Source organism: Microbacterium sp. BK668 (assembly GCF_004362195.1).
GTDB lineage: Bacteria > Actinomycetota > Actinomycetes > Actinomycetales > Microbacteriaceae > Microbacterium.
In genome coordinates this window covers 453,960-684,645 of record NZ_SNWG01000001.1, presented here as the reverse complement: position 1 = coordinate 684,645, position 230,686 = coordinate 453,960, and the positions used below count along the sequence as shown (strand labels likewise).

General features: G+C 70.5%; 202 protein-coding genes, 3 tRNA genes and 3 pseudogenes (2 of these 208 only partly in view). 90 read left to right on the top strand and 118 right to left on the bottom strand.

What is annotated here, in order from left to right; translation table 11 throughout:
• The 12 genes from EV279_RS03020 to EV279_RS02965 all read right to left on the bottom strand — a co-directional run.
• Nucleotides 1–419, bottom strand: the 5' portion of a protein-coding gene (locus tag EV279_RS03020; protein WP_133544538.1) for a DNA-3-methyladenine glycosylase. The gene continues 241 nt to the left of window position 1, outside the view; only the first 419 of its 660 coding nucleotides appear in the window; it begins with the start codon at nt 417–419; its stop codon lies beyond the left edge, outside the window.
• An 11-nt stretch (nt 420–430) separates the two neighbouring features.
• Nucleotides 431–1,909 (bottom strand): hypothetical protein, encoded by a 1,479-nt coding sequence (locus EV279_RS03015; protein WP_243728411.1) that lies wholly within the window; start codon nt 1,907–1,909, stop codon nt 431–433.
• Entirely contained in the window at nt 1,899–2,681 is a 783-nt protein-coding gene (locus tag EV279_RS03010) for a TIGR03943 family protein (protein ID WP_347876847.1), read from the bottom strand. Before EV279_RS03010 ends, EV279_RS03015 begins: the two co-directional genes overlap by 11 nt.
• Nucleotides 2,674–3,621, bottom strand: a complete 948-nt coding sequence (locus tag EV279_RS03005; RefSeq protein WP_243728593.1) for a permease — start codon at nt 3,619–3,621, stop codon at nt 2,674–2,676. Before EV279_RS03005 ends, EV279_RS03010 begins: the two co-directional genes overlap by 8 nt.
• A 61-nt stretch (nt 3,622–3,682) precedes the next feature.
• Nucleotides 3,683–4,096, bottom strand: coding sequence for a transcriptional repressor (locus EV279_RS03000; RefSeq protein WP_133541447.1), 414 nt, complete (start codon nt 4,094–4,096; stop codon nt 3,683–3,685).
• 9 nt (nt 4,097–4,105) lie between these two features.
• Nucleotides 4,106–5,029 carry a metal ABC transporter permease gene (locus tag EV279_RS02995; RefSeq protein WP_133541446.1) on the bottom strand — a complete coding sequence of 308 codons (924 nt, stop codon included), beginning with the start codon at nt 5,027–5,029 and terminating at the stop codon, nt 4,106–4,108.
• A complete protein-coding gene (locus tag EV279_RS02990; RefSeq protein ID WP_133541445.1) occupies nt 5,026–5,871 on the bottom strand; it encodes a metal ABC transporter ATP-binding protein in 846 nt (281 codons plus the stop codon). Before EV279_RS02990 ends, EV279_RS02995 begins: the two co-directional genes overlap by 4 nt.
• Nucleotides 5,868–6,911 carry a zinc ABC transporter substrate-binding protein gene (locus tag EV279_RS02985; protein ID WP_133541444.1) on the bottom strand — a complete coding sequence of 348 codons (1,044 nt, stop codon included), beginning with the start codon at nt 6,909–6,911 and terminating at the stop codon, nt 5,868–5,870. Before EV279_RS02985 ends, EV279_RS02990 begins: the two co-directional genes overlap by 4 nt.
• Nucleotides 6,912–6,985: 74 nt before the next feature.
• Nucleotides 6,986–8,365: a dihydrolipoamide acetyltransferase family protein gene (locus EV279_RS02980; protein ID WP_133541443.1), complete on the bottom strand. Its 1,380-nt coding sequence runs from the start codon at nt 8,363–8,365 to the stop codon at nt 6,986–6,988.
• Nucleotides 8,366–8,413: 48 nt separating this feature from the next.
• Nucleotides 8,414–9,469: an alpha-ketoacid dehydrogenase subunit beta gene (locus tag EV279_RS02975; protein ID WP_243728410.1), complete on the bottom strand. Its 1,056-nt coding sequence runs from the start codon at nt 9,467–9,469 to the stop codon at nt 8,414–8,416.
• Nucleotides 9,466–10,626 (bottom strand): thiamine pyrophosphate-dependent dehydrogenase E1 component subunit alpha, encoded by a 1,161-nt coding sequence (locus EV279_RS02970; protein WP_133541442.1) that lies wholly within the window; start codon nt 10,624–10,626, stop codon nt 9,466–9,468. Before EV279_RS02970 ends, EV279_RS02975 begins: the two co-directional genes overlap by 4 nt.
• A gap of 4 nt (nt 10,627–10,630) precedes the next feature.
• Nucleotides 10,631–11,734: a histidinol-phosphate transaminase gene (locus EV279_RS02965; protein WP_133541441.1), complete on the bottom strand. Its 1,104-nt coding sequence runs from the start codon at nt 11,732–11,734 to the stop codon at nt 10,631–10,633.
• A gap of 123 nt (nt 11,735–11,857) precedes the next feature.
• Between EV279_RS02965 and EV279_RS02960 the strand changes: the two genes are divergently transcribed.
• Entirely contained in the window at nt 11,858–12,250 is a 393-nt protein-coding gene (locus EV279_RS02960; protein ID WP_133541440.1) for a phage holin family protein, read from the top strand.
• A 40-nt stretch (nt 12,251–12,290) separates the two neighbouring features.
• Here the strand turns inward: EV279_RS02960 and EV279_RS02955 are convergent, their stop codons facing one another.
• From EV279_RS02955 to EV279_RS02945, 3 genes are all read right to left on the bottom strand, one after another.
• Nucleotides 12,291–13,628 carry a hypothetical protein gene (locus tag EV279_RS02955; RefSeq protein WP_133541439.1) on the bottom strand — a complete coding sequence of 446 codons (1,338 nt, stop codon included), beginning with the start codon at nt 13,626–13,628 and terminating at the stop codon, nt 12,291–12,293.
• Nucleotides 13,625–13,879 (bottom strand): hypothetical protein, encoded by a 255-nt coding sequence (locus EV279_RS02950; RefSeq protein WP_133541438.1) that lies wholly within the window; start codon nt 13,877–13,879, stop codon nt 13,625–13,627. The genes EV279_RS02955 and EV279_RS02950 overlap by 4 nt, the downstream gene beginning before the upstream one ends.
• A gap of 94 nt (nt 13,880–13,973) precedes the next feature.
• Nucleotides 13,974–16,673 (bottom strand): ExeM/NucH family extracellular endonuclease, encoded by a 2,700-nt coding sequence (locus EV279_RS02945; RefSeq protein WP_243728409.1) that lies wholly within the window; start codon nt 16,671–16,673, stop codon nt 13,974–13,976.
• Nucleotides 16,674–16,838: 165 nt separating this feature from the next.
• Between EV279_RS02945 and EV279_RS02940 the strand changes: the two genes are divergently transcribed.
• A complete protein-coding gene (locus EV279_RS02940) occupies nt 16,839–17,345 on the top strand; it encodes a low molecular weight protein-tyrosine-phosphatase (RefSeq protein ID WP_133541437.1) in 507 nt (168 codons plus the stop codon).
• 39 nt (nt 17,346–17,384) lie between these two features.
• Entirely contained in the window at nt 17,385–18,812 is a 1,428-nt protein-coding gene (purB, locus tag EV279_RS02935; RefSeq protein WP_166644429.1) for an adenylosuccinate lyase, read from the top strand.
• Nucleotides 18,813–18,836: 24 nt separating this feature from the next.
• Here the strand turns inward: purB and EV279_RS02930 are convergent, their stop codons facing one another.
• From EV279_RS02930 to EV279_RS02905, 6 genes are all read right to left on the bottom strand, one after another.
• Complete coding sequence (locus tag EV279_RS02930) at nt 18,837–19,184, bottom strand: amino acid transporter (RefSeq protein WP_133541435.1); 348 nt, start codon at nt 19,182–19,184, stop codon at nt 18,837–18,839.
• A complete protein-coding gene (locus tag EV279_RS02925) occupies nt 19,181–19,867 on the bottom strand; it encodes an acyl-CoA synthetase (RefSeq protein WP_133541434.1) in 687 nt (228 codons plus the stop codon). The genes EV279_RS02930 and EV279_RS02925 overlap by 4 nt, the downstream gene beginning before the upstream one ends.
• Before the next feature lie 71 nt (nt 19,868–19,938).
• Nucleotides 19,939–21,111 carry a cystathionine gamma-synthase gene (locus EV279_RS02920; protein WP_133541433.1) on the bottom strand — a complete coding sequence of 391 codons (1,173 nt, stop codon included), beginning with the start codon at nt 21,109–21,111 and terminating at the stop codon, nt 19,939–19,941.
• On the bottom strand, nt 21,108–22,124 hold the full coding sequence (locus EV279_RS02915) for a pyridoxal-phosphate dependent enzyme (RefSeq protein ID WP_133541432.1): 1,017 nt from the start codon (nt 22,122–22,124) through the stop codon (nt 21,108–21,110). Before EV279_RS02915 ends, EV279_RS02920 begins: the two co-directional genes overlap by 4 nt.
• Nucleotides 22,125–22,349: 225 nt before the next feature.
• Complete coding sequence (locus tag EV279_RS02910; RefSeq protein WP_133541431.1) at nt 22,350–23,276, bottom strand: trypsin-like peptidase domain-containing protein; 927 nt, start codon at nt 23,274–23,276, stop codon at nt 22,350–22,352.
• 65 nt (nt 23,277–23,341) lie between these two features.
• Nucleotides 23,342–24,514, bottom strand: a complete 1,173-nt coding sequence (locus tag EV279_RS02905; RefSeq protein ID WP_133541430.1) for an epoxide hydrolase family protein — start codon at nt 24,512–24,514, stop codon at nt 23,342–23,344.
• Nucleotides 24,515–24,639: 125 nt separating this feature from the next.
• On the opposite strand from EV279_RS02905, the gene EV279_RS02900 reads away from it, so the two are divergent.
• Nucleotides 24,640–25,206 (top strand): NADPH-dependent FMN reductase, encoded by a 567-nt coding sequence (locus tag EV279_RS02900; RefSeq protein ID WP_133541429.1) that lies wholly within the window; start codon nt 24,640–24,642, stop codon nt 25,204–25,206.
• A gap of 3 nt (nt 25,207–25,209) precedes the next feature.
• On the opposite strand, the gene EV279_RS02895 is transcribed toward EV279_RS02900, so the two are convergent.
• The 3 genes from EV279_RS02895 to EV279_RS02885 all read right to left on the bottom strand — a co-directional run bounded on the left by EV279_RS02895 (nt 25,210) and on the right by EV279_RS02885 (nt 27,866).
• Nucleotides 25,210–26,007 (bottom strand): alpha/beta hydrolase family protein, encoded by a 798-nt coding sequence (locus tag EV279_RS02895; protein WP_243728408.1) that lies wholly within the window; start codon nt 26,005–26,007, stop codon nt 25,210–25,212.
• A gap of 97 nt (nt 26,008–26,104) precedes the next feature.
• Nucleotides 26,105–26,848, bottom strand: a complete 744-nt coding sequence (locus EV279_RS02890; protein WP_133541428.1) for an SUMF1/EgtB/PvdO family nonheme iron enzyme — start codon at nt 26,846–26,848, stop codon at nt 26,105–26,107.
• A gap of 4 nt (nt 26,849–26,852) precedes the next feature.
• Nucleotides 26,853–27,866 carry a TerC family protein gene (locus tag EV279_RS02885; protein WP_133541427.1) on the bottom strand — a complete coding sequence of 338 codons (1,014 nt, stop codon included), beginning with the start codon at nt 27,864–27,866 and terminating at the stop codon, nt 26,853–26,855.
• Nucleotides 27,867–28,172: 306 nt separating this feature from the next.
• Between EV279_RS02885 and EV279_RS02880 the strand changes: the two genes are divergently transcribed.
• The 5 genes from EV279_RS02880 (at nt 28,173) to EV279_RS02860 (ending at nt 31,727) form a co-directional block, all read left to right on the top strand.
• Nucleotides 28,173–29,342: a M14 family zinc carboxypeptidase gene (locus tag EV279_RS02880; RefSeq protein ID WP_133541426.1), complete on the top strand. Its 1,170-nt coding sequence runs from the start codon at nt 28,173–28,175 to the stop codon at nt 29,340–29,342.
• A 135-nt stretch (nt 29,343–29,477) separates the two neighbouring features.
• A complete protein-coding gene (locus EV279_RS02875) occupies nt 29,478–29,963 on the top strand; it encodes a DUF2975 domain-containing protein (RefSeq protein ID WP_133541425.1) in 486 nt (161 codons plus the stop codon).
• Nucleotides 29,964–30,224: a helix-turn-helix transcriptional regulator gene (locus tag EV279_RS02870; RefSeq protein ID WP_133541424.1), complete on the top strand. Its 261-nt coding sequence runs from the start codon at nt 29,964–29,966 to the stop codon at nt 30,222–30,224. It abuts the gene before it with no gap.
• Between the two features lie 84 nt (nt 30,225–30,308).
• On the top strand, nt 30,309–30,731 hold the full coding sequence (locus EV279_RS02865) for an NUDIX domain-containing protein (RefSeq protein ID WP_133541423.1): 423 nt from the start codon (nt 30,309–30,311) through the stop codon (nt 30,729–30,731).
• A 171-nt stretch (nt 30,732–30,902) separates the two neighbouring features.
• On the top strand, nt 30,903–31,727 hold the full coding sequence (locus EV279_RS02860; RefSeq protein WP_243728407.1) for a tryptophan-rich sensory protein: 825 nt from the start codon (nt 30,903–30,905) through the stop codon (nt 31,725–31,727).
• 9 nt (nt 31,728–31,736) lie between these two features.
• Here EV279_RS02860 and EV279_RS02855 read toward each other — a convergent pair whose 3' ends face one another.
• Entirely contained in the window at nt 31,737–32,402 is a 666-nt protein-coding gene (locus EV279_RS02855; protein WP_166644428.1) for a phenylalanine--tRNA ligase beta subunit-related protein, read from the bottom strand.
• Nucleotides 32,403–32,536: 134 nt separating this feature from the next.
• Here EV279_RS02855 and EV279_RS02850 point away from each other — a divergent pair, with 134 nt between their 5' ends.
• Nucleotides 32,537–32,890 (top strand): DUF3253 domain-containing protein, encoded by a 354-nt coding sequence (locus EV279_RS02850; RefSeq protein ID WP_133541422.1) that lies wholly within the window; start codon nt 32,537–32,539, stop codon nt 32,888–32,890.
• A 57-nt stretch (nt 32,891–32,947) separates the two neighbouring features.
• Here the strand turns inward: EV279_RS02850 and dnaB are convergent, their stop codons facing one another.
• Entirely contained in the window at nt 32,948–34,315 is a 1,368-nt protein-coding gene (gene dnaB, locus EV279_RS02845; RefSeq protein ID WP_133541421.1) for a replicative DNA helicase, read from the bottom strand.
• Between the two features lie 545 nt (nt 34,316–34,860).
• Between dnaB and EV279_RS02840 the strand changes: the two genes are divergently transcribed.
• On the top strand, nt 34,861–35,850 hold the full coding sequence (locus EV279_RS02840) for a hypothetical protein (RefSeq protein ID WP_133541420.1): 990 nt from the start codon (nt 34,861–34,863) through the stop codon (nt 35,848–35,850).
• Between the two features lie 95 nt (nt 35,851–35,945).
• The gene (locus tag EV279_RS02835) at nt 35,946–37,508 is read left to right on the top strand and encodes a chaplin family protein (RefSeq protein WP_133541419.1); all 1,563 of its coding nucleotides are present in this window, start codon (nt 35,946–35,948) and stop codon (nt 37,506–37,508) included.
• Nucleotides 37,509–37,723: 215 nt separating this feature from the next.
• On the opposite strand, the gene rplI is transcribed toward EV279_RS02835, so the two are convergent.
• From rplI to rpsF, 4 genes are read right to left on the bottom strand one after another with little or no spacing between them, the layout of a single operon-like run.
• Complete coding sequence (gene rplI, locus EV279_RS02830; protein ID WP_133541418.1) at nt 37,724–38,176, bottom strand: 50S ribosomal protein L9; 453 nt, start codon at nt 38,174–38,176, stop codon at nt 37,724–37,726.
• A gap of 11 nt (nt 38,177–38,187) precedes the next feature.
• A complete protein-coding gene (rpsR, locus tag EV279_RS02825) occupies nt 38,188–38,442 on the bottom strand; it encodes a 30S ribosomal protein S18 (RefSeq protein ID WP_133541417.1) in 255 nt (84 codons plus the stop codon).
• Nucleotides 38,443–38,469: 27 nt separating this feature from the next.
• Nucleotides 38,470–38,976 (bottom strand): single-stranded DNA-binding protein, encoded by a 507-nt coding sequence (locus EV279_RS02820; protein ID WP_133541416.1) that lies wholly within the window; start codon nt 38,974–38,976, stop codon nt 38,470–38,472.
• 5 nt (nt 38,977–38,981) lie between these two features.
• Entirely contained in the window at nt 38,982–39,365 is a 384-nt protein-coding gene (gene rpsF / locus EV279_RS02815) for a 30S ribosomal protein S6 (protein ID WP_133541415.1), read from the bottom strand.
• 188 nt (nt 39,366–39,553) lie between these two features.
• Here rpsF and EV279_RS02810 point away from each other — a divergent pair, with 188 nt between their 5' ends.
• From EV279_RS02810 to treS, 4 genes are all read left to right on the top strand, one after another.
• Nucleotides 39,554–40,264, top strand: coding sequence for a DUF998 domain-containing protein (locus tag EV279_RS02810; RefSeq protein WP_133541414.1), 711 nt, complete (start codon nt 39,554–39,556; stop codon nt 40,262–40,264).
• 298 nt (nt 40,265–40,562) lie between these two features.
• A complete protein-coding gene (locus tag EV279_RS16980; protein WP_243728406.1) occupies nt 40,563–40,991 on the top strand; it encodes a hypothetical protein in 429 nt (142 codons plus the stop codon).
• Complete coding sequence (locus tag EV279_RS16975; RefSeq protein ID WP_243728405.1) at nt 40,988–41,263, top strand: hypothetical protein; 276 nt, start codon at nt 40,988–40,990, stop codon at nt 41,261–41,263. Before EV279_RS16980 ends, EV279_RS16975 begins: the two co-directional genes overlap by 4 nt.
• Nucleotides 41,264–41,479: 216 nt before the next feature.
• Nucleotides 41,480–43,807, top strand: a complete 2,328-nt coding sequence (gene treS, locus EV279_RS02800) for a maltose alpha-D-glucosyltransferase (protein ID WP_133541413.1) — start codon at nt 41,480–41,482, stop codon at nt 43,805–43,807.
• A gap of 8 nt (nt 43,808–43,815) precedes the next feature.
• Here the strand turns inward: treS and EV279_RS02795 are convergent, their stop codons facing one another.
• The 8 genes from EV279_RS02795 to EV279_RS02760 all read right to left on the bottom strand — a co-directional run bounded on the left by EV279_RS02795 (nt 43,816) and on the right by EV279_RS02760 (nt 55,897).
• A complete protein-coding gene (locus tag EV279_RS02795) occupies nt 43,816–45,525 on the bottom strand; it encodes an ABC transporter ATP-binding protein (RefSeq protein WP_133541412.1) in 1,710 nt (569 codons plus the stop codon).
• A complete protein-coding gene (locus tag EV279_RS02790) occupies nt 45,522–46,532 on the bottom strand; it encodes an ABC transporter permease (RefSeq protein ID WP_133541411.1) in 1,011 nt (336 codons plus the stop codon). The genes EV279_RS02795 and EV279_RS02790 overlap by 4 nt, the downstream gene beginning before the upstream one ends.
• Entirely contained in the window at nt 46,532–47,608 is a 1,077-nt protein-coding gene (locus EV279_RS02785) for an ABC transporter permease (protein WP_133541410.1), read from the bottom strand. The genes EV279_RS02790 and EV279_RS02785 overlap by 1 nt, the downstream gene beginning before the upstream one ends.
• A gap of 99 nt (nt 47,609–47,707) precedes the next feature.
• Nucleotides 47,708–49,348: an ABC transporter substrate-binding protein gene (locus tag EV279_RS02780; RefSeq protein ID WP_133541409.1), complete on the bottom strand. Its 1,641-nt coding sequence runs from the start codon at nt 49,346–49,348 to the stop codon at nt 47,708–47,710.
• 312 nt (nt 49,349–49,660) lie between these two features.
• On the bottom strand, nt 49,661–51,211 hold the full coding sequence (locus tag EV279_RS02775; RefSeq protein WP_133541408.1) for an aldehyde dehydrogenase family protein: 1,551 nt from the start codon (nt 51,209–51,211) through the stop codon (nt 49,661–49,663).
• A 223-nt stretch (nt 51,212–51,434) separates the two neighbouring features.
• Nucleotides 51,435–52,766 (bottom strand): GAF domain-containing protein, encoded by a 1,332-nt coding sequence (locus tag EV279_RS02770; protein ID WP_133541407.1) that lies wholly within the window; start codon nt 52,764–52,766, stop codon nt 51,435–51,437.
• 69 nt (nt 52,767–52,835) lie between these two features.
• Nucleotides 52,836–54,263: a CCA tRNA nucleotidyltransferase gene (locus EV279_RS02765; RefSeq protein WP_133541406.1), complete on the bottom strand. Its 1,428-nt coding sequence runs from the start codon at nt 54,261–54,263 to the stop codon at nt 52,836–52,838.
• Nucleotides 54,264–54,364: 101 nt separating this feature from the next.
• A complete protein-coding gene (locus EV279_RS02760) occupies nt 54,365–55,897 on the bottom strand; it encodes a methyltransferase (RefSeq protein ID WP_133541405.1) in 1,533 nt (510 codons plus the stop codon).
• Nucleotides 55,898–56,067: 170 nt separating this feature from the next.
• On the opposite strand from EV279_RS02760, the gene EV279_RS02755 reads away from it, so the two are divergent.
• The 5 genes from EV279_RS02755 to EV279_RS02735 all read left to right on the top strand — a co-directional run bounded on the left by EV279_RS02755 (nt 56,068) and on the right by EV279_RS02735 (nt 62,162).
• Nucleotides 56,068–58,344, top strand: coding sequence for a DUF6049 family protein (locus tag EV279_RS02755; RefSeq protein WP_133541404.1), 2,277 nt, complete (start codon nt 56,068–56,070; stop codon nt 58,342–58,344).
• Nucleotides 58,341–59,939 carry a murein biosynthesis integral membrane protein MurJ gene (murJ, locus tag EV279_RS02750; RefSeq protein ID WP_133541403.1) on the top strand — a complete coding sequence of 533 codons (1,599 nt, stop codon included), beginning with the start codon at nt 58,341–58,343 and terminating at the stop codon, nt 59,937–59,939. The genes EV279_RS02755 and murJ overlap by 4 nt, the downstream gene beginning before the upstream one ends.
• 128 nt (nt 59,940–60,067) lie before the next feature.
• Nucleotides 60,068–61,072 carry a thioredoxin-disulfide reductase gene (gene trxB, locus EV279_RS02745; RefSeq protein ID WP_133541402.1) on the top strand — a complete coding sequence of 335 codons (1,005 nt, stop codon included), beginning with the start codon at nt 60,068–60,070 and terminating at the stop codon, nt 61,070–61,072.
• A gap of 87 nt (nt 61,073–61,159) precedes the next feature.
• Complete coding sequence (trxA, locus tag EV279_RS02740) at nt 61,160–61,483, top strand: thioredoxin (protein ID WP_133541401.1); 324 nt, start codon at nt 61,160–61,162, stop codon at nt 61,481–61,483.
• 247 nt (nt 61,484–61,730) lie between these two features.
• Entirely contained in the window at nt 61,731–62,162 is a 432-nt protein-coding gene (locus EV279_RS02735) for a YciI family protein (RefSeq protein WP_133541400.1), read from the top strand.
• A 29-nt stretch (nt 62,163–62,191) separates the two neighbouring features.
• Here EV279_RS02735 and EV279_RS02730 read toward each other — a convergent pair whose 3' ends face one another.
• Nucleotides 62,192–62,539: a tryptophan synthase subunit alpha gene (locus EV279_RS02730; RefSeq protein ID WP_133541399.1), complete on the bottom strand. Its 348-nt coding sequence runs from the start codon at nt 62,537–62,539 to the stop codon at nt 62,192–62,194.
• A gap of 53 nt (nt 62,540–62,592) precedes the next feature.
• Between EV279_RS02730 and EV279_RS02725 the strand changes: the two genes are divergently transcribed.
• Nucleotides 62,593–63,870, top strand: coding sequence for a sigma-70 family RNA polymerase sigma factor (locus EV279_RS02725; RefSeq protein ID WP_133541398.1), 1,278 nt, complete (start codon nt 62,593–62,595; stop codon nt 63,868–63,870).
• On the opposite strand, the gene EV279_RS02720 is transcribed toward EV279_RS02725, so the two are convergent.
• From EV279_RS02720 to rpmH, 8 genes are all read right to left on the bottom strand, one after another.
• A complete protein-coding gene (locus EV279_RS02720; protein ID WP_133541397.1) occupies nt 63,858–64,841 on the bottom strand; it encodes a ParB/RepB/Spo0J family partition protein in 984 nt (327 codons plus the stop codon). The genes EV279_RS02725 and EV279_RS02720 overlap by 13 nt on opposite strands.
• The gene (locus EV279_RS02715; protein ID WP_133541396.1) at nt 64,841–65,773 is read right to left on the bottom strand and encodes a ParA family protein; all 933 of its coding nucleotides are present in this window, start codon (nt 65,771–65,773) and stop codon (nt 64,841–64,843) included. The genes EV279_RS02720 and EV279_RS02715 overlap by 1 nt, the downstream gene beginning before the upstream one ends.
• Nucleotides 65,774–66,622: 849 nt before the next feature.
• Nucleotides 66,623–67,249, bottom strand: coding sequence for a 16S rRNA (guanine(527)-N(7))-methyltransferase RsmG (rsmG, locus tag EV279_RS02710; RefSeq protein ID WP_133541395.1), 627 nt, complete (start codon nt 67,247–67,249; stop codon nt 66,623–66,625).
• 19 nt (nt 67,250–67,268) lie between these two features.
• A complete protein-coding gene (locus EV279_RS02705; protein WP_133541394.1) occupies nt 67,269–67,781 on the bottom strand; it encodes a R3H domain-containing nucleic acid-binding protein in 513 nt (170 codons plus the stop codon).
• A 162-nt stretch (nt 67,782–67,943) separates the two neighbouring features.
• On the bottom strand, nt 67,944–69,065 hold the full coding sequence (gene yidC, locus EV279_RS02700; protein ID WP_243728591.1) for a membrane protein insertase YidC: 1,122 nt from the start codon (nt 69,063–69,065) through the stop codon (nt 67,944–67,946).
• A gap of 18 nt (nt 69,066–69,083) precedes the next feature.
• The gene (yidD, locus tag EV279_RS02695) at nt 69,084–69,434 is read right to left on the bottom strand and encodes a membrane protein insertion efficiency factor YidD (RefSeq protein WP_133541392.1); all 351 of its coding nucleotides are present in this window, start codon (nt 69,432–69,434) and stop codon (nt 69,084–69,086) included.
• Nucleotides 69,431–69,769 carry a ribonuclease P protein component gene (gene rnpA / locus EV279_RS02690; RefSeq protein ID WP_133541391.1) on the bottom strand — a complete coding sequence of 113 codons (339 nt, stop codon included), beginning with the start codon at nt 69,767–69,769 and terminating at the stop codon, nt 69,431–69,433. The genes yidD and rnpA overlap by 4 nt, the downstream gene beginning before the upstream one ends.
• Before the next feature lie 9 nt (nt 69,770–69,778).
• Nucleotides 69,779–69,916, bottom strand: coding sequence for a 50S ribosomal protein L34 (gene rpmH / locus EV279_RS02685; RefSeq protein WP_022879826.1), 138 nt, complete (start codon nt 69,914–69,916; stop codon nt 69,779–69,781).
• Between the two features lie 304 nt (nt 69,917–70,220).
• On the opposite strand from rpmH, the gene dnaA reads away from it, so the two are divergent.
• The 7 genes from dnaA to EV279_RS02650 all read left to right on the top strand — a co-directional run bounded on the left by dnaA (nt 70,221) and on the right by EV279_RS02650 (nt 80,226).
• On the top strand, nt 70,221–71,660 hold the full coding sequence (gene dnaA, locus EV279_RS02680) for a chromosomal replication initiator protein DnaA (protein ID WP_133541390.1): 1,440 nt from the start codon (nt 70,221–70,223) through the stop codon (nt 71,658–71,660).
• A 509-nt stretch (nt 71,661–72,169) separates the two neighbouring features.
• Complete coding sequence (dnaN, locus tag EV279_RS02675; protein WP_133541389.1) at nt 72,170–73,321, top strand: DNA polymerase III subunit beta; 1,152 nt, start codon at nt 72,170–72,172, stop codon at nt 73,319–73,321.
• A 48-nt stretch (nt 73,322–73,369) separates the two neighbouring features.
• Nucleotides 73,370–74,533, top strand: a complete 1,164-nt coding sequence (gene recF, locus EV279_RS02670; RefSeq protein WP_133541388.1) for a DNA replication/repair protein RecF — start codon at nt 73,370–73,372, stop codon at nt 74,531–74,533.
• Nucleotides 74,526–75,020 carry a DciA family protein gene (locus tag EV279_RS02665; RefSeq protein WP_133541387.1) on the top strand — a complete coding sequence of 165 codons (495 nt, stop codon included), beginning with the start codon at nt 74,526–74,528 and terminating at the stop codon, nt 75,018–75,020. The genes recF and EV279_RS02665 overlap by 8 nt, the downstream gene beginning before the upstream one ends.
• A gap of 122 nt (nt 75,021–75,142) precedes the next feature.
• On the top strand, nt 75,143–77,179 hold the full coding sequence (gyrB, locus tag EV279_RS02660) for a DNA topoisomerase (ATP-hydrolyzing) subunit B (RefSeq protein ID WP_133541386.1): 2,037 nt from the start codon (nt 75,143–75,145) through the stop codon (nt 77,177–77,179).
• 81 nt (nt 77,180–77,260) lie between these two features.
• Nucleotides 77,261–79,825, top strand: a complete 2,565-nt coding sequence (gyrA, locus tag EV279_RS02655) for a DNA gyrase subunit A (protein WP_133541385.1) — start codon at nt 77,261–77,263, stop codon at nt 79,823–79,825.
• Complete coding sequence (locus EV279_RS02650) at nt 79,822–80,226, top strand: DUF3566 domain-containing protein (RefSeq protein WP_133541384.1); 405 nt, start codon at nt 79,822–79,824, stop codon at nt 80,224–80,226. The genes gyrA and EV279_RS02650 overlap by 4 nt, the downstream gene beginning before the upstream one ends.
• 96 nt (nt 80,227–80,322) lie before the next feature.
• Here the strand turns inward: EV279_RS02650 and EV279_RS16970 are convergent.
• The 3 genes and pseudogenes from EV279_RS16970 to EV279_RS02640 form a co-directional block, all read right to left on the bottom strand.
• Nucleotides 80,323–80,520: pseudogene (locus tag EV279_RS16970) on the bottom strand (LacI family DNA-binding transcriptional regulator); the annotation flags it as partial.
• Between the two features lie 45 nt (nt 80,521–80,565).
• A pseudogene (locus EV279_RS17160) lies at nt 80,566–80,874 on the bottom strand (CGNR zinc finger domain-containing protein); the annotation flags it as partial.
• 255 nt (nt 80,875–81,129) lie between these two features.
• Complete coding sequence (locus EV279_RS02640; protein ID WP_133541383.1) at nt 81,130–81,843, bottom strand: VIT family protein; 714 nt, start codon at nt 81,841–81,843, stop codon at nt 81,130–81,132.
• A 117-nt stretch (nt 81,844–81,960) separates the two neighbouring features.
• Between EV279_RS02640 and EV279_RS02635 the strand changes: the two genes are divergently transcribed.
• The 3 genes from EV279_RS02635 (at nt 81,961) to EV279_RS02625 (ending at nt 82,727) form a co-directional block, all read left to right on the top strand.
• Nucleotides 81,961–82,037: transfer RNA gene (locus EV279_RS02635), tRNA-Ile, on the top strand.
• A 10-nt stretch (nt 82,038–82,047) separates the two neighbouring features.
• A tRNA-Ala gene (locus EV279_RS02630) sits at nt 82,048–82,123 on the top strand.
• 178 nt (nt 82,124–82,301) lie between these two features.
• Nucleotides 82,302–82,727: an NUDIX hydrolase gene (locus EV279_RS02625; RefSeq protein WP_133541382.1), complete on the top strand. Its 426-nt coding sequence runs from the start codon at nt 82,302–82,304 to the stop codon at nt 82,725–82,727.
• Between the two features lie 32 nt (nt 82,728–82,759).
• Here EV279_RS02625 and EV279_RS02620 read toward each other — a convergent pair whose 3' ends face one another.
• On the bottom strand, nt 82,760–83,233 hold the full coding sequence (locus tag EV279_RS02620; RefSeq protein ID WP_133541381.1) for a YbaK/EbsC family protein: 474 nt from the start codon (nt 83,231–83,233) through the stop codon (nt 82,760–82,762).
• Entirely contained in the window at nt 83,234–83,809 is a 576-nt protein-coding gene (locus EV279_RS02615) for a DNA helicase (RefSeq protein ID WP_133541380.1), read from the bottom strand.
• Nucleotides 83,810–83,906: 97 nt separating this feature from the next.
• Here EV279_RS02615 and EV279_RS02610 point away from each other — a divergent pair, with 97 nt between their 5' ends.
• Both EV279_RS02610 and EV279_RS02605 read left to right on the top strand, forming a co-directional pair.
• The gene (locus tag EV279_RS02610) at nt 83,907–84,464 is read left to right on the top strand and encodes a peptidylprolyl isomerase (RefSeq protein WP_133541379.1); all 558 of its coding nucleotides are present in this window, start codon (nt 83,907–83,909) and stop codon (nt 84,462–84,464) included.
• Nucleotides 84,465–84,495: 31 nt separating this feature from the next.
• Nucleotides 84,496–85,422 (top strand): rhomboid family intramembrane serine protease, encoded by a 927-nt coding sequence (locus EV279_RS02605; RefSeq protein WP_133541378.1) that lies wholly within the window; start codon nt 84,496–84,498, stop codon nt 85,420–85,422.
• A gap of 128 nt (nt 85,423–85,550) precedes the next feature.
• Here EV279_RS02605 and EV279_RS02600 read toward each other — a convergent pair whose 3' ends face one another.
• Nucleotides 85,551–85,787 (bottom strand): cell division protein CrgA, encoded by a 237-nt coding sequence (locus tag EV279_RS02600; RefSeq protein ID WP_133541377.1) that lies wholly within the window; start codon nt 85,785–85,787, stop codon nt 85,551–85,553.
• A 54-nt stretch (nt 85,788–85,841) separates the two neighbouring features.
• Here EV279_RS02600 and EV279_RS02595 point away from each other — a divergent pair, with 54 nt between their 5' ends.
• Genes EV279_RS02595 through EV279_RS02590 form a run of 3 tightly spaced genes read left to right on the top strand, consistent with a single transcriptional unit; the run spans nt 85,842 to nt 87,453 of the window.
• The gene (locus EV279_RS02595; RefSeq protein ID WP_133541376.1) at nt 85,842–86,663 is read left to right on the top strand and encodes a class E sortase; all 822 of its coding nucleotides are present in this window, start codon (nt 85,842–85,844) and stop codon (nt 86,661–86,663) included.
• Nucleotides 86,663–86,818, top strand: coding sequence for a hypothetical protein (locus EV279_RS16785; protein WP_166644427.1), 156 nt, complete (start codon nt 86,663–86,665; stop codon nt 86,816–86,818). The genes EV279_RS02595 and EV279_RS16785 overlap by 1 nt, the downstream gene beginning before the upstream one ends.
• Nucleotides 86,815–87,453: a gamma-glutamyl-gamma-aminobutyrate hydrolase family protein gene (locus EV279_RS02590; protein ID WP_133541375.1), complete on the top strand. Its 639-nt coding sequence runs from the start codon at nt 86,815–86,817 to the stop codon at nt 87,451–87,453. The genes EV279_RS16785 and EV279_RS02590 overlap by 4 nt, the downstream gene beginning before the upstream one ends.
• Before the next feature lie 86 nt (nt 87,454–87,539).
• On the opposite strand, the gene pknB is transcribed toward EV279_RS02590, so the two are convergent.
• The 7 genes from pknB to EV279_RS02555 form a co-directional block, all read right to left on the bottom strand.
• On the bottom strand, nt 87,540–89,246 hold the full coding sequence (gene pknB, locus EV279_RS02585) for a Stk1 family PASTA domain-containing Ser/Thr kinase (RefSeq protein ID WP_133541374.1): 1,707 nt from the start codon (nt 89,244–89,246) through the stop codon (nt 87,540–87,542).
• Nucleotides 89,247–89,305: 59 nt separating this feature from the next.
• The gene (locus EV279_RS02580) at nt 89,306–91,042 is read right to left on the bottom strand and encodes a serine/threonine-protein kinase (RefSeq protein WP_133541373.1); all 1,737 of its coding nucleotides are present in this window, start codon (nt 91,040–91,042) and stop codon (nt 89,306–89,308) included.
• Nucleotides 91,039–92,499 carry a penicillin-binding transpeptidase domain-containing protein gene (locus EV279_RS02575; protein ID WP_133541372.1) on the bottom strand — a complete coding sequence of 487 codons (1,461 nt, stop codon included), beginning with the start codon at nt 92,497–92,499 and terminating at the stop codon, nt 91,039–91,041. Before EV279_RS02575 ends, EV279_RS02580 begins: the two co-directional genes overlap by 4 nt.
• 64 nt (nt 92,500–92,563) lie before the next feature.
• Nucleotides 92,564–93,973 carry an FtsW/RodA/SpoVE family cell cycle protein gene (locus tag EV279_RS02570; protein ID WP_133541371.1) on the bottom strand — a complete coding sequence of 470 codons (1,410 nt, stop codon included), beginning with the start codon at nt 93,971–93,973 and terminating at the stop codon, nt 92,564–92,566.
• Entirely contained in the window at nt 93,970–95,217 is a 1,248-nt protein-coding gene (locus EV279_RS02565) for a PP2C family serine/threonine-protein phosphatase (RefSeq protein ID WP_133541370.1), read from the bottom strand. Before EV279_RS02565 ends, EV279_RS02570 begins: the two co-directional genes overlap by 4 nt.
• 18 nt (nt 95,218–95,235) lie before the next feature.
• Nucleotides 95,236–95,769, bottom strand: a complete 534-nt coding sequence (locus tag EV279_RS02560) for an FHA domain-containing protein (RefSeq protein ID WP_133541369.1) — start codon at nt 95,767–95,769, stop codon at nt 95,236–95,238.
• Nucleotides 95,766–96,512: a DUF3662 and FHA domain-containing protein gene (locus EV279_RS02555; RefSeq protein ID WP_133541368.1), complete on the bottom strand. Its 747-nt coding sequence runs from the start codon at nt 96,510–96,512 to the stop codon at nt 95,766–95,768. The genes EV279_RS02560 and EV279_RS02555 overlap by 4 nt, the downstream gene beginning before the upstream one ends.
• A gap of 312 nt (nt 96,513–96,824) precedes the next feature.
• Here EV279_RS02555 and EV279_RS02550 point away from each other — a divergent pair.
• A tRNA-Leu gene (locus EV279_RS02550) sits at nt 96,825–96,908 on the top strand.
• Nucleotides 96,909–97,136: 228 nt separating this feature from the next.
• On the opposite strand, the gene EV279_RS02545 is transcribed toward EV279_RS02550, so the two are convergent.
• Nucleotides 97,137–97,628, bottom strand: a complete 492-nt coding sequence (locus EV279_RS02545; protein ID WP_133541367.1) for a GNAT family N-acetyltransferase — start codon at nt 97,626–97,628, stop codon at nt 97,137–97,139.
• A gap of 9 nt (nt 97,629–97,637) precedes the next feature.
• A complete protein-coding gene (locus tag EV279_RS02540) occupies nt 97,638–98,309 on the bottom strand; it encodes a GntR family transcriptional regulator (RefSeq protein ID WP_133541366.1) in 672 nt (223 codons plus the stop codon).
• Nucleotides 98,310–98,594: 285 nt separating this feature from the next.
• Here EV279_RS02540 and EV279_RS02535 point away from each other — a divergent pair, with 285 nt between their 5' ends.
• Entirely contained in the window at nt 98,595–98,804 is a 210-nt protein-coding gene (locus EV279_RS02535) for a cold-shock protein (protein ID WP_133541365.1), read from the top strand.
• 162 nt (nt 98,805–98,966) lie between these two features.
• On the opposite strand, the gene EV279_RS02530 is transcribed toward EV279_RS02535, so the two are convergent.
• From EV279_RS02530 to EV279_RS02505, 6 genes are all read right to left on the bottom strand, one after another.
• Nucleotides 98,967–101,000 (bottom strand): DUF2156 domain-containing protein, encoded by a 2,034-nt coding sequence (locus EV279_RS02530; protein ID WP_133541364.1) that lies wholly within the window; start codon nt 100,998–101,000, stop codon nt 98,967–98,969.
• A complete protein-coding gene (locus tag EV279_RS02525) occupies nt 101,000–102,265 on the bottom strand; it encodes a hypothetical protein (RefSeq protein ID WP_133541363.1) in 1,266 nt (421 codons plus the stop codon). Before EV279_RS02525 ends, EV279_RS02530 begins: the two co-directional genes overlap by 1 nt.
• A complete protein-coding gene (locus EV279_RS02520; protein ID WP_133541362.1) occupies nt 102,258–102,941 on the bottom strand; it encodes an HAD hydrolase-like protein in 684 nt (227 codons plus the stop codon). Before EV279_RS02520 ends, EV279_RS02525 begins: the two co-directional genes overlap by 8 nt.
• A gap of 99 nt (nt 102,942–103,040) precedes the next feature.
• Complete coding sequence (locus tag EV279_RS02515; RefSeq protein ID WP_133541361.1) at nt 103,041–103,364, bottom strand: hypothetical protein; 324 nt, start codon at nt 103,362–103,364, stop codon at nt 103,041–103,043.
• Between the two features lie 57 nt (nt 103,365–103,421).
• Nucleotides 103,422–104,201, bottom strand: a complete 780-nt coding sequence (gene nucS, locus EV279_RS02510; RefSeq protein WP_133541360.1) for an endonuclease NucS — start codon at nt 104,199–104,201, stop codon at nt 103,422–103,424.
• 54 nt (nt 104,202–104,255) lie between these two features.
• Nucleotides 104,256–105,494 (bottom strand): MFS transporter, encoded by a 1,239-nt coding sequence (locus EV279_RS02505; protein WP_133541359.1) that lies wholly within the window; start codon nt 105,492–105,494, stop codon nt 104,256–104,258.
• A gap of 58 nt (nt 105,495–105,552) precedes the next feature.
• Between EV279_RS02505 and EV279_RS02500 the strand changes: the two genes are divergently transcribed.
• The 8 genes from EV279_RS02500 (at nt 105,553) to EV279_RS02465 (ending at nt 114,110) form a co-directional block, all read left to right on the top strand.
• Nucleotides 105,553–106,605, top strand: a complete 1,053-nt coding sequence (locus EV279_RS02500) for a LacI family DNA-binding transcriptional regulator (RefSeq protein ID WP_133541358.1) — start codon at nt 105,553–105,555, stop codon at nt 106,603–106,605.
• 98 nt (nt 106,606–106,703) lie between these two features.
• Nucleotides 106,704–109,658, top strand: coding sequence for a Na+/H+ antiporter subunit A (locus EV279_RS02495; protein ID WP_133541357.1), 2,955 nt, complete (start codon nt 106,704–106,706; stop codon nt 109,656–109,658).
• Nucleotides 109,655–110,197: a Na(+)/H(+) antiporter subunit C gene (locus tag EV279_RS02490; RefSeq protein WP_133541356.1), complete on the top strand. Its 543-nt coding sequence runs from the start codon at nt 109,655–109,657 to the stop codon at nt 110,195–110,197. Before EV279_RS02495 ends, EV279_RS02490 begins: the two co-directional genes overlap by 4 nt.
• Nucleotides 110,194–111,753 (top strand): Na+/H+ antiporter subunit D, encoded by a 1,560-nt coding sequence (locus EV279_RS02485; RefSeq protein WP_133541355.1) that lies wholly within the window; start codon nt 110,194–110,196, stop codon nt 111,751–111,753. Before EV279_RS02490 ends, EV279_RS02485 begins: the two co-directional genes overlap by 4 nt.
• Nucleotides 111,750–112,334, top strand: coding sequence for a Na+/H+ antiporter subunit E (locus tag EV279_RS02480; protein WP_133541354.1), 585 nt, complete (start codon nt 111,750–111,752; stop codon nt 112,332–112,334). Before EV279_RS02485 ends, EV279_RS02480 begins: the two co-directional genes overlap by 4 nt.
• On the top strand, nt 112,331–112,603 hold the full coding sequence (locus EV279_RS02475) for a monovalent cation/H+ antiporter complex subunit F (RefSeq protein WP_133541353.1): 273 nt from the start codon (nt 112,331–112,333) through the stop codon (nt 112,601–112,603). The genes EV279_RS02480 and EV279_RS02475 overlap by 4 nt, the downstream gene beginning before the upstream one ends.
• Nucleotides 112,600–112,956: a monovalent cation/H(+) antiporter subunit G gene (mnhG, locus tag EV279_RS02470; RefSeq protein WP_133541352.1), complete on the top strand. Its 357-nt coding sequence runs from the start codon at nt 112,600–112,602 to the stop codon at nt 112,954–112,956. Before EV279_RS02475 ends, mnhG begins: the two co-directional genes overlap by 4 nt.
• Before the next feature lie 197 nt (nt 112,957–113,153).
• Complete coding sequence (locus EV279_RS02465; protein ID WP_133541351.1) at nt 113,154–114,110, top strand: hypothetical protein; 957 nt, start codon at nt 113,154–113,156, stop codon at nt 114,108–114,110.
• A gap of 76 nt (nt 114,111–114,186) precedes the next feature.
• On the opposite strand, the gene EV279_RS02460 is transcribed toward EV279_RS02465, so the two are convergent.
• The 4 genes from EV279_RS02460 to EV279_RS02445 all read right to left on the bottom strand — a co-directional run bounded on the left by EV279_RS02460 (nt 114,187) and on the right by EV279_RS02445 (nt 120,152).
• The gene (locus EV279_RS02460; protein ID WP_133541350.1) at nt 114,187–116,808 is read right to left on the bottom strand and encodes a penicillin acylase family protein; all 2,622 of its coding nucleotides are present in this window, start codon (nt 116,806–116,808) and stop codon (nt 114,187–114,189) included.
• A 130-nt stretch (nt 116,809–116,938) separates the two neighbouring features.
• On the bottom strand, nt 116,939–118,384 hold the full coding sequence (gene argG / locus EV279_RS02455) for an argininosuccinate synthase (protein ID WP_133541349.1): 1,446 nt from the start codon (nt 118,382–118,384) through the stop codon (nt 116,939–116,941).
• Between the two features lie 95 nt (nt 118,385–118,479).
• On the bottom strand, nt 118,480–119,214 hold the full coding sequence (locus EV279_RS02450; protein ID WP_133541348.1) for a Pr6Pr family membrane protein: 735 nt from the start codon (nt 119,212–119,214) through the stop codon (nt 118,480–118,482).
• A gap of 191 nt (nt 119,215–119,405) precedes the next feature.
• A complete protein-coding gene (locus EV279_RS02445) occupies nt 119,406–120,152 on the bottom strand; it encodes a Pr6Pr family membrane protein (RefSeq protein ID WP_243728404.1) in 747 nt (248 codons plus the stop codon).
• Between the two features lie 131 nt (nt 120,153–120,283).
• Between EV279_RS02445 and EV279_RS02440 the strand changes: the two genes are divergently transcribed.
• The 6 genes from EV279_RS02440 to EV279_RS02415 all read left to right on the top strand — a co-directional run bounded on the left by EV279_RS02440 (nt 120,284) and on the right by EV279_RS02415 (nt 127,091).
• A complete protein-coding gene (locus tag EV279_RS02440) occupies nt 120,284–121,570 on the top strand; it encodes an adenylosuccinate synthase (protein WP_133541347.1) in 1,287 nt (428 codons plus the stop codon).
• 3 nt (nt 121,571–121,573) lie between these two features.
• Nucleotides 121,574–122,749, top strand: a complete 1,176-nt coding sequence (locus EV279_RS02435; RefSeq protein WP_133541346.1) for a beta-propeller fold lactonase family protein — start codon at nt 121,574–121,576, stop codon at nt 122,747–122,749.
• Between the two features lie 171 nt (nt 122,750–122,920).
• Nucleotides 122,921–123,406: a DUF6325 family protein gene (locus tag EV279_RS02430; RefSeq protein ID WP_208109453.1), complete on the top strand. Its 486-nt coding sequence runs from the start codon at nt 122,921–122,923 to the stop codon at nt 123,404–123,406.
• Nucleotides 123,403–123,771, top strand: a complete 369-nt coding sequence (locus tag EV279_RS02425) for an SHOCT domain-containing protein (protein ID WP_133541345.1) — start codon at nt 123,403–123,405, stop codon at nt 123,769–123,771. The genes EV279_RS02430 and EV279_RS02425 overlap by 4 nt, the downstream gene beginning before the upstream one ends.
• Before the next feature lie 142 nt (nt 123,772–123,913).
• Nucleotides 123,914–124,306, top strand: coding sequence for an SHOCT domain-containing protein (locus tag EV279_RS02420; RefSeq protein ID WP_133541344.1), 393 nt, complete (start codon nt 123,914–123,916; stop codon nt 124,304–124,306).
• A gap of 232 nt (nt 124,307–124,538) precedes the next feature.
• Nucleotides 124,539–127,091, top strand: a complete 2,553-nt coding sequence (locus tag EV279_RS02415; protein ID WP_133541343.1) for a LuxR C-terminal-related transcriptional regulator — start codon at nt 124,539–124,541, stop codon at nt 127,089–127,091.
• Nucleotides 127,092–127,112: 21 nt separating this feature from the next.
• Here EV279_RS02415 and EV279_RS02410 read toward each other — a convergent pair whose 3' ends face one another.
• On the bottom strand, nt 127,113–128,288 hold the full coding sequence (locus tag EV279_RS02410; protein ID WP_133541342.1) for an AI-2E family transporter: 1,176 nt from the start codon (nt 128,286–128,288) through the stop codon (nt 127,113–127,115).
• Nucleotides 128,289–128,346: 58 nt separating this feature from the next.
• Between EV279_RS02410 and EV279_RS02405 the strand changes: the two genes are divergently transcribed.
• From EV279_RS02405 to EV279_RS02395, 3 genes are read left to right on the top strand one after another with little or no spacing between them, the layout of a single operon-like run.
• Nucleotides 128,347–128,640 (top strand): chorismate mutase, encoded by a 294-nt coding sequence (locus EV279_RS02405; protein WP_133541341.1) that lies wholly within the window; start codon nt 128,347–128,349, stop codon nt 128,638–128,640.
• 51 nt (nt 128,641–128,691) lie between these two features.
• On the top strand, nt 128,692–129,579 hold the full coding sequence (locus EV279_RS02400) for a patatin-like phospholipase family protein (RefSeq protein WP_133541340.1): 888 nt from the start codon (nt 128,692–128,694) through the stop codon (nt 129,577–129,579).
• Nucleotides 129,576–130,664 carry a 1-acyl-sn-glycerol-3-phosphate acyltransferase gene (locus EV279_RS02395; protein ID WP_133541339.1) on the top strand — a complete coding sequence of 363 codons (1,089 nt, stop codon included), beginning with the start codon at nt 129,576–129,578 and terminating at the stop codon, nt 130,662–130,664. Before EV279_RS02400 ends, EV279_RS02395 begins: the two co-directional genes overlap by 4 nt.
• Nucleotides 130,665–130,709: 45 nt before the next feature.
• Here the strand turns inward: EV279_RS02395 and EV279_RS02390 are convergent, their stop codons facing one another.
• The 4 genes from EV279_RS02390 to purL form a co-directional block, all read right to left on the bottom strand.
• Nucleotides 130,710–131,738 carry a hypothetical protein gene (locus tag EV279_RS02390; protein ID WP_133541338.1) on the bottom strand — a complete coding sequence of 343 codons (1,029 nt, stop codon included), beginning with the start codon at nt 131,736–131,738 and terminating at the stop codon, nt 130,710–130,712.
• Between the two features lie 53 nt (nt 131,739–131,791).
• On the bottom strand, nt 131,792–132,862 hold the full coding sequence (locus tag EV279_RS02385; protein WP_133541337.1) for a hypothetical protein: 1,071 nt from the start codon (nt 132,860–132,862) through the stop codon (nt 131,792–131,794).
• Nucleotides 132,863–132,931: 69 nt separating this feature from the next.
• Entirely contained in the window at nt 132,932–133,066 is a 135-nt protein-coding gene (locus tag EV279_RS17115) for a hypothetical protein (RefSeq protein WP_279526914.1), read from the bottom strand.
• Between the two features lie 9 nt (nt 133,067–133,075).
• The gene (gene purL / locus EV279_RS02380; RefSeq protein ID WP_133541336.1) at nt 133,076–135,433 is read right to left on the bottom strand and encodes a phosphoribosylformylglycinamidine synthase subunit PurL; all 2,358 of its coding nucleotides are present in this window, start codon (nt 135,431–135,433) and stop codon (nt 133,076–133,078) included.
• Between the two features lie 127 nt (nt 135,434–135,560).
• Here purL and EV279_RS02375 point away from each other — a divergent pair, with 127 nt between their 5' ends.
• From EV279_RS02375 to EV279_RS02365, 3 genes are all read left to right on the top strand, one after another.
• Entirely contained in the window at nt 135,561–135,929 is a 369-nt protein-coding gene (locus EV279_RS02375) for a helix-turn-helix domain-containing protein (protein WP_133541335.1), read from the top strand.
• A 1-nt stretch (nt 135,930) separates the two neighbouring features.
• On the top strand, nt 135,931–136,914 hold the full coding sequence (locus EV279_RS02370) for an SRPBCC family protein (RefSeq protein WP_133541334.1): 984 nt from the start codon (nt 135,931–135,933) through the stop codon (nt 136,912–136,914).
• A 99-nt stretch (nt 136,915–137,013) separates the two neighbouring features.
• Nucleotides 137,014–137,910, top strand: coding sequence for a TerC family protein (locus tag EV279_RS02365; protein ID WP_133541333.1), 897 nt, complete (start codon nt 137,014–137,016; stop codon nt 137,908–137,910).
• A 240-nt stretch (nt 137,911–138,150) separates the two neighbouring features.
• Here EV279_RS02365 and EV279_RS02360 read toward each other — a convergent pair whose 3' ends face one another.
• From EV279_RS02360 to EV279_RS02320, 9 genes are all read right to left on the bottom strand, one after another.
• Nucleotides 138,151–138,813 (bottom strand): hypothetical protein, encoded by a 663-nt coding sequence (locus tag EV279_RS02360; protein ID WP_133541332.1) that lies wholly within the window; start codon nt 138,811–138,813, stop codon nt 138,151–138,153.
• A 510-nt stretch (nt 138,814–139,323) separates the two neighbouring features.
• Complete coding sequence (locus tag EV279_RS02355; protein ID WP_133541331.1) at nt 139,324–140,004, bottom strand: response regulator transcription factor; 681 nt, start codon at nt 140,002–140,004, stop codon at nt 139,324–139,326.
• Nucleotides 140,001–142,529 carry a DUF4118 domain-containing protein gene (locus tag EV279_RS02350; RefSeq protein ID WP_133541330.1) on the bottom strand — a complete coding sequence of 843 codons (2,529 nt, stop codon included), beginning with the start codon at nt 142,527–142,529 and terminating at the stop codon, nt 140,001–140,003. Before EV279_RS02350 ends, EV279_RS02355 begins: the two co-directional genes overlap by 4 nt.
• 201 nt (nt 142,530–142,730) lie before the next feature.
• Nucleotides 142,731–143,177: a Fe-S cluster assembly sulfur transfer protein SufU gene (gene sufU / locus EV279_RS02345; protein ID WP_133541329.1), complete on the bottom strand. Its 447-nt coding sequence runs from the start codon at nt 143,175–143,177 to the stop codon at nt 142,731–142,733.
• A complete protein-coding gene (locus tag EV279_RS02340) occupies nt 143,174–144,481 on the bottom strand; it encodes a SufS family cysteine desulfurase (RefSeq protein WP_133541328.1) in 1,308 nt (435 codons plus the stop codon). Before EV279_RS02340 ends, sufU begins: the two co-directional genes overlap by 4 nt.
• 93 nt (nt 144,482–144,574) lie before the next feature.
• Nucleotides 144,575–146,554: an APC family permease gene (locus EV279_RS02335; RefSeq protein ID WP_243728590.1), complete on the bottom strand. Its 1,980-nt coding sequence runs from the start codon at nt 146,552–146,554 to the stop codon at nt 144,575–144,577.
• Between the two features lie 191 nt (nt 146,555–146,745).
• On the bottom strand, nt 146,746–147,999 hold the full coding sequence (locus EV279_RS02330) for an amidohydrolase (RefSeq protein ID WP_133541326.1): 1,254 nt from the start codon (nt 147,997–147,999) through the stop codon (nt 146,746–146,748).
• Nucleotides 148,000–148,143: 144 nt separating this feature from the next.
• Nucleotides 148,144–149,157, bottom strand: coding sequence for a LacI family DNA-binding transcriptional regulator (locus tag EV279_RS02325; RefSeq protein ID WP_133541325.1), 1,014 nt, complete (start codon nt 149,155–149,157; stop codon nt 148,144–148,146).
• 109 nt (nt 149,158–149,266) lie between these two features.
• Entirely contained in the window at nt 149,267–150,946 is a 1,680-nt protein-coding gene (locus tag EV279_RS02320) for a glycoside hydrolase family 13 protein (RefSeq protein ID WP_133541324.1), read from the bottom strand.
• Nucleotides 150,947–151,029: 83 nt separating this feature from the next.
• Here EV279_RS02320 and EV279_RS02315 point away from each other — a divergent pair, with 83 nt between their 5' ends.
• Nucleotides 151,030–151,551: an adenine phosphoribosyltransferase gene (locus EV279_RS02315; protein WP_133541323.1), complete on the top strand. Its 522-nt coding sequence runs from the start codon at nt 151,030–151,032 to the stop codon at nt 151,549–151,551.
• Between the two features lie 181 nt (nt 151,552–151,732).
• Nucleotides 151,733–153,289: a nucleobase:cation symporter-2 family protein gene (locus tag EV279_RS02310; RefSeq protein WP_133541322.1), complete on the top strand. Its 1,557-nt coding sequence runs from the start codon at nt 151,733–151,735 to the stop codon at nt 153,287–153,289.
• 195 nt (nt 153,290–153,484) lie between these two features.
• Here the strand turns inward: EV279_RS02310 and pucL are convergent, their stop codons facing one another.
• Genes pucL through uraD form a run of 3 tightly spaced genes read right to left on the bottom strand, consistent with a single transcriptional unit; the run spans nt 153,485 to nt 155,279 of the window.
• On the bottom strand, nt 153,485–154,396 hold the full coding sequence (gene pucL / locus EV279_RS02305; RefSeq protein ID WP_208109452.1) for a factor-independent urate hydroxylase: 912 nt from the start codon (nt 154,394–154,396) through the stop codon (nt 153,485–153,487).
• Nucleotides 154,397–154,398: 2 nt separating this feature from the next.
• Nucleotides 154,399–154,761 carry a hydroxyisourate hydrolase gene (uraH, locus tag EV279_RS02300; RefSeq protein ID WP_133544519.1) on the bottom strand — a complete coding sequence of 121 codons (363 nt, stop codon included), beginning with the start codon at nt 154,759–154,761 and terminating at the stop codon, nt 154,399–154,401.
• Entirely contained in the window at nt 154,758–155,279 is a 522-nt protein-coding gene (gene uraD / locus EV279_RS02295; RefSeq protein ID WP_133541321.1) for a 2-oxo-4-hydroxy-4-carboxy-5-ureidoimidazoline decarboxylase, read from the bottom strand. The genes uraH and uraD overlap by 4 nt, the downstream gene beginning before the upstream one ends.
• Before the next feature lie 180 nt (nt 155,280–155,459).
• On the opposite strand from uraD, the gene allB reads away from it, so the two are divergent.
• From allB to EV279_RS02270, 5 genes are read left to right on the top strand one after another with little or no spacing between them, the layout of a single operon-like run.
• Nucleotides 155,460–156,824, top strand: coding sequence for an allantoinase AllB (allB, locus tag EV279_RS02290; protein ID WP_133541320.1), 1,365 nt, complete (start codon nt 155,460–155,462; stop codon nt 156,822–156,824).
• Nucleotides 156,821–157,912 carry an acetamidase/formamidase family protein gene (locus EV279_RS02285; RefSeq protein ID WP_133541319.1) on the top strand — a complete coding sequence of 364 codons (1,092 nt, stop codon included), beginning with the start codon at nt 156,821–156,823 and terminating at the stop codon, nt 157,910–157,912. Before allB ends, EV279_RS02285 begins: the two co-directional genes overlap by 4 nt.
• Nucleotides 157,905–159,512 carry an AtzH-like domain-containing protein gene (locus tag EV279_RS02280; RefSeq protein WP_243728403.1) on the top strand — a complete coding sequence of 536 codons (1,608 nt, stop codon included), beginning with the start codon at nt 157,905–157,907 and terminating at the stop codon, nt 159,510–159,512. Before EV279_RS02285 ends, EV279_RS02280 begins: the two co-directional genes overlap by 8 nt.
• Nucleotides 159,509–160,741, top strand: a complete 1,233-nt coding sequence (locus EV279_RS02275) for an alanine--glyoxylate aminotransferase family protein (RefSeq protein ID WP_133541318.1) — start codon at nt 159,509–159,511, stop codon at nt 160,739–160,741. Before EV279_RS02280 ends, EV279_RS02275 begins: the two co-directional genes overlap by 4 nt.
• Entirely contained in the window at nt 160,738–162,030 is a 1,293-nt protein-coding gene (locus EV279_RS02270) for an allantoate amidohydrolase (protein ID WP_243728402.1), read from the top strand. Before EV279_RS02275 ends, EV279_RS02270 begins: the two co-directional genes overlap by 4 nt.
• Before the next feature lie 18 nt (nt 162,031–162,048).
• Here EV279_RS02270 and EV279_RS02265 read toward each other — a convergent pair whose 3' ends face one another.
• The 8 genes from EV279_RS02265 to EV279_RS02230 all read right to left on the bottom strand — a co-directional run bounded on the left by EV279_RS02265 (nt 162,049) and on the right by EV279_RS02230 (nt 171,836).
• Nucleotides 162,049–162,948: an ABC transporter permease subunit gene (locus EV279_RS02265; RefSeq protein ID WP_133541317.1), complete on the bottom strand. Its 900-nt coding sequence runs from the start codon at nt 162,946–162,948 to the stop codon at nt 162,049–162,051.
• Nucleotides 162,945–163,751, bottom strand: coding sequence for an ABC transporter permease subunit (locus EV279_RS02260; protein WP_133541316.1), 807 nt, complete (start codon nt 163,749–163,751; stop codon nt 162,945–162,947). The genes EV279_RS02265 and EV279_RS02260 overlap by 4 nt, the downstream gene beginning before the upstream one ends.
• Before the next feature lie 2 nt (nt 163,752–163,753).
• Nucleotides 163,754–164,575 carry an ABC transporter ATP-binding protein gene (locus EV279_RS02255; protein WP_208109451.1) on the bottom strand — a complete coding sequence of 274 codons (822 nt, stop codon included), beginning with the start codon at nt 164,573–164,575 and terminating at the stop codon, nt 163,754–163,756.
• 5 nt (nt 164,576–164,580) lie between these two features.
• A complete protein-coding gene (locus EV279_RS02250) occupies nt 164,581–165,690 on the bottom strand; it encodes an ABC transporter substrate-binding protein (protein WP_133541315.1) in 1,110 nt (369 codons plus the stop codon).
• 129 nt (nt 165,691–165,819) lie between these two features.
• Nucleotides 165,820–168,573 carry a molybdopterin cofactor-binding domain-containing protein gene (locus tag EV279_RS02245; protein ID WP_133541314.1) on the bottom strand — a complete coding sequence of 918 codons (2,754 nt, stop codon included), beginning with the start codon at nt 168,571–168,573 and terminating at the stop codon, nt 165,820–165,822.
• On the bottom strand, nt 168,570–169,400 hold the full coding sequence (locus tag EV279_RS02240) for an FAD binding domain-containing protein (RefSeq protein ID WP_133541313.1): 831 nt from the start codon (nt 169,398–169,400) through the stop codon (nt 168,570–168,572). The genes EV279_RS02245 and EV279_RS02240 overlap by 4 nt, the downstream gene beginning before the upstream one ends.
• 10 nt (nt 169,401–169,410) lie before the next feature.
• Nucleotides 169,411–170,769, bottom strand: a complete 1,359-nt coding sequence (locus EV279_RS02235) for an 8-oxoguanine deaminase (protein WP_133541312.1) — start codon at nt 170,767–170,769, stop codon at nt 169,411–169,413.
• Nucleotides 170,766–171,836, bottom strand: coding sequence for an XdhC/CoxI family protein (locus EV279_RS02230; protein WP_133541311.1), 1,071 nt, complete (start codon nt 171,834–171,836; stop codon nt 170,766–170,768). Before EV279_RS02230 ends, EV279_RS02235 begins: the two co-directional genes overlap by 4 nt.
• 50 nt (nt 171,837–171,886) lie before the next feature.
• Here EV279_RS02230 and EV279_RS02225 point away from each other — a divergent pair, with 50 nt between their 5' ends.
• Complete coding sequence (locus EV279_RS02225; RefSeq protein WP_133541310.1) at nt 171,887–172,465, top strand: NTP transferase domain-containing protein; 579 nt, start codon at nt 171,887–171,889, stop codon at nt 172,463–172,465.
• 17 nt (nt 172,466–172,482) lie between these two features.
• Here the strand turns inward: EV279_RS02225 and EV279_RS02220 are convergent, their stop codons facing one another.
• Nucleotides 172,483–173,412, bottom strand: a complete 930-nt coding sequence (locus EV279_RS02220; RefSeq protein WP_243728401.1) for a 2-hydroxyacid dehydrogenase — start codon at nt 173,410–173,412, stop codon at nt 172,483–172,485.
• 140 nt (nt 173,413–173,552) lie between these two features.
• On the opposite strand from EV279_RS02220, the gene EV279_RS02215 reads away from it, so the two are divergent.
• Complete coding sequence (locus EV279_RS02215) at nt 173,553–173,957, top strand: DUF1761 domain-containing protein (protein WP_279526913.1); 405 nt, start codon at nt 173,553–173,555, stop codon at nt 173,955–173,957.
• Between the two features lie 221 nt (nt 173,958–174,178).
• On the opposite strand, the gene purQ is transcribed toward EV279_RS02215, so the two are convergent.
• Nucleotides 174,179–174,886 carry a phosphoribosylformylglycinamidine synthase subunit PurQ gene (gene purQ, locus EV279_RS02210; RefSeq protein ID WP_133541309.1) on the bottom strand — a complete coding sequence of 236 codons (708 nt, stop codon included), beginning with the start codon at nt 174,884–174,886 and terminating at the stop codon, nt 174,179–174,181.
• Nucleotides 174,883–175,131 (bottom strand): phosphoribosylformylglycinamidine synthase subunit PurS, encoded by a 249-nt coding sequence (gene purS / locus EV279_RS02205; RefSeq protein ID WP_133541308.1) that lies wholly within the window; start codon nt 175,129–175,131, stop codon nt 174,883–174,885. The genes purQ and purS overlap by 4 nt, the downstream gene beginning before the upstream one ends.
• Before the next feature lie 227 nt (nt 175,132–175,358).
• Between purS and EV279_RS02200 the strand changes: the two genes are divergently transcribed.
• The 5 genes and pseudogenes from EV279_RS02200 to EV279_RS02180 form a co-directional block, all read left to right on the top strand.
• Nucleotides 175,359–176,621, top strand: a complete 1,263-nt coding sequence (locus tag EV279_RS02200) for an ABC transporter substrate-binding protein (RefSeq protein WP_133541307.1) — start codon at nt 175,359–175,361, stop codon at nt 176,619–176,621.
• Nucleotides 176,622–176,712: 91 nt separating this feature from the next.
• Nucleotides 176,713–177,732, top strand: a complete 1,020-nt coding sequence (locus tag EV279_RS02195; protein WP_243728588.1) for a sugar ABC transporter permease — start codon at nt 176,713–176,715, stop codon at nt 177,730–177,732.
• Nucleotides 177,729–178,643, top strand: coding sequence for a carbohydrate ABC transporter permease (locus EV279_RS02190; RefSeq protein WP_133541306.1), 915 nt, complete (start codon nt 177,729–177,731; stop codon nt 178,641–178,643). Before EV279_RS02195 ends, EV279_RS02190 begins: the two co-directional genes overlap by 4 nt.
• A gap of 32 nt (nt 178,644–178,675) precedes the next feature.
• Nucleotides 178,676–180,145, top strand: a complete 1,470-nt coding sequence (locus tag EV279_RS02185) for a GH1 family beta-glucosidase (RefSeq protein WP_133544505.1) — start codon at nt 178,676–178,678, stop codon at nt 180,143–180,145.
• An 18-nt stretch (nt 180,146–180,163) separates the two neighbouring features.
• Nucleotides 180,164–181,180, top strand: a pseudogene (locus tag EV279_RS02180) (LacI family DNA-binding transcriptional regulator); the annotation flags it as partial.
• 32 nt (nt 181,181–181,212) lie between these two features.
• Here the strand turns inward: EV279_RS02180 and EV279_RS02175 are convergent.
• The 3 genes from EV279_RS02175 to EV279_RS02165 form a co-directional block, all read right to left on the bottom strand.
• Complete coding sequence (locus tag EV279_RS02175; protein ID WP_133541304.1) at nt 181,213–182,544, bottom strand: solute carrier family 23 protein; 1,332 nt, start codon at nt 182,542–182,544, stop codon at nt 181,213–181,215.
• Nucleotides 182,545–182,681: 137 nt separating this feature from the next.
• Nucleotides 182,682–183,689 (bottom strand): phosphoribosylaminoimidazolesuccinocarboxamide synthase, encoded by a 1,008-nt coding sequence (locus EV279_RS02170; RefSeq protein ID WP_133541303.1) that lies wholly within the window; start codon nt 183,687–183,689, stop codon nt 182,682–182,684.
• A 43-nt stretch (nt 183,690–183,732) separates the two neighbouring features.
• Nucleotides 183,733–184,071 carry a TfoX/Sxy family protein gene (locus tag EV279_RS02165; protein ID WP_133541302.1) on the bottom strand — a complete coding sequence of 113 codons (339 nt, stop codon included), beginning with the start codon at nt 184,069–184,071 and terminating at the stop codon, nt 183,733–183,735.
• A gap of 92 nt (nt 184,072–184,163) precedes the next feature.
• Here EV279_RS02165 and EV279_RS02160 point away from each other — a divergent pair, with 92 nt between their 5' ends.
• Nucleotides 184,164–184,784 (top strand): PadR family transcriptional regulator, encoded by a 621-nt coding sequence (locus EV279_RS02160; protein ID WP_133541301.1) that lies wholly within the window; start codon nt 184,164–184,166, stop codon nt 184,782–184,784.
• The gene (locus tag EV279_RS02155; protein ID WP_133541300.1) at nt 184,781–186,319 is read left to right on the top strand and encodes an MFS transporter; all 1,539 of its coding nucleotides are present in this window, start codon (nt 184,781–184,783) and stop codon (nt 186,317–186,319) included. The genes EV279_RS02160 and EV279_RS02155 overlap by 4 nt, the downstream gene beginning before the upstream one ends.
• Nucleotides 186,320–186,476: 157 nt before the next feature.
• On the opposite strand, the gene EV279_RS02150 is transcribed toward EV279_RS02155, so the two are convergent.
• Complete coding sequence (locus tag EV279_RS02150) at nt 186,477–187,283, bottom strand: siderophore-interacting protein (RefSeq protein WP_243728400.1); 807 nt, start codon at nt 187,281–187,283, stop codon at nt 186,477–186,479.
• A 166-nt stretch (nt 187,284–187,449) separates the two neighbouring features.
• Nucleotides 187,450–188,097, bottom strand: a complete 648-nt coding sequence (locus EV279_RS02145; RefSeq protein ID WP_166644426.1) for a GAP family protein — start codon at nt 188,095–188,097, stop codon at nt 187,450–187,452.
• A gap of 148 nt (nt 188,098–188,245) precedes the next feature.
• Here EV279_RS02145 and EV279_RS02140 point away from each other — a divergent pair, with 148 nt between their 5' ends.
• The 4 genes from EV279_RS02140 (at nt 188,246) to EV279_RS02125 (ending at nt 195,064) form a co-directional block, all read left to right on the top strand.
• Nucleotides 188,246–189,964 (top strand): solute carrier family 23 protein, encoded by a 1,719-nt coding sequence (locus tag EV279_RS02140; RefSeq protein ID WP_208109450.1) that lies wholly within the window; start codon nt 188,246–188,248, stop codon nt 189,962–189,964.
• A gap of 138 nt (nt 189,965–190,102) precedes the next feature.
• The gene (locus EV279_RS02135; protein ID WP_133541296.1) at nt 190,103–192,457 is read left to right on the top strand and encodes an arylsulfatase; all 2,355 of its coding nucleotides are present in this window, start codon (nt 190,103–190,105) and stop codon (nt 192,455–192,457) included.
• Nucleotides 192,454–194,121 carry a SulP family inorganic anion transporter gene (locus EV279_RS02130; RefSeq protein ID WP_243728399.1) on the top strand — a complete coding sequence of 556 codons (1,668 nt, stop codon included), beginning with the start codon at nt 192,454–192,456 and terminating at the stop codon, nt 194,119–194,121. Before EV279_RS02135 ends, EV279_RS02130 begins: the two co-directional genes overlap by 4 nt.
• A gap of 46 nt (nt 194,122–194,167) precedes the next feature.
• Nucleotides 194,168–195,064: a formylglycine-generating enzyme family protein gene (locus EV279_RS02125; protein WP_133544503.1), complete on the top strand. Its 897-nt coding sequence runs from the start codon at nt 194,168–194,170 to the stop codon at nt 195,062–195,064.
• A 233-nt stretch (nt 195,065–195,297) separates the two neighbouring features.
• Here the strand turns inward: EV279_RS02125 and purD are convergent, their stop codons facing one another.
• Nucleotides 195,298–196,599 carry a phosphoribosylamine--glycine ligase gene (purD, locus tag EV279_RS02120; protein WP_133541295.1) on the bottom strand — a complete coding sequence of 434 codons (1,302 nt, stop codon included), beginning with the start codon at nt 196,597–196,599 and terminating at the stop codon, nt 195,298–195,300.
• Between the two features lie 260 nt (nt 196,600–196,859).
• On the opposite strand from purD, the gene EV279_RS02115 reads away from it, so the two are divergent.
• The 3 genes from EV279_RS02115 to EV279_RS02105 all read left to right on the top strand — a co-directional run bounded on the left by EV279_RS02115 (nt 196,860) and on the right by EV279_RS02105 (nt 199,445).
• Nucleotides 196,860–197,648: a BTAD domain-containing putative transcriptional regulator gene (locus EV279_RS02115; RefSeq protein WP_133541294.1), complete on the top strand. Its 789-nt coding sequence runs from the start codon at nt 196,860–196,862 to the stop codon at nt 197,646–197,648.
• 118 nt (nt 197,649–197,766) lie between these two features.
• Nucleotides 197,767–199,158 carry a hypothetical protein gene (locus EV279_RS02110; protein ID WP_133541293.1) on the top strand — a complete coding sequence of 464 codons (1,392 nt, stop codon included), beginning with the start codon at nt 197,767–197,769 and terminating at the stop codon, nt 199,156–199,158.
• Entirely contained in the window at nt 199,155–199,445 is a 291-nt protein-coding gene (locus tag EV279_RS02105; protein WP_133541292.1) for a hypothetical protein, read from the top strand. Before EV279_RS02110 ends, EV279_RS02105 begins: the two co-directional genes overlap by 4 nt.
• A 43-nt stretch (nt 199,446–199,488) precedes the next feature.
• On the opposite strand, the gene EV279_RS02100 is transcribed toward EV279_RS02105, so the two are convergent.
• Nucleotides 199,489–200,172: a phosphatase PAP2 family protein gene (locus EV279_RS02100; protein ID WP_133541291.1), complete on the bottom strand. Its 684-nt coding sequence runs from the start codon at nt 200,170–200,172 to the stop codon at nt 199,489–199,491.
• 153 nt (nt 200,173–200,325) lie between these two features.
• On the opposite strand from EV279_RS02100, the gene EV279_RS02095 reads away from it, so the two are divergent.
• From EV279_RS02095 to EV279_RS02065, 7 genes are all read left to right on the top strand, one after another.
• Nucleotides 200,326–201,447 carry a glycosyltransferase gene (locus EV279_RS02095; RefSeq protein WP_347876860.1) on the top strand — a complete coding sequence of 374 codons (1,122 nt, stop codon included), beginning with the start codon at nt 200,326–200,328 and terminating at the stop codon, nt 201,445–201,447.
• Between the two features lie 246 nt (nt 201,448–201,693).
• Nucleotides 201,694–205,005: a PKD domain-containing protein gene (locus EV279_RS02090; RefSeq protein ID WP_166644424.1), complete on the top strand. Its 3,312-nt coding sequence runs from the start codon at nt 201,694–201,696 to the stop codon at nt 205,003–205,005.
• 83 nt (nt 205,006–205,088) lie between these two features.
• Nucleotides 205,089–205,541, top strand: coding sequence for a hypothetical protein (locus EV279_RS02085; RefSeq protein WP_133541288.1), 453 nt, complete (start codon nt 205,089–205,091; stop codon nt 205,539–205,541).
• Between the two features lie 101 nt (nt 205,542–205,642).
• Nucleotides 205,643–206,725 carry an acyl-CoA desaturase gene (locus EV279_RS02080; RefSeq protein WP_133541287.1) on the top strand — a complete coding sequence of 361 codons (1,083 nt, stop codon included), beginning with the start codon at nt 205,643–205,645 and terminating at the stop codon, nt 206,723–206,725.
• A 149-nt stretch (nt 206,726–206,874) separates the two neighbouring features.
• On the top strand, nt 206,875–208,239 hold the full coding sequence (locus EV279_RS02075) for an HNH endonuclease signature motif containing protein (RefSeq protein ID WP_243728398.1): 1,365 nt from the start codon (nt 206,875–206,877) through the stop codon (nt 208,237–208,239).
• Nucleotides 208,240–208,329: 90 nt separating this feature from the next.
• Nucleotides 208,330–209,316, top strand: coding sequence for an LLM class F420-dependent oxidoreductase (locus EV279_RS02070; protein WP_133541285.1), 987 nt, complete (start codon nt 208,330–208,332; stop codon nt 209,314–209,316).
• Nucleotides 209,317–209,472: 156 nt separating this feature from the next.
• Nucleotides 209,473–210,174 (top strand): BTAD domain-containing putative transcriptional regulator, encoded by a 702-nt coding sequence (locus EV279_RS02065; RefSeq protein WP_166644423.1) that lies wholly within the window; start codon nt 209,473–209,475, stop codon nt 210,172–210,174.
• Nucleotides 210,175–210,183: 9 nt separating this feature from the next.
• On the opposite strand, the gene EV279_RS02060 is transcribed toward EV279_RS02065, so the two are convergent.
• The 6 genes from EV279_RS02060 to EV279_RS02035 all read right to left on the bottom strand — a co-directional run bounded on the left by EV279_RS02060 (nt 210,184) and on the right by EV279_RS02035 (nt 218,375).
• A complete protein-coding gene (locus tag EV279_RS02060; RefSeq protein ID WP_133541283.1) occupies nt 210,184–211,560 on the bottom strand; it encodes a caspase family protein in 1,377 nt (458 codons plus the stop codon).
• Nucleotides 211,561–211,562: 2 nt separating this feature from the next.
• On the bottom strand, nt 211,563–212,612 hold the full coding sequence (locus EV279_RS02055) for a hypothetical protein (RefSeq protein WP_133541282.1): 1,050 nt from the start codon (nt 212,610–212,612) through the stop codon (nt 211,563–211,565).
• A gap of 405 nt (nt 212,613–213,017) precedes the next feature.
• Nucleotides 213,018–213,857, bottom strand: a complete 840-nt coding sequence (locus EV279_RS02050) for a Cof-type HAD-IIB family hydrolase (RefSeq protein ID WP_166644422.1) — start codon at nt 213,855–213,857, stop codon at nt 213,018–213,020.
• 78 nt (nt 213,858–213,935) lie between these two features.
• Nucleotides 213,936–215,354: a glycoside hydrolase family 1 protein gene (locus EV279_RS02045; protein ID WP_133541280.1), complete on the bottom strand. Its 1,419-nt coding sequence runs from the start codon at nt 215,352–215,354 to the stop codon at nt 213,936–213,938.
• Nucleotides 215,355–215,434: 80 nt separating this feature from the next.
• The gene (locus EV279_RS02040; protein WP_133541279.1) at nt 215,435–217,291 is read right to left on the bottom strand and encodes a beta-glucoside-specific PTS transporter subunit IIABC; all 1,857 of its coding nucleotides are present in this window, start codon (nt 217,289–217,291) and stop codon (nt 215,435–215,437) included.
• 184 nt (nt 217,292–217,475) lie between these two features.
• Nucleotides 217,476–218,375, bottom strand: coding sequence for a PRD domain-containing protein (locus tag EV279_RS02035; protein WP_133541278.1), 900 nt, complete (start codon nt 218,373–218,375; stop codon nt 217,476–217,478).
• Between the two features lie 94 nt (nt 218,376–218,469).
• Between EV279_RS02035 and EV279_RS02030 the strand changes: the two genes are divergently transcribed.
• Nucleotides 218,470–218,829 carry an MmcQ/YjbR family DNA-binding protein gene (locus EV279_RS02030; RefSeq protein WP_133541277.1) on the top strand — a complete coding sequence of 120 codons (360 nt, stop codon included), beginning with the start codon at nt 218,470–218,472 and terminating at the stop codon, nt 218,827–218,829.
• A 21-nt stretch (nt 218,830–218,850) separates the two neighbouring features.
• Here the strand turns inward: EV279_RS02030 and EV279_RS02025 are convergent, their stop codons facing one another.
• The 5 genes from EV279_RS02025 to EV279_RS02005 form a co-directional block, all read right to left on the bottom strand.
• The gene (locus EV279_RS02025; protein WP_133541276.1) at nt 218,851–219,423 is read right to left on the bottom strand and encodes a YdeI/OmpD-associated family protein; all 573 of its coding nucleotides are present in this window, start codon (nt 219,421–219,423) and stop codon (nt 218,851–218,853) included.
• A gap of 114 nt (nt 219,424–219,537) precedes the next feature.
• A complete protein-coding gene (locus EV279_RS02020) occupies nt 219,538–220,515 on the bottom strand; it encodes a hypothetical protein (RefSeq protein WP_133541275.1) in 978 nt (325 codons plus the stop codon).
• 135 nt (nt 220,516–220,650) lie between these two features.
• Nucleotides 220,651–225,066, bottom strand: a complete 4,416-nt coding sequence (locus EV279_RS02015) for a hypothetical protein (RefSeq protein WP_133541274.1) — start codon at nt 225,064–225,066, stop codon at nt 220,651–220,653.
• 33 nt (nt 225,067–225,099) lie between these two features.
• Nucleotides 225,100–228,576 (bottom strand): hypothetical protein, encoded by a 3,477-nt coding sequence (locus EV279_RS02010; RefSeq protein WP_133541273.1) that lies wholly within the window; start codon nt 228,574–228,576, stop codon nt 225,100–225,102.
• A 6-nt stretch (nt 228,577–228,582) separates the two neighbouring features.
• Nucleotides 228,583–230,686, bottom strand: the 3' portion of a protein-coding gene (locus EV279_RS02005; protein ID WP_133541272.1) for a DUF6519 domain-containing protein. 866 nt of this gene lie beyond the right edge of the window; only the last 2,104 of its 2,970 coding nucleotides appear in the window; its start codon lies off the right edge, out of view — the gene reads right to left on this strand; it ends in the stop codon at nt 228,583–228,585.

Below are 230,686 nucleotides of genomic sequence, written 5' to 3'. Positions count from 1 at the left end.
CCGAGCCGGCCGGGTCCGCGCGCTAGGTCGCGAGGCGTCCGCGCCGCAGGCCGGCGGTGGTGCGCGGCATCCATCCCCTTCACGACCTCACCGCCGCGGAGGAGGATTCCGCCCGCGATCCCCTCAGGGCCGCACACGACGTTGACGCACGAGTGGATGCCATGACTCAGGTAGACGTAGAGGTGGCCCGGCTCTCCCCACATGGTGGCGTTGCGGGCCGTCGGCCCCATGCGGGCGTGCGAGCCGGGATCGGCGACCACCCCCGTGCCGAGGCCGTGATAGGCCTCGACCTCCGTGAGCCGCACGGCGACCTCCTCGCCGCCGACCTCGGTGCGGAGGATGCCGCCGAGCAGCTTCGGCGCGACGTCGACGGGCAGCCCGACGAGGTCGTCCCGGCGCGCGGGACGATGCTCCGCGATGCCACCGGTGCTCACTGCGGCGGAACCCGGCACCACGACGAGTCGAACGCCGACAGTGCGACGACCTCGTCGCCGGTCGCGATCTCGGCGATGTGCGTCTCTACGCGCTCCGGCAGCGGGAGGAGGTATCGGTCGTAGGGGTTGTCGATGATGTCCGGCGCGACCGACGTCGCGACGTAGCGCCCGTTGGGGGAGACGCAGGTCCGGATCACGGCGTCCGTCACAGGCACTCGGGAGACGACCGAGCTCGCGCCGTCGTCGGCCACGAACGCCACGATCGACGCTCCCGGGATGCCGTTGTCGTCGAGCTCGGCGTACAGTCGCACGGTTCCTCCGCCCGGAACCGGCACGACGCTGCGCAGCTGCCCGTAATCCGAGTCGGGCGCGGGCAGCGGCTCCTCCGTGCCGTCGGCCAGGTCGACCGCGAGAAGGCCGTCGGCCCGGTCGACGATCGCCGTCGAGCCGGCGACGCCGTCGAGCGTCACGGCGGTGCCCAGGGTCGCGGCATCGGATCCCGTCCGATCCGTGAGCCACAGCGCGCCGTCGAAGCCGACGAACAGCAGGCGATCCGTCTCGGGCACGAAGCGCCACCGGACGACCCGGTTGTCGGCGCCCTCGACCTCGACCGGCTGTGGCTCGGCGTCGGGGTCCTTGAGCGAGGCCGTGAAGAGCATGCTCTCGCGTCCGCCGTCGGCGCTGATGGTCGCGTCCGTGAAGGTGTAGCCGATGAGCTCCCCGCGGTCGGCGCTCTGGAGGTTGGTGACGGCGCCCTTGCCCGGAAGCGGGAGGACCCGCTGGTCGTCGCCGTCGAGGTCGGTAACGAGAAGCTGCGTGGTCCCGTCCATCGGATCCGTCCCCTCGCCGTCGCGTACCGAGACGACGAGGTGCGACGACGTGGCGCGGTAGTCCTCGATGTGCGCGTGCCGGAACACGGGGATGGCCTCGTCGCCGGACAGATCCGTGCGGAAGATCGTGTCCTCCTCATCGCCGCGCTGCAGGAGGTAGAACGACTCCTTGCCCGTGCGGAAGGTCTGCGTGATCGTCGTCTCGGGTCCGCCGCCGAGGCCGCGCACGCCGGAGATCTCCACGGTGTACTTCGTCTCGTCCCACAGCGGATGGGCGAAGCGGATGCCGACGCTGCGGCCGGAGGTGTCCACCGCGAAGGGCGTCGCGGGGGTGATCACGACCTGTTCGGGCTGGACCTCGGCCAGCGCCTGCGTGGTCGTGACGATGAGGCGGGAGCCCGAGGACGCCACGGCGGCGGCGGGATCGACCTGGGCCTCGGTCACACGCGGACCCTGCGCCGTGCTCGCGGCGGCACCCGCGAGGCCCGCGACGAGCAGCACGCCGACGACCCCCGCGAAGGCGAAGCCGAAGGCGCGACCACGGCGCTTGCGGGCGCGGGCGCGGCGCGTCGGCGCGGGGCGCGTCGGGGCAGGGCGCGTCGGCGCAGGGCGCGTCGGCGCAGGGCGATCCGCCTCAGTACTCATACGGGTCCCCCGGCTCGTCGATGAGCTCCACCGAGTCGGCGACGATCGCGAGACTCCCGTCGGTGCTCGAGCGGACGGTTCCGGTGACCGTGACCCACTGGCCCGTCGTCGGGGACTGCCGGCCGGTGCCCGCCGCGTCGACCGGGATGCTCGCCGGCTGCGCGTCGATGACGCAGTGCGTGATGATCAGGCGGGTGAGATCGAACCCGTCGTCGCCGGGAGTGACGAAGCCGGTGAGCGTGACGGGATCGCCGTCGTAGGCGTCGGGGTTCGTGGCGGTCGCGAACACCGTCGACCACTCGCCGATCCCGAACTCGGCGGTGTCTCCCGTCGTGGCGAGGGCCACGGCATCCGCTCCCGCGAACAGCGGGGGGGCGTCGATGTCGCGCGACATCGCCAGCTCGGCGGACAGCGATGCGGGCGGGGCGACGAGGGCGACGAGGACGAAGACGGATGCCGCGACCCCGCCGACCGCGGTGGCCACGACGGCGAACGGGTTGCGGCGATGATGCTCGTGGCCCTCGTGCGCGTGCTCGTCGTCCTCCGCGCCGAGCGGCAGGGCGAAGGTGAGGGCGGCGCCGACCAGCACGACGACGGCCATCGTGACGGCGAACCAGGTCGAGTCGGGGTTGAGGTACAGGCCGAGACGCCCCGTCGCCGCGAGCGTCAGCGTCATGACGGCGAGGGCCGAGGCGAGTCCGACTCCGAGCCAGCGGTTGACCAGCGCGCGGCGCCGGTGGGCGCGCGCCGCGGCGGCGGAATGCTCAGACAAGGAGGTTCACCGCCGTCCCGATCGCGAAGGCCGAGAGCACGACCACGACCACGAGCCCCACCAGGACGCGAGTGGTGAAGGTCGTGCGCAGGAGCGCGAGCATCTTGACGTCGACGAGCGGTCCGACGAGGAGGAACGCGACGATCGACCCGGGCGTGAAGGTCGAGGCGAACGACAGCGCGAAGAACGAGTCGACGTTCGAGCAGATCGACACGACCATCGCGAGGAGGATCATCGCGATGATCGACAGGGCGGGGTCGGATCCGATGGCCAGGAGCGCATCGCGCGGGATGAGCACCTGCACCGCGCCGGCGAGCATGGAGCCGATCACGAGCGCGGGGAGCACGGCGCGCAGCTCGATGATGAACTGGGCGAGGCTCCGCCGGCCCTTGCCGCCCGGCTCGTGCACCACGAGCTCGCAGGTGTCGCGGAAGCGCTGCGTCAGGAGGCTGTCGGGATCGGGGTGGCGGCTGTAGAGCCAGCCGATGAGGTTCGCGATCGCGTAGCCGCCGAGGATGCGGGCGACGAGGATGCCGTCGTCGAAGCCGAACGCCTGATGCGTCGTGATGATGACGATCGGGTTGACGATAGGCGCAGCGATGAGGAACGTCAGCGTCTCGGGCACCGAGAAGCCGCGCATCAGGAGACCGCGGGCGAAGGGCACGTTGCCGCATTCGCAGACCGGCACGATCATCCCGAGGAGGGACAGCACGGCGCGTCGAGCCCATGCCGTCCGAGGCATCCACCGCTCGATGACCCCCGGCGGCACCCACACCTGCACGGCGATCGACAGCACGACTCCGAGCACGACGAAGGGGAGGGACTCGATGAGGACGCTGAGGGCGAGCGTCAGGCCGTCCTGCGCACGCGTGGGGAGCGCGACGGGATAGAGCGCGGGCGCCAGGGCGTCGATCGCGAAGAGGAGGCCGAGAAAGCCCACGCCGATGGCCAGCCAGACGATCGTGCGCCCCGCAGCGGAGGGTGCGGCGACCGCCGGCGGCTCAGTCCGCGTCACGCTCGCCTGCGCGGGCGGCCGTGCATGCCGCGCAGAGTCCGAAGATGTCGACGACGTGCTCGGCATCGGTGAAGCCGTTGGCCGCCGCGGTGGCTCGGGCCCACTGCTCGACGTCGGATGCCTCGATCTCGACGGCGATGCCGCACGAGCGGCAGATGAGGTGGTGGTGGTGACCGCGGGTCGCGCACGCCCGGTAGAGGCTCTCACCCTCAGGGCTCTGCAGCGAATCGGCGTCGCCCTGGGCCGCGAGACCCGCCAGCGCCCGGTAGACCGTCGCGAGGCCGATGCCCGTGTTCTCGCCGCGCAGCGTCGCGTGCAGGCTCTGCGCGCTCACGAAGCCGCGCGCGTCCACGAGAGCCTCGCGGACGCGCTCGCGTTGCCACGTGTTGCGCTGAACCATGCCCGGATTCTACCCGCGGGGCATGGGAGCACCCTGGGCGCGGGTCCCCGCGACGACGGCGGCCGGGGCATCCTCTCGCGTGCGTTCCACCCGTCCGCGCCGCGATCCGATGATGCGGCACACGACGTAGATGACGAACGAGATGGTCGTGATGTAGGGACTCACGGGAAGGGTCCCGGCGACGGCGAGGAGGATGCCGGTGACGGCCGAGAAGAAGCCGAAGAGCGCCGAGAGCAGGGGGACCGAGAGCGGGTCGGATGCCACCCGCATGGCCGCAGCCGCGGGCGTGACCAGCAGCGCCATGACGAGGAGGGCGCCGATGATGTGGACGCTGACGGCCACCATGAGCCCGAGCAGCAGCATGAATCCGAGTGACACGGCGGTCGTCGGCACGCCGCGCGCGGCAGCCGACTGCGGGTCGAGCGAATCGAAGCGCAGCGGCCGCCAGATGGCGAGCAGGGCCAGGAGCACGGCGGCGCTGATGACGATGAGCCAGCCGAGCTGACCGGTCTGCACCGACACGATCTGCCCCGTCAGCAGGCTGAAGCGATTCGCGGAGCGGCCGTTGTACAGCGACAGGAACAGGATGCCGAGGCCCAGCCCGAAGGGCATCAGGACGCCGATGATCGAGTTGCGGTCGCGCGCCCGCGCGCCGAGGACCCCGATGAGCGCCGCGGCGATCAGCGACCCGACGATCGAGCCGGTCACGACGTCGATCCCGAGGAGGAGGGCCGCTGCGGCGCCGGCGAACGACAGCTCGGAGATCCCGTGCACGGCGAAGGCCATGTCGCGCTGGATCACGAAGACGCCGACGAGCCCGCCGACGAGCCCCAGGACGGCTCCCGCGACGATCGAGTTCGCGACGAGGCCGAGGATCTCGCCGTAGTCGGCGAGCCCCCCGAACATCGCGTCCCACACGTCCCGCCAGCTCATGCGTGGGCCCCCGCTCCGGGTTCGTCGTGGAGATCGTGGTGATGGTGGTGGTGCGACTCCTCGGCGTCGGGCGCTCCGACGACGACGAGCCGGCCGCCGGCCCGCAGGACGTAGACGGGTGCGCCGTAGAGCGCCGAGAGCGTGTCGGAGTTGAGCACCTCGTCGGGGGTGCCGAGGGTGAAGCGACCGCCCGCGAGGTAGAGGATGCGGTCTACCGAGCCGAGCACGGGGTTGATGTCGTGGGTCACCAGCAGCACGCCGGCGTTCGCGGTGCGCCGGTGCCGGTCGATGAGCCCGATCACGGCCTGCTGGTTGGCGAGGTCGAGGCTCGTGAGCGGCTCGTCGCACAGGAGGAGCCGAGGGTCGTCGGCGAGGGCTTGCCCGATGCGCAGGCGCTGCTGCTCGCCGCCGGACAGTTCGCCGACCGGCCGATCCGCGAAGCCCCTAGCCCCCACCGCGTCGATGAGGGCGTCGACGCGAGCCCGGTCGCCCTTGCGCCGGAGCGGGAAGCCGAACCGGTGCCCGTCGACCCCGAGCGTGACCAGGTCCCGCCCGCGCAGCGGCGTGTCGCGCGCGAGCGGCCGCTGCTGCGGGACGTAGCCGATGCGCCGGCTGCCTCGGGCGTGCACGGCGTCCCCGAGAACGGTGATCGTCCCCTCGCTGAGCTCCTCGAGTCCGAGGATGGCGCGCAGAAGCGTCGTCTTGCCGGAGCCGCTCGGCCCCAGCACGGCGATGAGCTCGCCGGGAAGGACCTCGAGGTCGAGACCTGCCCACAGCTCGCGCCCGTCGCGGCGAAGTGCCGCACCCCGGATCGCGAGCGCGGGGGACGAGGCATCCGTCATGCGCCGACGGCCTTTCCCAGAGCGTCGATGTTCCGCTGCATCCACTCGACGTACGTCAGGGAGTCGGGGACCACCTCGGAGAACTCCAGCACGGGGATGCCGGCCTGATCGGCTTCGTCGATGACGGCGTCGGTCTCTGCGCCGCCGGTCTGGGAGTTCACGATGACGGCGCGCACATCGCCCGAGCGGATGAGGCCGAGGCCTTCCAGAAGCGTCGCGGGCGGGACGTCCTGGCCCTCCTCGACAGCCTCGCTGAACGCCTCCGGCGCGACGTTCTCGAGGCCCGCAGCCCCGGTCAGGTAGAGCGGCACGGGTTCGGTCACGAAGATCGGCGTGCCGCCGTGCGCCGCGTCGAGGGCCGCGAGCTCCGCCTCGAGCTCCTCGATCGACGCGGCGAAGTCGGCGGCGTTCGCCTCGAATGCCGCGGCGTCGCCGGGGCGGAGCGCACTGAGCTCCTCTGCGATGGCCGCCGCGAGGTGGCTCATCGCATCCAGGTCGTACCAGACGTGCTCGTTGAACCCCTCGACATGGTCGTGCCCGTGGTCGTCGCCGGCGTGCGCGCCATCCTCGTCGGGGTGCTCCTCGCCGCCGTGGTCGTCGGTCGGCTCGCCCGTCGCGCTGGCGTCGGCGGGCTCGCCCGTGGCGTCTTCATCGTGGTGGCCGCCGTTTCCCGGCCAGTCGTGGGAGTACTCGGCGGCCGTCAGCACCGGCGCGTCGATGCCCGTCGCCTCGAGGAGTCCGTCGATGAACGCGTCGTAGCCGCCGCCGTTCTCGATCACGAGGTCGGCGCGGGAGACCGTCAGCTGATCCCGCGCGCTCGCCTCGTAGGAGTGCGGATCCTGCGCCGCCGAGTCGATGATCGCCGTCACGTCGACGGCATCCGCACCCACCGCCTGCGCGATCTGGCCGTACACATTGGTCGACGCGACGACCTGCACGCGCCCGTCATCGCCGGCGGAGGTGCCCGTCGTCGCGCATCCTGCCAGGACGAGAACGGAAGCCGCGGCGAGCGCGGCGAGGGTCGTCGATCTGCGGGGCATGCAGCCATCGTACGGCTATTGATAATCGTTCTCAAACCGACCGCCGCGGCGGCGAGGCGAGCCCCGGCGCGGCGTCAGTCGAGCAGGAGCGCGGGCTCTTCGAGCACCGACGCGATGTCGGCGATGAAGCGCGACACGCCGTCGCCGTCGACGACGCGGTGGTCGAACGAGCCGGACACCGTCGTCACCCAGCGAGGGCGCACCTCGCCGTCGACGACCCACGGCTTCTGCCGGATCGCTCCGAGCGCGACGATCCCGACCTCACCGGGATTGATGATGGGGGTGCCGGCGTCGACCCCGAAGACGCCGATGTTCGTGATCGTGATCGTGCCGCCCTGCTGGTCGGCGGGCGTCGTCCTGCCCTCGCGGGCCGTGAGCGTGAGCTTCTCGAGCGCGCGGGCGAGCTCCCGGGTGTTGAGATCCTGGGCGTCCTTGATGTTCGGCACGAGGAGTCCCCTCGGCGTCGCGGCCGCGATGCCGAGGTTGACGTAGTGCCGGACGCGGATCTGCGCGCCTTCGTCGGTGTCGATCCACGCGGCGTTGACCATCGGCGTGCGCCGCACGGCCCAGATGACGGCGCGCGCCATGATGAGCAGCGGAGACACCTTGACGTCTGCGAAGTCCGGCGACGCCTTGAGCCGCTTGACGAGCTCCATCGTGCGCGAGGCATCGACATCCACCCACACCGAGACGTGCGGGGCCGTGTAGGCGCTCGAGGTCATCGCGTTCGCCGTGGCCTTGCGGACTCCGCGGACGGGGATCGACTCCTCGCGATCACCGGCGGGCTCGGCCGGTCGCGAAGGCGCTGCCGCAGGCACCGTGGCCGGCGCCGCGACGGCGATCGTCTCCTCACGCACCTCCGGCCACGCCGGCGTCTCGATGTTGCGGAAGACGCTCGCCTGCGACGCGTGCCTCACGACGTCGTCGCGCGTGACCTCGCCTGCCGGGCCGCTCGGCGTGACGGCCGACAGGTCGACGCCGAGGTCGCGGGCGAGCTTGCGGATGGGCGGCTTCGCGACGACTCCGACGGATGCCTCGACCCGCTCGCGCGGCGTCACGGCGGGCTTCCGGCGGCGGGACTGGACAGAGCCGCCGGTGCCGTAACCGACGAGCACGGCGCCGCCGGCCTCCGGTTCGACCGGCGCGCCGTGCTCGCTCTGACCCATGACGCTCGGCCCCGCGGGGGCCGCGGCATCCGTCCCCTGCGCGCGGGCAGCCGGCGCGATGGTGATGATCGGCGCGCCCACCGCGACCGTCTCGCCCTCGGCGGCGAGCAGGTCGCCGACCGTGCCCTCGAAGGGGGAGGGCAGCTCGACCAGCGACTTGGCCGTCTCGATCTCCACGATGACGTCGTCGACGGCGACGGGGTCGCCGGGGGCGACGCGCCACTGCACGATCTCGGCCTCGGTGAGGCCCTCGCCGACATCGGGGAGGAGGAAGGTCTGCGTGCTCATCCGGGGATCCTTTCAGCCGGACCGTGTTCGTTCTCGAGTCGGCTCCGGTCAGTAGGCGAGGGCGCGGTCGACGGCCTCGAGGATGCGGTCGGCGTCGGGGAGGTACTTGCCCTCGAGCTTGGCGGGAGGGAAAGGGGTGTCGAAGCCCGACACGCGCAGCACGGGGGCCTCCAGCGCGTAGAACGCGCGCTCCATGACCGTCGCGGAGATCTCGGAGCCGAGACTGGTGAATCCGGGCGCCTCCTGGGCGTAGACCATGCGGCCCGTCCGGCGGACGGAGTCGAGGATCGGGCCGTAGTCGACGGGTGAGAGCGAGCGCAGATCGACGACCTCGCAGCTCGTGCCCTCGGACTCGGCGAGAGCCGCGGCCTGGAGAAGCGTCGTGACCATGGCGCCGTGGCCGACGAGCGTCACGTCGGTGCCGCGGCGGACGATGCGCGAGGCATGCAGCGGGAGGGCGCGGGCCGTCGTGTCGACCTCGCCCTTCGGCCAGTAGCGGCTCTTCGGCTCGAGGAAGATGACCGGATCGGGCGAGGCGATCGCATCCTGGATCATCCAGTACGCGTCGTTCGGCGTCGATGGGCTCACGACGCGCAGGCCCGGAGTGTGCGTGAAGTACGCCTCGGGGCTTTCCTGGTGGTGCTCGACGGCGCCGATGTGACCGCCATAGGGGATGCGGATGACGACGGGCATCTGCAGCGCGCCCTCGTGGCGATAGGTGATCTTCGCCAGCTGCGACGTGATCTGGTCGAACGCCGGGAAGACGAAGCCGTCGAACTGGATCTCGCACACGGGCCGGAAGCCCGCCATCGCGAGCCCGATCGCGGTGCCGACGATGCCGGACTCGGCGAGCGGCGTGTCGATCACTCGGCGCGGGCCGAACTCCGCCTGCAGGCCCTCCGTCACACGGAAGACGCCGCCGAGCGGGCCGATGTCCTCGCCCAGAAGGAGCACGCGGTCGCTCTCGGCGAGAGCGCGGCGCAGCCCCGCGTTGAGGGCGCGGCTGAAGGGGAGGTTCTCGACGCCCGAGGGCGCGGGCGTCGTCCCCGCGCCGGTCACCGCGCCGCCGGTCACCGGACCCGTCGAAGTGTCGGTGGTGGTCATGAATCCTCCCCGAAGGATGCTTCGTACTCGGCGAACCACTGACGCTGCTGATCGACGAGGGGATGCGCCTCGGAGTAGACGTTGTCGAACATCGTGTCGACCGGGATCGTCCCGAGCTGCGTCGTGCGGATGCGTGCGTCATCCGCGACCGCCTCGGCCTCTGCCTCGACGTCGGCGAAGAAGGCGTCGGAGGCGCCGCGGCCGCGGAGGAAGGCGTGCATGCGCTCGATGGGATCGCGCCGTGCCCACGACCGCTCCTCCTCGGAGGTCCGGTACTTCGTCGGGTCGTCGCTGGTCGTGTGGGCGCCCATGCGGTAGGTCAGCGCCTCGATCGCCCGAGGCCCCTGTCCGGCGCGCGCCTCGTCGAGCGCGACCTTCGTGACGGCCCAGCTCGCGATGACGTCGTTCCCGTCGACCGGGATGCTCGGCATCCCGTAGCCTGCGCCGCGCTTGTGCAGCGGCGAGCGCGACTGCGTCGCGACGGGCACCGAGATCGCCCACTGGTTGTTCTGCAGGAAGAAGACCTCGGGGGTCTGGAAGCTCGCGGCGAAGACCATCGCCTCGTGCACGTCGCCCTGGCTGGACGCGCCGTCGCCGTAGTACACGATGACGGCTTCGTCGCGCTCGGGGTCGCCGGTGCCGCAGCGCCCGTCGAAGACGAGCCCCATGGCGAGGCCGGTGGCGTGCAGCGTCTGAGATCCGAGCACGAGCGTGTAGATGTGCGTGTTGCCGTTGCGCGGATCGGTGGGGTCCCAGCCCCCGTGGGTCAGGCCCCGCATGACCCGGATGATGTCGATGGGGTCGACGCCGCGGATGCGCGCGACGACGTGCTCGCGGTACGACGGGAAGATATGGTCCTGCGGGCGGGCGGCCCGCGCGGAGCCGACCTGGGCGGCCTCCTGGCCGAGGCTCGGCGGCCACAGGGCGAGCTGGCCCTGACGCTGCAGGTTGGTGGCCTGCCGGTCGAAGGCGCGGATGAGGACCATGTCGCGGTAGAAGCCCTCGAGCTCCGCGTCGGTCAGCGCCTCGACGAGAGCCAGGTAGGGCTCCGCGGCGTCGGAGGGCGTGAGTGTGCCGTCGGCCGCGAGGATTCGGACGACCGCGGAGTCCGCGGGCGTGGAGGTGTGGGTGGGAACCGAGTCTTCGGTCGGGGTCACCTGTCTACGCTAGCGCTCGCCCCGGATGGCCTTCTGGGAGGGTCTGGACAATGGATGCCGCGATGCCTAGGACCTTCTCCACAGACTCATGCTCGCCGACGGATATGCGGATGCCGTCACCGGCGAACGGCCGGACGACGAGGCCCGCCTCGATGAAGCGCTGGGCGACCTCGAGGGTCTCCTGCCCGGCGTGGAGCCAGACGAAGTTGCCCTGAGCCTCGGGGACCGCCCAGCCCGCGTCGCGAAGCCCGGCGGCCAGTGCGTCGCGGCGCTTCGCGATCACCCGGACCCGGTCTAGGAGCTCCGCTTCGGCGTCGATGCTCGCGAGCGCCGCGACCTCGGCGTGCGCCGTGACGGACAGGGGGATCGCCGTGGTCCGGGCGGCATCGAGGATTCGCGGATGGCCGATCGCGTAGCCGACGCGCAGGCCCGCGAGGCCGTAGGCCTTGGAGAACGTCCGGAGCACCACGACGTTGGGGTGGCCCTCGCCGCCGAGGACGCGGAGCCCGTCCACGGCGGCCGCGTCGGTGACGAACTCGGCGTAGGCCTCGTCGAGGATGACGAGCACGTCATCGGGGACCTTGGCCAGGAACGCCTCGAACTCGTCGTGCCCGACGACGGGCCCGGTGGGGTTGTTGGGGCTGCAGACGATGACCACGCGCGTGCGCTCGCTCACGGCGGCCGCCATCGCGTCGAGGTCGTGCCGGGCGCCCTCCGCGAGGGGAACCTGCACGGGGCTCGCGCCCGCGATGAGGACGAGGCCGGGGTAGGCCTCGAACGAGCGCCAGGCGTAGACCACCTCGTCGCCCGGGCCCGCCGCCGCGAGGATGAGCTGGGCGAGGATCGACACGCTCCCCGCGCCGATGTGCACTTCGTCGGCGCTCACGCCGAACCGCTCCGCGAGGCGCGCCCGCAGACGGCCGGCCGTGGCATCCGGATACCGGTTCAGCGCGGTCGCCGCCTGCACCGCCTCCAGGACGCCCGGCAGGGGATCGAACGGGTTCTCGTTGCTCGACAGCTTGTAGGCTCCGGGCCCGGCCTGCGTGCCCTGCTTGTAGGGGGGCAGCGCGGCGATCTCGGGTCGGATGCGGACGGGGGCCTCGGTCACGCTTCCGAGTCTAGGAGCGAGGCGGTGCGCACGCCCCCTCCGCGCAGCGCTCCGCACCGCGTGAAGGCTCGGGGCGCCTGGGCGCTGCCGCGAGACGGCGGCCCGTGCGAGACTGGCCGGACTATGGGCTTCCTCATCCGCGTCGTGGTCAACGCCTTCGCCATCTGGGTCGTCACCCTCATCCCGGCACTCCAGGTCACCGTGATCGCGTTCCCGCCCGGAGAGACCCTCCAGTACGTGCTGACGCTCCTGATCGTGGCCGCGATCTTCGCGGTGGTGAACACCATCATCGGCACGATCATCAAGATCATCTCGATTCCGCTCTACATCCTGACGCTGGGCCTGATCGGCCTTCTCATCAACGGCTTCCTCCTGTGGCTCACCGCCTGGATCACGAGCTTCTGGAGCTGGGGGCTTCGCGTCGACGACTTCTGGTGGGGCGTCGTCGCGGCGCTTGTGATCACGATCATCAACTGGGTGGCCGGCATCTTCCTCCGCCCCAAGCGCCGCGACTGAGCATCGTCCTCCGCCCCAGGCGCCGCGACTGAGCACGTCCTCAGCGACACGATGGGGCATCCGGCTCGGGGTCGGCACGCTCGACCGCGTACTCCCTGACCTCCACCGACGCGGCGGCGCCCAGCTGCGCGAGTCGCTCCCGTACGGTCGCCATGCGGGGATCTCCCGACGAGTCCAGCATCGCCGCCGTCTCGCGATACGTCGTCATGTGGTGGGCGGTGAGCGGGTCGGCGTCGGCAGCGCTCAGCATCGGGTCGATCGTGCGCTCGGCGACGAAGCTCCCGGGGGAGCCGACGCCGCCGTCGTAGCCTCCGCCGGCGAGGGCGACGACCGGATCGTCCCGGTGCCTCACGGCGACGCTGAGCGTGCCTTCGCCGACCTCCGCGTCGACCGGCGCCCCGAACGTCACGAGCGTCCGGGTGTCGAAGTCTCCGTCGACGGCGAGCCGCGCGGCCACCATCGCGCCCTGGGAGTGGCCGAAGGCATGCACGACGTCGCCCGGCCCGGCACCGGCGTCGTGAAGCGCCGCGACGGCGGCCTCGTACGATGCCGCCTGCTCGCCGCCGTAGAGCTGCAGATTGGACGTCATGTCGAACGCCTCGCGGGCACCGCCCCCGGTGGTGCCCCGGACGTACACGGCGTACTGGCGCGAGCCGTCCGGCATCGCGTACCGCTCGACGCGGACGCGGCCGCCGTCGGTCGAGGGAATGCGCTGGGCGGCTGCCGCGAGGGTCGCCGGCGGTCGCCGGCCGCCGGCCGCGGCGATCTCGCGCACGACCACAGGCTGCGCGGGCCCGGTGAGCCGTGCGCCTCGGCCCACCGTGCCGGCCCCCACCGTCCGGAGGCCGGCTGTGAAGCCCCAGAGCAGCAGACCCCCGGCCGCTGCTCCGCCGGGGAAGAGCCACTGCGCCAGCGAGGATCCCTCGCCCACCAGCGACCCCGCCCACGTCGCGGTACGCGCGAGCTCCTCCCACGACGCCTGCAGCACGGCCTTCGGGTGCTCCCGCTCGAGCACGACGAGCCGCGCGTCGATGCGCTCGACAGCCGCCCAGTCGCGTGCGGCCTCGGCGGCGAGACGCTCCGCCCGCAGCTCTACGGTCTCGAAGACCGCCGCGAGCTCCACGAGACGCGAAGCGATTCGCCGCGTCTCGTCGGCCAGTCGCGCCGCCCGGTCCCGCGCGTACTGGGCGCGAGCGAGGGCACGCACCGTCTCGGCGCGGGGGACGGACTCGATGCTGCTGACGGCCCGGCGGAAGACGCCCCCGACGACGTCGAGCTCCTCTGCCGTCGCCGCCAGACGATCGGCCGCAGCGCGAAGCGACGCCGTGTCGACGGCGACGACGCCGCCGCTGCGGATGTCGAGGTCGCCCGCGCTCACCACGCCCCCGACGCGGCCGCGCGCAGCCACAGTCCGTGCAGGTCGCCCTCGAGATCCCGGGCGAGCTCGCTCAGGTCGGCCACGTCCCCGCTCAGCGCCTCGAGGGAGACGCGGTACCCGTCGGCCGCCCGGCATTCCCACGCGGTATCGGTCTGCAGGACTCGCAGCGTCGTCACGATCGCCGACAGTCGATGCCGAGCCTCGGGCAGCGAACCCGCCCCGGGGGCCCCGGTCGTCCAGATCCGATCCACCCGTCGAGCATCGTCGTCCCGCAATATGCCGCGGCGCGCCCTCCCGCGATATCGGGAGAACGCGCCGCGCGCGGATGTTGTGGAGGGACGGAGATCAGTCCGTGACCGGACCGACCACCACCTTCACGGACTCGGTGGTGGTGTTGCCCGCGGCATCCGTCGCCCGATAGGTGAAGGTGTAGACCGCCTTGTTCGCCGCCACCACGCGGAACGTCGTGTCGTCGATCCTGGTGATGTGGGCCTTCTTCGAGCCGGATGCCTCGGCCGACACTAGGGCGACCGAGACGTCGCTCTCGTCCTCGGCGACGACGTCGATCGTGACGACGCGCTCCTTGTTGTCGGGCGGCATGATCCGGCCGGCGGACGGCGTGAGCGTGAGGCCCGGCGGCGTCGTGTCGAGGTCGATCCCGACCAGCACCGGGTCGTGATCGCTCGAGCGGTACGGGTCCGGGGCGTACAGGGCGTCCTGGGCGGGCGCCTTGTACGTCATGTCGTAGTCGATGATGCCCGGCTCGTCGGAGTTGATGTTCCACGGCGCCGCGCCGGTGATGTCGGCGACGAGACCGGCGCTGGCGAGTGCGTGGTCGAGGTAGCCCAGCTGCCCGTCGAAGAGGTAGCTGTAGGCATCCTCTCCCTGGAACTTCTGGATCAGATCCGTGTAGCCGGCCGCCTTCAGGGCATCGATCGGGTCCTCCTTGTCGTACGAGTTGAGGTCGCCGATGATGAGCGACCGGTCGCCCGTGCCCTGCTTCGTCGGGTTCTTCGCGAGCCACTCGGCGAGCGCCTGCGCGGCGGCGGTGCGCACCTTGTTGCAGTTGCCCTGCCCGTCGCCGAGGTCGGGGTCTCCGTCGCTCGCGCACGAGGAGCCCTTCGACTTCAGATGGTTGACGGAGACCGTCACCGGCTCGCCGCCCGCCGTCGCCCGGAAGGTCTGCGTCAGCGCGGGGCGGTTGCGGGTGTCGAGCCACCGCGGATCCTCGGCCCCCGTCAGCGCGACGGGATCGCCCAGCGGCTCCACGGTCGCCTTCTTGTAGAGGAAGGCCGTCGTGATGACGTCGGTCCCGAGCTTCCCCGTGCGGATGTAGTCGTAGGCATCGCTGCCGACCGCGGCGTTGAGGGCCGCCGTCAGCGTCGCGACCGCCGACGGGGTCTTGTCGCCGTTGTTCTGGATCTCGATGAGCCCGAAGACGTCCGCGTCGATGTCGGCGAGCGCCGCCACGATCTTGGCCTGCTGACGCGCGAGCTCCTCGGCCGTGTTCGCACCGCGCTCCGGGTTGGAGTCGTCGCCCGGCGAGGGGTCGAGGTCGACGAAGTAGTTGAGCACGTTGAAGCTCGACACCTTCAGATCGCCGCCGACCTCCGGCACCTCGGGCCGCGGGTTCACCGACTCGAAGTCCGCGCCCTGGGTGGGCTGGATCCCATACGTGCTGAACCGGTAGTCCAGCACCCCCGTCGCGTCGGTGACGAGGTCGCCGCCGCGGAACGAGTGATCGAGGGTGAACACGCCGCCGTCGGGGTGGATCGCGGGGTCGGGGTTCGAGACGCTGCGCCCGTCGTCGATCGTGATGCGCTCGGCGATGTTCGCGTCCCTCAGGGCGAGGGCTTCCACGGAGCCCGGCTCGAAGGTCGCGGTGGGCTGGTACTGACGGTCCAGGCCCACGGCGATCGTGCCGAACTGGGCGAAGTTGAAGTACTCGAGGATCGCGAGCGACTGCGGAAGCGTGACGTACATGCCCTCGAGCGCCTCGCGCTGGGCGGTGGTCGCCGGGAGGCTCAGCGGCGCGGCGGCGGGCAGAGCCGCGCCGGTCGCGCAGACCGCCGCGTCGAACGGCGTGATCTGGGTCATGCCGAATGCCTCCGACACCGTGCCCACGACGTGGACGACGTCGCCCACCGAGACGTCGAGGATGCCGTCGCCGTTGCCCGGGGTGTCGTCGTCGTCGCGCTGGTAGACGAAGATGCCGTCCGAGGTGGCGGCGTTTCCGTCACCGGCGTCCTGCACGTAGTAGCCGTCGAAGCCGCCCGTCTGGAAGTCGCCCACGACGACGCCCTCCACCCGGACGACGGTGTTCGGCACGGGGGTCGAAGCCCCGGCGCCCTGCACCGAGCCGATCGCCACCGTGGTCGCCGCGCAGTCCGCGACAGGGTCGGGCTCCGGCTCGGGGTCGGGGTCGGGGTCGGGTTCGGGGTTCACCTCGCACAGGGACGTGTGGACGCCGAGGTCGTCGACGGTGTCCCTGGGGAAGGTGTCCCAGCCGACGGTCGGATCGAAGGCGTCTTCGCCGATCGGGTCGCCGCCGCACCGATCGGCCTCCCGCCGCAGCGTGCGGTCCTGTGTGATGTCGTTGCCCGTGCCCCAGAAGGAGCCCGGGTCGAAGCCGATCTGCCCGAAGACGTCGATCGCCACGCCGCTCTTGCGGAGAGCGATCGCATCGTTGCCGTTGAACATCCCGCTGCCGTACAGCACATCGGCCTGCGCCTTGATCGCGTCGTTCGCCGACGCGTGCGCGACCACGAAGACGCCGCCCGAGGCGAGCGTCCCCGACAGGGTCGCGAGGGTCGTCGGCGCCGTGCTGCCGTTGGTGTACTGCACCAGGTCGTAGTTGCCCAGGGCGACCGGGAACGCCGTCGGGTTGTAGATCTCGACGGCCTTGTTGTTGCTCGAGCCCTCGATCACCTCGCTGAGCATGAGGTCTGTGCCGATGATGGCCGCGGCCGGAGGTGCAGCGGCGAGCGCGCCGAAGGCGAGGGCCCCGGCGACGAGATAGGTGAGCGGACGGACGGAGCGATGCACAGGGCCTCCTCATCGAGCACATGGAAAGGAGGCTTCGTGAGCCTCCCGGCACAAACCTAGGCAACGCCCGCGCACAAAGGAAGATCCGGCGATGACGGGATCGTGAACGCCCGGCGACGCAGATCACCGGTTGCCTCAGACGCCGGAACGAAGAGAATGGAGCCCATGACCGCGAGCGCCGTGGAGCCCTTCCGCGTCCTGTTCGTGTGCACGGGCAACATCTGCCGGTCGGTCATGGCCGACGTCGTCTTCCGGGGATTCGCGGATGCCGCGGGCCTGCGCGACCGCGTGGGCTCATCGAGCGCCGGCACCGGGGACTGGCACGTCGGCGAGCGCGCCGACCAGCGCACGATCCAGGCGCTGGAGCGGCGCGGCTACGACGCCGCCCATCACCGGGCGCGGCAGTTCACACCGGCCGACTTCGCCCACAACGACCTCGTGGTGGCGCTGGACCGGAGCCACGAGCGGATCCTGCGCGGCTGGGCGCGCACCGAGACCGATGCCGACAAGATCGCGCTCCTCATGACCTTCGACCCGGCGGCACCCTCGCTCGACGTCCCCGACCCCTACTACGCCGGCCCCGGGATGTTCGACGAGGTGCTCGCTATGATCGAGAGCGCGAGCCGGGCGCTCTTCCGGCAGCTCGAACCCGCGATCCGCCCCGCCGTGTGACCCGGCGCGGCGCGCGTGCAGCGCTCTGACGGGAGTACCGTGTCCTCTTCTTCCGCCCTCGGCATCCAGCCCCTCAGCCCCCTCGACGGCCGCTATCGTGCCGCCGTGGCCGACCTCGGCGACTACCTCTCCGAGGCGGGCCTGAACCGCGCACGCGTCGAGGTCGAGGTCGAGTGGCTCCTCGCGCTCACCGACCGCTCTCTCTTCGGGACGAGCCCCCTCGACGAGTCCGAGAGGGACCGCCTGCGGGTGCTGTACCTCGACTTCGGGCCTGACGAGATCCGGTGGCTCGCCGAGCGCGAGGCGATCACACGCCACGACGTCAAGGCGGTGGAATACCTGGTGCGCGACCGGCTGTCGCAGCTCGGGCTCGACGGCATCGCCGAGCTCACGCACTTCGCGTGCACGAGCGAGGACATCAACTCCACGGCCTACGCGCTGACCGTCAAGCGCGCCGTCGAAGGCGTCTGGCTTCCCAAGCTGCGCGCCGTCATCGCGGCCCTCCGCGCCCTGGCGGTCCGGCACCGGGATGCCGCGATGCTGTCGCGCACGCACGGACAGCCTGCGACGCCCACCACGATGGGCAAGGAGCTCGCCGTCTTCGCGTGGCGCCTCGAGCGCGTCGCGGCGCAGGTCGAGGCATCCGACTTCCTCGCCAAGTTCTCCGGGGCGACCGGCACCTGGTCCGCCCACCTCGCCGCCGAGCCGGACGTCGCGTGGCCGATCGTGGCGCAGGAGTTCATCGAGTCGCTCGGCCTCGGCTTCAACCCGCTCACCACCCAGATCGAGTCGCACGACTGGCAGGTCGAGCTCTACGACCGGATCCGCCACGCGGGCGGGATCCTGCACAACCTCGCGACCGACGTGTGGACCTACATCTCGATCGGCTACTTCACCCAGATCCCCGTGCCCGGCGCGACCGGATCCTCGACGATGCCGCACAAGATCAACCCCATCCGCTTCGAGAACGCCGAGGCCAACCTCGAGATCGCCGGCGGACTCCTGTCGACCCTCGCGCAGACGCTCGTCACATCGCGCCTGCAGCGCGACCTCACCGACTCGACGACGCAGCGGAACATCGGCGTCGCGCTCGGTCACTCCCTGCTCGCGCTGGACAACCTGCAGCGCGGTCTCGGCGAGATCTCGCTCGCGGAGGATGTGCTGCTGGCGGATCTCGACGGCAACTGGGAGGTGCTCGGCGAGGCCATCCAGACGGTCGTCCGGGCCGAGGTCGTGCGGGGCCGCTCGCACGTCACGGATCCGTACGCCCTCCTGAAGGATCTGACGCGGGGCCGTCGCGTGGGGGCGCCCGAGCTCGCGGAGTTCGTCCGGGGACTCGACATCGGCGCGGAGGCGAAGGAGCGGCTGCTCGCCCTCACCCCCGCGACGTACACCGGCATCGCGTCCGAGCTCGTCGACGTGCTCGAAGAAGACGGGGACGGAGCGGGCGACCCCGGCGGGAGCTGACGCGCTCGCCCGGCGGGTCAGCGGTCAGCGGAGGTCGTCACCGGATGCCGCGGCACCCGCCCCGCCGTCGCCGGCGCCGTGCGGGGTCTCCTCGTCGGGAAGGAGGACGGGTCGATCGACACCCCTCTCCATCTGCGCCGGGTCGACCGCGAGCAGCAGCAGCGAGACGATCAGCAGGACGACGATGAAGGCGACGCCGGCGGCGATCGCGGCGACGACCAGCGCCTGCTGGATCTCGTCGCCGGGCTTCTGCTGGAAGAACCCCATCGAGAGGAGCGTGACGACGCCGGTGAAGACGGCCGCGCCGAAGGCGAGGCCGATCAGCTGCACGGGCTTCATCAGGTCACGGCGGGTGGGCTTGTCGGCGCTCACGCCGCACCTCCCTGTTCGGGCGCCGTCGGCGCGGTCTGGGCGGATGCGTCGGCGGTGACGTCGGCGGGTTTCCTGCGCGGCGAGAACGCGGCGATCGCCAGGTACACCGCGACGATCGCGGCGTAGGCGCCGAAGATCCCGACGCCGATCGTGATGCCCGTCAGGGTGAACGACCGCCCCGCGTCCTCGATGTAGTAGTCGAGCGCGTACTGGGTCGGCACGAACAGCATGCCGAGGCCGAGGAGAACGGTGACGATCCCGACCGTCAGCGCGTCGCGCGCCTCACCCCGCGCGCCGATGTCGTCGGTGTCCCGCAGTGCCCGGCGCGCCCGCGCCCCCGCCACGGTCTCCACGAGGCCCGCGAGGATCGCCCAGACGATCACGACGGCGAAGAAGACCGCCGTGGTGCGCCACGCCGTGACGCCGCCCACCATGCCGGCGATCACCGTCACGATGCCCAGCAGCACCGACGGCCAGCGCGAACCGGCGGGGTAGACGAGCCAGATGGACACGAAGAACACCAGCGAGGTGGCGATCGCCCAGCCGCTGAACACCGACATCCCGACAGCCGCGGAATGGTCGGGCGAGAACGTGATCATCGCCGCCGCGAGTGCCGCGAAGACGGCTCGCGCGAGCTGCACGTGCCGCACCTCGAAGGTGCGCGGAGCGCTGGATCTTGACACGACTGACCTGGGAAAAGCGGCGGACGGGATGCCTCCAGTCTAAGTCGCCGCGGAGCGGCGGCGTCTCCGGGTCAGAGCGAGGACAGCGCCCGGTCGAGGTCGTCGATCAGGTCGTCGGCACTTTCGACTCCCACCGAGAGCCGCACGATCTCCTCGGGCACCGCCAGCTCCGTCCCGCGCACCGACGCGTGCGTCATCTCGTCGGGATAGTTGACGAGGGACTCCACCCCGCCGAGGGACTCGGCGAGCTGGAACAGGCGCGTCGACTCCGCGAAGCGGCGAGCGGTCGGACCGTCGGCAAGGGCGAGCGACACGATGCCGCCGAACGCCTTCATCTGCCGCGCCGCGATCTCGTGACCGGGGTGATCGGACAGGCCGGGATAGTACACCTTCGCGACCCGTTCATGCCCTTGGAGGAATGAGGCGACGGATGCCGCGTTCTCACTGTGTCGCTGCATCCGCAGTCCGAGCGTCTTGATCCCGCGCGTGGTGAGGAAGGCGTCCAGCGGACCCGACACGGCGCCCACGGCGAACTGCAGGAACTTCACCTTCTCCGCGAGGGCGTCGTCCTTGAGCACGAGCGCGCCTCCGACGACGTCGGAGTGGCCGCCGAGATACTTGGTGGCCGAGTGGACGACGACGTCCGCGCCGAGGTCGAGCGGCCGCTGCAGCGCAGGAGAGGCGAACGTGTTGTCCACCACGACCAGCGCGCCGGCGGCGTGGCCGACGCGGGCGAGACCGGCGATGTCGGTGATCTTCAGGAGCGGGTTGCTCGGCGTCTCGACCCAGAGGATCGGCGCGTGTCCCTCCGCGAGGGCGGCGGCGACGGCATCCAGATCGCTCATGTCGACGATGCGCAGGCCGACTCCCCAGGGCCCGAGGATCTTCGCCAGGAGTCGGTGCGTGCCGCCGTAGACATCGCTGCCGAGCAGCACGTCGTCACCCGGCTTCAGCACGGCGCGCAGCAGCGCGTCCTCGGCGGCGAGACCGGACGCGAAGGAGAAGCCGCGGGTTCCGCCCTCGATCGCCGCGAGCTGGTTCTCGAGCGCCGTGCGGGTGGGATTGCCGCTCCGGCCGTACTCGTATCCGTTGCGCAAGCCGCCTATGCCGTCTTGTGCATACGTCGTCGAGAAGTGCACGGGAGGGATGACGGCGCCGGTCGTCGGATCGAACGCCTGGCCCGCGTGGACGGCGAGGCTGTCGAAGCCGCGGGCGGGGGAACCGGTGCCGGACGCGTCGCTCACGCGTTGCTCCTCGCGGTCGGCTCAGCGGCAGCGGGCGCAGTGTCGTCGGCGCTCGTGGTGAGGGAGTAGCCGTGGGCTGTCATCCAGTCATCGTCGAACACTTTGCTGAGGTAGCCGCGCCCGTGGTCGGGCAGCAGCACGACGACGACGGCGTCGTCGGGAAGATCTCGCGCGGCCCGCAGTGCGCCGACGACGGCCATCCCGCTCGAGCCGCCGACGAGCAGCCCTTCCTCCCGCGCGAGCCGACGGGTCATCGCGAACGACTCGCCGTCGCTGATCCGATAGATCTCGTCCACCACCGACGGGTCGTACGCGGCCGGCCAGAAGTCCTCGCCGACCCCCTCGACGTCGTAGGTGTGCACCGGACCGCCCGAGTAGATCGAGCCGACGGGGTCGACGCCCACGATCCGCACCTCGCCCGCCGAGGCCTCCTTGAGGAAGCGGCCGGTTCCGGTGATGGTCCCGCCCGTGCCGACGCCGGCGACGAAGTGCGTCACGCGGCCGTCGGTGTCGCGCCAGATCTCGGGCCCCGTGGTCTCGTAGTGGCTGCGCGGGCCGTTCTGATTGGCGTACTGGTTCGGCTTGTAGGCGCCGGGGATCTCTCGGGTGAGACGGTCGGAGACGCTGTAGTACGAACGCGGGTCGTCGGGCTCGACCGCCGTGGGGGTGACGACCACCTCGGCGCCGTAGGCGCGGAGCACGGCGCGCTTGTCCTCGGCGACCTTGTCCGGGACGACGAACACGCAGCGGTAGCCGCGTTGCTGGGCCACGAGCGCCAGACCCACGCCGGTGTTGCCGCTGGTCGGCTCGACGATCGTGCCGCCGGGCTTCAGCAGGCCGTCGCGCTCGGCGGCGTCGATGATGTTGGCGGCGATGCGGTCTTTCGACGAGCCGCCGGGGTTGAAGTACTCGACCTTCGCGAGCACCGTGGCGCCGACGCCGGCGGTGACTCGGCCGAGGCGGACCAGGGGGGTGTTGCCGACGAGGTCGGCGACGCTCTGCGCGTATCGCACGGGGGTTCCTAAGTGTGAGGCCGCGCTTCAGATCGCGCGGGGACTGTCGAGGTCGGGATGCGGTGAGGAAGGCGGATGCCTAGGCACGCACGAAGCGACGACAGCGACAGGTCAGCACGAGCAAAGCGTAAGCGCGCGGGCGCGCCACGGCGAGCTGTGTTACGTAACATCCACGGTACGACACGCGACCTCGAGCGTCGATGGCTCCTGAGCGACGGCCGCCGTTCAGGGGGTGCGCAGCTCCTGCGGCTCGACCACGACGTCGACGAGGGCGCCGTTGCGCCACAGCGTCATCTCCATCCGTCGACCGATGGCGTGTTCGACCATCTGACGCTGCACTCCGGTCACGGTCGTGATCGGCTGACCGTCCAGTGCGATCACGATGTCTCCGCGCCGGGCACCCGCGGAGTCGGCGGGGCTGCCCGCGACCACCGACGACACCTGCATCCCGGTTCGCGCACCGACCTTCGCCGCAACGGGCGGCGCGAGCGGCACCTGCGCCCCGGCGACGCCGAGCCAGGCACGCCGGACGCGCCCGGTTCGCAGCAGCGAGTCGATGATGGCGCGCGTCGTCGGATTGATCGGCACCGCCAGCCCCAGACCGACGCCCGCGACCGCCGTGTTGACGCCGACCATCCGCCCCCGGCTGTCCGCGAGGACGCCGCCGCTGTTGCCGGGGTTGAGCGCGGCATCCGTCTGGATGACCTCGTCGATGACGCGGCCGGCGCGTGTCGGCAGCGAGCGCCCGAGCGCCGAGACGATGCCGGCGGTGACGCTGCCGGCGAGACCGAGCGGATTGCCGAGCGCCACGACCAGCTGCCCGACCTGCAGGTTCGACGCGTCGCCCCAAGGGACAGGACGAGGCGTCGGGCCGTCCGCCCGCAGCACGGCAAGGTCCGACAGGGGGTCGCTTCCGGCGACGGCCGCCGCGAGCTCGGTGCCGTCGGCGAAGGCGAGCGAGACCGAGCCGGCGGATGCCACGACGTGTGCGCTCGTGAGCAGGTGCCCTCCCGGCGAGATGACGGCCGCACTTCCCCCGCCCGATCCGCGGGGAGTGCGCACCGTGACGGCGGCGACCGAGGGGAGGACGGATGCCGCCACCCCCGTCACTGCGCGCGAATAGGCGTCGAGCACCGATCCGTCGTCATCCACGAGGCCATCTTCGATCCGCCGCCCGCCCGCGTCGCCCGTGTTCGCGCTGGGCGCACGAGTGCGCCTCACCCGGCCAGCGCCCGCAGCGGGCGGAAGAACGCGCGCAGCTCCTCGACGTAGTGCTCCGGCTCTTCGAATGCCGCGAAGTGCCCGCCCCGCGGCGCCTCCGTCACGCGCACGACGTTCGCCGTCCGCTCGAGCCAGGCCCGGGGAGGGCGGAGGATGTCGGCGGGATAGAGCGTGAACCCGGACGGCACCTCGACGCGGCGACCGTGCTGTGCGGGCGGGATCGCCGCGTTGGCCCGGTACAGGCGGATTGAGGAGCCGATGGTCTCGGTGAACCAGTAGATCGAGATGTCGGTGAGGATCTCGTCCTTCGTGAAGCGACGCTCCACGTCGCCGCCGCAGTCGCTCCACGCCCGAAGCTTCTCGACGATCCAGGCGGCGAGCGCCGCCGGCGAGTCGTTGAGCCCGACCGCAGCGGTCTGCGGCTTCGTGCGGTGCATCGCCGCATAGGCGCCCTCGGTCGCGCCCCAGGCCGCGGCATCCCTCATCCACTCCCGCTCCTCCGGCGTGAGGTCGGACGGATCGCCGGGGTAGACCGGGATGCCGGCATCGGTGCGGTGCACTCCGACGAGGCGGTCGGGGTGGTTCAGCCCGAGGTAGCGGCTGACGTGGCTGCCGATGTCGCCGCCCGCCGCCCCGAAGCGCCCGTACCCGAGGGTCGACATGAGCTCGGCCCACAGCTCCGCTACCGCGATCGCGTCCAGCGGGGGACCGGAGGGCCGGTCGGAGTAGCCGTACCCCGGCATGTCTGGGACGACGACATCGAAGGCGTCCGCCGGATCGCCGCCATGCGCCCCCGGGTCGGTGAGGAGCGCCACGACCTTCGTGTAGCGCCAGAACGAGTCCGGCCAGCCGTGGCACAGGATCAGGGGGATCGGCGCGGTCGCAGGGTCGACGGCTCGTGCGTGCAGGAAATGGATGCCGAGCCCGCCGGCCCTCGCGCGGAACCGCGGGAGGCGGTTGAGCACTTCCTCCTGTGCGGTCCAGTCGAACCCGTCGGCCCAGTACGCGACGAGCTCGCGCAGGTAGCCCGGATCGATGCCGTAGGTCCACCCCGCGTCCGCGGGGGCGTCGGGCCAGCGCGTCGCGCGAAGCCGTGCGCGAAGGTCGGCGATCTGTTCGGCGCGGGTGACCGAGCGGAACGGCTCGGGCGGGGGCGCGGCATCCGTCATGGGAGCCACGGTAGTCCCGCGCGATACCGCGGGTCCTTCGTACAGGCGCGCCGATTGCGCAAGGGGGTGCCCGAACGGAGGCGCCGGGAGGAGCCTGGACCCACCAGAACGGGAAAGGACGCGCCATGACGTACCGAGTCGGATACTTCGTCGGCAGCCTGTCGTCGACCTCGATCAACCGGAGGCTCTCGAAGGCCCTGATTTCGCTCGCGCCGGACGACCTCGAGTTCTCCGAGATCGGCATAGGCGATCTCCCCCTCTACAGCCCGGACTTCGACCAGGACTACCCGGCCGAGGCGCGGGCGCTGAAGGACGCGATCCGGCAGTCCGACGCCGTGCTGTTCGTCACCCCCGAATACAACCGCTCGATCCCCGGCGCGCTGAAGAACGCGATCGACTGGGCCTCGCGCCCCTACGGTCACAACTCGTTCGACCACATCCCGGCGGCGGTGATCGGGGCATCCATCGGGTCGCTCGGAACGGCGCTCGCCCAGCAGAGCCTGCGCGCGGTGCTGAGCTTCTGCAACGCCCGCCAGATGACGGCACCGGAGGCCTACATCCAGTTCGACCCGGACGACTACGACGACGACGGCACCGTGCGCGACGAGGGCACGGAGGAGTTCCTCCGCGGCTTCATGGGCGAGTTCCGCGAGCACATCCAGCGCGTGCTGACCGTGCTGCCGAGGCCCTAGCCGCTACGCCTGACCGAGGAAGGCGACCGCCTCCTGGCGGAACGCGCGGGAGCCCGGGGCGTTGAAGTGGTGACGACCGGGGATCTCGAAGAACGTGCCGTGGGGGGCCGCGGCCGCGAGCGTCCGCGAACGCTCCAGGATGTCGTCGTGGGACCCGGTGGCGAAGAGCACGGGCTGCTGCGGCGGGCGATCGGGGTCGGGGTCCGCATCCCCGAGCCGCATTCCCTCGGCGAGCGCCACGAGCACGCCCAGGTCGTTGCTCTGCACGCGCTCCGCGAGGAGGATATAGCGCTGCGTCACCTCGTCGAGGACCGGGGTGCCGTGCTCGGCATACGCGCGAGCCTGATCGATCTTCACGCGAGCCAGCGGCCGCCCGTCCGGGATGCCGCCGAGCACGGCGCGGGAGACGCGGTGCGGCGCGTCGACGAGCAGCTGCCAGCCCACGCGGCCGCCCAGCGAGTAGCCGACGTAGTGCACCGTGTCGAGCAGGTAGGTGTCGAGCACCAGCTGAAGATCGGCGACGAGGGCCGACATCGTATAGTCCTGACCGTCGTGCGGCTTGTCGCTGAGACCGTGACCGCGCTGATCCACCCCGAGCACGCGGTAGCCGGCCCGCGTGAGATCGCGCACCCAGCCCGTGTCGACCCAGTTGTCCTTGCAGCTGGAGGCGAACCCGTGCACGGCGAGGACCGTGTCGGCGAGCTCGTCGCCCCACGCGTAGGTCGCGATGCGGTGGCCCTCCGCCGACATGACGTACTGCGGCTCGGGCACGGCGACCATCGGCAGCGCACTGGGGGTCATGACTCCCATTGTCGCGAGTGGTCGCGAGGGATGGTCGCGAGGCGCGGCAGCGAGCCGTCGGGGGGCGGGCTCACCCGGAAACCGCCGTCCGGCGACGTCACCGCCGGGGCGTCCACCCCGGCGGCAGAGGACCGTCGTACGCCGCCCTCTCCCGATCCGCCTCCGCCGACCACCCCTGTGCCGCGCCGGGGGTCGCGAACGCGCCGCGGGCGATGCGGAACCCGAGGTCGTCCTGCGCCAGACGGGGGGAGCCGCCGCGCCGCACCGACGCGCGCACGCTCCACGCGTCATCCGCGAATCCACCGCCTCGGAACACGCGGTAGTCGTCGTAGCGCGCGGGATCGAGCAGATCCCAGCACCACTCCCACACGTTGCCGAGCGTGTCGAAGAGGCCGTGGAGGTTCGGCAGCTTGCCGCCGGCGTCTTGCGGGGTGGAGACGCCGTCCGTGCTCGTCCACGCAACCTCGGCGAGCGGCCCGTAGTGCGGCCCCGTGGACCCGGCCCGGCAGGCGTGCTCCCACTCCGCCTCGGTCGGCAGCCGGTAGCCGTCGGCCTCGACATCCCACGTGATCACCTCGCCGTCGAACGCGTACGCGTGGTCGAGGCCCTCCCACTCCGACGCCGCATTGCAGAAGCGGATCGCGCGCTGCCAGCTGACCTCGGTCGCCGGGCGACGAGGATGGGATGCCGGCTCCCCGAGCAGCTCGGCCAGCTGGTCCTGGGTCACGGCGAAGACGCCGATCTCGAAGGCCTCGAGCTCGACGGTCGACCGGGTCTTGCGCCGCGCATCGTGGAGGGCGACGGATCCCGCGGGGATGCGGGCGAGCTCGAGGTCCCTCACTCGCTCAGTCTTGCAGCGAGTCGCTTCCCACGCTCTGCAGCTCGCCTGCCGCGCGACGGTCCCGGCGGGTCTTGAGCAGGCTGGCCGCCGTCGCCACCGCGATGGTCGCGGCGATGAACAGCAGCGAGAACCAGATCGGGATCTCGGGCGCCCACAGCATCGGCTCGCCGCCGTTGATGAACGGCAGCTCGTTGACGTGCATCGCGTGGAGGACGAGCTTCACGCCGATGAAGGCCAGGATGACGGCGAGGCCCTGCGCGAGGTAGACCAGCCGCGCGAGCAGCCCCCCGATGAGGAAGTACAGCTGCCGCAGTCCCATGAGGGCGAACGCGTTGGCCGTGAAGACGATGTACGCCTCCTCGGTGAGTCCGTAGATGGCCGGGATCGAGTCGACGGCGAAGATCAGGTCGACGAACCCGATGGCGACGATGACGAGCAGCATCGGGGTCACGAACCGGCGACCGTCCTTGCGGACGGTGAGCCTGTCCCCGTTGTACTCGTCGCTGACGGGGAGGATGCGACGGACGAGCCGCATGAACCGCCCGTCGGCGGGATTCGACTCGCCGTGCGTGAACGCCTGCCGGTACGCGAGGAACAGCAGCAGCGCCCCGAACACGTAGAAGATCCAGGAGAAGTTGGAGATGAGGGCCGCGCCCACGGCGATGAAGGCCCCGCGCATGATGAGGGCGATCACGATTCCGATCATCAGCACCTTCTGCTGATAGATCTTCGGCACGGCGAAGCTCGACATCACGATCAGGAAGACGAAGAGGTTGTCGACCGACAGCGCCTTCTCGGTGAGGTAGCCCGCGAAGTACTCGCCGCCGTACGTCCACCCCGAGACGACGCCGATGCCGACGCCGAACAGCAGTGCCAGCCCGATGTAGAAGGCGGACCACCGGGCAGACTCGCCGATCGTCGGCTCATGGGGCTTGCGCACGTGCGCGTAGAACTCGTAGACGAAGAAGGCGATTGTGACGGCGATCGTGATCGCCCAGACGAGCGGAGTGATGTTCATGGGATCTCCAAGACCTGGCGTGACAGATGACGCCAAGGTCTTCTCCGTCCCCGGAATCCGAGGACCGGGCGCCCGGGATGCATCGGCATCCGTAATGACGAGCGACCGTCTGGGAGTACTCCCCTTGGGACTCAGCAGGATACGGTCGCCCGCCGAGGACTTCCTGTGAAGCGGCTGAACGCCGCGTCGGGATGCGTCTGAACCCTCACATGACAGTTCGATGAGAAACGTCGGCAAGCGTTTCCCAATGACAGATCTCTTTGCTGGCATGTCGGGAGGGGAGATACCTATCCAGAGAGAGACATTGTGCAGAGAAGCAGAAGAATCACCCTCGCCGCGATCACCAGCGCTGTCCTGGTCGGCACCGCGGGCGTCGTCGCCGCACCCGCCGCCCAGGCGATCCCGGTCAACTCGCACTGCGGTACCGAGTCCGCCGGGAACCGGTCCTCGTTCGTGACGCACGACCAGCTCACGAGGGAGCTGCAGCGCATCGAGCGGACCACAGGCGGTGTCGTCGACGTGTCCGTGGCCGGCTACAGCAATGAGGGACGGGAGATCTACCAGGCTCGCGTCGGCACGGGCGACACGGTGATCCTCGTCCAGTCGCAGATCCACGGAAACGAGAACCACGGCACGGAGGCGCTTCTCTCGCTGCTGAAGGAGTTCGGCGGCAACACCCGGTCGGCCGCCGAGATCCGCGAGAACGTCACGATCGTGGCGATCCCCCGGTTGAACGTCGACGGCGGCGAGCGCGACACGCGGCAGAACCAGATGAGCTGGGATGAGGTCGTCGCGGACTTCCCGCAGCTCACCGGCGTCGACCCCGCCTGGAACTACCAGCCCGGAGTCCCCGGGTTCGACGTGAACCGCGACTTCAACCCGGACCTGGACTACGTGCCGCAGCCGGCGGACTTCCCCGGCAACAGCGCGGACACCGGCTGGTACATCACCCCCGAGGCCCAGACCGTCCGCGACGTGTACGCGGGGCTCGAGGGCGAGTTCGGGGTCGTCGACTACTTCGTCGACCTCCACAACCAGTGGCCCTGCTACGCGCAGGAGGGCACAGGTGACATGTCGCCGCTGTCGATCTCGGCGCGGTTCATCGCCGATCCCACCGAGTTCGGGGACTGGCCGAACTTCGACTACGACGCGTCCCGTCGCGCCAACGTCGCCGTGTACGACGCCCTGCAGGCATACGGCGACTCGGCGTTCGGCGACCTGACGCTCTACCCCCAGAACACCAACCTGCCTGGCACGGCGCTCGGATCCTTCGCGCTGCGCGGGAGCGCGACCGTGCTCTTCGAGACGTCGAGCAACACGCAGTCCGACGGCCAGAAGAGGAACGGGTTCCTCGCCAAGCAGGTCGAGATCGGCCTCCGGGGGCTCATCACCGCAGTGGCCGACGGCTCGATCGCGACGCTCGATCCCGAGGACTACGAGGAGATCCCGGAGCGGATCTACCTCCCTGCCGACTGATCCCCGGTCATGAAGGGCCGCCCGGGAGACCGGGCGGCCCTTCTCTTCGACCTCTGAGGGCAACTTCGGGCGAGCGGTTGCGATGCCTATCGTTTATCGATAGATTTCTGTTGTCGTTCGATGTGAGGAGCAGTCATGGGCGGGTCAACGATTTGGGTGTTGCGTGTCGTGATCGCGCTCGCGCTGGCGGGCTCGCTCCTCGTGCAGACGATGATCGTGCCCGCCCTCTGGTTCGATCTCGAGGGAGAGACGATGTGGGGGCGGATCACCGTCGTCTCCATTGCGATGCTCGGGGTCGTGTCGATGCAGATCTTCGCCGTCTGCGTATGGCAGCTCCTGACGAAGGTGCGGAGAGGATCGGTGTTCTCGGAGTCGTCGTTCTCGTACGTGAATGTCATCATCGGGGCGATCGCCGCGGCATCCGTGCTCGTCTTCACGCTGGCCGTCCTGCTGGCACCGGGCGAGACCGCCCCTGGCATCGTCGGACTCGTGTGCGGCGCCGCGCTCGTGCTGGCCGGTATGGCGCTGCTGGTGGTCGTGATGAAGGCACTGCTCAGACAGGCCATCGCACGCGAGCGCGAGGTGCGGATGCTGCGCTCCGAGCTGGACGAGGTGATCTGAGTGCCGATCGTGATCGACGTGGACGTGATGCTGGCGCGCCGGAAGATGGCGGTGGGAACGCTCGCGGAGCGGGTGGGGATCACTCCCGCGAACCTCGCGGTGCTGAAGAACGGCAGAGCCAAGGCCGTCCGCTTCTCCACGCTCGACGCCCTGTGCGAGGCCCTGCAGTGCCAGCCCGGGGACCTCCTCCGTTGGGAGCCGTCGACGGCCGCCGAGGCGGACGTCGACGCCGCCGGCTCCGGGCGAGCGTCGGCCGGGTGACCGACGGTCCGGCGACCGTGCCGTCCGAAGGGCTCGAGCTCCTGCGGAGGCCCGCGCCGGATCGGCAGGGCTAGTGTCGGGGAGATGACGACGATCCGGAACATCGCGGTGGGGCTGCCGGTCCGGTCGGGGCACGTGCTGGTGCTCAGCGGCACCGACCGGGTCAAGAGAGAGAGCTTCCACCGCGCGATCGGCGGTGGCATCGAGTTCGGCGAGACCGCCGAGGCGGCCGTCCGCCGCGAGTTCGAGGAGGAGGTGGGGGTCAGGCTGGACGACGTCCGGCTTCTGGCGGTCGTGGAGAACATCTTCGAGTACGAGGGAAGGCCCGGTCACGAGATCGCACACGTCTTCGCGGTGGATTCCGCTGACATCGACGCGATCGGGTTGGAGGCGCAGCTCCAAGTGCTCGACGAAGGAAGCCCCATCAGGTGGGTGCGAATCAGCGACGCGAAGCATCCCTTCTACCCGAGCGGAGTCGGCGCCATCCTCGCCTCGTTGGACCTCTAGCGCGGATCACGTGAGCGGGGCGGGTCGCCGAACCGGCCCCCTAGAACCTGCCGGTCGCCACAGCGCGTCCGCAAGGCCGACGGCGGGCGGCATCCTCTTCGTGCATCCGTGGGCCCCATGGCAGGAGAATGCACCTACGAGCGTTCTTCGCCGCGAGCAGAGGAGACCACCGTGTCCACGACATCGACGACCCACGCCGACCGCAGCACCCGGACGCGCGACATCGCGCGCCAGGTCATCATCCTCGTCAGCTCGGTGCTGGCCATCGTCGCCGCGTTCATCGGGTCGGGAGCATTCTTCGGCACTCCCATCCAGGAGGCCGCGGGAGGGTTCCTCGACGCCGACTCGACGCTGATCGCTCCGGGAACGGGCGCTTTCCGCATCTGGAGCGTCATCTACACCGGCATGCTCGCCTACGCGATCTGGCAGGTGCTGCCCGGACAGCGCAACGACGAGCGGCAGGTCCGCATCGGATGGTGGGTCGCCGCGTCGCTCATCCTCAACGCCGTCTGGATCGGCGTCGTGCAGGCGGACCTGCTCTACCTGAGCCTGCCCGTCATCGTGCTGCTTCTCATCGTGCTCTGCCGCATCTTCGTCATCCTGCGTCGCACGGCCCCCAAGAACCGGGTCGAGGCCGTGGTCGCCGACGGCGCCATCGGCCTGTACCTCGGCTGGGTGATCATCGCCACTGCGGCGAACGCCACCGCCATCCTCGTCGCCGCGGGCTTCGAGGGTTTCGGCATCGCCCCCGAGTTCTGGTCGTCCGTCGTCCTCGCCGTCGCCGCGGCCATCGGCATCGCCCTCGCCTTCTGGGGCGGCGGGCGCATCGCCCCGACGCTGTCGCTCTGCTGGGGGATCGCATGGGTCGCCGTCGCACGCTTCACGGACGAGCCGTACTCGCCGGCGACCGGCATCGCCGCGATCGTCGCCGTCGTCCTCATCGTCGCCGCGACCGTCGTCGCGCGTGTGCGCCACGACCGGCGCGTGCGGCACTGACCGGAGCGGCTATCGGCCGCCCCGACCCCAGTGGCGGGCTATCGCGTCGGCGAGGTCATCTCGGAGCAGCTCGATGTCTGCGGCGGCGGCGGCATGCAAGGCCTCGCTGACGATGAGCACCCGGCGAGTGTCCGGGCGGATCGCCGATAGCGCGCTCTGCCGGTTCGTCCAGCGCCGCGCGTGCGCGTTGCCGGCGTCGTCGCGGAAGACGACCTCTCGCGGATCGGGCGCCTCGACCTCGCCGCTGAAGCTCAGGTAAGTCTCGTCACCGGCGGCGTGCGTCACGATCAGGTCTCCCTGGACGCGATCAAGGTCGAACACGGCGATGGGAATTGCGTAGGCGAGGGAGACCGCGTTGCACACATCCACCAGTGGATGGATGGCGGGAAGCTCCCCGCTCAGCCGGTACCGCCGCAGCAGCGCCTCCGACGCGCAGCGGTACTGCGTCGGCTTCAACCCCATCTGACTGAACGCCCGTCGCCAGGCCGCGATCTCCGGGAACTCGCTTTCGGGGCGCTCGGCCAGCCGCGCTGCCGCGCGCTGCAGGAAAGGCGCTGTGCTCGCGGACACGTCTGCCGTGCCGGTCACCCCGTCGACGGCCAGGGTCGCGACGGCGAGCTGCGGGAACTCGCGCAACAGCTCGGGGTCGTGACGGAAGCGCCCGGCGGAATGCACGTTCCGAACTGTACAAGAGCTGCGGCGCCACTTCCCCGAAACAGCGGCACGATGGAGGGGTGGGCCGGCAGCGAGGCGAACGGGACGACGCGGGGAGTCGCGATCCGAAGATCTGTGCGTCGTGCGGTCGCACCATGCAATTCCGCGCCAAGTGGGCGGCTGACTGGGACGCCGTCCGCTACTGCTCGGACGGGTGCCGACGTCGCGGGGTGAACGAGGACGACCTTGCGCTCGAGCGCCGGATCATCGACACCCTCGCCCGTCGCGCCGCGACGTCGACGATGTGCCCGTCGGAGGCCGCGCGCGCCGTCGGCGGCGACGACTGGCGGGACCTCATGGAACCGGCGCGACGCGCTGCCCGCCGATTGGTGGCCGCGGGACGCGTGGACATCACGCAGGGCGGGCAGGTGGTCGATCCGTCGACGGCGAAAGGCCCCATCCGGATTCGCCTGCGCCCCGGCGACGCCGACGACACGACCGACCGGTGAGCGCTCCGGCCAGGCGACCAGCATCCACAGGAACAGGTCTGCGCGGAGCGCCGAACGCTACATGCCGACGGCCATGTCGGTGAAGCGCGAGAAGTGCCCCTGGAAGGCGACGGTGATGGTGTCGGTGGGCCCGTTGCGGTGCTTGGCGACGATGAGGTCCGCCTCGCCCGCGCGCGGCGAGTCCTTCTCGTAGGCCGCCTCGCGGTGCAGCAGCACCACCATGTCGGCGTCCTGCTCGATCGAGCCGGACTCGCGGAGGTCGGAGAGCGCGGGCTTCTTGTCGGCCCGCTGCTCGGGACCGCGGTTCAGCTGCGAGAGCGCGATGACCGGGACCTGAAGCTCCTTCGCGAGCAGCTTCAGCGCGCGGGAGAACTCCGACACCTCCTGCTGGCGCGACTCGACCCGCTTGCCGGAGGTCATGAGTTGGAGGTAGTCGATGACGACCATCTTGAGCCCGGCGCGCTGCTTGAGTCGCCGGCACTTCGCGCGGATCTCGACGAGCGTCATGTTGGGGCTGTCGTCGATGTAGAGAGGAGCGTCGTTGATGCGGCCGCGCGTCGCGGCGATCGTCGTCCAGTCGCGCGAATCGAGCGTGCCCTTGCGCATGGCCTGGAGCGGGATGGATCCCTCGGCGCTCAGCAGGCGCATGGCGATCTCGCTGCGGCCCATCTCGAGGGAGAAGAAGATCGTGGGCATGTCGGCCTTGATGGCGGCCGCGCGGGCGAAGTCGAGGGCGAGCGTCGACTTACCCATCGCGGGACGGGCGGCGATGATGATCATCTGCCCGGGGTGCAGCCCGTTCGTCAACTGGTCGAGGCCCGTGAAGCCGGTCGGGATGCCGGTCATCTGCCCGTCGCGCCCGCGTGCCGCCTCGATCTCGTCGACGGCGGCGTCGACGGCGACCGTGAGCGGGACATAGTCCTCGGCGGCCTCGGCTCCGGTGACGGAGTAGATCTCGGCCTGCGCGTTGTTCACCAGATCGAGGGCCTCGCCCTGACCCGAGTAGCCCATCTGCACGATGCGGGTGCCCGCGTCCACAAGGCGGCGCAGGAGCGCCCGCTCATTCACGATGGAGGCGTAGTAGCCGGCGTTGGCGGCGGTCGGCACGATCGAGGTGAGGCTGTGGAGGTAGTCCGCCCCGCCCGCGCGCTGCAGCTCGCCGTTCTTGATGAGCTCGTCGGTGACCGCGACGACGTCGGTCGGCTCGCCGTGCGAGTAGAGCGTGAGGATCGCCTCGAAGATCAGCTCGTGCTTGGGGATGTAGAAATCCGGGCCGCGGAGCGTCTCGATGACGTCGGCGACAGCATCCTTCGACAGCAGCATCCCGCCGAGCGCGCTCTGCTCGGCGAGGAGGTCGTGCGGAGGCGTGCGCTCCGGCTCACGGGGACCCCCTAGACGCTCGTCGGAGATGTCGGCGATCGACATAAGTCGTCCTCCCGGGAGCGTCGAAGATCTGCTGTGTCCGGACCAGGATCCACGCGCACACCGATGGACCGGGCGCCCTCGCGTCCGGTTGTCGATGAGCCTCGCCCGCGCACCGCCATAGGTGTGCGAACTCGTTCCCCCTGGGCCGCACCCCACGCTATGGACGGGGTCGGACACTCGCAACACGACTTGTGGATAACTGTGTGGAAAGTCTGCGTGAAACGCCGCACAGCCTGTGCACAGCATCTGTGGACAACCCTTGGGATGAGTCGTCGGCGCCTCCAGAATACCGCCCTTGATCGGCCATTCTTCGACTCACAACCTGTGGACGCAGATGTGCTTGAAGTCGTGCTTGAAGGTTGCGTCTGATAGGGAGGGTTGTGCACAGATGGAGGTCGCCGATCGCGCTCGGGTGTCCGTTTTGCGAACCGACGTCTGGACACGGGGGGCATGCAGGGGTATGTTCGTGGGTCCAGGCACCCTCAAGGCGGTATTCGGTCACGAATAGTCCGCCCGACGATCGACGTCGCAACAAGGAGGTGAACGTGGACATCGCCACACACCCGACACGGGTGCCTGTCTTCCGGCTTCTCGCCATCGGGACGGCTGTCGCGTTCGCGTACCTCCTCTTCGCGCTGCTCATGGGCTTCGGCTCGGGCGACGCGCGGGCGGACGACGGAGGCGATCAGGGGGGTCTTCTGGGCGGCGTCACCGGCGCCGTCGACAGCACCGTGGGAGACGTGACGCAGGCCGTGCAGGACACGACGCAGGCCGTCACCACCACCGTGCAGCAGGTCGTCCAGGCCCCTCCGGCGCCCGCTCAGCCGGTGGTCCAGCCCGTCGTCAGCACGGTCACGACGACGGTCCAGGCTGTCGTCCAGCCGGTCGCCGAGGTCGCGGAATCGGCCCCTGTCGGAGCGGTCGTCCAGCCCGTCGTCGACGCGGTGACCGCGATTCCGGTGGTGGGCGACGTGGCGCAGTCGGTCGGCGTGGGTCAGGCGGTGACGGATGCCGCGTCCACTGTGGATGAGGCGGCCGGCGACCTCGTGACGACGATCGCCGACACGACAACCGTCGTCGGAGGCGGGCGCCCGCCGCTGGTCGCCGTCCCCGACATCGACCTGCCGTCGGCAGGCGGAACCCTCGCTCCGACCGGCGCCGCAGCAGGGGATCTCGTGGCGACGATCACCGTCGCATCGGCCGCCGCGACCACGTGGGCCGGCTCGGCGCTGACGGACGCCTACCTCCGCGCCCTTCCCGGCTTCGCCGCTCTCCACTCCACCACCTCGGCTGCCGCCGGTCTCGTGTCGACCGCGGCCCAGGTGGGCGGCATCTTGTCTTCTGCCCTCGTCCTGGGTGCGTGCGCACCCGGCGATGGGTCTCCCATGGGGTCCAACGGTGCGGGCCCCGGCGCTCTCGCGCTCGCCGCATTCGCTCCGCTCGTCGCATACCGTGCCTGGATGCGCCGGAACGGATGGAATGACGACGTCGCGCCACCGGCGCCCACGTACGACACCGACGTCGCTCCTGACTGACGAAGGATCGGCCGCCCCTCCCGGCGGCACGATGATCCGCGCGCGTCCGCGCGCAGTCCTTCTTCCAGTTCAGGAGCATTGCAATGAAAACCTTCATGTCGCGCGCCCTTTGGGCAGCGCTCATCGCCGGAGGCATCACCGTCTTCGGTGCGGCGGCGGCCAACGCCGCTGAGACCAACGGAGAGGACGGCATCCTCTCGGGGACCCAGGCCGTCATCGACGTCAACGTCCCGGTCACCGTCGCCGGAAACGCCGTCTCCGTGATCGGCGACTCGACCGCAACCGCGCCCGCCCCGGCTCCGGCGCCGGCCCCGGCCCCGGCTCAGCCGTCGGGCACGACGAGCGGCGAAGACGGCGCCGTCTCGGGCTCGCAGGCGATCGTCGACGTCCACGTCCCGATCGACGTTTCGGGCAACGCCGTGTCGGGCGTCGGGGACGCGACGTCGGCACCGGCCCCCGCGCCGGCTGCGCCGGCACCCGCGCCCGTCGCAGTGTCGGCCCCGTCGACCTCGGGTGAGGACGGCATCGGCTCGGGCACCCAGGCCATCGTCTCGGTGGACGCGCCCATCACGGTCGGCGGCAACGCCGTCTCCGTGGTCGGCGACAGCACCACGTCAGCCGCCCCCACCGGCTCGGCAGGAGGATCGACGACGGGTTCGGGCCCGAGCGTCGACAGCCCCTCGACGAGCGGTGAGGACGGCATCCTCGGCGGCACTCAGGTGATCCCCGTCGTCAACGCGCCCATCACGATCGGCGGCAACGCCGTCTCCGTGGTCGGCGACAGCACCACGTCAGCCGCCCCCACCGGCTCGGCAGGAGGATCGACGACGGGTTCGGGCCCGACCGTCGGCAGCCCCTCGACGAGCGGTGAGGACGGCATCCTCGGCGGCACTCAGGTGATCCCCGTCGTCAACGCGCCCATCACGATCGGCGGCAACGCCATCTCGGGTCTCGGCGACAGCGTCACCACGGCCGCCCCCACCGGATCGGCGGGAGCACCGCAGGGCACGACGGCACCCACCGTCGGCAGCCCCTGGACGTCTGGCGAAGACGCAATCCTCGGCGGAACCCAGGTCATCCCGGTGCTGAACCTGCCGATCACGGTCGGCGGGAACGCGATCTCCGGAATCGGAGACAGCACGACCGGCGCATCTCCCAGCGCGCCGGTCGGCGGAGCGACGTCTCCCAGCGTCGGCTCCCCGTGGACGTCGGGCGAGGATGGAATCCTCGGCGGAACCCAGATCGTCCCGGTGCTGAACCTGCCTGTCACGATCGACGGAAACGCCATCTCCGTCATCGGTGACAGCACGGTCGCGGGCCCGCCGACCGGTCCGGTGGTTCCCACCGATCCGACGGACCCGACGGACCCGACGGACCCGACGGACCCGACGGACCCGACCGATCCGACCGATCCGACCGACCCGACGAGCCCCGTCGACCCGACGAGCCCGACCACCCAGGCCGGCCCCACGGGTATGGATGGTCCCGCGCTCGCCGGAACGGGCGGCGCCACCGCCATGGCGGGCATGACGGCCGCGACCGGCTCGAAGACGCTCGCAGCAACCGGGGGGGAGAGCGGCCTCGCGGGGCTCCTGCTGGGATTCATCCTGGCCGGCGCCGGCGTGCTGTCGCTCGTGCTGCGACGCCGCAGCGCGTGAGCTGAGCGGGCGGATCGGTGCATGCCTGGCCCGATCCGCCCCTCGGTGCACGCGCCGCGGAAGCGCGGATGCCGCGGACCCGTCCGGTCCGCGGCATCCGTCGTGCCCCGATTTCACGCACCCGACGGCGAGACCCGAACACGACGGATGCCGCGAGCCCTGAGGCCCGCGGCATCCGTGTGGTTCGAAACGCTCACCGACCGGTGAGCCGGCGCTTACTTGGCCGCGACCACCTGAAGCGTGATCACGGCGGTGAGGTCGTCACGCAGGCGAACGGTCGCCTCGTGCTCGCCCACGGCCTTGATCGGCGAGGTGATGTGGATCTTGCGCTTGTCGAGGTCGCCGAGACCGGCGGCCTTGACGGCGTCCGCGACGTCGGCGGTCTTGACCGAGCCGAACAGGCGGCCCTCAGAGCCGGCCTTGACGGCGAGGCGCACCTTGTTGCCCTCGAGGGAGTCCTTGAGGGCGACGGCCTCTTCGTGATCGTGGATCGCACGCGACTCGCGGGCGGCGCGGATCGACGCCACCTGCTTCTCGCCACCGCGCGTCCAGGCCACGGCGAAGCCCTGGGGGATGAGGTAGTTGCGGGCGTACCCGTTCTTGACCTCGACAACGTCACCGGCGCTACCGAGCCCGGCGACCTCGTTCGTGAGAATCAGCTTTGCCATGCTCGTGCTCCTTAGCGGCCAGCGCCGGCGTAGGGCAGGAGCGCCATCTCGCGCGCGTTCTTGATCGCCTTCGCGATCAGACGCTGCTCCTGCACCGAGACACCGGTGATACGACGGGCGCGGATCTTGCCGCGCTCCGAGATGAACTTGCGAAGCGTGGCGACGTCCTTGTAGTCAATGACGCCGACGCGGATCGCCTTCGCGGGGGCGGCGTTCTTCGCGCCCTTCCGCGGCTTGCGGCGGTCGCCGCTCGACTTTCCAGCCATGAGATGTTCCTTAAGAGTGGTGTGAGATCAGAAGGGGGTGTCGTCGCCGTACGACGTGCCGGGCGTGCTCCACGCGTCGGCCGAGCTGCCGCCGGACGACGACGACGAACCGGGGGTGGACCAGGGCTCGTCGGCGACCTGCTGCTGGCGGGGCGCTCCGCCGCCGCCACCGGCCGCGCGCGTGACCTGAGCGGTCGCGTAGCGCAGCGACGGCCCGATCTCGTCGACCTCGAGCTCGATCGCGGTGCGCTTCTCGCCCTCGCGCGTCTCGTACGAACGCTGCTTCAGGCGACCGGTCGCGATGACGCGGGAGCCCTTCGTGAGCGAACCGGCGACGTGCTCGGCGAACTCGCGCCACACGCTCGCGCGGAGGAACAGCGCTTCGCCGTCCTTCCACTCGTTCGCCTGGCGGTCGAAGTTGCGCGGCGTCGACGCGATCGTGAAGTTCGCGACGGGGAGACCGTTCTGCGTGTAGCGCAGCTCGGGATCAGCCGTGAGGTTCCCCACCACGGTGATGATCGTCTCGCCGGCCATGACCGTTACGCGTCCTGCTTCGCGGGCTTCGCGGGGCGGGCGGCCTTGCGGGCGGCCTTCTCCTCGGAGCGCTTGGCTTCGGCGGCGACCTGGGCGATGGCCTCCTCGGCGCGGAGCACCTTGGTGCGCATGATCTGCTCGCTGAGGTTCAGCTGGCGGTCGAGCTCCTGGGTGGCGGCGCTGGTGGCCGTGAAGTTGACGACGGCGTAGATGCCCTCGGACTTCTTCTGGATCTCGTAGGCGAGACGGCGCTTGCCCCAGATGTCGACGTTGTCGATCGAGCCACCGTCTGCGGTGATGACCTTCAAGAACTTGTCGAGGTTCGGGCCGACCTGGCGCTCATCGATCTCAGGGTTGAGGATGACCATGAGTTCGTACTGGTGCGTCACTTACCCACCTCCTTCGGACTAGAACGGCTGACGGGCATTTCCCGACAGCAGGAGGGTGTGTTGCACGTGTCCGCGATGCGCGCGGGACGACCCGCGTGCGGACAACCCTCCTATCATACCGGAAGCCGGGTCGGACCCCGAATCGGTTCCGCGACCGGGCGGGAGGGACGGATGCCTAGGGTGGACGCATGGCCGAGGCATCCGTCGCCCGAGAGGCCGATCGCGCGACCCGCGCGCTGCGCGCCGTCGAGCTCGCCTGCCTCGCGCTCGGCGTCCTCCTCATCGCCGCACTCCACGTCGTCGCACCGACCAACGGCATCGACCCGCTCCGGATCACGATCAGTCAGTACGGGCGCTCGCCGCTTGCCCCCGCCTTCGTCCTCGGGGTCGTCCTCATCGCGTGGGGCTCGGCGGCGACGCTCGTGCTGTTCGTGCGGACGGGAGTGTGCCGCGCCCTCTCGGTGCCGAGCATCGGCATCGCGCTGTGGGTGATCGGGATGCTGGGGGTCGCCCTCTTCCCGAAGGCCGACTGGGCGGCGGGGGCGACGTGGATGGGGTACCTGCATCGCGGGGCGTCGATCGTCGCCTTCGTCGCCCTTCCGGTCGCGATCCTCGCGCTCGCGGCGCGGGAGGCCCGCCGACGCGGACGCCTCCGGCGGGATTCGAGCTTCGATCATCGCCTGCTCACGCTGGCGCTCGTGCTCGCCGTGGTGGTCCTCGCCGCGATCGTCGTGGCCGGGGTGCTGATCGGCGTCGCCGAAGCGAGCGGGACGCCGTGGTGGATGCTCTTCCCCATCGGCCTCGGCGAGCGCGTCCTCGTCGGCGCCGAGCTCGTCGCCCTCGGACTCGTGGTCGTCGCATTCGCCTGCCATCCTCCTGATCCGGCCCGGGTAGCGTGACGGGCATGGAGTGGACGGCGGATGTCGCGGCCGGCGACTGGATCCGGGAGCGGATCGACGACCCCTGGCGCGGGACCATGCACGACGTCGTGCCGCGGGGGTTCGAGGCGTACGCGCGGGTGTTCCACCCCGTCGAGCGGGATCGGCCCCGCGGGCGGCCCTGGCCGCCGCTTCCCTATGGGGCTCATCGCCGGGAATGGGAGGCCTTCGACGCCGCCCAGCCCGAGTTCAAGGCCGAGCGTGTGAGATGGGAGCAGGCCGCAGCCGGCTTCGGAACCACGATGCACGCTCTGGCGCAATGGCATCACATCGCCGAGAGGTTCCGGGAGAGGACGGGCCGAGGGATGCCGCGGGCTGGCGGTACGGGCGGCCGGCCCATGGTCAGCTCGAACCCGACCTCATGGCCGCCGTCGCGGCGGTCTTGGGGAGGCACACCACCACACCGGACGACGGCTTCGTCGCCGTGTGGGAGGGATGGGGCGGCCTCGTCGGCGGAATGGGGTACGGTCCGTCGCGCGCGCTCCTGACGCTCTCGGCCACCGACGACACCCCGCGGAACTCCGTGGAAGCGCGCCACCTCGACTTCCTCGAGCACTCCGGGCGCGATCAGCTCAACAACGCCTTCCGCAAGCCGACGTGGCAGGCGGGCATCCCGTCCGACGACATCTCTCGCGGCCCGCGCTCGCCCTGCCCGCCCGCGACCACGTCCTGTTCCGGGGCGGCGTGACGGAGCTCGCCGACCCGGCGTGGATCGAGCGCGTGCCGTGGCGCGACCGCGAGTCGGAGTCGGAGGGGTTCGGTCCATCGGCGGAGTCGCCGAGCCTGGTCTGGCCGGCCGACCGCGCGTGGGTGCTGGTGAGCGAGATCGACTATGACTCGACGATCGTGGGCGGATCCTCCGCCCTCGTGCGGGCGCTGTGCACCGACGGGCGACTGGAGGCCCTGCCGCTGCGCGAGGGCGCCGACCTCGGGTGGGACGCCGACGACGTGAACCGGTAGGCACTTGCCTGACGAGTTCAGGATGGCGGGCCGAGATCAGGGCGGAAGTGGGCAACGGCTCCTGAGGCGGGCGTGGAATCCTGATCTCGACAGCATCCCGTCGAGCGGGGCCCGCTATCACGACTCGCCTTCCGAGTGAAGGAGGGTTGACCGGACTGCGGGCCTGCGTAACGTGTGAGCCACGCGCTGTTTTCGCACGACCATCGAGGAGGTCCGATGGACGAGCCCGTGACCGACACCCCGCAGACGAGCGAGAGCTCTTCCCTGCCGACGAGCGGCTCCCCGGAGCCCGGCACCCCCGTGGAGCCGCCGCCCACGACGTCGTCGATCCCCGAGATCAGCTTCGACGAGCAGCTCTACCCGGCGCGCCCGAGGCGGCTGCGCCCGAGGGATCAGCTGCGCCGCAGCAACCTGCGCCGCATCGCGACCGATCCGCGCAGCGCCATCGGCACCAACCCCTCCTACGTCGAGTGGCTCGTGCGCCAGTCGATGCTGAAGGACTCCGACGTGCTCAGCCGCCAGCTCTCGGGACAGCCCAGCATGTGGCGCAACCCCTACGCGCGACCCGACGCGCGCCGCGCGATCGAGACCGCCGACGTGTGGTTCACCGCGTACCCCATCTCGCTCATCACCCGGCCCGGTCAGTCGTTCCTCGACGCGCTCGGCCAGCAGGAGCTGTGGGATGCGTTCCAGGCGATCGGCATCAACGCCCTGCACACGGGCCCGGTCAAGCGGGCCGGCGGCATTCTCGGCTGGCAGGAGACCCCGAGCGTCGACGGCCACTTCGACCGCATCTCGACGCAGATCGACCCGCTCTTCGGCGACGAGGAGGCATTCCGCCGGCTGACCGACGTCGCGGACGAGCACGGCGGCAGCGTCATCGACGACATCGTGCCCGGCCACACCGGCAAGGGCGCGGACTTCCGCCTCGCCGAGATGGGGTTCAAGGACTACCCCGGGATCTACCACATGATCGAGATCCCGCCGGAGGACTGGCACCTCCTTCCCGACGTGCCGCCCGGTCGCGACGCGGTGAACCTCGACCCTGCGACGGAGCGCGAGCTGGCCGATCGCGGGTACATCATCGGCGAGCTGCAGCGCGTCATCTTCTACACGCCCGGCGTGAAGGAGACGAACTGGAGTGTGACGGATGCCGTGACCGGCGTCGACGGGCAGGCCCGGCGCTGGGTCTACCTCCACTACTTCAAGGAGGGCCAGCCATCCATCAATTGGCTCGATCCCACCTTCGCCGGCATGCGGCTCGTGATCGGCGACGCGCTCCACTCGCTCGGCGACCTCGGCTCGAGCGCGCTGCGCCTCGATGCCAACGGGTTCCTCGGGGTGGAGAAGAGCGCGGAGGGGATGCCCGCCTGGTCGGAGGGCCACCCGCTGTCGCACGCGGCCAACCACATCATCGCGGGCATGGTCCGGAAGGTGGGCGGCTTCACCTTCCAGGAGCTCAACCTCGCGATCGAGGACATCCGCGACACCGGTGCCGTCGGCGCCGACCTGTCGTACGACTTCGTGAGCCGTCCCGCCTACCAGCACGCCCTCGCGACGGGTGACACGGAGTTCCTGCGCCTCGCCCTGCGGCAGTCGCTCGCGCTCGGCGTCGAGCCGGTCGGCCTCGTGCACGGGCTGCAGAACCACGACGAGCTGACCTACGAGCTGGTGCACTGGGCAGCCCAGCACCGCGACGACCCCTTCGAGTTCCGCGGGCGCGAGGTCACCGGCGCCGAGCTCGCCGAGGAGATCCGGGCCGACCTCACCGAGAAGCTCACCGGGTCGTCGGAGCTGAACATGGTCTTCACGCAGAACGGCATCGCGTGCACGATGGCCTCGCTCATCGCGGCCACGCGGGGAGCCGCCACGGTCGACGACGTCACCGACGACGAGATCCCCGCGATCCGCGACGCGCATCTGCTGCTGTGCAAGTTCAACGCGTGGCAGCCGGGCGTCTTCGCCCTGTCGGGCTGGGATCTGACCGGGATGCTGACCCTGCCGCGCGCGGAGGTCGCCGACCTCATCGCGCGGGGCGATACGCGGTGGATCGAACGGGGAGCGCACGACCTCGTCGACGCCGCACCCGACGCAGAGCGGTCGTCGTCGGGCATGCCGCGCGCGCGCTCGCTGTACGGGTCGCTGCCCGCGCAGCTGACGTCGGACGAGTCGTTCGCCTCGCGCCTGGCCGAGATCATCGCGGTGCGGCGGGAGCACTCCATCGCCGTCGCGACGCAGATCGACGTGCCCGATGTCGCGCACCCCGGGATGCTCGTGCTCGTGCATCGTCTCGGCGGACCCGAGGAGAATGCGCCCGTCCTCCAGCTGACCGTGCTGAACTTCACCGACGAGGAGGTGACGGGCACCGTCCGCAGCGATCAGCTCGAGGCCCGCTCCGACGTGATCGACGCCGTCACAGGAGAGGTGATCGCGCGCGTCGACGACCTGCAGAGCTTCCCGCTTCAGCTCGAGCCGTACGGCGGGCACTTCCTGCTGCTGCGCGCCGAGGAGCCGCAGGAGGGCCCGGAGATCGCCGGGGCCTGACCTCCTTCTCAGGCGCCGCGGGACGACTGCCAGACGGCGCGGCGGGTCGCCTGCTCGACCGGGTCCGGCACGGGAAGGGACGCCAGCAGCCGCTTCGTGTAGTCGTCCCGAGGATCCATGAGCACCTGTGCCGTCGTTCCCTGCTCGCGGATCTCCCCCTGGCGCAGCACGACCACGCGGTCCGCGACCTCGTCGACGACGGCGAGGTCGTGGCTGATGAAGAGCGACGCGAAGCCGAACTCCCTCTGCAGCTCGGCGAAGAGCTCGAGCACGCGGGCCTGCACGGAGACGTCGAGCGCACTCGTCGGCTCGTCGGCGATGAGCAGCTTGGGGTTCAGGATGAGCGCCCGCGCGAGCGACGCGCGCTGACGCTGGCCGCCCGAGAGCTCGTGCGGGTAGCGGTCGCCGTAGGAGGTCGGCAGGTGCACGGCATCCAGCAGCTCGTCCACCCGTGCCCGCGCCTTCTGCGCCGACGAATCCCGCCCGTGGACGAGGAGCGGCTCGGCGATGCACTCCGCGATCGTGAGGAGCGGATTGAAGCTCGTCGCCGGATCCTGGAAGACGAAGCCGACGTGCGGGCGGATCTTCGTGAGGTGACGGGGCTTGGCTCCCTTGAGCTCCTGGCCGAGCACGGTCAGCGATCCGCCGAGCACCTCCGTCAGCCCCACCATGGCGCGGCCGATCGTCGTCTTGCCCGAGCCCGACTCCCCCACGAGGCCGAGCACCTCGCCCGGGGCGATCCAGAAGTCGACGCCCTTCACGGCAACGACCCCCGCTGATCCGAAGCGGCCCGGGTAGCCGATCTGCACCTTCTTCGCGACGACGAGGCTCCCCTCGGGCGCCTGGGTGGGGGCTGGAATCGCGGGGTCCTGCGTCGCGCTCTTGCCACGTCCGACGCGCGGGACGGCGCCGAGGAGCGCCTTGGTGTAGTCCTCGCGAGGGGCGGCGAAGATGTCCCGCACGCTCGCCTGCTCGACGATGTCGCCGCGGTACATCACGACGACGCGGTCGGCGAGGTCGGCCACCACGCCCATGTTGTGGGTGATCAGCACGATCGTCGCGCCGAAGTCGTCGCGGCACGCGCGCAGCAGCTCGAGGATCTCGGCCTGCACCGTGACGTCGAGGGCTGTCGTGGGCTCGTCGGCGATGATGAGCTTCGCGTCGAGCACGAGGGCCATCGCGATGACGACGCGTTGCTTCTGCCCTCCTGAGAACTGGTGGGGATAGTCGTCGACCCGCTTCTCGGGGTCGGGGATGCCGACCTTGCGGAGGATCTCGACCGCCTTCGCCTTCGCCTCGGACTTGGAGAGCTTCTCGTGTGCCCGCAGCCCCTCGGCGATCTGGAACCCGACCGTGAACACCGGGTTGAGCGCGGTGGACGGCTCCTGGAAGACCATCGCGGCGTCGCGGCCGCGCATCTCGCGCAGCTGCTCGCGGCTCGCGTGCACGACATCGGTCTCGCCGCCGTCGCGCCCGCGGATGATCACGGCTCCCGACAGCGTCGCGGTCTCGGGGAGGAGCCCGAGGAGGGTGTTGGCCGTCACCGTCTTGCCGGACCCCGACTCGCCGACGATCGCGAGCACTTCGCCGGCGCGGGCTTCGATGCTGATGCCGGTGACCGCCTGCACCGGCTCGGCGTCCGTCGCGAACGTGACGTGCAGGTCGCGCACGGCGGCGACCGCCGACCGGCTCTCGTTCTGCTGGGTCTGCAGGCTCATGCCGCACCTCCCGCGCGGCGGCGGCGGCGCAGCCGCGGGTCGCTCAGATCGTTGAGGCTCTCGCCGACGAGCGTGATCCCGAGGACGACGAACACGATCGCGAGGCCCGGGGGGATCGATGTCCACCAGATGCCGCTCGAGGCGTCCGCGACGGAGCGGTTGAGGTCGTACCCCCACTCGGCGGCGGCCGTCGCATCGATCCCGAACCCGAGGAAGCCCAGGCCGGCGAGGGTCAGCAGCGCCTCCGAGGCGTTGAGCGTCACGATGACGGGGACGGACCGCAGGGAGTTGCGCAGCACGTGGCGCGTGAGGATCCGGCCCGTCGGCACGCCGATGACCCGCGCGGACTCCACGAACGGCTCGGCCTTGATCCGAACGACGTCGGCGCGGATGACGCGGAAGTACTGCGGGACGAAGACGACCGTGATGGCGATCGCCGCGGAGAGGATGCCGCTCCACAGCGTCGAGCGGCCGCCCGAGATGACGATCGAGATGACGATGGCGAGCAGGAGCGATGGGAAGGAGTAGATGGCGTCCGCGATGACGACGAGGATGCGGTCGAGCCACCCGCCGAAGTAGCCGCTCAGGAGGCCGAGCGCGATCCCGAGGAAGATCGAGAAGACGATCGCGCAGAGGATCGCGAGGATAGCGGTCTGCGCGCCCCAGATCACGCGCGAGTAGACGTCGAAGCCGCCCACCGTCGTGCCCCAGATGTTGAGCGGGTTCGGGGGCTGCTGGGTGCCGAACTTCACTCCGTCGACGCTGCGCTGCGCCCACCCGTAGGGTGCGATCCACGGTGCGAAGACGGCGACGACGACGAAGACCGCGAGGATGACGAGTCCCGCGACGAGCATGCCCCGCTGGAGCCCGACGCTCTGACGCACGTGCGAGAGGACGGGGATGCGGTCGCGCAGGGGCTTCTTGCGGGTCGTGATCGCGGAAGCGGCGGCCGGCGCGGGAGCGGATGCCGCGGCATCCGTCCTCGACGCGGAAGGCTGCGTGGACATCAGTACCTCACCCTCGGGTCGATGAGCACGGCGACGATGTCGACGATGAAGTTCGTCACGGCGATGATGACGGCGATCATGATGACGATGCCCTGCACCGCGACGAAGTCGCGCGACAGGATGTACTGCGCCAGGTGGAAGCCGATGCCCTTCCACTCGAACGACGTCTCGGTGAGGACGGCGCCGGCCAGCAGCAGGCCGACCTGCAGTCCGATGACCGTCACGATCGGGATGAGGGCCGGACGATAGGCGTGCTTCGTGAGCAGGCGGTACTCGCCGACGCCGCGGGAGCGTGCCGAGGTGACGTACTGCGCGCCGAGCGTGCCGATGACGTTGGTGCGGACGAGGCGCAGGAACACGCCCGCCGTGAGGAGGCCCAGGGCGAGCCCGGGCAGGATCGCGTGCTGGAGCACATCGCCGACCGCCTGAGGGCTGCCGAGGCGGATCGCGTCGATGAGGTAGATGCCGGTCGGATTCTCGAGGGTCTGCAGCTGCAGCTCGGTCCGGGTCGATGCGCGGCCCGCGACGGGGAGCCAGCCGAGCCAGGCCGAGAAGACGAGCTTCAGCAGGATCGCGACGAAGAAGATCGGCGTCGCGTAGAAGAGGATGGCGCTGATGCGGAGGACGGCGTCGGGCCAGCGGTCGCGCAGGCGGGCGGCCAGGAGCCCCAGCGGGATGCCGATGAGGAAGGCGACGATGAGGGCGTAGATCGTGAGTTCGAGGGTCGCCAGGCCGAACTGCACGAGGATCTGGCTGACCTGCTGATTGTCGGTGATCGTCGTGCCGAAGTCGCCGCGGAAGACGCCCAGGATGTACTCGAAGTACTGCACGATCAGCGGCCGGTCGTAGCCCGCCTCGCGGACGCGCTCGGCGAGCTGGTCGGGCGGAAGGCGTCCGCCGAGCGCGGCGGTGATGGGGTCGCCCGTGATCCGCGTGAGGAAGAAGACCACGGTCACGAGGATGATGACCGTCGGGAAGATGAGGAAGAAGCGGATCAGGATGTAGCGCCAGAGTCCGCTGCCCTTTGCGGAGACGAGCGGATCGGCGGTGATCGCTTCTTCGGCCGCGAGAACCATGCGTGAGCCTTAAGGGGTGAGGCGCGGGCCGGCCGCCGGCGCCGGGAGCGGAGGGATCTTCCGCCCCCGGGCATCCGGCCTGCCGGCCCGCACTGGGTGCTACTGCTTGTTCAGCGGCGCGTAACGGAACTTGAACGAGCCGTCGAGCGTCGCGCCGTCGACGTCCGCGCCGACGACCGCGATCTGCGTGCCCTGCAGCAGCGGCAGCGTCGAGAGGTCGTTCGCCACGAGCGACTGGATCTTGCCGATCTCCTCCTCGCGCGTGGCGGGGTCGGTCTGGGTCGCCTGCGTCGTGATGAGCTCCTGGACCTCCGGGTTGTCGTAGTGGTTGACCAGGAAGTTGTCCTTCGAGAAGAACGGCGTCAGGTAGTTGTCGGCGTCGGAGTAGTCCGGGAACCAGCCCAGCTGGTAGGCGGGGTAGACGTCGGCCGTGCGGTCCTTGGCGTACTGCACCCACTCGGTCTGCTGGAGGTTGACGGTGAACAGGCCGCCCTCTTCGAGCTGCGACTTGACGGCGGCGTACTCGTCGCCCGACGAGGGTCCGTAGTGGTCGCCGTTGTACTGCAGGTTGAGCTGGACGGGCGTCTCGACGCCGGCGGCCTCGAGCCGCGCCGTCGCCTTCTCGACGTCGGGTCCGCCGTTGCCGTCGCCGTAGAGCTCCTTGAGCGGCTCGGTCGCGCCGGTCAGACCCTGCGGGACGAACGAGTACAGCGGGGTGTAGGTGCCCTTGTAGACGTCGTTCGACAGCTCGTCGCGGTCGATCAGGTCAGCGGCGGCCTGGCGGACGGCGAGCGCCTTTGCGGCGTCGGCCTCGGCCGTCGTCGCGCCGTAGGGCATCGTGTTGAAGTTGAACACGATGTAGCGGGTCTCACCGCCGGGGCCGTCGACGATCTTGACGCCGTCGTTCCCCTTGAGGTCGTCGATGTCGGTCGCCGAGAGGCTGCGGTACGCCACGTCGATGTCGCCGTTGCCGATGTCGAGCTTGAGGTTCGACGGGTCTGCGTAGTACTTGACCGAGATGCCCGAGTTCTCCGGGGCGGGCAGCGAGCCCTGGTAGTCCGCGTACGGCGAGTACGAGATGAGCTCGTTGACCTTGTACGAGTCGATGACGTACTGGCCCGCGAAGGCCTTGCCCTCGACGATGTCGTTGTCGGGGGTGACGGCGTCGGCCGAGAAGACCTCCTCGTCGACGATCGGGGCCGCGGGGCTCGACAGGATCTGCTCCCACGTCTGGTCGTCGCCGTTCTTCAGCGTGAAGACGACGGTCGTGTCGTCGGGCGCTGAGACGCTGTCGAGGTTGCCGAGAAGCGACGAGGGACCGTTCGGGTCGGCGATGGCCACCTGGCGGTCGAACGAGAACTTCACGTCGGACGCCGTGAGGTCGTGGCCGTTGGCGAAGGTCAGACCCTCCTTGAGCTTCACCGTGTACTCGGTGGGCGAGGTGTACTCGCCGGACTCGGCGATGTCGGGCGTGACGTCGGCCGTGCCGTACTGGCTGTTGAAGAGGAAGGGGTAGATCTGGTTCATCACGGCGAACGAGCCGTTGTCGTACGAACCGGCGGGGTCGATCGACGTGATCTTGTCGGTCGTGCCGACGATGAGCGGCTCGCCCGAGGCATCCGCGCCCCCGGTCGAGGATCCCCCGCCGCCGCCGGCGCAGCCGGCGAGGAGAAGAGCCGAGGCCCCGACGGCCCCGATCGCGAGGCCGAGACGGCCGCGCGCGCTGTGGTGCAGTGACATAGTGCTACCTCTGCTGTGAACGAGTCGGCCGCGTCCAGGTGACGCGGCCCTCGGATATCCTTCCCCCGCTCCTGCCAAAGGGCAATCCAGTGAACGATTCGTAACGAGACTGAAACCCTCCGAATGCGGCACCGGATGCCGCGTGCCGGCCCCGTCGGCCCGGTTGCGAAACCGTCGGCCCGCGTGCGAACCACCGCGCCCGGGCACGACGTCGATCGTCAGGTGCGTGCACTTCCAGTAGGTGGTCGCGGCCCGCCCGACGACCGCCATGGGGACGCGGTCGACGGGCGAGCCGGGCGAGGGGACGCAGGCTCAGAAGAAGCCCATCGCTCCCTCGGCGTACGAGACGAGGAGGTTCTTCGTCTGCTGGTAGTGGTCGAGCATCTTCAGGTGGTTCTCCCGGCCGATGCCGGACTGCTTGTACCCGCCGAACGCCGCGTGCGCGGGGTACTGGTGGTAGGTGTTCGTCCAGACGCGGCCGGCCTCGATCGCCCGTCCGGCGCGGTACGCGGTGTCGCCCGAACGGCTCCAGACGCCCGCGCCGAGACCGTAGAGCGTGTCGTTGGCGATCGAGATCGCGTCGTCGAAGCCGTCGAAGGAGGTGACCGAGACGACCGGCCCGAAGATCTCCTCCTGGAAGATGCGCATGTCGTTCGTGCCCTCGAACACCGTCGGTGCGACGTAGAAGCCCTCGCTCAGGTCTCCGCCGAGGTCGACGCGCTCGCCGCCGGCGAGGAGCTTGGCCCCGCCCTGGGTGCCGATGTCGATGTAGCTGAGGATCTTCTCGAGCTGGTCGTTGGATGCCTGGGCGCCGATCATCGTCGCCGGGTCCAGCGGATTGCCCTGCACGATCTTCGAGACGCGATCCAGTCCGTCGGCGAGAAACCGGTCGTAGATCGAGCGCTGGATCAGCGCGCGCGACGGGCACGTGCAGACCTCGCCCTGGTTCAGGGCGAAGAACGTGAAGCCCTCGAGCGCCTTGTCGTAGTACGCGTCGTTGGTGGAGCGCGCGACGTCCTCGAAGAAGACGTTCGCGCTCTTGCCGCCGAGCTCCAGGGTGACCGGGATGAGGTTCTGCGAGGCGTACTGCATGATCAGGCGCCCCGTCGTGGTCTCGCCCGTGAACGCGACCTTGCGGATCCTCTTGTGCTGCGCGAGCGGCGCACCTGCCTCGATGCCGAAGCCGTTCACGATGTTGACGACGCCGGCGGGGAGCAGGTCTCCGATGATCTCGAACAGGAAGAGGATCGAGGCGGGGGTCTGCTCCGCGGGCTTCAGCACGACGCAGTTTCCGGCCGCGAGCGCCGGGGCGAGCTTCCATGTCGCCATGAGGATGGGGAAGTTCCACGGGATGATCTGGCCCACGACGCCGAGCGGTTCGTGGAAGTGATACGCCACCGTGTCGTCGTCCAGCTGGCTGAGGGACCCCTCCTGCGCCCGCAGCACGCCGGCGAAGTACCGGAAGTGGTCGACCGCGAGCGGGATGTCGGCGGCGAGCGTCTCGCGCACCGGCTTGCCGTTCTCCCACGTCTCGGCGACGGCGATCCGCTCCAGGTTCTGCTCGATGCGATCGGCGATCCGGTTGAGGATGACGGCCCGCTCGGCCGGCGTCGTGCGCTTCCAGCTGTCGAACGCGCGCCAGGCGACCTCGACGGCCCGGTCGATGTCCTCGACCGTCCCGCGGCCCACCTCGGTGAACGGCTTGCCATTGACGGGTGAGATGTTCTCGAAGTACTGGCCCTTGACGGGCTCGACGAACTCGCCCCCGATGTAGTGGCCGTACCGCGGGCGGTAGTTCGCGACCGAGCCCCGCTGCCCGGGAGCCGCGTAGACGCTCGACACACCCTCTCCGACGATGGTCATGTTGTCTCCTTCGACGCTGATGCACGGCGTCGGTGCCGCGCTGCGTCGAAAGTAGGCGGCGGGAGGTTGCATCGCGTTGCATCGGCCCGGGGGACAGCGGCGCCCGCATGAAGAACGCCCGCCGAGATGTGGGAGTTCGGCGGGCGTCCTGGCGAGGGAGCGCCGGCAAGCGGCGCCGGATCCTGCTTTCGCTAGACAGGCTAGCGATCTTTTCCTAGTTTCGCTAGGGATTCGTCGAGATCTTCTCGAGGCGCTCGATACGGGCCACCAATCCCGCGCGCTTGGGAGAGCGGGCGGGAAGGAGGGAGAGGCACAGGCGCAGCACTTCCTCATCGTCGGCTCCGGCGGTCGTGTCCGCGAAGGCCAGCAGTACGTCGACGGATGCCGCGGCCAGCAGGGCCTCCCGCAATGTCGTGCGGACGCTGTCGCGGAAGTCCTCGACGCCCGGAGCAGTGGAGTCCGGCAGCACCTCCCCGCGGTAGGCGGCCAGGGCCACCCGGTGGGCGCCGCGGTCGAGCAGGCCGAGCACCTGGTGCGCATCCGTCTCGACGGATGTGGGGAAGCGGTACGGCCGCGACTCGAGCCGGAGGTGCGGTGCGGCCCGCTCGAGCGCCTTGCGCAAGCGCACGACCTCGGCGCGAAGCGTGACAGCGGCCTCGGCATCCCCGTACACGAGCTCCGCCAGCCGCTCCGCCGAGAGGCCCTGCCGGTGGGTGGCGAGCATGAGCAGCAGCTCGGCGTGGCGCAGCCCGAGCTCCGACACGGTCTCTACGCCGTCGCCAGACACCTCGAGCAGCGCCCGATCGCGACCCAGCACCCGGAGGGTCGTCCGCGCCGCCTCCGGCCGGCGCCTCGCGCGCCGGGGCGGCGCCGCATCCCGTGCGCGCAGCCGGGCGAGGAGGAGCTCCCCCTCGACGGCGCGGGCCGTGGCATCCACGAGCAGCTGCGCCTGGGGCGTGACGACCTGGTCGCCGCCGGTGACGTCGATGACGCCGAGGATCCGGCGGGTCTCGGGGTCGTGGACGGGCGCTGCCGTGCACGACCAGGGCTGCACGAGCCGGTTGAAGTGCTCGGCGCCGCGGATCTGCACGGAACGGTCGAGGGCGATCGCGGTGCCCGGCGCCGACGTGCCGACGGCATCCTCCGACCACTTCGCCCCCGGTACGAATCCCATGTCGCCCGTCAGGGCGCGGACGCGGCGGTCGCCCTCCACCCACAGCAGCCGGCCGGCCGCATCCCCGACCACGACGACGACCCCCGCGTCGTCAGGGTCGCCGGGGACGAGGAGGCCGCGGATCATGTCGATGACCCCCGCCAGCGGGTGCTCCCGCCGATATCGGTCGAGCTGAGGGGAGGCGAGGTCGAGGGGCGGAAGCGATTCGGCACCGACGAGGTGCTCGAGGGACCGCCGCCATGACTCGCGCACGAGGGGCCGCACGTCGTCGAGCCGCACGTCGGCGGCGTTCCCCGCGACGAGCTCCTCATGGGCGCGCTCGATGAGGAGCCGCGAGTTCTCGGGAGAGGGCTCGCGCCTGATCGACCACGCCGAACTCATCGCGGGCTCCGATCGACATCGGGGAGCGTGGATCCAGTGTAGGCCGGTGCCCGAGGCACGGTGCCCGGGTCAGGCGCGCGCGGCCCACCAGTCCTTGAGCCGCCGCTCGGCCTCTTCGGGGCCGATCAGCCCCTCGTCGAGCCGGATGTCCAGGAGGAAGCGGTACGCCTCACCGACCTCGCGGCCGGGACGGATGCCGAGCACCTGCTGGATGCGGTTCCCGTCGAGCTCGGGGCGCATCGCGTCGAGCTCCTCCTGCGCCGCGAGCTCGTCGATGCGCCGTTCGATGTCGTCGTAGGCCGCGGCGAGCCGCGCGGCCTTGCGCCGGTTGCGCGTCGTGACGTCGGCCCGGGTGAGGATGTGCAGCCGCTCGAGCTCGGCGCCGGCATCCCGCACGTAGCGACGCACGGCCGAGTCGGTCCACGCCCCCTCGGCGTACCCGAAGAAGCGCAGGTGCAGCTCGATGAGCCGCGAGACGACGCCCATCGTGTCGGAGTCGAAGCGCAGCGCCTGCAGGCGCTTCCTGGCCATCCGCGCACCGCGGACGTCATGGTGGTGGAACGTCACCCCGCCGCCGGGCTCCAAGCGGCGGGTCGACGGCTTGCCGATGTCGTGGAGGAGGGCGGCGAGCCGCAGCGGCACGTCGGGCGCGGCATCCGGCTCCCTCTCCTTCTCGAGCGCGATCGCCTGCCGCAGCACGGTCAGCGAGTGCTCGTAGACGTCCTTGTGGTGGTGGTGCTCGTCGACCTCCAGGCGCAGCGCCGGGACCTCGGGGAGGAACACGTCGGCGAGACCCGTCTCGACGAGGAGGCGGATGCCGCGCACGGGGTCGTCGGTCTGAAGCAGGCGCACGAGCTCGCTCTGGATGCGCTCGGGGCTGACGATCGACAGGGTGTCGCGCAGCTCCCCGATCGCGGCCTCGGTGGCGGCGTCGACGTCGAAGCCGAGTTGCGCCGAGAAGCGCGCTGCGCGGAGCATGCGCAGGGGATCGTCGCCGAAGCTCACCGCGGGATCCGACGGCGTTCGGAGTCGGGCGGCCAGCAGGTCTTCGACCCCGCCCGTGGGGTCGACGAGCGTGCGGGCCGGGACCCGGAGCGCCATCGAATTCACCGTGAAGTCGCGGCGGACGAGGTCCTGCTCGAGCGTGTCGCCGAACTCGACCGTGGGCTTGCGCGTGAGCCCGTCGTAGCTGTCGGCGCGGTACGTCGTGATCTCGACCTGCTCGCCCGAGATGCGGGCGCCGATCGTGCCGAAGTCGCGCCCGACATCCCAGCGCGCCGAGCTGATGGGGGTGACGATGGCGAGGATGTCGTCGGGCCGGGCGTCCGTCGTGAAGTCGAGGTCGTTCACCTCCCGGCCCAGCAGCGCGTCGCGGACCGGTCCGCCGACGATCGCGAGCTCCCGGCCGGCGTCGGCGAACGCGCGAGCGAGCTTCGAGACGACGGGGGACTCCGCGAGCGCGCCGAGGCGCTGCACGCCCTCGGCCATGTTGAGCATGCATCGAGCCTACCGAGGGGCTCCGAGGGCTCCGCCGCGTCAGTCGTCGTCGAGGATGGTGATGACGCCGGTGCCGTCGCCGATCGTGGCGTTGGTTCAGCTCAGGAGAATCGCAGGAATCCCGTGAAGATCAGCTCGCGGATCCGCGGGAGCAGATCTTCCCGCAGCGCTGCCCCATCGACCTCGAGCAGCTCCGCGATCGCCGCGACGAGAGGACCCACCGCCAGGTCGCCGTCGCATGCCCCGACGAGCGCCGCCAGCGCGGGGTCGACCTCGATGACGCGGCCGAATCCGCCGCCCTGCCGGAGTTCGATGACGCTCGGGGACTCCGATCCGGGCAGGTGGTGCCGCGCTTCGCTGACGTCGGGCGCGACGGTCAGGACGGAGGCCTCCAGGTCGCCGTCGGCAAGCGCCGTGAGCCGGTCGTGGGCGGAGAGCGCCTCGGCGAGATGCGGGCCGAGCGGCGCGCCGGAGGGCGGCGTGCCGACGCGCTCGTAGCGCGCGAGAGTGGGGCCGCCCGCCATGGGCCGGCGTAGGAGGATGTAGCCGAATCCGACGCCCTCGACATGCCGGCCGGCGAAGTCCTCGAGCCAGGCGTCGATCAGGCGGCCGAACTCCGGGCTGCCGGGGAGGGTGCCGCCGTCGCGGATCCACAGCTCCGCGTACGAGAGCGGGTCCAGTGTCTCGCGCTCGACCACCCACGCGTCCAGCGGCACCGGCGACTGCGCCACCCAGTCCCGCACCCTGTCGAGACCGACGGCGCCGGGGCGCGTCTCCCAGTTGCCGAGGAGCTGCGCGACGCCCCCCGGAGTCAGGTGGGACCCCACGCTCCGTACGAACTCCGCCACGAGGTCATCGCCGATCATTCCGCCGTCGCGATATTCGTACTCGGGCACTCCTTCCGCTCGAGGCGTGATCACGAAGGGCGGATTGGAGGCGATCCGATCGAACTGCTCGCCCGCCACGGGGCTGAACATGCTGCCCCGTCGAGGCTCTATGCCGTCGACGGAATTCAGTAGCGCGTTGAGCCGCGTGAACCGTAGCGCGCGCTCGGAGATGTCCGTCGCGACGACCTCGGCGACGTTCCGCCGGGCGCGGAGAGCCTGGATGCCGCAGCCGGTGCCGACGTCGAGCCCGCGGCGCGCCGGGGTGGGAAGCTGCAGCCCGGCGAGGGTGAGCGAGGCACCTCCGACGCCGAGCACGTGATCCTCCGGAAGAGGTCCGCCCAGCGCCGCCTCGTCGAGGTCGCTGGCCACCCACCAGCCGCCCTCTCCGGTGTCGTCGACATAGGGCTGGGGGCGCACCACCGCGAGGGGACGGATGCCGTCGGCGGACACCTCGGCGAGGCCGAGCGCCACCAGCCCCGCCGCCGTCGTGCGCGGGAGCGCCGACTCCACCTGAGACAGCGACTGCGGCATCCCGAGCACGAGCAGCCGCGCGAGCACGGCGATCGGGTCGTCACGATCGGCCAGCGCGCGCTCCGCGGGTCGACGCAGCCCGCGCGCGATCGCGTCGTCGGCGAGTTCGCCCCACGCCGCACGGACGTCCTCCCCGTGGAAGCGCGCCGCGCGCAGGTCCGCGGCGAGCGCGAGGCAGAGAGCCGGCTCGGGTTGCGGCAGGGGCGGCGACGGCATGACTCCATTCAACCGCGCCGGCGAGTCCCGTCCGGCGAACCGCGGGCGCGCTCGGGGGGCTCGAAGACGCCGCCCGTAGAATCGCAGACGATCGTGCGGTCCGGAATCGCACAGGAGCGAACCCCAGCATGATTGAGTCCCCACCGCCTGCCGTGCCCTCTGCGCGGCGAGTGCATGCTCGGCTGTGCGCGCTCGCCGCGGCCGTGGCGCTGCTCCTGGCTCCGTCCGCTTCCTCCGCGAGCGCCGCGGCATCCGTCATCGAGGCGGCGGCACCCACGCCCACCCCCGCGCCCAGCGCCGAGCCGGGCGAGGCGGTCTTCACGCTGTCGCCGATCTCGAGCGGGCTGATCCAGCCGGGCCAGCCGCTCAACGTTTCGGTGACGATGACGAACGACACCGACACGACCACCCTCGGCGGGACCGTCTCGATCGGCTTCGGCACGGCCGCCTTCACCAGCCGGGGCGATCTCGACGACTGGCTCGACGGCGACACGACGGGATCCGCGGTCACCGAGGTCGGCCTCGCGAGCTTCCCCGCCGTGGCCGCCCGCAGCGGCGAGACGCAGGGGGTGACGGTGGATGCCGGCGTCCCGGCGATCTCCAGCCTCGGCCCCGGCGCCTACCCCGTCGTCGCGACCCTCACGACGCCGACCGCGGCCTACACGTCCACGAGCGTCGTCGTCGTGGCCGGCGACACGACGCGGGAGGTCGGGGTCGGTGTGGTCGTGCCCATCACGGCACAGGCGACGGGGGCGGGCCTGCTCACCGCGGCGGAGCTCGACGAGCTGACCTCTCCCGAGGGGTCGCTGACCGCGCAGCTCGACGCGGTCGACGGCACCGAGGCGATCCTCGCCGTGGATCCCGCCGTCGTGGCCGCGATCCGCGTGCTGGGGACGTCTGCGCCCGAGAGCGCCGCCGCCTGGCTCACGCGCCTCATGGCCATCCCCAACACGCGCTTCGCCCTTCAGTACGGCGACGCCGACGTCGCCTCACAGGTGCAGGCGGGCATCGTGCCGCTCCTGGAGCCGACCTCCCTCTCGTACGCGATGACCCCGGCGGACTTCACGCCGATACCGAGCGAGACGTCCGCTCCCACGCCGAGCCCCACCCCGACCGGCGATCCCACCGCGGGGGTGTACCCCGACATGGCGACCCTGCTCGACATCGGGGTCGCGCGAGCGGGGGTCTTCTGGCCCGAGACCGGTACCGCCGGCTCATCCGTGGTCGCGGCACTCGGCGGTGAGCCCGTCGACGGACAGGAGAGCCTCACCGTCATCCCCTCCACGACGACGATCGCGGGCGTCGACGGCGCGACGATCCCGGCCCGTGGAGACGCCGGGTCGGCGCCGGTGCTGGTGTACGACGCAGCCGTGTCCGAGCAGCTGGAAGAGGCATCCGCCCTCGACGAGGGAGCGCTGCGCAACGCGCACCTGGCAGCAGCCACCGCCTTCCTGTCGTTCGCCCTCGCCGAGACCGACGGCGCCCCCCTGCTCGTGACGGTCGACCGCGGCGAGAATCGCTCCCGGGTTGCTCTGCGCACGGCGATCAGCACCGCCCTTCAGGCGCCGTCCGCCGTTCCTTCCACACTCGGCGCGCTCGCCAATGCGCCCGCATCCGCCGTCGAGGTGACCGACGTCCCCCCTGACGACGCACGCGTGGCCGCGGCATCCGGACTCGTCTCGGGCGAGGAGCAGCTCACCCAATTCGCATCCGTGCTCGATGATCCGAGCCAGATCACGGGCCGCGAGCGCAACGAGATCCTCCAGCTGCTCGGCGAGGGATGGCGCAGCGATCCGGAGGCGTGGGGGGTGGCGCTCTCGGCGCATCGCGAAGCGACGGTCGCCACGCTCGGCTCGGTGGGCATCCTCCGGGCCAGTCCCATCCAGCTCATCACCTCGGGTGCGATCATCCCCGTCTGGATCCGCAACGACCTGCCCTACCCGGTCAACGTCACCCTGCTGGCCGCGCCCGACGACCTGCGACTGGAAGTGCAGGAGAGCACCCAGGTCGTCGCCCAGCCGCAGAGCAACACGCGAGTCGAGGTGCCCGTGCAGGCGCAGATCGGCAGCGGCGACGTCACGATCGCGCTCGAGCTGCGCAGCCCCACCGGGGTTCGGATCGGTGAGCCGCAGGTGCGGGAGGTCCACGTGCGCGCGGACTGGGAGGGCATCGGACTCGTCATCCTCGCGGTCCTCGCGGTCGGTTTCGTCCTCCTCGGCGTGGTGCGCACCATCCTCCGTCGCCGCCGCGCCAGGGCGGAGGCGGGGCCCGAGGCGCAGACCCACGCCGACGCCGAGGCGGGGCCCGAGGCGCAGACGCACGCCGACACCGAGGCGGGGCCCGGGACGCACGCCGACGCCCATCCCGGGCCGGAGCCGGGGGCCGACGCCGACACCGAGACCCGGCGGGACGCCGAGCGCGGGACCGTCGAGGAGGAGAAGTCGTGAGCGGGGTGGCGCGCGCGAGCGTCCTGATCGGCGCCGGGACGATCGTCTCGCGGCTCACGGGGCTGCTGCGCACGATCGTCCTCGTCGCCGCCATCGGCTCTCTCGGCAGCGAGGCCGGCGACGCCTTCGCCGTCGCCAACCAGCTCCCGAACAATATCTACGCGATCATCTCGACCGGGCTCCTGACCGCGGTGATCGTGCCGCAGATCGTGAAGGCCGCCGCCCACCCCGACGGCGGACACGGCTTCACCTCGAAGCTGCTGACTCTCGGAACGGTCGTGCTGCTGGCGACCACGGCGGTCGCCATGATCGTCGCGCCGCTGCTGGTCTTGCTCTACGCGCCGGGCTACAGCCCCGATCAGCTCGCGCTCGCGACCGCCTTCGCCTACTGGTGCCTCCCCCAGATCTTCTTCTACGGCCTGTTCGCGCTCCTCGGCGAGATCCTCAACGCGCGCCGCGTCTTCGGCCCTTACACGTGGGCGCCGATCGTCAACAACATCGTGTCGATCACCGGCTTCGCGATCTTCATCGCGCTGTTCGGCGCCGACCAGTCGGTCGTCTCGGAGTGGACGGACGGCATGATCGCCCTCCTCGCCGGCACGGCGACGGCGGGAATCGTGCTGCAGACGGCGCTGCTCCTCTTCTTCTGGCGGCGGGCGGGCCTGCACCTGCGGCCGGACTTCCGGTGGCGCGGAGTGGGACTGAACCACCTCGGACGGCTCGCCGGATGGACGTTCCTCATGGTCGTCGCGGGTCAGCTGGCGGGTCTCGTGCAGTCCCAGGTGCTCTCCGGCGCGTCGGGCCAGGGCGCCAGCGTCTTCGCCACGCAGAACGCGTGGCTCATCTTCATGCTCCCGTACTCCGTCATCGTGCTGTCGATCGGAACGCCCTACTTCACGCGCTTGAGCGAGCACGCGCAGGCGGGACGCCGGGACGACGTACGCGCCGACATCGGCAGCAGCATCCGCATCCTCGGACTGTTCACGGTGCTCGCCACGGCCGCGCTGGCCGCGGCATCCATCCCCGCCTCGCGGATCTTCACCAATTCCGCTCCGCAGGCCGAGCAGGCCGCCCTCGTGCTCGTGTGCTTCCTGGTGTCGCTGGTGCCGCTCGCGGTGCTCTTCGTGGTGCAGCGGACCTTCTACGCGTACGACGACACGCGCACGCCCTTCTTCTTCACGCTCGTGCAGACAGCTCTCGTCGTCGGCACCGCGCTCCTCGCGTGGGCCCTGCTGCCCGTCGAGTACCGCGCCGCCGGAGTGGCGCTCGGCCAGTCCGTCTCGAGCATCGTGCAGGTCACCGTGGCGACGTGGCTCCTCTCGCGTCGCTTCGGCGGAATCGGGACGGCGGGATGGATGCTGTCGCTCGGCCGCTTCGCCCTGGCCGCCGTCCCCGCGGCCGCGGCGGGCTGGGGCGTGTTCCTGCTTCTCGGCGGTGTCGACGGCTGGACGGTGGCGGACCGACTCCTCGGCGCCGTCGGAACCGCGATCATCGGCGCCGCCGCCGCGGTCGTGTACTTCGCCGTCCTGTGGCTCCTGCGCACCCCGGAACTGGCCGTCGCGCGTCCTCTCGTCCGGCGGCTACTGGGCCGCTGAGCCCTGCCGAGCCCTTTCCCGGCACCGCCCGCCGCCGGTTCTGTGAACCGCCTCACAGCCCGCAGGGCCTGGAATATCCGGCGCCTACGATGGGTTGAGTCATCCGAAAGTCATTCAAGGGGGCTGACGTGCGTCACGTCATCATCATCGGTTCCGGTCCTGCGGGCTACACGGCTGCGATCTACGCGGCGCGCGCCAACCTCGAGCCGCTTCTCATCGCGAGCTCGGTCGAAGCGGGCGGTGAGCTCATGAACACGACCGACGTCGAGAACTTCCCCGGATTCCCCGAGGGCATCCAGGGTCCCGACCTCATGACCAAGATGCAGGAGCAGGCGGAGCGCTTCGGCACGGAGGTGCTCTACGACGACGTCGTCGACCTCGACCTCGACGGACCGGTCAAGCGCGTCACGCTCGGCAGCGGAGCGGTGCACGAGGCGGCCTCGCTCATCTACGCGACCGGTTCCGCGCACCGCAAGATCGGCATTGCCGGCGAGGAGCGCCTGTCGGGCCGCGGCGTCTCGTACTGCGCGACCTGCGACGGCTTCTTCTTCCGCGAGCGCACGATCGCGGTCGTCGGGGGTGGCGACTCGGCGATGGAGGAGGCGACCTTCCTCACGAAGTTCGCGTCGAAGGTCTACGTCATCCACCGCCGCGACGAGCTGCGCGCCTCGAAGATCATGCAGGAGCGAGCCTTCGCCAATCCCAAGATCGAGTTCGTCTGGAACAGTGAGGTCGTCGACATCGTCGGCGACGAGGCCGTGACGGGCGTGGTCCTCGGCTCGACCGTCGACGGCTCGACGCGGGAGCTCGCGCTCGACGGCGTCTTCGTCGCGATCGGCAACGATCCCCGTACGCACCTGGTGCACGACAAGCTCGACCTGACGCCGGCGGGCACGATCTGGGTCGACGGCCGCTCCTCACGCACATCGGTCCCGGGCGTGTTCGCGGCGGGCGACGTGATCGACCCGACATACCGCCAGGCGGTCACGGCCGCCGGCAGCGGCACGGTCGCCGCCCTCGACGTCGAGCACTTCCTCGCCTCCCTCGGACAGGCGGGTGCGCCGGCACCCGAGGCCGACCTCATCGAAGGGCTCCCCGAGGCGGCCCAGCCCGCAGTGGTCGAGGCGGGCTGAGTCCCGGCTGGGAGCCGGAACGCTCCGGGAACATCACGGAGCAACCGATCGTTGTCCTATGACGAAGACTTCACAGAAGGAGATCCAATGACCGCCAAGGCAACCACCTCGAGCACGTGGAACGAGGACGTCCTCCAGGCCGAGGGCCCGGTTCTCGTCGACTTCTGGGCCGAGTGGTGCGGACCGTGTCGCATGGTGTCGCCGATCCTCGACCAGATTCAGGCCGAGAACCCCGACAAGCTCACGATCCTCAAGCTCAACGTGGATGAGAACCCCGATCTCGCCATGAAGTACCAGATCACGTCGATCCCGGCGATGAAGGTCTTCTCGAAGGGCGAGGTGCAGACCACGATCATCGGCGCCAAGCCGAAGTTCGCGCTCGAGAAGGACCTCGCGGCCTACCTCGCGTAACCCGCACGCGGGTGACCGCCGTCAGCCCCGGTGAAGGATGGATTCGTCCTCCTCACCGGGGCTTTCCGCGTATCGTGATGCTGTCTCTCGTCGCCGCGCGCGGGACACGCCGGGCCGGGCGTCCGCCGACCCTGGAACGATCTCCGGCGAGGATGTCGATCTCACCTCCGTCCGTTCGACGCACAGGATGAGGCGGGCCGAGCGGCCCGATCCGGACCGAGGGTCCGTCACCGACAAGGAGCAGGACATGCGCTGGATGCTGATCATGAACGTCGAGCCCGCGGCGGCGGCCCGAGCGGCGGAAGAGCTCGACCTCGCGCAGGTGGTCGCCGTGATGGGGGCCTACAACGACGAGCTGCAGAAGGCCGGTGTCTTCCTCTCGGCAGAGGGGCTCTCCGACGCGAGCGAGGGATTCCGTGTCGACTTCTCGTCGCAGCCGCCCGTCGTGACGGACGGGCCTTACACGGAGGCGCGGGAGATCTTCACGGGCTACTGGATCCTCGAGGTCGCAAGCCGCGAAGAGGCGGAGCATTGGGCGCGCCGGTGCCCGCTCGGCCCGGGGACGGCGCTGGAGGTGCGACGCGTCAACGAGTTCTCCGACCTGGATCTGAGCGCGGAGGATGCCGCCGTGGGCGAGTGGGCGGAGAAGGCGCAGGAGTGGCGGGCCGCCCACAGCTGAGCCGCAGGACGGCGGGAGGGATGCCTCGGCTACGACGCGTCGGCACGCACCACCGCATCCCAGCGGCGGTGCGTGTTGGCGTCGCCGAGCAGGCGCCACACCGCGCGCGTGAGCGGCGGGTAGTCCAGAGCGATCTGGCGCAGCACGCGATAGTGTCGCGCGGCGTTCGGACGGGCGCCACCGTCGGCGGCGATGTTCTCGGCGCGCAGGGTGAAGACGACGAGCTCGTCGACCGACGGCAGGTCCTCCATGAAGTCCCATGGGTCTTCGCCTGCACGCAGCCGCTCGTGTACCAGGACTGCCAGTTCATCGGCCGCCTCGGCGCGCAGCAGCTCGAGACTCGCCCGCCGGCGCGGGGTGTCGTCGTGCGTCGCCATTGCTCCAGCCTAAACGCCGGTTCCGACCCGGCGGCCCTGCCTAGGCTGGATACGTGACATCCGACGACGACCACGCGCGCCGCGCCGCCGAGGCTGTCTGGCGAGCCGAGTCGGCGCGCATCGTCGCCGCTCTGACCCGTCACACCGGCGACTTCCCGTGGGCCGAGGACCTCGCGCAGGAGGCGCTGCTCGAAGCCCTCGCCTCGTGGCCGCGCTCCGGCATCCCCGACAATCCGGGCGCGTGGCTGCTGACGGTGGCCAAGCGGCGTGCGATCGACGGGTGGCGGCGGAGGGAGCGGCTGGAGCAGCGCATGGACGTGCTCGGACACGAGGTCGTGCTCTCCGAACGTGAGGATCCGGTCGAGTCGACGGGTGACCCCGACCGCATAGACGATGACGTCCTCCGCCTCGTCTTCGTCGCGTGCCATCCCCTGCTCGCGCCGGCGGCGCGACTCACCCTGACGCTGCGGACGGTGGCGGGGCTCACGACCGAGCAGATCGCCCGGGTCATGCTGCTCACGGTCCCGGCGGTGCAGCAGCGGATCGTCCGTGCGAAGCGCGCACTCGCGGCGGCCGATGTGCCGTTCGAGATACCGGACCGGTCCGAGCGTCCCGCACGTCTGGCATCGGTGCTGCAGGTCATCTACCTGCTCTTCACCGAGGGGTATGCGCCCACCGACGGAGTCCACCCGGTGCGCCCCGCGGTGGCGCGGGAGGCGGTCCGCCTCGCGCGACAGCTCGCGGCGCTCGCTCCTGGCGAGCCCGAGATCTACGCCCTGACGGCGCTCATGGAGTTCCAGTCGTCGCGCTTCGCCGCGCGAAGCGATGCAGAGGGCCTGCCTCTGACCCTGGCCGAGCAGGACCGCTCCCGGTGGGACCGGTCGGCCATCGCCCGCGGACGAGAGGCGCTCGCCACGGCCGCGTCATTCGACCGTGGCCTCGGCTACTACGGACTCCAGGCCGCCGTCGCGGAATGCCATGCCGTGGCCAGAAGCGTCGACGACACCGATTGGAGCAGGATCGTCGCACTCTACGACGCGCTGGTAACCCTGTCGCCCACGCCGGTGGTGCGCCTCAACCGGGCCGTCGGCGTGTCGATGCGCGATGGACCGCAGGCCGCTCTGGCTCTCGTCGACGAGCTGGGGCCGGAGCTGGCGGAGTTCCGCCCGTACCACGGCGTGCGCGGCGAGCTGCTCGAGCGCATGGGAGAGACGGATGCCGCGGCCTCGGCGTTCCTGCTTGCGGCTTCGCTGGCCGGAAACGACGCCGAGGCCGAGGTGCTCCGTCGCCGAGCGGCCGGGGTGGGCGGCTCCGTCCGCTACGACGCGTAGCCTTCGTCGCCGAGCTCAGCCAGGATCCGGTTCAGATCATGGATCGTGGCGAAATCTATACTGATCTGGCCTTTTCTCGCCGTGAGCGAGATCTTCACCCGCGTGTTGAGGCGGTCGCCGAGCCGCTCGGCCACTTCGTCGAGATGATCGCGGCGCGAGCCGGCCTTCGGCCTGAGCGTACGCCGGTCCCCGGCATCCCCTCCCTTCGCGGCCGCCTCGGCAGCGCGCACCGAGAGGTCCTCGTTCACGATCTTGTCGGCCAGGCGCTGCATCGCCTCCGGGGTCTCGAGAGACAGGATGGCGCGAGCGTGACCCGCGCTCAGCACGCCGGCGGCGACGCGCTGCTGCACGGGTACGGGGAGCTTGAGCAGGCGGATCGTGTTGCTGATCTGCGGACGTGACCGGCCGATCCGGCTGGCGAGCTCCTCCTGGGTGATGCCGAAATCCTCGAGAAGCTGCTGGTACGCCGATGCCTCTTCGAGGGGGTTCAGCTCGCTGCGGTGCAGGTTCTCGAGCAGCGCGTCGCGCAGGAGATGCTCATCGGCGGTGTCGCGGATGACCGCGGGGATGGAGTCGAGTCCCGCTTCGCGGGCGGCCCGGGTGCGACGCTCACCCATGATGAGCTCGAAGGTGCCCTCGCCCGTGTCGCGGACGACGACCGGCTGGAGAACGCCGAACTCCCGCACGCTGTGCACGAGCTCCGCGAGGTCTTCCGAATCGAAATGCGTCCGCGGCTGCCGCGGGTTCGGGACGATGGAGTGCGGGTCGATGTGGACGAGCCGGGCCCCGGGAACGGTGACGAGCTCCTCGACCGCAGGGTCGTCGTCGAAGGGGTCCTCGGGCTCGGCCACGGCGGTGGCCGTCGCCGCACTTCCGCGCGGGAAGAGCACGTCCACGGGACGCGACTCTGTCGCCTCGCTCGTCGGGATGAGCGCTCCGATGCCTCTACCCAGACCGGTTCTCTTGGCCATCAGGAGTCCACTTCGCTTTCTGTTGCTGTGTCGCGTTTGATCATCTCGACCGCCGCCTCACGGTAGGCCACGGCTCCGGCCGACTGCCCATCGTAGGCGATGACGGTCTGGCCGAAGCTCGGCGCCTCGGACACCCGGACCGATCGCGGAATCACCGTCTGGAGCACCTCCTTCGGGAAGTGCTGCCGCACCTCCTCTGCCACCTGCTGCGCCAGTCGAGTGCGGCCGTCGTACATGGTGAGCATGATCGTCGACAGGTGAAGACGCGGGTTGAGGTGCTTCTGGATCATCCGCACCGTGCCGAGCAGCTGGCTGAGGCCCTCCAGTGCGTAGTACTCGCATTGGATGGGGATGAGCAGCTCCTGCGCGGCGGCGAAGGCGTTGATGGTGAGGAGCCCGAGCGACGGCGGGCAGTCGATGAGCACGAAGTCGAGGCGCACGCCGGAATTGGCGAGGTACTCGTCGAGCGCGGTTCGCAGACGGTGCTCGCGCGCAACCTGCGACACGAGTTCGATCTCGGCGCCGGCGAGGTGGATCGTGCTCGGCGCGCACAGGAGGTTCGGTGATTCGGGGCTCGTCTGGACGATGTCAGCCAGAGGGAACTCGTCGATCAGGACGTCGTATACCGAGGGAATGTCAGCGGTGTGCGGGACACCGAGCGCCGTCGAGGCGTTGCCCTGCGGATCCAGATCGATCACGAGGACGCGCGCGCCTACGGAAGCCAGGGCCGCTGCGACGTTGACGGTGGTCGTCGTCTTTCCGACGCCACCCTTCTGGTTGGAGACGGTGAGTACGCGGGTACGACCGCTCAACGTGATCTCGACGCCCTCGAGGGCCCGTCGACGCGCTGTGAGGTCGGCGAGTTCGCGAGCAAGAGGGGTGTCATCGAGCGAGAAGGGGGCCGCGGTCGCGGTGTTCTCGGGCTGTTTCACGTGAAACGCTCTCCCTGTTCGCGTGCCGTCAAAGCTCCTTTCCACTCTAGCCGCGCCTACCCGCGCCTCCTCGCCATCCACACCGTCGCGGGCTGTTCAGCACGAATCGCGCTCGATGCGGCGTCGCCGCGCGCACCGTTTCACGTGAAACACTGCCCGCGATCTGAACGCTCGTGCCACCTCTTCGCACCGCCGTCCCCTCCTCTCGCTCCGCTCGCTCGGGGACCGAAACAAGCCGGCTCCGGGCCGGGCAGCTTTCCTGGAGCCGGTCCCCGAGCGAGGGAGCGCCAGCGACCGAGAGGAGGGGACGACACCAAGCCCGCGTCTACCGCATGCTCACCGTCGTCCCCTCCTCTCGCTCCGCTCGCTCGGGGACCGGAACAAGCCGGCTCCAGGCCGGGCAGCCTCCCTGGAGCCGATCCCCGAGCGAGGGAGCGCAGCGACCGAGAGGAGGGGACGACACCGAACCCACGTCGACCGCATGCTCACCGCCGTCCCCTCCTCTCGCTCCGCACGCTCGGGGACGGGATCAGTCCTGCTCGTGCCGGGCAGCCTCCCTGGAACCGGTCCCCGAGCGAGGGAGCGCCAGCGACCGAGAGGAGGGGACGACACCGAACCCACGAGCACCCGGGCTCACCGCCGTCCCCTCCTCTCGCTCCGCTCGCTCGGGGACCGAAACAAGCCGGCTCCAGGCCGGGCTGCCTCCGTAGAGCCCGTCCCCGAGCGAGGGAGCGCCAGCGACCGAGAGGAGGGGACGACACAAAACCCGCCGACGACCACCGTGCGCCGATGAGGCGACCTCGGCGCCGCACGATGTTTCACGTGAAACACCCGGCGCCCGGCGTCAGATCATCGCCGTACGGTGCCTCGCACGACGCGGGTCGGCTCAGCGAGCAGACCTTCCCCCACGATCTCGACCCGGGCATCGGTGATCCCGAACTTCCGCAGAGGCTTCGCTGCCGCCTCGATCTCGTTCGCCGCCCCGGCGCCCTTGAGAAGGATCAGCTCGCCGCCGTCGCGCACCAGGGGAGCGGTGAGTGGGACGAGAGTGCGCAGGGCACTCACCGCGCGGGCGGTCGCGGCATCCAGGATCGGACCGCGCTTCCACTCCTCGGCACGAGCGCGCAGCACCTCGACGTTTGCGAGCCCGAGGGCCGCCACCTGCTCGTTCAGCCAGGTGACCCGGCGTTCCATGGGCTCGATCAGGATCCACTCCACGTCCGGCCGTGCGATCGCGAGCACGAGGCCGGGCAAGCCGGCGCCGGACCCCACGTCGGCGGCACGGCCCGAGAACAGCGGGGCCGCCACCGCGCTGTTGAGCACATGGCGGGTCCACAGCCGTGGGGGCTCGAGCGGGCCGATGAGTCCGCGTTCTTCTCCCTCGTCGGCTAGGGCTCGCGTGAACCGACGTGCCTGGTCGATGCGGTCGCCGAATATCTCCGCGGCGGCCGCCGGCTCTGCTTCGAAGTCGGCCATCAGCGTTTCACGTGAAACGTCAGCCGCGACGAATGACGGTGTGGCGGTCGGCGCCCTCGCCGTACGACTCCGAAACGAAGCCTCGCTCGGCCACGATGTCATGCACGAGCTTGCGCTCATAGCTCGACATCGCCGGCAGGGACGCCTGCGTCGCGCCGTCGTCGAGGCGGGCGATGGCGCGCTCGACAAGGGCAGCAAGCTGACGCTCGCGGGTGTCGCGGGATCCGCCGATGTCCAGGATCAGGCGCGAGAAGCGTCCGGTGCGGCTCTGCACGGCGATGCGGGTAAGCTCCTGCAGCGCCTGCACGGTGTCGGGCGCCGAGAGGAGCGCAAGCGACGCCTCGTCCTCGGCTTCGATCGACACGTACGCGCGGCCGGCACGGACGTCGAGAGCGAGGTCGCCATCGATGTCGGCGATGTCGAGGAGCTCCTCGATGTAGTCGGCGGCGATGTCGCCTTCCTGCTCGAGCTGCTCGACCGTCGCGGCAGCGCGCTCGGGGGCGACGGATTCGATGGGGTCGGTGGTGGTCATCTGGTCCTCGATGATCTGCGAAGGTCTGCGGGGGTTCTGCGGAGTTCTGCGGAGTTGTGCGGGGGTCTGCGGTGCTGATGTCGGGCGTGGGGTCACCGGCCGCCGTCGACCGGTGTGACCGGGTCAGCCGGACGACGAGGAACGTCGCCGCCCGGCCCGCGATCAGGTGTTCGCCGTTCCGGGCTGCTTGCCCGAAGCCCCACCTGAGCCGCCCGTGCCGGGCTTCGGCGATCCGCCCTTCTGGCCCTGCTTCTTCGCGCGCTGCTTGCTGACCGGCTGCTGACGCTTCGGAGCGGCGGCGCGAGCACGCTCGGCCTCCTCGAGGAGCCGCTGCTGCTCGGCCTGGTACTTCTCCATGGGGACGACCTTGCCCGAGGAGTCGATCGCCTTGCCCTTGCGGGCCAGGCGCTCCTCCCGGGCCTTCGCCGCTTCCGAGCCGGGGGTGGGCATCTCGCGAATGACGAGGAACTGCTGGCCCATCGTCCACAGGTTCGAGACGAACCAGTAGATGACGACGCCGAGCGGGAAGAAGACACCCGAGAAGACGAAGGCGAACGGAAGGATGTAGAGCATCACCTTCTGCATCTGGTACGCCTGGCCGGTCTTGGCCTCGGGGGACAGGTTCTTCGAGATGATCTGCAGCTGGGTGAAGAACTGCGACACGATCATCAGGACGACGAGCGTCAGGAGGATCGCGATCGCCGCCGTGTTGCCGGTGTTGAAGGCGTCGATGAGCGTCTCGTGCAGAGAGGCCACGCCGAAGAGCTTCGCGTTGTAGAAGGACTGGGTCAGCTCCGCGTTCAGCAGGCCGACGCCGCCGATCCCCTGGCGGGCGTGCCGGGAGACGTCGTTGAGCACGCTGAAGAGCGCGAAGAACACGGGCATCTGCACGAGGAGCGGGAGGCAGCTCGACACCGGTGTCGTCCCGTGCTTCTTGTACAGGGCCATCGTCTCGCGGCTCATGGCCTCGCGTGACAGCTGGTCCTTCTTGCCCTTGTACTTCTCCTGAACTTTCCGCAGTTCAGGGGCGATTTCCATCATCTTGCGCTGGCTCTTGATCTGACGCACGAAGAGCGGGATCATCGCCGAGCGCACGACGAGGACGAGGCCGATGATCGCCAGCACCCACGTGAGGCCGGCGCCCGGCGGAAGACCGATGAAGGTGAAGAGGGCATGCCACGCGACGAGCACGAGCTCGACGAGCCACTTCAGCGGCCAGAGGATGATGCCGATGAGATCGAAGCCCCCGCCGGCCTGGGGCGCGGGGGTACTGGAAGCTAGCAGAAGCAGATCCTGCACGGATCAGTCCTTTCTCAGGGGCACGACGAAACCGTGCGGGGTCAGGTCGTAACGGAACCGCCGGTGTGGCGGGACGTCATCGATGCCGCCCTCTGCCCATGGGTGGCAGCGGGCGATCCGGGCCGCGGTGAGGGCGCTGCCCTTCAGAAGTCCGTGCTGCTGCACGGCACCGACCGCGTAGGCCGAGCACGACGGGTAGTACTTGCAGACATCTCCATACGTGTGCGAGATGGTGGCGCGATACGCGTGCAGGAGAGACAGGCCGAGGTTGCGGGGGATGAGCGGCACCGCAGCAGGAACAGTGGATGCCTCGAGCCGGCCCTCGCCGACGGCATATGCCGGCAGCACGCTCATGCGGCCGCCCTTCGGGCCAGGCAGCGCTGAACTTCGTCACGCAGTTCGGAGTAGTCCGCGCCGGCCGCCGAAGGGAGCGCGCGGATCACGACTTCCGCACCGGGTCGGACGTCGCCCAGGGCCTCGCGGCAGACAGCCTTCAGCCGTCGGCGCACGGTGTTGCGCACGACGGCTGATCCGACCTGCTTGCTGACGATGAACCCGAACCGGGCCGCACCGGAGTCGGCCGAGGTCATGACGTAGGTGACGGTGTGCGCGGCCGCGCAACGGCGTCCCCGACGGACGACGGCCTTGTATTCCGCTCCGCGGGTGAGTCGGTTCGGCCTCGCCAGCACCGCTGGGTGTCAGGCCGAGAGCTCGGTGCGCCCCTTGGCGCGACGAGCCGAGAGGATGGCGCGACCGGCGCGGGTGCGCATGCGGGCACGGAAGCCGTGCTTCTTGGCGCGACGACGGTTGTTGGGCTGGAAGGTGCGCTTGCTCATGGATTCGCTTCCGGATCAGGGTGTCACCGGGACGCTCAGACCGGAGACAAGGGTTACAGGGACTGCCGCGAGGGCATAAGTCAACCGATTAAGGCTACGTCGAGTCGCCTGAGAACTCAAACCGGGCTCCGGGCCTGGCATTATGCACAGCCGATCCGCCCACGCTGGCACCGACACGCCCGTCGCTTTACAGTGGGGTTTGCTCGACAGACCCGTGGGAACTAGCGTGGCTCCGGCAGTTATCCACAGGCACGGGATGCCACTCTCCCTGAGCCTGAGGCGCATCGATCTACCCGGGGGGGCCATGGCTCAGCACGACATTCCAGATGTTCCCGTCTGGGCGGCTGTGCTGGATGAGCTGACGGTCGACGATCGCGTCACTCCACAGCTCCACGGCTTCCTCAACCTCGCCGTGCCCCAGGGTGTCATGAGCGGGACGCTCTACCTCGATGTGCCCAACGACCTCACGGCCGCTCAGATCAACAAGCGCATGCGGGCCCCCATCATGGAGGCTCTTTCGCGCGTCCCGCAGGCCGATCCGGTCGCGACCACCTTCCGCGTGGTAGTCAATCCCGACCTCGCCGATCAGCACCTGACGGTGCCCATCCCGGTCCAGACGCCGGGACATAGCGCGGTGGCTCCCGCTCCCGCGCCCACCGGGGTCATCCGTCCCCGCATCGACGAGCCGGTTGACCTGACCTCCGCGCGCACCGATTCGCGGCTGAACCCGAAATACACCTTCGACAACTTCGTCATCGGCCAGTCCAACCGCTTCGCGCATGCGGCCGCGGTCGCCGTCGCCGAAGCACCGGCGAAGGCCTACAACCCGCTCTTCATCTACGGTGACTCGGGCCTCGGCAAGACACATCTGCTCCACGCCATCGGCGACTACGCGATCAGCCTGTATGCCGGCATCCGCGTGCGCTACGTCTCGAGCGAGGAGTTCACGAACGACTTCATCAACTCGATCGCGAACAACCGCGGCTCCGCATTCCAGGCGCGGTATCGAGACGTGGACATCCTCCTCATCGACGACATCCAATTCCTCCAGGGCCGCGCCGAGACGCAGGAGGCGTTCTTTCACACCTTCAACACGCTGCACGACCACGACAAGCAGGTCGTGATCACCAGCGACGTCCCGCCCAAGCACCTCACCGGCTTCGAGGACCGCATGCGCAGCCGGTTCGAGTGGGGGCTCATCACCGACGTCCAGGCGCCCGACCTCGAGACGCGCATCGCGATCCTCCGCAAGAAGGCGCAGTCCGAGCGCCTGCACATCCCCGACGAGGTGCTCGAGTACATCGCGACCGTCGTGTCGTCGAACATCCGCGAGCTCGAGGGCGCTCTCATCCGCGTCTCGGCGTTCGCGAGCCTCAACCGGTCGACCCTCGACATGTCGCTCGCGCAGACGGTGCTCCGCGACATCGTCGATCAGGACGACGCGAACGTCATCTCGCCGACCGACATCATCACCGCCACGGCGGCCTACTTCAAGCTGTCGGTCGACGACCTCTACGGGTCGAGTCGCTCCCAGGCGGTCGCCACGGCTCGCCAGATCGCGATGTACCTCTGCCGCGAACGCACAAGCCTGTCGCTGCCCAAGATCGGTCAGCTCTTCGGCAACCGCGACCACACGACGGTCATGTATGCCTACAAGAAGATCAGCGACCTCATGAAGGAGCGCCGCTCCATCTACAACCAGGTCTCCGAGATCACCGCTCAGCTCGGCCGCAACGGCCGCTGACGTCGCGCCGACGAGCCTCCGGCCAGGAGGTGCGTCCGGCGTGCCCTGGGTACGGGGACGGGTGGATGCCGCGTCGTCGCGCCGGTCGGAGCGCTCGTCGACGCGAGCCGTCATATGCCTCAGAAAGTGCTTGACACTCGCCCCGGGACCGCGCCATTATGCACGTTCTTCACAGTGTGGAAAACCTGTGGATAACTCGGATCTGCTGCGGAAAGGTGTGAACAGCACCCGAACGCCTGTGGACGGCCGCCGCTCGCGATGAGGACGCGCCGACGCCCGGCATCCGCACAATCCGCACGCGTTCCACATCTCACACGTGTGTAGTTCCCATGCCCCGGCACGGATCGGCCGACTTATCCACACTTTCCACAGCTGTTAACACCATGACGAGAAATTCTGAGAAGAGAACGATCCGATCACCTCGACGCGTCGGCGACGGGTCTTGGGGTGGCGCTCCGCGAGGGCACTAGCATGGGTAGCCCAAGCCCCACGGACGTCAAGGGAGCGGCATGAGGTTCCACGTCAATCGCGATGTCTTCAGCGAGGCGGTCTCGTTCGTCGTGAAGCTGCTCCCGCAGCGCAACCCCCAGCCGATCCTGGCCGGTGTGCTGATCGAGGCGAACGACGAGGGCCTCTCGCTCGCGGCATTCGACTACGAGGCCTCCGCCCGGACCACGATCGAGGCGACCGTCGACGAGCCCGGCACGATCCTCGTCCATGGGCGGCTGCTCTCCGAGATTGCCAGCCGTCTGCCGAATGCACCCATCCAGATCGCGGTCGATGACGACGGCGGCATCCTGCTGACGTGCGGGTCGGCGCGGTTCACCCTGGCATCGATGCCGGTGCAGGAGTATCCGGCCATCCCCGAGGTCTCGGGCGACTCCGGTCTCGTCCCGTCGGAGGACTTCGCCACGGCGATCGCCCAGGTGGCCTTCGCCGCCTCGCGCGACGATGTCACGCCGGTGCTCACGGGCGTGCAGCTCGAGGCGTCGGGAACGCAGCTGAGCCTCGTCGCGACGGACCGCTACCGCGTCGCCCTTCGCGAGATCCCGTGGGACGGGGGGTCGGCCGCATCGGACGAGCCGACCACAGCGCTCGTCCCCGCGCGCACGCTCACGGAGGTCGGCAAGACGTTCTCGCACAGCGGCGACATCTCCATCGCGTTCTCGGGCTCGGGCGACCGCGAGATCATCGCCTTCACCGCCGGCAACAAGACCGTCACGTCACTGCTCATCAAGGGCAACTTCCCGCCGGTCCGCCGGCTCTTCCCGGACGCGACCGAGCACCACGCCGTCGTGAACACCGCCGAGCTCGCCGAGGCCGTGCGCCGCGTGTCGCTCGTGCTCGACCGCAGCGCGCCGCTGCGCTTCACATTCACCGCCGAAAGCGTGTCGATGGATGCCTCGGGCACCGAGCAGGCGCGCGCGTCGGAGTCGGTCGATGCCACTCTCGTCGGCGAGGAGGTGACGCTCGGGCTCAACCCGCAGTACCTCTTGGAGTCGCTCGGCGCGGTGCGCAGCGAGTTCGCACGCATCACCTTCACCTCGAGCGAGAACGCCAACAAGCTCAGCCCCGTGCTCATCACGCCGCAGACCTCGGTCGACAAGGACGGCGAGGGCTCCTTCAAGTACCTCCTGCAGCCCAACCTCCTGCTGCGCTGACCCGGGGGCCCGGCTCTCAGGTCCGGGGGCGGAACTAGGGTTGAGGCCGTGATCGTGGAGCAGCTCAGTCTCGTCGACTTCCGCAACTACGCGGCGGCCGACATCACGCTCGCTCCGGGCCCCAATGTGTTCATCGGTCGCAACGGCCAGGGGAAGACCAATCTGGCCGAGGCGATCGCCTTCTTCGCCACGCTCGGCTCGCATCGCGTCTCCAGCGACGCCCCGATGGTCCGTGACGGAGCGGATGCCGCGATCGTGCGAGCACGGCTCTCGCACGGCGAGCGCCGCGTGCTGTTGGAGGCCCAGGTCAACCGCGCCGGCTCCAACAAGGCGCGCGTCAACGGGGCGGCGGTGAAGACCTCCGAGCTCCCGCGATATGCGCAGGTCGTGCTCTTCGCGCCGGAGGATCTCCAGATCGTCCGCGGCGACCCTTCGGCCCGGCGCCGCTTCGCCGACCAGCTGCTCGTCCAGCGCGCTCCGCGCATGAGCGGCGTGCTCGCCGACTACGACCGGGTGCTCAAGCAGCGCACCGCACTGCTGAAGTCGGCGCGGGCGCGCGGCATCCGCGGCGACGCCCTCTCGACGCTCGACGTGTGGGACGACAAGCTCGTCGCGCTCGGGACGCAGGTGATCGAGGCGCGCCTCGCGCTCGCGGACGAGCTCGCGTCCCCGCTCGCGGCCGCGTACGCAGCCATCGCCGGCGCCGACCACCGGCCGGAGCTGCGGTGGGCGCTGTCGGTGGGGGGATCCGACCCCGAAGAGGACGACGCTGAGGACGATACGACGGATGCCGCGGCCTCCACCGGCGTCGCCGACGTGTTCCGCGCAGCGCTCGCCACGCGTCGCACGGCGGAGCTGGACCGCGGCCTCACCCTGGTGGGACCGCACCGTGACGACCTCGTGCTCCGCGTCCGCGGCCTGCCGGTCAAGGGATACGCGTCGCACGGCGAGTCGTGGTCGGTCGCGCTCGCGCTGCGCCTCGCCTCGGCCGAGCTTCTGCGCGCGGAGTCCCGGCTCGGTGATCCCGTGCTCATCCTCGACGACGTCTTCGCCGAGCTGGACAGCGAGCGACGCGCTCGCCTGGCGGACCTCGTCGGCGGCTACGAGCAGGTCGTCGTCACGGCGGCGGTCGAACAGGACGTCCCGTCGGTGCTGCGCGCGCACGTCGTGCGCGTCGAGGCGGGCAGGATCCTGGAGTCGACGGATGCCTGAGGCCGACGCCGGGGACGTGCCCGAGACGATCGCCACCTACCTGCGCCTGCGCGGGCTCGAGCCTTCGGCGCGGGCATACCGCCGAAGGCGACGCAGGCAGGACGACGACGAGAACGCCCCGTTCACCTCCGGTCGCGACCCGCGCGGAGTCGGAGACGTGCTGTCCGCCCTCACGCGGGAGTCGGGCTGGGACTCGCAGCTTGCCCGCGAGGACGTCGTGCGCACGTGGGACGAAGTGGCCGGAGCGAACACGGCTCAGCACACGCGCCCCGTGGCCTTCTCCGACGGGACGCTGACCGTCCAGGCCGACTCCACAGCGTGGGCGAAGCAGCTCCAGCTGATGCGCGCGCAGATCCTCTCGGAGATCGTCCGGCGCTATCCGGAGGCCGGCGTCGAGACGATCCGGTTCATCGGCCCTGACGTCCCCTCCTGGAAATGGGGTCCCAGAGCCGTCCCAGGCCGCGGTCCGCGCGATACCTACGGCTGAACCACATCCCGACTTGTCTCGCGAGTTTTCCGGGCGCCACAGGGGCGCACAGCCGCCGGGCGGGACCTCTCCTTGATAGAATGGAGAGACCCCGACGACCGACCTGGAGCGCTCGAGAACCTATGACGTCTGTGAATCCCGAAAGCGTTGCCGGGGAACCCGGATCGGCCAGCCGCACCACCCCGCTCAGCGATTACGGAGCCGACGCCATCCAGGTGCTCGAAGGGCTCGAGGCGGTTCGCAAGCGCCCCGGCATGTACATCGGGTCGACCGGACCTCGTGGCCTGCACCATCTCGTCTACGAGATCGTCGACAACTCCGTCGACGAGGCGCTTGCCGGATTCTGCGACCGCATCGAGGTCACCCTGCTCGCCGACGGCGGCGTCCGTGTCGTCGACAACGGCCGCGGCATCCCTGTCGACATGCACAAGACCGAGGGCAAGTCCACGGTGGAGGTCGTCCTCACGGTGCTGCACGCGGGCGGCAAATTCGGCGGCGGCGGATACGCCGTCTCCGGTGGCCTGCACGGCGTCGGCTCTTCGGTCGTGAACGCGCTCTCGACGCGCCTCGAGGTCGAGGTGAAGCGCCAGGGCTCGGTGTGGCGCCAGTCGTACCGCGACGGCGGCGTCCCGATCTCGCCGCTCGAGCAGGGCGAGGAGAGCGAGGACACCGGCACGGTGATCACGTTCTGGCCGGATCCGGCGATCTTCGAGTCGGTCGAGTTCGACTACGACACGCTGCGCACGCGCTTCCAGCAGATGGCGTTCCTCAACAAGGGACTGCGCATCGACCTGACCGACGAGCGCCCCGGCGAGGCGATCGAGACCGAGATCGAGGGCGAGGTGCGCTTCACGCAGCCAGCGGATTCGTTCCTCTATGAGCGCGGGCTGGTGGACTACGTCGAGTACCTCAACAAGACGCGTCACGCCGATGTGGTCAACGACCAGATCATCGAGGTCGAGTCCGAGGACACGGACCGCAAGATCGCGCTCGAGCTGGCGATGCAGTGGACGACGAGCTACACCGAGAACGTCTTCACTTACGCCAATACGATCAACACGCACGAGGGCGGCACACACGAAGAGGGGTTCCGCGCGGCGCTCACGACACTGGTCAACCGCTACGCCCGCGCGCAGAACCTCCTGAAGGACCGCGACGACAACCTCTCGGGCGAGGACGTGCGCGAAGGTCTGACCGCCGTCATCTCGATCAAGCTCTCCGAGCCGCAGTTCGAAGGACAGACCAAGACGAAGCTCGGCAACACCGAGGCCAAGGCGTTCGTGCAGAAGGTCGTCGGCGACCAGCTCGGCGACTGGTTCGACCGCAACCCTCAGCAGGCGAAGCTCGTCGTGCGCAAGGCGATCGACGCGGCCACCGCGCGCTTGGCCGCGCGGAAGGCGCGCGAGACCGCCCGCCGCAAGAGCGTCTTCGAGTCGGCCTCGATGCCCGACAAGCTCAAGGACTGCACGAGCAAGGACCCCGCGATCAGCGAGATCTTCCTCGTCGAGGGCGACTCCGCCGGCGGCTCGGCCGTGCAGGGACGCGACCCGCACACGCAGGCGATCCTGGCGCTGCGCGGCAAGATCCTCAACGTCGAGCGCGCGCGGCTGGACCGTGCCCTCGGCAACAACGAGATCCAGGCGATGATCCAGGCCTTCGGCACGGGCATCGGCGAGGACTTCGCGGTCGAGAAGGCGCGGTATCACAAGATCGTGCTCATGGCGGATGCGGATGTCGACGGCCAGCACATCACGACGCTCCTGCTGACTCTCCTCTTCCGCTACATGCGCGGACTGATCGAGGCCGGCTACGTGTATCTCGCCATGCCGCCCCTGTACCGGCTCAAGTGGACCAACGCCGATCACGAGTACGTCTACAGCGACGTGGAGCGCGATGCCCTCCTGTCCGACGGCCTCGCCAATGGCAAGCGGATCCCGAAGGACAACGGCATCCAGCGCTACAAGGGTCTGGGCGAGATGAACGACAAGGAGCTGTGGGAGACGACGATGGACCCGCTCACGCGCACGCTCCGCCAGGTCACGATCGACGACGCCGCTGCCGCGGACACGATCTTCACGACCCTCATGGGCGAAGACGTCGAGTCGCGTCGCCAGTTCATCCAGAAGAACGCGAAGGACGTCCGCTTCCTCGACATCTAGCGTCGCGTCGCCCTGCTCGCGCCGACGGACGGCAGCAGAGCAGGACGAGCATGACGGCGCGCACCAACGGAAGAGAAACGCATGGCTGACGACAGCACCACCACCGAGGCATCCGGTCACAATCACGGCCACATCGAGCAGGTCGACCTGCAGGGGGAGATGCAGCGCAGCTACCTCGACTACGCGATGGCCGTCATCGTCGGTCGCGCGCTGCCCGACGTCCGCGACGGGCTGAAGCCGGTGCACCGCCGCGTCATCTACGCGATGTACGACGGCGGCTACCGCCCCGACAAGTCGTTCTCGAAGTGCGCGCGCGTCGTCGGCGAGGTGATGGGTCAGTACCACCCGCACGGCGACGCTCCGATCTACGACACCCTCGTGCGCCTCGTGCAGCCGTGGGCGCTGCGCTACCCGCTGGCCCTCGGCCAGGGCAACTTCGGCTCACCCGGCAACATGGGGGCCGCGGCGCCGCGCTACACCGAGACCAAGATGGCGCCGCTCGCGCTCGAGATGGTGCGCGACATCGAGGAAGAGACCGTCGACTTCCAGGAGAACTACGACGGCCGCACCAACGAGCCCGTCGTCCTGCCGTCGCGGTTCCCGAACCTCCTCGTCAACGGATCCGTCGGCATCGCCGTCGGGATGGCGACGAACATCCCCCCACACAACCTCCGAGAGGTGGCCGAGGGCGCACTGTGGGCGCTCGAGCACCCGGATGCCTCGCGGGAAGAGCTCCTCGACGCGCTCCTCCAGCGCATCAAGGGCCCCGACTTCCCGACCGGGGCGCAGATCCTCGGCACGCGGGGCATCCACGAGGCCTATCGCACCGGCCGCGGATCCATCACGATGCGCGCCGTGGTCGAGATCGCGGAGATCCAGGGCCGCACGTGCCTCGTGATCACGGAGCTCCCCTACCAGGTGAACCCCGACAACCTCGCCCTGAAGATCGCCGACCTGGCGCGCGACGGCAAGATCCAGGGCATCGCCGACATCCGCGACGAGACCTCGGGCCGCACGGGCCAGCGCCTGGTCATCGTGCTCAAGCGGGATGCCGTCGCCAAGGTCGTGCTCAACAACCTCTACAAGCACACGCAGCTGCAGGAGAACTTCGGCGCGAACATGCTCGCGATCGTCGACGGCGTGCCGCGCACGCTCTCGATCGACGGGTTCATCGCGCACTGGGTCGACCATCAGATCGACGTCATCGTCCGGCGCACCCAGTACCGCCTGCGCAAGGCCGAGGAGCGGATGCACATCCTGCGCGGCTACCTCAAGGCGCTCGACGCGCTCGACGAGGTCATCGCGCTCATCCGGCGATCGCCGACCGTCGACGAGGCGCGCGAGGGCCTGCGCAACCTGCTCGAGGTCGACGACATCCAGGCCGACGCGATCCTGTCGCTTCAGCTGCGCCGTCTCGCCGCCCTCGAACGGCAGAAGATCATCGACGAGGCGACCGAGCTCGAGGCGCAGATCACGGACTACCGCGACATCCTCGCGACGCCCGAGCGTCAGCGCCTGATCATCCGTGAGGAGCTCACGGCGATCGTCGAACGGTTCGGCGACGAGCGCCGCACCTCGATCGAGTTCGGGTTCGACGGCGACATGACCGACGAAGACCTCATCCCCGAGGAGGAGATGGTCGTCAGCGTCACGCGCGACGGCTACATCAAGCGCACGCGCAGCGACAACTACCGCTCGCAGCACCGCGGAGGCAAGGGCGTGAAGGGTGCGCAGCTGCGCGCCGACGACGTGGTCGAGCACTTCTTCGTCACGACGACCCACCACTGGCTCCTGTTCTTCACGACGAAGGGCCGCGTCTACCGCGAGAAGACCTACCGCGTGCCGGAGGCCGGGCGGGATGCCAAGGGTCAGCACGTCGCGAACCTCCTCGCCCTGCAGCCCGACGAGGAGATCGCGCAGATCCTCGACATCCGCGATTACCGGGTCGCGACCTACCTCGTGCTCGCCACCCGCGGGGGCCTCGTGAAGAAGACGCGGCTCACCGAGTACGACACCAACCGCCAGGGCGGCGTCATCGCGATCAAGCTCCGTGAGGACGACGAGGTCGTGAGCGCCCTGCTCGTCGACGAGGGCGATGACCTGCTCCTCGTGTCGCGGCACGGCATGTCGCTGCGCTTCACCGCGACCGACGACGCCCTCCGGCCGATGGGCCGCTCCACCGAGGGCGTGAAGGGCATGGCCTTCCGGGGCGATGACAGCCTGCTCTCGGCATCCCTGGTCGACCACGACGGATTCGTCTTCGTCGTGACCGAGGGCGGCTACGCCAAGCGCACCGAGGTCGACCAGTACCGCGGGCAGAGCCGCGGCGGTCTGGGGATCAAGGTCGCCAAGCTGAGCGAAGATCGCGGCGACCTCGCGGGCGGTCTCATCGTGTCGGAGGACGACGAGGTCTTGGTGGTTCTTGCCAGCGGCAAGGTGGTACGCTCTGCCGTGGCCGAGGTGCCCGCCAAGGGCCGCGACACCATGGGTGTCGTGTTCGCCCGCCCCGGCGGAGACGATCGCATCATCGCGATCGCCCGCAACGGCGAGCGTGGCCTGGCCGTGGAGGCAGAGGGCGGCGCCGACCAGGAGTCCGCCGAACCTGAGGCTTCCCCCGAGACCCCCGAAGGAAGTACTGACGCATGAGCACGGTAGCCGACAAGCTCGCGAAGAAATCCAGCCACAAGACCAGCGCCAAGCAGGTGCGCCTACGCCTGGTCTACGTCGACTTCTGGTCGGCCGTCAAGCTGTCGTTCCTGGCAGCCGTCGCGCTCGCGATAGTGACGATCGTGTCGTTCTTCCTCGTCTACATGGTCGTCCAGACGACCGGTCTCATCGGTCGCGTCGACGAGTTCTTCCAGAGCTTCTCGGACGGCGGCGTCTCGCTCACCGACTTCATCGGTCTCCCGCAGGTCATGGCGGTCGGCGCGATCGTGGCGATCCTCAACCTGATCGTCGTCACGGTGCTCGGCGCCGTCATCGCCGGCATCTACAACCTCGCCGTCAAGATCACGGGCGGTCTGCTGGTGGGCTTCACCAGCAACTAGGTCGCAGATCTCCGGGGATGCCCCGTCTCAGCGCGCGACGCCGAGGCGGGGCATCCGTTCGTCTCAGGCGCGTGCGACGGATGCTGTGCCCCGGCCGCCGCTCGCGAGCGCGCGTGCCGCGAGGTTTGGACGGTAGCCCAGCTCGTCGATCGCGCGCTGCACGCGGGCCCGCGTGGCATCGGCGACGAACGGCTTGTCGTTGACGACGTTCGAGACGGTCTTGATCGAGACCCCCGCGCGTGCTGCGACATCGACGAGGGTCGCGTCGCGCCCACCCTCGGCGGGGAGGGCGATGGCGTCGCGCAGCTGCCGGCCCGGGTTGTTGCGCCGGCGCATCTTGATGTAGTTGCCGCACCCGGCTGCGGAGCACCAGCGGCCGGACCGGTTGCGTGAGGCATCCCAGTAGGCCCAGCGGCAGGAGTCGCGCGAACATGCCTTGAGCCGGGACCAGCCGGCATCGCTGCGCGCGGTCTCGAGGGCCTGCACGATCCGCGCGACCGCGTCGTCGCCGGGGGCGATCGAGAGGTCGGCCGCGCCGTCCGCGTCGAACCTCAGGACGAGGGGGCTTCGTCGCAGCGCGTCGTTCAGGTCGTCGATGGCCGCGGTCAGCGGAGTGTGTCCGGCATGCGCGAGCAGCACCTCGCGCATGCCCTCGCGGATCCGGCGCGCGAGCACGAGCTGCCCGTGCGTCACTTCGGGGAATTCGGTCTCGAGCCGGGCGCCCAGCCATGTGCGGAGCGACGAGGCATCCGTCCACGTCTCGTCGTCGACCTGCCACTCGACGGTGTTCACGAGATCGCGGACGAACGCGACGGAGGGCGACGGACCGGCCGATGAGTGGGGAGCCACGGCGGAGGATGACATGACACCAGTGAAACGTCTTCGCTGGTGTCGTGCAAGTAACTACGCGACCGTTGTCCCGAGGAGCGTGCCGATGAGCCACGTCACGGCCAGGGCGAGCGCCCCGCCCACGACCAGGCGCACGACCGCACGGCCCCGCGGGGCGCCGCCCAGGCGCGCCGACACCGTGCCGGTGATGGCGAGCGCGACGAGCACCGCCGCGAAGGTGACGGGAACGCGCCACTGCGGGGGCGGCAGGAGGATCGCCAGGAGCGGCAGCAGGGCGCCGAGCGTGAACGAGATCGCCGACGAGATCGCGGCGTGCCACGGGTTGACGAGGTCATCCTGGTCGATGCGCAGCTCCACCTCGAGGTGTGCCGCGAGAGCATCGTGCTCGGTGAGCTCCTTCGCCACCTGGCGCGCCGTCGCGTCGCTCAGTCCCCGGTCGCGATACAGCTGGGTCAGCTCCTCGAACTCCTCATCGGGCATCTCGGTGAGCTCGCGCCGCTCCTTCGCGATGAGCGCCCGCTCGGAGTCGCGCTGGCTGCTGACCGAGACGTACTCGCCGAGCGCCATCGAGATCGCGCCGCCGACGAGCCCCGCGACGCCCGCGAGCAGCAGCGCGGGTGTATCGGTCGTCGCACCCGCCACTCCGACGACGAGTGACGCGACCGAGACGATGCCGTCGTTGGCGCCCAGCACCCCCGCCCGCAGCCAGTTGAGGCGCTGGCTGATGCCATTGGTGTGGGCCTCTCCCGCGTGGGTTCCGTCGGTCACGGCCCCAGTCAAGCACCCGTGTCCGATCGGCAGGGCGAGGGTGCGCGCTCGATTCGAGAAAACGGCGCGTGTCGGGTAAAGTCTTGCAGGTTGACGGCGCACGGCGCCGGCGCAGACGGGGCTATAGCTCAGGCGGTTAGAGCGCTTCACTGATAATGAAGAGGTCCCAGGTTCAAGTCCTGGTAGCCCCACCACCACAGCCCCGGGGCCTTAGCTCAGTTGGTAGAGCGCCTGCTTTGCAAGCAGGATGTCAGGAGTTCGAATCTCCTAGGCTCCACCATGTGGAAGAAGCCGGTCCCGAAGGGGCCGGCTTCTTCCACATATCGGATGCTGGGATTCGAACTCGCGGCGCAGCCGCGTTCGGCGGGCCTTCCACATATCGGATGCTGGGATTCGAACTCGCGGCGGAGCCGCGTTCGACAGGGCGCGCAACGGAGTCGTCGCGCATAGGGTGAAGCATGGACATCCGGGTCGCCGCCTACGCCGTAGTCGTCGATGACGAGAAGCGCATCCTCCTCGCACATTGGAACGAAGGACGCCGATCAGCGTGGACGATGCCGGGCGGAGGCCTCGAGCCCGGCGAAGACCCCGAACGCGCCGCGCGACGGGAGGTCAAGGAGGAGACGGGCTACCGGGTCGAGATCCAGGAGCTGCTCGGCATCCATTCGCGTGTCATCCCCGTCTCCCGCCGCATCACGGAAGACGCGACTGATCCGCTGCACGCGCTCCGGATCGTCTACCGCGCACGCATCACGGGCGGGAAGCTGCGCAACGAGGTCGACGGGTCCACCGATCGTGCGGAGTGGTTCCCCCTCGAGGCCGTCGCCGGCCTTCAACGGGTCAAGCTCGTCGACATCGCGATCGACATGGCCGGCCTCGCCTGAGCACGAGCGGGCGGAGACGCCCCTCCCGCGGATCAGTCGATCGGCTGGGAGATGTCGGCGACGGTGGCGTCGTACGCCGCGATGAGATCGTCGGCCTGCACGAACATGCTGTAGCCGTGCGCGCCGGCGCCCATGGCGATGCGCTCGCCGCGGATGCGCTCGTCGGCGTAGACGGGCCACTCCGTCGTGCTGCCCACCGGCACGATCGTTCCGCGTTCGTAGCCGGTGGCGGCGAGCGCGCGGGCAGGGTCGGGCAGCTGGAGCTTGTTCACCCCGACCACAGCGCGGAGCTTCGGCCACGAAATGGCCCGATCGCCCGGTACGAGGGCGAACAGATACGTGTCGTCGCTGCGCTTCACGACCAGCGTCTTGACGATGCCCGCGGGAGGGATGCCGAGAAGCTCGGCCGCCTCGTGCAGACTCCTGGCGGCCGGCCTCTCGCGGATCTCCACCTCGAGGCCGCGCTCGGCCGCCGCGTTCCGCACGCGGTCGGTGGGTTCCGTCATCTACGCGTCGGGCGCGCGCAGCGGGTCGTCGGCCACCCAGAGCTCGTCGTCGGCCCGCAGCGTCTGCCACGCGGCGTACGCGACGCCGATCGCCGCGGCGACGCCGAAGATGATGGCGATGACGCCGCCTGCGCCGATGCCCTTCCTCGGCGGGGGGGCGGGGGCGACTCGCTGGGAGAGCTTCTTGGTCACGGCTGATCCGTACTGATCGAGCTTCTTGCCGTAGCCCGAGAGGTCGAGGCCGCGGCCGGTGGCGAGGCGGTCGCGCTGCTCGCTCGCGGCATCCCACACCGACATCGCGGAGCCGACCACGGCACCGGCAGCGGGGACGACGCGGTCGTTGAGCACCTGACGCGAGACGCTCACCCCTTTGTCGACATACGGCGCGGCGAACTTCCCGTACGTCTGCCGGGCCTGGGGGACCAGCTGCTCGCGCCGGTAGTTGCCGAGCTGACGACGCGCTTCCCGCGCGACCGAGGCAGCCTCACCGACGAGGACCTGCTGCGACTCCCACAGTCGATTCGCCTGATTCTGGAGCTTGCGGAGTTCCTTCTTGCGCTTACGGCTGAGGCTCACGGGGCCCTCCCTGTCGTCGGGGGTGTGGTTCTCCCCATCTTGCCAGACAGGGCCTGGGCCGGGAGGGCTTGCGTGGAACTCTGAGAGAATGTTAGGCATGCCCACGCCTACCGCGGTCGCGACCCTGCACACCAACCACGGCGACATCGTCGTCAACCTCTTCGGAGACCACGCTCCCCGTACGGTCCAGAACTTCATCGGCCTCGCCGACGGCACCGGCGAGTGGAAGAACCCCTCGACGGGCAAGCCCGGTGAGGGCCCGCTCTACAAGGATGTCGTCTTCCACCGCATCATCCCGGGCTTCATGATCCAGGGCGGCGATCCGCTCGGTCAGGGCACGGGAGGCCCGGGCTACACGTTCAACGACGAGATCCACCCCGAGCTGAACTTCCAGAAGCCCTACATCCTCGCCATGGCGAACGCGGGTCTGCGCCGCAACGCCATCACCGGCCAGCCCGAAGGCACGAACGGATCGCAGTTCTTCATCACGACCGACCCGACCCCGTGGCTGCAGGGCAAGCACACCATCTTCGGCGAGGTCGCCGACGATTCCTCGCGCCAGGTCGTCGACGCCATCAGCGCCGTGCCCACCGCGGCCGGCGACCGTCCGATCGAGCCCGTCGTCATCGAGTCGATCGACATCGCTGCGGCCTGACGCCGCACGAGGAGACGAGACGCCCTCGCCCGTGACCACGGACGCTTTCGCTCGGAATAGCGACAACTTCTGCTACCGGCATCCCGACCGCGTGAGCTTCGTGCTCTGCCAGCGGTGCCTCCGGACGATCTGCCCGGAGTGCCAGACGCAGGCCGCCGTCGGCGTCATCTGCCCGGAGTGCATGCGGGATCAGCAGAAGGCGCGCACCGAAGTGCAGAAGAAGACCGAACGGCGGGCGGCGCGACCGGTGCGCGCCGTCACCCTGTCCGACGCCCGGCCGTACGCGACCTACGGCATCATCCTCGCGACGGCGGTCGTCTACCTGCTCCAGCAGCTCATCCCCGGTCGCTTCGTGGAGGGCTGGCTGGCCTTCAACAGCCTGTTCGTCATCCCCGGCAGCGAGGCCGCCTTCCAGCCGTGGCGGCTCGTCACAGTGCTGTTCGTGCACGGCAACTTCTGGCACATCGCGCTCAACATGCTCGCCCTGTGGCTGATCGGGCGCAGTCTCGAGCCCCTCCTCGGCCACGGACGCTTCCTCGCGCTCTACTTCCTGAGCGGGCTCGGCGGGTCGGTCGCCGTCGCCCTGCTCGCTCCGGGCGTATGGGTCGTGGGCGCGTCGGGGGCGATCTTCGGCCTGTTCGGCGCCCTGCTCGTGATCGGCCGGCACATCGGGGCGAACATCACCTCGATCGCGATCATCATCGCGATCAACTTCGCGCTGCCCTTCGTCTTCGCGCTGGTGGGCAGCATCGGACGCGGGTCGTTCGCCGACGCGCTGGCGTCCAGTCAGATCTCGTGGCAGGCGCACCTCGGCGGATTCCTCGTCGGGGCTCTCGTCGGCTTCATCTTCGCGCGAACGCGGACGGCGGCTCGGCGAGCTCTGCAGATCTGGCTCCTCGTCGGGACCGGCGTGGTGCTCCTCGCCCTCTTGACCATCCCCGTGCTGCTCTACCGCTGAGGGTTATCCACAGGCTCGTCCACAGGTGGGGAGAAATCACACCGGTGTAATTAGCTTCCCGAGACACAAAGAGGAAGGACCGGGACACGTCGCGCGTGTCCCGATCCTTCCGCGGGTGGATGCCGGCGCTAGCGCCAGCGGGTGGTCATCAAGAAGCCGACGAAGGCGATGCCGAACCCGATCACGAGGTTCCATGCGCCGATGCCCGGGATCGGGTAGAGCATGCCGCTCAGGTAGAAGACGAGCACCCAGACGAGCCCGACCAGCATCAGCCCGATCATGACGGGCTTGAACCAGACGGGATTGGGGGCCGCTTCGCCCTCGCTTCGCTCGACGAGGTCTTCGTCTTTGCCAGAACGTGCCATTCGTCCATTCTAACTGCCAGGGTTCTGTCGATCCGGCTGACCTAGAATCCGACTGTGGATGACGCGGCGACCCCGGCTGGGGCGGGTGCGGACGCGGCCGGATCCCGGTCACGGACGCGCCGTCGCGCGCGCGCTCCGAAGCCGCGGCGCCGTGCGACGTTCGTCGGCGTGCTCGGCGAGCTCCTGATCACCGCGGGCGTCGTCACCTTGCTGTACGTCGGATGGCAGCTGTGGATCGGCGACATCATCTACGGCGCCGAACGCGAGGCGCAGGCGCAGGAGCAGAGCGAGCTCTGGCAGCAGCAGTACGAGGACGAGATCGCCGCCTCCCCGGAGGCGACCGAGACGCCCGCACCCGCCGACACGACGGCGGAGCCCGTCATCGCCGCCGAGCCCGATGACGCCGAGATCTTCGGGGTCATGCACATCCCGCGGTTCGGTCCCGACTATCGCGTGAACATCGCCGGCGGCATCACGCGTGCCCGGACGCTCGACCCGATCGGCATCGGCCACTACCCCGGCACGCAGATGCCCGGCGACGTCGGAAACGTCGCGCTGGCCGCTCATCGCACCACGTGGGGCAAGCCCTTCAATCGCATCGCCGACCTGCACGTGGGCGACCCCGTCGTCATCGAGACCGCCGACGGCTGGTACACGTACCGCTTCCGAACGCTCGAATACGTGCAGCCCAGCGCGGTCGAGGTGCTCCTGCCCGTCCCGCAGCAGACCGGCGTCGAGGCGAACGGCCGCTACCTCACGATGACGAGCTGCAGCCCCATGTACTCCCTCGCGGAGAGGATCGTGGCCTACAGCGTCTTCGACTTCTTCACACCGCGCTCCGCCGGACCGCCGTCGTCGCTGAACGGAGCCGCCTGATGTACGCCGCCCTGTGGCACGTCCTCCCCGGGCCCTGGTGGCTCCGGCTGCTCATCCTGATCATCCTCATCGCGGCGGTGCTCTACGGGCTCTTCTTCTACGTCTTCCCCTGGGTGAGCCAGTTCGTGAACCCCCAGGAGGTGACGGTCGAGTGACCGCGGGCCGAGGCATCCTGGTCGTCGACAACCACGACAGCTTCGTGCACACCCTCGTGGGATATCTGCACGAACTGGGGGCGCATACCCGGCTCGTCGAGGCGGATGCGATCGATCGGGACGCCGTGGCCGACGTGATCGCCCCGTTCGACGCCGTGCTCGTCTCGCCCGGGCCGGGCACGCCCGAGCACGCCGGCGCCTCGATCCCGGTGATCGAGGCGGCGGCCGAGCGCGGCATGCCTGTGCTCGGGGTGTGCCTCGGCCACCAGGCGATCGGCGCCGCCTTCGGCGCGACGGTCGACCACGCGCCCGAGCTCATGCACGGCATCACCTCGCTCGTCCATCACGGAGGCGACCCGCTCTACGACGGTCTCCCCGACCCCTTCGTGGCGACCCGCTACCACTCCCTCGCGATCGTCCCCGAAACGGTCCCCGCCGTCCTCGAGGTGACCAGTCGCACCGACGGCGGCGTCATCATGGGGGTGCGACACCGGACGCTGCCGATCGAGGGCGTGCAGTTCCATCCCGAGAGCGTGCTCACCGAGGGCGGGTACCGACTGCTCGGCAACTGGCTGGCCTCGACGGGTGTTCCGGATGCCGCGCGCCGCGGCGCCGCGCTGAGCCCGCGTCGGTGAGCCCGCGTCGCTGAGCCCGCGTCGCTGACCGCACGTCGCTGAGCGCGCCTCGCTGAGCAGCCGCCCGAGGCCGCGGTCGCGGCGGATCAGCCCGTAGGCCCGGAGCAGAACGTCAGGACGATCGTGGAGTGGACGGGCACATCCCCGGGCGCCAGCGATTGCTGCCGCACCGTGGGCGGACTGTTGGCCGGGCACGACGTGTCCTCCGCCGTCTCCACGGTGAGTGCGACCTCAGGCGCCTCGAGGGCGGCTCGTGCGGCATCCACCGTGTAGCCGGTGTAATCCACGATCGTGACCAGTCCCGTCGCGACGACGAGGTTCACGACCTTGCCGACCGGCTGCTCCGAGCCGGACGCGGGGTCGGACGAGAGGACGGTCCCCTGGGCGAGGTCGGGGTCGTTGCGCGGGGTCACGGCGCCGACGGCGAGCTGCGCGTCGGCGATGGCCGCTCGCGCCGCCTCTTCGCTCAGGCCCTGGAGAGGCGGCACCGCGACCGTCTGCTGACCGGCGGACACGTAGACCCTCACCTGCTGGCCGGGCGAGACCGACGTTCCGGCTGCCGGATCCGTGCGGATGACGTTCCCCTCCGCGACCTCGCCGCTCGGCTCGTCCTGCCGGAACGCCAGGAGGTCCTCCTCGCCGAGGATCTCGTTCGCCCGGTCGTACGACATGTCGGTGACGTCCGGGACGATCCGGGCGTTGGAGGGCACCTGGTTCTCGCGCGGGATCGTCACGACCCAGAACAGCACCGAGATGAGGAGCACGGCGAGCACGGCGACGCCGGCCCAGATCCAGGCGACCGGAGGGCCCGCCTGCGTGCGCTTCATCGTCGTGTCGGTGCTGAGCTGACGAAGGGACCGCGCGGTCTCCGCCGCCTGCCGGGGGTTGGGGCCGTAGAGCTCGCTCGTGAGCGCGCCGACCTGCCGCTTGGAGGGCGACTTGCCGTCGATCGTGGCGTCGAGCGCTTCGCGGAAGGATGCCGCGTCCTGGTAGCGCTGGAAGGGGTCCTTCGCGAGCGCTCGCAGTGCCACGGTGTCGAGCGAGCGCGGCACGGTCTCGTTGATCTCCGACGGCGGCACGGGCGTCTCGCTGACGTGCTGGTACGCCACGGCGACGGGCGACTCGCCCCGGAACGGCTGGCGGCCCGAGAGCAGCTCGTACAGCACCACGCCGGTCGAGTACACGTCGGCTCGCGCGTCGACGGGCTCGCCCTTGGCCTGCTCCGGCGAGAAGTACGCCGCCGTGCCGAGGATCTGCGTCGTCTCGGCGACCGTGGACGACGAGTCCGACACGGCGCGGGCGATCCCGAAGTCCATGACCTTGATCTGCCCGGACGGGGTGACCATCACGTTGCCGGGCTTGATGTCACGGTGCACGACGCCGGCCCGGTGCGAGTACTCCAGCGCCTCGAGGATGCCGTCCACGTAGCGGACGGCATCCGTCACCGGGACGGGACCTGCCGCGATGACGTCCTTCAGGAGGCGGCCCTGGACGAGCTCCATGACGATGAACGGCACCGGGTGCACCGAGCCGTCGGGGCTGGACTCGCTGTCCTCTCCGGCGTCGTACACCCGCACGATCGTCGGATGCGACATGCGCGACGCGGCCTGCGCCTCGAGCCGGAACCGGGTGCGGAAGGTGTTGTCGTTCGCCAGGTCGCGCTTGAGGATCTTGATCGCGACGACACGTCCGAGCGTCAGATCGTACCCGCGGTACACGCTCGCCATGCCGCCGCGGCCGAGAAGCTCGTCGACGCGATAGCGCCCCGAAAGCACGCGCGGCTCAGCTGTCACGGTCACTCCCTGGGTGGATCAGAGCCAGCCTAACCGACCGACCCGACCCCCCTCCGACGTCAGGACGACGGCGCCGGGGTCGGCGTCGAAGGGGCCTGGATCTGGGCGTTGGCCTCGGGTGATGCCGGCGACGTGCGCTTCTCGTTGTTGCCCGTGCAGTCGACGGTGTAGGTGACGATGACGGTCTCTCCGCCGGCGCCCGTCACGGTGAGCGGAGCCGACCGCGCGTCGGCGGGGAAGGAGCTGGTCGACTGGCCGTTCGCGAACTGGCCGCGCGTCGCCGTGAAGTTGTAGGCGCTCGGCGACCCGGTGCCCGACGGGCACGAGTAACCCGTCCACGTCAGCTGCGTCGTCTCTCCCGGCGCGACCGGTGTCGGAAGGCTGGGGGCCGACGGTGCCGACAGCGGCGTCTGGTCGCCGTAGTACGTCAGCGTCAGCAGCTGCGAAGCGGGGATGCGGCCGCTGGGCGAGACCTGGTACACCTGTCCGACCTGGTCGGCGCTGGGGGCCGCGTTGCCGGCCGTGCAGTTGACCGCGTCGACGCCGGCCTCCTTCGCCTCGGCGCTCGCGGCGTCGCACTGCTTGCCCGTCAGTGCGAGGGCGTCGATGTCGATGAGCACCTCGGTCTCGGTCGGCGTCGCCGAGGCCGAAGTCACGGTTGGGGACGGCGACGAGGGCGTCGGAGCGGGATCGTCGTTGTTGTTGGCGAAGATCGCCCACAACGTGCCGCCCAGCACGAGCAGGAGCAGGGCGATGAGCGCGATGAGCGGCCACGTCCAGGGGCTACGCTTGCGCTTCTGCGGCTCGTCCTCGACCGCCGTCACGGTGCTCGTCGAGGTGGCCACGCCTGCCGCCGCCGCTCCGGGCAGGAGGCGCGTCGCGGCGGAGGTGTCGGTGGCTCCGAGCAGCTGCGTCATGTCGTCGCCGGCGGCGGACCCCGAGGCGATCGCCGGCACGGCGGCGGCGGCCGCGGAGACATCGCCGCGGCGGAGGGCCGTGGCCGCCCGCGCGACGGCGGATGCCGAGGCCGGCCGGTCGTCGGGCTTCTTGGCGATCATCGCCATGACGAGGTTCTGCACCGGGACCGCGACGGTGGGCGGCAGGGCGGGAGGCTGCTCGTTGATCTGCGCCATGGCGATCGCGACCTGCGACTCGCCGGTGAAGGGGCGCTTGCCGGCCAGGCACTCGTAGGCGACGATCCCGAGCGAGTAGATGTCGGTCGCGGGGGACGCCGGGTGGCCGGAGGCCTGCTCCGGCGAGAGGTACTGGACGGTGCCCATGACCTGCCCGGTGGCCGTCAGCGGCACCTGGTCGGCGATGCGGGCGATGCCGAAGTCGGTGATCTTGACCCGTCCGTCGGGTGTGATCAGCAGGTTCCCGGGCTTGATGTCGCGGTGCACGAGGCCCGCGGCGTGCGCGGCCTGGAGCGCGGCGGAGGTCTGGGCGACGACGTCGAGCGTCTTGTCCGTCGACAGCTGCCCGTCGCGCTCGAGGATCGTCGAGAGCGCCTCGCCGGGGACGAGTTCCATCACGAGGAAGGCCGAGCCGTTCTCCTCGCCGTAGTCGAAGACGCTCGCGATGCCCTCGTGGTTCACCAGGGCGGCGTGCCGCGCCTCGGCGCGGAAGCGCTCGAGGAAGCCCGGGTCGCCCATGTACTCGTCTTTGAGGATCTTGATGGCCACCGTGCGGCCGATGACGTGATCGGTGGCTTCCCACACCTCACCCATGCCGCCGATCGCGATCCGCGAATCGAGCTCGTACCGTCCACCGAAGGTCGCACCCTGCGTCGGTCTCATCGTCCCAGCACCGCCTCCATGACCTTCTTCGCGATGGGCGCCGCGATCGTGTTGCCGCTGCCCGATTGGCCCTGCCCGCCGCCGTTCTCGACGACGACGGCAACGGCGACCTGCGGGTCGTCCGCGGGGGCGAACCCCGTGAACCACAGCGAGAAAGGCGCTGTGCTCCCGTTCTCCGCGGTCCCGGTCTTCCCGGCCACTTCGACGCCGTCTATTCTTGCACCCGATGCCGCCCCGTCACTGACATCGGCGACCATCATCGTCGTCAGCTGCGCCGCGAGATCCTCCTCGAGCGCCCGCCTGAACTCGGTGCTCTCGAACGTCTGCTGCACCGAGAGATCGGGCCCGATCACCCGATCGACCATGCGCGGATTCATGACGACTCCTCCGTTCGCGATGCCGGCCGACACCATCGCCATCTGCAGCGGCGTGGCCGTCACCTGTCCCTGACCGAATCCGCTGAGCGCCGTCTGGGCGTCGTCCATGATGGTGCGGGGATACCCCGACGGCGTCGAGACGAGCGGGAGCTCGAAGGACCGATTGAAGCCGTACTTCTCGGCCTCCTCGCGGATCGCCGTGTCGCCGAGCTCGACCGCGAGCTCGGCGAACGGGATGTTGCAGCTCAGTCGCAGCGCCTCGGCGATCGTCACGGTCTCGCCGGGACCGCAGGCCCCGCCCGTCGAGTTGTACACGACGCTGCTCGACTGCGGCAGCGTGTAGGAGGGGGGGTTGGGCAGCGTCGACTCGGGCGTGTAGTCGCCGGACGCGAGCGCGGCCGAGGCGACGACGAGCTTGAAGGTGGAGCCCGGGGGGTTCAGGTCTCCGCCGATCGTGCGATTGAAGAGCGGATGCACGGGGTCGGCCTCGAGTCCGTCGTAGTAGGCGTTCGCGGCATCGGCGTCATGGGTGGCGAGGAGATTCGTGTCGAAGGTCGGACTCGAGACCATCGCGAGCACGCGGCCGGTCGACGGCTCGATGGCGAGGACGGCGCCCTGCTGATCGCCGAGGGCCTCGAATGCGGCGCGCTGAGCCGTGGCATCCAGCGACAGCTCCACGTTCGAGCCGCGCTGCGGCTGACCGGTCACGATCTGCTCGATGCGCGCCAGGAACTGGGAGCCGGCCGTTCCGCTGAGCACCTGGTTCATCTCCAGCTCGATGCCCGTCGCCGAGCCGAGCGCGGGGTTGATCCACCCGGTCACCTGGCTCCACATCGGAGCGTCGGTGTAGACGCGCTGCCAGCTGTAGACGTCGTCGGAGGGGACGGATGACGCGATCGCGGCGCCGCTGGCGATGATCGAGCCGCGCTGCACCTGGTACGAGTCGTAGAGCGCGCGCGTGTTCCGCGGGTTCTCGGCGAGGGCCTCGGCCTGCACCACCTGGATCCAGCTCGTCGACGCGAACAGCGCGAGGAACATGAGGAGCATCAGGATGCTGAGCCGTCGCAGTTCTTTCGTCATGGAGTCGCCCCCTTCGGGCGACGGGTGCGCCGGCGCGCACCCCGAGTGACCGGGCGTTCATCCGTCATCCGATCACCACCCTCGGCCGGCTCCGCACGGCGTCGGAGATGCGCAGGAGGAGCGCGACGATGAGCCAGTTGGCGATGAGCGACGAGCCGCCCGCTGTGAGGAACGGCGTCGTCAGGCCCGTGAGCGGAATGATGCGCGTGACCCCGCCGACCATGATGAACACCTGCAGCGCGATCGTGAACGACAGGCCCGTCGCGAGGAGCTTGCCGAAGTCGTCCTGCCCTGCCAGGCCGATGCGGATGCCGCGGCTCGCGAAGACCATGTAGAGGCAGAGGATCGCGAAGACCCCGATGAGGCCGAGCTCCTCGCCGAGGCTCGGCAGGATGTAGTCGCTCTGCGACAGCGGCGTGATGTACGGCCGCCCGCGGCCGAGCCCCGTGCCGACCAGGCCGCCCTGAGCGAGGCCGAAGATCCCCTGGACCAGCTGATAGCTGCCGCCGTTCGCATCGATGACCTCGGGGTTGAAGGCATCCAGCCAGTTGGTGAAGCGCCCCTGCACGTACGGCAGCACGCGCGAAGCCAGGAATGCCCCGGCGACGGCGAGGGCCACACCGATCACGACCCAGCTCGTCTTGCCTGTCGCGACGTAGAGCATGGCGACGAACATGCCGAAGATCAGGAGTCCGGTTCCGAGGTCGCGCTGCAGCACGATGATCGCGAGCGAGATGATCCAGATCACCAGGAGCGGCCCGAGCTCGCGGGCCCGCGGCCAGGTGATGCCGAGGAACCGCGTGCCGACCGACGTCAGCGACTCGCGCGTGCGCACGAGGTAGCCCGCGAAGAAGATCGCGAGGGCGAGTTTGGCGAGCTCGCCCGGCTGGAAGGTGAAGAAGCCGAGGTCGACCCACACGTCCGCGTTCGCGTCGGCGCCGAGCCCCGGGATGATCGGGAGGACGAGCAGGAGGAGGCCGACGAATCCCGCGATGTAGGTGTAGCGGAAGAGCACGCGGTAGTTGCGGAGGAGAAGCACGACCGCGATCGCACCGACCAGGGCGATGGCTGCCCACGCGAGCTGGCGCGTGGAGAAGGCATCCCAGCTCTCGAGCTTGCGGGCGATGTCGATGCGGTAGATCATCGCCAGACCCAGGCCCGTCAGGAGCGTCGCGATCGGCACGACGAAGGGGTCGGCATCCCGGGCCCGCAGCCGCAGCACGATGTGCAGTGCCAGCACGAGCGCCGTCAGGCCTCCGCAGAAGACGAGGAACATCCCGTCGATCGCGCCCGTGGCGCCGAGCTGCACGAGCGCCACCGCCGACGCGTTGATCGCGAAGGCGAAGACGAGCAGCACGAGCTCGCGATTGCGCTGCGTCTGCGGGACGCGGATGCGCCGCAGCGCCCGGACGACGGCGGTGTCGGTCGAGACGACGCCCGTCGGGGCGCCGGTGGAGGCCTTCTCGGCGGTCATCCCGTGCCACCTCCGGCCGAGTCGGTGAGGCTCGCGACGATCCGCTGCGCGTCGGAGAGCGACGAGGCGGAGATGGTCTGCTCGATGGTCGCGCGGGCGAACTCCGACAGGTCGTCGAGCGGGATGCCGGTGTCCTGGTAGGGCGTCGAGAGCGAGATGGGGCCGATGTCCTGCTGGATGCCCTGGAAGATCACGACGCTGTCCTCATCCGCGCCGACGAAATACCGGGTCTGCGTCCACTGGTAGGCGAGCACGAGCCCGGCGGCGAGCAGGCCGAGAGCGAGCACGACACCCACGATCCACCCGATCCGGCGCCGGCGGGCGCGCCGCCGGTCCTCTTCGATGAGCTCCTCGAGGAACTCCGGCGCCGGCTCGTAGTGCGTCGGCTCGTTCGCCGCCGTGCGCGCGGGGTGCAGCCACCCCCCGCCGCCGCGTCCGGATCGCGCTGCCGGGACCTCGATCCCGATGGGGTTGGATGCCGAACCCACGATGGTCGCGGTGCCCGAGAAGACCGGATGCTGTCCGCCGACGTCGACGAGGACGATCGTGACGTTGTCCGGCGCTCCGCCGTCGAGCGCCTGCTTGAGGAGGTTGTCGGCGGTTCGGCCCGGCGGGAGCCCCATCCCCAGGGCCTTCGCCGTGTGGGGGTCGTCGACGACCCCCGAAAGCCCGTCGGAGCACAGCAGCCAGCGGTCGCCTGCCTGCGTCGGCATGATGAAGGTGTCGAGCTCGGGCTCGGCATCCATGTCGCCGAGGACGCGCATGAGGACGGAACGCCGGGGGTGGTACCGGGCCTCCTCCGGCGTGATCCGGCCCGAGTCGACGAGGCGCTGCACGAAGGTGTGGTCGGTCGTGATCTGCGTCAGCGTCTCATCGCGGTAGAGGTAGATGCGCGAGTCCCCGATGTGCGCGATGACGGCGTACTGGTCGACCATCACCAGCGCGCTCACGGTCGTGCCCATGCCCGCCAGTTCGGGCCGCAGACGCACGGTGTCGATGAGCTCCGCCGCGGCATCCGAGATCGCATCCCGCAGGGCCCGCTCGGCCTGCGAGGTCGACTCGTACGGGTGGTCGAGCGATTCGAGCCGCGCGATGGCGAGACTCGACGCGACGTCGCCGCCCGCATGGCCGCCCATGCCGTCGGCGACGGCGAACAGGTTCGACCCGGCATACCCGGAGTCCTGATTGTTGGAGCGCACCTTGCCGGTGTGCGAGATCGCAGCGCTCGAGCCCTGGAAGACCATGTGCCGGTGGACCGCTCGCTACTTCCGCAGCTCGAACGTCGTCGCGCCCACCTTGATGGGCGCTCCGAGGACGATCGGGACGGGCGTGGTCACCCGGACGCCGTCGTGCCACGTGCCGTTGGTCGAGTCGAGGTCCTGGATCATCCACTGGTCGCCCCACAGCAGCAGGCGCGCGTGGTGGCTCGAGGTGTAGTCGTCACGGACGACCAGACCCGACTCGCTGGAGCGGCCGATCGTGAGCGGCTCGGTGCCGAGGGGCAGCTCGAGACCTGCCTTGGGGCCGCTCGTGATGACGATGCGCGACACGGTGCCGGTCGTCGCCTTGCCGCCCTTGACCGAAGGCTTGGGCTTGACGGAGGGCGCGGCGGCCGTGGGAGCCGCCGCGGACGCCGCGGGTGCGGGCGCCGGCACGGCTGCAGCCTGGGGCTCCGGCATCCGGCGGACCTTCACGCCGAAGAGGTCGGCGCGCAGCGAGTAGACCACGGCGAACACGAACGCCCACAGCAGCACGAGGAAGCCGATGCGCAGGAGGAGGAGCGTCAGCTCGCTCACGGCAGGGGTCCTCCTTCGCGCACGTCGAACGCGCGGGTGACGTCGGCGGGCAGGGGCGGCTTGGGGGGTCGGGGAGGCGCGGCCTGTGCCACGACGCGGAAGACGATATCGGTGCGGCCGATGGTGACGGTGGAGTCGGGAGGCAGTGCCGCCTCCGAGACCTTGGCGCCGTTGAGGAGTGTCCCGTTCGTCGAGCCGAGGTCGCGGACCATCGCGCGCTCGCCGTCCCAGAGGATCTCGACGTGCTTGCGGCTGGTGCCGGCGTCGGAGATCGTGATGTCGGCGTCGCTTCCGCGGCCGATGACGGTGCGGGACTTCGTGAGCGCGACCCTGCGCCCCTCGACGTCCACGACGCCGCGCCACGACACGCGGCCCTCCGCCGACGACGACTCGACGCGCAGCGTCCCGGTCGACAGCTGGTCGTCGCGCACGAGGGTGATCGTGACGGGCCCGGCGAAGCTGTACCCCTGCGCTTTCGCGTGCTTCTTCACGAGCGAGTCGAGCTCGTCGCCCAGCGCCGGGCCGATCGTCTTCATTCGGTCGTCGTCGGAAGGCGCGAGGCGCACCTCGAACGTGTTGGGTGCGAGGATGCGGTCGCGGCTGACGACAGCAGCCTTCTTGTCGAGCTCGCTCCGCAGCGCGGATGCGATCTCGACAGGCTGGATGCCGCTGCGGAAGGTCTTCGCGAACGCGCTGTTCACAGCGCGCTCGAGTCCCTTCTCGAAGCTGTCAAGTAGTCCCACACGACTCCTCAGGCAGGCTGGCCGGTGCGTACATGCTAATCATCGACCCTGAGATCCCCGTGTTCGGGGACGTCTGTGGATGCCGCGCGGCGGCCGTCGACGTCGCCGCCCGAGAACTTATCCCCTCGTTCGCGTCGCCGCCTCACGGCGCGAGGGTAGGAGATCGCGCGACGGCAGGCTCATCCAACGCCGGATCGTCCTCCCTCCGCTCGGACTCCTATCGCCGCGATCGCCAGGCGTGGATTCGGGAGGGGGAGGACGCCGTGATATCCTCGGGAAGTTGATCCGCGGTGCCTTCTGTCGCTGCGGTTCGCGCGAGTGGCGGAATAGGCAGACGCGCTGGCTTCAGGTGCCAGTGCCCGAAAGGGCGTGGGGGTTCAACTCCCCCCTCGCGCACGAACGAGAGACGCGGCCCCCCCGGGCCGCGTTTCTCGTTTCTGCGGGAGGGCTGCCGCGAACGCCTTCCGGGGGCGGGCCCCTGCCGCCGGAGGCTCCGCGCGCCGCGAAGCGGCGTGTGGAGTGGCGGTAGGGACAACTCCCCCCTCGCGCACGAACGAGAGAACGCGGTCCCGAAAGGGGCCGCGTTCTCTCGTTCGTGGGGAGGGTCTTCTCCGAACGCGGCCGTCAGATGCCGTCCAGCGTCGGGACGAGGGTCAGGACGACCTCCTCCACCTCGCGACCGACGCCGGGGGCGTAGGCGGTGCTGCGCGAGACCTCGGTGAAGCCGTTGCGCTGAAGCACTGCGAGCGCGGCGCCGTTGTGCGCGGCGGCGCGAGCGAACAGCGGGCGGATCGGCTCGTGCGAGACGAGGAGCCGCACGGTCTCGCTCGCGACGCCCCGACCCCACGCGTGCCGGGTGATCCAGAAGGTGAGCTCGCGGTCGCCGTCGACGCTGAAAAGGGCCGCCGTCCCGGCGAAGGCGCCGCGCTCGGTCACGACGAAGTCCGCGACGTCCGCCGATGCGCGGTGGCGGGCGATCCAGTCGTCGAAGGCGCCGCGATCGTCGGGATCGGATGCCGTGAACGCCGCCATCTCGATGGCTTCGGGGTCGCGCATCATCTCGAAGATCGCGTCGAGGTCGTCGTCGTCGAGGGCACGCAGCTCGATGGAACTCACGGTCCCACGCTAGCCGTCGGCGCCGACCTCCCGGAGGGGCTGGACGAGGCCGTGCTGCGCGCGCAAGGCGTACTCCGCGGCATCCGGATCCCGCGCCTCGACGGCGATGCGGAACTGCTCATAGCCGACGCTCCGCTGGACAGGGCATTCGACGAAGGGATGCCACCCCGAGAGGTTGCGGCGGATGACGAGCTCCGCCTCGCGCATCACCCGCACGAAAGCGCGATTGCCGGCGGCGTGCGTGAACGTGGAGAAGAGCGCGGCGCTGCCGTCGATGATGCCCATGCGGTCGTCGGCGCGGGAGGCGGCGATGACCGCGTCGACCTGATCCAGCAGCGTCTGGAGGGTCTCATCGGAGCAGCGCTCGACCGCCAGCCGGACGATGTTTCCCAGGAGCAGCACGACGAACTCGTGCGTCTCGCCCACCAGCCCGTGGTCGGGCTGGGTCACGCGCGTGAAGCGATTGGGCGAGACCTCGACGAGACCGGTCCGCTCCAGACGCTGGAGGGCCTCGCGCACGGGAGTGCGTGACACGCCGAGCCACCGCGCGAGCTCGTGATCGCGGAGGTGCTCGCCGGGGGCGAGTCGTCCGTCCAGGATCGCCTCGCCGATGGCGTTGTACACCTCGTCGCCGAGCACGGTGCCGCGCGGGTCCACGGGCATGAGCGGGACGGTGGTCATGGGCGTCCCCAGTGTATTCCCGCCGCCTGGAATCCTTCGCCCGGGACCGATATATCGGTAGAGTGTGGGCTGTCACGCTTCGGCGTGGCCTATCCGGGGGGATCCGTCGACGCCCGGGCCTCGAAGCTTCTGCTCGGCCCGGGCGTTCGATGGTCGAGGGGCCGAGCTCCTGGTCGTGCAACGTTTCCGTCACCATCCGAAACGAGGGTGTGAAGGGTCGCCGGCCTTCGATAGCGTGGAGCTGTCGGCATGCACGTTGTCGACATGAGCGAAGAACGGCATTTCATGGCAACGCAGGGCACCGTCAAGTGGTTCAACTCGGAGAAGGGTTTCGGCTTCATCGCGCCGGATGAGGGTGGTGCGGACGTTTTCGCGCACTACACCGCCATCCAGGCGGGTGGTTACCGCTCCCTCGAGGAGAACCAGCGCGTGGAGTTCGAGATCGCGCAGGGGCCCAAGGGCCTCCAGGCCGAGAACATCCGCCCCCTCGCCTGACGCGCGGGCGCGCAGCCGCCCATCCGCCCTCTCAACCCGTCCGCCGCTCGGCGTGCGGTCGTGGCGGATGCGGCGGCTCTCTGCTGCCCGGGCGACGTCGCCGGCGGGCCAGCCCGTCGCGTCACAGAGACAGGCGTGAGGCGGCGGTCGGGCCGCGAACGGTCAGTCCCTGTCGCCGCGCATGAGCTCCAGGCCCGCGCTCGCGAACTGGCGGATGGTGGCATCGGGCAGGAATGCCCGCGTGAGCCCCGCCGCGATGCGCGTGAGGTCGGCCTCGTCGCGGAACAGCAGGTACATCGTCTCGTATCGCGGGTGGAACTTCTCCTTGAAGCGGTGCAGCGACCGGAAGCCGTAGACCGGTTCGAGGATCTCGGCGAGCTTGTCGGTCAGTTCGGCGATGGGTCCGGCATCCGCGGGATACTCGTGCGTCAGCGGGGCACCCGACAGAGACAGGATCTCTGCTCCCTCGTCGGAGAAGTGCCGCGCCGAGGCGCCGATCAGGTACTCCATGACGGGTGCGAAGCCGCCCTCGCGCCGGCGCATGAGATCGAGCGTGTATCCCCGGACGCGTCCCCCGCCGCCGTAGACCGGCAGCCAGGAGAGGAAGCCGTCGACGTCGCCCCTCGGGGAGATCGCGAGCGCGATCCGGACCTCGGGGTCCTTCGCCTCCTCGAGCGTCCCGAGGGTGAACCCCATCTCGGGGAGGCCCTTGTCGCCCACCCACATCTCCGAGATCGCGCGGAGCTGCTGCTGGATCCCCCACGGCTCGTCGGCGAGCCGCGTCATCCGGAAGGTCATCTCCTCACGGCCTGCCCGGTTGAGGGAGCTGCGCACAGAGTTCCACCGCTTGCCTGTGAACTGCAGACCTGGAAGGTCAACGATGGTGTCGTCGGCGACGACGAGGCTTCGCCATCCGGACGGCACGGCCGCCCTGGTCGCCGCACCCGCGCTGAAGAAGCAGGGTATGAGGCCGGCGCGCTCCGCCGCATCGATGAACTCGGCGACGGATCCGGGACGGGATGCCTCGGGGCCGAGCGGGTCCGCGAGCACGATCGCGACGCCGGACCGGCGCTGGTAGGCGACGATCCCCCCGCTCGTGCGCGCGTAATCGTTGCCCTCCCATGTCGTCATCCATGACAGCGTGCCTCCGCCGTGCTGCCGGAGCTGCTCCTTGACGTCGTCGACGGTGGGCATCGGGGGCTCGCCGAGGCCCGCCTTGCGCTTCGCGCGGAACGCGCGCCGCACCCACAGCAGGTAGATGAGGAACAGCAGCCACAGGAACGAGGTCGCGATCGTGACGCTGAAGTCGCCCGTCGTGCTCTGCACGTCGCCCCCTCCCCAGAGGAGGAGGACGACCAGCAGCACCGCGACGACGACGTTGAGGATGGCGTAGCCGACGGTCCAGCCCCACGCCCACCGCCTGCCCCGGCGCAGGCCGTTCGCGAAGACGAGCGCCACGGCCGCATCGAGCGCGGCGTCGAGCCAGGGCCCGTCGACGGGGGCGGTGTGTCCGAAGACTCCGTCGGTCGGCGTGAGGACGGTGAGCACGGCGATGGCGCCCAGCGTGAGCGACACCACGAACGCGATGAGCCGCTGCTCCCGGATCGTCGTGCGCTGAATGCGCAGCGACCGGTCCGCGAACAGCACGAGCGCAACGGCGAAGGCGTGTTCGAGATCGGCGAGCGTCCCCCAGAAGAGCAGGGCGACGACGACGAACCCGAGCAGCACGAGCCATGCCCGCACCCGCCACGGCTGCACGAAGAGGCCGACCGCCGCCGCGATGCAGGCCATCGTGCCGCCGGAGGCCCCGACATCAAGGGCCAAGGCCTGCTCCTGGGCCCACGGCCACGGCGTCATGGAGAAGACGAGCAGGAAGAGCGCCGACGCGAGCACCGCGAAGAGCTGTCCTATCGCGAAGTAGGCGAGGGCGACGCGGCTGCCGCGGCGGACCTCGAGGTAGGCCATCCCCGCGAAGCTCGCGATGGTGAAGATGTAGACCCACGGCTGATCGACGAAGAAGGTGCCGGTGACCGGCGTCCACCAGCGGCCCTCGCTCAGCGCCGGCAGGCCGTAGGCGACGACGTCGAAGGTGGCGCTGTCCTCGAACGGCTGCCACAGGCCCTGCCAGACGACACCGGCGACCAGCAGCAGGACGACGAGCGTCAGGGTCGCAGGAACGCGGGCGAGTGTGCGCATCAGCTGCCTTCCGTGTGGTCGAAGTCTGCCAGTGCCTTCGCGTCCTCCGCATCTCGCATCGCGCGTCGAGCGGCATCCAGCGCCTCGACGGGGTCCTGCGTCTGGCGCGCCTCGGCCAGCTCGCGCTGGGCCGAGAGCAGCCGAAGGCGTGCGGGGGCGCCGGAGCGGGAATGCGCGACGGATGCCTCGGCCTGCGCGATCGCGCCGCGCGCGGCGGCGAGCGTGCCGGGAAGCGCCGTGCGCGCGCCGCGCAGACGCTGCTGCGCGGTGCGGGCGTCGCCGAGCGCAAGGTCGAGCCGGTCGCGGAGGCGCGCCACCCGGTCGATCGTCCGGGTCGGGCGCGTTGCGGCATCCGTCTCCAGAGCGTCCAGCTGACTTGTGATGGCACGGATCTCGGCGCCGAGGCGTGCGGCGTCGGCGGGCTCGAGCTGCTCGCGCGTGACGAGCGCCTGCCGCAGCGCCGCGCGGGCCGCGGCGATCTCGCCGGGCGCGGCCAGGGCGGCCTGCGTCACCAGACGATGGGTCTCCTCGAGCGTCCGGGCGTCGGCCTCGGCGAGGCGGAGCGCCCGCTCTGCGGCGGCGAGATCGGCCAGAGCGCTGCGGGACGGGTCGGCGACCTCCGCAGCAGCGCGGTCGAGCAGGCGCTGAGCCTCGTCCGCCTCGGCCAGTGCCGAATCGCCGGCTCGCGCGGCATCCCTCCACTCCTCAGGTGCATAGCGGGCGCGGAGATCGGCGACGAGCGCTCGCGGGTCGCCCATCGACGCACGCAGAGCGGCCAGCCGCGCACGCTCGCCGGCGACCTGTTCGGCGGCGGTGACGTTCTCCCGCATCCAGCCGCTGTGCTCGGCCCGGGCGCGCTGGATGACCGCGAGGGCGTCGGCGGTCTTCCGCTGGATCCGCGACGCGGTGCGCCGGATGTCGTCCGGCGTCGTCTCGGGCTCCCCCGAGAAGCGGTACTCCTCGAACGACGCGTCCCGCACATGCTGGGCCGTGATGCGCGCCCGGCGCAGCGAGTTCGGCGCCTCACCGCCGTAGAGCGCTCCCGAGAGCCCGACTTCGAGCTCGAGCTCCTGCACGGCGTCGTCGAGCCGCACGAGCGCCGCACCGGCGCGCTCGCGGTCTGCAAGCGCCGCCGCACGGCGCTTCGGCGACCGGCGTGCGCGCCGGATCGCCCATGCCGCGGCGGTGATCACGAGAGCCGTGCCGCCGAACACCACGAGCGCCGGGATGATCCACCCCAGAGCGCCCGTGAGGAACTCAGGCATCGGCGTCTTCGACGAGGAGGAGGGATCGCAGCTGATCGACGGTCTCGACCGCGGCCTGCGCTCCGTCGGCCTCGTGGGGCCAGCTGAATCCCCATCGCACGAACACGACCGGCACGCCGTTCTCGGCGCCGCCCTCGACGTCGTGGTGCCGGTCTCCGATGAGCACGGGCCGCGAGACGTCGACCCCGGCGACCTCCAGGCGCCGCAGCGCCTCGGCGACGATGTCGGACTTGGCGCTCAGCGTCTTCTCGTCGAGCGTCGCACCCACGATCGTCGTGAAGCAGGGGGCGAGGCCGAAGTGGTCCATGAGGGCGTCGACCTGGATCTCGGGCTTCGAGCTCGCCGTCGCCTGCGGGATGCCCTGGTCCGAGAGCTCGTGGATGAGCTCGGCGACACCGGCGAAGAGCTTCGCCCCCGTCGTGTATCCGTCGGCCTTGCCGAGGGTGCGGTAGAAGGCCACGGCCTCCGTGGCCTCGGTGGGGGTCATGCCCACATTCGCCTGGAACGAGTCGTACATCGGCGGCCCGATCCAGTGCACGAGCTCGGCCCGCGTCGGCGGCCGCCGGCCGAAGTGCTCCAGCGTGATCGTGAGCCGACGCAGGATGCCGTCCGACGCGTCGACGATCGTTCCGTCCACGTCCCAGAGCACACAGGTCCACGGCGTACGGGTCGGCATGGAGCCAGCCTACGGGTGGCGCGCGTCCCGGCAGCCACGACGAATTCCGCCGGACCGGGGAGAGGATGCCCCGGTGCCCGCGCGGCCAGGATGCCTCGGCTACCGGCCGCGGCGAAGCCGCGCGGCGATGTCATCCAGGCGCCGGGCCTGCTCGTCCGGCGTCGGCGCCGGGACGGGGGGAGGTGCGACCGACTGCCTCGCCACCGCATACCCGGCGGCCAGTCCCTCGAGGGCTTCGGCGACCGCGGTGCGGGTGTGCAGATCGGATGCCGCGGCATCCGTCGCCGTCCTCTCGGCGCTCTCGGCCTTCTCACGACTGCGCCGGGAGATGAGGAGGGCCTGGTAGGCGATGAGGGCGCCGGCGACGGCGGCGCACGACGCGATGCCCGCGAAGATCGTGTTGAGCACTTCGAGGACCGTCATGGCCGGAATCGTACCGGGCGTGCGGGCGGGCAGGCCGCGGCCGCTGCGCTCGGCTGCTCAGAAGAGCGTCGGGAGCCCGCTGTCGACGCCCTTCATGGCGTCGTAGTCGAGGACCACGGTGTCGATGCCGCGGTCTCCGGCGAGCGTCTTGGCCTGCGGGGCGATACTCTGGGCCGCCAGGACGCCGCGGACCGGGGCGAGGTGCGGGTCGCGGTTGAGCAGCTCCAGGTACCGGGTGAGCTGCTCCACCGCGTCGATTCCGGCGCGACGCTTGACCTCGACGGCGACGTGCCGGGCGGAGGCCGGGGCCGCCGGCGCGGCGGACACGTGCACGTCGGCCTGGACGCCGGGCGGCACCTCGATCTCGACCGAGACGCCCGAAGAGACCGAGCGCAGCATGAGGTCGACCGGACCGATGGCCGTCGGGAACTCCCGGCGCACGAGCGCCAGCCCGTCGCCGATGACGTCGACCTGCTCCGCGAGCAGGCGCTGCAGGTCGGCCTCGACGCCGTCCTTGATCAGACCCGGGTCCACGCCGAGGTCGTGGGAGGCGTCGGAGATCACTTCGTGGATCCGCACGAGGAGCGCATCACCGGACTTCGCGTGGGTGACCCGCCACAGCTCGAGCACGCCCTCTTCAGCGGCCTCGGCATCCGGTGTCTCGACCGTCAGGGTGCACGGAGGGCTCATCCAGTTGAGGGGCTTGTACGAGCCGCCGTCGGAGTGGACCAGCAGGCTGCCGTCGCCCTTGTGCACGAGCAGACGGGTGGCGAGGGGCAGATGCGCCGTGAGGCGTCCGGTGTAGTCCACCGAGCAGCGGGCGATGACAAGACGCACCCGAAGAGCCTAACCGCGCCCGCGGACGTGCCGCGTCGGGCGCCGCGTCGGAGGTCAGCGCGCCGACTGGTGCCCAGCGCCGACCTTGGATCCGGCGATGGGCCTGGCTGCGCCGGAGGCGACGCCCGAGGCGATCGCGAGGAGCACAAGGATGTAGAGCGTGTTCAGCAGGCCCACGTTCTCGCTGATCAGGCCGAGCAGCGGCGGGCCGGCGAGGAAGGCGATGTAGCCGATGGTCGCGGCCGCGCTCACGCGCGCCGCCGCGTGCGCCGGGTCGTCGGCGGCGGCCGACATGCCCAGCGGGAAGCCCAGCGAGACTCCCGCGCCCCACAGCGCTGCGCCGACGAAGACGAGCGGGACGTTGGGCGCAAGGATGAACAGGAGGAGTCCGACCGTGGCCAGGCCCGCGAGCACCCGCAGCGTGGCGACTCTGCCGAAGCGGTCGACGAGCGGTCCGCCGAACACGCGGACGACGGTCATGCTCACGGAGAAGACCGCCAGCCCGGCGGCGCCGAGTGCCTGTCCCGCGCCGTGCCCCTCGGCGACGCCGAGCGCGAGCCAGTCGTTGGCCCCACCCTCCGCGAAGGCCATGCCGAGCATGATGACGCCGAGGGCGTAGGTGCGCGGCTCGCGCCAGGCCGACATCGACTCGTGCAGGCGCTCGCGCCAGGGCCGCTTCGGCGCCTCGGCATCCGGGTCCATCGACACCTCGCGAGCCGGCACGTTCGCGATGCTCCACACCGCGATGACGACGATGAAGGCCGCCATGACCGAGGTGTGCAGCAGGACGTTCGACCGCCACGCGACCGCGACGACACCGAGCGCGGCGCCGATGACGGTGCCGAAGCTGAAGAAGGCGTGGAAGAGCGGAAGGATCGTCTTGTCGGTGTGCTTCTCGATGGCGGCGCCCTCGACGTTCATCATGACGTCGAGCGAGCCGTTGCCGAGCCCGAACAGGGCGAGCCCGGCAATCACCACGAGATACGAGTTCGCGACGTCCGTGCCGATGCCGATGAGCAGCACGCCGGTCGCGAAGACGAACATCGCCACGAGCATCCCGCGCCGCGCCCCGAACCGCGCCAGCACGACCGACGCGAGAGAGAGGCCGACGATCGAGGCGAGGCCGGCGCCCAGGAGCATCAGGCCGATCTGGATGTTGTCGACGCCCAGCGTCGTCTTGATGGCCGGGACCCGCGATGCCCACGTCGCGATGCTCAGCCCGCTGGCGAAGAAGATCGCGAAGATCGCCGTGCGCCAGCGCACGAGCTGGGCCCGGGTGAGTGCGGTGTCCATCCGACCACTGTATCGAATCGATTCGAGACACGCCAACCGTCCGGGGTAGGATCAGTGGATGACCTCGCGACGTGCCACGATCGCCGACGTCGCCCGCGAGGCTGGCGTCTCGCCGTCGACGGCGTCGGTCGTGTTCAGCGGGAAGACTCCGGTGTCGGATGCCACGCGCGGGCGCGTCCTCGCCGCCGCCGAGGCGCTCGGCTACACCGGCCCAGACCCGCGAGCGGCATCCCTGCGCCGCGGCCGCTCGGGAATCGTGGGCGTCGTCTTCGAGGAGCACCTCGGCCGCGCCTTCCAGGATCCGGTGAAGATCCTCATGATGGACGGCCTCACCGAGAGCGTCGCCGGGATCGGCGCGGGACTCCTGCTGCTGCGTGACCAGGCCGCCGACACCGGCGCCCCGACGCTGACGACGGCGCCCGTCGACGCCGCCGTCCTCGTCGGCTGCTCCGGACTGGTCCGGGAGTCCCTCGCGGCCGTCAAGGCACGGGGCATCCCGGTCGTCGTGATCGAGGGCGACGCCGGAGCAGACGTCCCGCGGGTGGGGCTCGACAACCGGGAGGCGCAGCGCCAGGCGGCGAGCCACGTGCGCAGCCTCGGTCACGAGCGCGTCGCCCTCGTCGCGCTCCCCGTCCGGACCGGCTGGACGGGCGGATGGATCCGCCCCGACGAGGACGTCACCGTCGACGTGACGCGCGACCGGCTGCGCGGCGCGAGAGATGTGTTCCCGGATGCGCCGGCCTACGCGGCCGCGGGAAGCTTCATCGACGAGGGGCTCGCCGCGGGACGGGTGATCTTCGCCGACCCCGCGTCGCGGCCGACCGCGGTGCTCGCGCAGAGCGATCTGCTTGCGGCGGGAGTTGTGCGGGCGGCCGAGGAGGCCGGGCTGCGGGTGCCCGAGGACGTCAGCGTCACGGGATTCGACGGCATCGAGGTCGACGGGCTGGCCCCGTACCAGCTCACGACCATCGTCCAGCCGACCGTCGAGAAGGGCCGCGCGGCGGGGCAGGCCGTCGTCGCGATGCTCAAGGGCGAGGACGCGGCATCCATCACCTTCACCTGCGTCTTCCGCGAGGGCAACACGACCGCGCCCGCGCGCGTATCGTCCTGAGCCGAGAGGTTCCCGGGAGTCGCCTGGCGGTGCGCCGATAGACTTGCCGACGACCCCGAACGCCGTGCCTCTGGCCGCGACCCCCGAGGAGGCCGCGCATGCTCCTCCTCCTCGGCGCGTTCACGGTGGTGCCGATCCTGCTGCCGTGGCTCGTCGGGCGGATCGGCGCCCGCGCCTTCTACGTCGCCGCCCTCCTGCCGCTCGTCGCGTTCGTGCAGGCAGCGCTCCAGACCGGCGCCGTGCTCGACGGCGACATCCCGTTCGAGAGCTACGACTGGATCCCTGCGCTGGGCGTCGAGCTGTCGATGCGCATGGACGCGCTCGCGTGGGTGATGGCGCTCATCGTGACGGGCGTCGGCGCGCTGGTCATGCTCTACTGCCGCTGGTATTTCCGCGACCCCTCCACCGGCTCGGGGACCAGCCAGGGCGTGGGGCAGTTCTCGGCGGTGCTGCTCGCCTTCGCCGGTGCGATGTACGGCCTCGTGCTGACGGACGACATCGTCATCCTCATCATCCTGTGGGAGGTCACGAGCGTCCTGTCGTACCTCCTCATCGGGTACTACCACCGCCGGGGCGCGAGCCGCCGCGCCGCCCTCCAGGCCCTCCTCGTGACGACGCTCGGCGGCCTCGTGATGCTCATCGGGGTCGTCCTTCTCGTCGTCGAGGCGGGCACCTCGAGCCTGTCGACGATCCTCGCCGATGCGCCGACCGGACCCGTCGTCGATGCCGCGCTCGTGCTTCTGCTCGTCGGGGCGCTCAGCAAGTCCGCCATCTTCCCCTTCCACTTCTGGCTGCCCGGCGCCATGGCGGCGCCGACGCCCGTCAGCGCCTACCTCCACGCGGCGGCGATGGTCAAGGCGGGCATCTACTTCATCGCCCTCTTCGCGCCGATCTACGCGATCGCACCGCCGTGGCGGCCCATCGTCATCTCGCTCGGCGTGTTCACGATGCTGCTCGGCGGGTGGCAGGCGCTGCGCGAGACCGACCTCAAGCGCATCCTCGCGTTCGGCACGGTGAGCCAGCTCGGCATGCTGACGGTCGTCCTCGGCTTCGGCACGCAGGACGCCGCGCTCACGGGCCTCGCGCTCCTTCTCGCGCACGCGCTGTTCAAGTCGTGCCTCTTCCTCATCGTCGGTGTCATCGACCGCCAGCTGTCGACCCGCGACATCCGTGAGCTGAGCGGCCTGGCCCGGCAGGCGCCCGTCATGACGACGTTCGCCGTCATCGCCGTCGCATCGATGATGGGCATCATCCCGACGATCGGGTTCGTCGCGAAGGAGGGCGCGCTCACGGCGCTGCTGTACGAGGCGACGGCGGGTTCGCCGGGGGGCATCGTGGCGTTCTCGGGAGTGGCTCTCGGATCCGTGCTTACCGCGGCGTACGGCATCCGGTTCCTGTGGGGAGCGTTCTGGACGAAACGGGATGCCGAGGGCCGGCCCGTCGCCGCGACCGAGTGGCCCGACCCGCCCATCGGGTTCCTCGCCGCTCCCGTCTTCCTGTCGGCACTCTCGGTGGTCCTCGGCTTCGCCGCGCCCCTCCTCGACCTCGTCCTCCTGCCGTACGCCGAGACGGCGCCGCCCTCGACGCCCGGCGTGCCGCCGCCGGACCACGTCTACCACCTGGCCCTGTGGCACGGCCTCGAGCCGGCGCTGTTCATCTCGCTCGGCACCATCGCCGCCGGTGCGGCGCTGTTCGTCCTCACCGCGCGGAGGACGCCGCGCCGGGTCATCCCCTTCACCGCCGCGGACGCGTACAACGCGACACTGCGCGCAGTGGCCCGCCTGTCGGTGCTGACGACGAGCTTCACGCAGCGCGGCTCGCTCCCGGTGTACGTCGGCACGATCTTCATCGTCTTCGTCGCCGCCGAGGGCACGGTGCTCCTCGCCGGCCGCGAGTGGCGGGCCGAGCTCGACGCGTACCAGACGCCGTCGCAGCTGCTCGTCGCTCCGATCATGATCATCGCGGGCATCATCGCGACGCGGGCGCGCAAGCGCTACACCGGTGTCGTCCTCGTGTCGGTGACGGGACTGGGCATGGTCGTGCTCTTCGCCACGAGCGGCGCTCCCGACCTGGCGCTGACCCAGATCCTCGTCGAGACGGTGACGCTCGTCGCCTTCGCCCTCGTGCTGCGCCGGATCCCCTCCCGGCTCGGGGAGCACAACGCCTCGGTCGCGCCGATCGCGCGCGCCGTGCTCGGCATCGCGACGGGCGCGGTGATGGCGATGGTGGCGATCGTCGCGACGGGGGCGCGGGCGGCAGAGCGCATCTCGACGGAGTGGCCGTCGCTGGCGTACGAGATCGGACACGGCCGGAACGTCGTGAACGTCGCGCTGGTGGACCTGCGCGGCTGGGACACGATGGGCGAGCTCTCGGTGGTCATCGTGGCGGCCACGGGCGTGGCATCGCTCGTCTTCGTCACGCACCGGGCGGACATGCTGTCGGCGCTGACCGAACCGCTGCCGCGCGCCGCCTCGCGCACTCGGCGTCCGCTCGTCGAGACCGAGGACGGTCCGCAGCCTCAGACGGCCGACCTCCGCCACCGACCGCGCGCCTGGCTCGTGGGCGGGCAGCGCGTGCGGCCCGAGAACCGCTCGATCGTCCTCGAGGTGATCGTGCGGATCCTCTTCCACACCGTGATCCTCATCTCGCTCTACGTCCTCTTCGCGGGGCACAACCTGCCCGGCGGCGGCTTCGCCGGCGGCCTCATCGGCGGGATGGCCCTTGTCATGCGCTACGTCGCGGGCGGACGGTACGAGCTCGGCGCCGCGGCGCCCACCGACGCCGGCCGGCTCCTCGGCGTCGGGATGACGATCGCCGTCCTGTGCGCCATCGTGCCGCTGCTGTTCCAGGCGCCGCCCCTCAAGAGCGCCTTCGTGGAGGCGGAGCTGGAGTGGCTGGGCCACGTCGAGTTCGTCACCCCGACCCTCTTCGACATCGGCGTGTACCTCGTCGTCATCGGACTGGTCCTCGACGTGCTGCGCAGTCTCGGCGCGGAGGTCGACCGGCAGCGGCTGGAGCAGCGGGGCGCGCGAGCGGGGGCGGGCACCGCATGAACGTCTCCCTCGTCCTCATCGTGATCATGGCCGTGCTCTTCGCGTGCGGCGTGTACGCCATGCTCGAGCGCAGCCTCACGCGCGTCCTCATCGGCTTCCTCCTGCTGGGGAACGCGGCGAACCTCCTGCTCCTCATCGTCATGGGGCAGCCCGCACTCGCGCCTTTCTACGGCGCAGAGGGCGAGGTATCCGATCCCCTCCCTCAGGCCCTCATGCTCACGGCGATCGTCATCACCTTCGCCATCTCGGCGTTCCTCCTCGCCCTCATCTACCGCTCCTGGCAGCTCGGGCAGGCCGACTCGGTGACGGATGACGAGGCCGACCGCGCCGTCCGGCAGCGCAGCCGCACGACCGAGGACACGATGGACGACGAGGCCGAGCTCCTGACCGACAGCGCGACGACCGACTTCGTCGGCGTGGACACCTCTCCCATCACCGTGCTCGGCAGCCGCGACGTGCCCGGCTTGGTCGACGACGCTCCCTCCGATCGCCCGCTCACCCGCCGTCCGCCGCGTGACGAGGGAGGTGACCGCCCATGAGCGCCCTCGTGCCGCTCCTGGTCACGCTCCCGCTCCTCGGCGCGGCCATCGCGCTCATCGCGGGGCGGCACCGCCGCACCCAGGTGGGCGTGTCCATCGTGACCCTCACGATCGTGCTCGTGATCGCTGCGATCCTCCTCATCGCAGTCGACGCGGGCGGCCAGCCGATCGCGGTGTCGGTCGGAGGATGGCCGATCCCGTTCGGCATCGTGCTGTACGTCGACCGGCTCGCGGCCCTCCTCGTCGTCGTCTCGAGCGTCGTGCTGCTGGCCGTCCTCCTCTTCTCGGTCGGGCAGGGTGCCGCCGACGGCGACGACGACACGCCGGTCTCGATCTTCCACCCGTCGTACCTGATCCTCGCCGCGGGGATCTTCACGGCCTTCATCGCGGGCGATCTGTTCAACCTCTATGTCGGGTTCGAGATCCTCCTCGTCGCGTCGTACGTGCTCATCACCCTCGGCAGCACAGAGTCGCGCATCCGCACGGGCGTCGTCTACATCGTCGTCTCGCTCGTCTCGTCGATCCTCTTCCTCTCCTCCATCGCCGTGATCTACGGCGCTCTCGGCACGGTCAACATGGTGCAGATCTCCGAGCGGATGAGCGAGCTGCCGCAGGACACGCAGCTCGTGCTGCACCTCATGCTCCTGATCGCCTTCGGCATCAAGGCGGCCGTCTTCCCCCTGTCGTTCTGGCTCCCCGACTCCTACCCGACGGCACCGGCGCCGGTCACGGCGGTCTTCGCGGGACTGCTCACCAAGGTGGGCGTCTACGCGCTCATCCGCACCGAGACGCAGCTGTTCGCCGACAACGACATCAACACGCTGCTCATGATCGTGGCGCTGGCCACCATGATCGTCGGCGTGCTGGGCGCTGTCGCGCAGGCCGAGCTCAAGCGCATCCTGTCGTTCACCCTCGTGAGCCACATCGGCTACATGGTCTTCGGTCTCGCCATCGCGACGCCCGCCGCGATCGGCGCCACGATCTACTACATGGTCCACCACATCGTGGTGCAGACGACCCTGTTCCTGGCGGTGGGGCTCGTCGAACGCCGGGCGGGCAGCACGTCGATCCTGCGGGTCACGGGGCTCATGCGCGCGGCGCCGGTCATCGCCGTGCTCTACTTCATCCCCGCCGTCAACCTCGGAGGTCTGCCGCCCTTCTCGGGCTTCATCGGCAAGTACGCGCTGTTCGACGCGGCCGCCCAGGTCGGCACGCCGATCATGATGGTGCTCATCGTCGGCGGCATCGTGACGAGCCTCCTGACGCTCTACGCGCTCATGCGCGCGTGGAACCTGTCCTTCTGGCGGGAGGACGAGGATGACTCGGCCGAGACCGAGTCGCGCATCTCGTACCTCGGAGACGCGCCCGCCGCCGCGGTCCAGACCGAGCGGCGGGTGATCCCGCGCATCATGACCGCTGCGACGGCGGGGATGGTCGCCGTGACGCTCGCCCTCACCATCTTCGCCGGGCCGCTCTACGACGTGTGCGCCCGCATCGGGGCGTCGCTCCTCGAGCCGGTCAGCCTCACCCAGCTGCAAGAGGAGGCCGGACAGTGAGCCCCGACTCCGGCACCGGCACGCGCCGCGTGCTCGCTCAAGCCTGGCGTCAGCTGCCGTTCTTCGTGTGGCTCGTCGTGCTGTGGATGCTGCTGTGGGGCCAGTTCACCCTCCTGGCCTTCCTCACGGGGCTCGTCGCCGCCGCCTTCGTCACGCGCGTGTTCCGCCTGCCGCCCGTCGAGCTGTCGGGCCGGGTCAACCTCTGGTACGGCCTCGTGTTCGTCCTGGCGTTCCTCTTCGCCGTCGTCCGCGGCTCGCTCGTCGTCGCCTGGCAGGTGCTCGACGTCCGGACCCTCCCCGGACCGGCGATCATCGCCGTCCCGCTCCGAGTCGACGACGACCTCATCATGTCGCACACGGCGGTCACGGCATCCCTCATCCCCGGCTCGCTGCTCATCGACGCCGATCGCGATCGGCGGATCCTCTACCTGCACGTCATCGGCGTCAGCAACGACCGCGATCTCGAGCTGCAGCGCGAGAGCGTGCTGCGCTGGGAGGCCCGTATCGTCCGCGCGGTGGGCTCGCGGGCCCAGCTGGAGAAGATCCGGGCCGATCACCCCGCCAGAGGAGGCCGGGCATGACCGCCCTGCTCGTCGTCATCTACGTCGTCTTCGCCGTCTCGGCGCTGCTGACGATGTACCGCATCGTCGTGGGTCCGTCGATCCTCGACCGCGCCGTGGCGGCCGACGTGCTCATGACCCTCGTCGTGTGCGTGCTCGGCGCCGACATGGCGATCAACCACCACACCCGGACGCTGCCCGTGCTGCTCGTCATCGCCGCGGTGGGCGTCTTCGGATCGATCTCGGTCGCGCGCTGGGTGGCGCGGCGCGACAACGAGGGCCAATCGTGAGCGCCGTGCTCGATGTCATCGCGGCCGTCCTGATCCTGATCGGCGCGCTCCTGTGCCTCACGGCCGCCATCGGCCTCCTTCGCTTCCGCGATGTGCCGAGCCGCCTGCACGCCGCGACGAAGCCGCAGGTGCTCGGTGTCATCCTCATCTGCCTGGCTGTCGCCCTGGCTCTCCGGTCGTGGGCAGTGGTCGCGTTCCTCGTGCCGATCGTCCTCATCCAGCTCGCGACGGCGCCGCTGTCGGCTCACATGGTGGGCCGGCAGGCGTACCGCAACGGCACGATCGACCGCCCGTCCCTCCGCGCCGACGAGATCGCCGAGTCGCAGGAGACCCCGCCCGCCGCCGGCGGCTGACCCGTCTCGCGCCGGGCCGCCGGTCCCACACTCCACCGAAATCGCAGGATTCACCGCGCGAGCCGCTCGGATGCCGTCATCCGTGTCATCTCGACGCGGCGAGCTGCGTTCCTCCCCAGGCCGGCCCGGGTCGGCGGATTCCCAAGTGTGGCGGCGGCGCGGCCGTGCGCGGTGGCCGCGGCCCGCATCCTCGACGTGTGCTCGAGCTTCCCCCATGGATGGACGGCGTCGCGTTCACCACCGCGGAGGGACGCGCGGCGGGTCTCACCGATGCGCAGCTGAGGCGGGTGGAGCTGGCCCGCCCCTTCCACGGTGTCCGTGTGCGCGGGCTCGGCGGTCGCATCGACGGAGGTCTGATCGATCGATGCCACGATCTGCGGGCCGTCCTGCCCGCGAGCTCCTCCTTCAGCCACCTGACGGCCGCTCGCCTCTGGGAGTTCCCGCTTCCCTGGAGCGCGGCCGCGGAACCGCTCCACGTCGTCTCGCCCGGTTCGATCCCGATTCGCAGGTCGGGCGTGGTCGGCTGGACGCGAAGAGACCCGCAGACCGTGCGGCTCCTGCACGGACTGCCGGTCACCTCGCCGGCCGACACGTGGGCGATGCTCTCGATGATGAGCGACGGCCGGGGACGCGCCGTGCCCCGCGAGTGGCTCGTCGCCGTCGGCGACTTCCTGATCTCAGGACGACGGACGAGGTGGGGCCGCGATGACCCCCTCGCATCAATGCGCGAACTCACGGAGGCGGTGGCGCTCCACGGCTCGCGCCGAGGCGCGGCATCCCTCGCCTGGGCACTCGCCCGCGTGCGACGTCCGGTCGACTCGCCGCGCGAGACGCTTCTCCGGCTGGGCCTCGTCGCGGCGCGTCTGCGCGAGCCGATTCCGCAGCCGGCGATCCCGACCGCCGCGGGTGACCGGCACCCCGACCTCGCCTACCTTCCCGAACGCGTGCTCATCGAGTACCTGGGGGATGTGCACCGGATCGATCCGCGCGCCTGGCGGCAGGATCTGACGCGCGTGCAGCTGTTCGAGGATGCCGGCTACCGGACGATCCTCGTCGGCGCCGAAGACGTCTCACCCGACGGCATGCCGCGCCTCGCCGCCCGGGTGCGCCGCGCCCTGGGGCGAGGCGCAGGTGCCTCGAGATCGCACGAATGACGTTCTGAGCGAAGTCGGAACCGTGATCCGTGCGATCTCGGGCGCTCGCCGGCGCAGAACAGCCGGAGCCGGCGGGTCAGGAGGCCGGCACGAGGGTCAGCGTATGCATCGTCGCGGCGGTCACGGCCTCGGGCGAGAAGGCCCAGGGCGTGAGCTCGATGCGCTGCCACGCCGGCGTCTGGTCCACGTAGTTCTCGTGGAAGGCGTGGCCGCTCTGGCCGGTGAGCTGGTTCCACCGCGAGGCGTCGAAGTCCGACAGGTCGACGATCATGCGCATCGACGGCACGGTGATGGTCTCGAAGCTGTCGCCGAGGTCCCAGCCGGTCGCGTTCACCACCGAGCTGCCGCCGGCGACCGCATACGGTCCGCGGTTGAAGAGCCACTCGATGGGCTGGATGCCGGACTCGCCGAACGTGCCGTTCCGCAGCGGCAGCGCGTGCAGGGTCCCCCAGTTCCACCGGTCCGGCCGGTCGCCCTGCAGCTCTGCGAGGCGCTCGTAGGCGTCCACGGCGCTCCGCTCGAGCATCTCGGCCCGCCCCGACACATCGAGCCCCGGGTTCTCCCACCAGGCCGACTCGGGGTCGTCGAGCAGTCGGTCGACCACGAGGAAGAGCCTCCCCTGGTTCGCGAGCGACGCGCCCGTCTCACGCCCGCGAACGAAGAGATTCTGCACGAGCTCGTCCCACAGCGCGTTGGCGTAGGCGGCCGGCGCCGAGTCGGTGTCGTTCTGCACGTCCCACGAGCGCAGGAGCTCGAGCGCGGCATCCACCTTCTCGTCGCCGGTCGTGACGTCGTGGAGAGCCGAGGAGAGCCGGATGCCGATCCAGAACTGCTCGTCGGCCTGGATGTCGCGCATGTCGTCGGCCGTCAGAGGTCCCAGGGCGATCGCGCGCTGGAGCAGCTCGGTGATGCGCGCCGCGCGCCACCCGTAGTCCCAGTCGCGCGTGAGGAGATAGGGGTAGTCCGCCCCGACGACCGCATTGTTCGCCGTGACGATGTAGCCCTCGGGCGGGTTGTAGGCGACGGGCAGCTCGGCGGCCGGGATGAATCCCTTCCAGTCGTAGGCCGGGTCCCACCCCGGCTGCGGCAGAGAGCCGTCGCCCGCACCCCGGATCGGCAGGCGCCCCGGCGTCTGGTAGCCGATGTTTCCCGCGATGTCGGCGTACACGAGGTTCTGCGCGGGCACGTCGAAGAGCGCGGCGGCCGCGCGGAAGTCGTCGAAGTTCCGGGCGGTGCCCAGGGCGAAGATGGCGGATGCCGTGGTCCCTGGCTGCAGGGCCGTCCACTGCAGCGCGATCGCATCCTCACCCGCCGGGGGGTCGGCGGGAGGGGCGACCGCGCCGCCGGCTGTGCCGGTGTACGGCCGTTCGGCGATCGACCCGAAGTCGCCCGAGACGTCCGAGATGATCGGCCCGTGCACGGTGGAGCGGATCTCCAGCTGCTCCGGATCTCCTCCGGCGACCTTCAGCGTCTCGGTGCGCTGTTCGAGCGGCACCAGGGCGCCGTCCCTCCAGTACGCGTCGCCGTCGAGCTTCTCGAGGTAGAGGTCGGTCACGTCGGTGGTCAGGTTCGTGAAGCCCCACGCGATGTCGGCGTTGTGCCCGATCACGATCCCCGGCATCCCCGAGAACCCGAATCCGGCGAGGTCGAAGGGGCACTCCTCGGTCACCTGCAGGCACCGCAGGCCGATCTGATGCCAGACGCTCGGCAGGCTCGCGCCGAGATGCGGGTCGTTCGCGAGCAGAGGCATCCCCGACTCCGTGAGGTCGCCGGAGACGACCCACGAGTTCGATCCGATCCCCTCCCCGACCCCGCCGACGAGCTCGGACACCGCCTCGACCACCCCCTCGACCGTCGTCCACTCCACGGAGGCGGTCTCCACGGTGGGCGAGGCACCCGTCGTCGTCTGGACGCTCGCGGGCGCGACGGCCTCGGTCGGCGGAGGTGTGATCGTCGGCACGATGACGGGATTGCGGTCGTATGGATACGCGGGATACAGCTCGGCGAGCTGCTCGGCCGACAGGTCCGGCGCGAGGAGCGCACGCTGGGTCTCGGACTCGATGTTGTCGCGGAGGTCCCAGGCCATCGCCTTGAGCCACGCGACGGAGTCCGCGGGCGCCCACGGCTCGATCTCGTACGCCGGGTTCTGCAGTCCGAGCACGGCGTACTCGAGGGATGCCTCGGCGCCCTCGTGGTCGGCGAGGTACGCGTTGACCCCGTCGGCGTACGACTCGTAGTAGCCCAGGATCGTCGGGTCGAGCGCCGCGACCTCCTGCTCGGCGACCTTGCGCCACCCGAGCGTGCGGAGGAAGCGGTCGGTCGGCAGCTGCGACTCCCCGAAGAGCTCCGAGAGCCGCCCGCTCGTCACGTGCCGCCGGAAGTCCATCTCCCAGAAGCGGTCCTGCGCGTGCACGTATCCCTGCGCGAAGAAGAGGTCATGCGAGGAGCGCGCCGTGATGACGGGGATGCCGAGGCCGTCCCGCTGGACCGTCACCTCGCCGCCGAGTCCCTCGAGCTCGATCTCCCCGCTCACCTGCGGGAACGACCGCTGCAGCGTCCAGGCACCGAAGCCGGCCGCGAAGGCCCCGGTGAGGAGCACGACCGCCACGAGCCCGAAAGCGATGATGCCGAGGATCCGTCCGACGGAGCGCTTGCGAGGAGGCGGGACCGCCGTGGGACCGGGATCGGGGTTCGACATCGACACTTCCTGGAGACGCGGAGTGGGACCGCGGTTCATCGACCGCGGTCCTCAGTGTCACACGTCGGGTCGTGGGACACCGTCTCGCACTCTATCCCGCGAGTGCGCGGAATGCCTTCACGGGAAAGGGTCAGTCGGTGCCCAGGTCGAACGCGGCCGCCTCGTTCGCGGCGTCGGTCCTGTCGGTCAGCGCCTCCTGCTCGGCGCCGACCGGGAGCGCCGGCTCGATGATCTCGTCGGCCTCGCCGGCCGTGACGCGTCCGACGAGCGCACCGGTCGCCCCCCCGATGAGGCCGAGGCCGGCGTACTGCTCCAGGCGGGCCCGGGAGTCTGCGATGTCGAGGTTGCGCATCGTGAGCTGGCCGATGCGGTCGGTCGGCCCGAAGGCGGCGTCGCCGACGCGCTCCATCGACAGCTTCTCGGGTGCGTACGACATCCCGGCGGCGATCGTGTCGAGGATCGTGTAGTCGTCGCCGCGCCGCAGGCGCAGCGTGACCGAGCCCGTGATCGTCGATCCGACCCACTTCTGGATCGACTCGCGCAGCATCAGGGACTGCGGCTCGAGCCAGCGGCCCTCGTACATGAGGCGCCCGAGACGCCGGCCCTGCTCGTGGTAGGTCGCGAGGGTGTCCTCGTTCAGGATGCTGTTGACCAGGCGCTCGTAGGCGACGAAGAGCAGCGCCATTCCCGGCGCCTCGTAGATCCCACGCGACTTCGCCTCGATGATGCGGTTCTCGATCTGGTCGCTCATGCCCAGGCCGTGGCGGCCGCCGATGCGGTTGGCCTCGAAGACGAGCTCGACGGGGTCGCCGCCGAAGTCCCGGCCGTCGATCGAGACGGGGCGGCCCCCCTCGAACGCGATCGTGACGTCCTCGCTCGCGATGTCGACCGCATCGTCCCAGAAGCGCACGCCCATGATGGGCTCGACGGTCTCGAGAGAGACGTCGAGGTGCTCGAGCGTCTTCGCCTCATGGGTCGCGCCCCAGATGTTCGCGTCGGTCGAGTACGCCTTCTCCGCGCTGTCGCGATAGGGGAAGCCGTGGGCGACGAGCCACTCGCTCATCTCCTTGCGCCCGCCGAGCTCGGTGACGAAGCCGGCGTCCAGCCAGGGCTTGTAGATGCGCAGGGCCGGGTTGGCGAGGAGGCCGTAGCGGTAGAACCGCTCGATGTCGTTGCCCTTATAGGTGGAGCCGTCGCCCCAGATGTCGACGCCGTCCTCCTTCATGGCGCGCACGAGCAGTGTGCCGGTCACCGCGCGGCCGAGAGGGGTCGTGTTGAAGTAGGTCTTCCCCCCCGAGCGGATGTGGAAGGCGCCGCACGCGAGGGCGACGAAGCCCTCCTCGACGAGCGCCGTCTTGCAGTCCACCAGGCGTGCGACCTCCGCGCCGTACTCGAGCGCGCGGCCGGGGATCGCTTCGATGTCGTCCTCGTCGGGCTGACCCAGATCGCCCGTGTAGGTGCACGGCACGGCGCCCTTGTCGCGCATCCAGGCGACGGCGACGGAGGTGTCGAGTCCTCCCGAGAAGGCGATGCCGACGCGCTCGCCGACGGGCAGGGACTGGAGGACCTTCGACATGCGGTCAAGTTTAGTGAGGGCGTGTCGGGCACCTGAACGCGAAGACGGATGCCGCGCCCCTTCGGCCGCGGCATCCATCTGTCTTCCCGATCACGTCAGATCATCAGCGCGCCGCGTGCCCGGGGCGTGCGACCCCGTGCCGCCCTCTTCTCGCGGTGGCGGCCGACGGCGATGATGACGGCGCCGATCGCCAGGAAGCCCGCCGTCATGACCGCTATATAGAGGAGCGGCGAGCGGTACCCGCCCGCGATGTGCGGGTCGAGGAACGGGTACGGGTACCACCACGGGGTGGTCCCGTCGGGGCTCGCGACGCGCTCGCCGCGCACCATCGTGTACGTGACCCACGTGATCGGGTAGCCGACGAGCACGCCGAGCGACCACCACGGCAGTCCGCGCCGACGCGGCGCCAGCAGCAGGTCGATCAGGAAGTAGATCGGCATGACGACGTGCAGCACCTCGGCGGCGTACTTGTCGAGGAGGGCGATGCCGGCGGAGTCCCCCAGCGCGACGGCCGACGGAAGGCCCCGCAGCAGGACGTTGTAGACGATGCCGAGCAGGAAGATCGGCCCCGCCACGGCGGCCAGTCCGAGCGCGATCCCCATCGGCTCGGGCGAGGTCCCAGGGTGCCGTTCCGACCAGTTGACGGCGACGGCGAGCACGACGACGCTCAGCAGCGTCGACACGATCGTGAACAGGCTGAAGTAGTTGGCCAAGACGTCGCCCAGCATCTGCTGCTGGCGCGCTGCCCGGTCGACATTGACCACGAGACCTGCGACGACGCCCGACAGGGCGGTGGCCGCGGCCGCGATCCTGAACCATACCCAATACATTTCGACGACCTTTCCGAGTCTTGCTTGCTATGGATTTGTCGTCCCCCATTGGCGTCAGGTGTACCGGCTCTGCTGTATGCGTCCGCGAAATCCCGTCGGATTGGAAGCGATTTGAACGCGCACAAAACGCGCCTCTTTGTGTACAGCTCACAACGTGTCCCCCGAAAAGTGGACACATGCCACAAGCGATGTCAGTCCGCTGTCGTGGCTGCCGTTTCGGCCTCCCGGTCGGATGCCGCGCTCTGCGCGCGACGACGACCGACGCCGACGACGAGCCACGCAGCGAGGGCGATGACGACGGCGATTCCGACGACGTAGACGGCCACGGTCACGTAGCCGTCCTCGAAGCTGTTCGGGTTGAGGAAGGGATACGGATACCAGAACGGCTGGCCCGAGACCGGGTTGGTCGTGAGCGGCCCCCGCACGAGCGTGTACACGACCCAGGCGAGAGGCACGACGACGATCTCCGCGACCCCGCGCCACGGCAGCGCGCGCCGGCGCGGTCCGAGGAGGAGGTCGGCGAGCAGGAAGACGGGCCCGACCACGTGCAGGATCTCATTCGACCAGGGCACCGTCGTGCCCTGCGGCAGCGCGATGCTGCGCAGGAGCGTGTTGTAGACGATGCCCGTCACGATCATGTACGTCGTCGCGCACGCGAGCAGTGTCGCGAGCACGCGCGGCTCGGGTTCCGCCGGATCGCTCGTGCCCCGCGTCCAGAACCACATGCCCGCCCAGGCGAGCACGACGACGGAGAGCACGTTCGAGAGGATCGTGAAGAAGCTGAAGAAGTTGACCGCTGTCGTGAGCACGTCTCCACCGGACGCGACGGCGCCGCCGATCGTGCGGGCCGCCTGCGCGATCACCGCGGCGGCGATGAGCGCGGCCATCGCGAGGCGGAGCACGGTCCACGTCCGAGCCCACCGGCGAGAACGGGTCATGTGCTCACCCTAGCGAGGCTCCGCGCGGCGGGCTCCGCGCGGCGGGCTCCGCGCGGCGGGCTCCGCGCGGCGGGTGAAGCGTCCCTCGATAAGATGTGGTGTAACCGTCCGCTACGAACGGGGGAGGCCCCATGCCTGGCATCGTCATCGTCGGAGTCCAGTGGGGGGACGAGGGCAAAGGCAAGGCCACCGATCTTCTCGGCGAGCGCACCGACTGGGTCGTCAAATTCAACGGCGGGAACAACGCCGGGCACACCGTGGTCATCGGCGACGAGAAGTACGCTCTGCACCTGCTGCCATCCGGCATCCTGTCTCCCGGGGTCAACCCGGTCATCGGCAACGGCGTCGTCGTCGACCTGGAGGTGCTCTTCGCCGAGCTCGAGGCCCTCCACGCCCGCGGCCTCGACACGTCGCGCCTGCGGATCAGCGCGAACGCTCACATCGTCACGCAGTATCACCGGACGCTCGACAAGGTGACGGAGCGCTTCCTCGGCAAGCGCCAGATCGGCACGACGGGCCGCGGAATCGGCCCGGCCTACGCCGACAAGATCAACCGGGTGGGGATCCGCGTGCAGGACCTCTTCGACGAGAACATCCTGCGCCAGAAGGTCGAGGGCGCCCTCGACCAGAAGAATCACCTGCTGCTGAAGGTCTACAACCGCCGCGCCATCGCGGTCGACGAGGTCGTCGACGACCTCCTGTCGTACGTGGAGCGACTGCGCCCCATGGTCGCCGACACGTCTCTGCTCCTGAACGACGCCCTCGACGCCGGCGACGTCGTCGTCTTCGAGGGCGGGCAGGCCACCATGCTCGACGTAGACCACGGGACGTACCCCTTCGTCACCTCGTCGTCGGCGACCGCCGGCGGCGCCGCGACAGGCTCGGGCGTCGGGCCCAACCGCCTCGACCGGGTCGTCGGCATCGCGAAGGCGTACACGACGCGTGTCGGCTCGGGTCCCTTCCCCACCGAGCTCTTCGACGAGAACGGCGAATGGCTGCGCTCGCGCGGCTTCGAGTTCGGCACGACGACCGGCCGTCCGCGCCGGGTGGGCTGGTACGACGCGCCGATCACCCGCTACGCGACCCGCATCAACGGCATCACCGACATCGTGCTGACGAAGCTCGACATCCTCACCGGCCTCGACCGGATCCCGGTGTGCGTCGCCTACGAGGTCGACGGCGAGCGGTTCGACGAGATTCCCGTCAACCAGTCCGACTTCCACCACGCGAAGCCGATCCTCGAGCATTTCCCGGGATGGACCGACGACATCTCGCAGGCGCGGAGCTTCGAGGACCTTCCGGTCGAAGCGCGCGACTACGTCCTCGCCCTCGAGCGGATGAGCGGCACGCGCATCTCGGTCATCGGCGTGGGCGCCGCCCGGGACGCGGTCGTCGTGCGCCACGACCTCATCGACTAGGCCGTGAGGTTCTGGCTCGGCGGCTACTCCGCCGACATGGGCGGCTCGGCGACGGGCATCGGCATCCTCCACGCCGGTGCTCCCGACGCGGCGCTCGCCGGGGGTTCGCTCGGCTTCGCCGGCGACGCCGTCGCAACGGGCGGATCGCCCTCGTGGGTCACGGCCCATCCCGCGCTCGACGTCGTCTACGCCGCGCTCGAGGGCGCGGGGACCGTGCAGGCCTTCCGCCGCACGGGCGAGGCATCCTTCATCGCCTTGGGCGATCCCGTCGAGGCCGGAGAGGCGGTCTGCCATATCGCGGTGGCCCCCGACGGCTCGTCGCTCGTCGCGAGCTGCTGGGGCGACGGGCGGGTCGTCCGCATGACGACGGATGCCTCGGGCCGCCCGTCCGCGCCGGCCATCGCGCCCTCCGCCGCCGACCCGTACGGCCCCGAAGCGCCGCCGCCGGCCGGCGCAGGCGATCTCGACCTCGCGGCCGCCGCACGGGCGCTGCGCGAGGCCGCCGGCGAGGAGTACGCGCACCTCGTTCCCGGCGTCGATCCGGAGCCCGAGGCGACGTCGGATGCGGGCGCAGAGGCATCCCGACTTTCGCACGCGCATCAGGCGATCTTCCTGCCCCGGGGGGTCGTCGCGACGACGGACATGGGGTTCGATCTCGTCCGCTTCTGGCGGTCGGGCACCCGGGGCCCGGCCGCGATGCAGGATGTCGTGCTGCCCCGAGGGTCGGGTCCACGGCATGCCGTGTGGCATCCGAGCGGCCACCTCTACGTCGTCACGGAGCTGTCGCACGAGGTGTTCGCGCTCGCGCCCGACGAAGCCGGCGCGTGGCGCATCGTGGCCGGCACGCCCCTCGCGGCGGGGATCCCTCCCGAAGACACGGCGGCCGAGATCGCCTCCTCCCGAGACGGGAGATTCCTGTACGCCGGAGTGCGGGGAAGCGACACGATCGCGGTGCTCGGCGTGCGCGGCGAGGGAGACGTGATCCAGCCGACCGCCCTGGTCGAGGCGGGCGTTCACTGGCCGCGCCACCACGTCGTGATGCGCGACGATCTGCTCGTCGCGGGGCAGCTCTCCGAGGAGGTCGCCTCGCTGGGCATCGACCTCCGCACCGGGGTTCCCGGTCGCGTCCGGCACCGCACGCCGGCGCCGTCGCCGACCTGCATCGTGCCCGCACGCTGAGTCGCAGCATCCCTCGCCCGCGACGGGTGAATCCCGCGACGCGCGCCCTTCGCGGGGGTATCCACCCGACAACCCCGGGGATAGCTTGAGATCGACGCCGGGGGGCTGATCCCGCCGGGCCGGCGGCTCCCGCCCACCAGGTGTCGACCCGAAACTTCAGAAGGGAAGACCATGGCTGAATTCCGTTACGGTCCGGTCGAGCTGTTCCTGCTCGGCCTCGAGGGGGAGAGGCCCGACCCGGCGCTCATCGGCGAGCTCGCAGAGCTCGTCGACGACGGCATCCTACGGGTGCTGGACTTCGTCGTGATCTCGAAGTCCGAGTCCGGCGACGTCACCGTCGTCGAGATCGAGGACGACGACGACGACTACGCCGCACTCGACCTCGTGCTGTCGGGCATCACGGGCGAGGAGGACATCGCCGAGCTCGCAGAGCTCGTGCCCGAGGGCGGCTCCGCGGCCGTCGTCGCCCTCGAGCTCGTCTACGCCCGTCGCCTCGCCTCGAGCCTCGCGGCCAGCGGCGGAGTCGTGCTGTCCTCCGAGCGCATCCCGGCACCCGTCGTGAACGCACTCGTCGACGCGATCGAGGAAGAGGTCGCCGAGGAGATCATCGAAGAAGCGATCGAAGAGATCGAGCAGAGCGAAGGAGAGAAGGCATGATCCGCAGAGTGGGACGTCCGGGCCTCGTCGGGCTCGCTGCGCGCACCGCCGTCGTCGCGGGCACGGCGACCGCCGTGAACAACGGCATGAACAACCGCCAGCAGCGCAAGGCGCAGGACGAGTACGAGCAGCAGCAGTACGAGGCCGCGCAGCAACAGGCCGCGATGAACGCGGCGGCGCAGCAGGCGGTCGCGCAGCAGATGGCGTACGCCGCTCCGCCCGCGCCCGCGCCGGCGCCGGCGGAAGCCGCGGGCGGGGGCGAGGACATCGTCGCATCGCTGCAGAAGCTGTCCGCGCTGAAGGACGCCGGGGCGCTCAGCGACGCCGAGTTCGAGGCCGCCAAGGCGCGGCTGCTCGGCGGCTGAGGCCGTCACCGGCCCCCTCGCCACGGGGCGCCGCGTCCTCATCTTCCAAGGGTGAAGGGCACGGCGCCTCGTTCATGCGAGCAACAGAATGAAAGTGCGGACGCCGGTCCGCACACGAAAACTCAATCTTGGGAGAAATGCCATGAATCTCTGGAGCAACTTCTGGGACGTGGTCTGGTGGTTCATCTGGATCTTCGCGTTCGTCGCCTACCTCTTCGTCCTGATCTCGATCTTCAGCGACCTGTTCCGCGACCACAAGCTCAGCGGATGGTGGAAGGCCGTCTGGGTCCTGTTCCTGATCTTCGTCCCCTTCCTCACCGCGCTGATCTACCTCATCGCCCGCGGACGCGGCATGCAGGAGCGGGGCCTCGCCGAGATGAAGCGGCAGCAGGAGGCGCAGCAGGCCTACATCCAGTCGGTGGCGGGGAGCGGGGCCAGTCCCGCCGATGAGATCGCCAAGGCGTCGGAACTGCTCAAGGCAGGCACGATCTCGCAGGCCGAATACGACCAGCTCAAGGCGCGCGCCCTCAGCTGAACCGCGCAAGCCCCATCGCGCAGAGGACCCCCGGCGTACCGCCGGGGGTCCTCTCGTCGCATGCCGATTTGTTGCGGTTCACCCGCCCTTCGCATCCCGACCGTCGCTTGCGCTGTAGAGTCAGGTCTGCGGTCCGCACACCGCTCGTCTGTTATGGGTGAGCCGCGCGCGTTCGCCGGTACCTGATCTCGCCGCTTCGGGCACCGCTTCCTCGGGGGTGAAGGGAGGGCGAATGACATTGCAGGCGAGTGCTCTTTCTTCTCGCACGTGGACACGGCATCAGCCGCCGACGCGCCAGCCGGTCTCCCTTCCGCGGCCGGCACTCCTCGATCTGCTGGACGAGATGGTCGACGAGAACCCCGTCACGATCGTCACGGCCCCGAGCGGCTTCGGCAAGACCACCGTCGTCAGCAACTGGGCCGAACGCACGTCTCACCTCGTCGCCTGGCTGGCTCTCGCTCCCACCGAGGAGCACGCGGTGGACGGCGCTGTCATCGCGGCGATCGAATCCATCGTGCCGCCCGACCGGATCGGCGTCACCGATCCGTTCGGGCTCGTGGGGGCGAACGAGAAGGTCGACCTGCACCATCGGCTCGAGGCCGCGCTCGCGGGGATGCTGGAGCCGTTCGTCCTCGTCATCGACGATGCGCAGCGCGCGGGCGAGAGCCTGGAGTTCGGCCTCCTCGCCGACCTCATCGAGCATCCGCCCCAGGCGCTGCGCGTCGTGCTCGTCGGCACGACCTCGCTCGAACTGCGCATGCCGCGCTTCGTCCTGAGCCACCCGGAGGCGGTCATCGCCGCAGAGGCGCTCGCGTTCGAGCGCCCGGAGATCGAGGCACTCGCCGTCGCGATGGAGAGCCACGCCGACGCGGCCCTCGTCCACGCCGATACGGGCGGGTGGCCGATCGCCGTCCGACTCGCCCTTCTCACGCCACGCTCGTCCCGCAGCTCGGCAGCCGTCCGCACGAGCGGGCTCATGCACGAGTACGTGCGCGATGTCGTCCTGTCGGGCCTCGACCCGGATCTCGCGGAGTTCGTGATCGAGGCATCCGTCTGCGACGAGCTCACCCCCGAGTTCGCCTCGGCGCTCACCGGGCGCTCCGATGGCGGACGGATGCTGGAGCGCTGCCGCCGTCTCGGCCTCTTCCTCGAGCGCACCGAGGGCCTCGACGGCCCGCTCTACCGGTGGCACTCCCTTTTCGCCCGGCACTGCCGCGAGCTGCTCGCCGAGGAGCGCCCGGAGCGCCTCGCGGCGCTGCGGGCCCTGGCCGGAGAGCTCCTCGCCGTGACGCGACCCCTCGAGGCCGTCGCCCATCTCGTCGCCCTCGGCGATGCGGCCGGCGCCGAGAAGGTCATCCTGAACTCCTGGGTGGCGCTCGTCGCCCTCGAGGGTGCGACAGACCTCGACCGCGCCTGCCTCTCGCTCCCGCAGGATCGCGCAGAGAGCCCGGTCATCCATCTCATCCGGGCCTGCGCGCGCGATGTGATCGGGGAGCACCGCTGGGCGCGGGAGCTCTTCGATGCGGCAGAGGCCGGCATCGGCGAGAGCGAGATCGAGCAGCGGACCCTCGAGATCGCGCGTCTCTTCTTCGTCGATGGGCGTGACCGGATCGGTCCCGCCATCGCGGCTGTGCGAGCGCGGCTGCTGACCGCCGGCACGCTGACCGCCAAGGAGCACGCCGCGCTGACCTTCGTGCTCGGGTGGAGCGAGCTGCGTCTGCGCGCGAGCACGGATCGGACGATCGAGACCCTCGAGGCCGCGGTGCGCGAGGCCGAGGCGGTCGGCGATCGCTCTCTGACACGGCGAGCGCGCGAGGTCCTGATCTACGCGCTCGTCTGGGCCGGGCGCAACACGGCGGCGCGCGTCGTGCTGGCGACCCTCGACGAGGACGACGCCGATGCCACCTCGTGGGTGGCGTACGTCGGCGGCAGCGGCGTCGTGGCGGCGGGCCTTCTGGCCTACTGGGCGCACGACCTGGAGGCGGCGGAACTGGAGCTCCGCCGCGTGCTCGTCTTCGGCCGCGCCCGCAGCACCTTCGCCGACCTCGCGCGCATCTACCTCGCCGCCACTGCGGCGGCGACGGGCGACCCGCGGCAGTGCCGTCGCGCGGCTCTCGAGCTGCAGTTCCTGCCGCGCAGCGAGGTTCAGGGCGTCGAGTGGGCGAAGTTCCGTCAGGTGGCGGTGGCGCTTCTCGAAGAGGCGATCGGTCATCGTGAGCGCGCGCTCGAGCTCGTGCGCGGTCTCGGCGACAGCCTGCCGATGCCCGTCGTGGCCGTTCACGTCGCGGGCGTCCTGCGCCGGGCCGGCGCCTACACCGAAGCACTTCAGGTGCTGCGCAACCTCAAGGGGTTCGCCGGCGTCTCGTACGTGCGCGTTGCGACGTTCGCCACGAACGCCCTCGCGCACTGGGCGAACGGTCAGCTCGAGGCGGCGCACGAGCTCTGCGAGCAGGCCCTCGAGGTGGCCGACGCAGAGCTCATCCGCTTCCCGTTCGCGGAGGACGACCCCGACCTCCGCGAACTGCTCGGGGCCCATGTCGCGTGGGGGACGGAGCACGAGGAGTTCCTCCTCTCGTGCCTCCGGCCGACCTCGGCGAGCTCGGCGCTCACGGTGCTCTCCGAGCGCGAGCGCGATGTCTTCGAGCAGCTGCGCACGACGTTGACGACGGTCGAGATCGCCGAGCGCCTGGGCGTCTCCGTGAACACCGTCAAAACGCACCAGCGCTCGATCTACCGCAAGCTCGGCGTCACCTCTCGCCGCGAGGCCCTGCGCCGCTACACCTGACCGGGTCGCGGCATCCGTCCCTCAGGTCCGGATCTTCCTGTCCTGCCGCGGAATGAAGATCTGCTTGATGATGAGCAGGATCGAGGCCGTCACCGGGATCGCCACGAGCGCGCCGAGGAGGCCGAGCAGCGTGCCGCCGACGAGCGCGCCGATCACGACGAGCGCTCCGGGCACCGAGACCGTCTTGTTCATGACGCGCGGGGTGAGCACGTACGCCTCGACCTGGATGTAGATGAGGTAGACGATCGCGAAGATGAGCGCCGCCGTGGGATCGGAGAAGAGCGCCAGGACCGACGCGAAGATCAGATAGCAGACCGAGCCGATGAGCGGGATCAGGGTGATGCAGAACGCCGCGACCGCCATGAGGAACGGGAACGGCAGTTCGAGCACGAGGTGCAGGACGAGGCCGACGACGGAGTTGAAGAACGCGAGGACCACCATGCCGGTGAGGTAGCCGCCGATCGAGTCGGTGATCTGGTTGGTGAGACTCGTCACGGTCGGCCGGCTGTGCGCCGGCGTCAGCTGCGCGAAGGCCACCTTCATGGCGGGAAGCCCCGCGAGGAAGTACAGGCTCAGGACGAGGATGATGAGCAGCCCCGAGATCGCCACTCCGACGCTCACGCCGAGCCTGAGGATTCCTCCCCCGATGGTCGCGAGGTTGGCGGGGTTCGTGAGGAAGGTCTGCACCTGCGTCAGGATGGTGCCCGCCTGGGCACCGAACGTCGACTGGACCCAGGCGTAGAAATCCGAGTTCTCGAACTGGCCGATGAGGGAGGGGATGTTCTGGACGAGTGCCTGCGCCTGGGTGAACAGGGCCGGGATGAGGAACCACAGCACGCCGATGAGGACGATGCCGAAGCTCCCGTAGACGATGACGATGCCCCACGGGCGGGCGACGTTGTGCCGTTCGAGCCTTTTGACCACCGGGTCGAGCGCGAGCGCGACGAAGAGCGCCATGACGACGTAGATGACGATCGTCGAGAGGTTGACGAAGGCGATGCCGAGGGCGAGGGCGGTGAGGCCGCCGATGGTGAGGATGAGGCCCGTCGCGAAGGGATGGCCGACATTCGCCCAGACCTCGCGCTGCGGCCGGTCGACGATCACCGGCGGGATGATCTCGTTGTCCACCACCGCGGCGTCGGTACCGGCCGCGGCGTCGACGGAGAGTGGGCGAGCACCCTCGACAGCTTCGGTCATGGGCACACTCTAGGGCCAAGCCCCTCGCGATAGTGTCGAGGCACGAGGAGGACCACCCATGACAGGCGAGGACCCGGCGCAGACTCTCCAGCGTCTGCGAGGAAGCATCGACAACATCGACGCGGCACTCGTCTTCATGCTCGCCGAGCGGTTCCGCTGCACCAAGCAGGTGGGGGAGCTCAAGGCCGAGCACGGCATGCCCCCCTCCGACCCGGCGCGGGAGGAGCAGCAGATCGCACGCCTCCGGGCGCTCTCGCACGAGGCCGATCTCGACCCGGAGTTCGCCGAGAAGTGGTTCAACTTCGTCGTCGCCGAGGTCATCCGCCACCACACCGCGGCGGCCGGGAACTAGCGAGCGCCGGGTGTCCTCGTCGCTGGCTCTGGTGTGACGAAGGGGAAGCGCATGGCGGACACGACGGCCTTCGTCCTCGGCGGCGGGGGAGTGCGCGGCGCGGTCGAGATCGGCATGATCCGCGCGCTGTTCGAAGCGGGGATCCGCCCCGATCTGGTCGTCGGCACCTCGATCGGCGCGATCAACGGCGCGCTCGTCGCGAAGGACCCGACGCTCGGCGTCATCGACGCGCTGATGCGCGCGTGGACCTCTCCCGAGGCGGGAGCGGTGTACGGAGACTCGCTCATGGGCCAGCTGGGCCGGCTCGTGAAGACCAAGACCCACCTCAACTCGCCGCTTCCCCTGCGCATCCTGCTGGAGCACAGCCTCGGCGCCTCGACGCGCTTCGAAGATCTCGCGGTGCCGTTGCAGGTCGTCGCCGCGAGCATCGAGCGCGCCGCGGAGCACGTCTTCGACTCCGGTCCGCTCATCGACGCGATCCTGGCCTCGGCATCCGTTCCCGGTCTCCTGCCTCCCACGGCGATCGACGGCGAGCACTATATGGACGGCGGCATCGTCAATTCGATCCCCATCGAGCAGGCCGTCGCGGCGGGTGCGCGCACGATCTTCGTCCTCCAGGTCGGCCGGGTCGAGACGCCGCTCGTCGTGCCGAAGTCGGCCGTCGACACGGCCCGGGTCGCGTTCGAGATCGCCCGTCGCCATCGCTTCGCCCGCGACCTCGCTACGCTCCCGGAAGGGGTCGACCTCTTCGTGCTCCCCAGCGGGGGTGCGCTCGAGGGTGACGACTCGCTCCGGTCCTACCGCCGCCTCGACACCCTCGAGCAGCGCATCGGCCGCGCGTACGAGGCCACGCGCGACTTCCTGTTCGCGCGAGGGATGCCGCCGCTCGACGCCGCCGGATCCGCCGAGGGCTCCGACGCCGGGGAGGTGACGGCGTGAGGCTTCCGCCGAGGTGGGTGCGTCGCGTCATCCTCGCTCCCCTCGTGATCGTCCTCGCGCTGCTGCTCGTCGTCACGATCCCGCTGTGGCTGCTGGGTGCCCTGGGACTGACGTCGCTCGTGCCGGGTCGCTTCCGCCTCCCGCGCGCGCTGTGGCTCGTGACCGTCTACCTGCTGTGGGACTCGGCTCTCCTCGTGGTGATGTTCGTCCTGTGGATCGCGTCGGGCTTCGGCTGGAAGCTCGACACCCCCGCGTTCCGCGCGGCGCACTACCGGATCGGCGCTCGCGGGCTCGAGATCCTCTTCGACGTCTTCGGCTCGGTGCTCAGGCTCGCGATCGTGACATCCGGGAGCGACGCGGACGACACGGATGCCGCGACCGCGGCCTTCGACGCGCTCTTCACGCCCGGCACGCCGCTCGTCGTGGCGAGCCGGCACGCGGGTCCCGGCGACTCGTTCATCCTCGTCCACACGCTCCTCAACGAGGTGGAGCGGCATCCCCGCATCGTGCTCAAGTACACGATGCAGTGGGATCCCGCGATCGACGTGCTGCTCAACCGCATCCCGACCCGGTTCATCGTCCCGTCCGGCTTCGGCGGGAAGACCCGCGGCGGAGGTCACGGCGTGGAGGAGAGCCTGCGCGACCTCGCGACCGGCCTCGGGCCGGACGACGCATTCGTCATCTTCCCCGAGGGTGGCAACCTGACCTCCACCCGTCGTCGGAGCCGGATCGACCGGCTGCGCGACGCGGGACGGACGGCGCTCGCCGAGCGGGCGGAGGCGATGACGCACGTCATGCCGCCGCAGCCGGGCGGGATGCACGCGGCCCTCGAGGCGTCCCACGATGCCGACGTCGTCTTCATCGCGCACACGGGCCTCGACCGCCTCGTCACGATCGGCGACATCTGGCGCGATCTGCCGATGGACAAGCGCATCACGATGAGGGCGTGGCGCGTGGCACGCAGCGAGATCCCGGCCGGGCGCGACGCGCAGGCCGAGTGGCTCTTCGGGTGGTTCGAGCGGATCGACGCGTGGATCGCGGGGCAGACCCCCATCGACGAGGAGGCCGGACCGCCGGCGCTGTGATCCGCGGAGGAGCGACGCGCGGCTCTGCGTCGGCCGGGGGACTCGTCAGGGACGCGGCTTCGGGCGCACGATGCGCCCGGGCGCCGTGTCGGTCGTCCGCGACGGCACGGGCCAGGTCTGTCCCGGGCGGCTCGCGCCGGGAACGGGTGCCCGCATCGGCTGCGGAGCACCGGATGCCTCGGCGCCGCCGGACGGCTCGGCCGGAGGTGCCGCGCTGCGCGCGGCCGCTCCGACGGGCGCCCCGCCGGGTACGGGGACCGGCGCGGGCGTGGAGGGCGGGGCATCCGTTGCGTGCCGCCCGGGTGCCGTGGCCGAGGGGCCCGCGGTCAGCTCGTGCCCGACCTGCTTCTCGAGGACGACGATGGCCTCGTCGGACAGCGAGATGAGGCCGTCGAGCTCTTCGCGCACGCGCTTGTATGCGAGCTGGCGCTCGGCGGGCGTCGCGGCCTGGTCGATCGCGACGGTGAGCAGCTGCTTGGCCGTGTCGAGGCGCTTGCGCTCCACATCGGTGAAGCCGGAGTCCTTGATACGGCGGGCGTCGCGCTCGGCGACGTCGAAGGCGACCTCGTAGTCGGTCACGGCGTCCCGGTACTCGGTCAGCTGCGCGTGCGTGAGCTTCGTCTTCGCGGTCGGCGGGCGCAGGCCGTCGGCGACCTTCTTGGCGCGGAGGAAGGCCGCCGTCAGCGGCTGGCGTCCGTCGCTCATGGCGGGGTAGGCGATGAGCTTCGACACGTCGAGCTCGTACTCCAGCCACCGCGCCGTGACGGCGTCGTGAGCCGCGAAGAGGCGCTCGAGCTGGCTCGTCGTCGCCGCTGCGGAGCCGTCGTGGACGCCCGCCGCCGGCGCCGCGTCGGGAAGCTGCTGCGCCACGGAGCCGGTCACCGGGTACGCGGTCCGACCCCGTGCCGCCGCCTGCGCCGCCTTCAGCTCGGCCTTGGCGTGCAGCACCTCCAGGCGCCGCTTGTGGCGTCGGCGCGCGCCACGCTCCCAGGCGCTGCCGAGCGAGGCCAACACGCCGAACAGCGGGAAGACCAGCCACCAGTAGCCGCCGATGAACTGGAAGATCGGCTCCACAGTGTCATGCTAAACCGCGCGGCGCCTCGCGTGCGCGGACGGTCAGTCGACGGTCAGGAAGCCGGGCGGTGCGAGGTGCGCGCGGGAACCGGCCACACCGGCTGCAGCGGTTCACGGGCGGGAGTCGGCTGCGGCGGGGCCGCGCGCTCCGGCGGCGGCTGGGGGGCGCGTTGGGGCTCGGGCTGCGGCTGGGGGCGCATGTGCGGGGCCTCGGGCCGCGGCTGGGGGCGCGGGGGCGCGGCATCCGTCGCCGCAGGAGTCGGCGTCGACGGAGCCTTCGCGGGCCGGGGAGTGACGGAGTCGTTGAGGCGCTGCGCCATCGCGGCCACGGTCGCGGCGTTCTCGCTCGCCCAGGCGATGGCGGCGCTCGAGCGCTCGAGGAACTGCTGCGCGGCCGCCGTCCAGGTGGCGGCGGGCTGGGGACGAGGCTCGGGGTCGACCATCCCGGCGGCGCGAGCCTCGGCCCAGGCGACCTGCTCGGCGGCCTCGAACGTGCGCGCGAGCTCCGCGACGGCGTTGCGGTAGGCGACGTACTGCACGGGCGTCATCCGCGCCTGCGCCGAGGCGGGGCGCAGGCGCTGGGCCTCGGCGCGCGCCGTGAGGTAGGCCGCGGTCGCGGGGACGTGCCCGTCGCTCATGCCCGGGAAGACGATGAGGCGGGCGGGGTCGGTCTCATAGGCGAGCCAGCGCTGGGTGATGTCGTCGTGCGCGGCCATGACGCGCGCGAGCGGACGGTGGGCCGGGTCTGTCGTCGCGGCGAGTCCGGACCGAGCGGCGCTGACCCGCACGCGCCGCATCCGGACGTCTGCCGCCGCCGCGCGGACGTCGCGCTGCGCGACGGCCAGGTCCCGTCGTGCCGCGGCGATCTCGCCGAACGTCGCGCGCCCGGCGGCGCGCTCGGCCTGCACGCGCATGAGCTCCGCGCGGGCGAGCTTCAGCGCGCTGCGCGTGGACCACGCGTGCGCGCGTGCGTCGTGGAGCTCGAGCCGCGCGGCGTCGTACTCCAGCCGACGCGCGTCGACGGTGCGCTGATGGCGCAGTCCGAGCATCGCAATCACCCCCGCCCCGGTCGTGACCGGGACGATCCACCACAGCTCGGCGAGCATCGCCCACAGCGGATCCACGCCGCCATGGTAGTCCGCGCTCGCCTCGGACGGCTGGGGATCAGCCGAATCCCGCGGTCGCCGGCGAGGTCAGCCGAAGAGCAGGGCGAGGACCGTCGCGCCGCCGCCGACGAGGATGAGACTCACGATGACGATCCAGGCGATCAGCTTGACGCGGCGCTGCCGCGCGTCCTGGAATCCGGCGTACTCGTCGTCGTGGGACATGGCGTCAGTCTAAGCGGCCGTGCCGGCCGGCTCGGCGACGGTCGGGCCGAAGGCAGCGGGAAGAGTAGCGCTCGAGAGGTCGCGCAGCTCCGCAAGGGGCATGGTGAACACGCCCTGCACCTCGAGGGCGGGTGCATCGCCCTCGCCGGGGGCGTCGGTCACGCCGATGCGGAGCACGGGGTAGCCGCGGCCCTCGCAGAGCCCCCGGAACTTGACGTCGTCCTCGCGCGGCACACTGACCAGGACTCGTCCCGTCGACTCCGAGAAGAGGGCGGTCGCGGCATCCACACCGTCGCGCTCCATGATCTCGGTGAGCCAGACGCGCGCGCCGACGCCGAAGCGCATGACCGCCTCGGCGAGGGCCTGCGCCAGGCCGCCGGAGGACAGGTCGTGCGCGCTGGAGACCAGGGACTGGAGGGATGCCGCATGCAGCAGCTCCGCGAGACGCTTCTCGCCGTCCAGGTCGACGGCGGGCGGGCGGCCGCCGAGGTGACCGTGCACCGTGCCTGCCCACGCCGATCCGCTGAGCTCGGTCGCCGTGACGCCGAGGAGGTAGATGTTCTCGCCCTCGTCCTGCCAGCCCGACGGGATGCGCCGCGCGACGTCGTCGATGATCCCGAGGACCCCGACGACGGGGGTCGGGAAGATCGGCACGTCGCCGGTCTGGTTGTAGAACGAGACGTTGCCGCCGGTGACGGGGATGCCCAGTGCGAGGCATCCGTCCGCCAGGCCGTCGACCGCCTGTGAGAACTGCCACATGACCTCGGGGTTCTCGGGGCTGCCGAAGTTGAGGCAGTCGGTGACGGCCGTGGGCACGGCGCCGGTGACGGCGACATTGCGATACGCCTCGGCGAGCGCGAGCTGCGCGCCCCGATAGGGGTCGAGCTGGCAGTAGCGCCCGTTGCAGTCGGTCGCGATGGCGAAGCCGAGTCCGGAGTGCTCGTCGACGCGCACCATGCCGGCGTCATCGGGGAAGGACAGCGCCGTGTTGCCCATGACGTAGCGGTCGTACTGGTTCGTCACCCAGTCGGTGTCGGCGAGGTTGGGGCTCGCGACGAGCTGCGCGAACTGCGCGCGGAGCGTCTCCGGGTCGTTCGAGCGCGGCAGCGCCGCCGCCGAGTCGTCGCGAAGGGCGTCGATCCAGCTCGGGTACGCCACGGGGCGCTCGTAGACCGGGCCGTCGACCGCGACGGTGGAGGGGTCGACGTCGACGATCTGCTCTCCGTGCCAGAAGATCTGCAGACGTCCGTCGCCCGTGACCTCGCCGAGAACCGAGGTTTCGACGTCCCACTTCTGCGTCACGGCCAGGAACGCGTCGAGCTTCTCGGGCGCGACGATCGCCATCATGCGCTCCTGGCTCTCGCTCATGAGGATCTCCTCGGGCGTGAGCGACGGGTCGCGCAGCAGCACCTTGTCGAGATCGACGCGCATGCCCGAGCCGCCGTTGGCGGCGAGCTCGCTCGTCGCGCACGAGATCCCCGCGGCGCCGAGGTCCTGGATGGCCTCGACGAGTTCGCCCTGATACAGCTCGAGGCAGCACTCGATGAGGACCTTCTCGGCGAAGGGGTCGCCCACCTGCACGGCGGGCCGCTTGGTCGGCCCGCCTTCCGAGAACGTGTCGGAGGCGAGGATGGATGCGCCGCCGATGCCGTCGCCGCCCGTCCGGGCTCCGAAGAGCACGACCTGATTGCCCGCGCCGCTCGCGTTGGCGAGCTTGAGGTCCTCGTGGCGGAGGACGCCGACCGCGAGCGCGTTGACGAGCGGGTTGCCCTGATAGACCGAGTCGAAGACGGTCTCTCCGCCGATGTTCGGCAGGCCCAGGCAGTTGCCGTAGAAGCTGATGCCGCTCACGACGCCGTGCACGACGCGGGCCGTGTCGGGGTCGTCGATCGCGCCGAAGCGGAGCTGATCCATGACGGCGACGGGGCGCGCGCCCATCGAGATGATGTCGCGGACGATGCCGCCGACGCCGGTGGCCGCACCCTGGAAGGGCTCGATGTAGCTCGGGTGGTTGTGCGACTCGACCTTGAACGTGACGGCCCAGCCCTCGCCGATGTCGACGACGCCGGCGTTCTGGCCCATGCCCACCATGAGGCGGGTAGTCATCTCGTCGGAGACCTTCTCGCCGAAGCGGCGAAGGTAGATCTTGCTCGACTTGTACGAGCAGTGCTCCGACCACATGACCGAGTACATGGCCAGCTCGCCCGACGTGGGGCGGCGGCCGAGGATCTCCCTGATGCGCTCGTACTCGTCGGGCTTGAGACCGAGCGCCGCGTAGGGCTGCTCCTTCTCGGGCGTCGACTCGGCGTGGGAGACGGTGTCGGCGACAGGGCGTGCGGCGGCGGTGGTCTCGGAGGGGGTGGTCACGCGGCTGAGCTCCTGGATCGAGGGTGCCGGACAGCATCCATCCTATGCGGGCGGCCGCCGAAGCCCGCCTCCCTCCGCTCGCCGGAGGTCTTGACGAACGCGAGCGCCGACGCTAACGTACAACCAAATGGTTGTAAATACGGAGCTCGAAGACGATGAGATCGACCGGATCTTCCACGCGCTCGCCGCGGCGACGCGCCGAGACATCCTGCGCCGCACGATCGAGCGGGAGCAGTCGGTGTCGGCGCTCGCCCGCGACTACGACATGTCGTTCGCCGCGGTGCAGAAGCATGTCGCGGTGCTCGAGGCGGCGCGCCTCGTGGTCAAGCGCGCCGAGGGCCGCGAGCGCCTCGTCCGGGCGGATCCCGCGATGATCGCCCGCGCCCGTGCGCTGCTCGATCGCTTCGAGGCTCTCTGGCGCGCCCGCGTCGACCGGCTCGACGCGCTCCTGGCCGAAGACGAATCGCACGACAAACCCACCGAAGAAGGAGAGTGACATGCCCGTCACCGATGTGCAGACCGATGCCGAAGCGCTCACGATGACGCTCACGGCCGAGTTCGACGCCCCGGTCGAGCGCCTGTGGAGGGCGTTCACCGACCCGCGGCAGCTGGAGCGCTTCTGGGGCCCTCCCGGCTGGCCGGCTACCTTCCCCGAGTTCGACTTCACCGTCGGCGGGCACGCCCGGTACTTCATGACGAGCCCCCGCGGAGAGAAGTCCTGGGGCTCGTGGGAGTTCCTCGAGATCGATGCCCCGCGCGGGTTCACGGTGCTCGACGCCTTCGCGAACGAGGAGGGCGCACCGCTGGAGGGCATGCCGGTCATGCGGGTGGTCTTCGCCTTCGAGCCGACGGCGACCGGCTCCCGCATGGTCAACACGTCGTACTTCGCGTCGGCGGATGCGCTCGAGCAGGTCGTGGCGTTCGGCGCCGTCGAGGGCTCGACCATGGCGATCAACCAGCTCGACCGCGTCCTTCAGAGCCTGCGCGAGTACGCCGAGGGCAAGGGCACCCAGACCGAGATCCTCGACGACACCCACGTGCGCATCACTCGGCTCGTCGAGGGCCCGCGCGAGCTGGTCTGGCGCGCTCATCAGGAGCCCGAGCTCCTGGAGCAGTGGATGCTCGGGCCCGACGGCTGGCGCATGTCGGTGTGCGAGGTCGATCCGGCCGTGGGCGGACGGTACCGCTACGAGTGGGAGCCCGTCGGCGACACCCCGGGCGAGGCCTTCGGCTTCGACGGCGAGACCCTGCTGTCCGAGGCGCCGCGCCGGGCGGTCACGACCGAGCACATGACGGGGACCGACTACCCGTCCACGCTCAACGACCTGAGCCTCGAGGAGGAGGACGGCGTCACGCTGCTCACGATCCTCATCGAGTACCCCGACAAGCAGACGCGCGACATGGTGCTCGCGACAGGGATGACCGAGGGCATGGAGGCCAGCTACCGCCGCCTCGAGGGAGTGCTCGAGCGCGTCGGCTGACGCCCGACCGGGAGCGGCTCGATCCTCCGGGATCGAGCCGCTCCGCGTCGAGGCGAGCGGGCACGCGGGGCGAGGCATCCGTCCGCCTAGTCTTGCTCCATGGACTTCTCGCTCGAGCTCACGCCCGACCTGATCGCCGTGTTCCTGACGCTCTTCGTCCTCGAGGTCGTGCTGGGCGTCGACAACGTCATCTTCATCTCGATCCTCGCGTCGAAGCTTCCGAAAGAGCAGCAGGCGCGGGCCCGCAACCTCGGCCTGACGCTCGCGATGCTGATCCGCGTGCTGCTCGTGTTCGCGGCGGGCTGGATCATCACGCTGACCGAGCCCGTCGTGACCCTGTGGGGGATCGACTTCTCGTGGAAGGACTTCATCCTCATCGCGGGCGGACTCTTCCTCGTCTACAAGGCCGTCACCGAGATCCACCACAAGCTCGAGGGCGCCGAGGAGGAGCATGCCGCCTCGAGCGGCAAGAGCGTCACGTTCGGCTCGGTGATCGCCCAGATCCTCCTGCTCGACATCGTCTTCTCGCTCGACTCCGTCATCACCGCGGTCGGCATGACCTCGAACATGATCGTGATCATCACGGTCGTCGTGCTGTCGTTCGGCATCATGCTCTTCGCGTCGCGGTTCATCTTCGCGTTCGTGAACAAGCACCCCACCGTGAAGATGCTGGCGCTGTCGTTCCTGCTGCTCATCGGCGTCTTCCTCATCGCCGAGGGCTTCCACTTCAAGATCGACAAGGCCTTCATCTACGGGCCCATGGTCTTCGCCGTCCTCGTCGAGGCGCTCAACCTCACGTACGCGTCGCGCAAGGCCAAGCGCGAGCAGCGCGACCGCACGCCCGTGCAGCTGCGTCCGCAGTATCCCGACGTCGACGAGTCGGTCGCCGTGACGGCGGCCCTCTCGCGCAACCCCGCCTCGGGCTCGGTGGGCCTGTCCCGCAAGCCCGTGCAGGGCGAGGAGACGTCGAGCCTGGAGCGCAGCGGCCTCGGCTGACGATCTGGCCTGCGGCCCGGCATCCACCCACCCGCTGGAGCGCAGCGGCCTCGGCTGACGGCCGGCGCGCGGCATCCACCCACCCGCAGGGTTGCGACCGCCACAGTTTCCTGCGAGCGCGCCACCGATCTGTGCAGCGCTCGCAGGTTTCTACAGCGGTCGCCGGATGGATGCCTCGTCCCGACCGGGCCTCCCGACCGGCCGGGCCCCCCGCTGGGCCGATCGGCCGGGCCGTGCGCGTCAGCGGCCGGGGCGCGGGCGCGAGGAGGGAAGCCCTGCCCGCGTGAGGATGTCCCAGAGCAGCGCGGGCTGCCGCAGCGCAGGGGTGCGCCAACGCGAGAACGCGCGGACCTGCCGGCGCAGCTCGTCCTCCCGGTCCTTCTCGGCAAGCAGCGCCTGCTCAGGGCTCAGGCCGCGCAGAAGCGCGGGATCACGGTACTTCTCGGCACCGTCGAACTCCCCGATGTGCCGTTGGTCCGGCCAGAAGAAGTCGGTCAACGCCTCGCGGCCGTCCGACAGCGAGAAGCGGGCCTGCAGCACGGGATCGGGGAAACCCAGCATCGCGATGAGGACCCGGCTCTGAGACTCGCGGATGCTGTCGGAGAGCGGTGTCGCGAACTCCGCCGTGCGCAACGCCCTCGCGGACCCGCGGCCGGCCCGGAGCTCCGCGGCGTCGCGGAACTCGGCCGGACGCACGAGCGGACCGCCCGGTCGTCGGCCCCACAGGAAGCGATCGGCGACCGCGACGGCTTCCATGAAGCGGAGCGAAGCAGCCAGATCGACCGCGGTCCGCAGCGGTGTGGTGACCATGTGCCTTCCCCAGGGCAGCAGCGAGTCGGGCGAGACGTCGACACCCCGCCGGCGGACGAGGCCGGTCGACCGGCCACCTCGGGTGACAGGCACCGCCACATCGATCGTTGGGGGGCCAGGAGCCCAGGATGTCGGCGCCGAGAAGCGCGGCCGCCGAGAAGTGCGAGAACACCTGCGGTGGGCGCAGTCTCGCCGCGGCCTCCCATACGCGCTGCGCGTGCTGCGCGAGAGGTGAGAGCGCTCGCCACTCCGCCGCAGTCACGAACGAGCCGGGCGCGATGCGCACGACCTCGCCCGCGTCGACCCCTGCGCGAAGCCGTCGGTCGTCGACCGGTTCGCCGTCGTTCTCGCGCCGACGGAACACGGTGGACAGGGGTGGATGCTGAAGCCACGACACGATGCAAGCCTCGGCGCGGGCGGGACCGCGGCATCCGGATCCGTCCATCTCGGTGGATGCCCCGCTCACCCGGAGCTCTGGGGAGGACGGGCGCGCCGCGCGCCACACTTTCCTGCGAGCGCGCCACCGATATGTGTGGCGCTCGCAGGTTTGTGCAGCGCTCGCGATGCGGCGGTCGGGCCGGCCGCGGCGCGCCGTCGGGAGGATCAGGCGGCGTCGAGGACGAGACGGTAGCCCATGCCCGACTCGGTGAGCAGGTGTCTGGGATGGGAGGGGTCGGGCTCGAGCTTCTTGCGCAGCTGCGACATGTACAGCCGCAGGTAGCCCGTGTCCGCGACCTGGTCGGTGCCCCAGATGTCCTTCAGCAACGTCTGCCGGGTCACGAGCGAGCCGGCGTTGCGGGCGAGGAACTCCAGCATCCGCCACTCCGTCGGGGTGAGGTGCACGCGCGCGCCGGCGCGCATCACGGAGGTGGTGGCGAGGTCGATCGTCACGTCGCCGAAGACGACGACCGGCTCTCCGCCCGCCGCGCCGGCGCGACGCGAGAGCGCGCGCACGCGCGCGAGCAGCTCGTCGATCTGGAAGGGCTTGGTGACGTAGTCGTCCGCCCCGGCGTCGAGAGCCTCGACCTTGTCGGCCGACCCGGTGCGCCCCGAGACGACGATGATGGGCACGCTCGTCCAGCCCCGGAGGGCCTGGATCACCGCGACGCCGTCGAGGCGCGGCATCCCGAGATCCAGCAGCACGATGTCGGGATGCGTCTGGGCGGCGAGGGCGATGGCGGCGCTGCCGTCGGGCGCGGCCACCACGTCGTAGCCGTGCGCGCCGAGCGTGATGCGCAGGGCCCGCACGAGCTGCGGGTCGTCGTCGGCGAGGAGGACTTTCACGAGGCGGCTCCGGACGAGGGGATGGATGCCGCGACCTCGGCGACCGGGAACTCCGCGACCATCGTGAGGCCGCCGCCGGGCGTGTCCTCGGGCGTGAGCGTGCCGCCCATCCCCTCCGCGAAGCCGCGCGAGAGCGCCAGGCCGAGGCCGAGGCCGGTGGTGTTGTCGGTGTCTCCGAGACGCTGGAAGGGGGCGAAGATGTCGTCCTGCCGCTCGTGCGGGACGCCCATGCCGTGGTCGACGATGCGGATCTGCGCGCGCGGACCGAGACGGCTCGTGGCGACCCGGACGCGGGTGCCCGGCGCCGTGTGGCGGACGGCGTTCGCGAGCAGATTGACCACCACCCGCTGCAGCAGCACGGGGTCGGCCTGCACGAGGGGCAGGTCGGGGTCGAGGGCGAGTTCGACGGCCTCGGGCCCGAGGCCGAGCTCGTCGACGGCGGCGAGGATCGTGCCCGCGGCATCGACGGGGGCGAGCGAGACGGCGAGCACACCCGCCTCCACGCGGCTCACGTCGAGCAGGTCGGTGACGAGGGCCGAGAGGGTCGCGAGGCTCTCGTCGGCTGTGGCGAGGAGCTCGGCGCGGTCCTCGTCGCTCAGCGAGTCGCCCGCGGCGCGCAGGCCCCCGATCGCGGCGACGGCCGCGGCGAGCGGACGGCGCAGGTCGTGGCTCACGGCCGAGAGGAGCGCGGTGCGCACCTGGTCGGTCTCGGCGAGCGCGCCGGCTTCGCGCGCCGTCTCGGTGAGGGCCGAGCGCTCGAGCGCGGCATCCAGCTGCACGACCATGACGTCGAGGAGGCGCCGGGCCGAGGCATCCAGCTCCCCTCCGTGCAGTTCCAGGAAGGCGCGGGGAGTGGATGCCTCACCCACCGGCACGCGGATCATCCGCTCGTCCGGGACCGGCTCGCCGTCGGTCGCCAGCACAGTGCCGTCGCGTGAGACGAGGCGCACGCCGGTCATGCCGAACGCCTCGCGCGCGCGGCTGACGAGCGCGGGAACGGCGCTCTCGCCGCGCAGGACGCTGCCGGCGACGGTCGCGAGCAGCTCGGACTCGGCAGCCGCCCGCTGCGCGGCGCGCGAGCGCCGGGCCGCCTGGTCGACGATCCAGCTGACGAGGATCGCGATGACGACGTACAGCAGCAGCGAGAGCGCGTGATCGGGGTCGGCGATGGTGACGGTGAACAGGGGCTCGATGAAGAGGAAGTCGAGGGTCAGGCCCGAGAGCACCGCCGCGAAGAGGGCCGGCCAGATGCCGCCGACGAGCGCCACGACGACGACGAGCAGCTGGTAGGCGAGCACGTCGGTCGTGATGGAGTCGTCGGGCGATGTCGCGAACAGGAGCCACGACAGCAGCGGTCCGCCCACCAGCGCGACGGCGAATCCGAGCAGGCGCCGCGTGACGCTGAGCGCACCGCCCGTGACGCGCGGGAGGTGGAGGCCGCGGGCCGCGGCGGCGTGCGTCACGATGTGCACGTCGATGTCGCCGGATTCGCGCACGACCGTCGCACCGATCCCGGCGCCGGTGAGAAGAGCGGCGAGGCGGCTGCGCCGGCTCGCGCCGATGACGAGCTGCGTCGCGTCGACGGACCGGGCGAAGTCGACGAGCGCCCGGGGCACGTCGTCGCCGACGATCTGGTGGTAGGTGCCGCCGAGCGACTCGACGAGCGCCCGCTGCGACGCCAGGGCCCCCGCGGTTGCGGTGCGCAGTCCGTCCTGGCTGGAGACGTGGACGGCGAGCAGCTCGCCCCCGGCCGACCGCGCCGCGATACGGGCGCCGCGACGCAGGAGCGTGTCGCCCTCTGGCCCGCCGGTGAGTGCGACCACGACCCTCTCGCGGGCCTGCCAGGTGCCGCGGATGCCGTGCTCGGCGCGGTAGCGCTTGAGGGCGCTGTCGACCTCGTCGGCGAGCCAGAGCAGGGCGAGCTCGCGCAGCGCCGTGAGGTTCCCGAGCCGGAAGTAGTTCGACAGCGCGGCGTCGATCCGCTCGGCGGGGTACACGAGCCCTGCCGAGAGCCGGTCGCGGAGCGACTGCGGTGCGAGATCGACGACCTCCACCTGATCGGCGCCGCGGACCACGGCATCCGGAACCGTCTCCCGCTGCACGACCCCCGTGATCTGCTCGACGACGTGGTTCAGGGACTCGATGTGCTGCACGTTCACCGTCGTGATGACGTCGATGCCGGCCGTGAGGAGCTCCTCCACGTCCTGCCACCGCTTGGCATTCGGCGAGCCGGGTGCGTTCGTGTGCGCGAGCTCGTCGACGAGGGCGATGTCGGGATGCCTCTCGCGGACCGCGTCGACATCCAGCTCGGTCAGCTCGACGTCGCGGTGCCGCACCACGCGCCGCGGGATGAGGGGAAGCCCCTCGGCGAGCGCCGCCGTCGGCGCGCGGCCGTGCGTCTCGACGACGGCGATCACGACGTCGCGGCCGTCGGCGCGCAGGCGCCTGCCCTCTTCGAGCATCTCGTACGTCTTGCCGACGCCCGGGGCGGCGCCGAGCAGCACCCGCAGCCGACCGCGCTTCATGCCCTCACCCTAGATCCGCTCATCGTCCGGCGGTGCCGGCCCCGGGTCGATGCGCTGGTGGTCGAGCGCCACACTTTCCTGCGAGCGCTACGTCGATCGGTAGCGCGCTCGCAGGAAAGTGCCGCGCGGGGCGGCGCGGGGCGGTGCCGCGCGGGGCGGCGCGGGGCGGCGCGGGGAGGTGCGGGGAGGCGCGGGGTGGGGTCAGGCGCGGGAGAGGGCGTCCTCGAAGGCCACCCACGCGAGCATCGCGCACTTCACGCGTGCGGTGTACCTCGAGACGCCGCTCAGGGCTGCGGCATCCGAGTACACCTCCTCGTCCAGCTCGACGGTGCCGCGGGAGCGCAGGGCGCTGCGGAATCCCTCGATGAGCTGGGATGCCTCGGCACGCGGCATCCCGCCCTCCTCCGCTACGAGCGAGGCGAGCATCGACGCCGACGACTGCGAGATGGCGCAGCCGGCTCCCTCCCACGTGACGTCGCGCACGAGGTCGCCGTCGACCCGCACGCGCAGCGTGATGTCGTCGCCGCAGATCGGATTGTGCTGGTGCGAGGTCGCGGTCGAGCCCTCCTCGGCGGCGAGGCCGAAGCCCGCGCGGCGCTTGGAGTGGTCGAGGATCAGCTCCTGGTACAGCGCGTCGAGGCCGCTCATCGCCCCGCCCCGAAGTACGCGCGGACGCCCGAGACGGCGTCGAGGAAGAGGTCGATCTCGGCCTCGGTCGTGTAGACCGCGGCCGACGCCCGCACCGACGCCGTCAGCCCGAAGCGGCGGTGCAGCGGCTGGGCGCAGTGGTGGCCGACGCGCACGGCGATGCCGCGGGCGTCGAGGAACTGGCCCACGTCGTGCGCGTGGACGCCGTCGACGTCGAAGGCCGCGAGCGCGACCCGCTCGGCTTCGGCGCCAGAGCCCGTCGAAGGGTCGCCGAGGAGACGGATGCCGGGGATCGACCGCAGCCCGTCGCGCATCCGCCGCTCGAGCGCCGTCTCGTGCGCGTGGACGGCGTCCATGCCGACTGCGTCGAGATAGCGCACCGCGGCCGCGAGCCCGATGGCCTGCGAGACCGGCTGCGTCCCCGCCTCGAAGCGCTGCGGCGGCGGGAGGTACGAGGCCTCCTCGAGGGTGACGGTGGTGATCATCGACCCGCCCGTGAGGAACGGAGGCAGCGCCTCGAGCACGTCCGAGCGGCCGTACAGCCCGCCGACCGCGTTCGGGCCGAGCATCTTGTGCCCCGAGAAGACGGCGAGGTCGACGTCGAGGGCCGGGAGGTCGAGAGGCAGGTGCGGCGCCGACTGGCACGCGTCGAGCACCGTGATCGCGCCGGCGGTACGGGCGAGGGCGACGAGTGCGGCAACGGGGTTGACGATGCCCAGCACGTTGGAGACGTGCGGGAAGGCGACCACGCGGGTGCGGTCGCCGATGACGGATGCCGCGGCATCCAGGTCGATCGTCCCGTCGTCGCGGACGGGGATGTGGCGGAGGACGGCGCCCGTGCGCGCCGCCAGCTCCTGCCACGGGATGAGATTGGCGTGGTGCTCGGACTCGGTCACCACCAGCTCGTCGCCGGGAGCGAGCGCGAAGCGGCGCGCGGCCTCGCCGCCGCGGCCGAGCGTGGCGTTGCCGATCGCGTAGGCGACGAGGTTGATGCCGGCGGTGGCGCCGCTCGTCCAGACCAGCTGTTCGGGGGCGGCGTGGACGAAGCCCGCCACGGCGCTCCGGGCGTCCTCGAAGAGCTCGGTCGCCTCGGCGGCGAGCGTGTGCGCCCCCCGGTGGACGGCGGAGTTGGCGGTGGTGAGGAACGACACCTCGGCGTCGATGACCGCCCGCGGCTTCTGGCTCGTCGCCGCCGAGTCCAGGTAGACGAGCGGGCTGTCGCCGACGCGCGTCTGGAGGATCGGGAAGTCGCCGCGGAGCGTCTCGGGGTCGAGGGTCGCGGAGCGAGGAGGTGCGGTCGTCACCCTTCCAGGCTACGCGGCGCCTGGTGGGCGCGGCCTGGACGAGTCGGCGCTGGGGCCGCGCATCCGTCAGGGGTCGTCGGGGCCGCGCATCCGTCAGAGGTCGTCGGGGCGCTCGAGACTCGACCGCTCGACGATCGGCACGCTGCTCACCGGGTCGGGCTCGAAGGGGCGGCCCGCGCGCTCCTGGCCGGGCAGCGGTCGCGAGCGGCGGCCGTAGATGAGCTCGGACGAGTCGAGCAGCCACGGCACGAGCGTGATGGTGACGCCGTGCACGAGCATGAGCTGCTGGCCGATGCGCCGAGCGCGGCGGTTGTGCAGCAGCGACTCCCACCAGTGACCGACGATGTACTGCGGGAGGTACACGGTCACGACGGTCGAGCCGTGCTTGGCCCGGTACTGCGTGATGAACTCCGCGACCGGGCCCGCGTACGTGCGGTACGGCGACTCGATGATGATGAGCGGGATCGGCATCCGGTGCGACTCCCACTCGGCCTGGATCGCCTCGGCTTCCTCCTTCGTCACGGCGACGTGGACCGCGAGCGTCTTGTCGTGCTTCGCGGCGAGGGCGTAGTCGATCGCCTTGGCGACCGGCTTCTGCAGTCGATTCACGAGGATGAGGGCGACATCGCCGGCCGAGCCGAAGTGCACGTCGTCGGTCATCTCGATCTCGTGCTCGACGTCGCGGTAGTAGCGGTTCACGCCGATCATCAGCGTCGCGAGGATCGGGATGGCGAGGAAGACGAGCCAGGCGCCGTGCGTGAACTTGGTGATCGTCACGATGGCGAGCACGAACACGGTGAGGGTCGCGCCCACCGAGTTGATGATCAGGCCCTTGACCGCGCCCGCCCTCTCGGCCCCGGCCCGCGCATCGCGCCTGGCCTCGACGCGCGTGGTCTCGCGCAGCATCCGTCGCCAGTGCCTGACCATGCCGAGCTGCCCCAGCGAGAACGACACGAAGACGCCGATGATGTACAGCTGGATGAGCGTGGTGAGGTTCGCCTGGTAGATCACGATCACGCCGATCGCGACGATGCCCAGGATGATCATGCCGTTCGAGTACACCAGGCGGTCGCCGCGGGTGTTGAGCGCCTTCGGCGCGTAGCCGTCGCGCGCGAGCACCGAGCCCAGGAGCGGGAACCCGTTGAAGGCGGTGTTCGCCGCGAGGAGCAGGACGCACGCCGTCGCGGCCTGGATGACGTAGAAGGGGATCGACCCCATACCGAAGGTGGCGGCCGCCACCTGCGCCATGAGGCTCGGCTGCACCGCCGTCTCGCAGTCGAAGCCGACCAGGCTGCACGGGTTCTCGGCGTAGTGCACGCCGGAGATGAGGGCGAGCGCCGTGAGGCCGGAGAAGAGCAGGATGGCGATCCCGCCCATCAGGGCGAGGGTCGTCTGGGCATTGCGGACCTTGGGCTTGCGGAATGCCGGGACGCCGTTGGACACGGCCTCCACGCCCGTGAGGGCCGAACACCCGCTCGAGAACGCGCGCAGCACGAGCAGGATGACGGCGGCCTGCGTGAGGTCTTCGGCCTGCACCGCGAATTCGGCGCTGGAGGCGACGGGAGGATCGCCGATCGCCGTCTGGAACAGCCCGACGGCGATCATCACCACGACCGAGCCGATGAAGACGTAGGTCGGGATCGCGAAGACGAGCGACGCCTCGCGGACGCCGCGGAGGTTCACGATGACGATCAGGACGACGAAGGCGACCGCGAGCTCGACCCGCCCAGGGGCGAGGAAGGGAAGCGCCGAGATGATGTTGTCGACGCCCGAGGAGACCGACACCGCCACGGTCAGGACGTAGTCCACCAGCAGTGCGGATGCCACCACGACGCCGGGGACCTCGCCGAGGTTGGTGCGCGCCACCTCGTAGTCGCCGCCGCCGGAGGGATACGCCTTGATGAGCTGGCGGTAGCTCACGACGACGACGATGAGCAGCACCACGACCGCCGCCGCGATCCAGGGGCTGAACGCGAGGAACGCCAGTCCCCCGGTGAGCAGGATCATCAGCAGCTCCTGCGGCGCGTAGGCCACGGACGACAGGGCATCCGACGCGAAGATCGGCAGCGCCATCTTCTTGGGAAGGAGGTGCTCGTCGGCGGCCGCCGTCGACAGCGGATCGCCCAGGAGGATGCGTTTCGCGATGGGCGACTCCGCCGAGCCGGGCTCGCGACTATCGTTCGTCACGGCGGGCGATGTTACTCGTACGGAAACCGTGAGGACGCATCGAGGCGGGCATCCTTACGCTTTCCTCACGCCTCGGATCAGGCCGTGCGGCGGTCGCCGAGGAATTCGCGCGCCGCCACGACCAGGGCGTCCACGCCCCGCTCGATCGTCGGCTGCAGCACGGGCGCGAAGAACGGCGAGTGGTTCGTGGGGATGTCGCGCTCGAGCGTGCCCGCCGCGGATGCCTCGGCGTACGCCTGCGGATCGACGCCGCCCCAGAACCAGTAGACGAGGGGGACGCCGGCCTCGCGGGCGAACCACGAGACGTCCTCCGATCCCGTGAACATGCCGGGGTCGACGACCGTGCCCTGCCCGAACGCGTCGTCGAAGGCGAGCGTCAGCTGAGCCGTCGCGTGGATGTCGTTGATGGTCGGCGGGAGGGTGTGGTCGGTCGTGATGACGGGCTCCTGCTCGGAGCCGGATGCCGCGGCCTCCGCGCGGATCACGCGCTCGACCTTCTCGAGCACGCGCTCGCGAGCTTCGTCGTCGGGGTAGCGCAGGCTCAGCTCGAGCTTCGCCTCGGCCGGGATGATGTTGTTCTTCAACCCCGCGTGGATGGAGCCGACCGTCACGACGGCGACGTCGCGGGGGTCGACCTCGCGCGAGACGATCGTCTGAAGGCGCATGACGGTCGCCGCCGCCATGACGACGGGGTCGATCGTCGAGTGCGGGCGCGAGCCGTGGCCGCCGCGCCCGTACAGCATGACCGTGAGCCCGTCGGAGGCGGCCATCTGCGTGCCGGATCGCACGCCGATCGTGCCGGCGGGAAGCGGCGTGAGGTGCTGGCCGAGCACGATGTCGGGCCGGGGGAAGCGGTCCATCACGCCGTCGGCGATCATCGCCTGGGCGCCCGCGCCGTACTCCTCGGCGGGCTGGAAGACGGCGACGACGGTGCCGGCCCACTCGTCCTTGGTCTGGACCAGCTTCTCGAGCGCTCCGAGCAGGCACGTCACGTGCATGTCGTGACCGCACGCGTGCATGACGGGCACGTCCGTTCCGGCGGGGTCGACGCCCCGGGCGGTGGAGGCGTAGGCGAGGCCCGTGCGCTCCTCGACCGGAAGGCCGTCCATGTCGGCGCGCAGCCATACGACCGGGCCCTCGCCGGACTCGCCTGCGCTGGACGAAGGGTTGCGGATGACGGTCACGACGCCGGTGCGGCCGATGCCCTCCTCGAACTCGAGGCCGAGCTCGGCGAGGCGCTGAGTGACGACGCCCGCCGTGCGGGTCTCCTGGAACGACAGCTCGGGATGCCGATGCAGGTCGATGTACAGGGCCTCGAGGTCGATCGTCATGCGGTCGAGCCTATCCGGGACGGCCTGGGCCGCGGGTTCGGGGCGTTTCGTCTCGCTTCGCTCGCTCGACGACCGCGACTCCGCCATTCCCGGTTGTCGCGCGAGCGAGCGCAGGGACCGGGACGAAGCGCGCCGAGCCCGGGCTCAGCCCTGCAGCCGCGCCGTCGAGCCGCGCACGATGAGCTCGAACGGCAGATCGGATCGGGCCGCGCGCTCGCCGGCGGATGCCTCCAGCTCGGCCAGGATCGCATCGGCCGCGCGCTCGCCCTGGCCGAGCGGGAACTGGTCGACCGTGGTGAGGCGGAAGAACTCGCCCAACTCGTGACCGTCGATGCCGATGACCGAGAGGTCCTCGGGCACGCGGTAGCCGAGCTCGCGGGCGGCGAGGAGGGCTCCGATCGCCATCTCGTCCGATGCCGCGAAGATGGCCGTCGGATGCGCGCCGGGACGGCCGAGGATCTGCTTGGCCGCCCGGAATCCGCCCTCGATGGTGAAGTCGGCGGGCTCGTACAGCTCCGGGCGCGCCGGGAGCCCGGCGTCGGAGAGCGCCTGCTCGAATCCTTGCCGGCGCTGGGTGGGGATGTGGAAGTCGACGTCGAACTCCGGACTCGCGCCGATGTGCGCGATGGCGCGGTGCCCCAGCGCGATGAGGTGCTCTGTCGCCAGGCGCGCGACCATCGAGTCGTCGACGGTCAGCGTCGTGAGCTTGGCGTTCGGGCCGCCGATCGCGATCGTCGGCAGGTCGAGCTCGAGCAGGAGGTCGGTCTCCTCCTCGCCGAGCTCGATCGAGATCGCGATGACGCCGTCGATCCGCTGCCTGCGCAGGAAGGTGTCGAAGATCTCGCGCCGCTGGGTGCGGTCGGCGGTGAGGGTGTACAGCGTGATGTCGTAGCCGCGCCGCTGCAGGGCTGTGGCGATCCCGCTCAGCACGGTGCTGAAGAACCACCGGTCGAGGAACGGGACGAGCACGCCGATGTTGCGCGTGCGACCGGAGGCGAGGCTGGAGGCGGAGGCCGACACCACGTAGCCGAGCCCCTTGGCGGCGGCTTCGACACGGGCGCGCGTCGGGTCCGACACGTGGCCCCGCCCGCTGAGCGCGCGCGACACCGTCGCCGTCGACACGCCCGCTGCGCGAGCGACCTCGTCGATGCTGACCACGTCGTCACCCTTTCCTCGCCGCGCGGTGCTCCGCCGGCTCCTCAGCCCTGCGACGCCGTCGCCGCCGGCTGTCGCGCGGGGCGGCCGACCGCCCCGCGCCTTCTCGCCGTCAGTCGTCGGCGAGCCACACCGCCGTGTCGGCCGGGATCGTGGCCCGTCCGAGCGGGCCGCTTGCGGCGATCACGATACCGTCCGGCAGCGCGACCGGTGTGCTGCCCGTGTTCGCGACGACCGTCACATTCCCGTTGCGGAATGCCAGCACCTGAGCGTCGAAGCCGTCGAGCCATTCGAGCGTGCCCTCGCCGAGGTGGCGCGCACGCCGCGCGGCGAGCAGAGCGCGGTAGAGCGACAGAGTGGATGCCTCGTCCTCCGCCTGCACCTCCCGCGCGAGCGTCGCCCACTCGGCGGGCTGCGGGAGCCAGGACTCACCCGTCGCGCTGAAGCCGTACGCCGGCGCGTCCGACGACCACGGAAGGGGCACGCGGCATCCGTCCCGTCCGTACCGCTCGCCGCCCGTGCGGAACCAGGTCGGGTCCTGACGCGTGTCGTCGTCGAGATCGATGACCTCGGGAAGCCCGAGCTCCTCGCCCTGGTAGAGGTAGGCGGAGCCGGGAAGGCCGAGCATGACGGTCGTCGCTGCCCGCGCGCGGCGGAGCCCCACGTCGGCGATGGGCTTGCCGACCGACTTCGGGCCGATGCCGTGACCCTGGGGGTTCTCGGCGGTCAGCGCGAGGCGGGACGCATGGCGGACGACGTCGTGGTTCGACAGCACCCAGGTGCTCGGAGCGCCGACGGAGCCGAAGGCCCGCAGCGACTCGGTGATGACGTCGCGGAGGGCCGCGGCATCCCATTCGGTCTCGAGGTAGGGGAAGTTGAAGGCCTGGTGCATCTCGTCCGGGCGCACCCAGAGCGCCGTCTCCTCCGGCGTCGGTCGCCACGCCTCGGCGCACAGCGCGCGGTCGCCGTCGTACTCGGCGAGGACCGCGTGCCAGTCGCGGTACACCTCGTGCACGCCGGGCTGACCCCAGTAGGGAACGCCCTCCTCGTCGCCGCCCATCGAGCCGCCCTCGGGGTCGGGCGAGTAGTCGGGCAGCCCCTCCGCCTTGATGAGCCCGTGCGCCACGTCGACGCGGAAGCCGTCGACGCCGCGGTCGAGCCAGAAGCGCAGGATCCGACGGAACTCCTCCCGCACCTCCTCGTTGGACCAGTCGAAGTCGGGCTGCGACGAGTCGAACAGGTGGAGGTACCACTGCCCGAGGGAACCGTCGGCCTCGACGACCCGGGTCCACGCCGGCCCGCCGAAGATCGACTCCCAGTTGTTGGGCGGCACGTCTCCGTCGAGACCCCTGCCGTCGCGGAACAGGTAGCGCGCGCGCTCACGGCTGCCCGGGCCCGCCGCCAGCGCCTCCTGGAACCAGCGGTGCTGGTCGGACGAGTGGTTGGGCACGAGGTCGACGATGAGACGGATGCCGCGGCGGTGCGCCTGGTCGAGCAGCTCGTCGAAGTCGGCGAGCGTGCCGAAGAGGGGATCGACGTCGCAGTAGTCCGACACGTCGTAGCCGGCGTCCTTCTGCGGCGACCGCTGGAACGGGCTCAGCCACAGCGCGTCGACCCCGAGGGACCGGAGGTCGTCGAGGCGGGAGGTGATGCCGGGCAGGTCGCCGATGCCGTCGCCGGAGCTGTCGGAGAACGAGCGCGGGTAGATCTGATAGATCACGGCCGTGCGCCACCACTCGGCGCCGGGGACGGCCGTGCTCGTGTCAGCGAGTTCGATGTCGGGCGAAGTCATGCGAACCAGGGTACTGCAAGCGCTTACATCTTCTGTAAAGAGGTCTTCATGAATCCGCTGAGCACGCCCGGTAGGGTGGCGCGGTGACTGTTCCCCCGCAGCTCCGCCATGCCGAGTCGCTGATCCGCACGATCCCGGACTACCCCGAGCCGGGTGTCCTGTTCCGCGACATCACGCCTCTGCTGATGGATGCCGCGGCCCTCCGCGCCTGCATCGACGCCATGATCGAGCCCTTCGCGGGCGAGTTCGAGGTCGTGGCGGGGATCGAGGCCCGCGGCTTCCTCCTGGCCGGGGCGGTCGCGATCGCCGCCGAGGTCGGGCTCGTGCCGATCCGGAAGGCGGGGAAGCTCCCTCGCCCCGCGGCATCCGTCTCCTACGCCCTCGAATACGGCGAGGCGACCATCGAGGCGCACGACGACATCACCGACGGCGCGCGGGTGCTGCTCGTGGACGACGTGCTCGCCACGGGCGGCACCCTCGTCGCGGCGCACGATCTCGTCACGAGGCTCGGCGGGACCGTCGTCGGCACGAGCGTGCTCATGGAGCTCGACGCCCTGCGCGGCCGGGAGGTCGTCGGCGACGTGCACGCACTCTTCCACGCCTGACGCCGCCCGGCCCACCCCCTCCCCGCCGCGGTGCCGCCGGCGCATTGCGGGTTCGTGTCGGCATGTAAAACATCCGCGACAGTCGCGTCGAAGGCCTGGCGCCCGGGGCGCGGGCTCTTCTAGCGTCGCGACAGGCAGCGGCGCGCACGGTCGCTCGTGCGCATCCAGGCAGGAGCACGAGATGGCTACGACCGAACGGGCGTCACGCGCCGAGACGAAGGCGCAGCGGCGTTCCGCGCGCCGCAGCGAGAACACGGTCGACGGGATCCCGCCGCTCGCCCGGCTCTTCCCGCTCGGCCTGCAGCACGTCCTCGCGATGTACGCCGGCGCCGTGGCGGTTCCGCTCATCGTGGGCGGGGCACTCGGGTACTCGGCGGGCGACCTCGCGTTCCTGATCAGCGCCGACCTCTTCGTGGCGGGGATCGCGACCATCATCCAGTCCGTGGGCTTCTGGCGGTTCGGGGTGCGGCTGCCGCTCATGCAGGGGGTGACGTTCGCGGCGGTCGGGCCGATGATCGCGATCGGGCAGAGCGAGGGCATCCAGGCGGTGTTCGGCGCCACGATCGCCTGCGGCGTGTTCATGATCCTCGCCGCGCCGTTCTTCTCGCAGCTGCTGAGGTTCTTCCCGCCGATCGTGACGGGCACCGTCATCCTGATCATCGGCCTTTCGCTGATGCGCGTCGCCGCAGGATGGATCGTCGACGGCTCGGCGGAAGGAGCCCCGCCGGTCAACGTGGCCTTCGCCGCCGGCACGCTCCTCGTGATCGTACTCATCGAGCGCTTCGCCCCGCCGCCCCTGCAGCGTGTCTCCGTGCTGCTCGGGCTCGCGATCGGCACGATCGCGGCGGTGTTCGTGCCCGGGATGGTCGACTGGTCGGGCGTCGGCGACGCCGGCTGGTTCGCCTTCGTGACGCCCTTCCACTTCGGACTGCCGACCTTCCAGGTGGCTTCGATCGTCTCGATGGTGATCGTCGGGATCGTCATCATGACCGAGACGACCGGCGACATGATCGCCGTCGGGGAGATCGTCGAGAAGCCCGTGACGCGCCGTCGCCTCGCGGACGGACTCCGCGCGGACGGGCTCGGCACCGTGATCGGCGGCGTCTTCAACACCTTCCCGTACACCGCGTTCGCCCAGAACGTCGGACTGGTGTCGCTCACGGGCGTGCGATCGCGCTACGTCGCGACCGCGGCAGGGCTCATCCTCGTCGTCCTCGGCCTCATCCCGAAGGTCTCGGCGATCGTCGAGGGCGTCCCCTCCGCCGTCCTCGGCGGGGCGGGGATCGCCCTGTTCGGCATGGTCGCGGCATCCGGCATCCGCACCCTGTCGAAGGTCCGGTTCAACAACAAGAACGTGCTGATCGTCGCGATCTCGGTGGGGGTGGCGCTGCTGCCCACGGTGACGCCGACCATCTACGACCAGTTCCCGCAGTGGTTCACCCTGATCTTCGACTCGGGCATCAGCGCGGGGGCGATCGTGGCGATCCTGCTGAACCTCCTGCTCAACAGCGATGAGATGCGCGCCGCCCGAGCCGGCGATGCGGCCCTCGGCGCGTACGACGCCGTGCGCGGCCCGGCCGCCGCCGCCCTCGTGCACCCCGAGGCCGAGGGCACGGGGCTGATCCCGACGCAGGTCCTCGACGCGCAGCGCCGCGCCGAGGCCGAGGCGGATGCCGCGTTCCCCGGCGACGCGATCCCCGAGGAGGGATCCGGCCGGCCGGCTCCGGACGCGCGCTGACAGACCGAGCCCGGCCTTCGCACAGCGCGCGGACGAGGCGTCTCCCGGACGAGGGGGAGGCGTGCATCCGGCGACCTGCGGAACACGGGCGGAGACCGGGGGCAGTGCGCACGCGCCCCCCGGGGAGACGGGCGGCGGGAGCCCGGAGACCGGAGAATCCGGGCCCCGCCGACGTCGAGGAGCGGGCGGCCGCCCTCAGACGAAGGCCGGGAGGTCGGTCCAGGCCTCCGGAGCCGGAGCGACCCCGTCCCGGACGACACTGCCCTCGATGAGGCCGTACGGCCGGTCGGCGGCGTAGAAGACCTCGTTCGGGTTATCCAGGCCGAAGGGCGACAGGTCGTAGGCGAAGTGGTGCTTGTTCGGCATCGCGAAGCGCACCTCGGCGAGCTCGGAGCGCGCCTCGATCACGGCGGTCCCCATCGCGAAGAGCGTCTGCTGAAGCGCGAGCGAGTGCACGGACGCGAAGGTCGCGAGCAGGATGCCGGAGACCTCCGTGTACAGCGCGTTGTAGTCGATGCCGGCCTCGACGGCGTCGGGGAGGAAGCGCCAGCGTGCCGTCACGGACGTGGCCATGATGCGGTCGTCGGTCTCGACGAGGGTCGTCAGCCGGTCGCGCGGGAATCCGGAGAACTCGCTCCCCGTCGACTTCAGGACGACGAGGTCCTTCACGCCGCCGAGCACGTGGGCGCGGCGGTCGACGACCTGCACGACGGCCAGACGCGTGCCCCGGCCCGACCGGACGAACGAGTGGTCGTGCGGCCGTCCGTCGACGGTGATCCGATCCCACTCGTACTGCTCGGCCTGCCACAGACCGCCCTCGATCCAGTCGAACTCGTCGGTGAAGTGGCGTGACAGCCGCAGGAGGAACTCCTCCGGCGAGTGGATGCCGTGCTCTTTCGCGAATGCGAAGACGGTGTTCTTCTGGGTGTCGGTGGCGACGACCTTGCTGTTGTCGCCGGTGAGATACGAGTCCGCGAGGGCCGCCCCGCGCAGCTGGGATGAGACGTTGAGATCGACGATCTCGTGCCGCGGGGTGTCGCGCACGATCCGCACGACGCGGTTCTCGGCCTTGCCGTACTTGTTGGCTCCGAGGCTGACGGACACCATGATCAGCTCCCCCGATAGGTCGAGTAGGCGAACGGACTGAGCAGGAGCGGCACGTGGCAGTGCGCGCTCGTGCCGTCCTCGGCGACCGCGACGATGAAGGTCACGGTGACGAAGGGGTAGAACGTGTCCACGCCCCGCGCGGCGAAGTACTCGCCGGTGAGGAAGGTCAGGGTGTAGTTCCCGGGCGACAGCGCGTCGGGTCCGAGCGCGAGCCGCCCGTCCCGGTCGGTCGTGCCGTGCGCCACGACGGCCCCGGGCGTCTCGGCGACGACGGAGGCACCGGATGCCTCGGCGAGCACGACCTCGATTCCGGCAGCCGGCAGCCCGGAGGCGGCGTCGAGGACGTGGGTCGTCACATGGGTCATGGCGTGCTCCTCTCGTGCGCGGCATCCGTCACCGTCGAGCGCAGCCGCAGCAGGGCGATCTGCGCGAGCTGGTCGAGCGCTTCGGATGCCTCGCTCTCGTCGTCCGCCGCCAGACGGCGGCGCAGCTCGGCCAGGATCTCCTCGGGCGAGCGCCCCGCGGCGCGGATGAGGAAGACGCGGCCGAAGCGCTCCTCGTACGCGGCGTTGCCCTCGGCGATGGCGCGCGCCACCTCCTCGGCCGCCGTCGACATGGCCGCCTGCTCGGCGCGGGAGGCGGCGGCCTCGTCGCCGGACCCGGCGGGCTGCTCGCCGATCCGGGGATGACGAGCGAGAGCGGCGTCGAGGTCGTCGCGCGTCCACCGTCGCGCGGCGCCGGCGGCGAAGGCGGCGAGCGCGTCGACGGTGGAGTACGGGCGGCCCGCGACGACGGCATCCGTCCATCCCGGGATCGCCGCCCACACGCGCACGACCTCCGCGGCCTGCGCCGTCCCGAGGTCGTTGAACTGCGAGAGCTCCATGGCGTCACGCTATCGGGCCGTCGTTTCCCGCTGATTACGGCTGCGCGCCGCGCCGCCCCGTGAGCGGAGGGGATGGTGCGGGCGGAGGATGCCTCGAGCCCGACGAGTCCTCCCTTCGCGCGGGCGGTCGTGCCGATCGCCGGTAACACCCGGGAAATCGTCCGCGGCTAGCGTGAACGCATGACGGGGTCCGGACCCGCGGCGATCGCCGCGCGACGTGTGCACCTGAGCGGCGGGTGGCGCCCCGCGACGGTGCGCATCGACGACGGCGTCATCGCCGCGATCGAGCCCTTCGACGAGGGCGCCGAGGTCGTCGTGCCCGATGAGGCCGTGCTGCTGCCCGGACTGGTCGACTCCCACGTGCACCTCGACGAGCCCGGACGCACCGAGTGGGAGGGGTTCGCGACGGGCACGGCCGCCGCCGCGGCCGGGGGCGTCACGACGCTCCTGGACATGCCGCTCAACTCGGTGCCCGTGACCACGACGCCGGCTGCGCTGGCGGCCAAGCGCGCCGCCGCGGCGGGCAAGCTCGCCGTCGACGTCGGGTACTGGGGCGGTGCTGTTCCCGAGAATCTCGGCGCGCTCGGCGAACTCGCGGCGGCGGGCGTCGTGGGGTTCAAGTGCTTCCTCTCGCCGTCCGGCATCGACGAGTTCGGGCATCTGACGCCCGCTCAGCTGTACGACGCGCTCGCCGAGATCGCGGCGCTGGACAGCGTGCTCATCGTGCACGCGGAGGACCCCGCCCACCTGCACGATGCCGGGCCGCTCGGGCGCCGCTACGCCGACTTCCTCGCGTCGCGCCCTCCGGCGAGCGAGGAGGCGGCGATCCGCGCCGTGATCGACGCCGCCCGCGCGACGGGCGGGCGCGCGCACATCGTGCACGTGTCCGACGGCGCCGCGCTCGGCGCCGTGCGGGCAGCCAGGGCGGAGGGCGTGCGACTCACGGTCGAGACGTGCCCGCACTACCTGACGCTGCGGGCCGAGGACGTCCCCGACGGCGCCGCCGCCTTCAAGTGCTGTCCGCCGATCCGAGACGCGGCGAATCAGGACCTCCTGTGGGCCGGCGTGCTCGACGGCACGATCGACGCCATCGTGAGCGACCACTCGCCGTCCACGCGCGAGCTCAAAGAGCAGGGGAACGGCGACTTCGGCCTGGCGTGGGGCGGGATCTCCGGGCTTCAGACCGGGCTCCCGGCGGTGTGGACCGAAGCGCGGCGGCGAGGCATCCCCCTCGAGCGCATCCTGCCGCTCCTGACGGAGGGTCCCGCGCGCATCGGAGGACTCGGCGGACGAGGGCGCATCGCGGTGGGCGAGCCTGCGCACCTGGCCGTTTTCCTCCCGGACGAATCCTTCCGCGTCCGGGCGGCCGAACTCGAGTACCGCAACAAGCTCTCGCCGTGGGACGGTGCGGCCCTGAAGGGGCTCGTCGAGGCGACCTACGTGCACGGCAGGCTCGCCTACCGTCGCGGGGTCGGTGTCACCTCTCGCCACGGACGTGAGATCGTGGCAACCTCGGCCCGTGTTGCCGCGGAAGGAGCGCCGTGACCTTCGAGATCCTCCAGCCCGGACGGGGCGACCAGCCGGGCGACCACTACCTGCCGACCACGCCCGACACCGTTCTGTGGGGTCGCCTGCCATGCGCGGTGGATGCCCCGGTCCTTCGCATCGCGGCGGGTGAGACCGTCACGATCGACACCGTGAGCCACGAGGGGATCCTCGAGGACCAGGGGAAGGATCCGCTGGCGTACTTCGGGAGCCACGGTGTGGACGAGGCATCCGTTCTCCAAGACGCCGTCATGATCGCCGCCTCGCTCTCCCGCGACCCTGCCGCCGACGGGCCGCACATCGTGACCGGGCCGATCTTCGTCGAGGGCGCCGAGCCAGGCGACCTCCTCAAGATCACGGTCGAGCGACTCGTGCCGCGCGTGCCGTACGGGGTCATCTCCAACCGTCACGGCAAGGGCGCCCTCGTCGGGGTCCTGCCCCGCAGGGAGGGGTCGGTGAGCGTGTTCACCCCCGTGGAGGCGCGCGGCACCGGCCTGGTCGGGGTGCTCCCCGTGCGGCGCGGCGGTGAGCGCGTGGTGGAGTTCCCCCTCGCCCCCTTCCTCGGCACGATGGGGGTCGCGGTCGCCTCGCCCGAACGGCCGCACTCGGTGCCGCCGGGGCTCCACGGCGGCAACATCGACATCAAGCTCCTCGTCGAGGGGTCGGTGCTGTTCCTCCCCGTGCAGGTGCCCGGCGCCCTCGCGTACGTCGGCGATCCGCACTTCGCACAGGGCGACGGCGAGGTCGCCCTCACGGCGCTCGAGGCGTCCCTCCGCGCGACCCTGCGGTTCGACGTCGTGCCGCGCCCCGAGGCGATCGCCCAGTTCGGTGAGGTCGTCGGTCCTCTCGTCCGCACCGACGAGTACCTCGTGCCCACCGGCCTGGACCCCGATCTCGGCGAGGCGATGCGCAAGTGCGTCCGGGCCGCCATCGATCTCATCTCGGCGCGGTGGGGCATGGACGAGCACCTCGCCTACGCGTACCTCAGCGCCGCGACCGACTTCGACATCTCGCAGGTGGTCGACGTCGTGTGCGGCATCCACGCGCGCATCCGCGAAGCGGACTTCGCCGGAGTGGACCGTGACTGAGCCCTCCGAGATCCCCGCCGACCTCTTCACGGCCTTCGAGGAGTACGAGCGCGCCATCCTCTCCAACGACCTCGACGCGCTCGACGCGGCCTTCGCGCCGGGGCCGGAGACGCTGCGGGGGGACGGCTCGGGCCTGCTCGTGGGGCACGACGCGATCAGCGCCTTCCGCGGCGTGCGAGGCGGGGTGCCTCCGCGCACGATCGAGCGGATCGAGTACCGGCCGCTCGGAGAGGATGCCGCGCTCGTCGTCTCCGTCTCGCGCTACATCGGCGGCGGCACGGGCCTTCAGACTCAGGTGTGGCAGCGTCTCGACGGTCGCTGGCTCATCTCCGCGGCCCACGTGACCCCCCGCGCCCAGGCCCTCGACCGCTCGGTGTGGCGGACCGTCGGCGACCCGCTGTACCAGGGCGCATGGGAGGGGCCGCTGGCCGGTCTGTCCGTCGCTGTGAAGGACCTCTTCGCGATCAAGGGCTACCGCATCGGCGCGGGCAACCCGGTGCTCCTCGCCGAGGCGCGAGCCGAGACCACGACCGCCCCGGCGGTCGGCGATCTGCTGCGCGGCGGCGCGTCGCTGCGCGGCATCGCGCGCACCGACGAGTTCGCGTACAGCATCGCCGGCGACAACGCGCACTACGGCACCCCGCCCAACGGCGCCCTGCCGGGCGCGCTCCCCGGCGGCTCGTCGAACGGACCGGCGTCCGCGGTGGCGACCGGCCAGGCAGAGGTGGGCCTCGCCACCGACACCGCCGGGTCCATCCGCGTGCCTGCCTCGTATCAGGGACTGTGGGGCCTGCGCACCACCCACGGACTCGTCCCCCGGCAGGGCCTGCTTCCCCTGGCGCAGTCGTTCGACACGGTCGGGTGGCTCACGCGCGACGGCGCGACGCTGCAGCGGGTCGCCGAGTGGTGCCTGAGCTATGACGGCTCGGAGTCGACCGAGAGCGTCTACGGAGCGTCCGACGCCGACCTGCCATGGCGCCTTCTCGTGCCCGAGGAGGTCCTCGCCGCGGCCGAGCCCGACACCCGGCGCGCGTTCGATCGGCTTCTCGCCCGGCTCGCGGCGTCGGACGACCCGCCGGTGCTCGCGCGCGTCTCGATCGGCGATCTCGACGACTACTACGAGCCGTTCCGCGCGGTGCAGGGGGCCGAGGCGTGGCGCAACAACGGCGAGTGGGTGACGGCGCACCCGAGCGCCCTCGGCCCGGCCGTCGCGGCGCGCTTCGAGGCGGCGTCCGCGGTCACCGCCGAGGCCGAGGCATCCGCCCGCCGCGCGCTGGAGCCGCTGCACGAGCAGCTGCACGCATTCGTCGCGCACGGCGTGCTCGTCATGCCCACCGTGCCCGGGCCGGCGCCGCTGCGCACGCACGACGGCGCTCGCGTGGACGCCGTGCGGCAGGCGACCCTCCGCATGACGACGCCTGCGGCGGTGGGCGGCCTGCCCGCGCTGTCGGTCCCCTTGCTGAGCGTGTCCTCCCGCCTCGGTCCCGCGCCGGTGGGCGTGTGCCTCGTGTCGCGCGCCGGCACCGACATCGCCCTCGTCCGTCTCGCGCGGCGCCTCGCGCGCATCGTCGCCGACCCCACCCTTCCGGAGCTCTCATGACCGACAGCATCCCCGACCCGATCTCGCCCCCCGCGCGCCTGCTCATGGGCCCGGGCCCGATCTCGGCCTACCCGAGCGTCCTCACCGCGATGTCGGCGCCGCTCGTCGGACAGTACGACCCCTTCATGACCGCGACCATGGCCGAGACGCAGGAGCTGTACCGCGGCGTCTTCGCGACGCGCAATGACGCGACGCTCCTCGTCGACGGCACGTCGCGCGCGGGGATAGAGGCGGCTCTCGTCTCGCTCATCCGTCCCGGCGACCGTGTGCTCGTGCCCGTCTTCGGACGGTTCGGGCATCTCCTGGCCGAGATCGCGGAGCGGGCGATGGCGGAGGTGCACACGATCGAGACGGAGTGGGGGCAGGTCTTCCCGCCGTCCGCGGTCGAGGAGGCGATCATCCGCGTCCGGCCGGCGCTGGTCGCTCTCGTCCAGGGCGACACGTCGACGACGATGAATCAGCCGCTCGACGAGATCGGGGCGATCTGCGCTCGTCACGGCGTGCTGTTCTACACCGACGCGACGGCCTCGCTCGGCGGCAACGACTTCGAGGCGGACGAGTGGGGACTGGATGCCGCGACCGCCGGGCTGCAGAAGTGCCTCGGCGGCCCGTCGGGCTCGGCGCCGATCACGCTGTCGGAGCGCGCCGTGGAGGTCGTGCGGTCGCGCCGGAGGATCGAGGCCGGGATCCGGGAGCCGGGCGACCCCTCGGCGCCGGACTTCGTGCGCTCGAACTACTTCGACCTCGGCATGATCCTCGACTACTGGGGTCCGCGCCGCCTGAACCACCACACCGAGGCGACATCGATGCTCTACGGCGCGCGGGAGTGCGCCCGCCTTCTCCTCCTCGAGGGCCGCCGGGCCGTCATCGCGCGGCACCGGCTCGCCGGTCGCGCGATGCTCGCGGGCGTGGAGGCACTCGGCCTCGCGGTCTTCGGCGACGTCGCGCACAAGATGAACAATGTCGTCGCCGTCGAGATCCCGACGGGGGTGCCGGGGGATGCGGCGCGCACGGCGCTCCTCGACGACTTCGGCATCGAGATCGGCACGTCCTTCGGCCCCCTCCACGGTCGCGTATGGCGCATCGGCACGATGGGCTACAACGCGCGCAAGGACGCCGTGCTCATCACCCTGGCCGCCCTCGAGACGGTGCTCGCGCGGTTCGGCGTCGCGGTGCCGGCCGGCGGCGGGGTCGAGGCCGCCGCCGACGTGTACGCGGGGGCCGAGTGAGGGCACGCCTGGACCTCGAGCCCGACGCCGTCGCGTCGGCCGCCCGCCGCGTGATGTCGCGGTGCGACGAGCTCGCGCGGGTCTCGGCGGTGAGCGGGGCCATCGAGCGCGTCTACCTCTCTCCCGAGCACGCGCGCGTCAATCGCCTCGCGGCGGAGTGGATGCGCGAGCTCGGCATGACGACGCGGCAGGACGCCGCGGGCAACCAGCTCGGCCGGCTCGATGTCGCAGGGGCGCCCGACGCCCGCGCCCTCGTCATCGGATCGCACCTGGACACCGTCCCCGACGCGGGCCGGTACGACGGCGTCGCCGGCGTCCTCATCGCGCTCGAGGTCGTGCGGCTGCTGCGCCGGCCGACCGAGGACGGCGGCTGGTGCTCGCCGTTCCCGTTCGCACTCGAGGTCATCGCATTCTCGGACGAAGAGGGCACCCGGTTCGGCAAGGCGCTGCTCGGTTCGTCCGCGGTCGGCGGTCAGTGGGACGACGACTGGTGGGCGCTGGAGGATGCCGACGGCATGACCCTCCGCGAGGCGTTCCGCGACTTCGGGCTCGATCCCGGACGGATCGGCGAGGCCGCCCGTCGACCCGCCGATCTCGTCGGTTACCTCGAGGCCCACATCGAGCAGGGGCCGGAGCTCGATCGCCGCGGCGAGCCGCTCGCCGTCGTCTCGTCGATCGCGAGCGCGCGGCGCTTCCAGCTTCTCGTCGAGGGCGAGGCACGGCACGCGGGCGGCACACCCTATGACATGCGGCGCGACGCCCTCCTGGGCGCGAGCGAGGCCGCACTGGCGATCGAGCGCATCTGCCGCGCCGAGCATCACATCGTCGGCACCGTCGGCCAGCTCGAGGCGTTCCCGGGCGCGGTGAACATCATCCCCGGCGAGGCCCGGCTGAGCCTGGACCTCCGGGGCGAGTTCGACGGCGAGCGCGACCGCGTGTGGAACGCGATCTCGCGCGAGCTCGACGCGGTCATGGGCCGGCGCCGGCTCGCGTGGGGTGCCCGCGAGGTGCACAGCGCTCCCGCCGTGTTCTGTGCGCCGCTTCTCCAGGACGTCATCCGGGAGGGCATCGTCGCGACGGTCGACGCCGGCCCGCCCGCGACGATCTTCAGCCGCGCCGGCCACGACGCGATGGCGATCGGCGCCGTGACGGACGTCGGGATGCTGTTCCTCCGCAACCCCGACGGCATCAGCCACCATCCCGACGAGGCCGTCTCGAGCGAGGACGTGCGCCTCGGCATCCGTGCCCTCGCCGAATCCGTCGCCCACCTCGCCGCCGAGCCCGTCTGACCCGTTCCGTCGCCCTGATCAGCGCGTCGCCCCGGCCATCCCCATGCGGGTGAGCACGATGCTCTCGGCCACCTGCACGATGTTGTAGAGCACGAGCGTGATGAGGGTGATGATCGCGATCGCGCCCCACAGCTGCGCAAACTGCGCCTGCGCGTTGAACTTCAGGATCGCGCCGCCGATGCCGAGGCCCGTCGACAGCCACTCCGCCAGCAGGGCGCCGGTGACGGCACCGGGAACGGAGACCCGGGCCGCGGCGAACACCGACGGCAGAGCGCCCGGCAGGTTCACCTTGCGCAGCGCCATGACGCGGCTGCCGCCGAAGACGTGGACGACGTCGAGACTCTGCCTGCTGGCACGACCGAGTCCGAACAGGACGTTCGCGAGGGCGGGGAAGAGCACCACGATCGTGCCGATGACGGCGACGGACGCCGTCGTCCCACGCCCCGTGATCAGGATGATGACGGGGGCGATCGCAACGAGCGGGATCGTGCGGAGGAGGAGCACGAGCGGCATGACTCCCGCCTCGACCGACCGCGAAAGGCTGAACGCGATCGCCAGCACGATCGCGACGGCCATGCCGACGACGAACCCGATGGCGGAGTCGGCGAGGGTCTGCCACACGAGCGGGAAGAGCGCGTCACGGTGCTCGGCGGCGTCCTCGTCGACGAAGAGGTAGTTCGAGACGTCGAGCGGACCCTTCGCGACGTACGGCGAGATGCCGGTGAGACTCACGACCGCCTGCCACAGCACGAGCAGGACGACGAGGGTGATCAGGGCGTTGCCGAGGGCCTTGAGCACGGCCCGGCGGAGCGCGCGGGTGCGGTCGGCGCGCAGGCGCGCCTGCGCGGCGGCATCCGCGGCGCCCCCGTCGGCGATCGCGACGGAAGGGGTGTCGACCTGCTCGGTGCTCCGTGTCATGACTGCCTCCCGGCGACCCAGGGTGTGACGATCCTCACCAGCAGCCCCATGAGCCCGTATCCGACGAGCGCGAAGACCCCGCACAGGAGGAACACCGACCAGACGCCGGCCGAGTCGAGCTGACCCTGCAGGCGGATGAGGGTGGGGCCGACTCCCGCGGTGATCGACCCGAGGTACTCGCCCAGTACCGCGCCCAGGAAGGCGGTCGGCACCGCGATCTGCAGCGCGTTGAGGATCGAGGGGAGCGCCGCGATGAGCCGCACCTTCGTGAGCTGCATCCAGGCGCTCCCCCCGAAGACGCGCACGACGTCGAGCGAGGCCTTGTCGGCGGACCTGAAGCCGAGGATCGAGCCGACGACGGTCGTGAAGACGCACACGATCGCGGCGAGGAAGATCGCGGTCGCGGACGGGTCGCCGGGGTTCTTGGCGCCCCCCACGACGACGACCGAGATGCCGCCGATCGCCACGATCGGAAGGCAGTACGTCACGACGGCGATCTGCGTCACGAGCGTCTCGAGCCGCGGCAGGAGCAAGACGAGGGTCGCGAGCACGAGGGCGATGCCGTTGCCCCACAGATACCCGATCGCCGCTGCGGTGATCGTGGGCTCGAAGACGTTCCACGCGCCCAGGATGTTGCCCTGCACGAAGAGCCAGTCGAACACCGCGAACGGCGAGGGGACCGGCGTGAACGACGTGCCCTCCTGCTGCCGGAACGCCAGCAGCGAGAAGAGCCACCACAGCAGAATCAGCCCGGCACCGCCGAGGAGGGCCGCGGCCCAGCCCGGCAGACGTACGCGGGTCACGGTCAGGCCTCCGCCTCGGCGCGCCCGTCGCTGCCGAAGAGCAGCTCGGAGGCACGGTCGACGAGGGCGTGGAACTTCGGAGTGCGCATCATCTCGGGCGTGCGCGGGCGGGGGAGGTCGACTTCGATGATCTCCTTGATCCGCCCGGGCCGCGGCGACATCACGGCGACGCGATCGGCGAGGAAGATCGCCTCGCTGATGCCGTGCGTCACGAGGAGGGTCGTCGCCGGCTTCTCGGTCCAGATCCGCAGGAGCTCGAGGTTGAGGTTCTGGCGGGTCATGTCGTCGAGCGCGCCGAACGGCTCGTCGAGCAGGAGCACCGAGGGCTTGAGGACGAGCGCGCGGGCGATCGAGGCGCGCTGGCGCATGCCGCCCGACAGCTGGGCGGGCTTGGCCGTCGCGAAGTCCGTGAGCCCCACGAGGTCGAGAAGCTCGTCGACGTACGCGCGGTCGACAGCGCGACCGGCGACCTCGAACGGCAGCTCGATGTTCTTGCGGATGCTGCGCCATGGAAGGAGCGCGTGATCCTGGAAGGCGATGCCCAGCTCGCTTCCGGCGCGCATCTGATCGGGCGTCTCGCCGTCGACGAGCACGGATCCGGTCGAGGGATGCTCGAGCGCGGCGAGGATGCGCAGGATCGTCGACTTGCCGCAGCCCGAGGGCCCGAGGAGCGCCAGGAACGACCCCTTGTCGGTGTGCAGGTCGGTGTCCTGCAGCGCGAGCAGCGACTTCCCTCCGCGCAGCGCGAAGGACTTCGAGACTCCGGCGATCTGGATGCCGGTGCCCACGCGGGCACCGGCATCCAGGTTCTCTGAGATGGTCATGATCCCTAGGGGAGGTAGTCCTTGAGCTCCGGCTGCTCCTCGTAGATCTCGTCGATGATCGACGTGTCGAAGAGCTGGTCGGCCTCGAGCTCCCACCCGGAGGCCTCGAGCGACGCGAGGGTCTGCTCCTGGAGGTCGTCCGAGATCGTGAAGAGGCCGTTCGCCTCGGTCTCGTCGGTGGAGATGAGAAGCTTCTCCGCCTCGAGCGCCATCGCCGTCTTCTCGGGATCGAGGTCGCCGAAGGTCAGGTCGCCCGCGGCCGCCGACTCGTTGTAGTACTTCACGACGAGGTCGACGGTGGCATCGGTCGGCTCCGTGAAGACGTCGGTCCAGCCCTTGATCTCGGCGATCAGGAAGGCCTTGAGGAGGTCCTTGTTCTCGGCGAGGTACTGGTCCGTCACCGAGAACGTCTCGGCGACGTAGGGCAGGCCGTTCTCGGCGTAGGCGAGGTTGGTCACGGGGTAGCCGGCGAGCTCGACCGTGATCGCCTCGTTGGTGAGGTAGGCCATGAAGCCGTCGACCTCGCCGTTGATGAGCGGGGTCGGGTCGAAGTCGACGGGCACGATGGTGAGCTCGCTCTCGTCGATGCCGTTCGCGGCCAGGAGCGCCTTGAACACCGAGGCGTTGGAGTCCTGAACGCCGATCTTCTTGCCGATCAGATCCTCGGGCGTCTCGATGTCACCGCCGTCCTGCAGCGAGAGGATCGTGAAGGGGTTCTTCTGGAACGTCGCGCCGATGATCTTCAGCGGCGCGTCCTGCTCGGCGATCGCCGCGCCGATCGAGGCGGCGTCGCTGAGGGCGACCTGCACCGAGCCGGAGAGGAGCTTCGCGACCCCCGTGTCGGGGCCGGCGACGCCGGTCACCTCCGAGAAGCCCGCCTCGTCGTAGTAGCCGTTCTCGTACGCGTAGAACTCGCCCGCGAACTCCTCGTTCTTGATCCAGGAGTACTGCACGCTGATGTCGCCGTACGACGCGGCCTCGCCGCTGGCACCCGATGCGGGCGCTCCGCTGGACGAGGCGCACGCGCCGAGGACGAGGCTGGATGCGGCGAGTGCGGCCGCGAGGGCGACGATGCGGACGCGGATGCCGCGGCGCGCTGTGGTGGGTGATGCCATCGGGTACCCCTTCAGGGTGGAAGCTGGACTTCCCGACGCTATTGCCCGCACGTTTCCGCTCTGCCGTCGGAGTGTTTCGGCGGTGTGACACTCTGACCGCCGTGGTGGCCGGGCTCCCGCGGGCGCCGCTCAGCGGGAGTCGTCGCGCATCGACCGTGCCGCCCGCCAGACCCGGTCGCGTGAGAACGGCTGCGCGTACAGCCGGGTGCCGAGTGCGCGCGAGATGGCGTTGCCGATCGCGGGAGCGACCGGGTTGTACGGCGATTCGCTCATGGACTTGGCGCCGAACGGACCCAGGTCGTCCGACGTCGAGGCGAAGTAGACCTCCGTCTCGGGGATGTCGGCCATCTGCGGCACGCGGTACGTCCGGAAGACCGGGTTCTTCACCTCGCCGCGCTCGACGTAGACCTCCTCGTAGAGCGCACTGCCGATCCCCTGAGCCGCGCCGCCCTCCACCTGTCCGCGGCACTGGGCCGGGTTCATGACGAAGCCGGCGTCCGCGGCCTGAATCGACTGCAGGACCCGGACCGTGCCGGTCTCGGGGTCGACGGCGACACGCGCCGCATGCACGTTGAACACGAGCGAGCGGAGATCGCCGAATTCGCGGCCCTCCGCGACGAGTCCCTCCGCCGATCGCTCGGCCTCGGGCGCCTCCGCCACGATGCGTGCGAAGCCCACCGTGCCCCCGGGGGTGCGCACGCCGTCGCTCGCGAGGACGCAATCGGCGGGGTCGGCGTCCGCGAGCTCCGCGGCGATCCGCAGCATCCGCGATCGCAGCGTCGTGCAGGCGGCGTGGAGGGCCTTGCCCGCGACGGTGATGCCCGCCGACGCGAAGGCGCCGGTGTCGTGGCGGACGGCGTCGGTGTCGGCGTGGCGCAGCTCCAGGCGGTCGAAGGATGCCTCCAGCACCGTCGCCGCGATCTGCCGGTGCACGGTCGTGGTGCCGTTGCCGAACTCCGCCGTGCCGGCTGCCAGCACGTAGGTGCCGTCGGGGCGGAGGGTCGCCGTCGTGTGCGAGATGTGCCCTCCGGGGGCCATCGTCGACAGCATCCCGAGCGCCATGCCCTCTCCGACGAGCCATCCGGGCGGCGCCTCGACGCCGTTGCCGCGGGCGAGGGCGTCCTGCGCGAGATCCAGGCACTGGTCGAGGCCGTAGCTGCCCCACACGAGACCCTGCTCGTAGTCGTCCTCGGTCTCGTGCAGGCGGTCGCCCTTCTTTACGGCATTGCGCCGGCGCAGCGCGAACGGGTCCATGCCCAGACGCACGGCCAGCATGTCCATCGCCGACTCGATCCCGAGGATCACCTGCCCGAGCCCGTAGCCGCGGAACGCGCCCGACGGCACGTTGTTCGTGTAGACGACCTCCGCGTCGACCCGCTTGATCGGGCACTTGTAGACCGCGATCGACTCGGCGCACGCGTGGAACAGCACGCCGATCGCATGGTTGCCGTACGCGCCCGTGTCGCTCAGGACGTCGACCTTCATCGCCGTGAGCGCCCCGTCGGCGGTCGCTCCGAGTGACACGGCGACGCGCATGGGATGCCGCAGCGACGCGCGACGGAACTCCTCGGTCCGCGAGAACTCGTACGCGACGGGCCGCCCCGTGCGCAGCACGGCGAGGGCGACGAGGTCTTCCGTGAAGATCTCCTGCTTGCCGCCGAAGCCGCCGCCGAGCCGCGCGGCGAGAACCCGGACGCGGTCCTGCGGCAGATCGAACACGCGTGCGAGCTCGTCGCGCGTCAGGAAGGGCACCTGCGTGCTGGAGCGGATGACGAGGCGTCCGTCGTCGTCGAGCCAGCCGATCGAGCCGTGCGTCTCGAGCTGCGCGTGCGACACCCGCTGGGTCTGCCACGCCCCGCTCACCGTGACCTCGCTCGCGGCGAGCGCGGCATCGACGTCGCCGCCGAACCCGTCGTGGAGGCCCGCGATGACGTTGCGCGAGGCCTCGGCCACGCGGTCCTCCGGCGTGCGATCGGGGTGGACGAGGGGAGCGCCGGGCTGCCGCGCCTCCTCGGGGTCGAAGACGGCGGGAAGGACCTCGTAATCGACGCGGATCCTCCGCAGGCCCTCCTCCGCCGCGGCAGTGGTCTCCGCGACGACCGCGGCGACGCGCTGTCCGATGTGGCGCACGACGTCGTCGAGGAGCCGCAGGTCGTCGGGGTCGTCTTCGCGGTGCTCATGGCGCGCGCTGGAGTACCGCCCGGGCGGCGCGTCCTCGTGCGTGAAGACCGCGACGACGCCGGGCACCGCCCGCGCCGCCGAGGCGTCGATGCGGGTGATGCGCGCGTGCGCGTGGGGCGACCCGAGGGCGCGAAGGACGAGGGCGCCGGGCACGACGGTGTCGAACGTGAAGGGCTCGAGGCCCTGCACGACGCGTCGGGCGGCCTCCGGTCGCGCGGACTGCCCGACGCGCCCCTCGGTCGTGGCAGGCGCGCCCGTTGCGCGGACCGGCCCGAGGACCGATCGCGTGATCGCCTCGCGGATCGGGCGGTAGCCGGTGCAGCGGCACAGGTTGCCCTTCATGCGCCGCTCGAGGTCGGGCAGGTCGTCGGCGCACAGGGTCGATGCGGTGACGGCGATGCCCGGCGTGCAGAACCCGCACTGGAAGCCGAAGCTCTCGACCAGCGCCTCCTGGACGGCGTGCAGGTCGTCGCCCGGTGCGAGCGCGGCCGCCGTCGTGACGCTCGCTCCCTCGACCCGCTGCGCGGGGATGATGCAGGAGTGCACGGGCGTGCCGTCGAGGAGCACGGCGCACGCGCCGCAGTCTCCCGCGTCGCACCCCTTCTTCACCTCGGAATGGCCCTGCTCGCGAAGGAGCGTCCGGAGGCACTGACCGGCGCGGGGTTCGACGTCGGCGGCCCGGCCGTTGATCTCGAGCCTCATGCGGCCAGCTCCCGGCGGATGCGCTCGGCCAGCACGCCAGCGACCCCTCGGCGCCAGTCCGCCGGCCCGAGCGGGTCGGTGTAGTAGCCCGGTGCCGCGGCGACGTCGGCCGCAAGGAGCTCCGCCTCGGGCAGCCGGGCGTATCGCAGCACGACGGGGGAGGCGGTGGCGGCCGTCACGGCGAACACGGCGGCCCCGTCCTCGTCGACGCGGCCGGTGACGACCGCGCCCGAGCGGCCGAGCTCGGCGAGCGCGATCTTGCGGAGCAGGATGCGGCTTCTCAGCGCCGCCGCCGGCAGCTCGACGGCGCGCAGCACCTCACCGCGAGCAAGCGCGTTCTCGGCGTCACCGGTCACCAGGTCTGCCACGGGCACGCGGCGCTCGCCGCCTCCGGGCGTCCACACGACCGCGACCCCGTCGAGTCCCGCCGTCAGCGACGTCATGGCACCCGCGGCGAACGACTGGCAGATGTTCCCCCCCACCGTGGCGGTGTTCCAGATCTTGAACGAGGCGAGGAGGGCGTTCGCGGCGTCGGGCACGACCGCCAGAGCGGTCCACTCGGCCGGGCGTGCCGGGGCATCCGTCGTCCGTCCCCGTGCCCACGCGACGAGGTGCGCGATCGTGCACGTCGCGCCGATGCGCAGTCCCTCCTCCGTCGTCTCCAGCGCGGGCCAGTCGAGAGTCGTGAGATCGACGAATCCCGTCGTGCCGGGCTGGGGCTCGCTCATGAGCCACGTGCCGCCCGCGAGGAACACCTCGCCGGGAGCCAGCGCGAGGTCTTCGCGCGTGCGCGCACGGCGGAACGTGGTGACGCTGTCGATGTCCACGGTTGCCCCGCTAGCCCCGCGCCGCGAGCTCTCGGGCCGCCGCCGCGACCTCTTCCGCGATGGTCCGCTCCTCCGCCGTGACGAGCTCGCCGTCGACCACGACGGCTCGCCCTCCGACGAACAGCCGGTGCACGGGCGGCATCGCGCCGAGGCCGAGCGCCGCGACGGGATCCAGGATGCCGGCATGCTCGACGCCGTCGACGCGCCAGACCGCGATGTCGGCGAGCTTCCCGGGCTCGAGCGACCCGATCTCCTCGTGGCGGCCGAGCACGCGCGCGCCGCCGGCGGTGGCGATCCGCAGGGCGTCGCGCACGCTGAACGAGTCGGCGCCCGTGCGCAGCCGATTCATGAGCACCGCCTCGCGGATCTCCACGCCCAGCTGCCCGGATTCGTTCGAGGCGGCACCGTCGACGCCGAGCCCGACCGGAACCCCGGCACGCAGGAGTTCGCGGACGGGGGCGATGCCCGCCGCGAGCCGGCCGTTCGACGAGGGACAGTGCGCCACTCCCGTGCCGGTCGCGGCGTAGCGCGCGATCGCGGGACTGTCGAGGTGCACGCCGTGCGCCATCCACACGTCGTCGCCGAGCCAGCCGAGGTCATCGAGGTACTGCGTGGGCGTCTTCCCGAAGTGCTCGGCGCAGTACGCGTCCTCCTCGACGGTTTCGGACGCGTGCGTGTGCAGTCGCACGCCCAGGCTCCGTGCGAGGGCTGCGGCCTCGCGCAGCAGGTCGGCCGTCACCGAGAAGGGCGAGCACGGCGCGATCGCGACGTGCACGAGCGACCCGAACGCCGGATCGTGCCACCGCTCGACCGCCTCCTGCGACGCCGCGAGCGCGGCATCCGTCGTCTCGACGGCGAAGTCCGGCGGCAGGCCGCCCTGCGAGGCGCCGAGGTCCATCGACCCGCGGGTCGCGTGCAGGCGCACCCCCACGCGCGCGGCGGACTCGACGATCGCGCCGACGATGTCGCCGGAGCCGCGCGGGAAGATGTAATGGTGGTCGCCGACCGTCGTGCAGCCCGAGCGCGCGAGCACGGCCATCGCGCCGGCGGCACCGGCCCGCGTGAGGTCGGCGTCGATCCGGGCCCACAGCGGGTACAGCGCGGTCAGCCAGTCGAAGAGGATCGCGTCCTGCGCGTAGCCACGCGTGAGCCACTGGTACAGGTGGTGGTGGGTGTTGACCAGCCCCGGTGTGACGAGGCATCCGCGCGCGTCGACGACCTCGGCGTCTTCGCGAACGGCGACGGGCGCCGGACCCGCGCCGACCGCGGCGATCAGGCCCTCGTCGATGACGACATGGCCCTCGCGGTGCTCGGTCCCGGCGGCGTCGACCGTCGCGACGTAGCCGCCCTCGACGATGGTGCGGCTCATCGGCGGACCTCGGCTGGCTCTTCGCGGGTGACGGATGCCTCGTCCCGCCGGTGCAGGGCGCCGGCGCGTTCGCGCAGCGGTGCCCCGGAGCCGCCGTGGCGGGACGCGACGATCTCGGCGAGCACCGACAGGGCGGACTCCTCGGGGGTCGAGCCGCCGAGATCGAGCCCGAGCGGAGAGTGCAGCCGAGCGAGGGTGACCTCGTCGAGGCCGCGCTCGCGAAGCAGGCGCAGCCGATGCGCGACGGTCGACCGGGCGCCCATCGCGCCGACGAAGCCGACCGGGAGGGTCAGGGCGGTCGCGATCGCGGGAACGTCGACGCGCTCGTCGTGGGTCAGGACGCACACGGCCGTGCGGGGGTCGAGGCCCGCCGGATCGAGCGCGGCCAGCCACTCGTGGGGAACGGCGGCGACGACCTCGTCGGCGGTGGGGAAGCGCTCGGGGGTCACCAGGAGCGGCCACACGTCGCACACCGACACCCGCCAGCCCGCGGCCGAGCCGATGCGGGCGAGGGCCGCGGCGTGCTCGCCGGCGCCGACGAGAAGGAGGCGGGGGCGCGGGGCGGCGGAGAGGACGAGCGTGGGATGCTCGCCGGGCAGGAGCCGGCTCTCGCGGTAGGCGACGCACTGTCCGAGCGGCGTCGCGAGCTCGATCCCGTCCGTGATGCGCTCCACGCCGCCGTCGTCGCGGATCGCGATCGTGACCGGCCGGTCGGCGGCGGCGTCCTCGAGGGCGCCGCGGGCCGCGGCATCCGTCGCCCGGACCCGGTACGCGATCACCTCGACCGATCCGCCGCACGCGAGGCCGGCGGCGTGCGCCGTCTCGTCGCTGAAGCCGAAGCTCGCCGTGCGGGCCTCTCCGGTGGCGAGGACGGCGAGGGCGAGCGCGATCGACTCGCCCTCGACGCAGCCGCCGGAGATCGAGCCGATGACCGCGCCGTCTCCGGTGACGGCCATGGAGGCGCCGACGCCGCGCGGCGCGCTGCGCGCGACCCTCGTCACCGTGACGACCGCTACGTCCTCGCCGCGGCGGAGCACGGGGAGGAGGTCCCGAGCTGATTCGAGCATGTCGTCACCCTAATCGCGGAGTGTTACCCGCGCGCTACGCTGTCGTGTCCATGAGCGATTCCCCCGCCGTCGCCGGCCTCGTGCTCGCCGCCGGCGCGGGCACCCGGTTCGGCGGCCCCAAGGCGCTCGCCCGCACCGCGGACGGGACGCCGTGGGTCGCGCTCGCCGTCTCGTCGCTGGCGGATGCCGGCTGCCGGGAGGTCGTCGTCGCGCTGGGCGCCGGCGCGGACGACGCGCGCGCCCTGGTCCCCGCGCGCGCCGACGTGGTCGTCATCGACCACTGGGCCGAGGGTCTGTCGGCGACGCTGCGCGCGGCGCTTCCCGAGGCCGCGCGGCGTGCCGACGCCGTCGTCGTGGTCCCCGTCGACACGCCGGAGATGCCGTCGGAGGTCGTGCGGCGGATCGTCGCCGCGGCCGGCGCGGCCGGCGCGGCCCTTCGCGGGGCACTCGTGCAGGCGGTGTACCACGGCGTGCCGGGGCATCCCGCCCTCCTCGGCTCGGGTCACATCGACGACCTCACGCGCACGCTGTCGGGTGACCGCGGCGCTCGCGCCTACCTCGTCGCGCACGGGGTCACCGACGTGGAGTGCGCCGACATGTGGTCGGGCGCGGACCACGACGTGCCCTGACGGCGCGCCGGGGCGCGTCAGCCGATGACGACGTTCTCGAGCTCCTCGCCGCGGCGCAGATGCTCGATCTGGCGCTTCACCAGGCGCGCGATGCGCGGCCGCATGGCGGTGGATGCTCCGCCGACGTGCGGCGAGACGAGCACGCCGGGAAGACCCCAGAGCGGGTGCCCCTCCGGAAGCGGCTCGGGGTCGGTGACGTCCAGTGCCGCACGGATCCGGCCGCGTCGGACGTGGTCGACGAGGGCGCCGGTGTCGATGAGCGGCCCCCGTCCCACGTTCACGACGAGCGCGCCGTCGGGAAGGGCGGACAGAAATGCGTCGTCGATGATGTGCTCCGTCGCCTCCCCGCCGGGGAGGGACGCGATCACGATCTCGGCCTGCGGGAGGAGCGTCGGCAGCTCGTCGACGCCGTGCACCGGCATCCCGTCCTCGTCCCTCGCTCTGCTCGCGACGGCGAGGAGCTCGACCTCGAACGGCAGCAGGCGGGCGGCGACGGCCTTGCCGATGCCGCCGAAGCCGAGCAGCAGCACGCGCCGGTCGGCGAGGCTCTCGGCGAAGACGGGCTTCCACCGCCCGCGGGCCGTGTCGACCGCGAAGGCGTCGAGCTGACGCTGCGACGCGAGGGTCAGGGCGACGGCGAGCTCGGCTGTCGACGTCTCGTGCACCGTCGTGGCGTTCGCGAAGCGGAGGTGAGGCGGCAGCACATCCGCCACGCCCTCGTAGCCGATCGACTGCCCCTGCACGAGGCCGACCTCGACGCCGTCGAGGCGCTCCAGCACCTTCGCCATCTTCATGTACGGCGGCACGACGAGGTCGAACGCCGGGCGCGGCGCGGGCTCGTCCATCGGCCACACGACGACCTCGACCCCGTCGGGGAGCGGATCGAGATCGCGGGCGAGCTCTTCGGTGGGCACGGAGACGACGAGTGACCGGATGCTGCTGCTCACCCGTCCACGCTACCGGCGCGGTGCGGGGTCGGCGCGGTGCGGGGCCGGGGCAGCGCGGCGGCGCTACTCTCGCGCCAGCGGCCGCCGCAGGGAGCGGCGCGGCGAGGAGGCGAGGATGGTCCGAGATCAACTACTGGGCGGTGCTGCTGGCGACCGCTTCGAGCATGATCGTCGGCACGATCTGGTACAGCCCCAGGGTCTTCGGCACGCGATGGTCCAGGCTCGCGAACGTCGACATGGACCGCCCCGGAGCGACGGCGCTGGTGCCGATCCTCGTGACGGTGCTCGTGAGCTTCGTCACCGCGTGGGTGCTCGCGGGGTCGACCGCGATCGCGTGGCACTTCTACGGCGGCAGCTGGCTGTGGGGCGCGATCGTCACGAGCGTGGCCCTGTGGGCGGGGTTCACGGCGGCGCGCTTCATCACGCACGACGCCTTCGAGGGGCGTCCGTCGTCGCTCACGGTCCTCAACATCGCGCACGAGCTCGTGACCGTGCTCGTGATGGCGATCATCCTGGGGGTCTGGCCGCCCGCCGGCACCGTCTGACCCCGCCGGGCCGTGCGGGACTCGACGCGTCGTCGCCGGGACAGGCGATCTCGCGAAAGCAGGACGTGTGATCGACCACACGTCCTGTGCTCGCGAGATCTCCTGTTTCCGCGCGCTCGACACCCGCGCGGCTGATCCCGCGAGGGGCGGATGCCGCCTCCGGTCGTCGAGCGGACGGATGCCGCGGCCCTGCCGAGGCGGTGAGCCCCGGGGTCAGTGCTCTATGCCGCGGAGCCGACGACGGCCGCGAGGGCCGAGGTGAAGAACGACAGGCCGTCCACGCCCGACCGCATCGCGGCGGGGGTGTCGGGGCCGAAGCCCGGCTCGACGGCGTGCTCGGGGTGGGGCATGAGGCCGACGACGTTGCCGCGCTCATTGGTGAGGCCGGCGATGTCGTCGATCGAGCCGTTGGGGTTGACGCCGACGTAGCGGAAGGCCACCAGGCCCTCGCCCTCGACGCGGGCGCGCGTCTCGGCGTCGGCGATGTAGCCGCCGTCGCCGTTCTTGAGCGGGATGATGATCTCCTGGCCCTCGGTGAAGTCGCTCGTCCAGGCGGTCGAGGTGTTCTCGACGCGCAGGCGCTGGTCGCGGCAGATGAACTGCTGATGGGCGTTGCGGATGAGGCCGCCCGGCAGGAGATGCGCCTCGACCAGCATCTGGAAGCCGTTGCAGATGCCGAGGATGGGCATCCCCTTGGCCGCGGCATCCTTCACCTCCGCCATGATCGGCGCGAGCGCCGCGATCGCTCCGGCGCGCAGGTAGTCGCCGTAGCTGAAGCCTCCGGGGAGCACGAGCGCGTCGACGCCCTGAAGGTCGTGGTCGCCGTGCCAGAGGGCGACCGGATCGCCTCCGGCGATCCGGACAGCGCGCTGCGCGTCGCGGTCATCGAGCGAGCCCGGGAAGGTGATGACTCCGACGCGGGCGGTCACTCGACCACCTCGATCCCGACCACGTCTTCGATGACCGAGTTCGACAGTACGTCGTCCGCGACCCTGCGCACCGTGTCGAGCAGCGCCTCGTCGACCTCGCCCTCGATAGCGAGCTCGAAGCGCTTGCCGATCCGGACACCGCTGAATCCGGAGACGCCGATCCGGTCGAGCGCGCCGGCGACCGCCTTCCCCTGCGGGTCCAGCAGCTCGGCCTTGGGCATGACGTCGACGACGATGGTGGGCATACGAACGCTCCGGATGTCGGGAGGATGGTCCTTCCAGTCTACGGGGCGGCGGAAACCCGGCCCGCGGGCGGGCGTGACCGAACTGTGACCGATTCGTGGGAGCGCTCCCTTGACATCCGTGGGAGCGATCCCATAACGTCGCTCCCGTCCGGTGAGAGCGCTCCCACGACCCCGATCCACGTCCCGTGGCGGCGTCCTCGAACTTGCCCCACACAAAGGAGTGACACGTGAAATCACGCGCACTGCGGCGCATCACCGTTGCGACGGCCGCCGCATCCATCTCCGCCATCGCCCTTGCCGGGTGCGCTGGCGGCGGAAGCACCCCCGCCGAGTCGGCGGACGCCGACTCCATCACGCTGGCGACGTTCAACGACTTCGGCTACACCGACGAGCTGCTCGCGGAGTTCACCGAGGAGACGGGCATCGAGGTCGTCCACAACAAGGCGGCGACGTCGAACGACGCCCGCGCCAACTTCTTCCAGAAGCTCGGCAAGGAGGGCCTCGCCGACGTCGAGGCCGTCGAGATCGACTGGTTCGCCGAGATGATGCAGTACTCCGACCTGCTCGCTCCCGTGTCCGACGACCTCAAGGGCCGCTGGCTGGACTGGAAGGAGGCGTCGGCCACCGACGCCGGTGACAACCTGGTCGCCTACGGCACCGACATCGGTCCGCAGGGCGTCTGCTACCGCAAGGATCTCTTCGCCGCCGCCGGGCTGCCGACCGACCGCGCGGAGGTTGCGGGCCTGTTCGGCACGTGGGACGACTTCTTCGAGGTCGGCGCCCAGTACAAGGAGGCGACCGGCAAGCCCTTCATCGACTCGGCCAACGCCGTTCTCCAGGGCCTGATGAACCAGATGGAGATCACGTACGAGGAGGAGGACGGCACGATCGTCGCCACCGAGAACCCCGATGTGCAGGAGGCGTACGACACCGTCGTCGAGAAGGCCGTTCCGATCGCGGCGTACGCGGGTCAGTGGAGCGAGGACTGGTTCGCATCCCTCGCCAGCGGCGAGTTCGCCGCGATGCTCTGCCCGGGCTGGATGCTCGGGGTCATCTCGGGCAACGCGCCCGACACGACCGACTGGGACATCGCGGACGCCTTCCCGGGCGGCGGCGGCAACTGGGGCGGGTCGTACCTCGTCGTCCCCGCCAACGGCGCCAACGTCGAAGCCGCTCAGAAGCTCGCCGACTGGCTGACCTCCCCCGAGACGCAGATGAAGGCGTTCGCCAACGCCGGCACCTTCCCGAGCCAGCTCGAGGCGCTCGAGAGCGACGAGCTCGCGGCCGCGACCAACGAGTACTTCCAGGATGCGCCGACGGGTGAGATCCTCACCAACCGGGCGGCAGCCATCGAGGTCGCCCCGTACAAGGGCGCGAAGTACTTCCAGTACCACGACGCCCTGCAGAACGCCGTGACGCGCGTCTTCGACGGTCTCGAGGACCAGCAGACGAGCTGGAACACCTGGGTCACCGAGGTCTCGGCCTTCTGATCCTCCCGGGGTGCGGGTCGCCGACGCGGCCCGCACCCCCGCCATCCCTCGACGAAGGACGACTGTGACCGCTACAGATTCGCGCCCCGTGGTGCGCAACCACGCCGACGACGCGCCTCCTCGACCGCCCCGCGTCCTGTCGTTCTCGCAGCGACTGAGCAAGTGGGACCTGAAGGTCTCGCCGTACCTCTACATCTCGCCGTTCTTCATCCTGTTCGCGCTCGTGGGCCTGTTCCCGATCGTCTACACCGCGGTGATCTCGTTCATGGACTGGGACCTCGTCCGCGGTTCGGGAACCTTCGTCGGCTTCGACCAGTACATCTGGATCCTCACGCAGCCCCACTTCTGGACTGCGCTGCGCAACACCTTCAGCATCTTCCTGCTGTCGACGATCCCCCAGCTCGTGGCGGCCCTCTTCATCGCCGCCGTCCTCGACCGCAACCTCCGCGCCAAGACCTTCTGGCGCATGAGCGTGCTGCTGCCGTTCGTCGTCGCCCCGGTCGCCGTCGGCCTCATCTTCACCGCGATCTTCGCCGACAACATCGGACTCGTGAACACGTGGCTCGGCGACCTCGGCCTTCCCGCCATCCCGTGGCACAAGGATCCGTTCTGGAGCCACGTCGCGATCGCCACCATGGTCAACTACCGCTGGACCGGCTACAACGCGCTGATCCTCCTCGCGGCCATGCAGGCCGTCAACCGCGACTACTACGAGGCCGCGACCGTCGACGGGGCGGGTGTGGTGCGCCAGTTCTTCTCGATCACGCTGCCCTCGCTCAAGCCGACGCTCATCTTCGTCATCATCACCTCGACGATCGGCGGTCTGCAGATCTTCGACGAGCCGCGCGTGTTCGACCAGTTCGGCCGCGGTGGAGCCGGCCAGCAGTGGCTCACGATTGCGCTCTACCTGTACGACATCGGGTGGGGCCAGTGGAACTTCGGTCGCGCGGCCGCCATGGCGTGGATCCTCTTCCTCATCATCGTCCTCGTCGGCGTGGTGAATCTGCTCCTGACGCGCACCTTCGTGCGTGACGAGGGGCTGCGCTCGGAGCTCACCAAGCGCCAGCAGAAGGAACTCGCCAAGCAGGCGAAGAAGGAGGTGTCGGCATGAGCCTCAGCATGCCCCCCGCGATCGCGGTCGTGGAGTCGATCCCGAACGAGCCCAAGCGCCGTCGCAACGAGCGTCGCGCCACCCGCATCCGCGGCTCGCGCCCCACCTTCTGGACGTACCTGATCCTCACCGTCGTCTTCCTCGTCGGGCTGTTCCCCCTGTACTGGTCGTTCATCATCGGATCGGGGGATGCCTCGAGCCTCCGCCGCCCGTTCGGCTGGATCCCCGGCGCGAACTTCATCGCGAACGCGCAGGCCGTCGCGGGCAACGAGGCGGTCAATTTCTGGATCGCGCTGTGGAACTCGATCTACAGCTCGACCCTCATCGCCGCGGCCGTGGTCATCACGTCGACCCTCGCGGGCTGGGCCTTCGCGAAGCTGCGCTTCCTCGGCGGACCGGCTCTTCTCATCTTCGTCGTCGCGACGATGGCCGTGCCGGCCCAGCTCGGCGTCGTGCCCCTCTACATCCTCTTCTCGGAGTTCGGCTGGACGGGCCAGATCGGCGCGATCATCATCCCCGCCGTCACGAGCGCGTTCGGCGTGTTCTGGATGACGCAGTACCTGCGCCAGGCCGTGCCGGACGAGCTCATCGAAGCGGCGCGCGTGGACGGGGCATCCATGATCCGCACGTTCTGGACCGTCGGCGTGACCGCCGCCCGTCCGGCCGCGGCGATGCTGTTCCTCTTCACCTTCGTGGGCGCGTGGAACAACTTCTTCTGGCCGTTCATCGTGCTCGACCGGCAGAACCCGACGCTTCCCGTCGCGCTGTCGCTGCTGCAGTCCAACTACTTCGTCGACTACTCGATCGTCCTGGCCGGCGTCGTGCTGGCGACCATCCCCCTGCTCCTGCTCTTCATCTTCGCCGGCAAGCAGCTGGTGAGTGGGATCATGGCCGGAGCCGTGAAGGGCTGATCATGACGTTCCTGAGAGAGGACACCGCGCACATGACCGCGACCGAGGGGCGACGGTTCCCGACCGACTTCCTGTTCGGCGCCGCGACGGCCGCATACCAGATCGAGGGGGCCGCGTTCGAAGATGGGCGCCGGGCTTCGATCTGGGATGCCTTCAGCCGCGTGCCCGGAGCCGTCATCAACGCCGACAACGGCGACGTCGCGTGCGACCACTATCACCGCTACCGCGAGGACGTGTCGCTCATGAAGCGCATGGGCCTGCAGACGTACCGCTTCTCGACGTCGTGGTCGCGTGTCCGCCCCGACGGCGGGCCGCTCAACGCGAAGGGCGTCGACTTCTACAGCCGGCTCGTCGACGAACTCCTCGCCGCCGACATCCTGCCGTGGCTCACGCTCTATCACTGGGATCTCCCGGAGGCTCTTCAGGACAAGGGCGGCTGGGCGAGCCGCGACACCGCCGACCTCTTCACCGAGTACGCGCTCGACATGCACGACGCGCTCGGCGACCGCGTGAAGGTCTGGACGACGCTCAACGAGCCGTGGTGCTCGTCGTTCCTCAGCTACACGGCGGGGCTGCACGCACCCGGCCACTACAGCGTGACCGAGGGGCTCCTGGCCGCACACCACCTGCTCCTCGGTCACGGCCAGACGGTGCGGGCGCTGCGCGAGCGGGACGACTCCCTCGAGCTCGGGATCACCCTGAACCTCACCGTCGCCGACCCGGCCGACCCGGCCAAGCCCGACGACGTCAACGCCGCCCGACTCATCGACGGCCAGTTCAACCGCTGGTTCCTCGACCCGGTGTTCCTCGGGTCCTACCCGGCCGACATCGTCGAGGACATCCGGGAGGTGGATGCCGCGGCCGTCGACGCGCTCGAGCAGGCCGTCCGACCGGGAGACCTCGACACGATCGCGACGCGGATCGACGCGCTGGGCGTGAACTACTACCACGGCGAGCTCGTCGGCGGCACGCCGTCGCCCACCCCGCCGCAGGGCGGCGACGCGCCGACCGAGCGGCTCGGCCATTCTCCCTTCCCGGCCTCGGCCGACGTGTACTGGTACGACCGGGGGCTCCCGCGCACCTCGATGCACTGGGAGGTGCAGCCCGAAGGGCTGTCGCGCCTGCTGAAGCGCGTCTCGGACGAGTACGCCGCGCCCGCCGGCACGGTGCTGTACGTGACCGAGAACGGCGCCGCCTACGACGACGAGCCGGTCCCCGGCGCCGACGGCGAGGTGCGCGTGCACGACTCCGAGCGCACCGGGTTCCTGCGCGGACACCTCGGGGCGATCCTCGACGCCATCGAGGACGGCGTGGGTGTGCGGGGCTACTTCTACTGGTCGATGCTCGACAACTTCGAGTGGGCCTGGGGGTACGAGAAGCGCTTCGGGATCGTCCGCGTCGACTACGACACCCAGGAGCGTTCGGTGAAGGACAGCGGACGGGAATACTCTCGGATCATCGCCGCCCGAGCCCTGGGCCCGGAGCTCGGCGCAGACGCCTGAACCCGGAGGGAAGCTGCCTCCATGAGCACCGACACGTCACGCCTCGCGGTGACGATCGAAGAGGTCGCCGCCGCGGCGGGGGTCTCCCGATCGACCGTCTCGCGCGTGGTGAACGGCTCGACGGCCGTGAGCCCGACGGCCCTGGAGGCCGTGCAGCGTGCGATCGCCGACCTGAACTACGTGCCGAACCGCGCGGCGCGGTCGCTCGCGAGCCGCCAGACGCAGGCGATCGGGCTCGTCGTGCCCGAGGACACCACGCGGTTCTTCGGCGACCCGTTCTTCGCGTCGATCGTGTCGGGCATCAACGCCCGGCTCAATCGCTCGGACTATGTGCTGAACCTCTTCATCGCGAGCGACGACCCCGGCGACAAGACCACGAGCTACGTGCGCAGCGGCGCCGTCGACGGTGCGATCATCGTGTCGCACCACACGAGCGACACGTTCATCGATCGCATCGCCGCCGCCGTCCCCGTGGTCTACGGCGGGCGCCCTGTGCGCGAGCGCGAGCGCGACTACTACGTCGACGTCGACAACGTGCGCGGCGGGCGGGATGCCACGGCCTACCTGCTCGCGCGGGGCCGGCGCCGGATCGGCACGATCACCGGTCCGCTCACGATGCCCGCGGGGGTGGACCGCCTCGAGGGCTACCGGCAGGCGCTCGCCGCCGCGGGCTTGGACGAGGAGGTCGTCGAGGACGGCGGCTTCACCGCCGACGGAGGCGCCGACGCGATGCGCCGCATCCTCGACAGGGGCGCCGCTCCGGACGCGCTGTTCGTCGCGAGCGACCTCATGGCTCGCGGCGCACTGTCCGTCATCGCGGCAGCCGGCATGCGCGTGCCCGACGACATCGCGATCATCGGCTTCGACGACTCGCCCGTCGCCACGTCGGTGACACCGCAGCTCACGACGATGCGTCAGCCTTCGTTCGATCAGGGCGAGCGGATGGCGAGCGTGCTGCTCGACATCCTCGCCGGGAAGTCCCCGCGCCACGTGACGATCCTCGACACCGAGCTGATCGTCCGCGACTCGGTCTGACCGCAGTCTCGGCTTCCGCCGCCGGGACGGGGTCAGCGGGGCCCGTCCAGCGGGTCGCCGCCGATGGGGCCGACCGCGGGGATCGGGCCGCCGTCGTCGGCACCGGTCTTGCGCCAGCGGGCGATGGCGTTGCCGAGGTGGTAGATGAGCAGGGCCGCGGCGGCGCCGAGGACGATCGCGCCGAGCTGGAAGTCGCCCCACTGCATCGTGAACCCGGCGATCGCGATGACGAGGGCGACAGCCGCCGTGTACTGATTGACGGGCCGCGAGAAGTCGACGCGGTTGTCGACCCAGATCTTGATGCCGATGATCCCGATGAGGCCGTAGAGCGCGGTCGTCACACCGCCGAGGACCCCCGGCGGCACGGAGTTGAAGACCGCGCCGATCTTCGGCGAGAGGCTCAGGAGGATCGCCGCGGCGCCCGCGACCCAGTAGGCCGCGGTCGAATAGACGCGCGTGGCCGCCATGACGCCGATGTTCTCCCCGTACGTCGTCGTGCCCGAACCCCCGAAGAGACCAGCCAGGGTCGTGGCCGCGCCGTCGGCGATGAGCGCGCGTCCGGTGTACCTGTTGACCGAGGCATCCGTCATCGTCGCGACTCCGCGCACGTGGCCGACGTTCTCGGCGACGAGCACGAGCACGACCGGGAGGAACATCGCGATGACCGACCATGTGCCGGCCGAGGCGAAGTCGGCGATGTGGAACTCGGGGAGGCCGACCCACGCCGCCTCTTCCACGGCCGTGTAGTCGATCTGTCCCGAGAGCGCGGCCACGATGTAGCCGATCACGACGCCGAGGAAGATCGAGATGCGGCCGAGGAACCCGCGGAACAGCACGCTGCAGAGGATGACGGCCACGAGCGTCACGGTCGCGGTGAACGGCTGCTGCTGGAAGTTGGTCCAGGCGACGGGCGCGAGGTTGAAGCCGATGAGGGCGACGATCGCACCCGCGACGACGGGCGGCATGAGCTTGTCGACCCACCCCACGCCGGCGAACTGGACGACGAAGCCGATGGCGGCGAGCAGGATGCCGACCGCGACGATGCCCGCGAGGGCCGAGCCCATGCCCGCTGTCGCGGTCGCCGCGGTGACCGGCGCGATGAAGGCGAAGGACGAGCCGAGGTAGCTGGGCAGCCGGTTGCGCGTGATCAGGAGGAAGAGGATCGTGCCGATGCCCGAGAAGAGCAGCGTCGTCGACACCGGGAAGCCGGTGAGCACGGGGACGAGGAAGGTCGCACCGAACATCGCGATGACGTGCTGCACGCCGATGGCGACGGTCGCCCCCCAGTTGAGGCGCTCGTCGGGCTTCACCACCTTGCCGGGCTCTACGGTGCGGCCGTTTCCATGCAGGGACCAGACGGGCATGCGAGCTCCTCGGAGGACGGGGCGGACGTACCACGTCACGATACCTGGGAGTTCGCTGAGAGCGGACACGCTCTCGCTGCGCGGTCCCGTCGCGCAGCCGGCGGCGGCCGGGCCGTGTGGCGGCGGCGGCCCGGCCGTCAGGCGGCGGTCAGGCGCTCGAGCAGCGTCCGGTAGCGGTCGGCGGTCCGCTCCACGATGTCGGCCGGAAGCCGGGGCGGTGTGCCGGTCTTGTCCCAGTTCGCGGCGAGCCAGTCGCGGACGATCTGCTTGTCGAAGCTCGCCATGCGCTCCGCCGGGTCGCTGCTCGCGTGCCAGGCCGCGGCATCCCAGTATCTCGACGAGTCACTCGTGAGCACCTCGTCGGCGAGCGTCAGGACCCCGGCATCGTCGACGCCGAACTCGAACTTGGTGTCGGCGAGGATGAGGCCGTGCGCTTCGGCGGTGTGGGCGGCGCGGGCGTAGATCTCGAGCGAGAGGTCGCGCAGCTGCGCCGCCCGCTCCGCGCCGACGAGCTCGACGGTCTGCTCGAACGAGATGTTCTCGTCGTGCTCACCCATCGGCGCCTTGTAGGCCGGCGTGAAGAGCGGCTCCGGCAGGCGGTCGCCGTCGCGAAGGCCGTCGGGAAGAGGAATGCCGCACACCGTCCTGTGCGCCCGATACTCCGCCCACCCCGACCCGGTCAGGTAGCCGCGGACGACGCACTCCACCGGCAGCATCTCGAGGCTCCGCACGACCATCGCGCGCCCGGCGACCTCGGCGGGGATCAACGGGTGCAGGTCGTCGGGGGTGTTCGCGACGCCGTCCGGACCGTCGGTCAGGATCGCGCTCGCCGCAAGATGATTCGGGATGCTGCGGCCCCCGTCCGCGCCCGCGAGGCGATCGAACCACCAGAGGCTGAGGGTCGTGAGGAGCACTCCCTTGTCGGGGATGCCCGGCTCGAGCACATGGTCGAAGGCGCTCACGCGGTCGCTCGCGACGACGAGCATCCGGTCGGCCGCGGATCGGCGCTCCGAGTCGGTCGACGAGCCGGTCGGCGAGTCGGTCGGCGAGTCGGTCGGCGAGTCGGGCACGTAGAGGTCACGGACCTTGCCGGAGTAGACGTGCCGCCAGCCGGGGAGCTCGAGGGGGGATGCCACGCGCCCCATTATCCCGGGTGCCCCCGGCGCATCCGGCCGAGGGCCGGGATGCCTACGGCGTGATCTCGTCGACGTAGGCGAAGGCCTCGGCCGTCAGCGGCTGCCACTCGGCGGCCGCGCCCGGCCCGACCACGAGCCACTCGCGCATCGCCCGGCCCCGCATCTCCATGCGCTCTGCGACCCCCGAGGCGACGATCTCGTCGGCCCGCTCCTCGGGGACCTTGACGACGAGACTTCCCCGGTGACCGACGAAGGCGAAGACCTTGCCGCGGACGCGGAGCCCCTCGCTGCCGAACATCGGCCCGATGTCGACGTCGGGACGCCCGAGATAGGGCCGGGCGATCGGGTCGAAGATCGCGTGCGCTCGCTGCTGAGCAGCCTCGTCCTTCATGCCGCTCACAGTAGCGACGGCGCCCGACAGCGCGTATAGTCCACGTGGACTATTCAACACGGATCAATCGATCCCCGAACCCGGATGCCGCCATGAAGGACGCTGTGGACCGCCTGACCCCGCTCGGCCTGATGATCCTCGCCCTGCTGGAAGAGGGCGACATGCACCCCTACGAGATGATGCGGCTCCTGCGCCAGCGGCGCGACGACCGGCTCGTCACCATCACGAACGGCACGCTGTACCACACGGTCGGCCGGCTCGAGCGGGCAGGTCTCCTCGCCGAGGTCGGGATCGACCGGGACGGCAACCGCCCTGAGCGCACGACCTACAGCCAGACCGACCTCGGCCGCGAGGCGGTGGCTGAGTGGGTGCGGCGCGAGCTCGCCCGCATCGACCACCCCGCCGAGTTCCGTGTCGCACTCGCCGAGGCGCACAACCTCGAGCGCGGCGAGGTCGCAGCCCTGCTGGGCACGCGCCGCTCGGCGCTCGAGGCGGTCCGTGCCGAGCTCGACGCCGGGCTCGCCTCGGCGCGCCTGCGCGAGGTGCCCGAGCAGTACCTCCTCGAGGTCGAGCGCGAGAGCGTCATGCTCGGCCACGACATCGCCTGGCTCGAGGACCTCGTCCGGCGCCTCGAGCGTCACGACTTCCCGTGGGGTGCGCCCGAAGCGCCCTCCGCCCGCTATCTCGAAGAACGAAAGGCCGCACGCCGATGACGCATCCCTCGACCGGCTCGGGAACCGCGAGGACGGATGCCGCGGCATCCACTCGTCCGAAAGCACCCGAGCGCAGCCCGTGGCCCGCGCTGTGGGCGCTGGTCATCGGGTTCTTCATGATCCTCGTCGACACCACGATCGTCTCGGTCGCCAACCCCGCCATCAAGGCGGCGCTCGACCCGGATACCAACAACCTCGACAACGTCGTGTGGGTCACGTCGGCCTACCTGCTGACCTACGCCGTGCCTCTGCTCATCACGGGGCGCCTCGGCGACCGCTTCGGCCCGAAGAACATCTATCTCATCGGCCTGGCGGTCTTCACGCTCGCCTCCCTCGGCTGCGGGCTCTCGCCCACGCTCGGCGCTCTCATCGCATTCCGCGCCGTGCAGGGGCTGGGTGCCGCGCTCATGACGCCGCAGACGATGGCCGTCATCACCCGCACCTTCCCGCCGAACCGCCGCGGCGCGGCGATGGGCCTGTGGGGTGCGACCGCCGGCGTCGCGACCCTCGTGGGCCCGCTCCTCGGCGGACTCCTCGTCGACGGCTTCGGGTGGGAGTGGATCTTCTTCATCAACATCCCCGTCGGAGTCATCGGCTTCGTCCTCGCGATGATCCTCGTGCCGAGGCTCGAGACCCACCCGCACCGCTTCGACGTCGCGGGCGTGTTCCTCAGCGCGCTCGGGCTGTTCCTCATCGTCTTCGGCCTGCAGGAGGGCGAGAAGTTCGACTGGGCGCCGTGGGTCTGGGCCATGATCGGGGCCGGCATCCTCGTGATGGTCCTCTTCATCTGGACGCAGGCCCGCACCACGAGCGAGCCGCTCGTGCCGCTCGAGCTCTTCCGCGACCGCAACTTCTCGGTCGCGAACATCTCGATCGCCGCCGTCGGCTTCGCCGTGACGAGCATGTCGCTGCCGCTCATGTTCTTCATCCAGCTCGCGCGGGGTCAGACGCCGACGCAGTCGGCGCTCCTCCTCATCCCCATGGCGGTGCTCTCGGGCGTGCTCGCGCCGTTCGCCGGACGCCTCCTCGACCGCACCGACCCGCGGTTCCTGCTCGTACCCGGCCTGAGCTTCGTCGGAATCTCGCTGCTGTGGTACTCCGCGCTCATGAACGTCGACACGCCGATCTGGATGTTCCTCCTCCCGTCGGCCCTCATGGGCATCGGCAACGCGGGGATGTGGGGCCCGCTCGCCACGACCGCGACCCGCAACCTCCCGCCGCGGCAGGCCGGCGCCGGCGCCGGCATCTACAACACGACCCGCACGATCGGCTCGGTCATCGGCTCCGCCTCGATCGCCGCGTTCATGCAGTCGCGGCTCGAGGCGAACCTGCCGGGCGCGAGCGAGGCGCAGGGAGGCTTCGGCGAAGGTGAGCTGCCGTCGTTCGTCGTCGACGGCTTCTCGACGGCGATGGCCCAGTCGATCCTCCTTCCGGCGGCCGTGCTGCTCATCGGCCTCGTCGCGGTGTGCTTCATGCGCCGGCCGGTGCTGACGGTGACTGACGAGTGGCAGGCGGCGCACCGCGCCGACGGCTGAGCGCCCGCGCCGACGGCTGAGCGCCCGCGCCGACGGCTTACCCGCCCCCGGGCGGAGCGAACGTCGGAGAAACCGCCGAAGGTCGGAGGAATCGCGCGGATTCCTCCGACCTTCGCCCGTTTCTCCGACGTCGGTTCGGTTCGCCGGCGGGCGGGGCTCAGTCCGGGTCGGCGGGGTCGATCGGCTCGTGATGGTCGAAGGCGACCATGCCGCGCTTCCAGTACCCGCTCAGCGCGTACTGCTCCCGGGGCAGCTCGAGCTCGTTCCGCAGATACCTCCGCAGGGGGAGGAGCCGGGATGCCTCGCCCGCGGCGAAGACGAAGGTCGAGGCATCCGCCCCCACCGTCTCGAACGCGTCGGCGAGCGAGCCGTACGGCTGCGTCAGGTCGAACTCGTCGCGGCCCGACTGCGCGCTCAGGTAGGCCTCGACCCAGGCGAGATCGCCGGGCACGTCCGCGATGACCTCGACCGCCGTCGTCGCCGGGACCTCGGCCAGCCAGCGCGTCGCCGAGGGGAGCGCCGAGGGGTCCACGACGAGCACGACGCGCTCGACGTTCTGCGGCGCGGCGCGGGAGCCTCGCGGCCCCACGATCACGAGCCGGTCCCCGGCCACGGCCCGTTCCGCCCACGCCGCGGCGGGACCGGGGTCGGGGTGGCGGAGGATGTCGAGGTCGAGCACCCGCTCGCCGGAGGCGTCGTCGGCGCGCGGCCGGAGGGGCGTGAAATCGCGCGCGAACATGGGCCCCTCGGGGCGGACGATCCCCTCCTCACCGGGACCCACGGCGCGCGGCGCGACGAGCTCGCCCGTCAACGGATGCGGGAAGAAGACCCGCACGTGGTCGGCGGGGCCGGAGGTGTCGAAGTCGTCGAAGTCCTCGACCGCCAGGCGGACGCGGACGAATGCCTCGGCGGGGCGACTCACCGCCGTCACGACGGCCTCGCGGGCCGTGAAGCGATGCCGCACGGCCGCGCGGTAGAACGGCGCCGTCGGATCCTCGACCGGTCGAGGCGCACCCGGTGGCACTGGTCGGGGCCGGGGTCGCAGCATCCGTCATGAGAGTCCTCCTCGCATCGCCCGGGCGGGGGCGATCGGTTCCAGCAAACCACCCGCGGGTCCGTCCCGCTCCGGCTCAGAGGTTCGAGAGCCCGTTCGCGGTCAACCACACGCCGACCAGGGTGAGCAGCACCGTCGTGATGACGGCGTTGTGCCGGATGAGCCACAGCCGCAGGACCTCGAGCCTCCGGTGGAGGCGGACGGTCCACAGCAGGTACGCCGCGACGGGGAGAAGCACGGGGGATGCCGCGATCACGGTGAAGACGGCCACGGCGGCGACCGCCTGCCCGAGGTCGAGATCGGCGCTCGCGAGCTCGAGACCCGCAGTGATGGTGAGCACGAGGTTCTTGGGGCTCAGCGGGATGAGGAGGAATCCGACCGCGAAGGCGGCGGGGAAGGACAGGCGGTCGACCGCCTGCAGCCATCGGGGAAGGCGCGGGGCGGCGCCGGCGCGAGGTCGGCGGAGCCACGACACGACGGCGAGCGCAAACGCGACGGCCGCGAGCGTGAGCTGGACCGTCGCCTGCAGGGGGCGGCCGTCGTCCACCTCGTCGGGCATCGCCTCCGCGACGATTCCGGCGACGGACACGACAGCAGCGATGCCGGTCGCCCACCCGGCGAGCAGCGCCACCCCTGCCCGGCGCGCGCTGCGGCCGAGCAGGATCGCGAGGACGGCGATGAGCGGCAGAGGGCTCACCGCGACGGCCGCGGCGAGCGACAGCATCCCACCGTCCATCGACACATCACTTCCGGAAGTGGCGCGTCGACCCCCCGAGCGCCCGGACACCCAGTCTCGCCCACAGCGGGTGAGCGGGGCCGCATCGGGGATGCGCGTTGCTGACCCGGGAGCCGCCGCCCCCTACGGTGACACCGTGACCGACAAGACTTCGACTCGCCCGAAGCGTCGGACCGGAGGACTCGGCCGCCCCACCGGGCGCGACGTGATCGCCGGATTCGTCACCGGGCTCTTCTCCATCCCCGAGGGGATGGCCTATGCCAGCATCGGCAACTTCTCGGCACCGCTCGGCCTCTGGTCGGGCATCGTGCCGACGATCATCGGCTCGATGTTCGCCCGCACGGTCCTCATGGTGACGACGCTCACGAGCGCGATCGCGCTGACCTCGCACAGCGTCCTCACCGCCGCTGGTCTCGAGCCGAGCGACCTGGGTGCCGTTGCCACGCTGACCGTCATGGTCGGGATCGTCATGCTCATCATGGGGCTGCTCAAGCTCGGGTCGGTCATGTCGTACGTGTCGACGGCGGTCATGACCGGCTTCACGACCGGCATCGCGCTGCAGATCGTCGCGGGGGTGATCGACGACGCGACCGGCTACTCGCCGCAGAGCTCGAACACCGTCGGCAAGATCATCAACGCCCTCGCCAACATCGACCAGTGGCAGCTCCCCTCGGTCCTGGTGTCGGCATGCACCGTCGCCGTGTGGGTACTCGTGCGCTTCATCAAGCCGATCAGGTCGCTCGCGACACTCGTCGCCATGATCGTCGTGGCCGTGCCGGTGGCCCTGATGAACCTCAGCGTCGAGTACGTCTCCGACATCGCGACCATCCCCCGCTCCCTTCCGCCGCTGAGCCTGCCCGACGTCTCGGCCATGCCGGCGCTCGCTACCGGCGCCGTCGCGGTGGCGCTCGTGGCGCTGGCGCAGGCCGCCGGCATCAGCGCGGCCGTCGCCAATCCCGACGGCTCGAGATCGGATGCCTCGAAGGACTTCACGGCGCAGGGCCTGGCCAACATCGCCGGAGGCTTCTTCTCGGCCCTTCCGACCGGAGGATCCCTCTCCCGCACCGGCGTCGCCACGAGCGCGGGCTCGCACACCCGCTGGGCCGGGATCTTCGCCGGGCTCTGGCTCGCCCTCATCGTGCTGCTCGTCGGCCCTCTCGCCGGCTACATCCCGATGCCCGTCATCGGCGGCCTGATGATCGTCATCGGCGGCGAGCTCGTCGTCGGGCGCTGGCCCGACATCGTCCTCGTCTTCCGCACCTCCGCGCTCTCGGCGGCGGCGCTCGTCCTCACATTCGTCGCGACGACAGGGCTTCCTCTGCAGCAGGCGATCTTCATCGGCGCCGGCCTCTCGATCATCCTGACCGTCGTGGCGCTCTCGCGCACGGGCCGCCTGCTGCAGGTCGTCCGTGACGGCGACGGCTGGACCCTCGAGAACCCGCCCGAGCACCTGCCCAGCCATCAGACGACCGTCCTGCACTACACGGGCGGCAGCATCTTCGCCGAGGTGAATCGCCTGCAGGAGGACTGGCCCCTCACGAAGGGGACGACGGATGCCGCCATCGTGCTGTCGATGCGCGGGTCGCCCATGGTGCCCTCGGCGACGTTCCTGAAGGCGCTCGACCAGATCGTCGACGACCTGCGCAGGGACGGGGTCTTCCTCGTGCTGTCCGGCGTTCCGCGGCGCTTCTCCGAACTGCTGACGAGGACGGGACGGCTCGAGCACATCGGCCCCGAGAACGTCGTGGTCGAGACGGACCGCCTCGCCGAGTCGCTCGAGGCCGCCTTCGCGCAGGCGGAGGCGCTTCGCGCACGGGCGACGGACGCGGCATCCCGAGATCCCGAGAAGGCGTGATCGCGCGCCCCTCACTCGCTACGGGTGAGAGGGCGGGAACGCACCGGGCGCGGGTCGCGAGACGCGCGCTAGACAGAGACGAGAGCCTTGAGGACCCGGGGCGCGGCACGCGCTGTGCCCCGTCGAGAAGGAGAGATCATGACCGACGAATCCCCTTCCGTGATCGGCGAGCCCCTCGCTCCCGCACGGACCCTCCCCTTCCCGCCGAAGCCGTCGGGCAGCTACGCGGGTCGCACTCTTCAGGAGTCGACCTATTCGCCGCTGCCTCCGGAGCAGCGCTTGAACGAGGGCGCTCCGAACGTGCTCATCATCCTCATCGATGACGCCGGCCCGGCGCTTCCTGCGCCGCTGGGCGGCAAGGTGAACACGCCGACCCTCGACCGGATCCGCCGGAGCGGGATCGGGTACAACCGCTTCCACACCACGTCGATGTGCTCGCCGACCCGCGCGTCCCTGTTGACGGGGCGCAATCATCACCGCGTCGGCGCGGGGCAGATCGCCGAGCTCGCCAACGACTGGGACGGCTACTCCGGCCACATCCCGAAGAGCAGCGCGACGATCGCCGAGGTGCTGCGCAACTACGGCTACTCGACGGCGGCGTGGGGGAAGTGGCACAACACGCCCGCGGAGGAGACGACGAAGGCGGGTCCCTTCGACAACTGGCCGACCGGCAACGGCTTCGAGTACTTCTACGGCTTCCTCGCCGGTGAGGCGTCGCAGTACGAACCGAACCTGGTCCGCAACACCACCAGCGTGCTGCCGCCGAAGTCGCCGGAGGAGGGCTATCACCTCAGCGAGGACATCGCCGACGACGCGATCTCGTGGCTGCGCGACCACAAGGCGCTCTCGCCCGACAAGCCGTTCTTCATGTACTGGGCGACCGGCGCGATCCACGGCCCGCACCACGTGCACAAGGAGTGGGCCGACAAGTACAAGGGCGTCTTCGACGACGGCTGGGACGTCTACCGCGAGGAGGCGCTCGCGGGGGCGAAGGCGGCGGGGTGGGTGCCAGAGGATGCCGCGCTCACCCCACGTCCGGACGGCCTTGAGGGCTGGGACGACATCCCCGACCACCAGAAGCCCTTCCAGGCGCGGCTGATGGAGCTGTGCGCCGGGTTCGGCGAGCACGCCGACGTGCAGGCGGGGCGCGTCGTCGACGAGCTGGAGCGTCTCGGCTACACCGACGACACGATCATCATGTACATCTGGGGCGACAACGGCTCGTCCGGTGAGGGCCAGAACGGCACGATCAGCGAGCTGCTGGCGCAGAACATGATCCCGACCACGATCGACCAGCACCTCGCGGCGCTGGAGGAGCTCGGCGGCCTGGATGCGCTCGGCACGCCGGCGACGGACAACCAGTACCACGCCGCGTGGGCGTGGGCGGGGTCGTCGCCGTATCAGGGCATGAAGCTCATGGCCTCGCACCTGGGCGGCACCCGCAACCCGATGGTCGTCCAGTGGCCGGGGCGCATCGCGCACGACCCGGTGCCGCGCACCCAGTTCCACCACGTCATCGACGTCGCCCCGACGCTGTACGAGATCCTCGGCATCTCCGCGCCCGAGACGGTCAACGGCATCCACCAGGACCCGATCGACGGCACGAGCTTCGCGTACTCGATCGACGACAAGGATGCCGAGGGGCGGCATCGTGTGCAGTACTTCGAGGTGATGGCGAGCCGGGCGATCTACGAGGACGGCTGGATGGCGTCGACGACCGGGCCGCGCCTGCCCTGGGTTCCCGGCGCTCCTCCCGGGATCCGCACCTGGACGCCGGACGCGGACAGGTGGGAGCTGTACAACCTCGACGAGGACTGGAGCCAGGCGAACGACCTCGCCGAGCAGCATCCCGAGAAGCTCGCCGCCCTCAAAGAGCTGTTCGCGATCGAGGCGGCCAAGAACCAGGTGCTGCCGGTGGGCGCGGGCCTGTGGGTCATGCCGCTGCATCCCGAGCTGCGCATCGCCCCGCCGTACACGGAGTGGGAGATGTCGGGCGACACGACCCGCGTCCCGGAGTTCTCCGCACCCGCCCTCGGCAACAAGCCGAACACCGTCACGATCACGGCCCACGTGGGCGAGAAGGCCAACGGCGTCCTCTACAAGCTCGGCGGAGCGGGCGGGGGCCTCACGGCCTACGTCGTCGACGGCATCCTCACCTACGAGTACAACCTCTTCCTCGTGCAGCGGACCAGAATCGCGGCATCCGAGCCTCTCCCGGCCGGGGACGTCACGATCGAGATCGAGACCTCGTACGTCGAGCCGAAGCCCGGCGGTCCGCTCGCGATCGCGCTGCGAGTCAACGGCGACGAGGTCGCGTCGGGGGTGGTGCCGGTCAGCGCGCCGCTTCTCTTCTCGGCGAACGACTGCCTCGACATCGGCCGCGCGTACGGCGGCGCCGTGTCCCGCGCGTACGCGGACCGAATGCCCTTCGCCTTCGACGGCCGGATCGACCGCGTGCACGTCGCCTACGCCGTGCCGGCGCGACCCGAGTGACCTCGACGACTCCCGCGCGTCAGCGCCGCCGCACCCTCGCGAAGGACGCCGGCGCGGGAGTCGTCCTCGGCGTCGAGAGCGTGCCCGACGGACTCGCGATGGGGCTCCTGGCCGGCGTCAACCCGCTCGCCGGGCTGTACGCCTACCTCTTCGGAATGGTCGGGGCGGCGCTCTTCACGAGCAGCTCGTTCATGGTCGTCCAGGCGACAGGGGCGATCGCGCTGGTCGTCTCGGACGCGGGCCTGCAGACGCGGCCCGACCCCGAGCGCGCGCTCTTCACGCTCTCGATGCTCACCGGGCTGATCCTGCTCGTCGCGGGGCTCGCCCAGGCGGGCCGTCTCGTGCGGTTCGTGCCGACCGCGGTCATGGCGGGGTTCCTCACCGCCGTCGGCATCAACATCATCCTCGGGCAGCTCGCGAACCTCACCGGATACGCGGCGCCCTATGACAACCGCGTGGCGAAGCTCATCGACACCGCGCTGCACCCCGGCCAGTGGAGCTTCGCGTCGATCGTCGTGGGGGTCGTCACGATCGCCGTCATCGTGCTGCTGCAGCGCACCCGGGTCGGCGGCCTCGGGCTCGTCATCGCCATCGTCGTGGGAAGCGGCCTCGCCGCCGCGCTCAACGCGTGGGCCGGGGCATCCGTCGCTCTCATCGGCGACCTCGTCACCGTTCCCGACGGGCTGCCGATGCCGGTGCCCCCGACGTGGGACGACCTCCTCGTCCTGGCCGTGCCGGCCTTCTCGATCGCGCTCATCTGCGTCGTGCAGGGGGCCGGGGTCTCCACCGGCCTGCCGGCCCCCGGCGGGCGCCGCCCCGACGTCTCGCGTGACATCGTCGCGCAGGGCGCGGGCAACCTGCTCTCGGGGATCTTCCAGGGCATGCCGGTGGGCGGCTCGATGGGGTCGTCGTCCCTCGTCGTGGCGGCGGGCGCGAAGTCGCGCGCGGCGCTGTTCGTCGCGGGGGCGTGCATGGTGGTCGTGATCCTCTTCGCCGCCGACACCGTCGCCTATGTCGCGATGCCGGCGCTCGCGGGCCTGCTCATCGTGATCGGCGCCGGCGCGGTGAAACCCGCGCGGATCTACTCCGTCCTGAACACGGGTCCGCTGCAGACCGTCATCATGGCGGTGACGTTCGTGCTGACGATCCTCATCCCCCTGCAGTTCGCCGTGCTCGTCGGCGTGGGGCTCGGGATGGTGCTGTTCGTCGTGCAGCAGTCCAACCGGGTGCGGGTGCGCGAGCTGCGACTCACGGACGACGGCGCCATGCGCGAGGTCGACCCCGTCGCCGCGATCGCGCCGGGCACCGTCACGGTGCTGCAGCCGTACGGCAGTCTCTTCTTCGCCAGTGCCCCCACCCTCGAGCGGCAGCTCCCGGCCGTGTCGCGCACGTCGGCCGGAGCGGTCGTGATCCTGCGCCTGCGGGGCGTCGACCAGATCGGCCTCACGACGATCGACGTGCTCCGCCGCTACGCAGCCGCGCTGCACGATGCGGGGTCGACCCTCAAGCTCGTCGTGAGCGACGCGGAGGTGCTGACGCAGATCCGCTCGAGCGGCCTCGCCGGGGTGATCGGGCCGGACAACCTCTACGAGGGCAGCGAGTGGGTCGGCGCGGCGGTCCGCCGGGCGTATGCCGACGCCCGCGAGGAGGTCGCGCGTGCGTGAGCGTGCGGCGATCCGGGAGGATGGGACTGTGAGGGCCTACGACGACATGGTGCTGCTCGCCGGCGGCACCTTCGCGATGGGAAGCGACGACTTCTACCCTGACGAGCGCCCGGTGCACGAGCGGTCCGTCGAGCCGTTCCGGATCGATCGCCATCCGGTGACGAACGCCGACTTCGCCCGGTTCGTGGCCGAGACGGGCTACGTGACGGTGGCCGAACGGCCGCTCTCGGCATCCGAGTATCCCGATCTGCCCACCGACGACCTCGCGCCGGGCTCGCTCGTCTTCACGCCCACCGGAGGGCCCGTCGACCTGCGCGATTGGCGCCAGTGGTGGCGGTGGGAGCCCGGGGCGCAGTGGCGCCACCCCGAGGGAGCGGGGTCGTCGATCGACGAGCGGATGACGCATCCCGTCGTGCAGGTCGCGTTCGAGGATGCCGAGGCCTACGCACGATGGGCCGGCAAGCGACTGCCGACCGAGGCGGAGGCCGAGTACGCCGCGCAGGGCGGCCGCGCCGGCGCGCCGTTCGCGTGGGGGGACGCCGCGTTCCCCGACGGCGTCGCGCAGGCGAACACCTGGATCGGCCGCTTCCCATACGACAACCAGGGCCGGTTCGGCCCGTCGACGGCTCCCGTCGGCTCGTACCCGGCGAACGGCTACGGCCTGTTCGACACGATCGGCAACGTCTGGGAGTGGACGAGCGACTACTACGCGCCCCGGCACATCGTGCCCGGGTCTCGGCCGGTCGACCGCGGCGAACGGTCGGACCTGCTCGCCTCGGCGAGCGCCGAGCCCGGGTCGGGGGTCCCGCGCCGCGTGCTCAAAGGCGGCTCGTACCTCTGCTCGCCCGACTACTGCCTGCGCTTCCGCCCCGCCGCGCGCTCGCCGCAGGCGGAGGATTCCTCGACGACCCACATCGGCTTCCGCTGCGTGCGCGAGGCCTGACGTCCGCCGGCTCTCCGGTGGCTCGGCCGCGAGCGCAGGCGCTCTGCCGGGTGTTCGGCCGCAGCGCTGCATATCGCCGCGTGCGCGGCACATTCCTGCGAGCGCGACACAGATCGGTGGCGCGCTCGCAGGAAAGTGTGGCGCTCGACGGACGCGCCGGTCGTTGAGCGGAGCGAAGCGGAGACGAAACGCTCCGAACCCGCGAGCAAGGCAGCGCCCGGCCGCCGCCGGCGTCAGTCCTCGACGACCCGCAAGGCGATGTCGGTGCGGTACTGCCCGCCCTCGAGCTTGATCTCGGCGACCGCGCGGTAGGCGCGGTCGCGCGCCTCGGCGAACGTCGTCCCGAGCCCGACGACGTTGAGCACGCGGCCGCCCGTCGCGACGAGCCCGTCGCCCGACTCCGCCGTGGCCGCGTGGGCGAGGTGCACGCCTTCGACGGCGGCCGCGGCATCCAGTCCCGAAAGCGCGCGCCCGGTGAGCGGCGACTCCGGGTAGCCCTCCGACGCGAGCACCACGGTCACCGCGACCGCGTCGGCGAACGCCGGGCGCCGGTGGTCTTCCAGGTGCCCCGACGCGGCGGCGAGCAGCAGCTCCGACAGCGGCTCGACGAGGCGCGGCAGCACGACCTGTGTCTCGGGATCGCCGAAGCGCGCGTTGAACTCGATGACCTTGACGCCCTGCTCGGTGAGGATGAGGCCGGCGTAGAGGAGTCCGATGAAGGGCGTGCCCTCGGCATCCAGCTGCGAGATGACGGGCTCGGCGATCTCGCGGGTGACGAGGTCGACGAATGCCTGCTCGGGATCGGATGCCTCGCCCTCGATCGCCCAGCCGCCGAAGCGCTCGCCCAGCCAGGGAAGCGGGGAGTAGGCGCCCATGCCGCCCGTGTTCGGCCCGTCGTCGCCGTCGCGCAGGCGCTTGAAGTCCTGCGCGGGGCTCAGGGGGAGCACGTGGTCGCCGTCGCTGAGGAAGAACAGCGACACCTCGGGGCCGGAGAGGAACTCCTCGACGAGGACGGGTCCGCTCGGCAGGTACGTCTCGGCGTGGGCGAGCGCGGCATCCCGATCGCCGGTGACGATGACGCCCTTGCCGGCGGCGAGTCCGTCGGCCTTCACGACGTGCGGAGCGCCCAGCTCGTCGAGCGCGGCCTCGACCTCGGCGCGGGTGTGCGCGCGCAGCGCGCGCCCGGTCGGCACGCCCGCGGCATCCATGATCCGCTTCGCGAAGGCCTTCGAGCCCTCGAGCTGCGCCGCCGCCTTGCCGGGGCCGAAGACCGGGATGCCGCGTTCGCGCAGCGCGTCGGCGACACCCGCGACAAGCGGCGCCTCCGGCCCGATGACGACGAGGTCGATCGAGTGCGTGTTGGCGTAGTCGGTCACCGCCGCGGGGTCGTTCGCGTCGAGTGCGACGATCGAGGCGTCCTGCGCGATGCCGGCGTTGCCGGGCGCCGCGAAGATCTCGTGGGCGACCTCCTCTGACCGCAGGGCGAGGATGATGGCGTGCTCGCGAGCACCGGAGCCGAGGACCAGGATTCGCACCCGGCCAGCCTATCGAGCCGCCCTCGAGCGGCCCGCCCGACCTGGACCGTGGAGACCGGGATGCGCCTTCCGACGGAACAGCCGCCACACGCGCCTCAGTCGTTCGCTCCTGCCCCGGTCCGCCGCGCAATGTTCCGCGGAGCCCATTGGCGCGACGCTCCGGGAGGTCTACCGTGTGGTCTGCGAGGTAGGGCTCGGGGGAGCGTGGCTTCGGCATTCAACGGGAGGGCGCACTTTCGCGCGACGAGAGGAGCGGTGTCATGCGTGCCCGGACTTCCGGAGAGGGCCTCGCCGCACCCTCCGAAGTCGCCGGCGGCTCCACCGCCATCGCGTCGGCGCTTCCCGAGCTGCACTCCATCCGGCTCATCGATGGCTTCGAGTGCACGATCGACGGTGAGGTCGTCGAGCTTCCGCGCGGGTGCCAGCGGCTCGTGGCCTTCCTGGCCCTCTGGGAGAGGCCGGTGCTGCGCACGTTCGTGAGCGGGAGCCTCTGGCCCGACAGCGACGACGCCCATTCGAGCGCGTGTCTGCGGTCGTCGGTGTGGCGGCTGCAGTCGCTCGGCCCGTCATTCGTGCACGTGACCCCGATGCATCTCGCGCTCGACCCGCGGGTCGAGATCGACTATCGCGAGGCGGTCGACTGGTCGCGTACCGTGCTCGCCGGCACCGACCCCTTGCCTGTCGTCTGGACGATGAACGAGATCTCGGGTCTCGTGCGCGAGGTGCTGCCCGACTGGTACGACGAGTGGGTGCAGCAGGCGAGGGAGCGCTTCCGCCAGCTCCGCCTCCACGCCCTCGAGCAGCTGTGCGCCCGGCTCACCTCCGACCGACGCTACGGCGAGGCGGTCCTCGCCGGCCTCGCGGCGGTTGCGATCGAGCCGCTGCGCGAGAGCGCCCACCGCAGCGTCATCGAGGTGCACCTCGCCGAGCACAACCACGTCGAGGCCCTGCGCCAGTACCGCCGGTACGAGCAGCTGCTGCGGGTGCAGCTGTCGCTCCGGCCGTCGGCCGAGCTGCGCGAGCGGGTCGGGGCCGCGCTGGCCGGCTGAGGGGCGAGTTGGATGCCGCGCCCTGCCCGAAAGGGCAAAGTGTCATGCCCGATCCGTGCTGGGCACGGGCTGGCCCATCCCGGTGGTGGGACCATGGTGCTCGAGAGAGGGGCGTGCGATGACGACATCGGCCCGGACCAGCACGTCGGCCGCCGACGGCGCGACCCGCCGCTTGCGGCCTCCCGCGGTGCCGAACCGACCCCTCCGCCTCCGAGGCCCGCTGACGGCAGCCGACATCCTCTCCGTTCAGCGTCTGGCCGGCAACCGCGCGGCGACCGCCCTGGCCGACCTTCTTCCCGTGCAGCGCGTCGGTCCGGTCTTCACGGTCACCGGCCTGACGGCCGCGGGGGCTGCGCCCCTTCCGGGCCTTGCGGACACCTACGTCGCCGCAGGTGGGACACCGGTGACGGTCACCGCCACGGCGACCAGTTCCACGGGCGCCGCCGTGCCCACAGCCGCCGTCAGCTGGTCGTCCGGCCGCCCCGGGGGAGGACTCACCCGGGTGGTGTCCCGCCCCAGCGGCAAGCTCAGGGTGCACGCGCGAGCCGGTGCATCCATTCGGACCGTCACTCTCTACTTCGCCGCAGCTCCCGCGCCGCCCGGCGCAGCGCCCGCGCCCGCCCTCAGGCACCGGCTGATCGGCGCGTCCAACCCCGGGACGGATTTCGGACTCACCGTCGTGACGATCGGCGACCAGGGGGTCAGACGACCGGACTACCAGGTGACCCCGTTCTTCGCCGGGACCGCGTGGAGCTTCGGTGTGACCCGCGTCTCCCATGGCTTCAAGCTCGCCATCAGATCGCAGGGCCACCGCGATGTTCCTTCCGCGGCAGCGGTGCGATCCCGGGACGCCGCTCGCGTCATCGTCGACCTGACGCCGACGGTGGCGACGCTCGGCCCACCCCGTGCCACCTTCTGGGTGCGATCGTTCACGCAGCGACACGAGGAGGCCCATCGGGACCACTTCTACCTGCCCGCCTTCGGCTTCTGGCCTGCGTCCATGCAAGTCTTCGCCAACAACGTCTGGGGAACGCCGGTGCCGTTCGCCCCGGGCACCGCGGAGCGCCCGTCCCAAGCACGGGCCTCGAGGAAGGCGGCGTGGGATGCCGACGTCGCCACACAGCATGGTGTGGCCGATGCCGCCGAGATCGGCGGATCGGAGGCCTACGCGCACGGCGTCGTCTCCAACCCCCTCTACGTGGCTCTGGTGGCGGCGATCCGGGCGACCGTGCGCCCGCCGGCGCCCCTCGCCGTCGCCGCGGCGGGAACGACCGCTACGTCGACGACGCTGTCCTGGACGCCGGGGAACCCGGTCATCGTCACGGGTGTCGACGTCGAGCGCCGGATCGGATCGGGGCCGTGGACAGTCGTCGCCGCGGGGCTCGCTCCGGCGTCGGGCGGCTTCACCGATGCGACGCTTGCGACGGGGACTCGCTACAGCTTCCGCGTGGTCGCCCTCGGCGCGGCGGGAAGGTCCGCCAGCGCCGCCGTCCGGGTGCGGACACCATGACCGAGGCGATCGAGACCGCGCGCGCGGCAGCCCGCGCATACTGGCGGTCCTTCGACCTGCCGGGCCTGGAGCGAATCGCGGAGGATCCCATCCTCGGCCCCGTCGTGATCACCGACGACGAGGGAACGGAGTTCATCGCCTATCGCTGGATCGGGTCCGGACGCGGGGGCGACTACGTGCAGGCGGAGGTGGACCTGCCCGGCGGCCGAGCACGCGTGCACGGATCGCGCCGTGGCGATCCGCTCCCGGCGCGTGACGTCGATATCGCACCCGCGGGGCCGGGGTAGGCCCTCCCGTACGGATCGACCGTCCCGCCGCGGCATCCGCCCCTCACGACGAGATCAGCTCGCGGCGTACCGCAGCCGCACTCCACAGCCCCAGCACGGCGCCTGCCACCGTGTCGGAGATGTGGTGCTGGCCGCGGTAGATCCTCGAGAATGCGATCGCTCCGGGCACGCCGTACCGGAGGAGAGGGCCGAGGAGCCGCGCGCCCGGAGCTCGGTGGCGATCGAGCAGGTCGGCAAGCGTGCCATGGAGCGCGAAGGATGCCGCGGTGTGGCCGGAGGGGAACGACGACGTCGCGTGCGGCCGCTCCGGGCGCCACACGCGCTCGGGCCGGGGCCGTCCGACGAGCGCCGCGGATGCGACGAAGCATGCGGTCTCGAGGGCGAGCGCCGCCGCAGGGGCGACGGCTGAGCGCGCTTCGCGCGTCGAGAGCCAGGTGACGCCGCACCAGATGGCGCCGCCGGCGATCGTCTGCGGTACGCCCGAGTACCACGAGAGCGGCCCCGTGAGCCGGTCGATCGGCTCGCGCCGTTCGGGTCGGTCGACGGGATCGGCCACGACCGCCGCTTCGCCGTCGCTCGCCCCGTGGCCGAGCGCGAGTTGCAGCGCTCGCACGGCCCGGTCCTCGCGTGGGTCGTCGCCGCCGACGAGACGCACCGCCCGCCCGACCACGGCCAACGCGGCGATCGCGGCCAGCGCCGGCACGACGACGCCTCGGAGCAACGGCATGTCGGCATCGTAACGGCGGAGGGTCGTCGATCCCCGCCGAGGACGTCGCGCGTCGACCCCGCAACCGGTCTTGCCGCGGGGGAGGCCAGGTGGGAGCCTGCGCATGTGCGCGTGCTCTGTGCGACAACCGCCAACGACGGCCACCTCGGTCCGATGCTGCCGTTCGCGCGAGCCGTGGCGAACGGAGGACACGAGGTCCGCGTGGCTGCTCCCGCGTCATATGCATCCACGGTGAGGGACGCGGGCTTCGCACACGAACCGTTCGGCGACGCGCCCCGCGAACGGGTGGGTCGTGTCATGCGCAGCCTGCCGACCCTGGAGTTCGCGGAGGCCGACGAACTCGTCATCCGCGAGGTGTTCGGCCGCATCGACGCGCAGGCAGCGCTGCCCTCGCTCCTGGAGACGATCGAGCGCTGGCGTCCGGACCTGGTGCTCCGCGAGAGCGCGGAGATCGCCTCGCTCGTCGCGGCCGAAAGGGCCGGGCTCCCTCATGTGCATGTCTGCATCGGCATGCACGAGATCCTGCCTCGATTCGCGGCGGCGATCAGCGATCCGCTGGACGAACTCGGGCAGGTGGCCGGTCTGGCCGAGGGTCGGGCGTCCTCCGCTCTGGCCTCCGAGACGGTCCTCACTTCGGTGCCGGAGATCCTCGACCACCCGCACCGGCCGGTGGCATCGCGGGGCGATGGTCTCCTGCGGTTCCACGCGCCTCCGACGGTTTCCGGCGCGCAGCGCCTTCCCGATTGGGGCGATCCGGACGCTCCGCTGGTCTATGCGACATTCGGCTCCGTGGCCGGGTCGCTGGCCCCGTTCGCCGGGGTGTTCCGGATCGCACTGGATGCCTTGGCCGATGTCGAGGCGCGGGTGCTGCTGACCGTCGGGCGGAAGGTCGACCCGGCGGGGCTGGGACCTCTGCCGTCGAACGCACACGTCGAGCAGTGGTGGCCGCAGGATGCCGTGCTCCGCGAGGCATCGGCGATGATCGCCCACGGCGGGTTCGGAACGACCATGGGCGCCCTGGCCGCCGGAGTGCCCCAGGTGGTCGTGCCCCTGTTCACCTTCGATCAAGTCGTCAACGGAGACCATGTCGCAGCAGTGGGTGCTGGTCTCACCGTCGCCCCAGGCCTGTCGTCGATGGAGCGCGCGGTCGCAGAGGTGCCTCGAGTGCTGGCCGACCCGGCCTACGCCGCATCCGCCCGTCGCATCGCGGCAGCCATGGCAGACCTGCCGTCTCCCGCCGAGGCCGTTCCCATCCTGGCCGGCCTCGTCGGCTGACGGAGCTGCCCGGGCGTTCGCCGTTGCAGCCCTTCGGGTGAGCGGGCGTCACCCGAGTCCTCCCACTACGACTTCCCCTTGTCCATGACAGACCTCGGTTCCATACTGAGCGCGGACGCGCGAGGTCGCGCGCCCGCATGGAGCTGGTACTTGGGGATCGGTCATGCGCGTACTCGACATCTGGGGACGTCCTTCGCGACGGCCGCCTCTGCAGTGCTTGCCGGCCCGGCGAGAGAAGGCAGCGCGATGGAGATCACGTCGTCCCGCGGATTCCTGACCGTAGCCGAGGGGGATCGGTGGCTCACCTCGGGGCGTCCCCGCTCGATCCGGACTCGGCGCTGGCGGGTCCTCGTGCTCCTGCAGGTGCTGCTCGTCAGCACGCTCGCCCTCGTGGGTGCGCCGCCGATCACGCAGACCGCCTGGGCGGAGACGACGACGGGGCCGCTTCACACCACGGGCGCGGACGGAGTCATCTACAACGCAGCCAATGAGCCGGTGCGGCTGGTCGGATACAACTGGACGGGCATGGAAGCCGGCGGACGCAATGACTTCCAGAAGGTCGCGGACGTCTGCGGCTTCACGTGGCGCACACCCGCCGATCGTCTGTCCGGCCTGACGCTCACCTACGACGACTTCTACCAGAACCTGCGCACCTGGGGATACAACGTCATCCGCCTGCCCATGCAATGGAACAACCTCGAGCCGATCGCTCCCACGTGGGACGCCCAGGCCGGGCGGTACATCCACAACTGGAACCCGAACTACCTCAACGACCTGCGCTCGATGGTCACGAAGGCCAAAGCTGCGGGCATCATGGTCATCCTCGACATGCAGCAGGACTTCTGGTCTCCTGCTCTGCACAACATCACCAACTGGGACGGCACCCGCGGCTATTGCGAGGGGTACGGGATGCCGAGGTGGATGTACCCGTCGATCGACGCCAAGGCGACGACGACGCAGAGCACCGACTTCTACAACGGGATGAACTGGTTCTTCCGGAACATCCACGACCCGATGGCGACCGTGACCCGAGTGACGCCCTGGGAGCTCTACGCCGATGTCTGGAGGATGGTGTCGTACGAGTTCTCCGCCGCTTCGGGGTTCCCCGCACACCAGGCGGTCGTCGGCGCAGACCTCTTCAACGAACCGTGGTGGAGCTACGTGGGCGGCAATCCGCCGGCGGGCCAGACAGTGGCCCAGGCGGCGGGAGCACGGCTGCACGCTTTCTACACGGCACTCGCGCCGGCGATCACCGTCAACAGTCCGAGCTGGCTGCTCATCTTCCAGGACACCGGCGGCGGGTACAACATCGCGAACCCGAGTCTTCGCGATTCGCCGTGGATGACGGGCAAGCCATCCGCCCCGGGCAACTGGGTCTACTCCGTCCACGCCTACAACTTCGGCTACGGCACGTTCTCCGACGGCGTGCCACGACACGACGACTTCGGCATCAATCACATGAACGCCGTGCTCGCCAACGCCCGCGCATGGGGCGTTCCGCTCTATATCGGCGAGTTCACCAACTTCAGCTTGAAAGGCGACGCCAGGACCCTCACTTCCGCCGACATGGCGCAGACGCGCCTTTTCGTGGACTGGGCGAAGCAGAACGGCGTGAGCTGGACGTTCTGGGCCTACCTCAATCCCTATCTGCCGATGACGATGATGGACTACGCGACCAACCGGCCTCTCGCGCCCGTGAAAGAGGCGCTGGACAGCGGCCTCGGTGGCCCGGCGGGTTCCAACCAGCCGCCGGTCGCCGCCTTCACGACTTCTGTGAACAGCCTGCAGGTCGCATTCAACGGATCCACGTCGTCCGACCCGGACGGGACCATCGCGACATGGTCGTGGAATTTCGGCGACGGCAGGACGGGGTCCGGCGCGACGCCGACCGTCACCTATCTTGCCGCCGGCACCTACACGGTGACGCTCACGGTCACCGACGACCGCGGGGCCACAGCATCCACCTCATCTCCCGTGACGGTAGGTCCTCCGCCCGGCGGGCTCTACGCGGTCGACTCGTTCTCGCGCACGGTGACCGCCGGGTGGGGATCAGCCGAGACGGGTGGCGCATGGAGCCTGGCAGGCGGGGCGAACACGAGCTTCTGGGTGGCAGGCGGTGCGGGCCAGATGTCGGTCGCGTCGGGCACCACCCGGTCGGCGACGCTGAACGCCGTGCAGCAGAACGCGGTCGAACTCGCCACGAGGCTGTCTTTCGACCGTGCGCAGACCGGCGGCGGCACGTACATCTCCATCATCGGCCGACGTGTCAGCGCCAGCAGCGACTACCGCCTGAAGATCCGAGTGCAGTCGAACGGGACAGTGACCCCCCAGCTCGTGCGGGTCGTCAACGGCGCGGAGACGGTGATCCAGAGCGGAACCGCCCTGCCCGGCGTCGCCTGGACCGAGGGCGAGAAGCTCCGCATCCGCCTCCGGGTGAGCGGGACCGCGCCCACCGCCCTGAGCGCCCGGGCGTGGGAGGACGGCGCTGCCGAGCCTGCAGCGTGGCAGGTGAGCGGCACCGACTCCACTTCCGCGTTGCAGATCAGCGGCGGCCTCGGTGTATCGAGCTACCTCTCGTCCTCCGCGACGGGATCGCCGATGGTCATCGCCGTCGACGAGTTCGAGGCTGGAACGCCCGGCGGCGCACCAGCGCCGAACTCACCACCGGTGGCGTCGTTCACCAGCTCCTGCACTGGCCTTCAGTGCACCTTCAACGGTTCGGGGTCGAGCGATGCCGACGGGACCATCGTCGGCTACAGCTGGAGCTTCGGTGACGGGCAGGGCGGAACCGGACCGACGGCGTCGCACTCTTACGCCGGGTCGGGCACCTATTCGGTGGCGATGACCGTCACCGATGACCAGGGAGCAACCGCCTCGTCGACGGGAACGGTCGTCGTCAGTCCGGTTCCCACCACGGTGCACGCCGCCGACGCGTTCACACGAACGGTGTCAGGCGGGTGGGGCGCGGCGGACGTCGGCGGGGCGTGGTCGAGCGCCAGTCCGGCGAACCTGTCCGTGAGTGGAGGCACAGGCAACCTCACCAGCGCGACCGCCGGCTCCGGACCGTCTGTGTATCTGCCCGGCGTGTCGTCTACGAACACCGACGTGACGATCGCCGCACGCACGGACAAGCCGGCCACCGGGGGCGGCGTGTATCTCTCCGTTGCCCCGCGACGGGTGTCCGGAGTCGGCGATTACCGGGCGAAGATCCGGCTGCAATCCGACTCGCAGGTATCCGTCCAGCTTGTCCGAATCGCGGCGAACGGGACCGAGACGGCGCTCACGACGATGACCACGGTGCCGGGCGTCGTGTACAGCCCGACGACCGGCCTGCGCGTCCGGGTGCAGGCGACGGGGACCAACCCCACGACGCTGCGCGCGCGGGTATGGGGCGGCGGTGCCGCAGAGCCGAGCACATGGCACGCGGCGACGACCGATTCGACGGCCGCCCTTCAGGTCGCCGGCGGACTCGCCCTGATGAGCTACCTATCGGGCACCGCGACGAACGCGCCGCTGGTGACGCGGTTCGATGATCTCTCCGCGGTGCCTGTTCCCTGAACCCCGCTGGTCACGTGCAGGCTCATCCGGACCACCCCGCCCCCTGGCGAGCGTATCCTGGCGCTCATCACGGAGGAGGAATCGTGAAGTGGCGGCATTCACACCACGGGATCACCGACGACGAGAAGATCGCCCGATACGCCCACGTCCTGGGGAACGTGCCGGCGGCCGTCGCCGACAGGGCATACGCAGCCGCCTTCGAACGCCTGTCACCCGCGCAGCGTGAAGAGATCATGAGCGGGCTGCGCTCGCAGCTCGGCGACTCGCCCGACCCGGCTGCCGCCGTTCCCGAGACATTCGCGACCCTCATGCGCGATCTGCGCGCCCGCCACGCCGTCGTGACCGCGCCCGGTGCCGCGGCCCTCGCCGCCGCGTTCGTCGACAGCCCGCCGATCGTCGCCTACTTCACCACCGGTGCGGGGTCGGTGTCGATCGACCAGCAGCCGCCGTGGTTGCACGAGCTCGCCGGGCACGAGACGGCGCCCATCGACGCGGGACGCATCGATCACAACAGAGGGCCGCACTTCCGCATCTGACGCTCGGCGCGAAGCACGCCTCTCCTCCGAACGCAAGGGCCTCACCGAAGCTGCTGCTCCTGACGTCTGCTTGAGGGATCCCCCCGGAAAGCACGGTCGTCATGGCAGATACAGCAAACCCGTCCACCGCTCACCACCGCAGCATCGATGCCGTCAGCAGTTTCACCGCCCTGACGGAGCAGGTCCGGGCGGCCGGCCTCCTGCGTCGCCGGTACGGCTACTACTGGTCGAAGCTGATCGGGCTTCCGCTGGCGATCCTCGGGCTGCTCGCGGTCTTCGTCTGGGTGGGCGACACGTGGTGGCAGCTCTTCACGGCGGTGGGACTCGGCATCCTGTTCGCGCAAGTGGCGTTCCTCGGCCATGACGCCGCCCACCGGCAGATCTTCGTGTCGGGCCGGGCGAACGACTGGGCGAGCCTCATCATCGGCGACCTCTTCATCGGCATGAGCTACGGCTGGTGGCGGCACAAGCACGCGCGCCACCACGCCAACCCGAACAAGGAGGGGACGGACCCCGACATCGACCTGCCGATCATCGCCGTCACTCCTGACCGGGCGCGGGCCGCGCGCAGCCCTCTCACCCGCTGGGCGATGTCGCATCAAGGCGCGTTCTTCTTCCCCATCCTCACGCTCGAGGGCGTCTCGCTGCACGCTTCGAGCGTGCGTCGCGTGCTCTCCCGGGATCACGTCGAGCGTCGCTCGTGGGAGATCGCGCTGCTCGCGATCCGGCTCGGCGGGTTCGCCGCCCTCGCGTTCGTGGTGCTTTCGCCGCTGACGGCGGCCGTGTTCCTCGTGGTCGAGCTGGCCGTGTTCGGCGTGTACATGGGATCGTCCTTCGCTCCCAATCACAAGGGCATGCCGATGGTGCCGGCGAGTCTCAAGCTCGACTTCCTGCGCCGCCAGACCGAGATGAGCCGCAACATCCACGGCAGCCGCCTGCTCGATGTCGCGATGGGCGGGCTGAACTACCAGATCGAGCACCACCTCTTCCCGTCGATGCCGCGGCCGCACCTTCGCCGGGCGGCGGTCATCGTGCGCGCGCACTGCGAGGCCCACGGCATCCGCTACACGTCCACGGGGCTGCTCGCCTCCTACGCGATCGTCATCCGCTACATCAACCGGGTGGGGCTCGGCGAGCGGGACCCGTTCGACTGCCCCCTGGTCGCACAGCGGCGCGCCATCTGAGCAGAATGGATGCCGCGGTCCGGGCCTGATGGGGGCCGGGCGTGGCGGGCGCCACATCGAACTGATGTACTAACGATCCCTGGGATGGTTGTCAATTCGGGCATGATCTCCAGATATCAATGTCGGAGCCCCTTCCTAGTATCGAAGATATGAACGATGAACGAGGGGCGGCGGACCGCTCGACTGAGGACGACCATCTGATCCGCAGTGAGTTCGACCTGTGGGATCGGGAGCTGGACGATCCACCGGGCCGTACCACGGCGTCGGCCCGCGACCTCCACGATGTGGCTGCGGATGAGCTCGACGCGATCGCCTTCCAGCGTCGCATCGCCGTCGCCCAGGAGTACCGCCTGATCGCCGAGATCCTGCGCGCGGCCGAGCTCGACCCCGAGGCGTGGGCGGGACCCGATCCCACTTCCGACCCCGCGTGGACAGACCCCCGCAGGCTCGGTGCCGCCGCCGCGCGTCGTGAGCGCCGGGACCTCGCGGTCCGTGCCGCAGCAGCCGACGCGGCGGTCCGCCTGCGGATGTCGGAGACGACCGTCCGGACGCGGGCGACGCACGCCGCTGCCCTGCGGGACCGCATGCCTCGCCTCTGGTCGATGTTCCTCGCCGGGGCGGTGAGCGAGCAGAACGCCGTCACTGCGGCCACCCTCGCGGCATCCCTTCCCTCGCAGGCGCCCGAGACCTGGGAGAAGTTCGACGACCGGATGGTCGAGGTCGCCGGTGTGCTCACGCCAGGGAAGTTCCGCGTCGCAGCACGAGCCGGGCGAGAACGCGTGCATCCGGAGAGGCTCGACGAGAGGCACCGGCGTGCCGCCGAGGAGCGCGGAGTGTGGTCCTCCCCTGAGCTCGACGGGATGGCGACCGTCACGGCACTCATGTCGGCGGAGCGGGCGCGCGCGGCGATGACCCGGCTGGACACGATGGCCCGTCACCTCGCGGGGCAGGACGACGAGGTCCGAACTCTCGCCCAGCTGCGCGCCGACATCTTCGCAGACCTGCTCGTCGCGGGGGAGACGGATGCCGTGGACCGCACGATCCGCGCGACGGTGGCCATCACAGTCCCGGTGTTGACGCTGCTCGGGGCGTCGGAGGAGCCCGCCACGCTGGAAGGCTACGGGCCTATCGACATCGACACCGCCAAGCAGCTGGCCGGAACGGCGACGTCCTGGGTTCGAGTGCTCACCCATCCGGTCACCGGCACGGTTCTCGACGTCGACCGCCGGACGTATCGCGTGCCCAACGACTTGCGGCGGTGGGTGCAGCTCACGCGTCCGAGCTGCGCGTTCCCCGGCTGCCCGCGGCTCGCGCGCGAGTGCGACCTCGACCATCGCATCGACTGGCAGTACGGCGGCGCGACGAGCGACGAGAACCTCGACCCCGCGTGCGAACACCACCACCGGATCAAACACGGCACGCTCTGGCGGTCCTACCGCTGCCCGACGACTGACGCCACCTGGTGGGTCAGCCCCACCGGAACTCGCTCGGCATCCGACCCGGCCCCGTTCTGAGGGTCAGACAGGACCACCCGACAGGCCGCAGCCGGTTCCATGGTCCGAGGCATCCGGTCCCGCGTTCTCGACCGACCGTAGGGTGGGAGCATGCGATTCGGCGTGTTCATCCCGCAGGGCTGGCGTTTCGACCTGGTGGGCATCGAGCCCGCCCGGCAGTGGGAGGTCATGAACGGCCTCGCGCAGCGCGCCGACTCCGGTCCGTGGGAATCGCTGTGGGTGTACGACCACTTCCACACGACTCCCGTGCTGAGCGAGGAGGCGACGCACGAGGCGTGGACGCTGATGGCGGCGTTCGCGGCATCCACTTCCCGTGTGCGGCTGGGGCAGATGTGCACCTGCATGGGCTATCGCAACCCCGCCTATCTCGCCAAGGTAGCGGCCACGGCCGACATCATCTCCGGCGGACGCGTCGAGATGGGCATCGGGGGAGGCTGGTACGAGCACGAGTGGCGGGCGTACGGCTACGGCTTCCCCGGCATCCCGGACCGCCTTGCGAAGCTGCGCGAGGGCGTCGAGATCATGCGGCAGGCGTGGACGACCGGCCGGGCCACGCTCGACGGCAAGCACTACCAGGTCGACGGCGCCATCGTGCAGCCGCTCCCGCTTCAGGAGGGCGGCATCCCCTTCTGGATCGCCGGCGGTGGCGAGAAGGTCACTCTCAAGATCGCCGCCCGGTATGCGACCTACACGAATTTCGCCGGGTCGCTCGAGGAGTTCGACCACAAGAGCGACGTCCTGCGCCGGCACTGCGACGACCTCGGGCGCGACTTCTCCGCCATCACGCGGTCGTCGAACTTCAACACCATCGTGGGCGAGACCGACGCCGAGGTGCGCGAACGCCTCGACGCGCTGCGGGCGCGGGTGCTGCCGTTCGTCGGCGAGCATCGCGCCGACGCGATCATCCGCGACTTCGAGGCCTCGGATGCCGTGGGCACCCCCGAGCAGATCGCGGAGAGGCTCGCCGAGCGCGCGGGGCACGGGCTGGGCTACGCCATCCATTACTTCCCCGACGCCGCATACGACACCGCGAGCCAGGAGCTCTTCGAGACCAGGGTGATCCCTGCGCTGAGCTGACCGGCCGCGTCGGGGATCCTGCCCCCGCGACGCCGTTCCCCGGTCTCCTCGGGCCCGTCCCCCGGTGTGCCGTCGAACCGGTCCGAGTACCGTTCTGCTCACAGACCAGACGCCGATTGACCTGGACATCGAATGAACACGGCGACGGACGACTCGATGACTGCCACGCTACAGCTCCTGGGATGCTGGCGACTCGCGGTCAGCGGTCGGGCGGTCGCAGTGCCTAGGCGCGACCAGCGCGTCATCGCCGCCATCGCCCTGCTCGATCCGCGCCCACGGCGCCAACTCGCCGAGATCCTGTGGCCGGACGGAAGTCGAGACCATGCGCAGGCGAACCTGCGCGTCAACCTGTCCGACATCCGTCGGCATTACCCAGGGATACTGGCCGACTCCGACCCGCTTTCGCTCGCGCCGGGGGTGGGGGTGGACGTCGCGTCACTTCGCCTTCTGCCGTCGATCATCGACGGCGAGACCGAGTGCTCGCGACTGCGGGAGTGGCTCGAGTTCGCCCGACGAGCCGAGCTGCTGCCCGGATGGTACGAAACCTGGCTCGACCTCGAGCAGGAACGGGTGCGACAGCTGCGCCTGAGCGCGCTCGAGATCCTCGGCCGGACGCTGCTCAAGTACGGCGACGCCGACGGCGCCCTCAGCGCCGCAACGATCGCCCTTGACGCCGAGCCGTGGCGAGAGTCTTCCTACGAACTGCAGATGCGAGCTCACATTCTCGCGGGGAACCGGGCACTCGCGCTGCGGGTGTACGAGAGCGCCCGGTCGATGCTGCTTCGAGAACTGGATGTCGAACCCGCGCCGATCCTCAGCGGCCTTGCGCAGGAACTGCGTTACCACGGATCTGTGTGAGCCTTCCTCTCAACCGAAAGGCGTCTTGGCGGCGAGCGACTCGGCATTCGCACCCCACAGGCCCAATTCCGGCGTCTGAGTCGGTCCCATCCTTGCGACGATCGCCTGGTGGAACTGACGGAAGTTCCCGCTGAACGAGCTCGAGTTCCAGACCTGGTGAAGAGTCGTCGTGAAGACGCCGTTGCCGCCGACCTCCTGCGAAAGCTGAGAGTCCAGACATCCCGAGATCGAGACACCGTTCGCGCGCACGGCGGATTGCCCACGCGCACCCGCCTGCAGCCCCGCATACAGCGCGGCGTGCCGAGCGACCACGGCAGCGTTGACCCCGATAGGCATGTTCCGCGTCAGCACGGGCCCACTCGGGCCCGTCCCACCTCCGCGGGAGGTACTCTGCTGGCCGGGAAACCGGCGCGGCTCGAGTGGCGCCTCGCGGGTCCGGGTCCTTTCGAACCGGTCGAAGATCGAGACATACGGACCCGACGCCGGTGTCCATCCCGCCCCCGCCTTCAACTTCTCCCAGAACGTCGCTGCGGAGGTCGAGAAGAGCGACCGCTGTGTCTCGGTCGTGGCCGTCACCTCGACACTGCGACTTCCGCCCGGTGAGGCGGGCCGTGGAAACGACCTGCTTCCGCCGCCGCTCGTCGCCGAAAGGTTGACGTAGAAGGCCCCTTTCCTCTCGGCGAACTCCAGTTGGTCCCGTGTGAACATCCGTCGGTAGACGGTGCCGCTGTGGCAGCTGTCGGACAGCAGCACGATGTCGACACCCGCAGCGAAGCCGGAGAAGGCCGACTCGAGTTCGTCGTCGATCAGCATGCGCTCGAACAGCACCCACGTCTCGTCCTGCAGGTCGATCTCGTTGTCACCGCTCACGTTCGGCACCTGGGCTCCATGGCCGGCGTAGGTGAGAAGGAAGATGTCGCCGCTCGCGAGCTGCTGCGCCGCTGCCGAGATCTCCGCGAGCACATTGGCAGCGGTGGCATTCTGCGTGAGAAGGGTTGTCGGGGTGAACCCGTCCCTGGTCGCGATCGCGCGCATCGTGGCAGCGTCGTTCTCACAGCCGCTCAGCGCTCCATCCCAGCCCTCGTAGTGCGCCGGGTCGACGCGGTTGACGCCGATGTGGAGCGACCTGCGGCGCCGGCCCGGCGATCCCGACCCGCTCGGCCCTCCCGTCGGCGAGCTGTCCGTCAGCCCCAGCGCGCCGAGAGTGATCGGCCCAGCGATCCCATCGTCGGCGAGCCCTCGAGAGCGCTGGAATTTCACCACGGCACTCCGGGTCATCGCTCCGAAGATGCCGTCCTCGGCCAGGCCGTAGTCGCCGAGTTCGTTCAGCCGCGCCTGCAGCCGTCGGACGTCATCGCCCCTCGACCCCATCTGCAAAGTACGCATGATCAGCCCGCGTACCAGTAGAAGTCGACGCGTTGGCCGGCGAGCTCGGGAAGGGACTTCTTGGGCAGCGTGTAGAGACCGTCCGCCTTCGCGAACACGAGCCTCGCACCCGTTGCGCGCAAGGAGTCTGCCGGGAGGCGGACGCTGTCCGTCTTCGTCGCGCCCTCGACCTCGACCGATGCGATCAGGGCATCATCGGCTCCCCGCACCTGCACGCACTTGAACCAGCTCTTGTGGTCGGGAATCGTGAGGCAGAACTCGACCGCAGTCGGGTCATCGATCGCTGTCATCGCCGTGACGGTGATGTCATCACCGCCTGGAAGGCGACCCGGAGACTCCAGCTGCTGCCAGTCGATGGTGCCGCTCGCCGGTTGCACGCTGCGGGTCTTTCCGGCTATCAGTTCGAAAGCCGTCGGCAGGACGGACTGGATCGAGGTGATGATCGTGCTGAACGCCGGAGCCCAGAAGCGCTGTGCGACCTCCGGATCGAGCATCAGCGGATCGATCGCGTTCATATCGCGACTGCCGTCGTCACCGAGGTACTGAGTGACCTTCTTGATCGCCCACGGCAGTTCATCGGAGATCGCCCCGGCGAGCTTCCCGAAGGCCTTGCCCCAGAACCGTTCCATCACCTCGTCGTCCGCAGTCCCGCCCTCACCGCGCGCACCGCGCTCGGTGAAGTCGCGCGCGATCTCGTCGATGAGGACCGGGAGCGTCTGGTCGAGCACCTGGTTGGTGATCGCCGTGAGCTGAGCCGATTGCGTCTGGAACTCATCGAGGAGGCGCAGAGCTCGCACCTCCGCCTCTTCCGACCCACCGGGGAACTCTCGGATGAAGCCGCCGGCGATGCCTCCCGCCTTGCCCCCCAGCGCCGCCCCGGCGGGACCGCCGAAGAAGCCTCCGACAGCCGACCCCGCCCACGGAAGACCGGCCTTTATGACGTCCTTGGCGTTGTCGGCAACGGCGTCCTTCACCTTGCCGGCCACGCTCGACACGGCCTTCTTGATCGATGAGAACCACCCACGGTAGTCCTCCTCGGTGGGAAGCGGCATATCTCCACCCGTAGCTCCGGCGGCGGCAGCGTCATCCTGGGACCCCGATCCGGACTGATCCGGTTGCTGCGGATCGCCCTCGCCCGTACCCCCGTCCTGCGACTCGGCTGCCGCGGTCGTCTCCGGTGCCCCATCGCGCGTCGCTTCATCGGCTGCCCGCGGCGTGCGCCGCGGGGCGCGCTCCTTCGCGCTCATCTACCCACTCCTCATTCCAGGGGCGGCGACACATCGGCCTCGGGTATGCCGGAGGTTCCACCCGATCTCGCTCGACGGATATCGAACGGCACAGAGTTCACACCCCCACCCGCAACAGCGATGTGAAATCGCCGATAGACGATCGCTACGAAACTGCAAAGAGCGCGAGTCGTTGCGGCACGCAGCCTCTGGAGCGGTCGCTCGTGCTGATCAGAGCAGTCCGTGATTCGCGAAGGCGTTCCAGACGCCGTCTGCGTCGACCCCGGTGGTGACCTCGTCGGCGTGCGCCTTGACGAGTTCCGGAGCGTTCCCCATGGCGATGCCGAGGCCGCACATGGCCAGCATCTCCACGTCGTTGTGGCTGTCGCCGATGCCGATCGTATGAGTCATCGGCACGCCCAGGCGCTCGGCGAGGCGCGCGATCGCCGCCCCCTTGTGCATACCCGGAAGGCTCACCTCGCCGCCGGCCTCTCCGAGGTACGGGATGGTTCCGGTGATCACGTGGAAGCGGTCGCCCAGGCCGTCTCGCACGCGGGCGAAGGTCCCCGCGTCGCTGCCGAAGAAGGTGGCCTTCGCGATCCCCTCGGTGGGGACCGGCCCTCGGTAGGCCATGCGCTTCTCGAGCTTCTTCACGTCACGCGAGGCCGCGGCGTCCCGGTTCCGGGCGATATCGGCCTCGAAGAGCGGGCGCACCCGCTCGAAGAGCCCCTCGCTCGGGTAGACGTCGTCGAATCCCTGGAAGTTGTACTCGACATCCCGCTCGCGGAAGAACCGGACGAGCTCGGTCACGGCCGAGCCGGGCATGGGGAAGCCGGCGACGACCTCGCCCCCGAACTCGACGAAGCCTCCGCCCGCCGTGATCGCGCCGTCGAAGCCGATGTCCGCGACTGTCGCGGGGATCTCCCGCCGTGACCGGCCCGTGCACAGGAGCACGAGATGTCCGTTGCCGCGCGCGCGGGAGATGGCGTCGGGAACCGACGGCGCGAGCTGCTGGTGGTGGTCGATGAGCGTGCCGTCGACGTCGACGAAGACAAGGCGGCGGGTGGTCACGTCGGTTGCTCCTCGGTGCACGGAGATTCCGGATGCCTCGGCCCGAGACATCCGGAAGCTCCGGAATGGCGGATGGGGTCAGCGGGTCAGCGAAGCGCCGTTCGTGCGGATAACTTCGGAGTACCAGTCGAACGACTTCTTCGGGTAGCGCGCGAGTGAACCGGAGCCGTCGTCATTGCGGTCGACGTAGATGAAGCCGTAGCGCTTGCTCAGCTGAGCCGTGCTGGCGCTGACGATGTCGATGCAGCCCCAGGCCGTGTACCCGATAACCTCGACGCCGTCGCGGATCGCCTCCTCGACCTGCACGAGGTGGTCGTTCAGGTACGAGATCCGGTAGTCGTCGACGACGGTCTTCCTGCCGTCCACCTCGACCAGCTCGTCGCGGGCGCCGAGGCCGTTCTCGACGATGAACAGAGGCTTCTGCCACCGATCCCAGAACTGGTTGAGCACGAGGCGCAGCCCCACGGGATCGATCGCCCAGCCCCATTCGCTCTTCGCGAGAGTCGGATTCTCGACACCGCCCATGATGTTCCCCTCGCTGGTCGCGCGGTCTCCGGCGGTCTCGGCGATGCTCATGTAGTAGCTGAACGACACGAAGTCGACCGTGTTGGTGAGGTCGTCGCGATCCTGCTCGGTGATCTCGAGCTCGACGCCCTTCTCGCGCAAGGTGCGCAGGAAGTAGCCGGGGTAACGGCCGCGGGTGTGCACGTCGCCGTAGACGAGATTGGCGTGATCGGCATCCATCACCGCGAGCGCGTCGTCGGGCGACGGAGTCAGCGGATAGATGGGCATCGACAGCACCATGCAGCCGATCTGCGCGCCGGGCGCGATCTCCCGCGCGAGACGCGTGACGCGCGCGGATGCCACGAGCTCGTGGTGCATCGCCTGGTACAGCGCCTGCTCGCCGAGCTCGTCCTTGGCGGAGTTGATGCCCCCGCTCATGAACGGGGCGTGCAGCAGCGAGTTGATCTCGTTGAAGGTGAGCCAGTACTTCACACGCGACCCGTACCGAGCGAGCAGGACCCGGGCGTAGCGCTCGTAGAAGCCGATGAGGTCGCGGCTCACCCACCCGTCGTACGTCTCGGCCAGGTGCAGCGGGGTCTCGTAGTGCGAGATCGTCACGAGCGGCTCGATCCCGTGCTTCTCGAGCTCGTCGAGGACCCGGTCGTAGAAGGCGAGACCCTCTTCGTTGGGCTCGGTCTCGTCCCCGTCGGGGAAGACGCGGCTCCACGCGATCGAGAAGCGGTACACCGAGAAGCCCATCTCGGCGAAGAGTGCGATGTCTTCCGCGTAGCGGTGGTAGAAGTCGATGGCCTCGTGCTTGAGGTTGTCGGGCGTGGGCTCAGCGGTGCGCGGGCCGACGATGCCCTGCGGCATGACGTCCTGCACCGAGAGGCCCTTGCCGCCCTGGTCGTAGGCGCCCTCGATCTGGTTGGCGGCTGTCGCACCGCCCCACAGGAAGCCGGTCGGGAAGGCGGTGGTGGTCGTGTCGGTCATCGTGGTGTCTCTCCTTCGACGGATGCCGGGGGTCGCGGTTGCGGGCAGGGCGGTGCGAGGCGACCGCCCTGCCCGACGGCTCACTTCGCGGGGATCGCGGCCTCGACAGCGCGGGCGAAGAACAGCGGCTCGCCGTGCGCGATCGGGCCGGAAGCCGCCTCGCCGACCTCCGGGTAGAGGTCCGGGTTGGTGATGATGACGGGAGTTGTCAGGTCGTACCCGGCACGCTCGATCGCGTCGCCGTCGAACTCGACGAGGAGGTCGCCCGCCTTCACCTCCTGGCCCTGAGTGACCTTGAGCGAGAAGTGACGGCCGCCCAGGCGCACGGTGTCGATGCCGATGTGGATCAGCAGCTCCGCTCCGTCCGTCGCGCGAAGCCCGACGGCGTGGCCCGTGGGGAAGGCCGCCACGACGGTGGCGTCGAACGGCGCGTACACCGCGCCGGAGCGGGGGCGGATCGCCACGCCGTCGCCGAGCGAGCGGTCGGCGAACGCCGCGTCGGGAACGTCGGACAGCGGCACGACCGTGCCGTCCACCGGGCTGAGCACGCGGACGTCGGTGCTCTCGGCGGCGACGGTCGCCTCATCCTCGGGGTCCTTGAACCCGACCGTCAGCACGAGCACGAAGGGGATGACGATCGCGGCGGCAAGCCCGATCGCGAGCATGATCATGTTCCCGTTGCCGATGAGGGCAGGGACGGCGAGCGCCGAGGGCACGACGAAGCTCGTCGAGAAGATGCCGCCGAGGGACAGGATGGCGCCGCCGACGACGCCGCCCACGATGCCGAACGCGAACGGGCGCTTGAGGGGCAGGTTGATGCCGTAGATGGCGGGCTCGGTCACGCCGGCGAGGAAGCCGGAGAGCGTCGCCGGCGCCGCGAGCGAGCGAAGACGGCTGTTGCGGGTGCGCACCCAGACTCCGGCGACCGCCCCGGCTTGTGCGAGCACGGCGGCGAACACCGGAGCGATGAGCATGATCTGGCCCGTGGTCTGGAACTCCAGTGTGAAGAGCGGCACCAGTCCCCAATGCAGGCCGAAGATGACGAAGACCTGCCACAGACCGCCCATGACAGCACCGCCGATGACGGGGACGTTCGTGAAGAGCCAGCCGATGCCGCCGCCGATCCAGCCGCTGATGATCGCCGACAGCGGGCCGATGACGACGAAGACGAGCGGCACGCCCACCAGGACGACGATCATCGGGGTGACGAACCGGCGGATCGACGTCGGGAGGACCCGGTAGAGGAACCGCTCGGCGTGGCTCTGCAGCCACACGACGACGATGATCGGGATGACGCTCGAGATGTACGTGACCATCGTGAAGGGGATGCCGAAGAATGTCAGCCCCTCCTGCCCGACCGCCGCGACGACGGTCGGGTAGACCAGGGCGCCGGCGATGGCGAGGGAGGTGAACTCGGCGGCCTTGAAGTAGCGCGCCGCGGTGATCGCCAGCGCGAGCGGCAGGAAGTTGATGAACGCATCCGACAGCGCGTTGAGCACGAGGTAGGTGCTCGAGGCGGTGTCGATCCACCCGAACGTCACCGCGGCCGCCAGGAACGCCTTGAGCAGGCCCGTGCCCGCAAGGGCCCAGAGTATGGGGGTGAAGATCGACGAGATCATCTTGATGAACCGGTTGAAGAGGTTGCCCCGCGGCTCGTCCGAGGCGGGCGTCGCTCCGCTTGCCGCCCCGAGCTTCGACACCTTGCCGATCTCGGCGTACACCTCGGGGACGTCGTTGCCGATGACGACCTGGTATTGACCGCCGGCCCGGGCGGTGGTGATGACCCCCGGGGTCGACGTGAGGGCCGCGGCATCCACCTTCGACTCGTCCTTGAGGACGAACCGCAGCCGGGTCATGCAGTGCACGAGGGACTGCACGTTGTCCTCGCCGCCGACGCCCTTGAGGACCCCCGCCGCTGTCTTCGCGTAATCCGCCATCGGGATCCGCCTTCCTTTCGCCGCTCCTGTGCGGCCTGTGTCACAGGCGAAGCCCCGATGACCCGTTTCCGGGCAACAAAAAAACCTGAACTCGTTCATCGCCGATGTGGCGATGTGAGTTCAGGTTTTGCCCGCTCGCGCGGTGACAATCCAGGACTTCGGCAGGACTGGAGCCCTGCGCCGGTCACGATAGCACGTCGCTGCCGCTGGTGTCACGTCCGATCTGGGCGGCGAGGCGCTCGACATGCACGATGAGGTAGAGGAGCTCCTCGTCGGAAAGGGCGGATCCGGTCGCGGCCGCGACGTAGCTCTTGACGTCCTCGGCGATGCGGTACGACTCGGGATACTTGACGCGGGCGAACTCGAAGAACGACGAGTCGTTGCTGCGGAGCATCGACTGCGAGACCAGGCGCTGCAGCAGGAACTGCACGTGGAGGACGAATCGCGCGTAGTCGGGATTCTCGACGTCGAGCGTGACCCCGAGCCCCCGCTCCACCGTGGCGACGACGTGCTGCACCCGGCGGAACAGCTGAGCCGCCGTCCCGTTGGGCTCGTCGCGCGTGGCGTTGAGCAGATGCATCGTCAGGAATACGGCCTCTTCGTCGGGCAGCGCCCGGTCGAGCCGGCTGCTGATGACGGTGGCCATGGTGGCGGCCGCCGCGAACTCCTGGGGGTGCAGCACCCGAAGCTCGGGCATGTTGGTGGTGGGTATGCGGATCCCGGCATCCAGGCGCTCCAAGACGTACTGGATGTGGTCGATCACGGCGATCAGCAGCCTTCGGCCGAGATCACGCTCCAGCTGTCTCTCGGCGCCGTCGACCGCGGCGCTCACGGCCTCGATGACCGGGTACGGGACGTCGGCGAGAACGCGTCGCGTGTGCTCGGGGTCGCCGGACTGATCGATGACGAAGGTCTTCTCGACCTTCGCCGGGTCGATCGCGTCGGAGGCCTTGAGCTGGAAGCCCAGACCGCGTCCCATGAGGACGCGTTCGCGTCCCTGCTCGTCGACCGAGATCACGACGTTGTTGTTGAGCACCTTGTGCGCGACGACGCGCACGCCCTGCCTTTCGCCTGGCACCGGCATGGCTGCGATTCTATGCGGCCGAGCACGGAGGGGACGTCGCACGCCTGCTCGCGGTCGGCGGCGGGTTCCGCTCTCGGAGGAGGATACTGGCGCAATGACTCCGGACGAGATGCACGCCTATTGCGCCGCGAAACCGGGCGCTTGGGTCGATGAGCCGTGGCCCGGGGATGTGGTGTTCAAGGTCGGCCCTCCGGACCGGGGCAAGATCTTCGTCTTCCTCGGAGACGGCAGCTCGATCGGGTTCAAGGCCGCGACGACTCGGGAGGAAGCGGACGACTGGCTGGCACGGTATCCCGAGGACGTTCGCGTCTCGGCGTACATCGGGCGGTCGGGATGGAATACCGTGAGCCTGCGCGGCGGCGTGCCGGACGATGAGCTCCGCGAGGCGGTCGACCGGTCGTACGAACTGGTCGTGGCGGGGCTTCCCAGGAAGTACCGCGTCTTCCAGGACTAGGGCGCCGGCTCTCGGCGACCCTCAGTACAGGGTCTCGCCGCGTTTGAGCATCTCGACGTATTCAGCGACGCGCGCGGCGCGCGAGGCCGGCCGCTTGAGGTTGGCGACGCGGAAGGCCATCGCGAACCTGTTCTGCGCGGATTGCGCTGCGAAGGCGTCCGCGAGCAGCGGGTCGGCATCGAGGGCCTCCTGCAGCTCGGGCGGGAGCTCGCCGTCGCGCTGGCGGTACGCGCGATCCCATCGGCCGTCCGCCTTGGCGCGGTCGATCTCGAGCTGGCCTGCCGGCCGCATACGGCCCTCCTCGATCAGCCGGGTGACGTGGCCGATGTTGACCTTCGACCACAGGCTCCGCGGCCGCCGCGGCGTGAAGGTCTGCAGGTAGTAGTCGCCGTCCAGCGCGCGCGACTGACCGTCGATCCACCCGAAGCACAGCGCCACATCGAGCGCTTCGGCGTACAGGATCCCCGGCTTCGTGCTCGCCTTCTTCCGCAGGCGGAGCAGCACACCGCCCGGGTCGGGATCGGAGTCCAGCCAGGCTTCCCACTCGGAAGCCGTGTCGACGTGCAGTTCCGGCTTGTCGGCACGTTGCGCCATGACGGGAGGATAGCGCCGGCGTCCGACGCGCTCGGCGAGCATGCGCTCTCGTCGGCGGCATCCGCCCGCCCGTCGGCCTTCGTGCGGACCCCCGTCGGCGCGGCGGGACCGGGATCAGAGGTGGGACTCGATGAACTTCACGATCGCTTCGAGCTCTCGCTCCACGGCGGCCTCCAGCGGCTCGAAGGGCGCACCCGAGAGGTAGCGAGCGGCGGTGCCGGGTCCGTCAGGGCTGCCGTGGTCGGCGTCGATCGACTTCCGCCACCGTTCGGCATGCGTCGCCCACTCGTAGCGGTTCACGATCTGGGGCTCGTCGAACCAGACGTTCCACGTCAGGGTATTCCCGGGCGAGAGCAGATTGCCGGAATAGGTGTTGAAGAGGTACATCACGAGCGCGTTGAAGTCGTCGGCCACCTCGTCTCCGGTGGTCGCGATGTCTCCGATCTCCACTCCGAGGTGGGCCACATTCCAGGCGACATCCTCATGCCTGGCGAAAGCCGGGATGGGGAAGTCGGTGCTCTCCCCGTCCCGAAGCGGGAAGATCGGCTGGGCAGGGCTGCCGGGATCGAAGGTGCGCACCTTGATCGCGTGCTCCTTGTCGTGCGGGAACGGGTGACCCGCGGTGATGAACGCGTTCCAGAGCCACTTGACGAGGCTGTTCTCCTTCGCGCTCGGGCTGAACCAGATCTTCCCCGTGACCTCCAAGTCGGCCGCGAGCGTCTTCGCGGGCTCGTCGACCCACCCGCGCTGTCCGGTGACGGAGACCTCCACGTTCAGGCATCCGAGCGCCGCGAAGTCGACCCCCTGCTGCGGGCAGATGATCGAGTAGACGCGGCCCTCGTCGTCGTAGCCGATTCTCGAGATGTCGGGCGCGAACATCTGATAGCAGCGGGAGTCGGGGGTTCCCGGGTCGGTCTCCCACGAGAACTCCGGCCACAGGACCGCCTGCTGACGGTCGAGCTTGCCGATGTTCGCCATGTTGGCGAGCTTCGGCAGCGACGACAGGTCCGGATCCGGATATGCGAAGGCGGGATCCGACTGGGCGAAACCGCCCACCCAGCCCGGAGGGATCAGACGGCTCGGTTCGCTCATTTCGGCATCCCTCTCAGCGCCCTCGTCGGCACTCTCGGAGGCTAGCGCTGGCCGACCGGCCGGTCTGTAGGCCATAAGGCGGACAGCGGATCCGGGCCGATGAAGCCAGCGGCCGGCGCCGGGGCGCGGCATCCGTCAGTACTTCGTCCAGGAGATGTTCTCGGCGTGTGCCTTCGTGATCGTGCCCGTGAGCCGATCGGGATGCTGCAGGTCGCGGAACGTGACCGAGGCGTTGACGAGGTCGCTGATGGTGATGACGCCGGTGCGCAGGGTCGAGAGCCCGGTGACGGGGCCCGGCACGCCCTTGGACGGTGACGGCCCCCGGTCGTAGAGCGTGAGGTCGACCGCCGAGAGCTTGAACGCGTCGAGACCGAGCGCGAGACCGCCGGGATTGGTGCCGCCCCGGGCCGACGGCGTGACCACCGCGGGGATCCCGCCCTTCACCGTCAGGTTGAGCAGCGCGTCGGGGGCGAGGGTGACCGACCCCTTCGCGGCGTCGGACGAGATCGGGATCGGGATCGCGTTCTGGTTGCGGATGCTCAGCCGCGCGTCGAGCTTGCGGATCTCGAGGCTGTCGGCGGTGATCTTGGAGGCCGCGGCCTTCTCGAGGAATTCCGTCTTGTCCTTCTCCGACATCTTCGCGAACTCCGCCTTCGTCGTGCCTCCCTCGTGCATGTCGAAGATCGCCGACCAGAGTGAGAACTTGTCGGCCCAGGCGCGCCCGACGTCCAGGGGCCGCATGTCCCATGTGATGAAGTCGATCCAGTCGATGCCGCGCGGACGGTTCTTCCCCTCAGGATCGTTCCCCTTGTCCATGTTCTTCGGGTTCTTGACGTAGACGCCGAGCTGCAGCTGATTGCCGTGCAGGTTGAGGATCGGCTCCTCCGTCACGAAGTCGACGAACCACGGACGCACGTAGATGTCGTATCCCGTCCAATTGGGCCCGATCATGCCCCCGCCGAGGTGCGTCGAGGAGATCTTGCCCTTGATGTTCTTCTCGAAGGTCGGGATGTCGACCTCGCCCTTGACGATCGGCACGATGAGCGGTCCGAGACGGATGTCCTTCGGCCCGGTCTTGTCGTTTCGGAGATAGATCTCGACCTCGATGGATCCGTCGATGTGATCGACGGCCGTGCGGATCGTCTTGGGGTCGAACCCGGGCGCCGGCGACGGATCCTTGAAGATGCCCTCCTGTCCGGGCTCGTCGCCATCGGTGATCGGGTTGTGCGCGCGTCGCGTGTCCGACGTCAGGTCGAGCGAGAAGAAGGCATCCGTGATGTCGAGCGAGGGGATGTCGACGCGCATCCCCTTCCCGAGGTTCACGTCGAGCTGCGTGAGGTCGACCGACCTGGCCTTGATCCACACGGCCTTGCGGCTCGTGCCGGGCACGAGCTTGATGTATTCGAGATCCTTGATGTACGGCTTCTCGACGTAGAGATGCCCGGTGGCACTCGTGTAGACGGCCCGCACGGCGCCGAGCCTGCCGACCTGCACCGACTCGCCGAGACCGAGTTCGGCAGCCTTCTTCATGATGAGCTGGGGATTGGCGACGTCGACCTTCATGCCGCCGCCGGCATAGAGGAACAGCGACGCCGGTCCGGTCGTGAGCCGCACGTCGCCGGAGAACTTCTTCTTGAGGTTCGCGGAGATCGAGGCCCCGAGCTCCGCGATCCCCACGGTGCCCTCGATGTTCATCGTCTCGAGGTCGACCGTGAAGTCGGGATGCAGGAGCTTCGGGTCGGTTCCGAGGGGCGGAGTGAGTGCGAGGTCGCGGATGAAGGTCTCGTCGGCGGGCTTGCCCGTCGCCGGCTGCACGACGATCGAGGTGTCGTCGTCAGGCAGGTCGATCCACAGTCCGCCGAGCACGATGCGGTCGATCGTGAAGGTGTCGAACGCGAGCTTGGTGAAGGGGCTCTTGCCCTTGACGGGCGGCACGCGCTTCTCGATCCGCCCCTTCGTGCGCAGGCCCAGGATGTCGATGCGGCCGGCTTTGAGCCCGCCGCCGGCCGGGGTCGTCGTGAGGTGCAGGCGGCGTCCGCCGAGGACGGTGCGGATGTCGAGCGAGTCCGCCGAGATCTGCTCGATGAACAGCCCGCGCGAGTCGGCCGGGTCGTCGCTGCCGAACGTGATCGCGTCGGGGCCGACGTCGATCGCGGCGCCCGCGAGCCCAGAGAGCGAGACCGTGCCGGTGTAGTCGCCGCTGAGCGACGCGCTGCCCGAGATGCCCTTCAGCACGGCGTGCAGGCGGTCGCCCTTCAGCACGTCGACGCTGATGAAGTCGGCCGACAGGCTCGCCTTGACGTCGAGCTTGTCGCGGAGCTTGCCCTCGACATCCACCGACAGGCTCGACAGCTCGAAGGACTTCTTCGCGGGCCTGAGATGCACCCGGCCGATCGTGAGCGGCGGCTCGCCCGTGCCCGCCTTGTCGCTCCGGCCGAGGTGGAGCTCGAGCGGCTTGTCGGTCCAGGTGAGCCCGTCGCCCGTGAGCTTCGTGATGACGACGTCGGTGACCGACCACGCGGCGGGCACCTTCGCCTTCGTGCCCTTGGCAGGGATCTCGGGCGTCTGGACGGCGGCGAGGGTGACGGATGCCGCGGTCAGCGGCCCCTTGCCGCTGAGGGTCGCCGTGCCGACCTTCCAGCGGATCGGCCCGATCACGAGCCCCGACAGAGTGGCGTTCGCCCGCGCGCCCTCGGGGCTGCTGTCGAAGTCCGCCGCGACCTTGACCTGCCGGACGGTGAGGCTGCCGTCCGGCGTCGTGAGGTCGGTGCCGAGGAGCAGGAGGTCGCGCACCTTGAGCGAGACGGTCCTCCCGCCCTTGTCGTCGGTGACGAACGACGCCCGGATCGTGGGTTTGCCGCTCGTGCGCTTCGGCGCCGTGGTGAGCGTGCCCGCGACCGACGTCCGGCTGGACAGGGCGCCCATCGCGAGCTCGAAGCCCACATCCTCGAAGCGGTCCACCGAGCCCTTGGCCTTCACGAGCTGCCAGCCTGCGCTTCCCGGCTGGAAGAGGATGTCTTCGCCGACGATGTCGTGAACCGTGCCGCGGAGCATCGCGACATGCGTCGTCGAACCGTCGGGCTCCTTGGTGTCCATGACGATCGACGTGCCGCCGAGTCGCGTGATGGACAGAGTCGGGATGCGCGCGGCCGACACCGCCGACTCGCCGCCCGGTGTGCGCGAGACGTCGACCTCGACGCTCATCCGGAGGCCGTCGATCCAGACCTTCTCGGCGGAGATGCCGTCGCCGGGAGACCCCATCGCGACCTGCTCCACCTCGAGGCGGTCGATCGTGAGGTTCGGCACGCTGTAGCCCGTGGCGGTCGTCTTGAGGCTTCCACGGAGCGTTCCGAGGCCGACCCGGCCGACCGAGCCGCCGGGAAGATGGATGCCGGTCACCTCGAGCCCGCTCAGTCCGAACGTGGGCTGGAGCTGCGTCACGAGAGCCTCAGGCGTCACGCCCTTCACCTGGTCGATGCGGGCGTCGACGTTGCCCGCCGACAGCCCGACCGACGCCGTGCCCGCGGCGCGGTCGATGACGAAGCCGCGGCCGGCGATGTTGGTCGCGGCGATGTCGTGCAGCGACACCGAGAGCGTGCCCTGCGGGTCGAGTTCGCCCGTGATGCGGCCGAAGGTGATGCCACCGACCTCCGTGCCGAGCAGGCGCTTGGCGAGGTCGGTCAGCTCGCGCACCTGCTGCGCGGCCGCGAATCGGTCGGCGTCGGTCGAGGCATCCTTCGCCCGTCGCTCGGCCTCGCCCAGCGCGACCACGGCGTCGAGGGCGCGGGCCAGGCGCTCGCGGATCGGCCGGTTGCCCTCGATGTCGGGAAGCGCGGCGATCTCCTGCCGCAGCGCGTCGGCCGTCGGGATGGCGTCGGCCTTGAGCACGACGGCGGGCTGGGCGGGATCGGTGCTCGTGAGCTGCGTCTGGTCGATCTCGAGGCGGAACTCGCTCGTCTTGGCGAGCTGGCCGATCGTCGGGACCGACGGGCCGCCCTCGGTGAACTGGTCGATGAGGCTCGCGTCGTCGAGGTATCCGGGCGCATACGGGAGGATGCCGACGTTCGGGAGCTTCGCTCGGGCGTGGATGCCCTTGAACGTCACTCCGGGCGACTGGATGGCGCCGGACAGCGGACCGAGGGTGATGGAGCCGATCTCGGCCACGACTCCGATGTCGGACCTCAGTCGCTTGGTGAGGCGGACGAGCTCTTTGCGCTCGTCGGCGGACAGGGAGCCGGGATTCCAGCGGTCCTTGCCCTCGAGCTCCTGCAGGCGCTTCTCGTCGGCGGCCTTCTCGCCGAGCGCCGCGGCGAGTTGCGTCTTGAGCGCTTCCTCGCGTTTGTCGAGCTCGGTGTGCTGGGGTGTCCCGGGCTTCGCCTTCGCCTTCGCCTGCACGACCATCGCGAGGGCGGCGTTGAGGTAGGCCGGGAGGCTCTGGCCGAGCGTGAGGTTGACGTCCTCGAGCACGAGCGAGCCGATCTGCTGCCCCGCGCCGATCGAGATGCCCTTCACCTCGAGGCGGTCGAATGCGACGTTGAACGCCCGCAGCATCTGCGTCGAGTCCTTGATCCGCTGCGCCGCGGATTAGGGGGGTCGCAGAACGCCGTCGCTCGCGAGCCCCCACAGGTAGGTGAGCGGCTGCGGCGTGGGCGCGATCTTGTTCGCGGCGAACGCCGCGACGCTGCTCACGGGGAACGGCAGTTTCAGCGGGATCATCGCGTAGTCGAGCAGCGTGTAGTCGCCGGGTATCGACCCCTGCAGCGACACCAGGTTCGCCAGCAGCTGGAACAGCGGCCCGAACACCGGGATGGGGATCGTGCCCTTGGGCAGCTCGCGGCCGAGGTTGCCCGACGGGTCGGTCGAGGCATCCGCCGTCGCATTGAAGCCGAACCCGCCGACGCCCAGGTTCGCCACGGCCCACGCCCCTGACAGGGGGAGCGTCGGGTCGATCATGACGAAGTCGCGCAGCGACAGGTCGTCGAACTTCGCCGTGATGTACCCGGGTCGCTTGTAGCCGCGGTCCGAGAACCCGGCGCTCGCCCGGAACTTCGAGATCGTCACGGGGCCGGCCTTGTAGGTCTTGCCCGGGAGCACCATGTTGACCCCCGCGATGTCGAGCCGGTCCGTCTCGACATTCACGATGAAGCCGTCGGCGAAGGTCGCGTCCACCGAGATGTGGTTGGCTCCGCCCTTCGACGACCCGAGGGTGACGCCGTCGAAGTCGCCGCCGAGCACCCACTGCACGTCGGTCAGGTCGAAGGCGCGCAGGTGCATCGTCTTGCCGAAGAGCGAGATCTCGGCGTCGGACGCGAAGAGGTGGTACGCGGCGAGGGCGAGCCCCTTCGCGGCGACGCCGAGCGTGCGCAGGCCGCTCGGGATGTGGCTCGACTCCGTCGCCCGGGGCTCGAAGACGGTGCGCTTCTCGGCCTCGCTGTACAGGCCGAAGTCGCGGAGGATGGCGGCGAGCAGCGGCGCCTGCGCGACCTGTCGGTCGACGCGCAGCCGGCGGGTCAGGTCGAAGAGCCAGTGCCGGTCGTCGGCCGCGACCGCGAGATCGACGAGGGCGCGCAGGATCGTGGCGTTGGGCTCGGTCCACAGGCGCTCGTCCGACAGTCGCTCGCGCAGGGCCGCCCGCGTCGGCAGTCGCTCGTCGCGGCCCGTCGCGAGGGTCGAGGGGAGCGAGCGGCGCATCTCGTCGGTCAGGCCGCTCCAGAACGTCGACCACACCGACGGGTTCTGAACGGCGAAGGCCTGCTGCGCGCCAGGGGAGAGGGCCCTCAGCGCCTGCAGTGCGATCCACGCGTCGTGCGCCGTGAAGGTGAGGAACCCGAAGAACCCCGGCATGAGGCCCAGCGCCTGCCGCACGAGGTGGAGGGGATCGCGCAGCTGATTGAGCTCGAGCAGCTCCTGGCGCGTCTCTTCGCCGAGCAGGAAGGAATCGGGCAGCTTCTCGACGATCTCGTTGAGACCCTGCAGCGCGTCGAGGCGCCGGATGATCGCGGTGCGGAGGGCGAGGTCCTTGGCCGGGTCGTCCGGGATCCAGGCGTTGGCGTCCCCGCTCAGGGTCTTGCCGAGGAGGTTGCGGACGATCCACAGCGACAGCAACGCGTGGCGCTGGCCGCCCCACAGGTCGAGGTAGCCCTTCGCATACGACAGCAGCAGGGTCTCCGGGATGCCGAGGCTCACCCCCGTCTCGTACTCCCGCCCGACGCCCGTGTACTCGCCCGAGTCCCACATGTCCTGCGGCAGATTGTCCAGGAGCCGCCCGAACCACTTGCCGTTGTCGAGCTGCCGCCAGGCGTCCTGGGCATCGAGCGGCGTGCTCCGCACGAGGAGGTACGCCAGCCGCGCCTCGGAGTCGCGCACGGCCCAGTCGAAGATCCCGTACGAGAGCAGCTCGATGGCGCGGGAGATGTTGCTCGCGGGACTGCGTGCGGCGAGCACGACCCGGAGCACCGCGCCGTACCCCGGATGCCGGCGGTCGTCCTCGTCGAGCGCCTCGACGAGCGTCGCGACGAGCCCCTTGCCGTCCAGCGTGTTCACGAGTCCCACGAGCGCGGGGGTCGTCGCGGGTGGGGCATTCGTGCCCGTGCCCGCCGTCGGCGCCTCGGAGATGGCCTTGCGCAGATCCTCGAGCGTGGGAGTGCCGGAGGGCGCGTTCGCCCTTTCGGCTGCGGCGACCTGGGTGGGATCGGTCACACCGCAGAGCGGGGCGAGCGCCGTCAGCGCCTTCTTCGCGTTGTCGCGGCCCCCCGCCTGCAAGAGCCGCTCGACCTCGTCCTGCAGCAGGCCCGCGCTCGCCTGAATCCCCTTCGACAGCTCGTTCTCGGCGCTGAGCGCCTGCCTCAGCTCGGCTTCGTCGGTCGAGGCGTCGGGCGGCGACGAGTACAGGGCGCGGAAGACCTCGCGCCGCTCCCCGTCCACGAGCTTGGCGAGCGTCTTCCTGCCCGCGCGGCGCAGGGTCGCGAGCAGCGCGCGGCGGGCGATCGGCGACAGGCGGTCGGGCTGCACGTTGCGCAGCGCTCTCGCCGCGCCCGGGTACGGCGTGCCGTTGAGCTGCGGCGTCGTGTCGGCGAGGCCGGCGAGCTCCCCCGCCGTGAGCGCCGAGAGCACGGCGACGCAGGCCTCGGGGTACGCGGTGTGGTGGTCGTCCTCGAGCTGGCCGAGCGTCCGCCGGTCCTTCGCGGGAAGCGCCCGCACGAGAGACCGGGCGACGACGAAGGCGAACCCCGACAGCACCCGCAGGGCGTTCTCGACCATGCTCGGGGTGTTCTGAGTCCACGGGTGGTCGAGCAGCTGCGAGAGCGCCCGGACATCGGCGGTGTGGTTGATCTCGACGGCCCGGTCGAGCTGCTTCTCGAGCGGGACGACGTCCGGGGTCGTCGCGGTGTCCGCCGTCGCCAGGGCGCTCTCGTCGGGCGCCGTCGCCGGCGCGATCCCGGTCGCATCGCCGGCCCGGGCGACGCGGCCCGAGGGCAGGGCCGTGCGCGGCACCCAGACCTCGGCGCCTGCCGAAACGGCGGCGGCGATGCCGGCCGCCTCGGCCTCGGCCGCCGTGACGTCGGCTTCGACGCGGCCGAGGTTCTCGTGCTGGCGGAGGTGCGCGAGCTCGTGGGCGAGGACGGCCGGGAAGCGCGGATGCCGGGGGTCGCCGTTCAGCACGATGCGGGCAGCGGATGCCTCGCCCCGGGGCGCGCCGGCCGGCTGGGCGCTGTCGAAGACGACGCGGGCGTCGTCCAGGCCCAGGAGCGGCGCGAGCTGCGCGATGAGCTGCCGCACGAGGTCGGTCGACGCGCGCGCGGCTGTGTCGGCGCCGTACGACGCGGCCGGGCGCTCGCCGTCCGCCTCACGAGCCAGCGGGACAGTGCCGCCGGGCCTGACCCTCGTGGGTGAGGAGGGTGCTGCCCGCTCGTGCCGCGGCTGTCGCGGCGTGCGCGGCTCCCGCGCCGGCGCGAGGCGCGGGGCGAGCGCCGTGCCGGTGGTTGCGGCCCACGACCGGCCGCCGTCCGCGGCCCTCGCCGCTTCCGGCGATCCGCCCGGCGGTCCCGTCGCCTGTTCCACGACGCCTCAGAGGGTGATCTCGTTGAACGGGTTCCAGGACTCGAACGGGGCCGGAAGGTTCCGCGCGGGCAGCACGGCGCGCCCGATCACGACATTGCCCGTGACGGCGGCGGAGGTCGTCGCGAGCACCGCGAGGCCGATCTGCCGCTCGCCGCGGGCCCCGACGACGACGTTCCCCGTTACACTCGCCGCCCCCGCTCCGCTCACCGCCGCCGTGAGGAACGTGCTGCGGCTGGCGAATCGATTCCCCGTGGCGGTGACGGCGGCCCCGCCCTCCTCGGTCGGCGTCGTCGTGAGAAGGAGTGCGAAGCCGGTCCGGCCGTCGTCGTCGGCCGTGGCGCAGTCGATGGTGTTCCGCTGCACGGCGATCGATCCCGATGGGGCGTCGACCGAGGCATCCCGCGCCGCCAGCCTCGGATCGAGCCGGTTGAGCTCGGTCAGGCCCCGATAGGCGGCGAGGAGCTGCTTCGAGGGGGCCGTATGGCGGCCGGCCACCATCGTCACCGTGACGCCGTCGTCTTTGCCGAGCCGGGCCTCGAAGCGATCGGCGATGAGGCGATCCCGCTCGGCCGAGGCCTTGCGCAGCTGCGCCAGGGTCTCGCCCTCGGCGCTCACGACGCCGCGCGATGGCGTCTCGGCGAACGACGGCAGCGGGTAGACCATCCCCAGCACGAGGAGGCGCACGAGCACGGCGTCCGAGGTCGGCGCCGAGAGCTGGGCGATCCCCCCGGCCGCAGAGAGGCGCCGGTCGTCACTGACGAGCGCCGCAGCGTCGAGCAGCCACAGTCCGCCGTAGCAATCTCGCACGACGTTGTCCCAGATCCGCAGGTCGCCGATGTCGGCCGCGACGGCGACGGCGGCGGAGAGTCCGCGGAACTCGTTCCCCGCGATGATCGCATCGTCGAGGATGCCGGGCAGTCGCGCCGCACCCAGGCTGACGCTCCCCTTCGAGCGGCTCAGCGCCGTCTGCGTCAGGAGGTAGCCGACGAGGAGATGGAAGGGCCCCTCTTCGGCGAGCGGCACGGTGGGGTCGTGAAGGAATCTGTTGTCGGTGAGCTCGAATCCCCACGCTCCGCCCGCGGAGAAGACCCCGACGCCGAAGACGTTGCGGGGCATCGTCTGGGCATCCTCGCGATCGGTCTGCTGCGGCCCGACGGTGAACCGGAAGAGGCAGTCGCGCACCGCGAGCACGGCGCAGTTGATCGTGCGCACGCCGATCGACACCCAGCGGTTCGCCTGCTCCGCATTGATCCCCCGCACGGCTTCGCGGTCGAGCACGCCGCCGGTCGTGCCGCTCACGCGGGCGAGCACGGCGGGGATCTGCGGGAGCTCGAACTCGAGGCCGGCGATCGTGACGTTGTCGGCGTCGGCGAGGATCACCATGCCGTGGCCGAACGCCTCCTCACGGCCCTCGCGGACGGTCAGGACGGCCGCCTCGTTGCCGTTGCGCAGGGTGAGGTTCGAGTGGCGCTCGGTGAGGATGAGCGGGCGCTGCAGCTCGTACCGCCCGGGCGCGAAGCACACCGTCACCCGGTCGCCCCGCTCGTCCACGCGCCGGCCGGCGACGGCCCGGTCGATGCGTGCCTGCAGCGTGCCGTCCGCGGCGTGCGAGGGGCGCACCTCGATCGTGCAGCATCCCGAGTCGTCGAGCTCGGTGAGGGGCTGGAAGGGGTTGCGGCAGTCCTCGAGGACGTCGAGCTCATTCCGCCCGCGCCATTCGATGACGGCGAGCGGCGCGACCCATTGCCGTGGTCCGTCCGGCGGCTGCGGCGTCCGCAGGAGCCGGGCGGGGTAGACCGCCGTCGGGGTCGACGGCCGGACCCCGATGCACCAGAAGTCGTCGAGGTGCAGCTCACCGCCCGCGTTCGCCGTGATGGTGACCTGCACCCCCGTCGTGCCGAGCGCGATCGGCTGGCCCGGCTCGGCACCCGTGATCTGCTCCTCCCACACGCGGAGGTAGAGCTGCGGCGTCTCGTCGGGATCGGTGTAGTCGGCCGGGAGGGGCGCGGGGAAGGTCACGGTCTTGAGGTCGGGATCGTACGGCGCCGTGAGCACGCCGACCTCGCCGCCGAGCGCCGCCACGTATCCCTCGACCTTCCCGTCGGTGCTC

Coding starts and splice junctions, on each gene's coding strand:
- EV279_RS03015 (WP_243728411.1), bottom strand. CDS start 1,909: ATGAGTACTGAGGCGGATCGCCCTGCGCCGACGCGCCCTGCGCCGACG.
- EV279_RS03000 (WP_133541447.1), bottom strand. CDS start 4,096: ATGGTTCAGCGCAACACGTGGCAACGCGAGCGCGTCCGCGAGGCTCTC.
- EV279_RS02995 (WP_133541446.1), bottom strand. CDS start 5,029: ATGAGCTGGCGGGACGTGTGGGACGCGATGTTCGGGGGGCTCGCCGAC.
- EV279_RS02990 (WP_133541445.1), bottom strand. CDS start 5,871: ATGACGGATGCCTCGTCCCCCGCGCTCGCGATCCGGGGTGCGGCACTT.
- EV279_RS02985 (WP_133541444.1), bottom strand. CDS start 6,911: ATGCCCCGCAGATCGACGACCCTCGCCGCGCTCGCCGCGGCTTCCGTT.
- EV279_RS02980 (WP_133541443.1), bottom strand. CDS start 8,365: ATGAGCACGCAGACCTTCCTCCTCCCCGATGTCGGCGAGGGCCTCACC.
- EV279_RS02975 (WP_243728410.1), bottom strand. CDS start 9,469: ATGACCACCACCGACACTTCGACGGGTCCGGTGACCGGCGGCGCGGTG.
- EV279_RS02960 (WP_133541440.1), top strand. CDS start 11,858: ATGGGCTTCCTCATCCGCGTCGTGGTCAACGCCTTCGCCATCTGGGTC.
- EV279_RS02940 (WP_133541437.1), top strand. CDS start 16,839: ATGACCGCGAGCGCCGTGGAGCCCTTCCGCGTCCTGTTCGTGTGCACG.
- EV279_RS02905 (WP_133541430.1), bottom strand. CDS start 24,514: ATGACGGATGCCGCGCCCCCGCCCGAGCCGTTCCGCTCGGTCACCCGC.
- EV279_RS02900 (WP_133541429.1), top strand. CDS start 24,640: ATGACGTACCGAGTCGGATACTTCGTCGGCAGCCTGTCGTCGACCTCG.
- EV279_RS02895 (WP_243728408.1), bottom strand. CDS start 26,007: ATGACCCCCAGTGCGCTGCCGATGGTCGCCGTGCCCGAGCCGCAGTAC.
- EV279_RS02885 (WP_133541427.1), bottom strand. CDS start 27,866: ATGAACATCACTCCGCTCGTCTGGGCGATCACGATCGCCGTCACAATC.
- EV279_RS02875 (WP_133541425.1), top strand. CDS start 29,478: ATGGGCGGGTCAACGATTTGGGTGTTGCGTGTCGTGATCGCGCTCGCG.
- EV279_RS02865 (WP_133541423.1), top strand. CDS start 30,309: ATGACGACGATCCGGAACATCGCGGTGGGGCTGCCGGTCCGGTCGGGG.
- EV279_RS02850 (WP_133541422.1), top strand. CDS start 32,537: ATGCAATTCCGCGCCAAGTGGGCGGCTGACTGGGACGCCGTCCGCTAC.
- dnaB (WP_133541421.1), bottom strand. CDS start 34,315: ATGTCGATCGCCGACATCTCCGACGAGCGTCTAGGGGGTCCCCGTGAG.
- EV279_RS02835 (WP_133541419.1), top strand. CDS start 35,946: ATGTCGCGCGCCCTTTGGGCAGCGCTCATCGCCGGAGGCATCACCGTC.
- rplI (WP_133541418.1), bottom strand. CDS start 38,176: ATGGCAAAGCTGATTCTCACGAACGAGGTCGCCGGGCTCGGTAGCGCC.
- rpsR (WP_133541417.1), bottom strand. CDS start 38,442: ATGGCTGGAAAGTCGAGCGGCGACCGCCGCAAGCCGCGGAAGGGCGCG.
- EV279_RS02820 (WP_133541416.1), bottom strand. CDS start 38,976: ATGGCCGGCGAGACGATCATCACCGTGGTGGGGAACCTCACGGCTGAT.
- EV279_RS02810 (WP_133541414.1), top strand. CDS start 39,554: ATGGCCGAGGCATCCGTCGCCCGAGAGGCCGATCGCGCGACCCGCGCG.
- EV279_RS16980 (WP_243728406.1), top strand. CDS start 40,563: ATGGCATCACATCGCCGAGAGGTTCCGGGAGAGGACGGGCCGAGGGAT.
- treS (WP_133541413.1), top strand. CDS start 41,480: ATGGACGAGCCCGTGACCGACACCCCGCAGACGAGCGAGAGCTCTTCC.
- EV279_RS02795 (WP_133541412.1), bottom strand. CDS start 45,525: ATGAGCCTGCAGACCCAGCAGAACGAGAGCCGGTCGGCGGTCGCCGCC.
- EV279_RS02790 (WP_133541411.1), bottom strand. CDS start 46,532: ATGTCCACGCAGCCTTCCGCGTCGAGGACGGATGCCGCGGCATCCGCT.
- EV279_RS02785 (WP_133541410.1), bottom strand. CDS start 47,608: ATGGTTCTCGCGGCCGAAGAAGCGATCACCGCCGATCCGCTCGTCTCC.
- EV279_RS02780 (WP_133541409.1), bottom strand. CDS start 49,348: ATGTCACTGCACCACAGCGCGCGCGGCCGTCTCGGCCTCGCGATCGGG.
- EV279_RS02775 (WP_133541408.1), bottom strand. CDS start 51,211: ATGACCATCGTCGGAGAGGGTGTGTCGAGCGTCTACGCGGCTCCCGGG.
- EV279_RS02770 (WP_133541407.1), bottom strand. CDS start 52,766: ATGAGTTCGGCGTGGTCGATCAGGCGCGAGCCCTCTCCCGAGAACTCG.
- EV279_RS02765 (WP_133541406.1), bottom strand. CDS start 54,263: ATGCTCAACATGGCCGAGGGCGTGCAGCGCCTCGGCGCGCTCGCGGAG.
- EV279_RS02760 (WP_133541405.1), bottom strand. CDS start 55,897: ATGCCGTCGCCGCCCCTGCCGCAACCCGAGCCGGCTCTCTGCCTCGCG.
- trxA (WP_133541401.1), top strand. CDS start 61,160: ATGACCGCCAAGGCAACCACCTCGAGCACGTGGAACGAGGACGTCCTC.
- EV279_RS02735 (WP_133541400.1), top strand. CDS start 61,731: ATGCGCTGGATGCTGATCATGAACGTCGAGCCCGCGGCGGCGGCCCGA.
- EV279_RS02730 (WP_133541399.1), bottom strand. CDS start 62,539: ATGGCGACGCACGACGACACCCCGCGCCGGCGGGCGAGTCTCGAGCTG.
- EV279_RS02720 (WP_133541397.1), bottom strand. CDS start 64,841: ATGGCCAAGAGAACCGGTCTGGGTAGAGGCATCGGAGCGCTCATCCCG.
- rsmG (WP_133541395.1), bottom strand. CDS start 67,249: ATGGCCGACTTCGAAGCAGAGCCGGCGGCCGCCGCGGAGATATTCGGC.
- EV279_RS02705 (WP_133541394.1), bottom strand. CDS start 67,781: ATGACCACCACCGACCCCATCGAATCCGTCGCCCCCGAGCGCGCTGCC.
- yidD (WP_133541392.1), bottom strand. CDS start 69,434: ATGAGCGTGCTGCCGGCATATGCCGTCGGCGAGGGCCGGCTCGAGGCA.
- rpmH (WP_022879826.1), bottom strand. CDS start 69,916: ATGAGCAAGCGCACCTTCCAGCCCAACAACCGTCGTCGCGCCAAGAAG.
- dnaA (WP_133541390.1), top strand. CDS start 70,221: ATGGCTCAGCACGACATTCCAGATGTTCCCGTCTGGGCGGCTGTGCTG.
- dnaN (WP_133541389.1), top strand. CDS start 72,170: ATGAGGTTCCACGTCAATCGCGATGTCTTCAGCGAGGCGGTCTCGTTC.
- EV279_RS02665 (WP_133541387.1), top strand. CDS start 74,526: ATGCCTGAGGCCGACGCCGGGGACGTGCCCGAGACGATCGCCACCTAC.
- gyrB (WP_133541386.1), top strand. CDS start 75,143: ATGACGTCTGTGAATCCCGAAAGCGTTGCCGGGGAACCCGGATCGGCC.
- gyrA (WP_133541385.1), top strand. CDS start 77,261: ATGGCTGACGACAGCACCACCACCGAGGCATCCGGTCACAATCACGGC.
- EV279_RS02650 (WP_133541384.1), top strand. CDS start 79,822: ATGAGCACGGTAGCCGACAAGCTCGCGAAGAAATCCAGCCACAAGACC.
- EV279_RS02625 (WP_133541382.1), top strand. CDS start 82,302: ATGGACATCCGGGTCGCCGCCTACGCCGTAGTCGTCGATGACGAGAAG.
- EV279_RS02620 (WP_133541381.1), bottom strand. CDS start 83,233: ATGACGGAACCCACCGACCGCGTGCGGAACGCGGCGGCCGAGCGCGGC.
- EV279_RS02610 (WP_133541379.1), top strand. CDS start 83,907: ATGCCCACGCCTACCGCGGTCGCGACCCTGCACACCAACCACGGCGAC.
- EV279_RS02600 (WP_133541377.1), bottom strand. CDS start 85,787: ATGGCACGTTCTGGCAAAGACGAAGACCTCGTCGAGCGAAGCGAGGGC.
- EV279_RS16785 (WP_166644427.1), top strand. CDS start 86,663: ATGTACGCCGCCCTGTGGCACGTCCTCCCCGGGCCCTGGTGGCTCCGG.
- EV279_RS02580 (WP_133541373.1), bottom strand. CDS start 91,042: ATGAGACCGACGCAGGGTGCGACCTTCGGTGGACGGTACGAGCTCGAT.
- EV279_RS02575 (WP_133541372.1), bottom strand. CDS start 92,499: ATGACGAAAGAACTGCGACGGCTCAGCATCCTGATGCTCCTCATGTTC.
- EV279_RS02570 (WP_133541371.1), bottom strand. CDS start 93,973: ATGACCGCCGAGAAGGCCTCCACCGGCGCCCCGACGGGCGTCGTCTCG.
- EV279_RS02565 (WP_133541370.1), bottom strand. CDS start 95,217: ATGGTCTTCCAGGGCTCGAGCGCTGCGATCTCGCACACCGGCAAGGTG.
- EV279_RS02540 (WP_133541366.1), bottom strand. CDS start 98,309: ATGACCACCGTCCCGCTCATGCCCGTGGACCCGCGCGGCACCGTGCTC.
- EV279_RS02535 (WP_133541365.1), top strand. CDS start 98,595: ATGGCAACGCAGGGCACCGTCAAGTGGTTCAACTCGGAGAAGGGTTTC.
- EV279_RS02530 (WP_133541364.1), bottom strand. CDS start 101,000: ATGCGCACACTCGCCCGCGTTCCTGCGACCCTGACGCTCGTCGTCCTG.
- EV279_RS02525 (WP_133541363.1), bottom strand. CDS start 102,265: ATGCCTGAGTTCCTCACGGGCGCTCTGGGGTGGATCATCCCGGCGCTC.
- EV279_RS02520 (WP_133541362.1), bottom strand. CDS start 102,941: ATGCCGACCCGTACGCCGTGGACCTGTGTGCTCTGGGACGTGGACGGA.
- EV279_RS02515 (WP_133541361.1), bottom strand. CDS start 103,364: ATGACGGTCCTCGAAGTGCTCAACACGATCTTCGCGGGCATCGCGTCG.
- EV279_RS02505 (WP_133541359.1), bottom strand. CDS start 105,494: ATGGACACCGCACTCACCCGGGCCCAGCTCGTGCGCTGGCGCACGGCG.
- EV279_RS02500 (WP_133541358.1), top strand. CDS start 105,553: ATGACCTCGCGACGTGCCACGATCGCCGACGTCGCCCGCGAGGCTGGC.
- EV279_RS02495 (WP_133541357.1), top strand. CDS start 106,704: ATGCTCCTCCTCCTCGGCGCGTTCACGGTGGTGCCGATCCTGCTGCCG.
- EV279_RS02490 (WP_133541356.1), top strand. CDS start 109,655: ATGAACGTCTCCCTCGTCCTCATCGTGATCATGGCCGTGCTCTTCGCG.
- EV279_RS02485 (WP_133541355.1), top strand. CDS start 110,194: ATGAGCGCCCTCGTGCCGCTCCTGGTCACGCTCCCGCTCCTCGGCGCG.
- EV279_RS02475 (WP_133541353.1), top strand. CDS start 112,331: ATGACCGCCCTGCTCGTCGTCATCTACGTCGTCTTCGCCGTCTCGGCG.
- EV279_RS02460 (WP_133541350.1), bottom strand. CDS start 116,808: ATGTCGAACCCCGATCCCGGTCCCACGGCGGTCCCGCCTCCTCGCAAG.
- argG (WP_133541349.1), bottom strand. CDS start 118,384: ATGTCGAAGGTCCTCCAGTCCCTGCCCGTCGGCGAGCGCGTCGGCATC.
- EV279_RS02450 (WP_133541348.1), bottom strand. CDS start 119,214: ATGTATTGGGTATGGTTCAGGATCGCGGCCGCGGCCACCGCCCTGTCG.
- EV279_RS02445 (WP_243728404.1), bottom strand. CDS start 120,152: ATGACCCGTTCTCGCCGGTGGGCTCGGACGTGGACCGTGCTCCGCCTC.
- EV279_RS02440 (WP_133541347.1), top strand. CDS start 120,284: ATGCCTGGCATCGTCATCGTCGGAGTCCAGTGGGGGGACGAGGGCAAA.
- EV279_RS02430 (WP_208109453.1), top strand. CDS start 122,921: ATGGCTGAATTCCGTTACGGTCCGGTCGAGCTGTTCCTGCTCGGCCTC.
- EV279_RS02425 (WP_133541345.1), top strand. CDS start 123,403: ATGATCCGCAGAGTGGGACGTCCGGGCCTCGTCGGGCTCGCTGCGCGC.
- EV279_RS02420 (WP_133541344.1), top strand. CDS start 123,914: ATGAATCTCTGGAGCAACTTCTGGGACGTGGTCTGGTGGTTCATCTGG.
- EV279_RS02415 (WP_133541343.1), top strand. CDS start 124,539: ATGACATTGCAGGCGAGTGCTCTTTCTTCTCGCACGTGGACACGGCAT.
- EV279_RS02410 (WP_133541342.1), bottom strand. CDS start 128,288: ATGACCGAAGCTGTCGAGGGTGCTCGCCCACTCTCCGTCGACGCCGCG.
- EV279_RS02405 (WP_133541341.1), top strand. CDS start 128,347: ATGACAGGCGAGGACCCGGCGCAGACTCTCCAGCGTCTGCGAGGAAGC.
- EV279_RS02400 (WP_133541340.1), top strand. CDS start 128,692: ATGGCGGACACGACGGCCTTCGTCCTCGGCGGCGGGGGAGTGCGCGGC.
- EV279_RS17115 (WP_279526914.1), bottom strand. CDS start 133,066: ATGTCCCACGACGACGAGTACGCCGGATTCCAGGACGCGCGGCAGCGC.
- EV279_RS02375 (WP_133541335.1), top strand. CDS start 135,561: ATGGTTGTAAATACGGAGCTCGAAGACGATGAGATCGACCGGATCTTC.
- EV279_RS02370 (WP_133541334.1), top strand. CDS start 135,931: ATGCCCGTCACCGATGTGCAGACCGATGCCGAAGCGCTCACGATGACG.
- EV279_RS02365 (WP_133541333.1), top strand. CDS start 137,014: ATGGACTTCTCGCTCGAGCTCACGCCCGACCTGATCGCCGTGTTCCTG.
- EV279_RS02350 (WP_133541330.1), bottom strand. CDS start 142,529: ATGAAGCGCGGTCGGCTGCGGGTGCTGCTCGGCGCCGCCCCGGGCGTC.
- sufU (WP_133541329.1), bottom strand. CDS start 143,177: ATGAGCGGCCTCGACGCGCTGTACCAGGAGCTGATCCTCGACCACTCC.
- EV279_RS02335 (WP_243728590.1), bottom strand. CDS start 146,554: ATGGCGCTGCCGATCTTCGCGTCGGATGCCCTGTCGTCCGTGGCCTAC.
- EV279_RS02330 (WP_133541326.1), bottom strand. CDS start 147,999: ATGACGATCGACCTCGAGGCCCTGTACATCGACCTGCATCGGCATCCC.
- EV279_RS02320 (WP_133541324.1), bottom strand. CDS start 150,946: ATGACTTCGCCCGACATCGAACTCGCTGACACGAGCACGGCCGTCCCC.
- EV279_RS02310 (WP_133541322.1), top strand. CDS start 151,733: ATGGCTACGACCGAACGGGCGTCACGCGCCGAGACGAAGGCGCAGCGG.
- pucL (WP_208109452.1), bottom strand. CDS start 154,396: ATGGTGTCCGTCAGCCTCGGAGCCAACAAGTACGGCAAGGCCGAGAAC.
- uraH (WP_133544519.1), bottom strand. CDS start 154,761: ATGACCCATGTGACGACCCACGTCCTCGACGCCGCCTCCGGGCTGCCG.
- uraD (WP_133541321.1), bottom strand. CDS start 155,279: ATGGAGCTCTCGCAGTTCAACGACCTCGGGACGGCGCAGGCCGCGGAG.
- allB (WP_133541320.1), top strand. CDS start 155,460: ATGACGGGGTCCGGACCCGCGGCGATCGCCGCGCGACGTGTGCACCTG.
- EV279_RS02275 (WP_133541318.1), top strand. CDS start 159,509: ATGACCGACAGCATCCCCGACCCGATCTCGCCCCCCGCGCGCCTGCTC.
- EV279_RS02265 (WP_133541317.1), bottom strand. CDS start 162,948: ATGACACGGAGCACCGAGCAGGTCGACACCCCTTCCGTCGCGATCGCC.
- EV279_RS02255 (WP_208109451.1), bottom strand. CDS start 164,575: ATGACCATCTCAGAGAACCTGGATGCCGGTGCCCGCGTGGGCACCGGC.
- EV279_RS02250 (WP_133541315.1), bottom strand. CDS start 165,690: ATGGCATCACCCACCACAGCGCGCCGCGGCATCCGCGTCCGCATCGTC.
- EV279_RS02245 (WP_133541314.1), bottom strand. CDS start 168,573: ATGAGGCTCGAGATCAACGGCCGGGCCGCCGACGTCGAACCCCGCGCC.
- EV279_RS02235 (WP_133541312.1), bottom strand. CDS start 170,769: ATGAGCCGCACCATCGTCGAGGGCGGCTACGTCGCGACGGTCGACGCC.
- EV279_RS02230 (WP_133541311.1), bottom strand. CDS start 171,836: ATGCTCGAATCAGCTCGGGACCTCCTCCCCGTGCTCCGCCGCGGCGAG.
- EV279_RS02225 (WP_133541310.1), top strand. CDS start 171,887: ATGAGCGATTCCCCCGCCGTCGCCGGCCTCGTGCTCGCCGCCGGCGCG.
- purS (WP_133541308.1), bottom strand. CDS start 175,131: ATGCCCACCATCGTCGTCGACGTCATGCCCAAGGCCGAGCTGCTGGAC.
- EV279_RS02190 (WP_133541306.1), top strand. CDS start 177,729: ATGAGCCTCAGCATGCCCCCCGCGATCGCGGTCGTGGAGTCGATCCCG.
- EV279_RS02185 (WP_133544505.1), top strand. CDS start 178,676: ATGACCGCGACCGAGGGGCGACGGTTCCCGACCGACTTCCTGTTCGGC.
- EV279_RS02175 (WP_133541304.1), bottom strand. CDS start 182,544: ATGCCCGTCTGGTCCCTGCATGGAAACGGCCGCACCGTAGAGCCCGGC.
- EV279_RS02170 (WP_133541303.1), bottom strand. CDS start 183,689: ATGGGGCGCGTGGCATCCCCCCTCGAGCTCCCCGGCTGGCGGCACGTC.
- EV279_RS02165 (WP_133541302.1), bottom strand. CDS start 184,071: ATGAAGGACGAGGCTGCTCAGCAGCGAGCGCACGCGATCTTCGACCCG.
- EV279_RS02160 (WP_133541301.1), top strand. CDS start 184,164: ATGAAGGACGCTGTGGACCGCCTGACCCCGCTCGGCCTGATGATCCTC.
- EV279_RS02155 (WP_133541300.1), top strand. CDS start 184,781: ATGACGCATCCCTCGACCGGCTCGGGAACCGCGAGGACGGATGCCGCG.
- EV279_RS02145 (WP_166644426.1), bottom strand. CDS start 188,097: ATGCTGTCGCTCGCCGCGGCCGTCGCGGTGAGCCCTCTGCCGCTCATC.
- EV279_RS02135 (WP_133541296.1), top strand. CDS start 190,103: ATGACCGACGAATCCCCTTCCGTGATCGGCGAGCCCCTCGCTCCCGCA.
- EV279_RS02125 (WP_133544503.1), top strand. CDS start 194,168: ATGGTGCTGCTCGCCGGCGGCACCTTCGCGATGGGAAGCGACGACTTC.
- EV279_RS02115 (WP_133541294.1), top strand. CDS start 196,860: ATGCGTGCCCGGACTTCCGGAGAGGGCCTCGCCGCACCCTCCGAAGTC.
- EV279_RS02110 (WP_133541293.1), top strand. CDS start 197,767: ATGACGACATCGGCCCGGACCAGCACGTCGGCCGCCGACGGCGCGACC.
- EV279_RS02105 (WP_133541292.1), top strand. CDS start 199,155: ATGACCGAGGCGATCGAGACCGCGCGCGCGGCAGCCCGCGCATACTGG.
- EV279_RS02100 (WP_133541291.1), bottom strand. CDS start 200,172: ATGCCGTTGCTCCGAGGCGTCGTCGTGCCGGCGCTGGCCGCGATCGCC.
- EV279_RS02095 (WP_347876860.1), top strand. CDS start 200,326: ATGCTGCCGTTCGCGCGAGCCGTGGCGAACGGAGGACACGAGGTCCGC.
- EV279_RS02090 (WP_166644424.1), top strand. CDS start 201,694: ATGGAGATCACGTCGTCCCGCGGATTCCTGACCGTAGCCGAGGGGGAT.
- EV279_RS02080 (WP_133541287.1), top strand. CDS start 205,643: ATGGCAGATACAGCAAACCCGTCCACCGCTCACCACCGCAGCATCGAT.
- EV279_RS02075 (WP_243728398.1), top strand. CDS start 206,875: ATGAACGATGAACGAGGGGCGGCGGACCGCTCGACTGAGGACGACCAT.
- EV279_RS02070 (WP_133541285.1), top strand. CDS start 208,330: ATGCGATTCGGCGTGTTCATCCCGCAGGGCTGGCGTTTCGACCTGGTG.
- EV279_RS02065 (WP_166644423.1), top strand. CDS start 209,473: ATGACTGCCACGCTACAGCTCCTGGGATGCTGGCGACTCGCGGTCAGC.
- EV279_RS02060 (WP_133541283.1), bottom strand. CDS start 211,560: ATGCGTACTTTGCAGATGGGGTCGAGGGGCGATGACGTCCGACGGCTG.
- EV279_RS02055 (WP_133541282.1), bottom strand. CDS start 212,612: ATGCCGCTTCCCACCGAGGAGGACTACCGTGGGTGGTTCTCATCGATC.
- EV279_RS02045 (WP_133541280.1), bottom strand. CDS start 215,354: ATGACCGACACGACCACCACCGCCTTCCCGACCGGCTTCCTGTGGGGC.
- EV279_RS02040 (WP_133541279.1), bottom strand. CDS start 217,291: ATGGCGGATTACGCGAAGACAGCGGCGGGGGTCCTCAAGGGCGTCGGC.
- EV279_RS02035 (WP_133541278.1), bottom strand. CDS start 218,375: ATGCCGGTGCCAGGCGAAAGGCAGGGCGTGCGCGTCGTCGCGCACAAG.
- EV279_RS02030 (WP_133541277.1), top strand. CDS start 218,470: ATGACTCCGGACGAGATGCACGCCTATTGCGCCGCGAAACCGGGCGCT.
- EV279_RS02025 (WP_133541276.1), bottom strand. CDS start 219,423: ATGGCGCAACGTGCCGACAAGCCGGAACTGCACGTCGACACGGCTTCC.
- EV279_RS02020 (WP_133541275.1), bottom strand. CDS start 220,515: ATGAGCGAACCGAGCCGTCTGATCCCTCCGGGCTGGGTGGGCGGTTTC.
- EV279_RS02015 (WP_133541274.1), bottom strand. CDS start 225,066: ATGCTGCGGGCGTTCAACGTCGCATTCGACCGCCTCGAGGTGAAGGGC.